The organism is Streptomyces sp. NPDC050988 (assembly GCF_044456225.1).
GTDB lineage: Bacteria > Actinomycetota > Actinomycetes > Streptomycetales > Streptomycetaceae > Streptomyces.
On the sequence record NZ_JBITFQ010000001.1, the window covers coordinates 104,389 to 333,948 of the forward strand.

The following is a 229,560-nucleotide window of genomic DNA, read 5'->3' on the forward strand; positions in this document are numbered from 1 at the left end:
CGCTCCCCCCCCCCCCCCCCCCCGCCGCCCCGGGCGGCCCCCCCCCCCCGCCCGCCGGCCCGCGGGCCGGGCGGCGGGCGCCCCCCGCCCCCCCCCCCCCCCCCCCCCCCCCCCCCGCGCGGACGCCCGTCAGACCTTGCGGTACCTGGCCATGGCAAACGAGAACAGCCCGAAGAGCATCAGGCCGACGGCGATGAGCACCAGCAGCCACGGCCCCACCGGGGTCTCGGTGAACGAGCGCAGGGTGTCGTCCATGCCCTTGGCCTTGTCCGGTTCGTACTCCACGGCGGCCCGGAGCGCGAAGCCTCCAGCGACGGCGAACACCAGACCGCGGGCCACACCACCGCCGACGCCCGTCACGTCGACCGTCCGGCGCACCCGGTGCGACATCTCACCGAGCCTCATGTGCTTGTGGTACCTCCGGCGCGCGGCCTGCACCACCATCCACACACCCGCGCAGAGGACGCCCACGCCCGCCGCGGCCACGAGCCACTGCCCGGCGGGCAGATCCATGGCCCTGGCCGTCGCGTCCTTGGACTTCCCGTCGCTCGATCCGCTTCCTCCGGAACCGGCGGCGAAGGAGAGCACGGTGTAGGCGACGAAGCCGTAGAACACGGCTCGTGCCGCCGACGCCAGCCGCTTCTTCGCCTTGCGGCCGTCGGGGCCCGCCGCGCCGAAGACCGCCTCGGACAGCCGCCACAGCGCCATCCCCACCAGCCCGATGCCCAGCGCCCAGAGCACGACCTCGCCGAAGGGCTTCTCGGCGACTTCCTGGAGCGCGCCGCCCTGGTCCGCCTGTTTCCCGCTGCCGCCGAAGGCGATCTGCAGCGCCAGCAGGCCCACCAGCAGGTAGATGACACCGCGTGCGGTGAAACCTGCCCGGGCCGCGCCCTCGATCGCGGGGGCAGCCTTTCGCTTCCCCGCCCGGCCGCCTCGCGTCAACGTACCTGCGTTCATCAATGCCTCCCGACTCCGAGTGCCCCTGCCCGGCCGTACGACACCCGGCTGTACGACACCAGGGCGGGCGCCGACCGTGCGGTACCTCCCGGTTTCGGAGCGAAGCAGGACGATCGAACATACGATGGGCATGCACCGGGGGCGGTACCGCAGACAGGCCGCTCCGGGACGCCGACCGCTCGGGGTGGGAGACGAATGGCACAAGGCACGGACGCAGCACGGACCGTCATCCTGACCGTGGACGACGACCCTGGAGTCTCCCGTGCCGTGGCCCGTGACCTGCGACGACGCTACGGCGAGGCGTACCGGATCGTGCGCGCCGAGTCCGGCGAGAGCGCCCTCGACGCCCTGCGGGAGCTGAAGCTGCGCGGTGATCTCGTCGCGGTGATCCTGGCGGACTACCGGATGCCCCAGATGAACGGCATCGAGTTCCTGGAGCAGGCCCTGGATGTGTACCCGGACGCGCGGCGGGTGCTGCTGACGGCCTACGCGGACACGAACGCGGCCATCGACGCGATCAACGTCGTCGACCTCGACCACTATCTGCTCAAGCCCTGGGACCCGCCCGAGGAGAAGCTCTATCCCGTCCTGGACGACCTCCTGGACGCCTGGCGGACCTCCGACCACCGGGCGGTGCCGATCACGAAGGTCGTCGGGCACCGCTGGTCGGCGCGCTCTTCGGACGTACGGGAGTTCCTGGCCCGCAACCAGGTGCCCTACCGCTGGTACTCCTCGGACGAGCCGGAGGGCAAGCGGCTGCTGGCCTGCGCGGATCAGGACGGGGAGCGGCTGCCGCTCGTGATCACCGCGGACGGGGCCGTGCTGGTCGAGCCCGACGACCCGGCGCTGGCCGCCCAGGTGGGGCTGGCCACGACCCCGGCGGCGGACTTCTACGACCTCGTCGTCATCGGCGGCGGACCCGCCGGACTGGGCTCCGCCGTGTACGGGGCCTCGGAAGGGCTGCGGACCGTGCTCGTGGAGCGCTCCGCGACCGGCGGACAGGCCGGCCAGAGCTCACGGATCGAGAACTACCTGGGCTTCCCGGACGGTGTGTCCGGGGCGCAGCTCACCGACCGGGCGCGGCGTCAGGCGTCGAAGTTCGGCGCCGAGATCCTCACCGCGCGGGAGGTGACCGGTCTGGAGGTCAACGGCTCCTCGCGGACCGTGCGGTTCTCGGACGGTTCCGCGATCGCCGCGCACTGCGTGATCCTGGCGACCGGCGTGTCGTACCGGCAGTTGCAGGCGCCGGGCACGGAGGACCTGACCGGGTGCGGCGTGTACTACGGATCGGCGTTGACCGAGGCGGCCTCCTGCCAGGGACACGACGTGTACATCGTGGGCGGCGCGAACTCCGCCGGGCAGGCCGCGATGTACCTGTCCAGGGGCGCGAAGTCGGTCACCCTGCTGGTGCGCGGTTCCTCCCTGTCCTCGTCGATGTCGCACTACCTGATCGGGCAGATCACGGACGCGCCCAACATCTCCGTGCGTACGGGGACGGTCGTCGAGGCGGCGCACGGCTCCGACCACCTGGAGCAGCTGACGCTGCGCGACCTCGAGAGCGGGCACACCGAACTCGTCGACGCCCAGTGGATGTTCGTGTTCATCGGCGCGGCGCCGCTGACCGACTGGCTGGACGGCACGGTGCTCAGGGACGAACGCGGGTTCATCGTCGCCGGACCCGACCTGGCCGTCGGCGGACAGCCGCCGCCCGACTGGGAGTTGGACCGGGCGCCGTACCACCTGGAGACCAATGTGCCCGGGGTGTTCGTGGCGGGTGACGCCCGGGCCGAGTCCGCCAAGCGTGTCGCCTCCGCCGTCGGAGAGGGAGCCATGGCCGTGATGCTCGTCCACCGGTATCTGGAGCAGTCGTGAGCGGGCAGCCGATGCCGTGCGACGCGGCGGAACTCAGCACGCTGTTCCTGTTCGAGAAGCTGGACTCGGAACAACTCGGGCGGCTGTGCAGCGAGGGCCGCGTCGAGAAGTTCGAGCCCGGCTATGTGTACGAGGAGGGCGAGCCGGCCACGTGCTTCTTCGTCCTCCTCGAAGGCACGCTCGTGATGTCGCGGCGGGTCGGCGGCGACGACGTCGAGATCAGCCGCACCTCCCAGCGCGGTGTGTACGCGGGGGCCATGCAGGCCTATCTGGCCGTGCCGGACGACGCTCGCTACAAGGGCTCCCTGCGGGTCACCGAGCCGTCGCGGTTCTTCATCCTGCCCGCCGAGACGTTCGCCGCGGTCCTGCGGGAGTGGTTCCCGATGGCCGTGCATCTGCTGGAAGGGCTGTTCTTCGGCAGCCAGAACACCCAGCGGACCATCGGGCAGCGCGAGCGGCTGCTGGCGCTCGGCTCGCTGTCCGCCGGGCTGACCCACGAGCTCAACAACCCGGCCGCGGCGGCCGTACGGGCCACGTCCGCGCTCCGGGACCGGGTGGCCGGGATGCGGCACAAACTCGGCATGATCGCGGCAGGCCCGTACGCGCGCGCCGCCCTGGAGACGCTCGTCGAGATCCAGGAGCGCACCGCCGAACAGGTCGCCAAGGCCACGCCCTTGAGTCCGCTCGAAGCCTCCGACCGGGAGGACGCGCTCGCCGACTGGTTCGACGACCACGACATCGCGGGCGGCTGGCAGCTCGCGCCGACGTTCGTCCAGGCGGGCCTCGACACCGACTGGCTGGACCAGGTCGCGACGGCCGTGGACGAGGGGACGCTCGAAGGCGCGATCAGGTGGCTCAACTACACGGTGGAGACCGAGTTGTTGATGAACGAGATCGAGGACTCCACGACCCGGGTCTCGAATCTCGTGAACGCGGCCAAGCAGTACTCCCAGCTCGATCGGGCGCCCTACCAGGTCGCCGATGTGCACGAACTGCTGGACAGCACGCTGATGATGCTCGCCGGGAAGATCGGCTCCGGCATCAGGATCGTCAAGGAGTACGACCGTACGCTGCCCAGGATCCCCGCCTATCCGGGCGAGTTGAACCAGGTGTGGACGAACCTCATCGACAACGCGGCCTCCGCGATGGGCGGCGAGGGCGTGCTGACCGTACGCACGGCGCTCGAACGGGAGCAGCTGCTCGTCGAGTTCCGTGACACCGGGCCGGGAGTGCCGGAGGAGATCCGCGGCAGGATCTTCGACCCGTTCTTCACGACGAAGCCGGTCGGCGAGGGCACCGGACTGGGGCTCGACATCTCCTGGCGCATCGTCGTGAACAAGCACCACGGGCATCTGGAGGTCCACTCCGAGCCCGGCGACACACGTTTCCAGGTCTTCCTCCCGCTCACCGCCGCCGAATCCGACGCCCCTCAGGAGGCCTCATGACCACGGACGGAATCGATCCCGGCGTTCCGCCGAGCGGTGCGGGCTGCGCCGAATGCGACGAGGTGGACGGCTGGTGGTTCCATCTGCGGCGCTGCGCCCAGTGCGGTCATGTGGGCTGCTGCGACGACTCCCCCGGCAAGCACGCCACCGCCCATCACCGGACCACGGGCCATCCGCTCATCCGCAGTTTCGAGCCGGGCGAGGCCTGGTTCTGGAACTTCGAGACGTCCGAGCTGTACGAGTCCGGTCCGGAGCTGGCTCCGCCGCTCGCCCACCCGGCGGACCAGCCCTCGCCCGGGCCCGCGGGACGGGTTCCGGCGAACTGGGCGGAGACCCTGCGCTGAAGTTGATCTCCGTCATCGGGAGCAGCCCCGGGGTCGGCAAGTCCACTCTGTGCCGGGCTCTGGCCGACTGGCTGGCCGGACTCGGCGCCTCGGTCGACCACTTCGAGGAGGCCGACGTCCTCGCCCGGCCCGCCTTCCGGCCCGTTGCCGAGGAGTTCGAGAGCACCCTCGTCCAGGTCATGAAGGACCTGACCCGGGCCGTGGAACCCGCCGACGTCACGGTGGTGTACGTCCACGACGACCCGGCGACCGCGCTGCGACGGGCCGTGGAGCGCGAGGGATCCGGCTGGGAGGACTGGTACGTCGGGAAGCTCGCCGGCTCTCCCGGCACCAGTTCGGTCCACGATCTCCCGTCCGCCGCCGCTCATCTTCGTTCCGAGGCGGATCTGGCCCGTCGGCTGCTGGCAGGGACCCCGTGGCAGGTACTCACCGTGGACGCGGGGACACTCGACGCACAGGAGTCCTTCGACCACACCCGGCACCACCTGACGGAGTCGCTGAGGCTGCCGACGCGACCGTGAGGGCGGCCCGGGGCCACTGTCGGTAGCTGTGTCCGTGGCTGTGTCGGTGGTGCGTGCCAGGATGGATGCGTGCCGACCACCTCTTTCACCACGCCGTTCATCGGCCGCGAGGACGAACTCGCCCGCCTGACCCGAGTCCTGGACCGGGCCCGGGCCGGTGAGGCGCGTGCCGTGCTCGTCGCGGGGGACGCGGGAGTCGGCAAGACCCGGCTGCTCGCCGAGGCCGCGGGGCATGCTGCCGAGGCCGGCACGACCGTCGTCACGGGGCACTGTGTGGATCTCGGTGACGTGGGTCTGCCCTATCTGCCGTTCACCGAGATCGTGGGTGTGCTCGCCGACGACGAGCGGTTCTCCGCCGCCCTGGCCTCGCATCCCGTGGTGGACCGGCTGCTCGGCGACGGCGGCGGTGGCGCGGGGGACGCGGGCGGACGGCTGCAGTTGTTCGAGGGCATGGCGAGTCTGCTGACCGATCTCGCCGAGACCGCCCCGCTGCTGCTTGTCCTGGAGGACCTGCACTGGGCGGATCAGTCTTCCCGCGACCTGCTGCGCTTCCTGCTCAGCCGGGGGATCCTGCAGTCCCGGGTCCGCTCAAGGGGCGGAGACGCTGTCGCGGGTGGTGCGCCCGGCCAGCGACTCGCGGTGTTCGCCTCGTACCGCGCCGACGATCTGCACCGCAGACACCCGCTGCGCCCCCTGCTCGCCGAGCTGGTCCGGCTGCCCGTCGTCGAACGGCTCGAACTCCGGCCGATGCCCGACGGGGAGGTGGCGCGTCTCGTCCGTGCCCAGCAGGTCGCCCCGCTGCCCGATGCCACGGTCCGCCGTATCGTCGAGCGCGCCGAGGGCAACGCGTTCTACGCGGAGGAGTTGCTCGCCGCCACCTCCGAGACCATGCCCGGGGCGGCGTCCGCCGTGCCGAGCGGGCTGGCCGACGTGCTCCTCATCCGCTTCGAGCAACTCGCGGCGACCGCCCAGCAGGTGCTGCGCACGGCAGCCGTCGCGGGGCGCCGCGTCGAGCACGATCTGCTGCGCGACACCGTCCAACTGCCCGAGGAGGAGCTGGAGTCGGCCCTGCGCGAGGCCGTCGGGCGGCAACTCCTCGTCCCCGGTGACGACGACACGTACTCCTTCCGCCACGCCCTGATCCGTGAGGCCGTCTACGCCGATCTGCTGCCGGGTGAACGGGTGCGCCTGCACCGGGCGTTCGCCGGGGTGCTGGCCGGACGCGGCCACCGGGCCGAGAGCGCGGCGGAGCGCGCCCACCACTCCCGCGAGAGCCACGACCTGGCCGACGCGCTGGCCGCGTCGCTGGAGGCCGCCGACCACGCGGGCCGCGTCCGGGCACCCGCCGAGGAGCTGCGGCACCTGGAGGCCGCGCTCGACCTGTGGTCGGCGGTGCCCGCGGCCGCACGGCCCGACGGCTTCGACACGGTCACTCTGACGCTGCGGGCCTCCGCTGCCGCCGCGCACGCCGGTGAGACCCACCGGGCCGTCTCGCTGACGCGGTCCGCGCTCGCGAGGGTCGGCGACGACGAGGACTCCGAACTGGCCGCCCGTGTCCGCTACACGCTCGCGGGCAACCTCATGCGCATCGACAACCTCGCGGCCGCGTTCACGTACAGCAACGAAGCGCTCGCGATGATCCCCGCCGATCCTCCGTCGCGCACCTGGGTGTGGGCCGCGGCCACGCACGTCATGGCGGCGACGTACATGGGCGAGGACGAGGCCGCCCACCGCGTGGCCCGCAAGGCGCTGCGCATCGCCGAGGAACTCGACGTGTCCGACGCGCAGGCCGATCTGCTGATCTCCCTGGTCAGCCTCGAAGGGGGCAGCCGACGCACCTCCGAGGGGCGGGCCCGGCTGCGGGACGCGCGTGAGCTGGCCCGCCGCGCAGGCAACGCCTCCGTCGAGATGCGCGCGCTCTTCAACCTCTCCATCGGCTCGCACGAGTCCGGTGACCTGGACGAATGCCTGACCTGGCTCACCGAGGGGCTGGAGCGCGCGGGTCGCGCCGGGCTCCTCTCGTCTCCGTACCCGGTGGAGATGCGCTATCTGCGCTCCCTGATGCTCTACACCCTGGGCCAGTGGGACGAGTGCCTCCGAGCCGCGGAGACCGAGCTCGACGGGCTGCCGACGGCGGGCAGGTACGCGATCGGGCCCGCCCTGTCCGTGACCCTGGCGCGCGGTGACCAGCATGCCGTCGAGCGGGCCCGGGCCCTGCTCGACGGGCCGTTCGACTGGATGGCCACGCTCGTCGCGGGCCTCCTCCTGACGGACGCCGCGGTGCTGCGGCACGACGCGGAGGAAGCCCTCGACCAGTTCCGTACGACGCTTGCCGCTCTCATCGACGACGCCGGCACCACGCCCCATGTGGCCGTACGGCTCGCGGCCCTCGCCCTCGCCGCCATCGGGGACGCGGTCGTGGAGTCCCGACGGACCGGCGACGAGGAGGGGGTCGACCGCTGGACGGATACCGGGACGGAGCTGGTGGAGCTGGCCCGGATCACGGCGAACAAGGGCGAGGACGACACTCCGCAGGGACCGGAAGGGCTGGCGTGGCTGGCGCGCGCCGAGGCGGAGTGGGCGCGGGCCTGTGCCCGGCCGGACGGCGGACCGGGCGTCGAACTGAGCGTCGGTGCCTGGGAGAAGGCCGTCGCAGCGTTCGGCTACGGGGACGTCTATGAGCAGGCACGCTGCCAACTGCGCCTGGCAGAGGCCCTGTTGGTGGCGGAGCGGCGTGACGATGCCGCCGCGCACGCGCGTACCGCACGCGACACGGCCGTCCGGCTCGGCGCCGTTCCACTGCTCGACGAGGTCGAGCGGCTGATCCGCCGGGGCCGTCTCGCGGAGACGCCGTCCACGACTGACCGGGTACCGCTGCTGACGGCACGCGAGAACGACGTCCTGCTCCTCCTCTCCCGCGGCCGCACCAACCGCCAGATCGGCGAGGAACTCTTCATCAGCGGGAAGACGGCGAGCGTGCACGTCTCCAACATCCTCGCCAAGCTGGGCGCCGCCAGCCGCACGGAGGCCGTGGCGATCGCCTACCGCGAGGGGTTGGTCGAGCCGGAGCCGTCCGCTTCCGGGTGATCGCCGAAGAGGCGTCGGCGAGGCGTCGGCGCCGGAGAGCGGCCGTCTGCCGCGGGGGCGGCGCCTCGCGCGCCGCCCGCCGACCGGCGCTCAGGACTCGGTCTTCTGGAGGACCGGCTCGACGACCCGGTCCTCGACCAGCGGGTCCGGGGCCATGTCCCCGCTGTGGTGCTTGGCCCGCTGGATCTGTTCGTACACGTGGGCGCGCAGTTCGGCGAACCGAGGGCTGGAGCGGGTGTGCAACTGGTCGCGCTCGTCGGGGAGGTCGATGGTGAGGTCCTCCTGCACGACGGTCGGGGACTTGGAGAGGATCAGGGTGCGCTGCCCCAAGTAGACCGCCTCGTCGATGTCGTGGGTGACGAACAGGACGGTGACGCCGAGTTCGTGCCACAACTTCCGGATGAGGTCCTCCAGTTCGGCGCGGGTCTGCGCGTCGACCGCCGCGAAGGGCTCGTCCATCAGCAGCACCTTCGGCTCGTACGCCACCGCGCGGGCGATGGCGACGCGCTGCTGCATGCCTCCCGAGAGCTGCCAGGGGTACGCCTCGTGGGCGTCGGCCAGGCCGACCACCTCCAGGGCGTGGTCCACCAACTCCCGTTCGCGCGCCTTGCCGAGCTTCTTGCGGCGCAGGGGCAGGGCGACGTTGTCGCGCACGTTCATCCAGGCGAACAGGGAGCGGCCGTACTCCTGGAAAACCACCGCCATGCCGGGCGGTGGTCCGGCGACCGGACGGCCGTCGAGACGCACCTCGCCGCGGGTGGGGGCGAGCAGGCCCGCCATGCACTTCAGCAGGGTGGTCTTACCGCAGCCCGACGGGCCGACCAGGCACACCAGTTCGCCCTCGGCTATGTGGAAGGTGAGGTTGCGCAGCGCCTCGACGTTGCGGTGCCGACCGGTGTAGATCTTCTGCAGGTCCTGTACGTCGAGCATCGACGTCTCCTTGTCAGGCGGTGCTTCAGGGATTGCGTCAGGCGTTGCGTCGGGGGTGCGTCAGGGATTGCGCTGCGCGCGGCGCAGACCGTGGTACCAGGCCAGGGCCCGGTTCTCGGCGAACCGGAAGAGCAGGGACAGGAGGAAGCCGAGGATGCCGAGCAGCAGGACACCGCTCCACATCTCGGGGATGGCGAAGGAGCGCTGGAACTGCACGATGGTGAAGCCCAGGCCGTTGCTGGCGGCGAACATCTCGCTGATGACCATGAGGATGATCCCGATCGACAGGGCCTGGCGCATGCCCGTGACGATCTGGGGGCTCGCCGCGCGCAGCACCAGATGCCGCAGGCGCGCGACGCCGGTGATGCCGTAGGAGCGGCAGGTGTCGCCGAGCACCTCGTCGACCGCGCGGACGCCTTCGACGGTGTTGAGCAGAATCGGCCACATGCAGCCGCTGACGATGACGAGCACCTTCATGGTGTCGCCGATGCCCGCGAACAGCATGATCACCGGGATGAGCACGGGCGGCGGGATGGCCCGGAAGAGTTCGAGGACCGGCTCCAGGACGTCCCGTACGGCCCGCCGGGTGCCGACGACCAGGCCGAGCCCCACTCCGACGACCACGGCGAGGAGGTATCCGGCCGCGAGGCGCAGCAGGCTGGGGACGACGTCCGACAGCAGCCGTTCCCCCGTCCAGACCTTCCCGAAGCTGTCCAGGATGGTGGCCAGGGGCGGGAAGTAGAAGTCGGCGCTGCCGGCGGTGGCGAACCACCACACGGCGAAGAGGACGGCGGGCAGGCCCAGGACGAGCAGCCCGCGTCGCAGGACGGAGAGGGCGGTCATGCGGTCACCTCCCTGCGTACGGACTGGTGCCAGTGCAGTGCGCGTCGTTCGACCGCCCGTGCCGCCAGGTTGACGGCGACGCCGAGCAGGCCGGTGACCAGGACGAGGGCGTAGACCTCCGGTACGGCTCCGGACACCTGCGCGACGGCGATCTCGTGGCCGAGACCGGGGGCGCCGATGACGAGTTCGGCGGTGATGGTGAGGATGAGCGCCACGGTGGCGGCCAGCCGTACGCCCGTCATCACGTACGGCAGCGCGGTCGGCCACAGGACGTGGCGGACCCGGCCCCAGGTGCCGAGCAGATAGCTGCGGGCGGTGTCCTCGGCGACCGGGTCGACGTCCTGCATACCGGCCAGGACCTGGACGATCACCTGCCAGAAGGAGGCGTACACCACGAGCAGCAGTTTCGACCTGAGGTCGGTGCCGTAGAGCAGGACCGCGACGGGGATCAGGGCCACGGACGGGATGGGGCGCAGGAACTCGATGGTGGAGGCGGTCACCGCGCGCAGTACGGGTACGGAGCCGATGACCACTCCGGCGGCGACGCCCGCCACGACGGCGACGGCCAGCCCCAGGCCCCATCCGGTCAGGGTATCGCCGAGCGCGGTCCAGAACGTCGGTTCGGCGAGCAGGCTCCCCAGGGTGCGGACGGTTTCCGAGGCGGGCGGCAGATAGTCGGCAGACACCAGGCCGGTGTGCGGCAGCACTTCGAGCACCGCGACCAGTCCGGCGAGACCGGCGAGGCCACGCAGGACCGCTACGGGGACCGGACCGCGCCGGGCGGGTGGCCCGCCGGGACCGGAGTCGGTCCCGGCGGGCTCCGCGAGTACGGGGGTGAGACCGGGGCCGGTCATGAGAACAGCGCGTTCAGGTCGGGCTTCTTGTCGCCGAAGATGCCGTCCTCCTCGCCGAGGGCGGCCAGCTTCTCCAGGGAGGCCATGTCGACCTCCGCCGGCCAGCTGGGCAGGATGAGCTTGTCGAGCACATCGCCGCTGATCTTGGTGTAGGTGGTGAGGATCTGGCGCGCCTCGTCCGGGTGTTCGGAGGCGTAGGTCAGTGATTCGGCCATCGCCTCGCTGAACTTCTTCACGAGATCCGGGTTCTCCTGCATCACCTTGGCCGAGGTGAAGTACGTGGCCACGGTCAGCTTCGGGTCGGTCTCGGCGAAGGGCGAGGCGATGACCCGGGCGCCCTGCGCCTTGGCGATCGTCGTCGCGGGCTCGCCCATCCAGGCCGCGTCCACCTGCCCGCCGTCCAGGGCGGCGGGCATCTGATCGAACGGTATCTCCACGAACTTGACCTTGGACGGGTCGCCGCCGGCCTTGCGGACCGACTCGCGGACCGTCGTGTCCCCGATGTTCTGCAGGGTGTTGACCGCCACCGTCTGCCCGGCGAGGTCCTTGGCCGACTTGATCGAGCTGTCCTTCTTGACCGCGACGCCGGTGACGTCGGCGCCGACCTTGCCGTTGGAGGCCGCTCCGTTCACCACCGACTTCACGGGGACGCCCTTGGTCTGGGCGAGCATCAGCGAGGTGGTGTTGCTGAAGCCGAACTGGAACTGGCCGCTCACCACTCCGGGGATGATCGCCGCGCCGCCCTGGGCGCTCTCCATCTTCAGCTTGATGCCCCGGCTGCTGAAGAAGCCCTTCTTGTCGCCCAGATAGAGCGGTGCCACATCGACGATCGGGATGATGCCGACCTTGACCTCCGTGGTCTTGCCTCCGCCGGAGGACGCCGAAGCGCCGCTCGAAGAGGACGAGGACCCGCATCCGGCCGCTCCCGCGACCGTGACCACGGCTATGGCTAGCCCGAGAATGCGCCTTTGCATGGGCTCCTCCTGACGGAAACACCTCTGGTGGCGTGCACACTCCGCCCGGATCGGCCCGCCATGACCGGACAGGCCCAGCGGGCCGAACAGGTCAAGCGGATCGAACTGGTTGAGCGGATCGAACTGGTCGAGCGGAGAACCGCGAACTCCGGGAGCGCAGCGAGAGTGGACGCCGAGCCGGCTCGATGTCCGGCTCGGCCCCGGGCACTCCCGGAGCCACGGCCGTCGGACACGCGGACTTCCGACGGCGAGGCAGCGGAGCGGGGAGTAGCTGCCGCTGCCTCGTCGAGACCAGTCGACCCGTCCAGACGTTGTGCACTTTCTTGACGGCCGCAATCTACACACCTATGTTCGCCCTGTCAGTACCCCGGACAAGGGAGGTTGCAAGGTGAGCGGCCGTACCCTTTCCGACGTGCACGACGAGACTCCGCAGGCGGCCACGGACTTCCCCGACGGACCGCAGCTGCGCCCCCAGTCGCTGATGTTCGCCTTCTTCGGCGGCCATGTTCTGGAGGAGGGGCCGCTGTGCGTGTACTCCGGCAGCGTCATCGAGGTGCTGGCGCGCGCCGGGGTCGGGGAGCAGGCGGTGCGGTCCACTCTGACCCGGATGGTCAACCGAGGTCTGCTGCGACGTCAGCGGGAGGGCCGCCGGATGTACTTCGGCCTGACGCCGCAGGCCACGGAGATCCTCTGGAACGGCAAGAAGCGGCTCTGGGACACCGGCGCCGTCAACGACGACTGGGACGGCACCTGGACGCTGCTCGGCTTTTCGCTGCCGGAGTCCTGGCAGCGCCAGCGGCACGATCTGCGCTCCCGGCTGGCCTGGTCGGGTTTCGGCCCCCTCTACAGCGGGCTGTGGATCGCGCCCGGAGACTTCGACGTGTCGGCGCTCGTCTCCGAACTCGGACTCGCGGCCCACGTCAAGATCTTCCACGCCACGGCCGACGACGCCACCGACATCGGCCTGATGATCCGTGACACCTGGGACCTGGACGGCGTCGGCGCCCTGTACGCCGACTTCGACAAACGCTGGACCGACTGGCTCGGCTCCGGCTCCGGCTCCGGCTCCGGCTCCGGCTCCGGGGACCCTCTCGGGACCCGGCTGCGCCTGACCAGCGAATGGCTCCGGATCATCCGCACGGACCCGCGGCTGCCCGCCCGGCACCTGCCCGCCGGCTGGCCGGCCCGGTCGGCCCAGGACACCTTCCATCGCATCGCGGAACATACCGAGGACCCCGCCAACCGGCTGGCCGCCCGTCTCATGGAGACCACCCCGCTGCGACCGTCCTGACCCGGCGGGAAGCCGTCAGTTAGCCGAGCGGGAAACGGCGGCGGCCCACGACACCCCGGCGGTGCGGCTGCGAGGTCCGGTGGATGGCGGTGTCATGGAGACATGGCCACGCAGGGCCGAGCCGCCGTTTGCGGACCGGAGGACCGGTTACACGAACGGGACGGCGCGCATCGCACAGGAAAAGGTGGCTGGTCATGACGCCTGGCACGCATCTCGCTCTGACGCTCACGCTCAGCGGCGGCACGGCCGCCGACGCACGGGCGGTCGTCCACACCCTCGAATCCGCCTTCGGAGCGGCGGAGGACATGCCCGGGGACGGGGGCGCCACGGTCTACACGGCCGCGTTCGACAACGACGTCCCGGTCGACGCCGGTATCACGCCCCCGACCTCACCACCGCTCTCCGCCCCCGTGACTGTCACCCTCCAGGGCAGCCCCGAGGCGGTACGGCGGGCCGACGAGACCCTCACCTCCGTCTTCACCGTGCGCGAGGAGGGCATGGTCTCCGGCGACCAGGAGCAGGAATGGCAGCTGCGGCTGGAGCCGTAGCGCCGCCTTCACCTCCGCACCGAACCGCGGCCTCAGACGCCGAGGCGCAGCGCCCGCATCTGTTCGTCGAGCGGGCACAGCCCGACGTCCTCGCGGCGCTCGTCGAGCGTCCGGGGCTGACGGACCGGATACGGACGGAAGGTCGCGGGGTCCACACGGGTGCCGTAGAACTGCGGCTGGCCGAGTTCGACGGCGCAGTGGTCGGCGATGTACGCGTGGTGCGGCGCGGGACAGCGTCCGTCGGCCGTGGCCTGGGCGATCAGGTCGCGGCAGGTGAGCTGGAAGTCGAGGTCGGGAGCGTGCAGGAGGATCATCAGCGCCGCCGTGGAGGCGGGCGCGCCGACCAGGTCCGCAGTCGGCCAGGCATGACGCTTGACGATGGTCTTCAGCGCTTCGGCGTTGCTCCTGCGGCAGTCGCTGATGCGGCGGCGCGCGGTCTGCGTGGGACTGCGGTGTGCCGCCCGTGTCACTCGCTGGTCCTCGTCCGCCCTGCGGACCAGTTCACGGGCGAGGGCAGCCGCGAGCGCCGGCACCACGAGCGGACGCACTTCCTGCATCCCGTCGCGCACCTCGTCGTGGCCGCGCCCCGCGCCGTCCTCCCCCGCCGCGTCATGCACGCGCCCCGCGTGCCCGTCCCGGCACGGGTGCCCCGGTTTGTCCGGGGCACCCGCCGGCTCCGTGGGCCCGTCGCGACCCGGAAGGGGGGCGACCCCCGTACGCCCCTCCCGTGCCGTGTCGTGCGCGACGTGGCCCGGCATGCCGGAACCGCTCATGACGCCCCCTGGATTTCCAATGAGAACCACACCCGCTTCCCGGTCTCGCCGGGGTCGGGCGGTGCGATGCCCCAGTCGTCGACCAGCGCGGCCACGATGGCGAGCCCGCGTCCGGACTCGTCGGCGTCGTCCGCCGTGCGGTGGCGCGGCAGGTCGGGCGAGTGGTCGGCGACCGTCACCCGTACGTCGCCGTCGGTGCACTCGACGCTGACGGTGACCATGTCACCGGCGTCGGGACTGCCGTGCCTGACGGCGTTGGCGAACAGTTCGTCGGTGGCCAGGACGGCGTTGTCGAGCCGCTCGGCCGGCAACCGCAGATACGACAACTGCTCGGCGACCATGCGGCGTACGCCCGAGGCACGCGAGGGCTGCGCGGGGACCACGATGCGTAGGACACGGGCCGCGCTCAGGGAGACGGGCTCGGCCGGAGCCGCGGACGCGACCGGGGCGGTACGGCCACTCTCACCGACCCGGGGCCGGCCGGTGGGCGAGTCATGGTCCGTGCCGCGCGTCAGCGAGGGTGACGGCCGACGGCGGTGCGCCCTGGATGCCGTCATCGTGCCTCCTTCATGTGCAGCACGGGTGGGGGGCGGTCTCGGTGGCTGCTCGTGCAGCCAACCGGCCGGAGCCGTGGCGGACCAGGGGGTACGGGGGTTGTCCGGTTGCAGGCGCGTAGTGGTGTGGCATGTATGTTCGAAAGCGTGAGCAACGTGAGCGAAGGCCGGGCCGTCGACAGCGGGCAGGGTGCCCGCGGCTGGTCCGGTGTGAGCGGCAAGCGTGTGCTCGTCACCGGCGGTACGCGAGGACTCGGCGAGCAGATCGTGCGGTTGCTGGCCGCCGAGGGCGCCCGGGTCGCGACGTGCGCCCGCACCGCACGGGATCTGGAGACGCTGAGAGGCACGGTCGACTCCGCGACGCCCGACGGGTTGTTCACCCGAGCCCTCGATGTCACCGAACCGAAGCGGCTGGAGGCGTTCGTCACCGCCTCGGCGAATCGCTTCGGCGGCCTCGACGGGGTGGTGGCCTGTGCGGGCGGTTCCCGCGGGCGCGGCCTCGAACAGTCGGACGCCGGGGAATGGGCCGCGACCTGGGAGCTGAACATCGGACACACCGCGCGGCTGGTACGGGCCGCCGTCCCGCATCTGCGTACGGCGGGCGGTGGCTCGGTCGTGGTCATCTCGTCGATCTCGGGCTGGAAGCCGGGCCCCAACGCTCAGTACGGAACCGCGAAGTCCGCGCAGATCCATCTGGCCGCCTCGCTGGCCCGTGAACTCGGCCCGGACGGGATCCGGGTGAACGCCGTCTCGCCGGGGTCGATGCTCATCCCGGGCCGGCGCTGGGACCGGATGCGCAGGGACGAGCCCGAGGCCTTCGCCGCGTTCGCGGCGGCCGAACTGCCGGGCGGAGAGCCGGTCGCGCCGCACGAGGTGGCGCGTGTGGTGGCGTTCCTGCTGTCGGACTGGTCGAGCGGGATCTCCGGGGCCAATCTGCCCGTCGACCGCGCCCAGAACGCGCCCTCCCCCGACGGTTACTAAGTCGTCGAGTGGGCCGATCGCGGCCGGGCCGGTCGTCATGCCACCGCCCCCAGCACCGGTCGGGACCTGCGCTCGAAATCCTGGACCAGCGGCTCGTGGCGGCGGGGCTCCAGCCTCTTGCGGAAGTCGCGCAGGGCCTGGATCGACCGCTCGCTGTGCACCGTACTGAGCGTGTCGAGCGCCTTGGTCGCCGTACCGATCGCCTCGTCGAGGCGGTTCTGCTGGAGGTGTGCGGTCGCCAGTACGGAACGGCTGATGGCCTGGCGCCTGCGCCGGTCGGCGTTGGCGTCGACCGACTCACCGGCCGTGCGCTCCGCCTGCGCGGCCAGGCCGAGGTCGCGGAAGCACAGGGCGGACTCGGCCTGCAGATAGTGGTGGTCGAGGAAACGCACCCACACGGACTCCTGCGCGGCTCCCCGGCTCGCGTCCAGCTGCTGTTCCGCGAGCCTCAGCGCCTCGGCCGTCTCACCGGAGCGGCCCCGCGCCGCGTGTCCGCGCGCCGACATGGCGTACAGGCGCATCAGGCCGAGCGGGCTGCCGGAGTCCTTCGCGGTCGCGATGCCGGCCCTCGCCAGCGCCACGCCCTCGTCCGGGCGGCCGAGGTTGGTGGCGAGGTGGGAGAGACCGGCCAGGATCTGCCCGCCCAGGACACGGTCACGGCCCTCGGCGCAGAGCCGCAGCGCCTGGGTCATGTAGCGCTGTGCCAGGCCGTACTCCCCCGCGTCGTACGAGCTCCAGCCGGCCATCGCGGCGAGGCGGGCGGCCGCCGCGTACAGCAGGCGCTGCTGGTGCGGGGGTGCGCCGCGGCGCTGGAGCATGGGCACGACCTCGGTGCACAGGTAGTGCACGATGCTGGTGCGCACTCCCCCGCCGCCGAAGTGGTTGTCCATCTGGTCGAACATGCTGATCATGGCGTGGACCTGCTCGACGGGCCCGCCGTCGGTGACCGGCGCGAGCCGCACGACGTCGTGGTTCCCGGCCTGCTCCACCAGCCAGAGCAGCCACTCGCGCTGAGGGTTCGTCAGGGCGCCCGCGACGAAGGGGACCGCGCCGAGGAGGCTGCGGCGGGAGATGTCGGTGGAACCCAGTTCGGCCAAGGTGTGCAAGGTGTCTGCCAGGTCTTCGCGGTACACAAGTGCCCTGCCGACGACCGGGCGTTGCTGGTCGGACAGAAAGCCGAGGTCCGTCGGCGAGACGGCATGGCCGAGTCGCTCGGACAGGACGGCGGCGATCAACTCGGGGGTGTTCCCCCGGGGTTGCTGGCCGTTCAGCCAGCGGGTGACCGACGCCTTGTCGTAGTTCGAGTCACCGCCCTGTCTGCGCCCCAGTTCGTTGACCCGCAGGGCGAGCGAGGCGTACGAACAGCCGGCGTCTCTGAGGGCGGCCGCCAGCGCTTTATTGGCCCCGGCGGGACCCTTGCCCGGGCTCCTCGATTGTCCGTCGGTCACGGTGGCCATCCAGGTGTCGCATCGCGGTGCTGCGGTCTGCCCTCCCTGCCGGGGCGTCAAGTCCGGGAAGGCGATGCGCTGTTGTGCGCCGTCGCCGCCGGACTGTGCGGCAGGTCACTCGATCACTATGATGGCCGACACGCTCAACCCGCAACAAGCGTTCTGATAATTTCAGAACGATCCTCATCGCTCTGTCTGTGTCAGCGTCCGCGTGGCACACTGCACGCTGTGATGGCCGTTCCGGGAGGTAGGACGTGAGCGACAACCGCTCGGGCGGCAGTGCACCGACCGTCCTGCGGATGGTTCTCGGCAAGCGGCTCCGGCATCTGCGCGAACAGGCCGGAGTCTCCTTCGAGGACGCCGCGCGGGCCATCGAGGTCACTCCTCTGACGGTCCGCCGGATCGAAAAGGCCGAGGTCGGCCTCCGTATCCCCTACGTGAGGGAGCTGCTGCACACCTACGGAGTCCCGGAGTCCGAGATCGAGGACTTCCTCACCATGGCCAGGGAGGCCAACCAGCCCGGCTGGTGGTACTCGTACCGCGACGTGCTGCCCGACTGGTTCAGCGCCTACGTGAGCCTGGAGAGCGAAGCCAGCGTCATCCGTCTCTATGAACCCCACTACGTCCCCGGCCTGTTGCAGACACACGACTACGCGGCCGCGCTCATGCACATCGGCTTTCCCAACGAGACGAAGGAGGACATCGACCGCCGCGTCGCCCTGCGCCTCAAGCGTCAGGACCTGCTCGCGAAGTCCGAGGCACCCGCCGTCTGGGCCGTCCTGGACGAGACGGTGCTGCGCCGCCCGGTGGGCGGGGCCGAGGTGATGCGGGCCCAGATCGACCGGCTGAACCAGGTCCTGGACATGCCGAAGGTCCGGATCCAGATACTGCGGTTCTCGGTGGGAGCCCATCCGGGCGCGTTCGGCCCCTTCCACCACTTCCGCTTCGGCTTCTCCGAACTCCCCGATGTCGTCTACACCGAGAGCCTCGTCGGCTCGGTCTATGTCGACCAGCCGGCCGACGTCGTGACGTACCTCGAAGTAATGGACCGGATGTCCGTGCAGGCGGAGCCGGTCGCTCGGACCAGGGCCATCCTGGCTGAACTGCGTAAGGAGTTGTGAGCCATGACTTCCATGGACCCCATCCACAGCGGAATGCCCGCCATCGATCTGGGCACCGAGGGCTGGCACAAGCCCTGGAGCGGCACCAACGGCGGCAGCTGTGTCGAGGCCAAGCGACTGCCCGACGGCAGCGTCGCGTTCCGCCAGTCCAAGGACCCGGACGGGCCCGCGCTGATCTACACCCGGGAAGAGATGATCTCGTTCCTGGAGGGCGCGAAGTCCGGCCAGGCCGACTTCCTCGTCGCCTGACGCCCCGCTGAACCCGCGCGTCGCGAGCCCGCGCTCCGACGCCCTCGCCCGCCCGGTCCGGGCGGCACCACCACGCCCGCACAACCATCCACCACTACGGCCGCACAACCGGACAACCCGCACGCGCACTCCCGCCGTGCGGGTCGCCCGGCCACACTGGGGAAGCCGGTCGTCCTGGAGGGAGTGGTATGCGCACGCTCCATGAGGCCGTCGACCGGTGCCGGACACTGGTCGTCGAGGGCCCCGACGGCATCGTCAGAAGCGGGCTGCTCGCCGAACTGGTCCGCAGCGGATTCATGATCAGGCGCTCGCGGGACCAGCTGCACCACGTGGACCCGACCCGTCCGTACCGCGAACTCCTCGCCGCCCCCGGCCTCCTGGCTGTCGACGGCGGCATCGTCCACGAACTCGTCTACGGGCCGCTGCGCCGCGGACACTCCCGGGTGACCTGGATCCAGGCACTCGACTTCGCCGAGTCCGTGGCCGAGCGGGACGGCGCCCTGCTCCATCTGACGGACTCCGGACGCCGCCCGGACACCGAGGGCGCCGAGGTGGCCGACGCCTACCGCCGGGTGTTCCGCACCCTCTCCCAGCACGTCCCGGTCGTCACTCTGGACGTCGGCGGCCCCGGCCCTCCCATCCGTGCGCCATCCGCTCCCGATCTTCAACTGGGGCGATGCAAAGGGCAGTTGACGGTAGGTTAGAAGCAGACCGCGTGACGCACGGCAGGAGATCTCGCATGGCAGACGGCCAGTCCACTCCCGACCAGGACGCTTTGTCCAAGATCGACACCACGGTGCCGCATTCGGCCCGCATCTGGAACTACTGGATGGGCGGCAAGGACAACTACGAGGTCGACCGGGAGGCGGGCGACGCCTACCGCGAGATCGCCCCGAACATCGAGACGATGGCCCGCGCCTCCCGCGGCTATCTGATCCGCACCGTGACGTTCGTCGCCGGTGAGCTGGGCATCCGCCAGTTCCTGGACATCGGCACGGGCCTGCCCACGTACGACAACACCCACCAGGTCGCCCAGCGCGTGGCGCCCGAGTCGCGGATCGTCTACGTGGACAACGACCCGCTGGTGCTGCGGCATGCCCAGGCGCTGCTCACCAGCACCCCCGAGGGCGTCACCGACTACATCGACGCGGACCTGCACGAGCCCGAGAGGATCATCGAGGCCGCGGGTAAGATCCTTGACTTCGGCAAGCCCGTCGCGCTGATGCTGATGGGCATCCTGGGCCACATCCAGGACTACGAAGAGGCCCAGTCGATCGTCCGCCGTCTGCAGGCCGCCCTGCCGTCGGGCAGCTACTTCGTGCACTACGACAGCACGGACACGGACGCCGAACTCAAGCGGGCCCAGGAGGGTTACGACGACACCGGCGCCGTCCCGTACGTACTGCGCAGCCCGCGGGAGATCTCCGTCTACTACGACGGTCTGGAACTGCTGGAGCCCGGCATCGTCTCCTGCCCGCTGTGGCGCCCCGAGCCGGGCACCACTCCGGAGGCGACGGATGTGTACGGGGGCGTCGCCCGCAAGTCCTGAAGCGGGAGTCCTGAGGTGTGAGCGCTCAAACGCAAGCCTTGAAGTGAGAGCCGTGGCCCTGACGCCCCCCGTTGGCGCCAGGGCCATCCCGGTCCGGCGGGTCAGGGCAGTGCGGCCGGCTCGATGTTCTGGTTGAGCCGGAACAGGTTGCCCGGGTCGTACTCGGCCTTGATCCGGGCCAGCCGGGCGTAGTTGTCGCGGTAGCTGGCCCGTACGCGCTCCTGGCCCTCGTCCATCATCATGTTCACGTAGGCGCCGCCCGCCGAGTACGGGTGGAGGGCCTCGAAGTAGTCGACGGTCCACCGCTTGATGTCGTCGGCGTTGGCCGGGTCGGGGTCCACGCCCGCGTAGACGGAGGCCCAGCGTGCGTCGCGGTAGCTCCAGGCGGTGTCCGTCGGGGCGTGGTCGTGGACGGCGCCGTCGATCGGGTACAGGTGCATGGTCGACTTCATGGTGGGCAGTTCGGCGCCGAACTTGGCGTGCAGGTCGATCGCCTCGGCGGGGATCTCGTTGACGAAGTCGGCGCGCCAGTACCACTGGTCGCCGGGCGGGTAGAGGCCGTCGAAGGCACCCTGGATCATGGGGTGCGGCATCGGCGCGGGGCCGTGCAGCATGGGCTCCGGCAGGGCGTCGAGCAGGGGCGCCATGGCGCGGGCCGCCGCGTCCGTGTCCTCTCCGGCGTAGCACCACACGACACCGCAGGCCTTGCGTCCGTGGAGTTCCTCGGGGAACGGCGGGGCGGGCGGGACGGCGCCGATCAGGAAGAAGCCGTTGAGTTCGCGGGGTGCGTGCGGGATGAAGTCGCGGTAGGCGGCGAGTACTTCGGCGCACTGTTCGACGGGCCAGAACGTGGGACCCGCGACGACCGTGCTCACCTCGTGCAGCCGGAACAGGAACGAGGTGACGACGCCGAAGTTGCCGCCTCCGCCGCGGATCGCCCAGAACAGGTCGGGGTTCTCGTCGGCGCTCGCGCGCACGCGGCGGCCATCGGCCAGGACGAGCTCGGCCTCCAGAAGGTTGTCGATGGCCAGCCCGCACCTGCGGGTGAGATGGCCGAGGCCGCCGCCCAGGGTGAGGCCCCCGACGCCGGTCGTGGAGATGATGCCGCTCGGGGTGGCCAGACCGTGCGCGTTGGTGGCCCGGTCCACTTCGCCCCAGACGCAGCCGCCGCCGACACGGACCGTCCTGGCCTCCGGGTCGACCTCGATGTCCTTGAGCGGGGACAGGTCGACGACCACGCCGCCGTCGCAGGTTCCCAGTCCCGCGCCGTGGTGCCCGCCACCGCGTACGGCGAGCGGCAGGTCGTGGGCGCGGGCGAAACCGACGGCGTGCGTGACGTCCTCGGCGCTCGTACAGCGCGCCACCAGGGCGGGCCGACTCTCGATCATCGCGTTGTAGACGGGACTGGCCTCGGCGTAGCCGGAGTCGTCCGGCCCGATCAACTGCCCCTTGAACTGGGTGAGTTCCTGCCGGGCCGTCTGTGCTGGTGTGACGGACATGTGTTCCCCCGATCCGGGACCCGGCTTCCGGGCCCCTTTCATGGGCCTGTTTCTAGTCCCGTCGCCCGTGCGCAGATATCCGTGCCGGTCACTCAGCTCGGCGTGGGCGGCTACCTAGATGTATCCACCCGCGCGTTGACCGGCATCGGCCGCGTCGTGTACACCTCGGGCCGTACGTACCTGGAGGGCGACGCGAAGGCCGCCGACCGAGTCGTGGACGAGAAGGTGAGCACGTACGTGCCAGTGCCCATGCCCGAAGGCGGACGACGTACGGCCACGACACGGCGGATCGGCCGGATCGGCCCCTACACGGTCATCACCCGGCTCGACTCCGACGTCCCCGCCCGGACACCCGTCCCGGAGCAGCGCTTCATCGCCCGCAGCGCGGACGGCGATCGCACCGTGCTCCTGAGCACACCCCTGCCGGAGGCCGACCCGCAGCGGTTCATGGACGAGGCCGGCGCGTCGCGCTATCTCCTCGGGCCCTGGGTCCTCCCGGCCGCCGAACTCGCCGCCCCGGGCGGTGAGGCGTGGCACGCCCGGCCCTATGTGCCCGCGCTGCCTCTTCCCGTCGTCCTCGCCGTGAACGGCGGCCCCCTGCCCGAGCGAACGGTGCGGGCTCTCGCCGTGGCACTGGCCGAGACGCTCGCCGTGATGCACGGGCAGCAGCTGACGCACGCGGGGCCCGGTCCGGCGGCTGTGCTGCTCGCCGCCGACGGCCCTCGGCTCGGCTGTTTCGGGGCGGCCCGGGCCGCCGCGCCGGACGGTGCCCCGCGTCATGGAGTGCCGGGGCTCGACGCCGGAAGCCTCGCGCCGGAACAGGCCGCCGGTGGCCAACCCCATCCGCTCGGCGACGTATACGCGCTGGGTGCGACGCTGGCGTACGCCGCGACGGGCCACACGATGCCGGAAGGGGAGGAACTGCCGGGCCTGCTGCGCTCGTTGGTACCGCGGTGTTTGGCTCGAGATCCGGCCCGTCGTCCGCAACTCTCTGACATCATCGAGGAGCTGGCGCCCGATTCTCGAACGGCCGTTCCCGATGGGTTCGGTGGGTTCGGGGTCGGCTCACGGGCCGATTCGTTGCTCGGCGCCGGCTGGCTGCCCGCCCGGATCGTCGCCGCCGTCGCTCATCAGTCGGCCTCCGTGCTGGCCGCCGAGGTGCAGTTGCCCGAGTAGGCGCGGTCGGGGACGTCGTATCCGGCTGCGGTTCCCCACCACAGCCCCTGACGACAAGAGCCCGATGCCGACTCCTCTCACCCACGACGACCCCGTCGCCATCGGCCCGTACCGGCTCATCGCCCGGCTCGGGAGCGGTGGCATGGGCGCTGTGTACGTGGCGCGTGCCGCCGGTGGTCGTACGGTCGCCCTCAAGACCATGCGTGCCGGGACAGCGACCGATCCGGGCGCCCGTACGCGGTTCCGGCTCGAGGTGGACGCGGCGCGGGTCATCGGGGACCGGTTCGGGGCCCGGGTCATGGACGCGGACCCGCTGGGTGAAACGCCTTGGCTGGCAACCGAGTTCGTGCTCGGGCCCGCTCTCGACGAAGTCGTCGGAAGCGGCGGACCGCTGTCCGAAGAGCCGGTGCGGGCGCTGGGCGCGGCCCTGTGTTCGGCCCTTGACCAGCTCCACCGGTCGGACGTCGTGCACCGCGACCTGAAGCCGTCCAACATCCTCGTCACCGCCTACGGACCGAAGGTCATCGACTTCGGGATCGCGCGGGCCATCGGCGACGACCGGCTGACCCGTACCGGTGCGTCGGTCGGCACACCGGCGTTCATGTCCCCGGAGCAGGCGACCGGGCGGGAGCACGGGGCGGCCGGTGACGTCTTCGCGCTGGCCGGCGTGCTCGTGTACGCGGCCACCGGACGCCCCCCGTTCGGGAACGGACGGGCGGCGGATCTGCTGTACCGGGTGCGGTACGCGGAGGCGGACCTTCGCGACGTACCGGCCCCGCTCATACCCCTGTTCACCCGGTGCCTGGCCAAGGAACCGGAGAAGAGACCCGGCTTGGCGGAGCTGGCGGCCCAACTGCACGACGGGACGGGCGAGTTCGCCGAGCACCTGCCCGACTCCCTGCTCGCGGAGATCGGGCGTCGGGCCGCCGACGTGTGGCAGCTCGTGCCGCGGCGACTGCCCGCGCCACCGACGGAGGAGGACTCCACCGCGGTCACCTCGCTGTCCGGGCCGGGCTCCTCGCGCCGCGGGCTCCTGGCCGCGGGCGGGGCACTCGCGGTGGCCGCGGCCGTGGGCGGCGGCGTGTGGTGGCACCGGGGGCGTGACACCGCTCCGGCCGAGAAGGCCGCCCGGCCGACGCGCAACCTCGATCCGCGGTGGCAGTACGACGGCAGCGACCTCGACGCGCCGGGCTGGGGCCTGGTCGTTCCCGTCCAGGCCGACGGATCGTTCTGGCTTGCGCTGAACACGACCGCCGAACGTCTCGATCCGTCCACCGGGCGGGTGCGGCGAGAGCGTGCCGTGACGGTCGACTGGTGGCAGACGGCCGTGCAGGACGGCCGGTTGTACCTGCTCGGTGACGACGCCTCCCGGCCGGGCGAGTCGATGTCGATCGGCACCTGGAACGAGAGCCGGGACCGGGTGGAGCCGACCTCGGCCGGCCTCGCGGACGCCACGTCCACCATCGTGCCGAACCAGCTCCTCTCCGTCTCCGACAGCGTCGCCTACGTGGCGGCCGGCCAAGGGGAGGTCCCGGCGGACAAGGGCTTCCTGCCCTCGCAGACCTGGATGCTGCGCGCCGCCGACCTCAAGACCGGCAGGACGCTCTGGACGCGGCCGTTGCCGCAGCGGTCGGGCGGGAGCCGCAAGCTGAACTTCCTCTCGGCGAAGGTCGTCGGCGAGTACCTGGTGGCCATCCAGACGCTGTCGGAGACGCAGACGCACCTCGTCGTGCGGGACACCCGCCGCGGAGTGGTCCTGTGGGACATGCCCTACAACGTCAACGTCCCTGACGCGATCCGGAGCGAACTGGCCGCGGACGAGACGTATCTCTACCTCGGGGGTTCTCAGCTCCAGGCACTGCGACTGAGCGACGGGACACAGGCGTGGGCCACCGGACTCGGACAGATCTACGGCCCGCCGACGCTGAGGAAGGGGGTGCTTTACACCGTCGGGGCGGGTGTCGGGCTCACGGCGGTCGACGCGGAACGGGGCAAGGTCCTGTGGACCGAGAAGTCGGCGGAGACGGACGAGGCCTACACCATCTGGCGACCGGTGGTCGGCAGCCGCTACGCGTACTACAAGAACGGGCTGCAGCTCCGGGCCGTGAGTCTTGCGAACCACGGCACCGTACTCACGTACAGAACGACCGGCAAGCACTTTCACGAGTACCCGGAGGCGCGGATGATCCTCGCCGTGGACGAGGACCGGCTGTCCGCCTACCCGCTCAGGTGACCGCCGTGCCCCACCCGCTCGGGTGACCGCCCAGCCCCTTCCGAAGATCCCGGAGAAGGACAGCCACGATGAAGCCTCTCGGCACCGGCGACCCGGTCCGCCTCGGCCCCTATCGCCTGCTCGGCGTCATCGGCGAGGGCGGAATGGGCAAGGTCTACATCGGCCAGGACAGTGCCGGCGCGCTCGCCGCGGTCAAGGTGCTGCGTCCCGAACTCGCCCACGACGCCGAGCTCGCCCGGCGCTTCGTGCGCGAGGCGCAGGCCGCACAGGCCGTACGCGGCAAGGGAGTTGCGGCCGTACTGGAGTCGCGGACCGAGGGGGCGCGCCCGTGGATCGCCAGCGAGTTCCTCGCCGGACTCACCCTGGACGAGGCGGTCGAGGCGCACGGCCCGCTCACCGGGCCCGCGCTGCGCGCCCTGGCCGCCTCCCTGGCGGACACCCTCGCCGACATCCACGCGGCGGGCTTCATCCACCGTGATCTCAAGCCGCCGAACATCATGCTCACCTCCGCCGGGCCACGGGTCATCGACTTCGGTATCGCCCGTCCCGAACACGGGCTGACCCTCACCACCACCGGCCAGGTTCCCGTCACTCCGGGCTACGGCGCTCCCGAGCAGGTGCTAGGACAGCGCGTCACCCCGGCGGCGGACGTGTTCTCGCTGGGCGCGGTGCTCGCGTACGCGGTCACCGGGAAGCGTACGTTCGAGGGCTCCCATGTGGCCGTCGTGCAGTACGCGGTCGTCCACGGCGAGCCTCAACTGGACGACGTGGAGCCGGAGTTGAGGTCTCTGATCGAGCCCTGCCTGGCCAAGGACCCGGCGGCGCGTCCCGTACCCGCACAGATCGCGCGGGCGATGGACGTGCCCAGGCGTGCCGCCCGGGTCTGGAGTCGGGGGCGACTCGCCGACGACATCAAGGAGCGGGAGACCGATGCCCGTCGGCTGACGACCGAGGTCACCGCGCAACTGACGGACGAGGCAACGCCGTTGACGCGACGGCGCCTGATCACCGGACTCTCCGCCGCGGGTGTCGTCGTCGCGGGCGGCGGTACGACGGCCTGGCTGCTCGGCACGGGAGAGGGCGCGACCGGCCGCTCGACGAGCAGCCCCTTCGCCGTTCCGCCGGCGGTGCCCGTGCCCACGCAGAGACCGGTGGCCCAAGTCGACTCGGGCTCCGGCGACTTGGGCCGGCCGCCCACCATCTGGGCGCTGGAGAACGCGGCCGACGTCTACTCGCCGTATCTGCTGCCGGTGCGCGACGTCATCGTGTTCGGCGCCGCGAGCGGCGGCATCGCGGCCCACGGCGTCAAGGACGGCAAGCGGCGCTGGAGCGCGCCCCGCGTAGTGACGAAGAACGGCTATCTGTCGCTCTCGGACCGGCTGGTCGTGGGCGCGGACAGCCAGGGCGCGTTGCGTACGTACGTGCCGTCCACCGGGGAACCCAAGTGGACCTGCCCGGCGGCCGAGGCGGGGCTGCTCCTCGGCGCCGACACGGAGGCGGTGTACCTCGTCACGAAGGACGACCGGCTGCGCAGCGTCGGCCGCGCGGACGCGAAGGTCCGGTGGACGGTGACGGTACCGGCCGACTTCCGCAAGAAGCTCCTCGCCCCCGGCGTGGTCGGCCCGGGCAGACTGGTCATGGCGGCACTGGGCGGCAACTTCCTGGCGGTGGACACGAGCAACGGACGTACGGCGTGGAGCCGCCTCGACCAGGTCGAGACCCGGATCCGCCCGGCCGTTCGGGGTGACGTCGCGTACCTCAACGGCAAGACCCTGGACGCGGTGCGGCTCAGCGACGGGGAGAGGATCTGGAGCACGAGGCCCCAGGGAGGCACGTACCGGACCCGGTGGGGGCCTGTGACGGTCTCCGGCGACGCGCTCTACGCCGCCGAGGGCATCTATCCCACCCGCCTGGACGCGCGCGACGGCAGCCCGGTGTGGTCCGGCCACCCGTCCGCGACGGTCGTCTACGCGGGCCGTCTTCTGCCGCAGGGGCGCGCCCTCTGGTCGATCGACGACGGTCTCAAGGACACGGACCCGATGGAGATCGACACCGCGCGGGCGTCCAACGGGCGTCGGCAGTGGCGGTACGAATTGCCCCATACCGAATACCGCCTGCTGGCCGCCGACGGAAACCGTGTCTTCTTCCTTCACAACACCAGGGTCGTCGCCCTCGCCACGTTCTGAACACCCTCACCACGTGCCCTGGCCGGATGCCCGGGTGCGGCAGCCGATCCTTCCGTGTCCCTCACGGTTTTCGTGGTGCCGCACGGAGAGTGGACGCTACTTCAGGCCGATCGCGGCGCAGTCCGCCGCGTACTTCGGGGTGCAGATGTCCTTGACGGAGTAGACGCCGTCCGCGATCACGGTCTCCTTGATGTTGTCCTTCGTGAGGGCGACCGCCGGCACCAGCATCGAAGGGATCTTCTTCTCGGTGGGGCTGTCGACCGCGTCCCGGGTCAGCGCCTCGAACTGGATGTGGTGGCCCTGGACCATGTACACCGCCATCTCCGCGGCGCGGGTGGCCTCCTCCAGGAACGGCTTGTACACGGTCATGTACTGCTCGCCCGAGACGATCCGCTGCACCGCGTCCAGGTTCGCGTCCTGGCCGGTCACCGGGGGGATCCTGGTGGCGCCCGCCTCCTTCAGCGCCTCGATGACGGCGCCCGCCAAGCCGTCGTTGGCCGCGTAGACGGCGGCGATGTTGTCGACGCCGACGGCCTGGATCGCCTTCTTCATGTTGGCCTTGGCGACCGCAGGCGACCATTTGTCGGTGTCGTACTTCTTGACTATCCGGACCTTGTTCCCGAATTCGTTGAGGGCGCCCTGCTTGTACTTCGTGTAGTTGGTGTCCGCGGGGTCCCCGTTCATCATGACGATCTTGCTGGAGGCCGCGTTGCTGCCCAGCGCGTCGCTGATGGCGCGGGCCTGGACCTCGCCGACGAGTTCGTTGTCGTGCGAGACGTACGCGTCGATCGGGCCCTGCGCGAGCCGGTCGTAGGCGATGACGGGGATGCCGGCGTCCTTCGCCTTCCGGACGTCCGGGGCGATGGCCTTGGCGTCCAGCGCGTCCACCAGGATGACGTCGACCTTCTGGTCCACCATCTGCTGGAACTGCCGGCTCTGTTTGTCCTGGCTCGCCTCGGCGTTGGCGTAGACGACGTTCCCCTTGCCCTGTGTGAGGGTGGCGACCTCCTTCTTGATGACGGGGTAGTCGAAGTTCTCGAAGCGTGCGGTGTCCTTGTCGGGCAGGAGCAGCCCCACGGTGATGTCGTCGCCCTTCTCCGGGGACGCGGAGCTGTCGCTTCCGCCGATGCCGTCGATGGCACCGCACGCGGTGAGTGCGAGAGCCGACGCGGACGCGGTCACGGCTGCCGCCAGCCGGCACACGGGGGTCGTTCTGCGAAGGGTAGGAGCGCTCACGTCAGGCGCCTTCCGAGTGTGAGAGGAGCAGGGTGGCTTTCGGTGGTCTGTGACGTCCGGTGAGAAGTGGCCGCCAGGCAGGGCGGTGTGACCCGTGCGGCCGCGAGGCGGGAGGGCTCCGACGCGGCCTCCGTCACCGGCGTACTTCCTCGATACGGACGGGCCGGTGCTCGCGGAGGGAGGCGGTGGCGGCTTCGGCGACCCAGCTGGATTCGACCGCGTCCGTGAGGGTGCAGGGGGAAGGGCGATCGCCACGCACGACCTCGGTGAAGGCGGCGAGTTCGGCGCGGAAGGCGTCGGCGAAACGGTCCATGAAGAAGGTGTGCGGGACACCGGCCGGGAAGGTCGTGCCGGGCTCGACGGAGCGGAGCGGCAGTTTGTCCTCCAGTCCGGCGGCGACACTGTCCCGGGAGCCGTGGAGTTCCAGCCGGACGTCGTAACCACGGGCGTTGTAGCGGGTGTTGGAGACGACGGCGAGGGTGCCGTCGTCCATGGTGAGGACGGTGGCCGCCGTGTCGACGTCGCCGAGGTCGCGGATCCACTCCTCGCCCCGGTTGCCGCCGGTGGCGTAGACCTCGACGACCTCGCGGCCGGTCACCCAGCGCACGGCGTCGAAGTCATGGACGCCGCAGTCACGGAAGATGCCGCCGGAGACGGCCGCGTAGTCGCGGGGCGGCGGGGCAGGGTCGAGGGTGGTGGAGCGGACGGTGTGCAGCCAGCCGAGGGCGCCGCTGTGCAGGGCCTCGCGGGCGTCGACGAACCCGGCGTCGAAACGGCGCGGGTAACCGATCTGGACGGGGACGCCCAGGTCGGTGAGCTGCCGGGCCGTATGGGCGGCCTCGGCGGTGTCCGCGGCGACCGGCTTCTCGCAGAAGACCGGCAGTCCCGCCTCGACCGCGGCCTCCAGCAGGGCGGGGTGGGCGTCGGTGGCGGCGGCGATGACGACGCCGTCCAGTCCTGCGCCCAGCAGTTGGGCGACGGAGTCGACGGGGCGGGCGTCGAGTTTCCCGGCGATGTCCGCGGCGCGGCCGGGAACGGCGTCCGTGACCACGAGGGTGTCCACCGACGGCAGACCGCTGAGTGTCTGGGCGTGGAACGCGCCGATCCGGCCCAGCCCGATGAGTCCGATTCGCATGGCGCATACGTCCTTTCAGTCGAGGGCCCGGTTCAGTCGAGGGCGCCGATGACGTTCTGGTCCCAGTCGATGACGGAGCCGGTGACCACTCCGCTGCGTTCCGAGAGCAGGAAGACGACGAAGTCGGCGATTTCGTCCGCCTGGCCCAGTCGGCCCATCGGCAGGCTCTTCCCGGCCTGTAGCTGCCAGTCGTCGTCGGCGCCGTGGAAGGCGCGTTGAGTGGCGTCCTCGCCCTCGGTGTCCGTCCATCCGATGTTCAGTCCGTTGATACGGATGCGGTCGAAGCGGTGGGCGTGCGCGGCGTTGCGGGTGAGCCCGGCCAGGCCCGCCTTGGCGGCACTGTACGGCGTCAGGAAGGGCTGCCCACAGTGCGCGGATGTGGAGATAATGTTGACGATCGTCCCGGGGGCCTGGCGGGAGAGCATGTCGGCGACGGTGCCCTGCATCAGGAAGAACGGTCCGCGCAGATTGACGGCGATGTGCGCGTCGAACAGCTCCGGCGTGGTGTCGAGGAGGGAACCGCGTGAGGTCAGGCCCGCGGAGTTGACCAGACAGTCCACCCGGCCGAACCGGCTGACCGTGGCGGCCACCGAAGACTTGGCCTGCACCACATCGACGACATCGGTCCTGACGAAGGCGGCTTGGGCTCCCATGGCCTCGAGTTCCGCGACCAGCGCCTCGCCGGGCTCGGAACGGCGACCGGTGATGACCACCGAAGCGCCCTCGCGGGCAGCTGCCCGGGCGACCGCGGCACCGACTCCCTGGCTGCCCCCGCTGACCAGCACGACCTTGTTGTCCAGCAGTGTCATCTCGATCTCTCCTTGGAACGGCCTGTGAGCATCCACTCGGGGTTGGCAAGCGCGGCCGGACGACGTCCGGCCAGCACATCGGCGACGCCTCGGGCCGCGTCGGCGTACGTCGCGGCCTCGGCGCGGATGCTCATGCCCATCACGTGCGGGGTGAGCAGTACGTCGGGGTGGTCGAAGAGCGGGTGGTGGACGGGCGGTTCGGGGTCGTAGACGTCCAGGCCGACACCGGACAGCCGGCCCGCCACGAGCGCGTCCCGTACGGCGTCGAGATCCACCAGCCCGCCGCGACCGCAGTTCACCAGCACCGCCCCCGGCTTGACCGCCGTCAGGAACCGGCGGTCCACCAGGTGCCGGGTGGCGTCCGAGAGCGGCAGATGCAGGGTGATGACGTCGCTGTGCGCGACCAGTTCGCTCAGATCGGGGCAGTTGACCGTGGCCGGCGGTGTGGCGAGCGGGTCGTGGGCGAGCACCCGCATCCCGAAGGCCTCCGCGAGCGCGCCGACCCGGCGTCCGATGCGGCCGTAGCCGATGATGCCGATGACCGCGTCGCGCAGATCACCGACGGGGACCTCGGCGCGCCGGGCCCACCGCCCGTCCCGTACCAGTCGGTTCAGCGGTCCGAAGCGTTTGACCAGGTACAGCGCCATGCCCAGGACGCCCTCGGCGACCGCTTGGGAGCCGCTGTCCGGGGTGATGACCACCGCGATGCCGCGCGCGCTCGCCTCTGCCACGTCGACCAGGTCCACGCCCACCCCTGTGCGGGCCAGCACCCGGCAGTTGGGCATCCGGTCCAGTGCGTCGCGGTCGACCACCGCGTCGGCACGGACGATCGCGCCGACGGCCCGGGCCAGGTCGTCCGGCCCCGGGTTCGCGACGAAGGCGGCCCTTCCCCGCAGTGGTTCCTCCACCAGCGCGGGGTCGACCCTGCCGAGGGCGACGACGACGGGATCAGGCATGGCTCGCCTCGGCGTGCGGCTTGCGTCCGTAGGCGGCGTCCGGGACTGTGCTGACGGAGTGCCAGCGTCCGTCCTCGGCCGAGGCGGCGACGGCGGCGAGCACCTCGGCGTCCTGATGGGCGTCGTAGATGGTCGCGTTGCGCCGTTCGCCACGGGTCAGCGCGGTGAGGAACTTCTTGGCCTCGATCACCTTGAGGTCGTCGAATCCCATGCTGTTGGCCGGTCCCGGCTGGAACCGCGCGTAGTCGCCCATGGAGGCGTTGGCGAGGACCGTGGTGTAGCCGACGTTGGGTCCGCCGCGCCCGAGGCAGAGCCGCATCTCGTTGAGCTGCTCGAAGTTCCAGGACGCGGAGCCGTCCGTGCCGTAGACCTCGATGGCGAGTCCGCACTGCGGGCCGACGATGACGCGGGAGGCCTCCAGGGTGCCGACCGTGCCGGTGGTGTGCGGGCCGTCCGCGAAGCGGACCAGCGCGGCGACGTGGTCGTCGTTCTCGACCGGCGCCATCTCGCCGTCCTCGATGACGGCGAAGTGCGTGCCGGAGCCCATGGGCAGGACGGGCCGCTCGGTGTACACGGTGGAGAGCAGCGAGCTGGCCTCGGCGATCGGTCCCACGACGTACTGGACGAGGTCGACGACATGGCTGAGCAGGTCGCCGAGTGCGCCGCTGCCGGCGAACTCGCGGCGGAAGCGCCAGGAGAGCGCGCCCTTGGGCTCGGCCGCGTAACCGCAGTAGAAGACGGACCGGACGTTGGTGATCCGGCCGAGCGTGCCGTCCGCGACCAGCTCGCGGATGCGCTCCACGGCCGGTGCGCCGCGGTAGTTGTAGCCGACGGAGGTCTCGACGTCGGCCGCCCGCGCGGCGGCGGCGACCGCCGCGGTCTCGGTGACGCTCCGCCCGACCGGCTTCTCGATCCAGAACGGCTTGCCCGCCTCGGCTGCGGCGACCGCGATCTCGCGGTGCACATGGTTGGGCCCGCAGATGGAGACCACGTCGACCTCGGGGTCGGCGAGGACCGCGCGGTAGTCGGCGGAGGATCTGGCGTAGCCGAGCACGTCACGGGCGTAGTCCGCGCGATCGGGTGCGGTGTCGGCGGCGTGCACGAGCCTCGGCCGCAGGCCTAGTTCCGGGTAGACGACGGGGATGGACTGGTATGCGCGGGTGTGCAGTCGCCCCATCCAGCCCACGCTGATGAGGCCTATGCCGAGCGTCGCCGCGTCCTCGGAGCCGTCGGAGTTGTCGCTGTTGTTCATGGTTGTGCTCCAGGGGTGTGCAGGGTCAGGACGCGGTGCGTGCCTGGTTGAGGTGGGCCGTGAGGGCTGCGGCGAGCAAGGTGGAGTCGGAGCCGATGGCGACGAAGGTCCAGCCCTCGGCGATCCGCGCGGCCGCCCCGGCCCCGTCGTTCACCAACAGGCCGGACGCCTTGCCGTGTGCCGAGGCGGCGGCACGGACCTTGTCCAACGCGGCTGTATAGACAGGCGCGTTGAACTGTCCGGGGACACCGAGGTCGTGACTGAGGTCGCGGGGGCCGACGAAGAGGACGTCGGCGCCGTCCAGTGCGGCGATCTTGTCGACGTCGTCGAGCGCGGCGGCCGACTCGATCTGCACCACCCCGAGCGGCAGGTCCTCCTCGCGCTCCAGCGCCCCGGGGTCGAGACCGAAGCGGCAGGCCCGGTTGTAGGTGGCCACGCCCCGGTCGCCGTCCGGCGGATAGCGCAAGTGCCGTAGCGCTGCGGCGACTTCGTCCGCGCTGTCCAGCCGCGGCAGCATCACACCGGCCGCGCCCAGATCGAGCACCCGCCCGATGCGGATGCGCGCCGCGGACTCGACACGGACGACGGTCGGCACCCCGTACGCGGCAGCGGCCGGGACGAGAGCCCGCACCTGCTCCTCGCCGCCCGCGCCGTGCTCCAGGTCGACCAGCAGCCAGTCGACGCCGGCGGCGGCGCAGACCTCGCCGACAACGGGAGCGGCGGCGCCGACGAACGTGCCCACGGTCGCGTCCCCGGCGGCCAGCTGTCGGCGCAGGCGGCCGTGGTTCAGGGGTGAGGCGGTCATCCGAACCACCTCTGTTCGGTGAGCCCGGCCTCGTACTCGGCGCGCAGCGCGGCCACGGTCGGCTGTTCGGCGACCTCGACGCCGAGGAAAGTGCCCACGGTCGTCTCCCCGGCGGCCGGCCGTCGGCGCAGGCGGCCGTAGTCCAGCGGCGAGGACATCAGCGGCGAGGAGTTCATCCGAACCACCTCTGCTCAGCGAGCCCCGCCTCGTACTCGGCACGCAGCGCCGCCACCGTCGGCTGTTCGGCGACCTCGGCCGGGGCGACGTCCCACCAGACGCCCGCGCCGGGAAGGTCGGCGTGCGGGATGACGGGGACGACGATGACCACCGGGCCCTGGTGATCGCGGGTGGAGGCGAGGGCCTCGGCGAACTCGTCGGCGGTGGTGGCCCGGACGGCGTGTGCGCCCAACCCGGCAGCCACGCTGACCAGGTTGATGTCCAGGTAGTCGCTCTCCAGACGGGCGGGTTTGCCGTCGGTGAGGTCCAGGGAGCCGTTGCGGTAGCGGAACTCGTTGCCGAACTCGGCGCCGGTGCGGCCCATTTGGAGGCGGTGGATGACCTGGTAGCCGTGGTTCTCGGCGATGACGATGGTGACGGCGGCGCGTTCCTGGGCGGCGGTGACCAGTTCGGTGGGTGCCATCAGGAAGGTGCCGTCGCCGATGAAGGCGGTGACGCGGGCCTCCGGACGGGGTTCGGCGAGCCGGACGCCGATCGAGGCGGGCAGCTCGTAGCCCATGCAGGAGAAGCCGAACTCCAGGTGGCAGTGGCGTCCCTCGGTGGCGTCCCAGACCTTCTGCAGGTCTCCGGGCGGTCCGCCGGCGGCTGCGACGATCGTGTCGCCCGGCCGGGCGTGCTCCTGGAGCACGCCGATGAGCTGGCCCTGGGTCAGCACCGCGTCCGTGTCGGTGACCACGTCGGAGTCGGCGGGCACAGCGCTCTTGTCGAACGGCATGCCCGGGTCGATGGCCCGGGCGCGGACCGGAACCCACCGGGCGTGCGCGGCTTCGACACGCTCCCGCCAGGCGGCGGGGGCGGCGATCCGCCGGGCCTCGACCTCGTCGGCGAGCGCGGCCAGCGCCCGCTTGGCGTCGGCGACGATGCCTACGGCGCCCAGCCGGCCCGCGTCCTGGATGTCCAGGTTGATGCTGGCGAAGCGTACGTCGGGGTGCTGGAAGAGCGAGTGGGAGGCGGTGGCGAAGTCGGTCAGCCGGGAGCCCACGGTGAGGACGAGGTCGGCTTCCCTCGCCAACTCGTTGACGGCGGGGGTGCCTTCCAGACCGATGCCGCCGAGCTGCCACCAAGCACGTTGCTGCACCGCGCCCTTGCCGCCGAAGGTCTCGGCGACCGGGACGCCCGCCAGTTCGGCCAGCCGCTCCAACTCGGGGGTGGCGCCTGAGTAGTTGACGCCCCCTCCTGCGATGATCAGCGGCCGCCGGGCCTCGGCCAGCAGCTGCGCGACCTGCGTCACCTCGTCCGGGTCGGCGGCCGGGCGGCGGATCCGCCAGACCGTGTCGCGGAAGAGCGCGGTGGGGAAGTCGTACGCGTGCGACTGCACGTCCTGGGGGAGGGAGAGGACCACGGCGCCGGTGTGGGCCGGGTCGGTGAGCACCCGCATCGCCGCAGGCAGGGCCGTCAGCAGCTGCTCGGGCCGGGTGATGCGGTCGAAGAAGCGGGCCACCGGCCGGAACGCGTCGTTGACGGAGGCATCGGCCTCGCTCGGGTGCTGCAACTGCTGGAGCACCGGGCCCTGATGGCGGGTCGCGTAGCTGTCGCCGGGGAGGAGCAGCACCGGCAGCCGGTTGACGGTGGCCAGGCCTGCGCCGGTGACCATGTTCAGCGCGCCGGGCCCGATCGAGGCGGTGACGGCGAGGGTGGCGTGGCGACGGGCGTGCTTGGCGTAGCCGGTGGCCAGATGGACGAGGGCCTGTTCGTTGCGGCCCTGCACGAACGGCATCCGGTCCGAGAACTGGTCGAGCGCCTGCCCGAGTCCCGCGACGTTGCCGTGGCCGAAGATGCCGCAGGTGGCCGGGATGAGTCGCCGTCGTTCACCGTCGGCGTCGCTGTACTGGTGGGAGAGGTAGGAGACGACGGCCTGGGCCACGGTCAGCCGTGTGGTGGGCTCGGGACGGGAGGCGCTCACGGGGAAAACTTCCTTCCTTGCGTACGACGCTGTACGAGGACACGAGCAGGGGGTGCTGACCCCGGTGTTCACCAGGGGCGGCCGTGCAGGACGACGGTCTTGGCCTCGGTCATCTCCTCGACCGCGGCGCGCGGGCCCTCCTTGCCGATGCCGCTGCCCTTGAGCCCGCCGTAGGGCATCAGGTCGGCGCGCCACAGGGGGGTCCAGTTGATGTGCACGGTGCCCGCGTCGATCTCCCGGACGGCCCGCACGGCACCGCTGACGTCGCTGGTGAAGATGCCCGCGCCCAGCCCGTACGCGGTGCCGTTGGCCTGGTCGATCGCCGACTGCCAGTCCTCGGCGGTGCTGACGGCGACGGCGGGGCCGAACAACTCGTCCTGGCTGAACGGCGATCCGGGTGCCACGTCCGCGACCACCGCGGGCGCGATGACCGCACCGTCCCGCTCACCGCCGGTCAGCAGCCGGGCGCCGCCCGAGACCGCGTCGGTGATGGACGCGTGGACGCGTTCCGCCTCCTGCTGGGTGATCAGCGTGCCGATACCGGTCTCCGCCGACGCGGGATCGCCGGTGCGGATGGCCTCCACCTTGGGTACCAGCGCGTCCAGGAAATCACCGTTGATCGCCGGGTGGGTGATGACGCGTTGTACGGAGATGCAGACCTGACCGGCGTTGACGTAGCCGCCGAGGGCGACCGCCGATGCGGCGGCCTCCAGATCGGCGTCCGGCAGGACCACGACCGGGCAGGAGGCACCCAGTTCCAGTGACAGTTTCTTCACGCCGGCCATGCGCGTGATGTGCTCGCCGGTCCTGGTCGAGCCGGTGAAGGAGATCTTGCGCACCCGGGGGTCCGAGACCAGTGCGTCACCTAGTACGCCGCCCGGTCCGGTCAGTACGGAGAGCACCCCCTCCGGCAGGCCCGCCTCGACGAAGCACGCGGCGAGCGCGAGGGCCGTCAACGGTGTCGTACGGGCGGGCTTGAGTACGACGGCGTTGCCGGCGGCGAGCGCGGGGGCGAGCTTGTGGAGGACCAGGAGCGCGGGGTAGTTGAACGGGGTGATGGCGACGACCACCCCGCAGGGCTGGCGGAGGGTGAACCCGATCTTGTCGTGGCCGGTGCCCCGGTTGGCGTCCAACGGCAGTGTGTCGCCGTAGAGATGAGCGCCCTCGAAGGCGGCCAGTCGGATGATGTCGCCGGAGCGGCCCGCCTCGCCGGTCGCCTCGGTGATCGTCTTTCCGGTCTCGGCGCTGATCAGTCGTGCCGTCTCCGCCGCTCTCCGGTCGGCCAGTACGGCCGCGCGGAACATGATCTGCATGCGCTCGTGGGCGGGGGTCGCGCGCCAGACGGCCGCGCCCGCCTCGGCCGCCGCCAGGGCTGCCTCCACGTCCTTCGATCCGGCCACGGGTACGGCCCCCACGGCCGCGCCGTCGAACGGCGAGGTCACGTCCTCGGCCTCGCCCGACAGGGCAGGCGTCCAGGTACCGCCGATCAGCATGTCCACCATGACAACTACCAATCCACAAGGGTTACTTATGAGGGATGAGGGCTCAGTCGGAAGTGCTGAAAGCGGCGTCGAACTGCCGGTCGGAGGCCTCCGCGGCCACCGAGCGGACGAAGCGCAGCGCCTCCGGCGCGGCGGTCTCCCGGTCCAGGCCGACGTCCTCCCACTCGACGGAGAGCGGGCCGTCGTAACCGAGGCGGTTGAGCGCGCGCATGATCTCCTCCCAGTCGATGCCACCGCGGCCGACGGTGCGGAAGTCCCAGCCGCGCCGGGGGTCGCCGAAGGGGAGGTGGGAGGCGATGATGCCGTTGCGGCCGTTGAGGCGGCGGGTGGCGTCCTTGCAGTGGACGTGGGTCACGCGGTCGCCGTGGCCCTCCAGGAAGGCGACCGGGTCGACCTGCTGCCAGTGCAGATGGCTGGGGTCGAAGTTGATGCCGAACGCCGGGTGCTTCATGGCGGCGAGGGTGCGTTCGGTGGTCCAGTAGTCGTAGGCGATCTCGGCGGGGTGGATCTCCAGGCCGAAGACGACGCCCTCGGTCTGGAAGACGTCCAGGATCGGGGTCCAGCGCTCCACGAAGTCGTCGAAGCCCGCGTCGATCGTCTCCGCGGAGACGGGCGGGAAGCCGGCCAGCATGTACCAGATGCTGGAGCCGGTGAAGCCGTTCACCCGGGTGACGCCCAGTGCGGCGGCGGCCCGCGCGGTGTCGGCCATCTCGGCGGCGGCCCGGGCCCGTACCCCCTCGGGCTCGCCGTCGCCCCACACATGGGGCGGCAGCACGTCGCGGTGCCGGTGGTCGAGGGGGACGTCGCAGACGGCCTGGCCGGTCAGGTGGTTGGAGATCGCCCAGACACCGAGGCCGTGGAGCTCCAGGAGGGCGCGCTGCCGCTTGACGTACCCGGGGTCGGTGACGGCTCGGCGGACATTGAAGTGGTCACCCCAGCAGGCGAGTTCGAGGCCGTCGTAACCCCACTCGCCCGCCTTCCGGGCGAGTTCCTCGATCGGCATGTCGGCCCATTGGCCGGTGAAGAGCGTGACCGGGCGTCGGCTCATGGTGGAGGCTCCGATTCAGGCGTTTCCGGTGCGCAGCCGCAGCTGCGCCGGACGATCAGGTCGAGGGGCACCCGTGTCTCGGTGGGGTGCTCGGTCTTCGCCGCGGCGCCGGACTTGCGGACCTCGAGCGCGGTCAGCAGCATCCGCGCGCTGATCTCGCCGAGTTCGCGGTCGTGCCGGCGCAGGGCGGTCATCGGCGGGTCGAGCAGGTCGCTGGAGACCGGGTCGTCGAAGGAGACCAGGGCGATCTCCGTGCCGACCTTGTGCTGATCGGCGCGGAGCTGACGGAGTGCGCCGAGGGCGAGGGTGTCGCCCGCCGCGATGATGGCGGTCGGCGGCTCGTCGACCCGCATCAGCTCGGCCACCGCCCGTTGCGCGCTGGCCTCGGTCCACTCGCGGTCGCCGTAGGCCAGGTACTCCGGAGGCACCGGCAGCCGCCGCCCTCCCATGACGTGGCGGAAGGCTTCCAGCCGTTCGGTGGCGGGTGCGTTCTCCAGGCGCAGGATCCGGTCGGTCGGGCCGGTCGGCACACCCAGAAAGGCGATCTTGGTGTGGCCGTGGACGACCGCCAGGTGTTCCACGAGGGTGGCCATGCCTCCGGCGTTGTCCGGGCTGACGTAGCCCAGTCCGATGTCCGGGATGACGTGGTCGATGAAGACGACCGGTCCCCGGTCCGGAACGTAGCCGCCGCTGGTGGCGACCAGCAGTCCGTCGACCTGGCGGTCCTGGAGGGTGCGCAGGGCGACGGTCTCGTGCTGGGCGTCACGCTCGGTGTTCATCACGACGACCTGGTAGCCGGCGGCTTCCAGGACGTTCTGGGCCGCCTTCAGCACCGTGGCGTAGAAGGCGATGCCGATGTCGGGGACGACGACGCCGACGAGCATGGACGACTGGGTACGCAGGGACCGCGCCGAGATGTTGCGCCTGAAGCCCAGCGCGGTCGCGGTCTCGACGACCTTCCGCCGGGTCTCCCCCGGGATACGGGGGTTGCCGTCCAGCGCCCGGCTGACCGTGGATACGGACACTCCGGCCATCGCGGCGACGTCGGTCAGGGTGGGACGACGTCGGCGGGACGGGTCGACCGGACCGGGAGTCTGGTCCTGGCTGGAAGGCATCGGGGCTCCTTACAAGGGCGGTCTCGGGCGGCGACCTGCGCTATTTGGTCGCTCGGGCGAAGACACTGCCACGGGTGAGGATCGAATCCACAGTCGCCGCCAGGACGAGGATGGATCCCTCGGCGACGTACTTGACCACCGTCTCCGCACCGATCAGGTCGAGGCCGTTGGATATGGAACCGATGACCAGGGCGCCGAGCAGGGCGTCCCAGACGCTGCCGCGCCCGCCGAACAGGCTCGTCCCGCCGATCACGGCGGCGGCGATGGACTCCAGCAGCACGGTGCCCGTGCCGGAGGAGGCCGACACCCCGAGCAGGCGTGAGGCGGCGAGGATGCCGCCGAGTGCGGCCAGCGCACCCGCCAGGCTGAAGGCGATCATCTTGGCGCGGGCCACCGGGATGCCCGCCCGACGGGCGGCGTCCGGGTTGCCGCCGACGGCGTAGAGGTGCAGGCCGAAGCGGGTCTGTGTGGTGATGTAGCTCAACACGGCGAGCAGTGCGAAGAGGATCACCACGGGGAGGGGCACACCGAGATAGCTGTTGAGCACCCCCACGGCGGTGATGCTGGCGACGCCGACCAGGACACCGGGGACGACGACGTCACGCACCAGGCTCACGTTGATGCCCCGGCGTTGGGACTCCCCCAGAGCCAGCAGGCGCAGCAGGACGAACGTGGTGATGCCTACGGCCATGAGTGTCCACCCCAGGGCGGGTGGCAGGTAGGTGCTGGACAGCGTGGCGATGCCGGTGCCGAAGAGGCTGACCTGTCCGGTGCCGCCGGGCAGCAGTACGAGGATTCCGCCGAGCAGCACCAGTTGGGCACCCAGGGTGACGACGAACGACGGCACCCCGAACTGGGTGACGATTGCTCCCAGGAGCAGGCCGACCGCCGCCCCGGCCGCGATTCCGGCCAACAGGCCGAGCCAGGCGGGCCAGTTGTGGTTGACCACGAGGATCGCGGTGAGTGCCGCCGCCGCTCCGCTGGTGGCGGCGACCGAGAGGTCGATCTCGGCGAGCAGCAGGACGAAGACGATGCCCAGTGCGATCGTCGCCGTGACAACGATCTGCACCAGCAGGTTGGTGATGTTGCGGTTGCCCAGGAACGCGCTGTCCTGGGTGGTGAAGAAGGCCCAGATCACGGCCAGCATGAAGACGACGGGCACGAATCGGTACCGTCCGGCGACGGCGTCGAGCACCATCCGGCGGCGGGACTGGCGGCCTTCGACACGCGCGACGGGCGGCGGGGAGGGCGTGGCGGCGACGGCCGCGGGCGATTGGTTCGATGTGGTCATGGGGCCGAGATTCCTGTGATGGCGGCGACGAGCTGGTCCGAGTTGGTGGTCCGTTCGGTGTTGTCGAACTCGGCGACCTTGTTGCCCAGACGCAGTACGACGATGCGGTCGGCGACTTCCAGAACGTCGCGCAGGGCGTGCGAGATCAGCACGATCGCGCAGCCGTGTTCGGCGCGCAGTTGGCGGATCAGGTTGAGCACGCCGGTGCTCTGCTCCACGCCGAGCGCGGCGGTCGGTTCGTCCATCAGGACGAGCCGCGGGTCGGAGAGGGTGGAGCGGCAGACGGCGATCGACTGCCGCTGGCCGCCCGAGAGACGGCCGACCGGAGTGCGCAGGGAGGGGATCTTCGCGCCCAGGCGGCGGATGGTCTCCTGCGCCCGGTGCTCCATGTCGGCGCGGCGCAGGCGCGCGCCGCGCAGGAACGGGCCGGTCTCCTCCCGGCCGAGGAAGAGGTTCTGGACGGTGTCGAGGTTGTCGCAGAGAGCGAGGTCCTGGTACACGGTCTCGATGCCGAGCGCCGTCGAATCGACCGGGCGGCGCAGTTCGACCTGCTCGCCGTCGAAGAGGATCTCGCCTCCGTCGGCGGGCTGCAGCCCGGAGATGATCTTCATCAGGGTCGACTTGCCTGCTCCGTTGTCCCCTACCACGGCCACGATCTCGCCGTGGCGGACACTGAGGTCGATCCCCTCCAGGGCGTGCACACCGCCGAAGAGTTTGACCACCTGGCGGAGTTCAAGGAGCGGGGCCGCCGTGGTCACGGCGGCCATTTCCTTGCTCATCCCATTTCCTTCTTGCAGGTCTCCGTGGCGGCGGCGGGGCCCGTGCAGATCTGCTTCCAGGTCCACACGCCGTCCTTGACGAGCGTTCCGACCGTGTCGGCGTGCAGGTCCTGTACGGGGAGGAACGCCGCCGGGACGCCGGGCTTCATGAAGCCGTTGTCCACATGGCCGTCGATGGAACTCTTGCTGATCTTGCCGTTCTTGAGCAGCTGCACCGTCAGCTCGGCGGCCTTGGATGCCTGCAGCTTGAACGGCTTGTAGACGGTGCTGTACTGGTAGCCGAGCAGGATGTACTGGACCGCTTGCAGGTCGGCGTCCTGACCGCCGATCACCGGCACCTTGCCCGTCAGGCCCTGTGCCTTGAGGGCGGCGATGACACCGCCGGCGGTGCCGTCGTTCATCACGACCACGGCGTCGATCTTGTTGCCGGTCTTGGTCAGGCACTGCTCCATCTCGGACTGTGCCTTGGCCGGGTCCCAGTTGGGTGTGTAGGTCTCGCAGGCGACCTTGACCTTCCCTGCCGACACCAGGGGCTTGATGGACTCGTCCTGGCCCTTCTTGTACTGGCCCGTGCCGTAGTCGCCCTGGTTGCCGTAGATGCGGGCGATGACTTTGGGCTTGGCGGCCGTGCCGTCGGCGAGCACCTTGGCGGCATCCTTGCCCTGGTTCTGGCCGACCGACAGCGAGTTGAAGACGACCTGCGCCGCCGCCGGGCCACCACGGGCGTCGTGGTCGTACAGCAGCACGGGGACCTTGGCGACGGACGCCTTCTGGAGCGCGCCACCGGCGATGAACGGGTCGGCGGCGACCAGCACGATCGCGGCCGCGCCGCCGGAGATGGCGGTCTCGACCTGCTGGACCTGCTTCTGCGGGTCGTTCTCGGCGTTCTGGATGACGACCTTGACGTCGGGCATGGCCTTCTTCATGGCGGCCTTGAAGTCGGGGCCGTCCTGAGTGGTGAAACGTACGGTCGTGGTGTTGGGCAACAGCATGTAGACGGTCTTGCCGTCACCACCGGCGGTGGTGCCACTGTCCCCGCCGGAGCCGCAGGCGGCGACCAGAAGGGTCGCCGCGGGCAGAGCGGCCAGGCGTATGGCGATTCTTCGTGAACAGGTCAAACGGCGCATGGATAGCACTCCTTCGTGAATCCGGCCCTCAGAGTGCGCAAACCTTTGCACCAGGATTTCTGCCCGGTCAACACTTTCAGCCAAAGAAGATGCAGCCTTTGAGACATCGTTTGCACAGCGGTTCGCCATGGCAGCGCGCGGCGCGGCGGAAGAAGTGCACGACAGCTGGCACTTACCGATGAGTAGCACCCTTGGGCGCCCCCGCTCCGGAGACCGCGGCCCGGATGTTTCAATTCGGACACTGCCGGGGAGATGCCCGGCCGCCGGGCCATGGATCCACAGCGTCGGTCCTTGGTGACGTGTCATGAGCGCGGCCGGTCGCCGGAAGGTGGATCACGGCTTCCGAGCGGACCGGGAGATCCCGCGATCGCGGGCGGGCCCCCGGTGGGACAGCCGGCCGGAGGGGTGAGCGGTTCGGTCAGGCATCCGGTTTCTGCTTGAGCGGCTCTTCGCTCTTGACCGTCACCCCCCCGCCCCCACCCCCACCCCCACAACAGTCGACGTGTCCCTGCGGCGGCGGCTCTTCACCCTGGTCGAGGCGGCGGCCCGGCAAGCCGGACGCGGCGAGGTGCTGGACGCCGGGGGCGAGGATCTCGCTCTCACGCGCCCGGAATGCAGGCACTCCACCTCTCCATGCCTCTGCGGTTGCCGAGTCTCCCGATGCCGACATGGACCCGCTCACCGGAGCGTGACAGTTCGTAGCGGCAGATGACCTGGCTAGTGGGCCGGTCCGTGACAGCGGACAGCAGACAGCAGACAGCAGACAGCAGACAGCGCAAGATCCTGGTAGGCGGACAGTTCGGGTCCTAGCTGGTGGACAGCTCATCTCCCTAGTAGTTGGGCCATCCGTGGACGTTCCGAACGCCAATTCCGAACAGATGATCCCTCCGGGGATTTGCTCGTGATTGCCCATCACATATGAGCGAGTCCTCCCGGAGGGATCGTGAAGAAGAATGCCAGGGAAGTCATGCAGATCTTCGAGGCGCTGGACGCGACCGAGTGCGTGTACTCGGCGGCTCAGCTGGGCGGAGTCGACCCGAAGACGGTGCGGAGATACGCACGGATGAGGGACGCAGGGCAGTCCTTGGACGCTCCGTCGGTACGCACGAAACTGATCGACCCGTACATGCCGAAGATCGAGGAGTGGGTCGAGCGGTCACAGGGCAGGGTCCGCGCGGACAAGCTGCACGAGCGTCTGGTCCTGCTCGGCTTCGCCGGGGATGAGCGCACGACGCGGCGGGCGGTGGCCAAGGCGAAGGAACGCTGGAAGGCCGGACATCGCCGCACGTATCGGCCGTGGATCACCGAGCCGGGCTTGTGGGCCCAGTTCGACTGGGGGCAGGGCCCGAAAGTGCCTGGTCCGGGCGATGGGGAGCCGCGCGAGACGCTGCTGTTCTGCGCCTGGCTGGCGTGGTCGAGGTTCCGGGTGGTGATCCCGACCTGGGACCGCACCCTGCCGACGGTGATCTCGTGTCTGGACTCGGCACTGCGGCAGTTCGGTGGCGCGCCGACCTACGTGCTCACCGACAATGAGCGCACGGTCACCGTCGACCGGGTCGCCGGTGTCCCGGTCCGCCATCCGCAGGTGGTGGCCGCGGGCCGGCACTACGGGCTGCAGGTTCATACGTGTGTCCCGTTCGATCCCGAGTCCAAGGGCGGCTCGGAGTCGACGGTGAAGATCGCGAAGGCGGATCTGGTGCCGACCGAGGAAAATCTGCTGGATCAGTACGCCAGCTTCGCGGAACTGCGCACCGCCTGCGCCGAGTTCGGTAAGAAGGTCAACAACCGGATCCACCGAGAGACCGGCAAGACCCCCGCCTCGATGCTCGACATCGAGAAGGTGCGGCTGCACCCGCTGCCCGCCGGTCCCCACACGCTCGCGCTCGGTGAATCGCGGCTCATCTACACGGATCAGACGGTCCGCTTCGGCTCGGTGCGCTACTCGACGCCGCCGGGCCTGGTCGGCCAGGAAGCATGGGTGCGGGTCGACGGCGACGAACTCGTCGTCGTGGCCGATCTCTCCCACCTGATCCGCCGTCCGACCTGGCTGCACGGCCCGGCCGGACTGACCGAGGTGGCTCGGCACCAGATCGCCCTGCCGGGACGGCTCGTGATCGAGCCGGCCCACTACCCCAACCACCCGCAACGGCTGGACGGCTCGCCCCGCCCACCGAAACCCAAGCCATCCACCGAAGCCGAGGAAGCCTTCCTCCGGCTTGGACCGGGCGCCGAGTCCTGGCTGATCGAAGCCTCCGCCCGAGGGGTCACACGGATCCGCGCCAAGATGGCCACCGCCGTCGAGCTCGCCGCGCTGATCGGTGTCGGCGAGGTCGACCTCGCGCTCGGCCTGGCGGCGACCGCGGACCGCTTCGAGGACGAAGCCCTCATGTCGATCGTCCGGCACCGTCGGCACGGATTCCGCGCCGATGACCTCGTCGTCGCCGACGAGGCCCACTCCGTCCAGCCGGGCACCTCCGTCTGGGCCGACTTCGGCCGCACCAACAACGGCCCCGATCAAGGGAGTTCTTCATGAACGACACCGCGGTACTCGACCCCGCGTCCATCCCCGCCATCACCCCGCCCGGACTTCTCCCGCTGGCGCCCGCGGCACCGCCGATTCCGGCCGAACTCGAAGCCGTCCTCAAGCGAATGCGGTTCCCCTACCTGCGAGACGCCGCCCCGAACATCCTCGCCACCGCCCGCTCCCAGAGATGGGACCCCGCCGAAGTCGTCCGCGTCCTGCTCGAAGAAGAGATCAAAGGATGCGACGCCGCCACCAAACGCAACCACCGCAAGCAGGCGAACCTGCCCACCGGCAAGACCTTCGGCTCCTGGAAAGAAGAGCTCTCCTCGATCCCGGCCCCGACCCAGCAGGCACTGATGACACTGGAATGGGTCCACCGCGCAGAGAACCTCACGGCCGCGGGCCCCTCCGGCACGGGCAAGAGCCACTTCGCCGAGGCCCTGGCCCCCAAGGCGATCGAACAGGGCATGCAGGTCGCCTAGTTCACCCTCGAATCGCTCACCGCCCACCTCGGCAAGGCCACCGTCGACAACACGGTCGCCAAGGCCGTCGCGAAGATCACCCGCTGTCATCTCATCGTCATCGACGACATCGGCATGCTGCCCTGCGGCCCGGCCGCCGCCGAGGCGTTCTAGCGCGTGATCGATGCCGCCTACGAGCGCCGTTCCGTGCTTGTGACCAGCAACCTTCATCCTTGGGATTCGATTCGATCATGCCGAAGACCTTGGCCACCGCCGCTGTCGACAGGCTCCTGCACCATGCTCACGTTGTCCTGACCGAGGGTTCCTCGCTCCGGCTGACCCAGGCCACCAGCGGCCAGGGCGTCGTCCCGCTCAACCAGCCGGACTGACGCCCAAGTCGCCTAAAGAGCAGGCTCGGGCAGCGAACCGAGATGCTCAATGACCCGCTCGCGCAGGAGGAGGTACTCGTCCCAGCGGCGCAACGGGCCCGGCGGACGCTCGACGACCCAGCCCTCGGTGACCGTTTGGCCGCGCTGGAACTGCTCACGCGTCAGGTCTATCTCGACATCGCTGGGCAGCCGGTTCCACATGTGGAATCCGTGCTGGACTCCGTCGAGGTGCACTTCGCCGGCCATGAGGTCGCCGCCGAAGATGTCATGGACGATCAGGGCCGTGATGTCGCAGTGGCCCCAGGCCGGATTCTCCGACTGCCAGCCCGAGCGAGCAAGGTCGTCCGGAGAGCAGGTGTCAGCGGCCCAGCTGGCGCGCAGGGCGCGGTCCAGATCGATCAAGTTCCAAGGGATCATGCCGGCAGCATCGCAGTCACCACTGACATCGAGCTCCATCCGAGGGACGAAAAGTCATACCGCGCAAGGAGATCAGCTGTCCGCCCACAAGGAGTTCAATTGACCGCTCACCCGGGTCGGTGTTCGGGGGCACGCCCGCGAGACCGTCCATGGGGCATACGAATACCGAGGTCGGAAAGGCGCCGACCATGGACGAAGAAGCGTCGGGTCCTCAGCTGTTGGGGAACGGAACCTTCGTGAACTGTTCGGAGATCTGCCAGATGCGCTGGGCCTCCTCTGCGCTGCGAAGGCGCGAGTAGAGCTACAAGAAGTTGCAGTTGCTGTCCGTCACAAGAGCGCAGGCGTTGCGCTGAGGGGCTCCGCCTCCGGAGGACGACGTGGGGCCGTGGATAGCCGGCCCAGAAATCCCGGTGTGGTCGGACCCGGTGCGGTCGGACCCGAGGCGGGGTCCGGCCCCGGTCCCGCTCACCCGGCACAGCCACTGTCAACAACGCTCGCGGTCAGTACCCCTTGGTCTCGCGGCCCCGCAGCATGCCCAGTTCCGTGGCGCGGGCCGCGGCCTGCCGGCGGGTCCGGGCGCCGAGTTTGTCCAGTACGGCGGAGACGTGGTTGTCGACCGTGCGGACCGACACCACGAGCCGCTCGGCGATCTCGGGGTTGGTCAGGCCCTGGGCCAGCAGCCGCATGACCTGGAGCTGGCGCTCGGTGAGGCCGGCGGGGTTGTCGCGGGTCGTGGCGAGCGGGCCGCGCGGGATGTGTCGCACGCCGAGCTGCCGCAGTTCGCCGCGGACCAGGCGTGCCAGGGGCTCGGCGCCCAGCGCGTCCAGACCGGCGAGGGCCGTGAGCTTGTCGTCCGGGTCCGGGCTCTCGGCGAGGGCGGCGGCATCCTCGTACGGGCAGCCGGCCGCGCGCCAGACCTCGGCCGCCTCGCGCCAGCGTCCGGCGGCCTGGAGCGCGTACGGATGGTCCCAGGTGTCCGCCGGTACGGGACTGCCGGCCTTGGTGAGCCAGTAGCCCAACTCGGCCACGTGCGGCATGGCGGACAGGCGGCGGGCCTCCGCGAAGACGTCACCGGCGACGGCGACCACTGCCGCGTGATCGCCCCGGAGCCAGGCCGCCTCGGCACGGGCGACCGCGACCGGCCCGGTGCGCTGCAGTTCGCGGGTGCGTACGGCGATCTCCCAGGCCTCGTCGAGCAGTTCCTCCCCGCCGTCGCGGCCGCGGCGGACGCGGACCCGGGCCAGCACGGTCAGCGCGGGGCAGCGGGCGGGCACGAAGTCGTGGGCGCCGATCTCGGCGTGCCGCTCGGCGTCGTCCCAGGCCGCGGCGGCGAACCGGCGCAGTGCCATCGCGACATGAAGGTAGCTGAGGAAGCCGACGTGTTCCGCCCGGTCCGCCAGTGCCATACCGGGTGCCAGGAAGCGGTCGGCCTCGGTGAACTCGAGGCGCTGGAGCAGGGTCCAGATGAGGTTGGCGTACGAGCGGCAGGCGTGCTCGACCTCGCCCGCGGCCAGCGCGACCTTCAGGCTCTCCTCCAACTGGGCGCGGCCCAGCGGGTCGCCGGTGCGCCAGCGGGCGGAGCCGACGTTGTTGAGGGCGTGGGCGAGGATCGCGTCGTCGCCCGTGCGGCGGGCCAGGACGATGGCGCGCTCGCCGAAGTCGATGGCCAGGGCGGAGCGTTCGGAGAGCATGTGCAGTTGCGAGGTGTTGCTGAGGGCCAGCGCGAGCAGCCGGTCATCGCCCGCTTCCTCCAGTACGGCGATGGCCTCGCGCGCGGCACTCTGTGCCTCGTCGGCGTTGCCCGCCCACCAGTGGATACGGGACAGCCAGCGCAGGTCGGCGCCGAGCGCCCGGGTGTCTCCGAGGAACCGGCGCAGCGCGACCGCGTCCCGCTCGGCGTCGACGGCGGCCGCGGAGTCGGCGATGGTGTAGCTCTCGACGGCGAACCGCTCCAGCAGATCGGCGAGTTCGGCGGCCTCGAAGCGGTCGCGCTGTCGCAGAACGAGCCGCAGATGGGCGGCGGCCTCGCGGTGTGCGCCCGCGCCGGAGGCGTCCCGGGCGGCGTCGGGACCGTACCGCGCGATGGCCTCCTGGTCGCCGGCCTCCGCCGCGTGGTGGACGACGCGGGCCGGGTCGGAGCCGGACTTCGCGACGAGCGCGGCGAGGACGTGACGGTTGAGTTCGATGCGGCGTGCGGCGGGCAGCGAGTCGGCGACTGCCCTGCGTATCAACTCATGGCGGAAACCGGCCCGTTCGGGTGTCACGGTGAGCAGTCCGCGCTGTTCGGCGGCGGCCAGTTCGGCCACGCCGTCCGTGAACAGCGCGTCGACGAGGGGCCGTTCCACGGCGGACGGGACCACGGCGAGCTGTTCCAGCGCGTCGCGGGTGCGGTCGTCCAGGCCGCGCAGCCGGGCGAGGACGGCGTCGACGACGGTCGGCGGGACCCCGCCGGTGCCGCCTGCCGCAACGACCTCGGCGACGAAGAACGGGTTGCCCGAGGTCACCTCGTACACCTCCGCCGGGTCCAGGCGGCTGACCGCGCTCAGCTGCCGCACGGCGCCCGCGGAGAGGCGGGACAGCGGGAGGCGGTGCACGCGTTCGGCCCGGGAGACCTGGCCCAGGAGGTGGTGCAGGGGGTGGCGGCGGTCCAGTTCGTCGTCGCGGTAGGTGAGGACCAGGAGGGCCGGGAGGCGTTCCACCCGGTGCACCAGGAACCGCAGGGCGTCGAGCGAGGCCTCGTCGGCCCAGTGCACGTCCTCGACGACGAGGACCGCCGGGTGCGGGGCCGCGGTCAGCTCGGCCCGCAGGGCGTCGTACACCCGGGGCCGGTCACCGCCAGTCGTGAGGGCCCGGGCCAGTTCGGCGCCGACGCTGCCGACGAGGTCACGGAAGGGGCCGAGCGGCCGTCGCGTCGCGAGGTCGTCGCACTCCCCCACCAGGACGCGGGCCTTCTCCGGCAGCACGGCCGGCATGGCCTTCACCAGGCTCGACTTGCCGATACCCGCCTCGCCGAAGACGAGCGCCACCGACCCGGCTCCGTCGGCCGCGTCCCGCGCGGCGACGGCCAGCTGATCCAGCTCGTCGTCTCGTTCGAGGATCCCCCAATCCACGCTGTGATTCTGGCACGCGCCGGGCCGTTCCGGTCGGTCCCGACCCACTTCACCGTGCGGGGACGCGGGCGGCCATGCCTTCCGGCCCGGCCGGAGACACCGGTCCGCGACCTCACACCCCCCAGCGGCACCGACGGCCACACCATGCACGCCTCTTGAAGCCCGGCAGCCGCTCTGCATAGGATCGTCCACAGTCGAAATGAATCGTTTCAAAACCCGCATCGCATCGTCACCCGCATCCATGCACGCCTGTACGCAACCAAGGGGCCCCAGATGACCAAGGGTTGGAATCGCCGCGCCTTCCTCCGCACGTCCGTCGCCGGAGCGGGCGCCTCCGCCGCTCTGGGTTCCGGGGCCGTCGAGACCGCCGCCGCGTCGGCGGGGACGGGCGCCGACGCCTCAGGGGCCCGCCGCCTGCGGATCGAGCGCACGACCGTCGAGTACGCCGAGACACTGCTCGGCACCGAGGTCGAAAAGCCCAGACTGACCTGGGAGTTGGCCGCCGAGGGGCGCGGGGCACGGCAGACCGCGTACCAGGTGAGAGTGGCGTTGAGCGAGAAGGGTCTGCGTCAGGGGCGGCGCACGGTCTGGGACTCCGGGCGGGTGGCGTCGGACCGTACGGTCGGAATCGTGTACGACGGCCCGGCTCTCCATCCTCGCACCCGCTACCACTGGCACGTCAGGGTCTGGGACGGCGACGGCCGACCGTCGGCGTGGAGCGCTCCGCGCTGGTGGGAGACGACGCTCCCGAAGGATGCCTGGGAGGGCTATTGGATCGGTGCGTCCGCCCCGCAGAAGCCGCCGACGTTCGACAGCGCTTCCTGGATCTGGTCGGCCGGGGGCACACCCGTCGGGTCCCGCTGGTTCCGTGGCGCGTTCACACCGCCCGCGGGCGCGGAGATCCGCAAGGCCACACTGCTCGCCACGGCCGACGACGACTTCACCCTGTATCTCGACGGCGGGCAGGTCGTGCACCAGCCCGAGGAGACCGATGCCTGGCGGCGGGGCCATCTCGTCGACGTCACCGAGCAGGTGCGTGCGGCCGGGTCCGGGCCGATCGTGGTCGCCGCGCGGGCGACGAACCGCGGCAGCTCCGACAATCCCGCAGGTCTGCTCGTACGGCTCATCGTGGAGACCGGAACGGACCCGGTCGACCTGGTCACGGGTAAGGGGTGGCGCTCCGCCGAGACCGAGCAGGAGGGCTGGCAGCGGCCGGAATTCGACGACAGTGCGTGGCCCGAAGCGGCCGTGCTCGCGCCGTACGGGCAGGGTCCTTGGGGCACAGGCGTGTCCCTGGCGTCGAACGAGCTGCCGGCGCCGCTGCTGCGACGCGAGTTCTCCATCTCGAAGCCGGTGGCACGCGCTCGCCTCTACATCAGTGGCCTCGCCTACTACGACGCGGAGATCAACGGCAGACGCGTCGGCCGCCAGGTCCTCGACCCGGGCTTCACCGACTACGACGAGACCGTGCTGTACGCCGTGCACGATGTGACGGATCACCTCCGTCGGGGCACCAACGCGATCGGAGTGACCCTCGGCCGAGGCTTCTTCGGCATGAAGACATTCAACGTGTGGCACTGGGACAACCCGCCGTGGCACGGCGAGCCGCGGCTCCTCGGCCAGTTGGAGATCGACCACCCGGACGGTTCCCGCACCACGGTCGCCTCGGACGACCGGTGGCGGATCACCGAGGGCCCGACCCTCTCCAACTCCCTGTACGCGGGCGAGACCTACGACGCGCGCAAGGCACCCGTGGCGGCGTGGAGCCGCCCCGGATTCAACGACGGCGGCTGGCAGAAGGTCCAGCGCCAGGAAGCCCCGAAGGGCACCCTGCGCGCGCAGCCGCACGACCCCATCGAGATCGCCGAGACCGTACGCCCGGACTCCATCAAGGAGTTGACCGAGGGCGTGTACCTCGTCGACATGGGCCGCACGATGGCCGGCTGGACACGGCTGACCGTGAAGGCCGACGCCGGGACGACGGTGCGGCTGATCCACGGCGAGAAGCTGAAGGCCGACGGAAGCGTCCACGCCCAGACCGAGCACGTACCGGGACGGTTCCAGACAGACGAGTACGTGTGCGCGGGCGGCGGCGCCAAGGAGGTGTGGGAGCCCAAGTTCTCGTACAAGGGCTTCCGTTACGTGCAGATCAGCGGGCTGCCCGCGAAGCCGGAGCCGTCGCAGGTGCTGGGCCGTGTCGTCCACACCCGCGTGGCGTCGACGGGTACCTTCTCCTGCTCCGAGCCGTTCTACGAGCGGCTGGAGGGGGCGATGCGGCGCACGGTCCTCAACAACCTGCACGGCATTCCGACGGACACACCGATGTACGAGAAGAACGGCTGGACCGGTGACGCGCAGCTGGGCGCGCCCGTCATGACGTACGCGCTCGGGGCGCACCGCTTCCTGTCGAAGTGGCTCGGTGACCTGAAGGACAGTCAGAATGCCGCCGGGCAGCTGCCGGTGATCGTGCCGAGCGGCGGCTGGGGCTACAACGAGCTCGCGCCGGCGCCTGAGTGGACGACGGTGTACCCCTTCCTGCTGCGGGAGATGTACCGCGTCTATGGGGACGAGCGTCTGGCCCGTGACCACTGGGCGCCGCTGACCCGCTACCTGGACTGGGAGCTCGCCCGGCTCCAGGACGGACTCGCGGTGACCGCCCTGGGCGACTTTCTGCCGCCGGGCTACGGCGGCAACCCGCCCGAGGACACCCGACTGACCGCGACGGCGTATCTGCACCGGGCGCTGATCGGCACCGCGGAACTGGCGGACCTGCTGCGCGACGCCGAGGTCGCGGACCGCTACCGCAAGGCCGCGGGCGGGCTCAAAGACGCGTTCAACAAGACCTTCCTGGGCCCGGACGGTCACTACCGCACAGCGAAGGACCCCGAATACCGGCAGACCAACAACTGCATTCCACTCGCCTTCGGGCTGGTCCCGCCGGGCGCCCGGGCCACGGTCGTCGACTCGCTCCTCGCCGACATCAAGCAGCGCGGCAACCATCTCAACACCGGTGCGCTCGGGACGAGTGTGCTCCTGCGCCAGCTGTCCGCCCAGGGCCACCCCGAGGTGGCCCACGCGATCGCCATGCAGCGCACGTACCCGAGTTGGGGCTACTGGTTCGAGAACGGCGCCGACACCATGTGGGAGATGTGGCCGCTCGACTCGCGCTCCCGGTCCCACTACTTCCAGGGCACGGTCGTGCAGTGGCTGTACGAGAACGTGGCCGGGCTGCGCCCAGGGGACGCGGGCTACCGGACCTTCACGGTCCGCCCGGACGGCCGTACGGGCGTGAACTGGGCCCGCACCTCGGTCCGCACGGTGCGTGGCGAGGCCTCGGCCGCGTGGTCGGTCGTGGACGGTTCGACACGGCTGTCGGTGCGGGTGCCGGTGGGTTCGACGGCCGAGGTGTACGTGCCCGCGGCGAGCCGCTCGGCCGTGAAGGCGCCGGGCGGGGCGGGGTTCGTACGGGTGGAGCCGGGCTTCGTGGTGTATGAAGTGGCGCACGGCGGCTGGGAGTTCGTGGCCCGGGTCCGGGCCGCCGGGTGACGTGGGGCGGCGGCCAGAACGGGGGCCGGTGACCGCGGCCGGCCCCGGACCGAGAAGGGCGTCGACGTGCGGCTCAACACCCGTACGTGGGGTTCCGGCGACAGGAGCGCCGTGCTCGTCCACGGCATCATGTCCGACTCCCGCACCTGGCGGCGGGTCGGACCGGCGCTCGCCGAGCGCGGGTACCGGGTGGTCGCGGTGGGTCTGCGCGGGCACGGTGCGTCGCCTCGCGGCGAGTACAGTCCCGCGCTCTTCGCCCGCGACCTCGTGGACACGCTGACCGGTCGGGCCGACGTGGTCATCGGGCACTCCCTGGGCGGACTCGCGCTCTCGCTGGCCATCGACCGGCTGCGGCCGTGCCGGGCGGTGTACTGCGACCCGGTCTGGGCGACGTCCTCGCCCGACCGGCGGGTGAACGCGGCCGCGTTCGTCGCGGGCAAGCACGCGACCCGCGAACACATCGCCCGGCTCAACCCCCGCTGGGAGGAGGCCGACGTCAACGTATGACTTACGCGGGGCGGCAGTTGGAGCCAGCGGCTCCGCCGCCCGTTCCAAGACGCCGTCCGTTCCAGGACGCCGCCCGTTCTAGGACGCCGTGCGGGATTCCAGGTCGTTGCGGGTGTCGTTGCCGTAGACGCCCGACTCGTCGCCGCGGATTCCGTACCAGAGTTGGAAGCGGGCCACCGCCGCGGTGAGGGTGGCGTCGTAGGTGCCGGTGGCCGTGCCGCCCTCGTAGACGTTGGGGATGCGGAGCAGTCGTTCCTGGAGGTCGGTCACCTCCGGGCCGCTGTCGCCCTCGCGGAGGGTGCCGGCGCCGTCGGGGTCGGTGGCGGGCTGGGACGGTGCCGGGGCCGACGACGCGGCCGGGGGCGGCGCCTGGGCCTTGTCGTCGGTGGCGTCGCGGTCCCAGGTGAGCAGCAGGGCCGCGCTGAATCCCGCCAGGGCGGCGGCCACCGCGGCGATGGCGACGGCCGTGCGGCGGAACAGGGACGTACGGCCGTGGGCCGTCATGCGGGCGACCTGGCGGCCTCGTGTGTCGCCCTTGTGGTCCTCGTAGCTGTCGAAGTCGCCGATGTACGGCGGCAGTTCCTGGGTGTCGTCCTCCGCCGTCCGGGGCAGTGCGGCGGTGTCCGCTCCCGGGACCGCGACGACCTCGTACCCGTCGTCCAGGTCGCGTTCCCTCTCCTGGACCTGGCGCACCAACTCGGACAGGGCTCCGGACCGGCGGCGGCGCATGACGTGGGTCGGCTCCAGCGCCGACCGGTTCGGTGGCAGTTGTGGGTCGGACGGTGTCGACAACCTGCTCTCCCTCCGGGCGGTACTGAGGAGTGATACGGGTACCCCCGCCCGGAAGTTCAACAGCGGCCCGCCGAGTTGACCGCCCCTGGGCGGGGCACCGCCCGAACGAGGCCGGTTCTCTCGACGGGACCGCGGACCGGCTGCCTGATGAAGCCGACAGCCGGGTGGGCTCCTCCGCACGTCAGTACGTCAGTACGTCGTACCGGCGGAGCCCACCCGGCACCCGTTAGCGGTTCATCAGCGCGAACACGCCCCAGCCCAGGTACTCACGCTGGTACCGCACGTGGCGTACGGGTCCGGTGGCGAGGTCCGCGCGCATCTCGTCCGCCATCTCGTCGTCGGGATGCGCGTCCAGCCAGCGCCGGGTGTTGAGCCACTGCGCGGCCACGTACCGGTCCCAGCTGTCCTGGTCGGCGAGGACCATCTCCACCACGTCGCAGCCGAGCCGGCCGAAGAGTTCGAGCAGCTCGGGGAGCGGGCGGTAGTCGTCCTTCGTGGTGGCGTAGCAGCCTTCGAGGGTGGCCTGGTCCTGGGGCTCGCGCCGCCAGTACGGCTCGCCGATCAGCATGATCCCGCCGGGGGCGAGGCTCCGCCGGAGCAGCTCGACGGTGCCGGCCGCCCCGTCACCGATCCAGGTGGCACCGAGGCAGGCCGCCACGCCGACGGGTTCGTCGGCGACATGACCGGTCGCGTCGCCGTGCCGGAAGGCGACCCGGTCGGTGACCCCCAGCTCCGTCGCCCGGGAGCGCGCCGCGGCGAGGAACTCGGTGCTGATGTCCACTCCGGTGCCGGTCACCTGGTGGTCGCGCGCCCAGGTGCACAGCATTTCGCCGCTGCCGCAGGCGAGGTCGAGCACGCCCGTCCCGGGTGCCAGGCCGAGGGCCCGGCCCAGGATGGCCAGCTTCTCGCTGGTGAACGGGTTGTGAATGCGATGTCCGCTCTCGCGGATGGTGAAGCTACGTGGAAGATCCACTTCTGGGATTCCTTCGGTCCGAGGAGGTCGTGGTGGCTGAAGTACGCAGCCCGTCGTACGCGGCCGCGCTCATCCGGACCGTCATCTCCAGCACCTCGTTCGGTAGGCACACCATCACTCGGACCGGGCGAGGCTAGATCCGCCCGTCCGGCCCTGTCCAACGGATTTTTGCCGCCTCGGCAACAAGGGCGGGCAATCAGATGACAATGAAAATGATTGTCGATAACGTGTGCGTCGGTCACGTCGTCCGCGCCCCGCCATGGGGTACCCCCGGCGTGCCCGGAACCTCAACCGGCGTGCGCGAAAGGGGAGTTGTGGCTCATCTGTTGGTGGTCGAGAGCTGGGTCGGGTCGATGAGCAGACTGCTGCCACGGGCGATCCGGGAGGGCGGTCACGAGTTCACGTTCCTCACCCGCGATCTGCACCACTACCTGCGCTCCGCACCGGAGGGCACGGCCCACCCCCTGCTCGCGGCCCGGAATGTACTGACCGCCGACACGAACGACGTCGACACCCTGTTGCCGGAGATCGAGCGCCTGCACGGGGCCCTCCGCTTCGACGGGGTGGTCACGTCCTGCGACTACTACCTGCCGACCGTGGCCCGGATCGCCGCCCGGCTGGGCCTCCCCGGTCCCACCCCGGAATCGGTGGAGAACGCCTGCCGCAAGGACACGACCCGCCGCGTCCTCGGCGAGGCCGGCGTTCCCGGCCCGCGCTTCGCCGTCTGCGCCGACCGGGCCGAGGCGGAGGAGGCCGCGCGTCGGCTCGGCTTCCCGCTGGTGGTCAAGCCGGTCGACCTGTGCGCGGGCATGTTCGTGCGGCGCGTGGACGACGAGCGCGAGCTGACGGCTGCCTGCCGGGCGATCGCCGGTTTCCCGGTCAACGCCCGCGGCCAGGCCCGGGCGCCCGTCCTCCTGCTCGAAGAACTCCTCGACGGGCCCGAGGTCAGCGTGGAGACCGCAACGTTCGACGGTACGACCCATGTGGTGGGCGTGACCGACAAGAGTGTCGGCGGAGCGCCCGCGTTCATCGAGACGGGCCACATGTTCCCGGCCGCGCTCACGACCGCCGACACGGAGGCCGTCCAGGACACCGCTGCACAGGCGATCAAGGCGCTCGGCCTCGACTCCGTGGTCGCCCACACCGAGATCAAACTGACCGCCGCCGGTCCACGCCTCGTCGAGGTCAACCCCCGCCCGGCCGGAAACCGCATCACCGAGCTGATCCGGCACGTCACCGGACTCGACCTGGCCGCAGCCTGCGTCGACGTGGCCCTCGGCCTCTCCCCCGACCTGCGCCGGAGTGACACAGGGCTGCGCAGCGCCGCCGTCGGCTTCCTGGTGCCGGACACCACGGGGACGCTGGAGGCGATCGACGGATCCGAGCAAGTGCGGGGTGCCCAGGGCGTGTTGGAGGTTCAGCTCGCCGAGCCGGGGCGAGCGGTCAAGGCCGCCGGCAGCAACAACGAGTACCTCGGGCATGTCATGGCGGGCGACGCCGAGGGGCTCGGCGCGCGTGCCCGTGTCGAGTCGCTGTTGTCCGGGCTGCGGCCGCGGGTGAGCGCCCGATGAGCGCGGCGGCCGGCGCGGAGGCAGCGGTTCCCACGGTCCGGGACAAGACGCCCCCGGCCTCGTACGACGACCTGGTGAGCCGTGCCCTGGCCGGCCGGCTCGGCCCGGACCCCCGAACCCTGCGCATCGCCGTGGCGTTCACCACCAGCCAGGTCGTACGTCATGACGGGCGCCGCGGCGGATATCGCAACGAGGTGCTCAGCCTGCGCCTCGACCGGGCCGTCGGCTCGTGCGCGGTCGAACCTGGGGCGCTCTCCGAGGACGCGGTGGACGACTGTGTCGGCGCGGACGTGGCCCGGCTGCTGAATCATCCGCTGACACCGGTCAGGGTGGCGGCGCTGGACGCGTATCTGATGCACGTCACCCCCCACACACCCGAGAACGGGGCACTCCCCCGGCCGCTGCCCGCCGGCAGTTCCCTGGAGAAGTCCCGGGCACGCGCGAAGACCGTCGTCGAGTTGCTGGACGTGCGGCCGGGACAGGCCGTGCTCGTCGTCGGTGTCGTCAACTCCCTTCTGGAGGCGCTCCGTTCACGTGGTGTCCCGTACATACCGTGCGATCTCAAGGGCGGCCGGACGGAGTGGGGCGAGCCGATCGTGACGGACGCGCTCGCCGAACTCGACCGCTGTGATGCCGTGTTGGCGTCCGGCATGACGCTCGGCAACGGGTCCTTCGAGCCGTTGCGGGAGCATGCCCTGCGCGTCGGCAAGCAGTTGGTGATGTTCGCGCAGACGGGAAGTGCCGTCCTGCCGCGTTTTCTCGGCTCCGGGGTGAGCGCGGTGTGCGCGGAGCCGTACCCCTTCTTCTGGCTAGACGGCGGTCCGGGTGTCATCCACCGCTACGGACACGGACTTGGGCACGGACATGGACGCCCGTCCGACCACCCTTCCGACCACCCGGAAGGACATCGCGACAGCTGTACGGAGGCCGCGCTGTGACAACGGCCGCGCTGCGTCCCCTCACCGCCAACCCCGAGCTGCTCGCGCTCCTCGGCCGCACACCGCTGGCCCGGGTGACCACCGATCTGCCGTGCCCCCATCCCGGTTTCTGGGCCAAGCTCGAAGGGCTCGGCGCCGGTGGCATGAAGGCGCGGGCCGCCGTGTCCATGCTCCTCGGCGCCCGGGAACGGGGTGAACTGCGCCCCGGCGCACCGGTGGTGGAGTCCACCTCGGGAACGCTCGGAATCGGTCTCGCCTTTGCCGGACAGGCTCTCGGGCACCCCATCGTGCTGGTCGGCGACACCGAACTGGAACCGTCCATGCGGCAGTTGCTGCGCACCTACGGGGTCCGTCTGGAACTCGTCGACCGTCCGGCGGCTGTGGGCGGCTGGCAGGCGGCACGGCTGGCCCGGCTGCGGGAGCTGCTGGCCGTACTGCCGGACGCGTACTGGCCCGATCAGTACAACAACCCGGACAACATCGCCGGGTACGCCTCGCTCGCCGCCGAACTCGCCACGCAGCTCGACCACTTGGACGTGCTGGTGTGCAGTGTCGGCACGGGCGGTCACAGTGCCGGAGTGGTGGGACCGTTGCGCAGGCACTGGCCGGGGCTGCGCCTGATCGGTGTGGACGCCACCGGCTCCACCATCTTCGGCCAGCCCGCGCGGCCCCGTCTGATGCGCGGCCTCGGGAGCAGCATCCATCCACGCAATGTGGCGTACGAGGCCTTCGACGAGGTGCACTGGGTCGGCCCGGCCGAGTCCGCGGACGCCTGTCGACGCCTCGCGCGCGGGAGTTTCGTCAGCGGCGGCTGGAGTACCGGCGCGGTCGCGCTGGTCTCGGCATGGGCCGCCCGTGTCCATCCCGGGGCCGTGGTCGCGACCGTCTTCCCCGACGGGCCGCACCGCTATCTCGGCACGGTCTACGACGACGACTTCGCCGCCGCCCACGGCCTCGACCCGGCCGACGCCGCCACCCGGCCCGTCGAGATCCCGCATCCGCAAGCCGTCGAGGCCACCGGCTGGGTCCGCTGCACCACGGTCACCGACCCCCTGCACACCCCCTTGGAAGGGAGCCCGTGAAGGCCACCCTGCGCACCGTGCGGCTCACCCTCGCCGAGCCGCTGCGCATATCCCGTTCCACGATGGCCGCCCGCGACGCCGTCTGGTTCACGGTCGGGCACGAGGGCCTCAGCGGCCATGGCGAGGCCGTCACCAGCATCTACTACGGTCACGACACCGCCGAACTGGAACGGCAGTTGTACGAGGCCGGCCTGGATCTGGGCCGCTTCGGCGACCCGGAGAGCGCGCTGCGGGAGCGGCCCGCGGGCGACAGGCCCCCGGCGGTGACCGCGGCCGTCGAGGCGGCGCTGCTCGATCTGTGCGGCAAGCGGTCCGGTGTCCCCGTGCACCGGCTGCTCGACGCGAAGAGCGCCCGGACCACTCCAGGCACTCCAGGCACTCCGAGTGCTCCGGTTGCTCCGAGCGCCCGGACCGCCCGCACCATCGGGATCGTCCCCTCCGAGCGCGCGGCCGCGCAGGCCCGCTCGCTCGCGGACAGCGGCTTCACCGTCATCAAGGTCAAGGCGGGTGCCCCGGACCCCGAGGACGACCTCGACCGCGTACGAGCCATCGCCTCCGCCGCGCCCCGGGCCCGGCTGCTCCTCGACCCCAACGGCGCCTGGACGTCCACCGAGGCCCTGCAACTGCTCCCGCGTTACGCCGAGTTGGGTGTCGAGGCCGTGGAACAGCCCGTTGCACCCGGTGATCCGGAGGCCCTGGCGCGGCTGGCCGAGCATTCGCCACTCCCCCTGATCGCCGACGAGGACGCCGTCACGTACGAGGACGTACGCCGTCTCGCGGGCCGGGTGCACGGCGTGAACGTCAAGCTCGCCAAGTGCGGTGGTCCGTACGCGGCCCTGCGGATCGCCGAGTTGATCGCGGGCAGCGGCACCGAGCTGATGCTCGGCTGTCTCACCGCCAGCACGCTCGGCCTCGCGCCCGCCGTGCATCTCGCCGACCGCGCCCGCTGGGCCGACCTCGACGGACATCTGCTGCTCGCCGACGACCCGTGGGCCGGGATCGGGGGCACCGACGGCGTCGTACGGGCGAATGAACTGCCCGGGCTCGGCGTACGGAAGAGGCGGGTGGGCCGTGAAGACGCTGCATGAGATACGTGGCTTCTCGCCGGCGATCCGGCTTCTCCTGATCAACCAGCTGGGCGTCAACACCGGTTTTTATCTGCTCATCCCGTATCTGGCGACGCATCTGGGCGAGGACCTGGGCATGTCGGCGGCCGTCGTCGGGATCGTGCTCGGGGTGCGCAATCTCAGCCAGCAGGGGCTGTTCCTCATCGGCGGATCGGCCGCGGACCGGCTCGGGGCGCGCGGCGTGATCATTGCCGGGTGTGCGGTGCGTACGGTCGGCTTCGCGCTGTTCGCGCTCGGGGACGGGCTCGGCGTGCTGCTCGCCGCGTCCGTGCTCAGCGGGCTCGCCGGGGCGCTGTTCAACCCGGCCGTGCGGGCCTACCTCTCGCAGGAATCCGGTGAGCGCAAGGCCGAGGCGTTCGCGCTGTTCAACGTCTTCGCGACCACCGGTGCGCTGATCGGCCCGCTGCTCGGCAGTGTGCTGCTGCTCTTCGACTTCCGGGCCTCCGCGCTCACGGCCGCCGGGATCTTCGCGGTACTGACCGTGGCGCAGGCACTCGTGCTGCCGGCGCGGGCGGTGCCGAAGAGCACGGGCGGCGTGCTCGCGGACTGGCGCGAGGTGGCGGGCAACCGCGCGTTCCTCGCCTTCTCGCTCGCCATGGTCGGCATGTTCACCCTGGAGAACCAGCTGTATCTGCTGCTGCCCGACGGCGCCCGCCGCGCCACCGGCTGGGACGGCGCCGCCGGACTCGTCTTCCTGGTGGGCACGCTCGCCAATCTCGCCCTGCAGATGCGCCTGACGCGGGCCCTGAAGGACCGCGGCCACCAGGCCATCGGCGCCGGACTCGCTCTCATGGGCCTGGCCTTCCTGCCAGCGATGCTGGTGTCGGGGGCCCCACCGAAGCTGTGGCACGCCGTGCCCGTGCTCCTCGGCGTCCTGTTGCTCTACGTCGGCGTCATGGTCGCCCAGCCCTTCGTCATGGAGCTGATCCCCGGATTCGGACGGCCGGAGCTGACCGGCACGTACTTCGGGATCTTCTACATGGTGTCCGGGATCGCTGCGGCGGTCGGCAACACGGTCGTCGGCTGGGCCATGGACACCGGGGACCAGCGGGGAGCTTCCTGGCTGCCCTGGGCCTGCTGCCTGGTCTTCGGCCTGGTGTCGGCGGGCGGGGTCACCTGGCTGCGTCGGCTCAAGGCGCTGCCCGAGCGTCCCGTGCCCATGGGGGCGACGGTATGACGAGCGGGAATCTGCTGACCGACAACCCCGAGCTGTACGAGGCCCGGTTCCCCGATCCCGAGCGGCTGGCCGGGCGGTGGGCCGAGGACTGCCTGCGGCGGTACGCGGCCGGTCCGAGAATCCTCGATCTGGGCTGCGGAACCGGGCGGGACGCGGCCCAACTGCACACGTCCGGGCGCACGGTCGTCGGGGCCGACCTCTCCGAGGCGATGCTGGCGTACGCCCGCGACCGGCACCCCGGCCCGGAGTACGTCCGCGCCGATCTGCGGGACTTCTCGCTCGGAGTCTTCGACGCCGTGGTGTGTCTGGACAGTTCGCTGCTGTACTGCCACACCAACGACGACCTCGACGGCTTCCTCGCCTCCTGCCGCCGGAGCCTGACACCCGGCGGGCTGCTCGTCGCCGAGATGCGCAACGGCGCCTACTTCCTCGGCCGCGCCGACCTGTTGAACACACCGAAGGTCAACGCCTTTGCCTGGCAGGGGACTTCGTACCGGTCGACGACCACGCTGTACGTCGACCGCACCGCGCAACTCCTGCGGCGTACCCGCGTATGGACGGCCGACGACGACTCGGCTCCCGTCGAACAGCGGTCGGCATGGCGGCTGCTCCTCCCGCTGGAGCTGCGGCACTTCCTGACCTCCCACGGCTTCACGGTGCTCGCGCTGCACGACGGTCCGGGGCCGCGCACCAAGCCGCCGTGGCAGGAGGGCGACCTGCCCGGGACGGCGGCCGAGGCCGACCGGCTGCACGTCGTGGCCCGACTCGACGCCTGACCGCACCGCCCATCCCTGCCTCATCCGCTTCATCCACCTCACACAGCAAGGACATCGTCATGCGGGAATACCCCGGCCTCCGTCGTAGAGGCTTCCTCGCCGCCGCCTCGGGTATGGGCGCCCTCGCGCTCGTCGGCTGCGGCGCCTCGGACAACGACTCCGGATCAGGCTCGGGCAGCGGGAGCGACGGGAAGCCCCGGCCCGGCGGGCGGCTCCGGGCCGCCTTCGCGGGCGGCGGTGCGAGCGAGACGCTCGATCCGCACCTGGCCAACCTCTTCGCCGACGCGGCCCGCGCCAAGGCGCTCTTCGACAAGCTCGCCGACTACGGCGACGACCTCTCCGCCCAGCCTCGCCTGGCCTCCGGCTGGGAGCCGAACGCGGGCCTGGACCGCTGGAAGGTCACCTTGCGCAAGGCGGACTTCCACGACGGGAAGCCCGTCACCGCCGACGACGTCCTGTTCAGCTTCCGCCGTATCGCCGACCCCGAGAAGGCGTTCCGCGCAAAGGCGTCCCTCGAACCCATCGATCTGAAGGCGAGCCGGGCCGTCGACGAGCGGACCGTGGAGTTCGTTCTCAAGCGGCCGACCGCCGAATTCCCCAATGTGCTGGCCGCGTTCGGCGCGTACATCGTGCCCGAGGGGACGTCCGACGCCGACTTCGACAAGAAGCCGGTCGGCTCCGGGCCGTTCCGCTTCGGCTCGTTCGCGCCGGGCCGCTCTGCGGTCTTCCGGCGCAACGACGCCTACTGGGACGGCGCCCCGCACCTCGACGAAGTGGAGTTCGTCGTCGCCAACGAGGAGTCCGCGCGGGTGAACGCCCTTCTCGGCGGGCAGGTCGAGTACGCCCACGAGCTGAACCCGACCACCGCGCGCGCCCATGAGGGCAAGGGCCAGATCGAGATCGTACGGCTGCGGAACAGTGCCATGCAGGCCTTCGCCATGAAGACGGACCGGCCGCCCTTCGACGACCAGCGGGTCCGGGAGGCGTTCTTCCTGATCGCCGACCGCCAGGAACTGATCGACGGCGCGCTGTCCGGGGCGGGCGCGGTCGGCAACGACCTGTTCGGCAAGGGGTACGAGTACTACGCGGACGGTCTGCCGCAGCGTGAGCAGGACCTCGACCGGGCCCGCTCCCTCCTCAAGAAGGCGGGCGCGGAAAAGCTGAAGGTCACGCTGGACACGTCGGCGGTCGCGGCCGGGTTCACCGAGGCCGCCGGCATCTTCCGTGACCAGGCCGCCAAGGCCGGTGTCACCGTGGAGGTGAAGATGGGCAGCAAGGACTCGTACTGGGCGGACATCCTCGACTCAGGAACCCTGTGCTGCTACCGGTCGGGGGCCATGCCCATCGAGTCGCACATCTCGCAGCGGCTGCTCACCGACTCCACCACCAACGCCACCAAGTGGCACCACAAGGACTTCGACGCGCTCTACCACCAGGCGCAGTCCACGAAGGACGAGACGGAACGCGCCGCCGTGTTCGGGCGAATGCAGCGCCGACTGTACGCCGAGGGCGGTTTCCTGGTCTGGGGGTTCGCCGACTGGATCATCGGAACGGCCCGTACGGTCAAGGGAGTTGAGCGGACAGCGCCCGCGAACTCGCTCGGCTGGGCGCGGTTCGACAAGGTCTGGCTGGCGTGAGCGGACTGGGCTCGTGGGCCGCCCGGCGGCTGCTGCTCGGTGGCGCGCAGACCGTGGCCGTGGTGGTGCTGGTCTTCGCGCTCACCGAGGCGCTGCCGGGCGACGCGGCGGTGGCACTCGCCGGGGACCAGCCGGATCCGGCGCGGATCGCTGCCATCCGCGAGGCGCTGGACCTGGACCGGCCCGCGTACGAGCGGCTCGCCGACTGGGCAACTCGCCTGCTACACGCGGACTTTGGGGACTCTCTGACATCCGGGCGGCCCGTCTCCTCGTACATATCCGACGCCTTCGGGCCCACCCTGCTCCTCGCCGGGCTCACGGTCGCGTTGCTGGTGCCGGTCGGGGTCGGGCTCGGGGTGCTGGCCGCGCGGTACGAGGGGCGGTTCGTGGACCGGCTGATCAGTTCGGTGACGCTCGGGGTGTACGCGGTGCCGGAGTTCGCGTTCGGGGTGCTGCTGGTGACGGTGTTCGCGCTGCGGCTCGGCTGGCTGCCGCCGACGGCGGTCGGCTACGGCACGGATCTGCTGGGGCATCCGGCCGCGCTCGTGCTGCCGGTGCTCGTCCTGCTGTCCCGGCCGGTCTGTTCGCTCTCCCGGCTGGTGCGCGCCGGGATGATCGACGCGCTCGCCTCGCCTTATGTCGCACAGGCCCGCCGGTACGGGATCCGGGGCGCCCGAGTGCGATACGCGCACGCGCTGCCGAACGCGATGGCGCCCGCCGCCCAGCAACTCGCCCGCACCGTCGACTGGTTGTTGTGCGGAGTGATCGTCGTGGAGGCACTCTTCGTGATTCCCGGACTGGGGACTGTACTGATGAACGCCGTCGCCGAACGGGATGTGCCGGTGGTGCAGGGGCTGGCTGTGATCTTCGGGGTGATCACCGTGGTGCTGAACCTGGGGGCCGATCTCGTCGTCCACCGGTTCGCGCCACGGGCGGAGGTGGCCGCGTGAGGAGACGGGGGAAGTGGCTGCCGTCGGGGCGCTTCGCGTTCGGGACGGCGCTGGTGTGCGTACCGCTGGTTCTTGCCCTGTTCGGGCCGCTGTTCGCGGGTGAACCCGGGCCGCGGGCCACCTCGTTCATGCTCGGCGACGGGCACTGGCTCGGCACGGACTTCGTGGGGCGTGACGTGTGGCGGCAGGTGCTGTTCGGCGGCCGGCCCGTGGTGGTCGTGGCGCTCGCGGCGACGACGCTGGCCTATCTGGTGGCGCTGCCGGTCGGGCTGATCAGCGCGCTCACGCACCGGACCTGGTTGGAGGAGGTGCTGATGCGGCCGCTGGACGTGCTCCTCGCCGTGCCGTCGCTGTTGATGATCCTGCTTGTCGCGTCCGTGTTCTCGCCCGGCGCGGCCGGTCTCGCCCTGCTGGTCGCGCTCGTCAACATCCCGGACGCGGCGCGTATCGTGCGCGCCGCCGCGGCGGATGTGGCCTCGCGTCCGGCGGTGGAGGCGCTGCGGATGCAGGGCGAGTCGTGGTGGCGCGTCGCCGTCGGGCATGTCGGCCGGTCGATCCTGCGGCCGCTCGCCGCCGACGCGGGGATACGGCTGACGGGCGTCCTCTATCTGGTGGCCACGGCCGCCTTCCTGGGCATCGGGGTGGCCCCGGACGCGGCCGACTGGGCGGTGATGGTGGACCGCAACCGTACGGGGCTGTTCGTTCAGCCGTGGGCCGTGGTCGTCCCGGCACTGCTGATCGTGACGCTGACCATGGGATGCAATCTGCTCTTCGACGCGCTGCTGAGCGCCGGCCGGGATGTCACTACGGAACGGGTTGTCGTTCGTCGTGGCGTCGGTGTGCGTGATCGAGTGAAGGAGACGCGGCCGTGGGCAAGTTGACCGCGGTCGCGGAGATCGAGGGGCTGACCGTGGAGATCGGCGGGCGGCGCATCGTCGACGGGGTGAGCCTGCGGGTTCTGCCCGGGAGGGTGACCGCGCTGGTGGGTGCGTCCGGCAGCGGGAAGACCACGACCGGGCGTGCGCTGCTCGGCGAATTCCCGTCGGGCGCGCGGGTGACCGGCTCCGTACGGGTGGACGAGGCCCTCGTCGGTTACGTCCCGCAGCATCCGGCGTCGGTGCTCAACCCCGCGCGGCGGGTGGGTGCGCTGCTGTACGACATCGCGCGTGGCCAGGTGCGCGAACTGCCTCGCCGTGTCCGCCGGACCGCGGCACGGAAGCGCGTCCTGAATGCCTTGGAGGCGGCTCAACTGCTTGATGGCGCACGTCTGTCGAGGCGCTTCCCGCACCAGCTCTCGGGTGGCCAGCAGCAGCGTGTCGTCCTCGCGCAGGCTCTGCTTCTCGGGGCACGGGTCGTCGTCGCAGACGAGCCCACCACTGGGCTGGACGCGCTGACGAAGCGACGCGTGGTCGACGAGCTGGCGGCGGTCGCCGCGAGGGGCGTCGGCGTCGTCCTGCTCAGCCACGACCTGGAGACCGTACGCGCGCTCGCCGACGAGGTGCTCGTCATGCGGGACGGCCGGGTCGTGGAGTCCGGGCCGACGGAACGGGTGTGGCTCGCGCCCTCGCATCCGTGGACACGTGAACTCCTCGCGGAGCAGCCGACGTTGAGGGGCGACGCATCGGCAAGGTCGGACGCGCACACCGTGCTGCGGGTCCGCGGTCTTCGAGCCCGGCACCGCGATGTCGAGGTGCTGCACACGCCGGAACTCGCCCTGCGCACCGGTGAATGCCTCGCAGTACTCGGCCGCTCGGGCAGCGGAAAGACGACGCTCGCCCGTTGCCTGGCCGGACTCCATCGCACGTACGAAGGGGAGGTGCTCCTCGACGGGGTCACGCTGCCGCGCAGCCTGCGCGACCGTGCGCGGCATCAACTGGCCGCCGTGCAGTATGTGTTCCAGGACGCGCGTGCCTCCTTCGACGACCATCGGCCGGTGCTCGACCAGGTGGCGCGAACGGCGGTTCGGCTCCGTGGGGTGCCCCCTCGGGATGCGCGAGCCGAGGCGGCTCTGGTGCTCAACAGCCTTGGCCTGGCGGAGGAGTTGGCCGATCGCTGCCCTGGCCGGCTCTCCGGTGGCGAACTCCAACGGGCGGCACTGGCCCGGGCCCTGCTCGCACGGCCGCGGGTTCTGGTGTGCGACGAGATCACCTCCGGGCTCGACACGATCACCCGACGGGGCATCCTCGACCTGCTCGCCGGACTGCTGCGGGACCGCGACGACCTGTCCCTCGTACTGATCACCCACGACCTGGACACGGCCCGACTCGCTTCCAGGATCGCGGTGTTGGACGCCGGGGAGGTGGTCGAGCAGGGGGCGGCCGAGGACATCCTGATGGAGAAACGGCCGGGTTAGCCGGCGCCGGGGGTCAGATCCAGCCCTGTTCCCATGCGTGATGCGCCGCGGCATGGCGTGTGGACGCTCCCAGTTTGGACATGGCGGCGGAGAGGTAGTTGCGGACCGTGCCCGGGGCCAGATGGACCGCCGCGGCGATCTCGACGACCGATGCTCCGGTGCGTGCTGCGCGCAGGACCTCCAGTTCGCGATCGGTCAGGGGGCAGTCGTCCTCGGTCAGCGCGGAGGCGGCGATGTCGGGGTCGACGTACCGGCGGCCGGCGGCGACATCGCGGATGATCTCCGCCAGTCGGGCCGCGGCGGTGGTCTTGGGCACGAAGCCGCGGATACCGGCGGCAAGGGCTCGGCGCAGCACGGCGGGGCGGGCGTGCCGGGTCACCAGGACGATCTGGGTGGGGAGTTCGGCGCGGATCTCCTCGGCGGCGCGCAGCCCGTCGGTGGGCGGCATCTCCAGATCGAGCACCGCGATGTCCGGGCGGTACTCGCGCGCCAGCCGTACCGCGTCGGTGGACGTGGACGCCTCGGCGACCACGACGAGGTCCTGCTCCAGTCCGAGCAGAGCGGCCAGCGCGCCTCTGAGGAGGTCCTCGTCGTCGGCGATCAGCAGTCGGATCAACTCACCGCTCCGTTCCCGGTGTTCCCCGGTCTCAACGGCAGCGCGGCCTCGACCACGAAGCGCTCTCCGTCGCGGTCCCAGGTCAACTCGCCGCCGGCCGCCTGCAGTCGCTCCCTGAGTGTGCCGAGTCCGGTGCCGTTGGTGGAGGGCGGGTGCTCGTAGGCGCCGTCGTTGCTCACCCGCAGCCGGGCGAGGCCGCCGGTGACACGGCAGTCGACCTCGGCGTGCCGTGCGCTGCTGTGCCGGAGCACGTTGGTGGTGGTCTCCCGCATCACGAGGCCCAGGAGATGGCGGGCCGGCTCGGCGAGTTCGGTGACGGCCGTGGCGGGCTCGACGGTCATCCGGGCGTCGATCTCTGCCGCGGCCAGCACCCGGGTCGCGTTGGTGATCTCGTCGTCCAGGCTCGTGCGGCGGTAGCCCTGCACCACGGCCCGGGTGTCGCCGAGGGCGTCGGCGGCCAGCCGACGCACCTCCTTCATCTCCGCGGCGGCACGACCGGGGTCCACCTCGACGAGCCGCGCCGCCAACTCGCTCTTCAGCGCGATCACTTGGAGATGATGGCCCTGGATGTCGTGCAGGTCGGCGGCGAACCTCAGGCGCTCGTCCTTGACCGCCACCTCCGCCTCCAGCCGCCTTGCGTCGTCCAGCCTGCGCGCGGTGTCCCAGGCCCACAGAGGCCCGAGCACCACCCAGACGGTGAACGCGACCAGTCCGGGCGGGAAGAGCGTCGCGTACAGCAGTTCCCCGTCTCCGGCGACCAGGCTGACGACACCGCCGGGCAGCGCCGCGAGGACCACGGCGCAGGCGATCAGCGGGCGTCTGCTGCTCGGTGCGAGGTAGGTCGCGACGATCGCCACCACCATGGCGGGCGCCACCGCCCACAACCCGTAGTTCCGCACGGCCAGCGGACACACCGCGAGCACGGCACCGGCCGCGCACGCGGCGATCAGCCACGCCATGGGCAGCCTGCCCGAGCGCGTCCCGGCCACCGGCAACAGCGCGAGCCGTCGGCCCAGCAGCACCACGCTCGCCACTACCGCGACCACCAGGGCGACGGCGGCCGGGCCCCGGGCCCACACCTCGACGTCCTCGTCGAGGATCCACTCCCCGACGAAGAGGAACTGCACGCACGCGGCTGTGCCCGGCACGGTCAGCCACGTGTAGCGGCGGAAGCTGGTCAGCCCCGCGCCACGATCGTTCGCCCCGTCCCCCATCCGGCCATTGTCCCCGAAGCCGGCCGAACGGGCGGGGTTGCCGTGCGGCCGGTTCCGGCATGGCCGTGCGGCCGGTTCCCGCATGGCCGTGCGGCCGGTTCCCGCATGACAGATGTCATCCGAGGACGTGACAACTCCACGCGGCCGCATGCGGGTTCGGCACTACGCGCGGTTCTCGCCCGGTCGCAGTCTGGAGACGTCCGCAACACTCACCCGGTACGGAAAGAGAGCCCGTCATGCAGATCCGGCCGAAGCAGCGGCAGACGCAGCACACTCAGGGCCCCGTACCGGTCGCTTCCGGACGCACTCCGGCCGAACGGCACGGCGGCAAGCGGCACTTCGCGCGCCACTACCTGGAGATGGTGGCCGCGATGGTCGTCGGAATGCTGGTCCTCGGTGCGGTGACACGAGGCGTCCTGGCCCTCGCGGGAACCGAGCTGTCCGCGCGCCGGCATCCCGAACTGGCCTCCCTGGAGATGGCGTTCGACATGTCCGTCGGCATGGCCTTCTGGATGCGCAGGCGCGGCCACGGCTGGGCGAGCACGCTGGAGATGTGCGGTGCGATGTTCGTGCCCGCGCTCGCGCTGTTCCCACTGCTCTGGCTCGACGTCATCGCCGCCGACTCGATGGTCGCCCTGGAACACCTCGTGATGCTCCCGCTGATGTTCCTCGTCATGCTCCGCCGCCGGAACGAGTACGGCTGCTGACCGAAGCCCCGCCCGTACAACTACCGTCTCACGCCCTGGAGTTCCCATGACTGCCACACACACCACCACGGTTCCGCAAGCGACCACCGACACCCCGAGGTCCGCGCCGAGGTCCGTCCCGACGTCCACGCGGAAGTCCGCCCCGACCTCCGGTTCGCCGTCCGGCCCGGCTTCGAACGGGCGACGCCCCGTCGAAGTGCTCAAGCGACGCTGGCCGACAGCCCTGGCCGTCGCGCTCGTGATCCTGACGACGGCCGACGGTTCGGGCGAACCCGCCGACACCGTCGGCGCGTTCGGTGACGCCCTGCCTCTGCTCCCGCTGCTGTACGTGATCATCCACCAGCTCGGGAAACCCCGCGTGACCTGGCCCGTGCTCGGCGTCGGCGTGACGGCCATGGTCGCCCTCGGGGCGCAGGACGTGGTCTCGCAGCCCGTCGCGCTGGTCACTATCGCGCTGGCGGTCCTGGTCTGGGGTGCCGTCCGCGGAACGCCGCACGGCCGGACCACCTTCGGGGTCCAGGCGGCGGGCGCGTTCGCCTTCGGTGCGCTCGCGCTGGTCGGGCTCGCGGTCGATCCGGACCTGGGCCGCTACCTCGTCGCGGCAGGCTGGTTCTTCCACGGCGTCTGGGACTTCGTCCATCTCAAGCTCGACAAGGTCGTCGCCCGGTCGTTCGCCGAGTGGTGCGGAGTCGTGGACGTCCTGATCGCCGTCCACCTGCTCTTCCTACTGTGACCGCTGTCGTTCCGCGCCTCCCGACCACTGCCGTCCGGCAGGCCGAAGCCGCCCAGCCACTCCTCCGGCCGGGCGGCTTCGGTGCTGAGCGGCAGCCCATTGGCGGACGACCGGCCGGTGCCTGGAAACCACGTGGCCGTCGCGCGTACCGCACCGCTATCGTTCGATCTCCTGACCAGCCGTTTCCGTGGCGACCCCCGTTCGGAGAGCAGCGCTCATGACCAGCCGGCCCGCGACGACGACCCTCTGGCGCCCTGTCGGCCCCAAGGAGCTGGATCTCGTCCGGGAACTGGACTGGCGCGCCTGGCCGCCCCGTCTCCCCGAGCAGCCGATCTTCTACCCGGTCCTCAACGAGGACTACGCGATCAGGATCGCGCGGGACTGGAACGTGAAGCACGACGGAGCCGGTTTCGTCACGCGATTCGAGGTCGAGTCGGATTTCCTGCGCCGGTATCCCGTCCAGCAGGCAGGCGGGCGCACGATCCTCGAACTGTGGGTTCCGGCCGAGGAACTCGACGATCTCAACGCCCACATCGTGGGAGAGATCCAGCTCGTCCACGAGTTCCGCTGAGCGACGCGGGGAAGACACAGGAGGCGGGCGGCACGGAGGCGGCGCACGTCTTCCGGCCGCGCGCACGGCTCCCGATCCGCTGTGCTCGGTCTTTGCCTCCGGTACTTGGCCGGAACCCGTACGGCAGCGGGGGCGGCGGCTCTACGTTGTGTGGTGAGACTTGCGATGGCGCGTGCTGAGGAGGCTGTTCAGTGGCTCACGATTCGTCCGCACCCGCGGGCCCGTGGTCGAAGATCGACACATCGGTGCCGCATTCGGCCCGCATCTGGAACTACTGGCTGGGCGGGAAGGACAACTACCCCGTCGACCACCAAGTGGGCGACGCGTTCCGTGAGTTCTTCCCCGGCATCGAGGAACTCGCCCGGGGTTCCCGGGCCTTCCTCGGCCGGGCCGTGCGCCATCTGGCGGGCGAAGAGGGTGTCCGGCAGTTCCTGGACATCGGTACCGGACTGCCCACCGTGGACAACACGCACCAGATAGCCCAGCGCGTGGCCCCCGAGGCACGCATCGTCTACGTCGACAACGACCCGCTGGTGCTGGCCCATGCCCGGGCGCTGCTGACCAGCACCCCGCAGGGGGTGACCGACTACATCGACGCGGATCTGCACGATCCCGAGGCGATCCTGCGGCAGGCGGCCACGACGCTGGATCTGACCCAGCCGGTGGCACTCACCCTGATGCAGGTCAGCGGGCACATCGCCGACTACGACGAGGCGCGGTCCATCGTGACCCGGCTGATGGAGGCCCTGCCGTCCGGCAGCTTCCTGGCGTTCAACGACAGTGTGGACACCCACAAGGCCAACGCCGAGGCCACCCGGCGCTACAACGAGAGCGGCGCCGCCCCGTACTTCCTCCGCAGTCCGGAGCAACTGGCCGGTTTCTTCGAGGGCCTGGAGCTGCTGGAGCCCGGCGTGGTCCCGCTCGCGGAGTGGCGGCCCGACCCGGGCGCCGCGGCGATCCCGTCCGAGGTGATCGCCCTCGGCGGCGTCGGCCGCAAACCGTAGGATCCCGCCGGGCCCCGGGCCCGCCATGGCTCAGTCTTTGCCCGGACCAGAGGATCCGCTGACCGGGCAATGCCGTACTCCCCGACATCCGCACCGCGCACCGCGGGGCGAAAGCAGCGCCCCTGGAGCACTCCACTCCGGGGGCGGATGTCCTGGGCCAGGAGGAGCCATGCGTATGTCCCGGAACGTGGCGGGAACGGTCTTCGTCGTCGGCAGTCTGACGTTGACCCTCGCCGCGCTCGCGTATCCCGCGATGCTCGGGGTGCAGAACGCGTCGAGTTCCCCGTCGCGCATCATCGCCCGCACCCCGACCGGCCCGCTCACGGAGGCGGACCGCGATTTCGTCGTCAAGGTGCGCGCCGCCGGGCTGTGGGAGTTCCCCTCCGGCGAGCTGGCTCTGACGAAGGGCACGACCCAGCCCGTCAGGACGGCGGGCGAGCACCTGATCTCGGGCCACGCCGCACTCGACGCCGAGTGCCGGCTGATCGCTCCCCGGCTGGGGATCACCCTGCCCAACCAGGCGTCCCCTCAGCAGCAGGGGTTCGTGGCGACCCTGACCGCGGACCACGGCAAGCAGTTCGACACGGACCTCGCCAACATCCTGCGGGTGACGCACGGCCAGATCTTCCCGACCGTCGCGAAGATCCGTGCCACCACCGAGAACAGCCTGGTCCGTGAACTGGCCGACCAGGCCAACGACACCGTCCTGGACCACATATCCGTCCTGGAGAAGACCGGGCTGGTCGACTTCGACTCGGTCCTGTTCCAGGAGACAACCCCTCCGAAGCTGCCCGCCGGCGATGTCACGCCGCCCGCGCCCCAGCCAGGAGCCCCGGTCGTCGCTCTCACTCCGTCGGCGGGCGCATCCCCGACACCGACGCCGTCACCGACGGTGCGGTAGGCCTCGGGCGCGGCTCAGCGCACGACTTACGACTTACCGCACGATCGTGCCGTACATCTCGCCGAGCGGATCCGCGATCAGCTCGACGCGGGTCCCGTCGGGGTCACGGAAGTAGACCGAAGTACCGCTCTCCTCCTGGTAGTCCACCCCGGCCGCGTCGAGCCGGTCGCGCAGACGGGCCCAGGCCGCCGGTTCGACGGAGATGGCCAGGTGGTGGAGGCCGCCGAGGACCTCCGCGTACGGTCCGAGGTCGAGGCCCGGGAAGTCGAAGAAGGCGAGCAGGTTGCCGTGACCGATGTCGAAGAAGAAGTGGGTCGAGCCCTTGTAGTCACGGTTCTCGAACATCTCCGTGAGCGGGAACTCCAGCAGTTCCTGGTAGAAGCGCACCGTCCTCTCGACGTCGCCGGAGAGCAGCGCGACATGGTGCACGCCGCGGGCCGAACTGGGCCGTCTGTCCGGGGCCAGATAGGTGTCCCGGATCCGTGCCCTCTCGGTCTCGATCGCCGTCAGGTCCAAGGGGTTCTCCTGGCTCGACACGTGTGCGAACGCTCCTCACACAATGGAATGGGACGCCGGCCGCGACGGCCGAGGCCGGCGTGTCACCGGCATCGCGCAAGCGGTTTGCCGTTCAACCACCGGTCACTCTAGGCATCCCCTCGGTCCGGTCAAGGGCCGCGTCGCCGGACGAACGGAGTCACATCATGGATCTGCTTCCTTTCAGCCCCGCGCACGCGACGACCGTGGCGGCCTGGCCGCTCTCCGCCGCGGAGGTCGCGATGTGGTGCGGGCGAGGGGATTTCCCCGTGGCCGGAGAGACCGTGGCGGCGTGGCAGCAGGACACGGACGTGACGGCTCACCTGCTCGTCGAGGACGAACGGCCCCTCGCGTACGGGGAGTTGTGGTTCGACGCCGAGGAGGACGAGGTGGAGCTGGCGCGGATCATCGTGGCGCCCGAGGCCCGCGGTCGTGGCCTCGGGCGCGTACTGGTCCAGGGCCTGCTCGGCGAGGCCCGCGGCTCCGGACACTCGGAGGTGTTCATGCGGGTGCACCCGGACAACGACCGGGCCCTGCGCTGCTACCGGGGTGCCGGGTTCGTCCGCGTCGGACCGGAACTGGCCGAGGCCTGGAACGCCGTACAGCCCGTCGACTACGTCTGGCTACGGCACCAGTGACACCCGGATGCCGAGCGTCCCCTTCTTCCCGCGGCGCAGTCGGCTGCCGAGCAGGACTAGGCGGCCGCTGACGCCGTATTTGCGGGCGAGGAGACGGCGGTAGTGCTCGGTGACCTCCTGGTCGCACACCTCGGCCGTGGCGGGCAACTGCTCGCCGGTCGGGTTGCCTCGGACGTCGCAGGGACCGACCAGGACGTCGGCGCGGTTGCGGATCCGCTTCACCTTCCACGAGTCCGTGACGGTCCAGACGCCGAGCGTGTCGCCGTCGCGGACCACCCACACCGGGGTCGCGACCGGCGTGCCGTTCTTCCGATAGCTGGTGACCAGCAGGTACTTACCGGCACCGAGCCGCTCCAGCGCTGCGTTGTCCACGCGGTGAGTGTAGGCGGCGGGCGGGTCCGGCGGGAGCCCGGGCCGACCGGAGTCCGATCCGGCGGAATCCTGGGCCGGACGGGCGATCTCTGACGGCTCGTCAGTGATGCTCCGGGCTTTCGGGCGCGGGATGTGAAAGAGAGTCAGACAAAGCGTTGATTTGTACGACAATCATCCCGCTCGGAGGACCTCGTATGCCCGCCTCGCCACTCCCCCGCACCGCACGTACCACCCGTACCGCCCGTACCGCCCGTACCGCCCCCCGCACCAACGGCACTGCCCGCGCCCGCACGGGAGCCGCCGCGCTCACGGCGCTCACCCTCGCCGGAACCACCCTCCTCGGAGCCCCGGCCGCCCTCGCCGCCCCCGGAGACAACGGCGACGTCAAGATCCACGCGGACACGACCCTCGACGCCGACCAGCGCAACAACCCGAAGGTCTGCCAGTTCTACCTCGCCGCCTTCAACTTCGACCGCGGGCAGGGCGTCACCTGGATCATCGAGCCCCAGCCGGCGAAGCGGGGCAGCGCCACGCTCACCGGCACCCTCGCGCTGCCCACCGGCACCGGCCGGACGACCGGCCTGCTGGCCCTGCCCGACGGCCAGTACAAGCTCACCTGGCAGATCGTGGACGGCAAGGGCGCGGGCAAGCACAAGGTGTTCAAGGTCGACTGCAAGAAGACCCCGCCCGCCGGCGGACCCGAGGGCGTGGCACCCGGCGGCCCCAACGGGGGCGTACCCGCGGGCGGCGGCGGTCTCGCCGAGCCACCGAGCGTGTCGGCGTTCGGAGCCGCGGCGGCGGTGGGCCTGGTCGGCGTGTCGGGCTTCGTCTACTTCCGGATGCTGCGCCGCCGGCCCGATGGCGCCGCGTAGGCGCGCGCCCAGGCCCTGGTACCGGACGCGCGCCTACCGTCTGACGAGGACCGCGGTGCTGGCGTTCTCGCTGGTGATGGGCGGCCTCTGGTGGGCCGAGGACGACGGTCGGCCCCCGGACCCGGCCGCCGCACCCGGCCCGGCCCCGGCTCCCGGGGACGCCAAGGCGTCCCCGGGTTCCCCCGCCCCGGGTCCCTCCGCCGCCGCGACACCCGAGTCCCGGCGCGACCGCGTGCGCGTGCCGCCTCCCGTCCGCCGCCCCGGCCCGTCGCCCCGGCCGCTCCCGCGTTCCAGGGCGACGGTGCTGAGGATCCCGTATCTCGGTCTGGAGGCGCCGGTCGTCGGACTGCGTCTGGACCGGAAGCGGCAGCTCACCACTCCGCCGATGGACAGCCCCGAACTGGTCGGCTGGTACGAGGGCGGACCCTCGCCCGGGGAAGCGGGCACCGCCGTGGTGGTCGGCCATCTCGACACCGCCACCGGGCCCGCCGTCTTCGTCGGCCTGAGCGGACTGACGCCCGGCCGGCTCGTCGAGGCCCGGCGCGCCGACGGCCGCACCGCCGTCTACACGGTGGACGCCGTCCGCACGTACGACAAGGAGCAGTTTCCCAGCCAGGAGGTGTACGGCGCCAGAAAGCGTCCCGAGCTGCGGCTGATCACCTGCGGCGGGGCGTACGACCGGAGGACCGGCTACCGGAGCAATGTCGTCGTCTTCGCGCATCTGACGGGGACGCGCGAGCCGGATCACCCCGCCTAGGTGACCGGCCCCACGCCGACGGTCCACGCCGGCCGTCCATGTCCGCATGGCCCGCGAAGATCACTTTTCGCCGTCCGCCCCCATGGTCCGAACCTCCGTGCAAGACTCCGACGATGACCTCGGAGACGATCAACGCGACGGCAGCGGGCACGTGGCGGCTCGGCGACCTCACGGTCAACCGGCTGGGTTTCGGGACCATGCGGCTGACCGGGAGCGGCGCCTTCCACCAGGGCACGCCGAGCGACCGCGACCGGTCGCTCGGGGTGCTCCGGCGCGCGGTGGAACTGGGTGTCAACCACATCGACACCGCCGCCTTCTACTTCTCGTCCCTGCGGTCGGCCAACGAGCTGGTCAACTCGGCGCTTGCCCCGTATCCGGACGACCTGGTCATCGTCACCAAGGTCGGGCCGGGGCGCGATCCGTCGGGCGAGTGGCTGCCCTGGGCCAGGCCCGAGCAGCTGCGCGGGCAGGTGGAGGAGAACCTGCGCCAGCTCGGCCGCGACCACCTCGACGTGGTCAACCTGCGGACGCACGGGCGCCATTCGATCGCCGAGCACTTCGGCGCACTGGCCGCACTGCGCGAGGCCGGGCTCGTCCGCCACCTCGGGGTGTCCGACGTCGACCCCGAACAGCTCGCCGAGGCACAGTCCATCGCCCCGGTGGTCTGCGTCCAGAACCGGTACGCCCTGGACACCCGTAGCGAGGTCGGTGACGACGTCCTGCGGATCTGCGGTGAACAGGGCATCGCCTTCGTGCCGTTCTTCGCGATAGCCGGAGAGGGCGGCAGGAAGGGCGCCGACGGCACCCACGAAGCCGAGGTCCTCGACATCGCCCGGGCCCACGGCGCGAGCCCCGCGCAGATCCGGCTGGCCTGGACACTGCACCGCGGCCCGCACGTCCTGGCCATCCCGGGCACCGGCGATCCGGACCACCTCGTGGAGAACGTGGCCGCGGGCGCGATCAGCCTGTCGGACGACGAACTCGCCCGGCTCGCCTGAGGGTTGAGGATCTCTTCGACATGGGGGACAGCACGCTGTGGGTGGCCGCGCTGACGGCCGGGACCGCCGTGCTCGCGAGCTGGGTGACCAGCCGCGGCACCTACCGGGCGGCCCGCGTCCAGGCGGACGCGGCCGCCGCGACCGTACAGGCGGACCGGCTCCGGGCGACCCGCCGCTCGGCGTACGTCGACGTCATCGAGCAGGCCCAGCGCATGGGAGACCTCTACTGGAAGGTCACCGACGCCGATCGGATCCAGGACCCGGACGAGCGGCTCGCGGCCCTCAAGGACCTGCGGATACGGCTTCAGAGCGAGTACGCCGTGCTGCGTCAGCGGGTCTGGGTGGTGGACCTGGAGGGGTCGGCGGAGGCCGCCTCGGCCGCGGACCGGCTCCGCCTCGCGACCGGTGACAACTGGCGGGCGCTCCGCGCGATGATCGAGGGCGAGGAGGGGGCGGGGCAGCGGTTCAGCGACTGCTACCGCCCGTTCTGGGAGTCGGTGGTGGACTTCGTCGACCTCGCTCGGACCGCCCTGCACGAGACACGTACGTAGGCATGTCGATATGTAGATATGCAGGCATCGGGACGTGGGCACGGAGGCGCCAGGCGTGAGGCGGCTCGCGTGTCAGGGCGTTCACTGGTCGCGCCGCTGCACGGAGGTCACGGCGACGGCGGCGGTGGCCAGGGCCCAGACCACGTAGACGGTCCAGGCGCCGGTGAGCGTCCACGGGTACGCGACCTGCTGCTGGTCGACGTCGGCCAGGCGGATCCAAGCGCCGGTCGGCAGGGCGTGGTCCACGACGGCCGCCCAGTGGCGGTCGGCGCTGAAGACCAGAGGCAGCAGCAGGAGGATCACCACATTGGCGGTCATGGTCGCCGCGCTGTGCCTGATCAGGGTGCCGAGGGCCATACCGACGAGCGCGGACACCGGCGCGAGCAGTGCGGACGCCACGACGACGCGCAGCGCGCCGGGATGGTCGATCGGGACACCGATGTGCCGGCCGGACAGAACGGCCTGGGTCAGACCGAACGAGGCCGCCGCGACGACCGCCCCGAACACCGTCGTGACAGCCGTGACCACACACACCTTCGCCGCCATCACCGAACGCCGGGCCGGGACGGCCGTGAACGTCGTGCGGATCGTCCCGGTCCTGTACTCGCCCACGATCACCGTGGCACCGATGGCACTGAGGGCCAGCATGAGGACCATGGCGGCGTTCGCGGTGAAGGCGATCGACAGCGGGATCCCGTCCCGGACGAAGTCGGCCCGGGAACGCGCGTCCTGCGCCGTCCAGTAGCGGTACGTGTCCCAGGCGGTACCCACGTTGAACCCGATGACCGCAAGGGCTCCGATCACGAACGCCCAGGTGTTGGAGCGCAGCGACCACAGCTTGATCCACTCGGCGGCGACGAGGTCGCCGAAGCGGGCGCGGGGTTCGGTGACTTGAGCAGGATCGACCGTGGCCATGGCTGTGACCGTGGCCTTGTCGGTGGTGGTCATCGGCCTTCTCCCGCGAGGTATTCGACGCTGTCGGCGGTCAGTTCCATGAATGCCTCCTCCAAGGAGGCGGTCCGAGTGGTGAGTTGGCGCAGCAACACCCGGTGCCGGAGGGCGAGTTCACCGATCCTGTCGGCGTCCATACCGGTCACCGTCAGCGAGTCGGCGTCCCGGCTCACCGCCGCTCCCGCCCCGGTGAGCAGCGCCGTCAGCGCCTCGGGGTCCGGTGTCCGTACGGTCACGGTCGGACGGGTGCCTCGGGCCGCGAACTCCGTGAGGCTCTCGGCGGCGATGAGCGCGCCGCGGCCGATGACGACGAGCTGGTCGGCGGTGTTCTCCATCTCGGACATCAGATGGCTGGAGACCAGCACGGTGCGGCCGTCGGCGGCCAGCCGTTGGAACAGGCCGCGAAGCCACTTGACCCCCTCCGGGTCGAGCCCGTTGAGGGGCTCGTCGAACAGCAGCACGGGCGGGTCGCCGAGCAGCGCGGCCGCGATGCCCAGCCGCTGTCTCATCCCGAGCGAGAAGCCGCCGATCCGGCGCCGCCGCGCGCCCGCGAGACCGACCTCCTCCAGTACCTCGTCCACCCGGCGGCGCGGGATGCGGTTGGAGCGGGCGAGCACGGTCAGATGCGCCAGGGCGCTGCGGCCGCCGTGCACCTCGTGGGCGTCGAGCAGCGCGCCGACGTGGCGCAGGCCGCGCGGGCGGTCCCGGAAGGGGCGGCCGTCGACGGTGACGGATCCGCCGGTGGGGTCGTTCAGGCCGAGTACGAGCCGCAGGGTGGTGCTCTTCCCGGCGCCGTTCGGGCCGAGGAACCCGGTGACGTGTCCGGGCCGCACCGTGAAACTCAGGTGGTCGACGGCCGTGGTACCGCCGTATCGCTTCGTCAGTTCGTTGACTTCGATCACGGGTACAACGGTCCCCGGGAGCACGGCGGTTCGGCATCGGACCGGTGCCGACAATCGCGCGGGGCGGTGTCGACCACGGGTGTACACCCACGGTCCGATGCCCTGCCCGGATCGCGTCGTTACGATCGGCGTATGGCCGCCACACCACGACTTCCGCTGCTCAAGCGCATACCGCCGGGCGTCTGGACGGCGGTGATCTGGTGTGCGGCGACGGTGTACCCGGTCGTCGACTACGTCGTGTTCCCGACGGCCCACGAGTACTCGTACGCCTATCCGCGGCACGGCCTCGACTCGTACGCGGCCCGGGCACTCCTCGCGCTGGCCACCGTCCTCGTCCTGGCGGGCAGCGCGCTGCTGCGCCGCGGGCCCCGGCCGGCCTACGCCCTCGTCCTGGCGGGTACGGTCCTGCTCGCGCCGGCCTGGAAGCAGACGGAGATCGTCGGGATCCAGTTCCTGGCGGTGTCCGTGGCCCTGGCGGTCCTCACGGCCGCCGAGCCGCGCCGGGTCTCGCTCTCCGCCGCTGCCGCCACGCTCGGTGTCCTGGCCGGATTCCTGCTTCCGCGCATGCTGTTCGGGGTCGGGCGGGACGACGGGACGCCGTCGGAGCCGTTCATGGCGCTGGTGGTCGTGATCGCCTGGCTCGTGGGGCACCAGGTGCGCCAGTCCCGGGTCCACGCCGAACGGCTGCGCGCCCAGGCCGCCGCCCAGGCCGTCACCGCCGAACGGCTGCGGATCGCAAGGGAGTTGCACGACATGGTGGCCCACACCATCGGCATCGTCGCCCTCCAGGCCGGTGCCGCGCGGCGGGTCATCGACACCCGGCCCGAGCTGGCCCGGGAGGCGCTCGGCGAGGTGGAGAACGCGAGCCGGGAGACACTGGCCGGCCTGCGCCGGATGCTCGGCGCACTCCGCCGGGCCGAACCGGGCCAGGACCCCGAGGAGACTCCGCTCGACCCCTCCCCCTTTCCCGCCCCCGGTCTGGACGACATCGACCGCCTCGCCGAGCGGACGACGGCCGCGGGCGTCCACGTCGAGGTCCGCTGGCAGGGCGAACGGCACACACTGCCCCCGGAGATCGGCATGTCCGCGTACCGCATCGTGCAGGAGGCCGTCACGAATGTCGTACGCCATGCCGGCACCCGCTCCTGCCAGGTGACCGTCGACTGCAGGGGCGAGGAGCTGGCCATCGAGGTCGTCGACAGCGGGAACGGCCCCGGGCTTGCCGCGGCCACCGGCTACGGGCTGCTCGGCATGCGCGAGCGGGTCGGCCTGCTGCACGGGGAGTTCGAGGCCGCGCCGCGCCCCGAGGGCGGATTCCGGGTGGCGGCGCGGCTGCCCGTACCGGCGGGTGTGCGATGACGGTCCGGGTCGTCCTCGCCGACGACCAGCCCCTCGTCCGCGCGGCCCTGCGCATGGTGATCGCCGAGGCCCCGGGCCTGGAGGTCGTCGGTGAGGCGGGCACCGGAGCCGAAGCGGTCGAGCTGGCCGGGACGGAGCGCCCCGACGTCGTCGTGATGGACATTCGCATGCCCGGCATGGACGGCATCGAGGCCACCCGGCTGATCGCGGAGGGATCCGGCGGGGCCCAGGTCATCATGCTGACGACCTTCGACGATGACGACTATCTGTACGGGGCGCTGCGCGCGGGCGCGGCCGGGTTCCTCGTCAAGGACATGGCCCTGGACGACATCCTCGACTCGATCCGGGTCGTCGCCACCGGGGACGGGCTGCTCGCGCCGAGTGTGACACGCCGTCTCATCAGGGAGTTCGCAGAACGTCCCCTGCCCACCGCGCCCGCCGCCCGCACCACCCTGGGCATCACCGACCGCGAGCGCGAGGTGCTCACCCTGATCGGGAACGGGCTGTCCAACACGGAGATCGCCGCGCGGCTGTCCATCAGCGTCGCCACCGCCAAGACCTATGTGACCCGGCTGCTCGCCAAACTGGACGCCCGGGACCGGGTGCGGCTCGTCATCATCGCGTACGAGGCGGGGCTGGTCGCGCCTACGCGTTGAGGGATCGCAGCCAGGTGGTCAGCAGCCGGTTGACCTCCTCGGGGCGTTCCTGCTGCACCCAGTGTCCGCAGCCCTCGACGAGGTGCGAGGAGACCAGGCCGGGGAGTGTGGTGGGGAACGCCTCGATGGCACTGGCCAACCAGGCGATGGACGCGTCGAGTTGGCCCGCGACGAAGAGCGACGGCTGGGTGATCGGGGCGCCGTCCCACTCCGCGAGGTCCTCCCAGTCCTGGTCCATGTTGCGGTAGCGGTTGAGCGCGCCGGTCAATCCGGTGCGCTCGAACTCGCCTGCGCAGAAGTCGAGTTCCTCGTCCGAGAGCCAGGACGGCCGGTCCTTCACGAACCGGTCGGAGAGCTTGCCGCCCGCCGGGACGAAGAAGACCGCGCCCTCTCCCTGCTCCGGCATGGTGTCGGCCGACAGCGTGGCGTAGAAGCCCGTCAGCCACGCCCGTACGTCCGGCTCGATCTCCGACTCCGCCCGGCCTGGCTCCTGGAAGTGGCGGACGTAGAACTCCTCGTCCCCGCCGATCATGGCGAAGGCGTCGGACGGCCGGATCCCGCCCCGCGGCGCGTACGGCACGCCGAGCAGTCCCACCGCGGTGAAGACATCGGGCCTGAGCAGCGCGGAGTCGGCGGCGATGGTCGAGCCCCAGTCGTGGCCGACGATCACGGCGGTCTCCTCGCCGAGGGCTCGGACGACGGCGACGTTGTCCTCGACGTGCGCCCCGATGCGGTACGCCTCCACGGCGTCCGGCACGGACGAGCGCCCGTAGCCGCGTACGTCGATGGCGACCGCGCGGTAGCCCGCCCCGGCGAGTGCGGGGAGCTGGTGGCGCCACGAGTACCAGAGCTCGGGAAAACCGTGGACCAGCAGGACAAGGGGGCCGGTGCCCTGTTCCACGAGGTGGATACGGCCACCGGGGACGTCCACCAGTCGATGCTGGGCGCCCGCCGGGGTCAACGGGTCTGCGGCCTGCGACATGGGTCCTCCTCGGACTGGGGTGTACTGCTGCCGATGATCGCTCCGGTTCCGGGAAGGGGCGAGGGACGTTGCTGTTTCGGCAACAACGCCCCGAGGGGGCACACCACCCCCGTGGATGTGCCCCCTCTCAGCCCCCCTCGGACTCGCCCCCCCTGGCTGCGCCCTCAGCGGTCAGCGGTACGAGCGCTCGGTCGCGACGACCTTCCCCTCCGCGTCCAGCGCCTCGGTCCTGTAGGCCGCCCAGTCCCAGTTGCTCCGTTCGTGGTGAGGGAGGAAGGTCAGGAAGTAATGGCGCGCGTCGGCCTTGACCGGTCCTACGACCCCGCCGTCCTCGAACGTCACCCGCACACTCACCGCCGAGTCGGGCAGCTTGCCGTAGAGCGCGGTCCAGTCGTCCACCGCGGTCGTGTTGGTCTCGGCCCAGACGGTCGGCGTCTCCGCGTTCTGACCGCCCCGGTTGCAGCGCGACTCGCTGTTGACCTTGTCGCCCTTCGTGTCGATGACGCGTACGTACGCGCACCTGCCGCCGGACGGGTTCGGCGCCTGCCAGTATTCGAGCCGGTCCCCGTTCGGCGCCTTCCCCTCGAACAGTCGGCGGGCCTTGTCGGTGTCGGGCGCCAGACCCTCGGAACCGGGGCCGTGGCCCGTGCGATTCATCCCCCAGATGACATCGTCCGGGATGATCCCCGACGCCTCAGCGGCGAGGCCCGCCCCTGCCAGGGCCGTGACCGTGGCGACCGCGACCACCCAGCCACGCCTGCGCCGCGGCCGGAAGGCGTCGCCCCGGCGCCACCCGCGTGAGCGCGGATCCGTGGCGAGCACCCGGGCCAGGACCATCCGATCCGCCGCCTCACTCACCACCACCCGGTCGGCCAACGGATCGGCGGGGCCCATCAGTTGACGTACCCGTGCCTCCGTCTCCACTGCCTCCTCACGCGCCGTCATGTCCGCCTCCCCTTCAGTCGCAGCCCCGTGCCCAACTCCCCCAGCTCCCCGTCCAGTTCGTGGAGCCGCCCGAGCGGCTCCTCCTGATCCGTACGTGCCAGCGCGCTCTCCAGCCGTCGGCGCGCCCTGTGCAGCCGTACGGCGAAGGCCCGTGCCGAGCAGCCGACGACACGCGCCGCCTGCTGGGTGTCCAGGCCTTCCCAGCCGATCAGTTGCAGCGCCTCCCGGTCGCGCTCCGAGAGCGTGTCGAGGGCCTCGCGCAGATGCAGGCCGGTCACCACTCCCTCGGCGTGGTCGGGCGCGGCCGACGCCACCGGTGTCGTACGCCGCAGCCGGGCGCTCAGCCTGCCCCCGCGCCGCTGGCCGCGCTGCTCGTTGGCCAGGACGTTTCGCGCCACCCCGTACAGCCAGGCGCTGAGTCTGGCTTCGTTCGTCTCTTCGGATGGCATCTCTTCGGAAGGGTCTCCGTCTCCCGGCACACCCGTCTCCCCTCATCCCCCGCAGTGTGGCCGACTGTCTGTCGCACCCACCTATGTCCGGCGGGACGGCCGGGGTTACAGGCGAGTTCTCGCCGACTCCGAACACTCGGCCGGGCCGCTGAACCAGACCGAGGGGCGGCACGTACTGAAGGAGGGCGTTCACCTCACGGGGAGCACCCCTAGCAGTGACGCTGGGTCAGGACAGTCGCACGGGAGCCGTGGATGAGGCATGCACGACGGAACGTTCAGCGGATCGCACGGTTCGCCGCGATCGGCGGACTGGTGTGCGGGGGACTGATGGTCTCGCATGCCGTGGCGAGCGAGACGTCGGACGATCCGAAGGCGCCGAACGCCGAGATGCTGGCCGCCCGGACCGGCCAGGAACTGGTCGCCGATCTGGGCACGTCGCGTACGGCGGGCAGTTGGATCGACGCCAAGGGGCGCCCGGTCGTCGCGGTGACCGACGCGGAGGCGGCGGCCGACGTACGTGGCGCGGGTGCGGTCCCCAAGGTGGTCCGCTACGCCATGAAGGATCTGCGCTCCGCCACCGACACCCTCAAGGACGCGCCCAAGGTGGCCGGCACCTCCTGGGCGATGGACTACGCCTCCAACCAGGTGGTGGTCCGCGCCGACACCACCGTCTCCGCCGACGAGTGGGACCGGCTGGCCAAGGTCGCCGAGAGCCTCGGCAAGTCCGTACGGATGGAGCGCATCGAGGGCACGTTCACCCCGCGGGTGAACGGCGCCTCGCCGCTCTTCGCCAGCGCCGGACGCTGTTCGGCGGGCTTCAACGTGACCAACGGACAGGCCAACTTCATTCTCACCGCCGGGCACTGCGGCCCGGTGGGCACGACGTGGTTCTCGGACCAGCAGGGCAGCCAGCAGGTCGGCGCGACCGTGTCCGGCTCGTTCCCCGGCGGTGACTTCTCGCTCGTGCAGTACAGCCCCGGTGTGGATCTCAGCGGCGCCGACCTCGTGGCCGTCGGCGACGGCCAGGGCATACGGATCATCGGATCGGCCGACGCCGCCGTCGGACAGAAGGTGTTCCGCAGCGGCAGCACGACCGGACTCCAGTCCGGCGAGGTGACCGGACTGAACGCCACCGTGAACTACCCGCAGGGCACGGTCACCGGACTCATCGAGACCACGGTGTGCGCCGAACCGGGCGACAGCGGCGGCCCGATGTTCGCCAACGGGCTGGCCATGGGCATCACTTCGGGCGGCAACGGGGACTGCCAGAGCGGCGGTACGACGTTCTTCCAGCCGGTCAGCAAGGCGCTGGACTCGCTCGGTGTGAAGCTGGTGACCGAGCCCGGGGCGGGCGACCAGGCGTCGCCCTCCTCCGGGAGCACGGGGAACACGGGCAGCGCCAACAGCGGCGCGGGCGCGGCGGCTCCTCCCGGCACGTCCTCGACCGCTCCCGGCGGCGCGGTCCTGCCCGGAGGGGCGGGACCGGGGGACACGGCGCCCGAGGGTGAGACCGACAGTGTGGCCTCGGCGCTGGAGCGGGTCGCGGACTTCAGGAGCCTGGGTCCCGGGCTGTTCGTCATCGCGGGCAGCCTGGTCGCCCTGGTGGCCCTCCGAATCCGCTCGGAGCGCGGGCGCAGGCGGTACCGCAACCAGTACTCGCAGAGCTGGGGCTGAGCTGACGGCGGTTCGGCCGACGTCCGCGACCGCTTCCGCCGGCTGCCCACCGGAAGGGGAGCCGACGTCATCGTGTTACGGAACGGTTTACTGGGGGCATGACGCGCACCAGCCCCGGCAGCCACAGCCCCGATCACGCCCCGGTCATCGTCAGCTCACCCGGCTCCTTCGCCCGGAGCGTGCTGGACGAGCGGCACCCGGCCCTCATCGAGCGCGTACGGCGGGCGACTCCGTATCCGCCCCAGCAGCAGCGCGCGCTGGACTCGCTCCTGGAGGAGATCACCAAGGGGGTCATCGAGCGGCTCGACGACGGCGAGCCCGGCGCCGATCGGTGGCGGGACGAGCCCTACTACGGGCAGCGCTGGCCGGACGTGCCGTTCCTGTGGGCGGAGAGCTTCTTCTACCGCAAACTCCTGGCCGCCCTGGGCCACTTCGCACCGGGGCCCTGGCAGGGCATCGACCCCTTCTCGCCCTTCAAGAACGCCGAACTCACGAGTTCCAAGGTCGACGAGGAGCTCTCCGCGCTCGACCGTCTGCCCGAACTCCCGTTGGAGGAACGGGACCGCACCCTCCTGCTCTCCTCCCTCTGGGGCAACCGGGCCGATCTCGGTTTCCAACTGTCCGCAGGCGCCGAGGGGTTGGGCGAGCGCGTGACGGGCCTCGTCGTGGACGACTCCCCCGCGCTCCTGGAGACCCTGGAGGCGGGCGAGCCCGGAAAGGTCTGTCTGGTCGCCGACAACGCCGGTCCCGAGCTGCTTCCCGACCTCGTCCTCGCCGACCATCTCCTGACCACCCGGCGGGCGGCCGCCGTCGTCCTGCACCTCAAGCCGTACCCGTACTACGTCTCCGACGCGACCACCACCGACACCCTGGCCTGTCTCGACCGGATGACCGGGGCGTCCGGACACGCGGCGGAGGTCGGCGAGCGGCTTCGGCAGGCTGTCAGCGGTGGCCGGCTGATCCTGCGCACCCACGCGTTCTCGTGCGCGCCGTATCCCTACGAGCGGATGCCGGCCGACCTCCGGGAGGACTTCGCGTCCGCCACGCTCACCGTGATGAAGGGCGACCTCAACTACCGCCGCCTGGTGGGCGACCGCCACTGGCCGGCCACGACACCGTTCGCCGAGGTCACCGCGTACTTCCCGGGTCCGGTGGCGGCGCTGCGGACGCTCAAGTCGGACGTCGTGACCGGACTCGAACCACGGACGCTGGAGGAGCTGGACGCGGGCGAGGAGGCGTGGCGCACGAGCGGGACACACGCCCTGATCCAGTCCGGAACGGGCTGACCCAGTCCGGCGCGTGAGCGTTCCGGTTGTGAGGACTGCGCTGATTGTCCCCTCATGGGGCGGTGGTGCCGCTAGCGTGCGCTGGTCACCGTTCGCGTGAATGTGCATGACATGCACAGGGGGGAAGTCAGCTATGGGGAACAAGCGTGTGCTGAGACATCCGGCACGGCTGATCGTCGCGTTGCTCGCCGGGTTCGCTCTGGTCCTGACCGGCACGGGCGCCGCCCACGCCACGACCACCGTGGAGATCCCGGCGAGCACCGAGGGCGGCGTCTCGGCGACCGTGAAGTTCTACGGGACCGTGGTGCCTCAGCCCTACAACCCGGATCCGACCGCCTACTTCGGCGACCGCAAGTGCCAGTTGATCTACCACGACTACGACCCGTCGGCGGGCTGCGGGGGCTTCAAGCTCGGCGTCGTACTGCACAACGTCCGCAACCAGCCCGGCTATCTGGCCGGCCTCTCCAGCACCGGGAACTACTTCCAGGCGCACGCCGACACCGCCCGTACCTTCGGGTGCCTCCGTGCCGACGGCAGTTTCGACCACGGCACGAGCTTTGTCGTCCGCACCGAGCAGCAGCGCCTCGGCTCGACGTACTACGAGCCGGACAGCAACTGGATCCTGTCCAGGCACCGGAACTACGAGGGCGAGTACGGACCGCACTTCTTCGTCAACTTCCCTCCAATGGAGGTCAATTGCCCGGCGGGCATGACCGCGACCCAGTACGGGCTCAAGGTCAGCAACGTCAACATCAGCATTGACGACGCGAACGTCTTCGGTACGACGACATGGAGTACGCCGGGGCCGTTCTACGGGTGACCCGCTGCGCTGCTCCTGGCGCCCGGACCCTCGGCGGGGTCCGGGCGCCTCTTCTCTGACGACGCGGGGAGTCTGGCCGCAAGTAGCGCGCCGAGTGCGGCGACTCCGGCGAGGACGACCAGCGCGGTTCCCCTCGCGGAGGCCCCGGCCGGTGCGAGCGTCGTGGCCACGGCCACCCCGAGGGCCGGACCGATGTTCATCGCGGTCTGCTGAAGTCCGCCGGAGACGCCCGCCGACCGCACGGACGCCTCCCGCACGACGACCGCCGTCGCGGTGACCATCACGGGGGCGAAGCCGGCCCCCAGCAGAAGGAAGCAGCCGCCGATCGTCACGGATCCCGACGTCTGGTCGAGCCGGGACATCAGAAGGGTGGCAAGGGCTACAACAGCCATGCCAGCCACGGTCGTTCGGCGCGGACCGTACCGGCGCAGCAGTACGGCCGAGACCGGTGCGCCGACCACCATGGCCAGCGCGAGCGGCAGTGCGTGCAGGCTGCCGTGGAGGGGGTCCAGGCCGAGTACGTCCTGGAGGTAGTACGTGCTGAGGAACAGCGTGCCGAACAGCACCGCCGACGCGGTGAGCAGGACACCGAGTGCCGAGGTGATGGCGGTCGAGCGGAACACTTCGGGCGGTACCAACGGCCCTGTCGTACGCCGTTCGTGGCGGACGAAGGCGGCGCACGCGGCCGCCGTGCAGAGAAGTCCGAGCGCGCTCGCGGCCGTCCAGCCGGTGTACGGCAGACCGACGAGGGTGTGGACCAGGCACACCAGCGTCACCCCCAGCAGGCACGCGCCCGGCAGGTCGAGGCGGACGTCCGCGGCCTCCCTCGGCACCCGCGCCACAAGGACGAGCACCACCGCCGCGAGCGCCGGGACGAGGCTCAGGAAGAAGACCGACCGCCAGCCGAAATGGGTCGCAAGCGCACCGCCGACCAGCGGGCCGAGCGCGGCGGCGGCCCCGATGGCGCTGGTACGCACGGCTATCGGCATCCCGAGACGGTCGGGCGGATACGCGGCGCGCAGCATTCCCAGGGTCGCCGGTTGCAGCAACGCGCCGAAAACCCCCTGCACGACACGCAGGCCGATGACCCAGCCCACTCCCGGTGCCAGGCCGATCGCCGCCGAGGCGACGGCGAAGCCCAGCATTCCGAGGGCGAAGACCCTTCGGTGTCCGTACCGGTCACCGAGGCGTCCGGAGAAGACGAGCAGGCTCGCGACGGCGATGAGATAGCCGTTGCTCGTCCACTGCATCTGGACGAACGAGGCGTCGAGGTCACGCCGCAGGCTGGGCTGCGCGACGGTCAGCGCGGTCCCGTCGAGGGCGACGAGCGCGGCCCCCGTGATGCCGGCGGTGAGCGTGAGGCGCTGGTCGCGCGCCGAACTCACCGGGCCTCCGGTCCGAGGTGGGCGTCCAGCGCGGCCCGTACGAGGGGTTCGACGCCGTCCGCCCCTGTCGCCAGCTGGAGACTGCCCCAGCCCCACAGTTGCGCGATGCCGTGCAGGTTGGCCCAGAGCGCGCCCGCCACATCCTGTGCCCGCACATCGGGGCGTACTCGACTCACCAGCTCCACAAGGGAGTTGAACAGCGGCAGGCTGGTCTCGCGCAGGCCCAGGCTGTTGCTCTCCAGCAGGTCGTGCCGGAACATCAGCTCGTACATACCGCGGTGGGACAGCGCGAAATCGACGTAGATCCGGGCCAGCGCGGCGAGTTGGGCACGCGGGCTCTCCTCGCCGCCCCGCAGTTCCTCGGCGACCTCGGCCCCCAGTTCGGCGAAGCCCTCCCGTGCGATCGCGGAGAGCAGTTCGAGGTGCGTCGGGAAGTAGCGACGCGGGGCGCCGTGCGAGACACCCGCCCTGCGGGCGATCTCCCGCAGGGACAGTGCCTGCGCCCCCTCCTGGGTCACCAGGTCCACGCCCACGGACACCAAACGGGCTCGAAGTCCCGCCTCCTGCTCGGTCATGGACACTGTCTACCAGCCGCGAGTAGACAGTGTCTACTCGCGGCTGGTAGCGCGTTCCTCGTCTCGCGGAGGTGCGTACCCGGCCGATCCGCGGGGTCCGCGAACCGCCGTCGCGCGCACCGCATACCATCACCGTGATGAGCAGCAGGACGCACCGGCGACCGCACCGCGTCACGCGGGAAGCGGTGCTGCGCCCTGCCCTCGCCGTGCTGCTGGCGGCGCTGGTGATGTGTCTGGGGTACGTGCCCTCGCACGGCCGGGCGGCCCAGGTCGCCGATCCCGTCGTCACCGTCTCCGTCGCCCAGGAGCGGCTGGGCTCCCCCGCCGAGCACGACCGGTGCTGCGGTCTGCCCACCCGGGAGGCGCGGGCCGTGCTGCCCGTCGCCGCGCACCCCCTGCCCGCGGTGCTGCCGCGCATGCCGGTCGTGGCGCGCCCGGTCGCGGCCTCGCACGTCCCTGTTCTGCCGCCCGCGCGCGGCGCCCCCGATCTCCATGTCCTCCAGGTGCAGCGGATCTAGACCGACGTCCAGACCACAGACGTCCGTCCGACCCCTCACCCACCGCCGCCCGAAGGAACCGGCGCGGCGGGGACAAGGAACGCATTCCCATGAGCAAGACCAGCAAGAAGTCGGCCGCCGCGGCGCGCAAGGCGCGCGTCGAGGAGCTGCGGCGGGCGGAGAAGGCCCGCGACCGCAGAAACCGCGTCCTCACGATCACGATCAGCACGGTCATCGTCGTCGGTCTCGTCGCCTTCGGCGCCTACGGCCTCAACAAGGCGAACGAGAAGGACGAGCAGCAGCAGGCGGCCGTGAAGAAGCCCGTGAAGGGCGAGAAGTCCTGGAACGCGAAGAAGCTGACACAGAACCATGTCGCGAAGGCCGTGTCCTACCCGATGAACCCGCCGGTGGGCGGCGACCACAACCAGGCGTGGATGACCTGTGACGGCTCGGTCTACACGAAGGCGATACCGAACGAGAACGCGGTGCACTCGCTGGAGCACGGCGCGGTCTGGGTGACGTACAACGACAAGGCCGCGAAAGCAGATGTGAAGACCCTCGCCGACAAGGTCGCCAAGACCCCGTACACGCTGATGAGTCCGGTGAAGGACCAGGCCGGGGCCATCATGCTGTCGGCCTGGGGCAAGCAGCTGACCGTGGACAAGGCGTCCGATCCGCGGGTCCAGCAGTTCCTGACGAAGTACGTGCAGGGTGCGCAGACCCCGGAGCCGGGGGCCGCGTGCACGAACGGGATCGACGCGTCCTGACCGGCCGGCGCCGGGCTCGGCGCCGGGCTCTTCCGTGAGCCCGGCGCCACGCCGTACCTCCGTCTCTGGCAGGCTCACCCCAGGCGTATCGTTCCGATCCCGAGCAGGACGTCCCCTACAGGGCGTCCTCAGCAGGAGGCGTGAGATGGAGACGCTCGACTCGCAGGAGCCGCTGGCCGTCGCGGTGACCGAGGCGATCCGCGGCGGTGACCTGCCGACGCTCAGGCAGTGCCTCGCCGAGCACCCCGGCCTCGCCGGAACGGGGATCGTTCGGCGCGGCGCCGGAGCGGGGACGCGCAGCCTGCTGCACATCGCCGCGGACTGGCCCGGCCACTACCCGAACGGTCCCGCCGTCGTCGCCGCCCTCGTGGCCGCCGACGCCGACCCCAACGCCCGCTTCGAGGGCGCCCATTCGGAGACCCCGCTGCACTGGGCGGCCAGCAGCAACGACGTGCCCGTACTGGATGCCCTCGTCGAGGCGGGCGCCGACATCGAGGCCACCGGCGCCGTGATCGGCGGCGGCACACCGCTCGCCGACGCCCGCGGTTTCGGCCAGTGGCGGGCGGCGCACCGACTGGTCGAACTGGGCGCGCGTACGACGCTCATGGACTCCGCGACGCTCGGTCTGCTGGACCGGGTGAAGGAGGTCGTCGAGGGCGCCGAACCGCCGGGCCGCGACGCCGTCACCCGTGCCTTCTGGGGTGCCTGCCACGGAGGTCAACTGGCCGCCGCCGACTATCTGTTGGCGCGGGGGGCCGATCTCGACTGGGTCGGCTACGACAACAAGACCCCCCTCGACATCGCACGGGCCACCGACGCGGACGGGGTCGTCCAGTGGCTGCGGGAGCACGGCGCGAAGGGCCGCGCCGACCTGCCCTGACCGTCAGCTCGGGAGCCGGGCTCGGCGTCGGCGCCTACGCCTGTCCCGGCCGGGCGGGCTGGTCCGCGCCGCCTGCCTGTCCTGCCACCCCTGCCACGCCGCCCGCCTCGCCCGCCCTGCCCCGCCGGCCGACCGCGCCCCTGTCCGCGGTGCCTGGGGACAGCAGCCGGGTCAGTACGAGCATGGTCTCCAGGTGGCGTTCGGGGTCCGGGCAGGCGCCGTCGGTGAGCTGGGTGATCTGGCGGAGGCGGTAGCGGACCGTCTGTTCGTGGACGTGCAGGCGTTCCGCCGTGAGGACGGCGTTGTCGCCGCAGCGCAGATACACCAGCAGGGTTTCGAGGAGCGGTTCGCGGCGCCGGGGCGGGAGTTCGAGGAGCGGTCCGAGAAGCTCGGCCGCGGCGGCTTCGAGGAGGTCCCCCGACCGGAAGGCGGTGAGGACGGCCACGTGGTCGACGCAGCGCAGCGGTGTGCCTGCGGGCAGAGTCCCGCGCTCGACGAGCTCCAGACCGCGCCGCGCCCACCGCAGCGACACCGCGCCCCGGTCGGCGGGCACCACCGGCCCGAGCGCCGCCCCCTTGGTCTTCGGCAGCCAACGCGGGCCCGGCGTACGGGGGTTGGGCAGGATGAGAAAGGGCGCGGCGGGGCTGCGGTCGGCGAGCACCTCGGGCGGCAGGACGTGTGTCTGCGGATGGTCGCCCGGTGGCAGGGCAAGGACGGCCAGCGTGCCGGGCAGCCGCCAGTCGGCCGCCGCCGCCAGCTCGGCGAGCGGCCGGGCCCGGTCGTCGGGCTCGGCGACCAGGGCGTCACGCAGCCGGTCCCGCTGCACGTCGAGCGGAGCGCGGTGGCTCTCCTCGGCGTAACCGCGCGTCGCGGCCGCGATGGCCGTCCCGATCAGGGTGAACGTGTCCTCGGTGAGCGTCGCCAGCAGGGGCGCGGGCCAGTGCAGTCGGTACGCGTCCTTGATGAGCCGACGGCACGCCACCCGTCCGGCCAGGTCGAGGGCGTCCCGCAGTGCGTCGAGCGGGCAGCCCAGGCGGCCGTGCCGTGCGCCGATCCGCTCGTACAGGGCGATGATCTCGGCGGTGGCGGCGGGGCCGGGCCGGCCGCCGTCGTGGATCGACACGAAGCAGTGGACCGTACGGTCGATGATCTGGCGCACCGAGTAGCCGTACGTGCCGTCGACGAGGTGCGCGTAGTGCGGCAGGCCGGTGCGGACGGCCTCCTCCATCTCGTCGACGGCGGCGGGCATGTGGCGCAGCAGCATCCGCCGTGTCTCGCCCGGGAGTGGTGCGGCGAACTGAGCGTGCGGGTCCTTCGTGCGCGCGGCCCGTACGTGCGTGTGGGTGCGCGCCGCCCGTTCGTGCGTGGGGGTCAAGGGGCCTCCCGTGGATTCCCGTGGGGCTGGGCAGCCTGCGGGACCTGTGTGACGTACGCCAGATTCCGCGCGCGGACCGGCGGCGAAAGTGTCACCCGGCTTACACTCCGGACCACGACGACTCACTGTCCCGTGCTAGGCCCTGTCGCCCACTCCCGTCCTCCGCCCGGAGGGCGGACCCTTCGGCGGTATGGGGGTCCCCCTGGTCGAGCGAAGTCGAGAGCCGCCACAGGCGTGCTCTCGGCGTGCCAGGCGCGAGCGCGCACGGCGTCGCACGGTTGGGGCACCTCCCCGCCGCAGGCTGGTGGAGGGAGTCCGACTACAGGGCCAAGCAAGGGAGTTGGACGTGTCAGCTGTCGATCCGCTCTTATCCAGGCGCCCGTGGCACGATCTGCCTCCGGCGCTCGCCCCACTGCTCCGGGCCAGGCTTCCCGAGCTCACCACGGAGATGGTGCAGGCCATCCGCAGAGAGGTGCGCGGCTACCGGCAGCCGATCGGCTCCGCCGTCGCCCATGACCTCGCCGAGGCGGTCCGGCTGGCCGCGACGCAGTTCACGGAGCTGGTCGAGGAGCCGGACGCGCCGCAGCAGCACTATGTGCCGCGTTTCAAGCGGCTGGGCAGACTGGAGTACCTGAGCGGGCGCGGCATGGACGGGCTGCAGGCCGCGTACCGGATCGGCGCCCGGGTGGCGTGCCGCCGCTATATGGACGTGGCCCGGGAGGCCGCGTTCTCCGGTGAGATCGCCGTCCCGCTGAGCGAGGCCGTGCTCACGCACATCCACGCGATGGCCGAGGGGTCGGTGGCGGGCTTCGAGGAGGCGCGGGCCGGGGCGGCCGACGAGATGCTGCGTACCCGGCGGCTGCTCGCCGCGCGGCTGCTGGAACGCAACCGGGATCCGCTCGCGGAACCTCTTCCCGATCTCGCCCGCAGGGCCGCCTGGCCGTTGCCGGAGCGGGTGCGGTGCGCGGTGCTGCCCGCCTCCGCCGACCTGACCGCGGTCCACGAGGACGTACTGCGGGTGAGCCGGGGCGGCGAACTGCACCTGGTGGCGCCCGACGACAGCCTGCTGACCGTTCTGGAGGGGACGGAGGTGGCGGTGGGCCCGAGCGTGCTGCTCAACGAGGCCTGGGTCTCGCTGCACTGTGCCCGGCTGGGCCGGCGTCTGGGACGGCCCAGGGCCGAGGACCATCTCGCGGAGCTGCACCTCCTGCACGGCTCGCCGATCGGAACTCTCCTGACCGACCAGGTACTTGACCCGTTGCGCACCCTGCCGCCGGGCAAGGCGGAACGGCTCACGGACACGCTCGACGCGCTGCTCACCTCCGGTGGGCGGACCGCCCCGGAGGTCGCCGCCGCGCTGGGCATCCATCCGCAGACCGCCCGCAACCGGCTGCGCCAACTCGCCGCCCTGTACGGCGACAGGCTCGACGACCCGGCGTTCCGGTTCGACGTGCAGCTCGCGCTGCGCAGCAGGTCGGTGCGCCGCTCCTTGCTGCCCTGACAAACTTCCGTACGGAATTCAGCAGTTGAGCAAGAAGCGGTACTGACTTTCGGTCAGCATGCTCTGGCCGCATGAGACATGCCAGCACCCGCGCAGTGAAACGCCTAGGCCTGCTCTCCGGCGCCGCCGCACTGGCGGTGAGCCTGAGCCTCCTTCCCCAGGAGGCTCAGGCCGGGCCCGGAGACTTCCAACGGGGCCCCGACCCCACCGAACAGTCCATCACCGCCGAGCGAGGTCCCTTCGCCACGGCTCAGACCACCGTCGACGGTCCGACGTTCAAGTCGGGCACCGCCTACTACCCCACCGACACCAGCCAGGGCACGTTCGGAGCAGTCGTCGTCAGCCCCGGCTTCGTGACGCCGGAGGCACTGATCAGCTGGTACGGCCCCCGCCTCGCCTCACAGGGCTTCGTCGTACTGACGCTGGAGACCAACTCGGGCTTCGACCAGCCCGACGACCGCGCCACCCAGATGCTCAACGCACTCGACTACCTCGTCCAGTCCAGTTCCGTGCGCACCCGCATCGACCCCAACCGCCTTGCGGTGATGGGTCATTCGATGGGCGGGGGCGGCTCGCTCAAGGCGTCCGAGTCGCGCCCCTCGCTCAAGGCCGCCGTACCGCTCATGCCGTGGAGCAACGACAAGACCTGGCAGACCGACCGGGTGCCCACGATGATCATCGGCGCCGAGAACGACGCCATCGCCTCGCCCGCCTCGCACGCGGAGGTGTTCTACAACAGCCTCACCGCCGCACCCGAGAAGGCGTACGTGGAACTCCGGGGCGCCGACCACAACGTGGCGCTCGGCTCCAACGTGACGATCGCGAAGTACAGCATCGCCTGGCTGAAGCGGTTCGTCGACGAGGACGTGCGGTACGAGCAGTTCCTCTGCCCGGCACCCGCGCCCAACACACAGATCAGCGAATACCGGAACACCTGCCCCACGGGATAGCCCCCACCCCAGGGGGGACGGCCGCGCGGTCCGTACCCGCGGGCCGCGCGGCCCAAGCGTGCTCCCCGAGGTCCCGGCGGACCTCGGGGAGCACCCTGCGAACCTCGGCCACCTGCGGGTACCCACATCACTCTCAAGTCATGTTGCGCAGATTCTTGACCACCGCCGCAATCATGCCTAGCTTCACTGGTGCCCGCCCCGTCACAGGAAGCCCGCTGTGCACATGTCGCGCCAACGGCCGTAAAAGCAGGCCCAGTTGTGCCGCCATGCCCCCACCGCCGAAGGGATCCCCTCGTGAATCGCCGACTCCTCCTCTCGGTCGCCGCCCTGTTGATGGTGACCGCGGCCCCGGCCCACCCGGCCACCGCAGAGGACGTCCACGTCGAGGGCACACTCGCCTCCGGCGCGACGTACGTCATCGACGTCCCCGCCGGCTGGAACGGCACCGTTCTCCTGTTCAGCCACGGCTTCCGCCCGCCGGGCGCGCCCAACCCGGCCCAGAACGTCACCGACCCCGCCACCCGCGCCCTCCTCCTCAAGGACGGCTACGCGCTGGCCGGTTCGTCGTACGCCACCACGGGCTGGGCGGTGGAGCACGCGGTGCCGGACCAGTTGGCGACGCTCGACGCGTTCACCGAGCGGTTCGGGGCGGCCCGGCGGACCCTCGCCTGGGGCCAGTCGTACGGCGGGTTCGTCACCACGAGGATCGCCGAGCGCCACGGCGACCGGATCGACGGATCGCTGTCCGTCTGCGGGCTGGTCCACGGCGGCGTCGCCAACTGGAACAACACGCTCGATCCGGTCTTCGCCCTCAAGACCCTCCTGGCGCCCGACGCCTCGATACCCCTGGCCGGCTTCCAGGACCAGGCGGCCGCCACGACCGCCGCCGCCACCCTGGCCGGTGTCGTCACCCAGGCCCAGACCTCCGCTGACGGCCGTGCCCGGATCGCCCTCGCGGCGGCCCTGCACAACATCCCCGGCTGGAACGACCCCTCCCAGCCCCGCCCCGCTCCCGACGACTGGAACGCCCAGCAGGCAAACCAGTACACGGCCGTCCGGGGCCTCCTCGCCACCGCGGCGTTCAGCTGGCGCCAGGACACGGAGGTGCTGGCGGGCGGCAACTCGTCCTGGAACACGGGCGTCGACTACGCGAAGCTGCTGCGCACGTCGTCGGCGTACAAGGAGGTCAAGGGCCTCTACAAGGCGGCCGGGCGCTCCCTGAAGGCCGACCTCAGGGCGCTCAACACCGCCCCGCGCGTCAAGGCCGACAAGAACGCGGTCGACTGGATGAGCCGGACAAGCACCTTCACCGGCCGGCTGACGAAGCCTCAGCTCACCATCCACACCACCGGCGACGCCCTCGTCCCCGTGCAGACCGAGAGCGCCTACCTGCGCGCCGCCACGGCCGCCGGTTCACGCCCGCTGCTGCGCCAGGCGTACGTCGACAACGCCGGTCACTGCACGTTCAGCCCCGCCGAGCAGGTCGCCGCACTGGACACGCTGGAGCACCGGGTCGATACGGGCCGATGGGGCGACACGGGCGCCGACACCCTCAACTCGCGGGCGGCACAGGCCGATCCGACGACTCCGGCCCGCTACACCGCGTACCGTCCCACCCCCTACCTGCGCCCCTACGACCTGGCCCATCCGGGCGACGCGTACCGGCCCTGACCCGTCCCGCCCGGCGTGGGAGCGGCCCGGCCGTCGGCGCTTCCCGCATCCTCTCCTCGACGCGTGCGACCACATTCGACCGCATGCGACGACGTCTGAGCGCACGCGACCGATGTACGTCCGGCCGTTGGCGCCCCGGAGCCGGAGGAGGAGTCGATGCCGTCCCACCCCACGCCTCGCAGGACGCCCCTGTTGCTGACCGCGGTGGCGGTCCTGGCCGCAGCGGGCTGGACCGCAGTGGGTCAGCCGGCGGGAGCCGCACCCCGGACCCTGGCACCCGAGCCGCCCCCGCCGGCCATGCTCTGCGCCCCCGCGGGCACCCTGAAGGGCGAGGGCGGGCAGCGGGCCTCCGTCAGCCTGTGCGCGAGCGGCGGGGGTGCCGGTACGTCCCTGTCGGCCCCGGCCACCTGCGGGCGGGCCGGATCCTCCGTCCGGTACACCTGTCGGACGTCCGGCACCTGGACCCTGCGGCGCGACGGCAGGACCGTGGCCACCGGCCCGCTTCCGGGCGGCAGGGAGAACCCCGGTCCGGGCACGTACGAGGTCAGCGGCACCGTCCACGTCCGCTCGTCGCCCGCCGGTGTCGACCTGCGGGGCACGGTTCGCGCCACCCTGACCCTCACCGACCCGAAGCCCGTCGTCACCCATCGCATCGAGGCCGACCGGCGCGCACTGCGGCCGAACACGACCACGACGGTGACGTACACCGTTTCCCGCGACAGCGACGAGGGGGACGGGAGCGCCCGTTTCGGGCTCATCGGCGAGGAGTCCTCGGGGGTGGAGCTGACGACGGCCGACCCGCGCTGTGTGAATCCGCTCGTCGGCCGCTATCCGTCGAGTGCCCGCAGCATGTACGCCCTGGACTGCGCCCTCACCGACCTCCAGCCGGGCAGGCCCTCCACGGTGGTCGTCCACGCCCGGCTCGCGGACGCCTGCACGACGGTCGTGTCCAAGCTGGGGTACTGGATGCCCCGGGGCCAGAGCCTCTACACCGGAGGCATGCTGGCCGGCCCGACCGTCACCTGTACGCCGTCAAGTCGCCGCAGACACTGACCACTTGGCGCGACGAACGCCACGGGCCGGCCCCACTTGGGGGCCGGCCCGTGGCGACGGCGAGGCAGGCCCTCGCCGCCGGTGCGCGATCGCGGTGTGACGGTGTCAGGACTGCGGCGGCCGGTCCTGGTCCGGGTTCGAACCGAACTGGTCCTTGAGCCGGTCCTGGCCGCTGTCGACCTGACCGCTGTACTTGCCCTGGGTCTTCTCGTCGACCATGTCTCCGGCCTTGTCGACACCCTTGTTGGCCTGGTCCGGGTGGCCCTTCAGCATGCCCTTGAGCTTGTCCATAACGGACATGAGTCATCCTCCTGATCAGTTCACCCCCACGCCTCCAGGGTCACCGCAGGTGGCGGATTTCGCATCCGGGCGGGAAAACCGCCGGTCAGCGACCGGATCCTAGGCCTCGGTACGGCACTCCGGATGGCCCCAGCCGTCGGCGTTCTTCGCGATGGTCTCCCCCGCGGTGTACGAGCGACCGCAGCGGCAACGGCCCGGGAACTTGGCCTTGAGTGTGCGCGAGGAGGACGACGAGGCCGACGAGGCGGCGGAGGACGAGGCGCGCTTGCGCGGCGGCCCCGCGCTCTTGGCCGTCTTCTTGGCGGCGGGCGACTTCGGCGGCTCCGGGGAGCCGTGCTCGCTGCCCGCCGGTTCCTGGACGATGGCCGCCTGGCTCGCCGCCCGGTCCGCGAAGTCGTTGAGCGGGTCGCCGTCGACCTGGTGCGCGGGCACGTACCGGAACTCGACCGAGCGGCCGTCGAGCAGTTCGTCGATCCGCACGACGAGTTCCTGGTTGGCCACCGGCTTGCCCGCCGCCGTCTTCCAGCCCTTGCGCTTCCAGCCCGGCAGCCAGGTCGTGACGGCCTTCATGGCGTACTGGGAGTCCATCCGGATCTCCAGCGGCACATCCGGCGCCACGAAGGTCAACAGCCGCTCCAGCGCGGTCAGTTCGGCGACATTGTTGGTCGCCGTGCCGAGCGGTCCTGCCTCCCACTCGGTGGGAGTCGTGCCGGTCCCGTCGGCGATGACCCAGGCCCAGCCGGCGGGACCGGGGTTGCCCTTCGATGCACCGTCGCATGCGGCGATTACGCGTTCAGCCATGGGCTCGATCATGCCAGGGGTCGGGGCGCCTCCGGGACGGTGGGTGGTCGGGTGCGGGTGCGTCGTGGCTGAGCGCGCAGTTCCCCGCGCCCCTGGAAGTCGGGGCTCGACTCTGCGTAACAGTGGACCAAGACCATGGCTTCGAATCACACCCCGGAAAGCCGTCCGGACGGCGGCCCTCTGACCACGCGCAACTGTCCGCCGGACCGCCCTTCCTGTGAGTTATGTTGAACCTGAGTGGGACACGAAGGAGGCGCATCGGTGCCATCGCCGCAGCAGGCCCGCGCGCAGGCGTCTGCGATCAGTTCGGGGAAACCGGTCCCGGAGGCGGAGGCCGCTCCCACCACACGGCTGCGGGCTCTGTTCGACGGCCCTCGCCTCTCTCCCGGGCAGCGCCGCATCGCCCAGTACCTGATCGAGCACATCACCGAGGCCGCGTTCCTGTCGATCACGGATCTCGCGGAGCGGGTGGGCGTGAGCCAGCCCTCGGTGACCCGCTTCGCGACGGCGGTGGGCTTCAGTGGCTATCCCGCGCTGCGCGAACGCCTCCAGTCGATCGCGCTCAGCAAGCTGGCCAGCACGCCCGAGGCGGCCGAGGAGGCGGAGGCGGCCCGGCCGAACGAACTGCAGGCGGCCGTCGACGCCGAGATCGACAACCTGGAGAACCTGCGCCGCGACTTCGCGGACCCGGAGCAGGTCATCGAGACCGGCCGCGCGCTCTCGCGGTCGACTCCGCTCACCATCCTCGGGCTGCGGATCTCCGGTTCGCTGGCCGAATACTTCGCATACGCCGCCCGTCGTATCCACCCGGACGTCAGGCTGGTGACCCGGGGCGGCAGCGTCGCGTACGACGCCCTGCTGCAGTCGCGCGAGGCCGGCGGCACCTGGGTGCTGGCCTTCACCATGCCCCGGCACGCGCACGAGACGCTGACGGCCATGCGGGTCGCCCGGCGGGCCGGGTTGAGCGTCGCACTTGTCACCGACCTGGGGCTCGGGCCGCTGGCCGACGAGGCGGATGTCGTCTTCGCCACCGGCACCGGTTCACGCCTCGTCTTCGACTCGTACGCGGCGCCCGTCGTGCTGTCCGCGGCCCTGCTCCAGGCCATGACGGACGCCGATCCCGAGCGTACGCAGGCGCGCCTGGAGGACTACGAGCAGGTCGCGGACGAGCACGCGTTCTTCGTCAAGGACTGACTTCTCCGGCATGTGGTGACCGGTGTCCGCAAGGGGCAATTCAGCCGTACCTTCACATGAATTTTTTCATACCCTTGCGTACCGGACGGTATATATGAATACTTCTCGCTGATCGGGATCCGGTGGGGTCCTGGTCAGTCCGGGAACGGCGCTCCCTTCTCGCATCGGCCCCGGGCGCATTGAACGGGCACCGCTTGCGCACGCCCGTGGCGGCCCCGGTCAATCCCCTAGGCCGGGGCCGCCAAGAACCACCCTCACCACCCGCCGGCCACCTCGGAAGCGATGTCCATGTCCCTGACGTACTCCCCCATCAGCACGGATTGGCCGTGTCAGGTCAAGACGCCCGGCAACCGGGACTGGGAACGGTCGGCTGCCAAATGGCTGCGCGACCTGGTGCCCTCCCGCTACGCCAGCTATCCGCTGCTGATCCGTCAGCCGGTGCTGCTCGCCCGTCACGCGCAGATCCAGCTCCAGCAGGAGATCCGGGTCGTGCGTACCGCGCTGCACAGCGCCCGGGCCGAGCTGCCCGCCCTGGGGATGCCGGAGTCCGTCATCGAGAACACGATCAAGCTGTACGCGGCCGAGCTCACGCAGTTGAACCACATCGCCCGGGGTGTCCGCGTCGTCTCCCAGGCCCTGGTGGAGAGCCACAACACGCGGCACGGCCACTGAACCGGACGCCCGCGGACCCGGCGCGTTCGCGACCGCGCACGCTCGCTACTCTGCCGGGATGCGTGATGGGGGAAGCGGAAGCGACGGTGGCGTTGACGGTCGCGACGAGGAAACGTCCGTCGAACCTCGGGGCCGATTCGGAGCGTTGACGAGGCGCCTCTCGCTACGGGGGCAGCCGCGGAAGCGTCGCTGGGCCGTCGGCGGCGGAGCGGTGGTCGTTCTCGCCGCAGGGGTCTCCCTTCCGCTCGCGCTCGCAGACTCCGGGCACGACAAGCCCTGTTGGCGGCTGCCCGCCTCGAAGCGGGCGCTCGCCGCCGACGCGACGGCCGCCACGAGGGCACTGGATCCCGGCGAGGACCTCCAACGGCTCGGCTCGGTCAGGAAGCTGCTGGCCCACGAGAAGGTGTGCGACGACGGCGCCCGCGTACTCGGCGACATCGTGAGCACGGCCACCCGTGCGAAGAGTTCGGGCACACCGCACACCCTGGCGCAGGCGCGTGGCGCCTACGCGGTGGCCGCCGTCCTTCATGACGCGGAGATCCCCGATGGTCTCGCCCCGGGCGTGGCGCGGATGCTGGCCGAGTACGTGGTGGACGCGGGGCGCGACGACTCGCTCGGCGACGACGACGCGAATCGCCCCGCGGTGCCCGCCGACGAGGCCCAGCTCGACCCGACCGGCTACTCCCGGTACGGCCGCTTCCTGGCGGCGGGTGAGGCGCACGTGGTCTTCGAGCACAGCGACAGCTACGCGGACGCCGACGCGAACATCGAGTACCTCGTCGCCGAACTCGCCAAGGATCCCGAGGCGTTCGCGATCCTCTACGACGCCGAGCGTGCCTACTTCGCGTACTACCTGGAGCGGCTGAGCGACTCGGGCGGCGACCCCGACTTCCGCCCCTCGACCGACAAGCGCTTCGAGTCGACCCCGCAGGACTGGCCGGACAACGACCTCCAGGACATGTCCGGCCGGATCGGCAACCTCATGAAGTACCGCGCCGCATACGTCAGGAACGGCACGATCCCCGACCTCGCCGCCTTCGACAAGGCGGTGCGCGAGCACACGCGCGGCACGTTCCGCCCCGCGTCCCGGCAGCTCGACGACCGCCCGCCGATGGGCGACATCGCGGACCGGAAGGCCGCCGGTCCGGTGCGCGGCGACCTGATGGACGGCCGCCACCAGCTGTTCACGGTTCTCGAAGGATGGGCCGAGGAACGGAACGTGTCCGCCGAACGCGCCACCGCGATGCGGCAGTTGGTGGACGACTGGTACGTACGGGCCCTGTGGATGACGATCTACTAGCGGACCACCGGCCTACTAGCGGACCACCGGCGGGACGAGCCGCCGGCTGTCAGAAGCGGAACCGAAGCCCGGAACAGTCGCGGCGGTCCACCTGGTCCTGCGCGAACCGCTTGAACATGCGCTGCTCGGCGGTCTTGTCGACGCCGGGGATGTCGTCGGAGGCGCTGAGGGCGAAGTTGGCGGCCTCTCCGTCGCAGCGGGCGGTGGCCGTCGTCGACAGGAACTCGCCGTTGCCGTCCTCGAAGACGAGGCGGTTGCTCCAGTCGCCGTACCAGGCGACGAAGTACATCCCCTTGTCGTTCCCGTTGTCGCCCGACTCGCTGCTCAGTTCGCACTGCCCCGTCGGCGCGGAGTCGTTCATGCCCGCCTCGACGCGCCAGTCGCCGCTCTCCGGCAGGCCCGCCCCGGTCACCCACTCGCAGCCGGTGCCCTTGGCCCGGGTCAGCGGCACGCTCTTGGGCTCGTCCCCGAGGGCGGGCGGCACCGCGTCGCCCTTCGGCGCCTTGAGCGGCTCGGCACCGCAACCCAGCCGGTCCGAGGCCGAGTTGGCGAGCGCGACGACCGCCTGGTACGCGGCTCCCGGCACCCCGTACAGCGTGTCGCGGCCCATCCAGGTGCGGACCAGGAGCTTGCCCTGCCGCCCTTCGGGAGGTCCGGGCAGGCCATCAGGAGCTGGATCACGCCGAGGCGGTCGATGAACCCGGGCAGCCCCTCGGGCACCGCGGACTGCGAGGAGAACCCCTCCTCGGGAAAGGCCCGGAAGAACTCCCGGTCCCGGTCGTCGCGCCGGGTGTACGCCTCCATGCTGATGAGGCGTGAGTCGTCGACCTCATCGCCCTTCATGGTGAGGTCGCAGCCGTACGAGCCCAGGGCGCCGGTCTGCCGGGACTCCTCGCCCTCCAGGTGCGCGCCGTCCGGGGTGAGCCGGTCCACGACGTCCCGGGGCAGTGCCCCGCCGCACGCGCTGCCGGCCAGCATCCAGTCACGTGCGTACGGCTCGGCCGCGTACCCGCCGATGCCCAGCACCACCGCAGCCGCCACCGACACCTTGATCCAGCGCCGCACCGTTTCCGACCCCCGTCACACCCGCACCAGCGTTCGCTCCGGCCCTCACGGCCGGGCACAGGCCCGGACCCTACTCGGCGCCTGGGACCGGCCCGCATCCGGCCCCGGCCGGGCATGGCACTCAGTTCCCCGACGGGAGCACACCGAGTGCCATCCGTGCCTCGTCCGGTGCTAGGTTCCCCACCATGAGCGAGGCACCCCGCCCTGACCAGGCGGCCGATGTGACACCTCCGAAGCCGCCGATGCGGGACTCCCTCGTCGCGGCGGCGTTCCAGCTGTTCCTGGAGCGGGGATACGAGCAGACCACCGTGGACGAGATCGTGGCTCTCGCGGGGGTCGGACGGCGGTCCTTCTTCCGGTACTTCCCGTCCAAGGAGGACGTGGTCTTCCCGGACCACGAGCGCTGCCTGGCCGAGATGAACGACTTCCTCGGCGAGGGCGGTGGTGAGGGCGGAGACGGGGGCGGGGGCGCAAACGACCCGGTGGCCCGGGTCTGCGACGCCGCTCGCGTCGTCCTGCGCATGTACGCCGAGAACCCCACCTTCTCCGTCCAGCGCTACCACCTGACCAAGAAGGTCCCGGGGCTGCGGACGTACGAACTATCGGTGGTCTGGCGGTACGAGCGCGCGCTCGCCGAGTATCTGCGCGGGCGCTTCGCCGGTCGTCGTGACGGAACACTGAGGGCCGACGTGATCGCCGCGGCCGTGGTCGCCGCGCACAACAACGGGCTGCGGTCCTGGCTGCGTTCGGACGGCCAGAGCGACGCGACCGCGGAGGTGGACCACGCGCTCGCCCACGTCCAGCAGGTCTTCGGCTCGGCCCCCGGTCCCGTCGGACCGGCACAGCGGCCGACCGACAGGCCGACCAAGGAGGCGGCGGACGACGACGTGGTCGTCGTCATCTCCAGGCGCGGTGCGCCGATGTGGCGGGTCGTCCAGGAGGTCGAGACGGCTCTTGGTCGAGATCCCGAATGATTGAGGGTACTGAGTGCCTTTACGCGTGACACTGCGTGCCATATTCTGAGGTCGTGCACGGCGCTCCGCGCACTTCTTCAGATTCCGGCCCAGCGCAGGGAGATGACATCGTGTTCCACCGAGGAAGCGGGACCACGACCGGGACCACGACGGGCGTACTCGACCCGGAGACGACCACCACCGGCCCGGCCGCCGAGGAAGGGCTCCTCTACCAGCGTTGTCGCTGGTGCGGGACCGCCATGTTCCACCGGCTGCTCTGCCCGGTCTGCCAGGGCAGCGACCTGCGCACGGAGCGCAGTGCGGGCCTGGGAGTCATCCGCCACGCCACCGTCGTCCAGCGCAACACTCCGGGCGCGCGCAATGTGTCGCTCGTCGAGATGGCGGAGGGTTTCACCGTCCGGGGCCGGGTCTCGGGACCGCTCATGGCGATCCGTACCGGCGACCGTGTCCAGCTCACCACGGCGATGGACCCGGTCCGCCGCGAACCGGTGTTCAAGCTCTGCGAGGAGCCCTACTCCGGCTGGCACTGACCGGCCCTCCCACCGGCGCGACGCGCGCGGCGGGTCCGCGGGGGACACTGGGCAGGGACAGGAACCCGCGGAGAGCGTGGAGGAGCCCATGCACGCCAAGGACATTCTCGTCGACGCGTACGGCCGCATCCGGGAAGAGGTCCACGCCGCCGTCGACGGCCTCTCCCCCGGCGACCTCAACACCCGCATCGACGACCGGACCAACTCGATCAGCTGGCTGGTCTGGCATCTCACCCGTGTCCAGGACGACCATGTCGCCGACGCCTTCGGACTGAAACAGGTCTGGCTGTCGCAGGACTGGCCGGACCGCTTCGCCCTGGGCCTGCCCGGCCGGGACACGGGCTACGGGCACACCCCGCGGCAGGTGGCCAAGGTCCAGGTCGATTCGGGCGACCTGCTGCTCGGCTACCACGACGCCGTCCACGAGCAGACGCTGGCCGCCCTGCACGACCTGCGCGCCGACGACCTGGACCGGATCGTCGACGCGAACTGGTCCCCGCCCGTCACCCTGGGCGCCCGGCTCGTCAGCGTCCTCTCCGACGACCTGCAGCACGTGGGCCAGGCGGCGTTCGCGCGGGGGATCCTGGAGGGCCGTTGAGGACGGCTGCGCCGTGAGCACGTTGGCACCGCCCTTCAATCACTTCAGTCGCGGCGCGCCAGGAGCCGGTAGGCGTTGGACAGACCCAGCCGGTGCGACAGGCGTTTGACCACGAACCGGTCCAGCAGGGTCGCCAGAATCAGGAAGGGCACGCCGGCGATCGCCATCGCGGTGCGCAGCGTCCGCTGCCGGCGGTTCGGCGGTTTCGGCAGCCACGGCAGGTCCTCGCGTGGCGCGGCCGCGTCGATGGCCAGCCACGTAGCGGCCAGGAGGTCGACCGGGTCGTGCGGTTCGGCGTGCTGTTCCGCCACCACCGTGAAGCCGAGGTCGGTCAGTCTGCGCCGCAGGTTCTCGACCGGGACGAGGTGCAGGTGCTGCGGCTGGAGCCAGGGCAGCCACCAGCGGCCGAGGAGGCGGGCATAGCGGCTGTCGGGGTCGGGGACCTCGATGAGCAGATGGCCGCCGGGGCGTATCACCCGGTGCGCGGCCGCCAGTTCGCGGGCGGGCTCCGTGCTGTGCTCCAGGTAGTGGAACATGCTCACCACGTCGTAGTGGCCGGCGAGTTCCGGGGCCAGGTCGGGAAAGCTGCCGCGGTAGCCCCGCTCCACCCGTCCTGCGCGCTCGGCGAGTTCGGCGCCGTCGGTGAAGTCGAGCCCGTCGAAGGTCGTGCCGGGGTGAACGGTCCGCGCCGACTCGCAGAAGTGGCCGTGGCCGGTGCCGACGTCCAGCCAGTTCTTGGGCGCCGCGGCGAACGGCAGCAGGGACTCCGCGCGCTGCCGGTACATCGCGGTCCGGCCCCCGAAGGTGTTGCCGAGCTGCTTCTCCCCCAGACCGTCGTAGAAGTCGCGGTAGTAGAACTCCAGCCCCTCGGCGCTCAGTCGGGGGTTCTGGAAGGTGTGCCGGCAGTCCTGGCAACGGTCGAGGACGAAGCGGCCCGGCTTGTGCTGGAGCAGGTCGGTGGTGCGCAGCCTCGTCTTCAGCCGCGCCGAGCCGCACCAGGGGCAGTCGGCGCGCCGGGCTTCGAAGAAGCGGTCCAGGCCACTCGCCAGGTCGGCCTGGTAGCGGGGGCGCAGCGCGGCGACCTGCTCGGCGCGACTACGACTCGGCGTCGGCTCGCTGTCCGTGGCCTGCTCGGCCCGACTCGGGGCCCGCTCGCCACCCGTCCCTCGTGGTTCCTGCACTTCGTCGCTCATGGGGCCTCCTTGGCGGGCGCGCCGATGGCCAGTTCTTCGAGGTGAGTGGCTGCCGCGCCGGCACCACCCGCGGCACGGAACGCGGTTCGGATCCGCTCGGCGGCGGAGCGGTAGCCGGGTTCGTGGAGTACGGCGTCGATCGCCGCGCCGAGCTTAGGGGCGGTGACCCGCCCGAACCTGACCCGGACGCCGGCGCCCGCGTCGACCACCTGCCCGGCCACGACGGGCTGGTCGTCGCGGATGGGGGCCACCACGAGGGGGACGCCGTGCCACAGCGCCTCGCAGACGGTGTTGTGCCCCGCGTGGCAGACGACCGCGTCGACCTGTTCGAGGAGCGGGAGTTGAGGGACCACGGACCGGATCAGTACGTCCTTGTCGTCCATGTCATTCAGGTCGTCCATGTCGTCCATCTCGTCCAGGTCCGCGTGCGCGCCGAGCACGTTCGCGGGATCGACGATCACCGCCTGCACCCGGTCCGCGCGGCAGCGCAGGGCGTCACGGCACTCGGCGAGGAAGCGGGCCCCGACATCGGTGTTGGCGGTGCCGAGGGTCACGAGCACCGTGGCACGGGCGGGGTCGAGCCAGCTCCAGGGGAAGTCGGCCGAGTCCGGCCGGGTCGCCATCGAGGGACCGACCCAGCGGATCCGGTCGCCCGCCTCCGCCTCCGCACCAGCCCCAGTCCCGGTCCCGGTCCCGGCTCCGGCTCCGGCCAGCTCCGGCGTGCTGAACGCGAGCACCAGACGCGGGGAGAACCGTGGATCGGCCGTGCCCGACGGATCACCGATACGGCCTCGCAGCTCGTGCAGCAGCGTGTCGAGCCAGTCCGCGACCTTGGGCATGCCCGCCAGCGCGTCGGCGAAGGTGAATTCGGCGGAGGTGGTGGACGAGGTGGCCCACGGCACGCGCAGCCGCTCGGCGACCAGCCCTCCGGCGAAGGCCTGCTGATCGGCGACGACGACATCGGGACCGAACTCCCCGATGGCCGCCCGCACTCCGGGGGCCATCGCCTCGGCCAGCGGCACCAGGAACCGTTCCCACAGGAACTTCAGCGCCTCCGGGCCCCGGAGGTCCGCCGGCCGCACTCCGTCCTCCCCTGTCAGGACCGGTCCCGCGCACGGGAACACCACCGCCTCGTCCCCCGCGAGCCGCCGGACGAGCCCGGGATCGGCGGACGCCCAGGCCACCCGGTGTCCCCGCGCGGTCAGTTCCGCCGCGACACCAACCGTCGGGTTGATGTGGCCGACCAGCGGCGGCACGACGAACAGGAACCCGCTCACCGGCCCTCGACCCTCGCGAGCTCGGCCACGCCCCGCGCCGCCACGCCCCGCTCCGCCACGCCCCGCTCCGCCAGGCCCTGCTTGTCCGTCCACTCGCCGATCATGGTGAGGATGTGGTTGCCGACCGTCCCCGGCGCCTCGACGAGCACGGAGTGCTCGTGCCCCGGCACTACGACGGTCCGGCAGTCGGGCAGCAGCGACTCCAGCCACGGTGCCCGCTCGACGAGGGCCGACTCGCCACCGTAGAGAGCGAGTACCGGGCAGCGTACGGACCGGATCTGATCCTCCGTCAGCACCCTACTCAACGGTATGTCCCGGGCGAGCGTGGTCTCGCGGGCCAGGCGGGCCGCGCCCTTCGCCAGGCGGGCGGTGTTCTGGCTGCGGTTCGCGGTGATCCAGGCCAGCGCGGCGGCCTCGTTGTGCGCCAGCTCGGTCAGCACCTGCTGCAGCACCCCGTCCATGGTCGCCGCCCATGCCCCGGTCGCCGGCTCCGACTCGATCAAGGTGACACCGGCCGCCCGCTCCGGATGTCGGGCCGCGTGGCCGAATGCGACGCTCCCGCCGAAGGAGTTGCCGACCAGTTGGACCGGTCCCGTCACCTCCAGCCGGTCGAGCAGTGCCTCCAGGTCGTCGAGATGGTCGTCGAGGCGGTAGCCGCTCTCCGGGCGCTCGCTGCGGCCGTGGCCGCGCAGGTCATACATGATCACGTCGATGCCGGACACCGCGAACACCGGTGCCAGGGTGAAGTAGTAGCTGGCCAGGCTGTCGGTGAGCAGACCGTGGACGAGAACCGCGGTCGCGGTAACGGGACGCCCTGCCTTGGGGGTCATCCGCTGGACGTGCAGCCGGACGTCGCCGGTGTCGACCATCGCCATGGCTCAGGCCACCTCCGCCGCTTCGAGGCTCTTCACGACGTGCTCGACGAGCCTGCCGACGGTGAGTTCGATGATCTCGTCGAACTCCATACCGGCCAGGAACTCGGCGAAGTTCACCCGGTCCCCGTACCGCTCCTCCAGGAGGCCCGCCAGGGTCACCAGGTCGATGCTCTCCAGTTCCAGATCACGGTTGAACGTGGTCTCCATGCGCACCTCGACGTCGTCGAGGCCGTACTCGTCGAGGAGGATCGCGAGCATGCCGGTGAGGTCGGCGAGGACCGACTCCTCGTCCGCGCGCACGCGTTCGCCGTCGGTCGCGCCGGTCGGCTGACTCGGGTTCATCGATCGCTCTCCTCTTGATCCGTCGGTTCTTGGTCCGTCGGTTCCTGGTCCGTCGGTTCCTGGTCCGTCGGTCCGGTCGTCCAGGCCACGACGTAGTCCCTGTCCGGCAGTCCCGGCGGATTGCCGGTCCGCTCGCAGTGCACGGTGTACTCGCGTTCAAGGCGCCCCGAGACCAACAGCCGGTCTCCGGCGGCTCCGGGGTCCCCGGCATCTCCTGCCGCCGCCGCGAGCACGGTGAAGTCCCGGGGGCGTCCGCGGAAGCCGGTGCCCTCCGCCTTGGCGACCGCTTCCTTGGCCGCCCAGAACCGGGTGAACCACAGCGCCTCCGATTCGCCGGTGGCGGCACATCGGGCGCTCAGCAGCCTCAACTCGTCCTCGCCGAGGGCGACGGCGAGGGTCTGCGCGTCCCTCTCGACGACCTCTTCGATGTCGATGCCCGGCCCCGGCTCGGGCCGGTGCGGCCGAACGATCGCGACCCCGGCCTCCGCGCGGTGGGCCAGCGAGATGTCCAGCGGGGGCAGGGTCCGGCCGTGCAGCCCGGTGACGTACGGCCGCCCCGACTCGTCGTTGCGCACCCGGATCTCGGCCGGGAAGACCGGTCCTTCGCCGTGGTCCCACAGCCACTGCCGTACGGCGTCCTTGGCGGCGATCCGTCCGAGCAGCCACTGTCTGCGGCCCCGGGGAGCATGCCGCTCGTACTCCGAACGCTCCGCGCCGCTGAGGGAGTTGCGCATGATCAGGTCACGCGAGGCGAGGTCGGGCCAGCGCTCGTGAAGCAGGGACCAGCCACCGGGCCGCGCCTGGGAGAGGGTGTTGCGCTCGGGGAACCGCTCCACGGGCCTGGTCTGCGGGTCGTTGTCGAAACGGCGGTCCTGCCAGCCTCTGATCTCCGCCCAGACCTCGCCCGCGACGACCAGTTGGATGTCCGCTTCGAGCACGGTGTCGGTGAGGGAGGTGATCCTCACCAGGCAGTCCACGTCGGTCCCGGGGCGCGGGTGCGGCCCGTAGAACCGCATGTGCCGCATCTGGACGGGGAACACGACGGTCCGTTCCGTACGGGTCGCCATGATCCAGTAGCCGAGGATCTGGCCCACGTTGTCGAGCAGCGCGCCGGGGGCCGACGGGGTGGTGATCACGCCTCGTACGTGACGGTCGCCGATCGCGGTGAGTTCGGTGACCCCTTGGAAGGCTGGTCCGTGGAACATCCAGCGCTCGTCGTAGAGCTGGGCCGCGGTGTGGTCGGGGGCTCGTTCGGAGGCGGGATCCGTACGCCACGGGGTCGGGGACGTCTCCGGATGGCGGCGCGCCAGCTCGACCACCGCACGGGCCCGTGGGCCGAAGGAGACCGCCAGGCGGCCGGGGCCGTCGGGGACGGCGGTGACCGGTATTTCGACGGCCGGGGTGGCGGTGAGCCACTGGTCGAAGCGGGCCCCGTGCACGGCGACCGCGCGCATGCCGGGGGCCGCGCGCTCCGCCGCCTCCATGATGTGGTGCACGATCGTGGTCGCGGGCACGACCGGCCAGCGGTCGGCCACGTCGGGCCAGCCGGGCCGCTGCGGGAAGAAGCAGTGGTCCAGGAGATACGGCATCGCTTCCGGGGACACGGGGACGACGGTGCGCCACTCCTGTCCGGGTTGCCCGGCAGCGGGTGGCCCTGCGGTAGGGGGCTCTGCGGCAGAGGGCCCTGCGGTAGAGGGCACGGGGGCTGGGGCGGTCGCAGGGGCCCGGGTGGGAGAAGGCCCCGGGGCGGAGGCAGGGGAATGGACCGTCGCGGGGCCTGAGGGGCGGCTGCCTGCCGTGATCAGTGCGGCGGCCGTGTCAGCCGTGTCCCGCAACAGCGCGCTCAGTTCGGCGGCGACCGGCATGCGCGCGGCGAGCGCGTCCAGTGGCGACGGGACCGGGGCGACCGCCGTGGGGACGGCCTCGCTCGGGGCGGGGATGCCTGTCCCGGCGGGGCCCCGCCGCCTGAGCGGAACGGCGGCCGAAGGCCGGGGGCGCAGCTCGGCACGCAGCTGTGCAAGAGCGGGGCCGTCGAGTGAGATGAGCGCCCCGCCGAGGTCGAGGCGGACGGTCGGCCGGTCCACCCGCGCAGGGCGTGTCGGGCCAACGGCACCCGCCGGGCGAGAGGAGGAAGCAGTGGAACGTACGGACGGCGGCAGCGCGGGAGTGACCGCCGCGCCCGCGGTCCACAGCGCCGTCGCCACGCGTCGGAGCTGGGCCAGGCCGCTGCGGTGGGGCGAGTTGGCCGCCACGACCAGGTGATCGCGCCCGCTCAGCGTGTCTCCGACGAGTGAGCCGAGCTGCCCGGTGCCGACCTGGACGAAGGCGCGATGGCCCGCCGCGTACATGGCCTCGATCAACTGCTGGAAGCGGACCGGCTCCAGCAGGTGTCTGACGAACAGGTCGCGTACGGCGGTCTCGTCGGCGGGGAACGGCGCCGCGGTCGTTCCCGACCACAGGGGCACGGTCGGCGGATGCAGCCGGAAACGGTTCGCCGCTTCCTCGATGGGCGCGAGGTAGGGCTTCAGCATCGGTGTGTGGAAGCCGGACCGGAAGGGCAGCACCTGGCTGAGCACGCCCTGGGCGCGGAAGGCGCGTACGAACTCCTCCACCGCCTCGTGGGGTCCGCAGACCATCGACTGGTTCGGCGCGTTGTCGTGGGAGAGGACGATTCCGGCGTCCGTCCAACCGTCGTCGAGGGCCTCAAGGACGCGCCCGGCGGGGGCTCCTAGAGCGGCGAAGGACAGGCCCGGGACGGTCAGCGCGTCGGGGTCGAACGACTCCATGAAGTCGCTCACCTCGTCCCCGGCGTACATCCCCGCGGCCATCATCGCCGTCCACTCGCCGACACTGTGCCCGGCCACCGCGTCCGGGACGACGCCCATGCGGCGCAGAGCGCCGTCGAGGAGCCGACCGACGCCGACGACACCGAATCCGTGCCGGCCCACGTCCGAGACCCTGGTCTTCGCCCCGTTCGGCGTGGGTCCCGGGACGACGGGAAGGCCGAAGTGGGCGGCGACGTCGTCGACTTGGGGTTCGAAGTCGCCTTCGAGTCCCGGGAAGAGGAAGGCCAGCCTGCCGCTCCCGTTCTCGTCCTCGCCACCGCCGCCGAGCAGTGGACTCGGCGTGAACCAGACGTCGCTGCGGCCGTGCCAGGCGCGCCCCTTGGCGACCGCCCGGCGGGCCAGGGTGAGCCGCTTGGCGGTCGGGGCGACGACGCCGAGCCGGGCCCGGCCCGCGTCCGGGTATGCCCGGCCGGGGTCGAGACCGGCCGCGAGCAGGGCCGAGTCGTCGGCCTCCAGCAGAGCCGCGAGGCGCTCGGGGCTGTCGGCGGCGAGCAGGAGCACCTGCTCCGACTCGGTGACGGAAACCGTGACGGTGCCGGTGCCGGTGCCTGTGCCGGTGCCTGTGCCTGTGCCGGTGCCTGTGCCTGTGCCTGTGCCTGTGCCTGCGGCTGCGGCTGCGGCTGCGAGGGCCCGGGAAGGGGACGGGCGCGGGGACGGGCGCGGGGATGCGGACGACGAAGGCGGGGAAGCGGTCGCCGTGTGCCGGGTGGCCCGTGCGTCGGGCGCCTGTTCAAGCACTACATGGGCGTTGATCCCGCCGAAGCCGAACGCGTTGACGGCCGCCCGGCGCACCGGGCGCTCGGGACTCGTCTCCCAGGGCGTCGCCGTCTCCAGCGGGCGGAAACGGGTGGCCGCGAGGGCGGGGTGCGGGTCGTCGCAGTGGAGCGTCGGCAGGAGCATCCCGTGGTGGACGGCGAGGGCTGCCTTCACCAGGCCGGCCACTCCGGCGGCGGGCATGGTGTGGCCGATCATCGACTTCACCGAACCAATCACCGCGGGGTCACCGATCGCAGCGGGGCCGAACACCTCGGCCAGGGTGGCGAGTTCGGCCGCGTCGCCCGCCGGGGTCGCGGTGCCGTGGGCCTCCAGGAGGCCGATGGATCCTGGCCGGGCGGGATCGAGGCCCGCCGCTTGCCAGGCCTGGCGTACGGCGTGGGCCTGGCCGCCGGGGTCGGGGTTCACGAGACCGGCGGCGCGGCCGTCGCTGGCCACGCCGGTGCCCCGGATGACCGCGTAGATCCGGTCGCCGTCGCGTTCGGCGTCCGCCAGTCGCTTGAGTGCCACCACGCCGGTTCCCTCGCCGATCAGGATGCCGTCGGCGTCGCGGTGGAAGGGACGGATCCGCTGGCTCGGGGAGAGCGCGCGGAGTTGGGAGAAGACGCTCCAGAGCGTGATGTCGTGGCAGTGGTGCACTCCCCCGGCGAGCATCAAGTCGCAGCGCCCGGAGGCGAGTTCGCTCACCGCCTGGTCGACGGCGACCAGCGAGGACGCGCAGGCCGCGTCCACGGTGTAGGCGGGGCCACGCAGATCGAGGCGGTTGGCGACGCGCGAGGCCGCGAGGTTGGGCACCAGGCCGATGGCCGACTCGGGGCTGTCGGGCCCGAGGCGCTCGGTGAACGCCGCCCGGACCAGGTCGAGTTGACCGGCGTCCAGATCCGGCAGCAACTCGCCGAGCGTACGGACGAGTTGACCGGCGGTACGGACCCTCTGGTCGAGGCGGACCAGACCGGGGGTGAGGTAGCCGCCCCGGCCGAGGACCACGCCGATGCGGTGCCGGTCGGGCAGCCGGTCCTCGCCGCCCGCGTCGGCGAGGGCGGCGGCGGCCACGTTCAGCGCGATGAGCTGATCGGGTTCGGTGCCGGACACCGAGTTCGGCATGATCCCGAACCGGGTGACCTCCACGTCGGCGAGCCCGTCGACGAAGCCGCCGCGCCGGCAGTACACCTGGTCGGCGACGGCCGGTCCGGTCGCGGAATCGGGCCGGTAGTAGTCGGCGTCCCACCGCCCGTCGGGTACGTCGGTGATGGCGTCCGTGCCCGCCAGGAGGTTCCGCCAGTACGCGTCGAGGTCGGCGGCGCCGGGCAACAGCACCGCCATTCCCACGATGGCTACGGGCGACGGAAGTTGACGCTCCCTCAGTTGGTTCGAGCCCAGTTGATTCGAGCCCAGTTGATTCCGGCCCAGTTGATTCCGGCTCAGTTGGTACCGGCTCAGTTGATCCCGATCGGCTTGATCCGTCAGGTCGTTCATGTCACCAGCCCGACGAGGTGTAGACGACGGCTCCGGCCGCCTCGTCGCCCCAGGCGAGTTCACGGAGCAGCGCCGCGGTGCCCTCCTCGGGGTCGATCAGCCTGATCCCGCGCCTGGCGTACTCGCGTCCGAGTTCCGGGGTCACCATTCCGGTGTGACCGCCGGTGGGTGCCCACGGTCCCCAGTGCACGGTCAGGGCACGGTGACCGGTGCGGGCGGCCCAGTCCGCGCCGAGGCTCTGGAGGGCGTCGTTGGCGGCCGCGTAGTCGACCTGGCCGCGGTTGCCGAGCACGGCCGAGATGCTGCCGAACAGGACGGCGAACGCGGGCCCGTTCGGGAACTCCTCCAGCGCTGTCAGCAAGGTCTCCGCGCCGCTCGTCTTCGTGTCGTACACGCGCTGGAACGACTCGGCGGTCTTGTCGGCGATCAGCCGGTCCTCGATCACTCCGGCCGCGTAGACGACACCGTCGAGCCGGCCGTGCTCGGCGTGGATCTCCTTCACCGCCTGGAGCGCGGCGTCCGGCTCCCGGAAGTCCACGCAGTGGTAGCGGGCCGTACTGCCGAGAGCCGCGAGCTCCGCCAGGGTGGCGGTGATCTCCCGCTGGGCCAGGACGAGTTCGGCTTCGCGGTTGATGTCGGCGGGCGTCACTCCGCCGGCCGCGCGGGCGGCGATTGCCGTACGCAGCGCGGCGCGGTCCGCAGCGACGGCGATGGCCGGATCCTCGGTTCCGGTCGGCGCCGGAGTCCTGCCGAGCAGTTCGATACGGCACCGGGAGGCCGCGGCGAGCGCGGCGGCGAAGGTCGCGGTGATGCCGCGCGCCCCGCCGACCAGCAGCACCACGGAGTCCCGGTCGAGGCCGATGGCGGCGGCCTCGGCGGCTCCGTCACCCGCCGGGCCGGCGCCGGTGGTGCCGAGGGTGCCCAACGGAGTCTCCACGAGGTCGAGTCCGTGGCGACCGGCTGCCGTTCGCAGGACGACCGGGGCCGGGTCGGGCGCGAGCAGTTCGGCGACCAGCGCGTCGGCGACGGCGGTCGGCGTCGTGTCTTCGAGGTCGACGACTCGCGCGACGGTCTCCGGGTACTCGCGTGCGACCGTACGGAACAGGCCGTGCAGCCCTGCCGACCGGAGGCCCGGGAAGTCACCGTCGGCGGCCCGGGCGGCGAGCAGCCAGCGCGGGCCGCGGCGCAGGGCGGCCTGGAACACGGGGAAGGCGTGGGGCAGTACCGGCGACGAGGAATCGGCGAGGGAGCCGAGGTACAGGACCCCGTCCACCCGGCCGTCCGCCTCGGTGAGCAGGTGCTCCGGGCCGAGGGTCACGGCGTCGGCTCCGTGCCCCGAGAGCCGGGCACGGACCTCCCGGGACACGTCCTCGCTCTCGTCGCCGAGAAGGACGAACCGCTTCCCGGCCAGTACGGCGGACGGGTCCGCCGAGCCGTCGCCGTCCTGCAGCTCCAGAAGCCTGGGCCGGAGCTGGAACCGTTTCGGCGCCTCGCCAGTGATCTCGACCAGGTCCGGTGTCCTGTCCTGCCCGACGGCCGTGCCGTCCCGTGGCCCCTCCGGCTGCCCGGTCGTACGCGCAGGCGTAGTCGAAGGCGAACTCGAAGCCCCACTCGGATTCGTACCGCCGGACTGTTCGGCAGGCCCCGCGAGGCGCGCGGCGAGCCAGCCCGTCACCGACGCCGCCGTACGGGCCCTCGCCAGGTCCTCCAGTTCCGCGTCGTCCAGCCCGGCGATGTCCACGCCGCCTCCGGCACCCAGGCGCTTGGCCAGTTCACCGGCGATCTCGGCCCGCTTGATGGAGTCGATGCTGAGGTCGGCCTCCAGGTCCAGATCGGGCTCGATCATGTCCACGGGATAGCCGGTGCGCTCGCTGATGATCTCCAGCACGACGGCCAGGACGTCCGCTTCCGTCAGTGCTTCCGTAGCCGCCTCGGTGACAGGAGCCTCGCCGGTGGCAAGCGCGAGTCCCGACTCCGCCTGGGGAGCTGGCTGTTGGGCCACGGAAAGCTCGGCGGCCGGTACAGCCTGCGGATGAGTGCCGACCACTGCGGACGGGACGGGTGCGACGGACGCGGGGATCCACTCCCCCGCCGTGGCGCCGAAGTAGGTCAGCAGCACGTCCCGCTGGGCGGCCACCATCTCCCGGCTGGTGCGCAGGTACTCGACGATCAGCGCGTCCCTGTCGGCCGGGACGCCGTCTCCGTGGTTCGCGTGGCTCGTCGTCACTGTCGTCTCCACAACGCGTCGGGCCGGTGCGAGGGCACCGGGGAGGAGTTCTCCGGCGGCGGTACGGACCAGTTGCCCGTCGACCGTCCAGCCGGGCCGTCTGGGCTCCGGGGTCCGGGTCGCGTCCACGGCGTCGCGTCCCTGGAACAGCCATCCGGTGCGTACCGGCAGCCCCGCCACGGCCAGTTGGGCCAGTGCGTCGAGCCAGCCACGCAGTCCGCTGTCGTGGCGCGGTTCGCACGCGACGGTGCGGTGCGGGCGGTCGCCGAGGATCTGCGTGACCAGCCGGGTGAGTACGGACCCGGGTCCGGCCTCGACGAAGATCCTCGCCCCGGCCTCGTACATGGCCTCGATCTGTGCGACGAAGCCGACGGGGGCGCCGATCTGGGCGGCGAGTTCCGCACGGATCCCGTCGGCGTCGTCGCCGTACGGGGCCGCCGTGCGGTTGGACCACACCGGGAACTCGGGCGGACGCACGGTCCGGTTCGCGAGTGCCTCGGCGAACCGCTCTCCGCCGGCGGCCACCACCGGACTGTGGAAGGCGCAGGCGACGGGGATGCCTTCGGCGCGGTGTCCCGCCGCGCGCAGCAGCCGTACAGCGGTTGCCATCGCCTGCGTCGGTCCGGAAATCACCGTCTGCCGGGGCGAGTTGTGGTTGGCGACGACGACTGTCGCGGGGGCGCCGGTCTCGCGCAGGGCCCGTTCTACGTCTTCGGCACCGGCCGCGACGGCCGCCATGGTTCCCGGGTCCTCGCCGACGGCCGAGAGGATCGCCGCCGCCCGCTCGGCGCTCAGTTCCAGCAGCGCCTCCGGTGTGATCGCGCCCGCGGCACAGAGCGCGACGAGTTCACCGTAGCTGTGTCCGGCCGCCATGTCCGGTCGTACTCCGGCCGCGGTGAGCAGAGCGTGGGCGGCGAGTCCGGCGACGCCGAGCGCGGGCTGGGCGACCCGGGTGTCGGTGATCCCGGCCCGTCGGCGGTCACGGGCGGCCTCGTCGAAGGCGGCGGGCGGGTACAGCGCGTCGGCGTGGTCACGGCCGAGGTGCAGGTAGTGCTGGAGCTCGGGGAAGGCGATGAACACGTCCGCGAGCATCCCGGGCCGCTGACTGCCCTGCCCCGGGAAGAGGAACGCGACCTTGCCGTCGCCCGCCACCGGTCGACGCGAACCGGACGGCGCCTGTCCCACATCCGCCTGTCCCGCGTCCGCTTGCGCCACGTCCACCCGCACCACGTCCGCCTGCGCCACGTCGGCCCGCGCAACATCCGCCTGCGCCACGTCGGCCCGCATAGCGTCCACCCGCACCTGCTCGCCCCCGCCGGCCGGCGCTCGTCCGGGCTCCGCGAGGTGGATGCCTGCGGCCGGATCGTGCTCGCCCGCCAGGGCCCGGCGCAGTCGGACGATCAGCCCGTCGACGTCGGTCGCGACGACGGCCACCTGGACCGGTTCGTGGCGGGCGTCGGCACGGCGGGACGCGCTGAGCGCGAGGTCGCGCAGGCGCCACGGGCGGCCTTCGGTCTCGGCGGCCTTGAGTACGTCCTCGATGGCTCGCCGGGCGGCCGCCGGATCCGTACCGCGGAAGGTGAGCAGCTCGGCGGGCCAGCTGTCCAGGCCGTGGGCGGGTGGTTCGGCCGCCGTGTGGGCGCTGAGCACCACATGGAAGTTGGTCCCGCCGAAGCCGAACGCACTGAGTCCGGCGACGCGTTCCTCCGCCGGGGCCGCCCAGGGCCGTGGCCGCGCGTGGAAGACGAACGGGCTGGTCTCCTCCCGCCACGCCGGGTTCGGCCGCTTCATGTGCAGGGTGGGCGGCTTGACTCCCGTGTAGAGGGACAGCGCGGTCTTGATCAGACCCGCGAGACCGGCGGCGCACTTGGTGTGCCCGATCTGCGACTTGACCGAACCGAGCGCGCAGCCCCCGGCCTTGGCCCCGGCCTCGGTGAACACCTCGCTGAGTATGGTCAGTTCGGTACGGTCCCCGACCACGGTCCCGGTGCCATGGGCCTCGACCAGGCCGACGTCAGAGGGTGAGATCCCCGCGTTGCGGTAGGCCCGCTCCAGCGCGGCGCGCTGGCCCTCGGGGCGGGGCGCGGTGAGTCCGAGCGAGCGGCCGTCGCTGGAGCTGCCGACTCCCTTGATCACGCCGTAGATCCGGTCGCCGTCGCGTTCGGCGTCCGCGAGCCGCTTGAGCACGACACAGGCGATGCCCTCGCCGAGGGCGATCCCGTCCGCCGAACTGTCGAAGGCCCTCGACCGACCGGTCGGGGAGAGCGCGTGCACGGAGGAGAAGAGAACGTAGTCGTTGATGCCGTTGTGCAGATCGGCGCCCCCGCACAGCACGACGTCACTCGTACCGCCGACGAGTTCCTTGCACGCCACGTCGACGGCCGCCAACGACGACGCACACGCCGCGTCGACGGTGTAGTTGGCGCCGCCCAGGTCCAGCCTGTTGGCGATCCGCCCCGAGATGACGTTGGCGAGCATGCCGGGGAAGGAGTCCTCGGTGAGCCGGGGCAGTTGCCCGTCCAGGCCCTCGGGAACCTCCCCGTAGTAGGACGGAAGGACGGCTCGCAGGGTGGCGGCGTTGGAGAGGTCGCTGCCCGCTTCGGCGCCGAAGACCACGGAGGTCCGTGACCGGTCGAAGCCCCGGCCGCGCTCCCCGTATCCGGCGTCCTCCAGTGCCCGCCGTGCGGCCTCCAGAGCCAGCAGTTGTACGGGCTCGATGCTGCCCAACGACGTGGGCGGGATGCCGTAGCGCAGCGGGTCGAAGGGGATGCGCGGCAGGAAGCCGCCCCATTTGGACGGGGTGGCGCCGTCGGCGTCCTCCGAGTAGTGCACGGCGGGGTCCCAGCGGTCGGCGGGGACCTCACCGACGCCGTCGTGGCCGCCGAGGATGTTCGCCCAGTAGGCGGCGAGGTCGGGGGCCCCCGGGAACATGCAGGCCATGCCGACCACGGCCACGTCCAGCGGCTCGGGCGCCGCGGGCTCTTCCGCCGTGTCCATCCCGAGGCGCTCCCGGAGGAGAGCCGTGCGGGCGGCGAGGAACCCTGCCGCGCCGGTGGTGACCGAGCCGTGCAGCGCGCTGATCGTCGTGGTCGCCGAGCGCAGAACGGCCACTTCTCCGGCCATGAACATGCCCTCGGAGAGCTGGCGTTCCTCGGCCACGGCGGCCAGCTCACCGGTGGCGTCCCGCTCGATCCCCTTGCTGGCGATGCGCAGCCGCCCGACGTTGAGCCGTTCCAGTTCCTCCCAGATCCGCCGCTCGGGCACGCCGCGCTCGCGCAGCTCCGCCTCGAACTCCCGGTAGTTCTCGCTGAACGGGCTGGGCACACAGCGGGTGGCGTGGCCGGGTGCCGTCTCCAGCAGCGCTGTGCGGGTGGCGGCCATGACCTGCCGCTGGAAGAGCGGCTGGACCGCTCCACACCCCACCGCTTCGTCGGTGAACAGGTAGGCGGTTCCCATGAGGACGCCGACGGCGGCCCCCCGCGCTGTCAGTGGAGCGGCGAGCGCGGCAACCATCGCCGACGAGCGCTCGTCGTGGACACCGCCCGCGAACAACACCTCGACGCGTTCGGCCGTTTCGGCGTCCGCCCCGTCCAAATAGTCTTCCAGCACGGCGAGTTGGGCCTCCCACAGGGGGAAGCTCGCGCGCGGTCCGACGTGGCCGCCGCATTCGGAGCCCTCGAAGACGAAGCGGCGGGCTCCGGCGTCGAGGAACTGGCGGAGCAGTCCCGGCGAGGGCACGTGCAGGAAGGTGCTGATCCCGGCCCGCTCCAGCGCCTCGGCCTGGGACGGCCGGCCGCCCGCGATGATCGCGTGCGTGGGCCCCAGCTCCCGTACGGCTTCGAGCTGGGCGTTCCTGGTCTCCTCGGGTGCGAAGCCGAGCACGCCGACACCCCAGGGCCGGCCGGCCACAGCGGCGCGGGTCTCCTCCAGAACGGTTCGCGCCTGCTCGCCGCTCGCGAGGGCCAGCGCGATGAACGGCAGGGCCCCGTCCCCGGCGACGGCGGCGGCGAACCGCGCCTGGTCGCTGACCCGGGTCATCGGCCCCTGGGCGACGGGCACGCGTGTGCCGAGCGCCCGGCTCATCGGGGAGCCGGGGCGCAGCGCCCCGGCCGGCCCGTCGTCGCGTACGGCGTCCCGTACGGAGTCGGTCAGGGCGCGGACCGTCCGGCCCGCATTGCCCCAGCGCTCGGCGAAGCGGGCGGCGAGGAAGCCGTCCTGACCGACCGGCAGGAGCTGGGTACGCGGATCCTGGGCGCCGAGCATTCCCGACACGAGCAGCGGATCGTCGGCCGGGACGCGCGGGGCGTCCGGTCCCCGGCGGTGCAGGACCCGGTGCCCGCCCACCACGACTGTCTCCGAACCGTCCATGGACCGCAGTGCCGCGGCCGCCGGCTCCGGAAGCCTCGCCTCGGCGAGCAGCGCGAGCTGGCTGTCCAGGACCACGCCGGCCGCCCCACCGGCCACGGCGGCCGCTGCCGTACGGGGGCCGATGCCGCCGCAGGCCCAGACGGGGAGGTCCACTCCGGGCTCGGCGAGCAGGTGCTGGAGCAGGACGAAGGTGCTGAGTTCCCCGGTCCTGCCGCCGCTCTCGCTGCCGCGGGCGATCAGGCCGTGCGCTCCGGCGCGGACCGCCGCCAGAGCCTGCTCCAGGTCCGTGACCTCCACCAGCACTCGGTACGTCGCGGTGACCTCGTCGATCTGCCATGGCGAATCCGCGCCGAGGACGACGGTATGGAGGCCACCGTCCTCGCGCTTTCCCGGCTTTCCGCTCTTCTTTCCAGGCGCGAATTCTCCGGGTTCGAGTTTCCCGGGGCCGAGTTCTCCGGGACCGACTTCTGCAGGAGCGAGTTCTCCGGGAGCGATCCGGCAGTGCGCTGCGACCCGCACTCCGAACGGCCCGGGCGCCCAGCGCCGGAGGGATGCCAGCGCTTCTCTGGCTCTTCGGTCACCGACCCCCAGGTCAAGTATCCCGAGGCCGCCCGCACGGCTGACGGCGGCGGCAAGCCTGGCTTCGGGTTCACCGAACGGGGTGATTCCAACGATCATGTCTTCGGCGCGCACAGCAGACGTCATGATTCTCCGAAATAATCGGTGAGACTGCACGGTGGGGGGTGCCTGGAGACGACGAATTGGCCCACGCGGACATACACCGTTTACGCGGCGCCGGGGGAACTCCCACGCGAAAACCAACCCGTTGGAAGCTAGCGCCACAGTTACCCGTCGGTCAACGTCGCACCGACCTCCCGCTACGCCGTGGAATCGATCCAGCCAGGCCCGGCCAGGCCCCAAGAACCGAAAACCCGGCCAATTGCAATCAGTCACTACGCTAGCCGGACGACAGCGCCGCAAGTCCGCCAAAAGCAGCGCCATGATTCACCCCTGTGAAACACGGACGGCAGCACAAGGCCACTCTGTAAAATTCACATGTCCGCACGAGAAGTCCCTGCCAGGCCACACGCCGAAGATCCGCTCACGGCGCGATGTCGAGAAACAAATCCCCACACATCTGACTCCATCACGGGACCACCACTCCGGCTCATTCACAGGGATTTCCCTTTTACCCGACCTCGCTCCCCGAACCGCCAGCAGGATTTTACCTCTCCGCAACCGCGAGACGTTTCAGGAATCCCCCTGCCGACACCGGGAGAACGCACTTCGGATCAATCGGTCGAATCACTCTCAGAAACCGATCGCTCCGGACCGGCCACGACAATCCGCCCGTGGACCCGGACGCGCCACGGCCACTCCCCCCTCCCCCACCCCCACCCGCACCCCGACTGTGATCTACACCGCAGAGGCAACCCCGCCGCCGACACCGACGTCTTGATCGACAACGAGGTGGCGCGGCGGCGCCGGTGACCCGTCGACCCAGGACACATGACACATGCCCCAGGGTGGAAAACAGGACACTATACACATCACGTATACACACCGTGTATACGCATGGAAAGTCAGGTCCGCCGCCGCCCCGTCCGAGCAACGGCAGACCGAAAGGCACGCATGTACGGCAAGGCATTCGCACCCGAGTACCAAGGTGCGCTCACCACACTGTCCGTGAACTCCTCCCTGGTCGACGTACTGGCCGCGGGCACCGAGCAGCTGCGCGCCGCTGAGCGCGCCGGAGCACAGGGAGAGGTGGCGCGCTCCGGTCTCGCGGTCGCGGAAGCGCATCGGCGGCTGGGGCAGGTGGGCGACGCCGACCGCGCGTGGAAGGCGAGTTACCGCGCGGCCCGGGAGGCCGGGGACACCGCCGCGATGGCATGGGCTCTGTGGAGCGGCGGCACGCTGGCACGCCAGCGCGGCGCGTTCCCGCTCGCCTGGCGGCTGCTGGGGCTCGCGGCCGAGTTCGGCGAGCGCGGGGGCGACATCGTCGTACGCGGCTACTCGCTCGCCGGAATGGCGGAGACGGGCCGGATCCAGGGTGACTACGAGGCGGTCGGCGCGCTGCACGAACAGCTCCTGGCCGAGGCACGCAAGCGCGGCGAGGCACGGCACACCGTGTGGGCCCTGGAGGGCATCGCCCAGATACACCGCAACACCGGCTCGTACGACACGGCGTACGCGATGTTCGAGGAGGCCGCGGAGATCGCCGGGCGGGCCGACGACCGGCGCGGCCACGCGTGGGCGCTGCGGGGTCTGGCCGACATCGTGTCCGTCCGCGACGGGGATGCCGAGCGCGCGCTCGGCCTGCTCGCCGAGGCCGAGGTGACCTGCCGGGAGATGAACCTGTCGAGCGCGCTGGCGTACAACCACAAGATGCGCGGCAACGTCCTTTACCGGGCCGGGCGTTACGCGGAGGCCCGGGACGTCTACACCCAGGCGCTGGCCGAGTTCCGGGCGATGAGCGAGCCCCGCGGTGAGGCGCTGTCCCGGCTCGGCCTCGCCAAGTCCCTCGCCCACCTGGGCCACGACCTCGACGACACGGCCGCCGAACTGGCCGATCTCGCCCAGGTGTTGGAACGCATCGGTCTGCGGCACGCCCGACAGATGGTGGCTCGCGCACAAGCGGAGTTCGGCATCGTGGCGGATACGGACGTCCAGACAGCCGCCGTGCCGGATACGGACGCCCGGACGGCCACCGTGCCGGACGCGGGCCCCCGTACCGGGCCCGGCACGAGCACCGACTCCGACCGGCCGGCAGCGGCGGACACGGATACCCCGGCCGCCACCACGCCGACTACCGACAGTCCGGCCTCCACCCCCGCCTCCACCCTCGCGTCCGCGAATGCCGGCACCCCCTCCACCGCCCCGGCAGGCACGGAGGTTCGGCGATGACGGTGACGAACTCCGCGCTGTATCCGCCCGTCTCGACCACGGCCGATGCCGAGCCGGCCGCGCAACTCCTTGAGCACAGCCGGGCGTTGGTGCGCCCCGCGCTGGCCGAGGCGGTCGGGCGGCTGCACCCGTGGGTGGGTGAGATGGCGGCGTACTCCTTCGGCTGGTGCGAGGCCGGTGGCGCGCCCGCCGCCGCGGCGGGCGGCAAGGGGCTGCGGCAGGCCCTGGCCGTCCTGGGCGCGGAGGCCGCCGGGGCACCCGCGGGCGCGGGAGTGAGCGCGGCCGTCGCGGTGGAGCTGGTGCACACCTTCTCGCTGCTCCACGACGACATCATGGACGGCGACGCCACCCGGCGTGGCCGCCCCACGGTCTGGAAGGCGTACGGCACCGGCTCCGCCGTCCTCGCGGGGGACGCCCTGTTCGCCCTGGCCGTGGAGACCCTGGCGTCCGCGCCCGGCAGCCACGTCCCGTCGGCCGTCCGTCATCTGTCCACCGCGCTCAACGATCTCGTCAGCGGTCAGGCCGACGACCTGCTCTTCGAGTCCCGGCCCTGGACGGGTACGGAGGCCGTCGGCCCCGGCGAGTACCGGGCGATGGCCGAGCACAAGACCGGCGCGTTGCTGGGCTGCGCCACCGCCCTGGGTGCCGTACTCGCCGGTGCCCCGGCGGCGACGGTCACCGCGCTCGACCGCGCCGGCCGTCATCTCGGCGTGGCCTTCCAGGTGATCGACGATCTCCTGGGCATCTGGGGCGACCCCGCCGTCACGGGCAAGCCGGTCCACGCGGACCTGCGTCGGCGCAAGAAGACGTTCCCGGTTCTGGCGGCTCTCGACAACCCGGCCGCCGCCCGCACCCTCGCCCACCTCCTGGAGAGCGCCGAAGAGCTGGACGAGACGACCGCCCGCCGGGCCGCGGCCCTGATCGAGGAGGCCGGTGGCCGGCGCGCCGCACTGGCGGAGGCCCACCGTCACATCGCCCATGTGCACGCGTGCCTCGACAGCCTCCCCACGGCTCCGCACACGGCCGACGATCTGCGTGCGCTGCTGGCTTTCCTCGTACGCCGCGAGATGTGACCAACTCCTTTGTCACACCGGCCTCTTGACGCGGCAGAAAGCCCTTGCCACACTCACCGCCCGCCATAGAAAACGCTTGCTGCGACGCCGTCGCGCGGGCGGCGGACCCCCACACAGGAGAAGAAGACGAGATGGGACGCAGAGCCGCACCTCACCTCATCCCCAACAAGGCCAGTGCCATCCAACCCCCCACGACCGCCGGTGCCCGCGGGAGGCGGGCCGGCGTCACCGTCGCGTGCGTGACCGCCCTCCTCACCGGAGCGGCCCTGCTCACGGCCCCCGCGAGCGCGGCCCCCCGACAGGCGGCGGCCGCGTGCGGCGAGGGTTCGTACCAGGCCGAGGCCGTACTGAACGGCGGCACCTGGACCGCCCGGCGCGGCAGCAGTGTCACGTACACCGGTACGGACATGCGGGCCGCGATGCAGGCAGCCGTCAACAGCCTTACGGCGGGCCGCACTTCGAAGGAACGCGTCGTGGTGCGCGGTTCGGGCGCCATCGCCGCCGGTTCCCGGGTCTCCCTGCCGAGCTACACCGTGCTCGACGTGTGCGGCACCATCAACGTCACCGGTTCGGGCTCCGGCGACCAGGCCCCGGTCTACGCACGCGGCGCCCGGGACATCGAGGTCCAGCATCTGAACCTCACCGGCACCCCGCTGTACGGCGTCTTCATGCGCAACGTCACCAACGTCGTGCTCGGCCAGATCGACATGCGCCTCTCACGCGGTCTCGGCGTACGCATCGACAACCGCGGCGACACCAGCCAGTGGACGCGCAACGTCCGGATCGACAACGTCTACGTCTCCGGGGCGAGCAGCCACGCCGTGGAGACGTACGGGGTCGACGGCCTCACCATCGGCACGGTCACCGCCCGCAATGTGGGCGAGTCCGGTCTCCTGCTGAACCAGACCATCAACGCGACGGTCACAAAGGTCGACGCGGACGGCGCGGGCGCCGGTACGGGTTACGCGGCCTTCCGCATGGCCAACCGCAACGGCCGGATCGGCAGCGGGTACCCGACCAACGTGCGGGTCGGCGAGGTCGTCGCGCGCGGTGGCGGCCGGGGCGTCTTCTGCGTCTCCGAGAGCGGTGGCGCGACGATCGACCGCGTGACCATCTCCGACACGGGCAACAACGCGATCCTGATCGAGAACTGCTACAACGTGAACCTCGCCGCCCAGAGCGGCAGCGTCACGGGCGGCGGCGAGATCTGGCTGGCCGCACGCTCGGAGTTCCCGAACAACTCGGACATCACCGTCCAGAACCTCCGGGTGACCAACTCCTCGATCCGCGAGAGCCCTTGCGGTGACAACACCACGTTCCGCAACAACACCCTGGTCAACAGCACCCAGACCATCTGCTGACGTCCGCCGGGGGCCGCTACGGCAGTCAGTACGGAAGGAGTCGTCCCGAGGGGGTCCTGCGGTCGATCGTCGTGTCGCGCGCGGTGGTCGTGCGGCGGGTGGGACGGATGCGGATCCGGCGGTTCATGGCGGCCTCCTCATTCCTGGTGCCACCAGCCTCCGCGCCGCCGCGGCCCCGCACGTCGTGCCCACGGAGGCATTCGCCCTGGTCCCGTGGGGGCAGTCGCCGGGGACGAGGTACTCCCGCCGAAGGACGGGGGCCCCTACACGCGCCCGCTGACCTGCGTACGGCCGTCAGGGTCGGCGCGGCTCCGGCCCCCAGTAGGACGGTCCTCCGCCGCGCCACTCGATGAGCGGTGACACCGCGGCCTCGTTCTCGTCGAACTCCAGGCCCGCGCGGCGCAGGAACTCGACGACGTCCAGGAGGTTCATGGCGACGCCGATCGGCTCGCCGTGGACCGTCACGCGCCGCCCGCCCTCCTCCTGCGGCGGGTGCATGACCACTACGGGATGTTCCGACATGCCCTCAGCCTCACCCGGACCGCCCGGACGCGCATCCGGGGCGGGCCTTGCCCCGGCCCCCGAATACCCGGGCATTACGTCAAGGCGCACCCCTGCCCCGCACAAAAAGACGTCGGCGTGGGCCTCCCCACGAGGCACACGCCGACGGACCGGGCCGTTCGGTACGCGACGGGTCTACTCGAACGCCCCGACCAGTCCCATGGCGGGGGCCGCGAGGTCGGTCACCTGGTGGAGCTGCTCCAGCTGGTAGAGGCCGTTCAGCTCATTGAGCTTGTCGAGCTGGTCGGAGACCCTCGGCATCTCGGCCTTGTGCTCGGCGGGAAGGTCGCTCACGGCGAGCGAGTCGAGCATCGCGATGGGGTTCACCTTTCCCGTCTCCGGGGTGGTGGCAGCGCTCGCGGACGGTACGGCAAGTCCCGTGACGCCGATGGCGAGGCCAACGGCGGCGACGATACGTCGTGTTGAGGTCATGCCTTCAGGAACGGTGGCGGGCCGCCCACGGACACGGCCGCACCCGGCCCCTCACCCGACAGGCGCATCGGCCCTCCTGCGCTTGCCGTGGCCGCCGCGCCGGAGGAGTCTCGGAGGGAGAGGCCCTCAACGGCCCGCTCCGTACCGGGCCGCGGTCTTCGCCAGTGGTCCACAAGGAGGTCCATCATGGGCACTGCGGCAAGCCCCGGCTTCGACACCGAAGCCCTTCGCCGGGGCATCGAAGGCCAGAACGCGTCGGCGCTCCTGTCGCTGTACGCGGACGACGCGGAGCTGCGCGTCGTCGACCGCAACACCCAGCCCAGCCACCCCAAGGTCATGCACGGCCGCGAGCAGATCAGCGAGATGCTCGAGGACGTCTACAGCCGCGACATGACACACAAGTTGGAACAGTGCGTGATCCAGGGCGACCATGTCGCCTTCACCGAGTCCTGTCAGTACGCGGACGGCACCAGGGTGCTCGCGAACTCGATGATGTCGCTGCGCGACGGCAAGATCGTCGACCAGACGGTGCTGCAGGCATGGGACGAAGAACCGTAAGGGGTATGCCGAGGGTCCGGGTCACGACCCGTCTGACCTGGACCTTTTCGGCTCAGACCCGGCCGGGGCGGCCTCTGCGGCCTCGACCAGCTTCCGGAGCAGGTCGGCGAGTGTCCGCTTCTCTCTTTCTGACAGCACTGAGAGCAGCGCGTTCTCGCCATGTTCTTCGGAGGCCGCGTGCTGCTCGAAGGCGTCGTATCCCGCCGGGGTGAGCCGTACGTGGACCCGGCGGCGGTCCGCCGCGTCGTGCGTACGCGTGATCAGGCCGGCGTCCTCCAGCGGACCGAGCCGTGCCGACAGCGCGCCCCGGGTCAGACCGAGCAGATCGGCGAGCCGTGACGGGCTCGTCTCGTACGGCGGGCCGAGCCTGCGCAGGGTGAGCAGCACCTTGAACTGCCAGTGCCTGAGCCCGTCGGAGTCCAAAGTGTCCCGGCGGGCCTGCGCCGCGTGCCGCGCCAGGATCGCGAGCCGCGCGAAGATCGCCTCCTTGACCGGGTCCATCCAGCCGAGCTCCTTCGACCAGAGCGCGACGTGCCGGTCGACCGAGTCGCCCACCTCTTTTCCTCCCGACGTCCTGACAACCGCCCGATAGTTTTCTTGTGGATAGTTTTTCCGATTACTACCTTCCTCGCCATGACGAAGACGAGTACGACCCAAGCCGTCCTTCCGGTGGACGAGGTCGTCGCCGCGGCGCGTGAACTCGCCCGGGCCGGACGATGGCAGCGTGCCTCGGCTCTCCTCGACGCGGCCGCGACGGCCGATCCGCACGGCCGGGCGGCCCTCGCTCTGGCCGGGGCGGAGGTCGCTCTCGAACACGACTGGTTCGGCGGTACGGACACCGCGGCCACCCGGATCGCCGCCGCGGACAAGGCACTGGCCGAACCGACCGCGCCGGTCGGCCTCTGGGACCTGGACTTCGTACGGCTGCGGCACACGTACGTCCGGCTGCTCCTCGGTGACGGCACGTTCCGGTTCGGGCCCGCGGGCAAGGATCCCGCCGAGCTGGCGGAGCTGCGGCAGCGTGCGCGGGAGCTGTGCGAGCGGGCGGAGGACGATGTGCGCCGGGGGTGGGCGCGGATGTACCTCGGGCTGGTCGTCGACAACCTCTTCGCCGAGCGTGAGGCGGCGCCCGCGCACTACGAACTCGCCCTGAGCGCCGGGGAGTCGGGCGACGACCTCCTCGCCCGTGAGGCGCTGCGGCATCTCGGCGACCACGACCACGACGACCTGGACCACGCGCGGGCACGCGAGCGCTGGACCCGGGCGACCGCTCTCGGCGCCCGGGCGGGTAACGTCCCCGGCACCCTCTCCCAGCAAATGCTCTTGGCCGTGCTGGCCCGCGACCGCGGCGACGAGGCGGGAGCCGCGGCCCTCGCGACCGAGGTGGCGCGCTGGGCGGCGGCCATCGGTGCCGTACGCATCGAGGCGCAGGCGAACGGGTTCCTGGCAGGCGTGGACCCGACGGCCGGGCCCGAGGAGGACGCCTGAACCTCGGTTGAGACAGGACCGGCCGATTGCGCTGCGGACATCGCGCCCCCGTAAGGGGCGCGGGGAACTGCGCGACCAGCCACCGACCGCCCGCAGACGACAACCGCACCCCAGCGGAGCGTACTGTTGGGGCAGGCCGTGACTGGCGCTGAGGTGGAGTACCACCGGGGAGCGGCCCGACGCACACGTCTTCGCCGCGCGCCTGGGCATCATCTACGACGCTCAGGAGTGGCTCATGTCCCAGGCCCAGCTCATGGACGGCACCGGTCCCGCCCGTCGGATCGTCGAGGAGACGGCGAAGCGGGCGGCCGACCTCACCGAACGCACCGGGGTGGCGCCCTGTCTGGCGACCGTGCTGGTGGGTGAGGACCCCGCCTCCGTCACGTACGTACGCATGAAGCAGAACCGTTCCCGCAAGGCGGGTATCGAATCGCGGCACGTGGCTCTGCCAGCCGGGACCACGACGGACGAGCTGATCGGCACGCTCACCGAGTTGTCCGCCGACCCGACCGTGCACGGCATCCTCTTGCAGCACCCGATGGGTCATCACATCGACGAGCGCGCGGCGTTCGAGGCGATCGCTCCGGAGAAGGACATCGACGGGGTCACGCTGGCATCCTTCTCGGCGATGAGCTTCGGTCTGCCGGGCTTCGCGTCGTGCACGCCCGGCGGGATCATGCGGCTTCTGGACGAGTACGACGTCGATCCGGCCGGCAAGCGGGCCGTCGTGGTCGGTCGCAGCGCGATCCTCGGCAAGCCGGTGGGCATGCTGCTGCTCGGCCGCGACGCCACGGTGACGTACTGCCACTCGCGCACGGCCGACCTGTCGTCGGTCGTGCGGGAGGCGGACATCGTGGTGGCCGCGGTGGGACGGCCGCGGCTGATTCGCGGCGAGGACGTCAAGCCCGGCGCCGTCGTCGTCGACGCCGGCTACAACCCCGGCAACATCGGCGACGTCGACTTCGACAGCGCACGGGAGCGGGCCTCGCTGATCACTCCCGTACCGGGCGGGGTCGGTCCGATGACGATCGCCACGCTGCTGGCCCAGACCGTCGAGGCGGCCACCCGGCAGACCGGCGCCTGATCAGCGCATCCACGCGCGATAGTCCATGACGTCGCCCGCCTCGAGTCCGTACTCGGGGTCGGCGGCCGTGGCGGTGCTCTCCAGGCCGAGGACGGCACCGGTGACCGGATCCATGATCAGCATCCGGCGGGACCCGGCGTCGTCGTACACGTACGCCTGACCACTCCGGCCCAGGCGATCGGTCACCTGGCCGACGGGCCGCAGTCCGTCGGCGTCCGCGAGGACTTGGGCGAGTGCCGCGTCCTCACGGGTGCCGAGGGTCCAGGTGTCGAGCAACATCCCTGTGGCGTCCAGCAGTTCGCTCGTGGTCAGGGGGGTGTCGGTGTGCTGCGCGTCCTGCAGATAGGCGCGCAGCCGCTCGGCGTCGTGCGGGGGCGGCGACTCGGGCGGGGCGTCGCTCCAGCTCGGCGGGAAGGTCTGCTCGCTGATGACGTGTCCGTCGTCGACGAGGCCCGGATCGCCGTCCGCGTCGGACAGGACCGGCCGGCCCGGATGACGCGGGTCGGTCGCGACGACCAGTTCCGTGTGGCTGTCGTCCGCGTTCCAGCGCACGATCCGCTCCACGGGGAGCGTGATCGGAGGCTTGTCCTCCGACATGCCCATGCTCCACGACTGCACATGTGTGCCCTTGCGCAGACCGGACGAACCGTCCGCCGCGGCCATGCCGGCACTCTCGGCCAGCCGGTCCAGCGGTACGGGGGTGGAGTCGGCCCGGACGACCAGCGGGCGCGGCGCGGCCACCGCGGGGGCGGTGCTCGGGCCCGCGAGGAGGAGCGCGAGGGAGGTCACGGCGACGGCCGCGGTCGTCGCGAGGGCCCACACGAGACGCGTACGGCGGGGACGAGGGCCGCGCAGCAGCCGGCCGAGGCTGCTGCGGCCGGACAGGAAACGGCCCGGCCCCGGGCGCTCGTCGGTCGCCGGTCCCATGAGCTGGTTGAGGCGGCGCTCGGCCTCGTGGCCCAGCGGTCCGTCGCCGAAGCGGGGGCCGCCGGACGGCACCGGGTTGGCGCGGCGCAGCAGTTCGAGTTCGTCAGCCATGGCGCTGCTCCTTCGGGGTGTCGCGGCGAGGCGTCGTGGGACCGACGGCCACGGCGGGCCGCATGCTGTCGATCTCGGCTCTGAGCCGGCGGCGGGCGCGGTGCAGCCGCATCGCCGCCGCCCTGCTGCCGCAGCCGAGGGCCACGGCGACCTCGTCGATGCCGAGTTCCTCCCAGGTGCTGAGCCGCAGAACCTCCTGATCGGCGGGGGCAAGGCGGGCCAGCGCGTCGTGCACCCAGGCGCCGGGCCGCTCCGAGTCGGGGCTGTCCACGATCTGCCGGCCGTGCGCGGTCTCGTCGTGACCGAGCTTGTCGACCAGTCGCCGCCGTCGCCCGTAGCCGCGTACCGCGTTGGACAGGCAGTTGCGTGCCACGCCGTACAGCCAGGGAAGGGGAGAGTCGGGCAGGTCGGACCGGCGGCGCCAGGCGACGGTGAAGACCTCCGCCACCACTTCCTCGACTTCGCTCGTCCGGCCGTCCAGTCGCCGCGCAACGTACCGGCTGACCGCCCAGTAGTGCTCGCGATAGGCAGCGGCGAAGGTCTCGTCGTTGCTCATGTTCCGTAGGTGTCCGGCAGTCCCTCGATCGTCACAGCTGTACGCGGTGATCCTTGTCGCTCCGCCTCAGTGTGACGCCGGGACGCGCCTCGGACACAGGCGGGGTATGGAGAGCAACACTGTCACCGCGGCGCTCGCGCCCCCGCGTGCGGGCCGCCGCCCGGGCCTCGCCGCCGTCCGCCGGCTGACCACCACCGACCACAAGACGATCGGTACGTTGTACCTGGTCACGTCGTTCGCGTTCTTCTGCATCGGTGGCGTGATGGCGCTGTTCATGCGCGCCGAGCTGGCCCGTCCGGGCACGCAGATCATGTCGAACGAGCAGTTCAACCAGGCGTTCACGATGCACGGCACGATCATGCTGCTGATGTTCGCGACGCCGCTGTTCGCCGGTTTCACCAACTGGATCATGCCGCTGCAGATCGGCGCGCCCGACGTGGCGTTCCCCCGGCTGAACATGTTCGCCTACTGGCTGTACCTGTTCGGCTCGCTGATCGCGGTCGGCGGGTTCCTCACCCCGCAGGGTGCGGCCGACTTCGGCTGGTTCGCCTACAGCCCGCTGTCGGACGCGGTCCGTTCGCCGGGCATCGGCGCCGACATGTGGATCATGGGTCTGGCGTTCTCCGGTTTCGGCACCATCCTGGGTGCGGTCAACTTCATCACCACCATCATCTGCATGCGCGCGCCGGGCATGACCATGTTCCGCATGCCGATCTTCGTGTGGAACGTGCTGCTCACCGCGGTCCTCGTGCTGCTCGCCTTCCCCGTGCTGGCCGCCGCGCTGTTCGCGCTGGAGGCGGATCGGAAATTCGGCGCACACATCTTCGATGCCGCGAACGGTGGTGCCCTGTTGTGGCAGCACCTGTTCTGGTTCTTCGGGCATCCAGAGGTGTACATCATCGCGCTGCCGTTCTTCGGCATCATCAGCGAGGTCATCCCGGTCTTCTCCCGCAAGCCGATGTTCGGCTACATGGGCCTGATCGGCGCGACCATCGCGATTGCCGGTCTGTCGGTGACGGTGTGGGCGCACCACATGTACGTCACCGGCGGTGTGCTGCTGCCGTTCTTCTCCTTCATGACGTTCCTCATCGCCGTGCCGACCGGCGTGAAGTTCTTCAACTGGATCGGCACGATGTGGAAGGGGTCCTTGTCGTTCGAGACCCCGATGCTGTGGGCCACCGGCTTCCTGATCACCTTCACCTTCGGTGGTCTGACCGGTGTCATCCTGGCCTCGCCGCCGATGGACTTCCATGTCTCGGACTCCTACTTCGTGGTGGCGCACTTCCACTACGTGGTGTTCGGCACGGTGGTGTTCGCGATGTTCTCCGGCTTCCACTTCTGGTGGCCGAAGTTCACCGGCAAGATGCTCGACGAACGCCTCGGCAAGATCACCTTCTGGACGCTGTTCATCGGCTTCCACGGCACCTTCCTCGTCCAGCACTGGCTGGGCACGAACGGAATGCAGCGCCGGATCCCCGACTATCTGGCCGTGGAAGGGCTGACACCCCTCAACACGGTGTCCAGCATCTTCTCCTTCGTCCTCGGGCTGTCCCTGCTGCCGTTCTTCTACAACGTGTGGAAGACCGCCAAGTACGGCAAGAAGGTCGAGGTCGACGACCCGTGGGGTTACGGCCGTTCGCTGGAGTGGGCGACGTCCTGCCCGCCGCCGCGGCACAACTTCCTCGTCCTGCCGCGGATCCGTTCCGAGTCCCCGGCGTTCGACCTGCACCACCCCGAAATCGGCGCCGTGGCCGGGCAGTTGCCTGCGCCGGAGAGGGTTCTGCGGTGACGGCGATGGACGAACGACCGGTCGACGCGCGGGCGTTGATCGACGAGCTGGAGGGCCATCTCCTGATCGAGGCCACCCGGGGTGAAGGGCGGGCCGAAGCAGGCCGCTTCAGCCGGCAGTTCGGGTGGCTCACCGACAGTCAGCGGGCCGAGGTCGAGGAGCGGTTCACGGAGCAGTACGTGTCATTTGCGCGGGTTTCCTGGCGGCGGACGGTTCGGCGGGGTGATGAACTGCGGGGAGAGTACGAGGAGGCGTATCGGACACTAAGTCAACGGCTGCTTGCGGTGTGGCTGTTCGGGATGGCGTGCCTGACCGCGGTGGCCGTGCTGGCCGTTTCCTGTGTCTGACCTGGTCCTGGCGAACAACCTATGGACCTCGGCAGTTCATGGCGGCTCATCAGCCCAACCGGCAAGCCATGTTGGCCGTTGGGGTATCTGGGCGAGGCTCGGACGACCACCGTCCACGCCGAAGCAGTGGCCAAGAAGTCAGTGGGCTGGAAGACCGAAGCGATCCAGGTCCCGGTCACCGCCCAGGAGAAGGGCGAGGCGATCCATGAACTGGCGCGCGATGACGAGGCGGTGGCGGCGCAGGTGGCCACCGACTTCCTGCGCCGGCCGGAGGAGGCGTTCAAGGCCATGCGCGATGCCGAGGCCCGGGAGAACGTGAACGAGGCCCAGTTCGAGCAGGCCGGCCTCGACGACGACCAGTTCGACGAGGAGTACGAGGAAGCCTTCGCCGAAGAGGGCGAGCCCTTCGACGACCCGGCCCACATCGTCCACAGCTGGCGGAAGTCGATGGAGTTCAACGACCTGATAGCCGTCTGCCAGGGGTTCATCGCCGGGGCCGCGCGGCTGGTCCCGAGGCTGCGCGGGCACGAGTTCACCGACACCCAGACGAAGGCGTTGGAAAACCACTTGGAGAAGATCCGCGCGACGACCGACTGGATCCAGGACGGCTTCGCCGTCCTCGCCAAGCGGTGGCGAGTTGAACGGGCCATCTCGTGGATCATGAGAGCCCGCAGAAACGTCCGCGACTACGAGCGGCTCATCTCCCACAGCGAAACCCACATCATCTGGACCTTCATCACCCTGATGACGCGCCGTCTCACCCGGCCTCCCCGGCCGCCGCGTTCCGCACCGCATCCCGTCAAACCGGCCGCGATGGACAACAAGCCCAGGCCCATACGCCTACGGACACGGCAACCGCGCACCATCCGCCTCGCCCCCGCGGCGTTGTCCTGGCCGCGGCGCCCTCACGGCATCACTCCGAGTCTTCAGTACGCCATTCTTCTTCGAGAATGCTGAACGTCAGGGAGTCCCGCCACCCGTTCCGTATCCATGCCGGGTGTCGAAGGCGCCCCTCGTAGTCGCCCTGGCGCTGCGTGTGACTGCGCGGACATGCAGCTCGCCCACAAGGACGTCTGCCAGGCGCTGGGCACCGGGACGGAGCCCCGTCACGTCGAAGGTGTCCGGGCCGAGCTGAAGCGCCTGGTCAGCCGAGGCATCCTCGCCGAATCCGAGCCCGGTCTCTTCGTCCTGCCGCCGACTACTCGACCCGCGTCGCAGCCCGCAGACCTAGGAGTCAATGGCTCGCAGTCGATGAGGTAGGGGCCAGGCTCGGCCGGAGCCGGGCGGGAAGACGTCGGACAGCATGGCGTGCTGCGTACGACAGTTGACAGCCCGAACGCAGCACGTCAGAGTCCCGGCGTGAGTGAGACCAACGATCTGACGCCGGCCGAGGTACGCATATGGCGGGCCTTTCCGCGAGGCGAGTCCGTGGACTTCCGCGCCGCCGAGAACGAGGATCCGGCGCTCGGCAACACCTGGGGCGCCGAGCGGACCATACGGGCGAGTGTGCTGCGGGCGCTGCTGCTCAAGGCTCCGCAGGAGGAGGGGGAGATCGCCGCGCTCAAGATCACGGGGGCGCGGATCACTGGCGTACTGGACCTGAAGTACGCCACGATCGACGCCGCCATCCGGCTGAGCCACTGCCAATTCGACGGTGCTCCCGACCTGTACGGTGCCCAGCTGCGCCAGCTCAATCTGAGCAAGTCCGTTCTGCCGGGCCTGACCTCGGCGACCTTGCGGGTCGAGGGGGTGCTGCGGCTGACGGACTGCCGTATGCGGGGGCCGGTGCGGCTCGGTGGGGCGCAGATCTCCGGGGCGCTGTTCATGGAGCGGGCGGAGTTCACGGCGCCGGACGACTCTGAGCCGGTGCTGCAGCTCAACCAGGCCGCGATCGGGGACGACTTGTGGGCGCCAGAGATGCGCGCGCACGGCCAGGTACGGCTCACCGGCGCCTCCGTCGCCGGGCGGATCAACGTTCAGGACGCCGAGTTCAGCAAGCCCGGTGGCACCGCGCTGGACGCGCAGAACCTCAACGTGGGAGCCCATGTACGGGCGCGGTGCGTTCGAGCGCAGGGGCGTGTCGAGCTCCGAGGATCGCGCATATCGGGCCGTCTCGACCTGCTCCACGCCCGCCTCTCGCATCCGGGCGACACGGCACTGCGGGCGAGCAGTTGTGTCATCGGTGAACTCTGGCTGCGCAGCGGTGATCGCATCGAGGGCGCCTTGAATCTACGGCGTTCTCAAATAGAGATCCTGACCCTTGAACCGGAGATGCTGCCGGATCAGGTGTATCTCAGCAACCTCACGTACACCGTACTCACCCCGCACGAGCCCGCCGAGCGCCGCCTTCCGATGCTTGAGCGGGACGGTGAGCGGTATGAGCCGTACGGCTACGAGCAGTTGACGGCCGCCTACCGCCACATCGGTGACGACGACGCGGCCCGGCTCGTCCAACTCGCAAAGCAGCGCCGCCGACGCGCCACGCTCACCTGGTACGGACGGCTGTGGGGGTACGTCCAGGACGTCACTGTGGGCTACGGCTTCCGCCCGTTGCGTGCGGCCGTCTGGCTGCTGTCCCTCATGACCATCGGGTCGATAGCGTACGGCCTGGACCACCCACGCCCCATCAAGGTGGACGAGGCCCCTGACTTCAACTCCGTGTTCTACACCCTCGACCTGCTCCTACCGGTCATCAACTTCGGTCAGGAGGCATCGTTCGCCCCTGACGGCTGGCACCAATGGTTGTCGTACGTCCTGATCATCACCGGCTGGATCCTGGCGACGACGGTCGTCGCGGGCGTGACCCGTATGGTCAGCCGCCAATGACCCGCTCTGGAAATCCCGAAAACCTCGCAGAACGCCCTCTCAGTGGCTGGTCCTCAGTGTTTGGTCCCCAAGGCTGGAAACGACAAGCCTCTGGGAGACAGGCCCACGAGTGAATGGCCTGCCAGTCATCAAACGCGATTTTCTCCAAGGACACCGAGTGCTGACTCATGGGTTGATTTTGTCAACTGGAGTCAGACAGGGCTACGGGTTCAAGGACACCCACTCACTGATCACCTGGGCCGCCATCACCATCATGACCAGGCGCATCACCCGCCGGGCCGCGTCATCTCCTCGGTCAGCACCGGCGCAAACCGCAATGTCTGCACCGATCCTCCCATTGAAGAACCAGCTGAGACTACGTCCTGGCGATCTCTTGCCGGAGCTGATGGGTGAAGCGGCGTAGCAGATCCTCCGTTTCCCTGTGCTCTGCCCTGCGATCGTCCCTGCCCTCGCTGGGCCGGGAGCTCCAGACCCGACGCGCGAGAGCGTCGGCGAGATCGACGGTGTCGTCGGCGCACAGTAGGTAGAGGGCTGACCGGGCTTCCTGCATCCGGCTCACCAGTTCGTTGGCCCCGGCACCGTCGTCACTCAGCCGTGTTTCCCGGAGGTAGTCGATGAGCTGGACCACGGCGGTGTTGAAGCCGACCCCGGCCTTCAGCTTCTGCTCGCGCAGCCACATGCGGTCCTGCCGGCGCGCAGTGAACCAAGCCCCGAACACGGCCCCTATGAGGCCGAAACCAGCCCCGATGGCCACGGAAAGGATGTTCACCACGCCAGCTCCCCCCACACACAGCTGGCAGCAGGCTACAGAAGCCATCAAGCACCCAACTTTATGGGTGTCCGTGCGAAGCCGGGCGAACTCCACCAAGGGAAAGCGACGAACAGCGCGAGTGGCTTGAAGACGATGCTTTGGGGACGCGGCGCCCCTGATTCGTATCCGCCTCAACGGCCATACACGGACAACGGCGGCCGAGCATCAGAAACACGTGCGTACCGAGCGTCACAGATCAGCAGATCTGACACAGCTTCTCAGCGGGGTCAAAACCGGCGACAGCGCTCCTCGGTATCCCGCGGAATCGCCCCCGGTTTGGTGGAACGTGCCACGGTGCGCTTTGGTGGGCATGCCGGCCATCGGGAAGACACAGATCGCTGCCGAGTACGCCCACCGGTTCGCCGCCCAGTACGACGTGGTGTGGTGGGTACCCGGCCGCGAGCCTCGCGGCGGCGGAACGCTCACATGGCGACCTCTGCGACGGAACGACCCAGTGCGAGAACGTCGTACGCCGCTGCTCGGCACTGCTCGGTCCCGGCCACCCCTACACCGCAGGGGCAATGACGAACCTCGCGGTGGCTCAACGGGTGGGCGGCGATCCGGCAGGTGCACGGGCTCTCGATGAGCAGGCCATGAACACCTTGGTGGAAGCCCTCGGAGTCAGTCACCCCTGGACGCTCGGCGCCGCGCACAACCTCGCCACGGATGTGAGTCTCGGCCAATGTCCAGAGGACGCCCTTTCACTGGCACAGGACATCGCCCAACGCGCGGCGCGGGTGCTGGGGGCCCGCCATCCGCAGACGCTGCTGGCGCAGGTGGCAGTCGCTGCGGAGCTGCGCCCCATACGCAGAAGCCAGGAAGCAGATCTGATGGAGACAGAGGCCCTGACCGGTCTCACGGAGACGCTGGGCAAGCAGCACCTCTCACCGCGGCCGCGTACGCCCGCAGCCGTCCCGTCTGGACCTTCGATCCGCTGCCGATGTGACCCCGTACGGACTTCCAGAACCCACCTCGGCCGAGTCCTAGCCGACCCGCTCCGCCAGGAAGTGTTCCCAAGTCCGCTTGCCCACTGTGGTGTTCGTGAGGGAGAGGTTGTTGCCTGCGCGGTAGGCGCGGCCCGCCTTTCCTGGCATGCGGACGGGGAGCATGGGGCGGCGCTTGTCCTGCGCCTTCAGGTAGGTGGTGAGCAGGTCGGCCAGGGCGTAGACCGTCGGGCCGGTCAGGTCGGGAACCAGGCCGGCCGGCTTGGCGAGGGTCAGTTCCACCAGTCGGGCGGCCACGTCGCGGGAGTCGACCGGCTGGAACCGGAGTCCGCCCGGGACCGGGATCACGGGCAGCTTCGTCATCCCCTGCGCCATCTTCAGGACCAGGTCATGGAACTGGGCGGACCGCAGTGTCGTCCACGGCAGGCCGGAGTCGGCCACGGCACGTTCCGCGCCGCGCTTGGCCCGGAAGTAGCCCAGCGGGACCGCGTCCGCGCCGGTGACAGAGATGTACACCAGATGCCGTATCCCGGCGCGTGACGCGGCCCGCACGAGGTTGCGGGTCGCCTCGTCGTCGCCCTTGGGACCGCCCGCGAGGTGGAGGACGGTCTCGACTCCTGCCAGCGCGGCCTCGATGCCCTCGCCCTTGAGCAGGTCTGCGGTCACATACTCGACGCCGTCACCGGATGCGCGGCCGTGTCTGCTGAGGACCCGCACGTCGCGGCCGGCCTCCCGCAGGAGGGGGACGACGTGGCTGCCCAGGGTGCCCGTACCGCCGGTGACCAGGATGGGAGTCGTCATGGTTGCTCCGTAAATCGCTCGGCCCGGGAGTCCGGCTCCCGGTACCTTCGGCTGGGTTTTCTGTGGATCTACTGCCATGACCCCGGCCGACGAAGGAATGTGACACGTGAGCGAGCTCGACTGGCTGACCGAGGGTTTCGAAGAGCACCGGGCCCGTCTGCATGCGATGGCGTACCGGATGCTCGGTTCCGCGAGTGAGGCCGACGACGCTCTTCAGGACGCCTGGCTGCGGGTGGGTCGCGCCGACACCGACGGCGTGGAGAACATCGGCGGGTGGCTGACGACCGTGGTGGCGCGGGTGTGCCTCAACATGTTGCGCTCGCGGGAGCACCGCCGTGAGGAGTCGCTCGAAGCGCAGGTGACCGTTCCGGCGCGCGGCCAGGACGATGGGCGCGATCCCGAGGAGGAGGCTCTGCTGGCCGACTCGGTCGGGGTGGCCCTGCTGGTCGTGCTGGACACGCTGTCCCCTGCCGAGCGGCTCTCCTTCGTTCTGCACGACATGTTCGCCGTGCCCTTCGACGAGATCGGCCCGATGCTGGAGCGTTCTCCGGCCGCAGTGAGACAGCTAGCGAGCCGTGCCAGGCGCCGGGTCAAGGGGGCCTCGCCGCTGCCCGAGGCCGATCTGGCCCGTCGGCGCCGCGTCGTGGACGCCTTCCTGGCCGCCACCCGCGGCGGGAACTTCGACGCACTGGTCGCCCTGCTCCACCCCGACGTGGTGCTGCACGCCGACAGGTCGGTCATCCCGACGCCCGAACCCGTCGTGGTGAGCGGTGCGCACCCGGTCGCCAAGGGCGCGATGGCCGCCACGGGCCGGGCCCGGTTCACCGGTCCCGCACTGGTGAACGGTTCGGTCGGACTCGCGATGGCTCCGCACGGGCGACTCTTCCTGGTGCTCGCCTTCACGATCACGGACGACCTGATCACCAGGATCGACGTCGTCGCGGACCCCGATCGCCTCGACGAACTGGAGCTCGCGGTGCTCGACGGCTGACGGCGGTGCGGCGCGTCGGTGTGCGGTCCCTATGACCCGTACGGCACGCGCCGCATACTGGCCGTCATGCGTGTAGCGATCATGACGGCCGGGTCGCGGGGCGACGCCGCGCCGTACACGGGACTTGGGCACGGGCTGGCGCGGGGTGGGCACGAGGTCACCGTGGTGACGCACGCGTGCTTCGAACCGCTGGTGGCGGCCGCCGGGGTGGGGTTTCATCCGCTGCCCGTGGATCCGCGGGCGGAACTGGAGTCCGTACGCGGGCTCGCGCTGCATCGCAGTGTCACCGGGATCGGGAAGCTGGCCCGGGTCGTCGAGATGGCCAGGTCGCTGGTGGGGCGGATGGCCGACGATCTGGTGGCCGCCGCCGGAGCCGCCGATGTGCTGCTGCTGTCGAGTTCGCTGGGGCCCCTCGGTCATGCCATCGCCGAGGGGCACGCGCTGCCGAGCATGGGTGTCTATCTCCAACCCCTCGCTCCCACGGGGGAGTTCGCGCCCCCGGTGATCGGCACCCGCTCCCTGGGGCCGGCCGGGAACCGGCTCGCGGGGCGGGCCGTCAATGTCGCCGTCGAGCGCATCTTCGCCGACACCACACGGTCGCTGCGGGCCCGGCTCGGGCTGCCGCCGCTCGGTTCGCGGGCCGCCCGGCGTGCCCGTGAGCGGCAGGACTGGCCGGTCCAGCACGGCTTCAGCCCACTGGTGGTGCCCCGGCCGCGCGACTGGCGGCCAGGGCTCGGCATCGCCGGGTACTGGTGGCCGTACGACCGCGACGCCCAACTCCCGGACAGGCTGCGGGACTTCCTGGACGCCGGGGCTCCTCCGGTCTACTTCGGTCTCGGCAGCGCGACCGTGCCGAATCCCGAGCGGTTGAGCGAGGAGGTCGTACGGGCCCTGCGCGCGGCCGGGGTGCGTGGCGTCGTGCAGCGCGGCTGGGCCGGGCTGGAGGCCACCGGGGACGACATGTTCACCGTGGACGAGGTCCCGCACGCGGCGCTCTTCCCGAGGATGGCCGCGGTGATCCATCACGCGGGTGCGGGCACGACCGCCGCGGCCCTGCGCGCCGGGGTGCCTGCCGTGCCCGTACCGATCCAGTTCGACGAGGCGTTCTGGGCCGCCCGGCTCGTCGCGCTCGGAGTGGCTCCGGAGGCCGTTCCGCTGCGCAGGCTCGGTGCCGAGTCGCTCGGCGGTGCCGTGGCGCGTGCCGTCACCGAGCCCGTGTACGCGCGCCGCGCGAAGGCGCTGGCCGACCGACTCCGGGACGAGGACGGGGTGGGTCCCGTCCTCGCCGCCATGGACCGGCTGGCCGGAGGAAACTGAAGCACCGTGAGCCGCCGGCGCCCTTCTCCACAGGTCAGGGCGCCGCGGCCCGGCGACAGCCCCCTACCCCACGGTGACGTGCACCGTCATCTCGTCGGCCCCGGGTGTGCCCACCGTCTCGATGGTGACCCCCGTCCAGGTGCCCTGGGGCAGGTTCAGCGCCGGAACCGTCTTCTCGCCGACCGTGGTGTTGTCCTTGAACGGGTACAGGTCGTCGCTGTCACCGCGGTTGCCCCGGCCGAACATCCGGGAGAGGTCGCCGCGGCCGTCCGCCTGGAGGAGTTCGATGGCCAGGTTCTGTTCGTCGTTGACGTTGTCGATCGATTCGTCGACGACGTAGACGGCGATCCCCTCGTCGGGCAGGAAGGCGTCCTGGCCGCGACGGCGACGATACTCGACGAGTATGTACTGGCTGTCGGACATGGTCGCGGGGTTCTGGATGAACACCGCCTCGCCGTCCTCCGCCGCGGGCCGCAGCCTGATGTCCCGGGTGGTCTTGTTCACCACCTGGGGCTCGATCCAGCCGTGGAACATGCGCAGCATGGCGGTCGGGAAGACCGGGGTCAGCCCGCCGTTGCCCCATGAACCGCCCGCCATCAGGCAGTAGTTGCCGAGCCCGGCCGAGCGGGTCAGCTGCTGCTGCCCGGTGTCGTAGTAGTCGGCCCAGCGCGCCGCGAGGTGGCCCCACTCATGGGCGCAGACGCCGACGGCACTGTCCTCGGGGACGGTCAGGAAGGTACGCGCGGACAGGCCCGGACCGACGTCGACGCCCCCGGGGATCGTCCACTTGAGGCTCCACAGGTCGCCGCGCTGGGTCGTCTGCTCGGCGCCGCGTCCGGCGTGGATGACGAACAGGGCGGTGACAACTCCTTCGTCGAGCGCGTCGAAGGAGGTGAAGTCGACTCCGGCGTCGCGGGCCGCCAGTACGGCGTCACGCGCCAACCCCTGTGAGTTGCGTGGGAAGTTGGCGTTCATGCCGGAGTTGCCGTCGGCGTAGAAGGAGAGCGGCTGCGGCATCCGGAACCAGCCGTGCACCTCGCCCTGGACGTCGATGCCGGTACTCGGTGACGTGTCGAAGGCGCTGACGTCGCGGTAGAACGAGCGCATGCTGCCGGTCGGGAACTCGTCGAGGCCGAAGAGCATGCTGTCGTAGTGGCCGGGGCCGTGGTCGACCTCGTGCGGCTGGTCGGGAAAGTCGACGAGCAGCACCAACGTCCTGATGGTTCCCCGGAGTTGGGACGACGGCCGGGTGATGAGCTGCTTGTCGGTGCTGGGGCCCGGGTCGAGGGCTCCGTCGTCGAGGCCGACGAGGTTCTCGCCCCGTCGTCCCGCGCGCCAGACGGTGTAGTACTCCTCGAACGTCATGCTGCCGGGTAGGCGGCGTTGCTTGAGCAGTTCGAGATAGCGGGCGTACAGCTGCGCCAGGGCCTGGGGCGACAGCGGCACCGGACAGGCGGCGGAACAGTCGTGAACTGGTCGTACAGGGCTGAGCGTATGACGCATCAGGCACCCCCTTCAGCGGACGAGCCCCTCTTGCCGGACACGGAGGATCCAGAAGAATCCGGCCATTCGAAGGCGCCACACGAAGACCGTACGCTTTCTCATAGTTGGGGGCGGGTTCCCTGTCAATGTCCGGCCGCAGGGCGGAACTTGATGCCCGGAAGCGGAACTCCCGGGCCCTCCGCCCGCTCCCCCACCGGAACCTACGCACCCTCCGGCCGCCACCCCGCCGGTCGCAGAATCCCCAGCAGCAGCCCGACCAGTTCGTCCACGACCTCGTCGAGGCTCGCGTCGACCCAGCCCGAACTCCAGTCGTGCAGCAGTCCGTTGACGCCGCCGATGAACGCGGCCGCGGCGACCCGGTAGTCGCGGGGCGCCGCTTCGCCCCGGTCCGCGGCGGCCGTGGCCTCGGCGCAGATGAAGTCGACCCAGCGGGAGCGGCGGGCCAGCCGCTGCCGTTCAAGGCGCGGGCTCACGCCGATGATCTCGACGAAGGTGATGCGCAGGCGGCGCGGATCGCCGGTGACGTTGGCGGCGTAGGCGCGGAAGGCGGCCGTGGCGCGTCCCTCGATCGGCAGTCCGTCCGCCTCGGCGAGGCCGGTCAGGGCGGCCTCCTCGGCCCAGTCGTTGACCTGGAGGTGGAGGGCGGCCAGGACGTCTTCGAGGGTGCGGAACTCCTCGTAGAACTGACGGGTGGACAGGCCGGCGGCCTCGCTCAGGGCGGAGACCGTCGTGGCGCGGTAGCCGGGGGCGTCCCCGAACAGCTGCAGTCCGGCGTCCAGGAATCTCCGGCGACGCTCGGACTTCCGTTCCTCGGCGGTCTTGCCGCCGTAACGGCCGGTCGGCGCTCTGAGCCTGCCCGCCACTGAACCTCCCTGATCGGCCCGATGGCCAATCTTGTCCTGTCCGGAGTCTTGTGGAGAGCGGTCCCCTCTCCTTACTTTCCAGTAAGTCCAATCTGAACGTACGCGTTTTCAGATTCTCGACCTTGTCATGCTCCCCACACATAGGAGAGATCGGTCATGTCTGCCCTCAGAGCCCGGCACGCGTGGTCCATCGCGGCCGCCCTCGTCCTGACCGTCACCGCACCGGCCGCCGCGACCAGCGCCGCGACCGGCGCCTCGACCGCCTCCGCGGATCTGCGGGAGGTGATGTTCGTCGGCAACAACTGGGACGGCACCGCCGACGTCATCAAGTCCGGCGGCGACTTCGCGAAGGTCGGCCGGATCAACGTCATCCCGGACAGGGACGCGCGGATGGCGGAGATCAACGCCGACCCGATCAAGTGGATCGCCTTCATGACCATCCGCAACAGCGTGGGCGAGGGTCACGACCAGTTCGTCGACGACATGTACTCCACCCCCGACGGCAGGTCGATGGTGGTCTCCCGGCCGAGCTTCGCCGACGTGGTCTCGATCGACCTCGCCTCGGGCGACATCAACTGGCGCTTCCCCGTGTCGGGCTTCCGCGCCGACCACATGGCGGTCTCCCCCGACGGCACCCGGGTCGCCGTCTCGGCCTCCACCTCCAACACCGTGCACGTGCTGGACATCAACACGGGCAAACAGGCGGGCTCGTTCGCCACGGGTGACAAGCCGCACGAGAACATCTTCACCAGCGACGGCAAGCAGATCTGGAACATGGCGATCGGCGACGTCAACACCGCGACCGACGCCCCCTGGCTGGACTGGACGAAGGGCGACCGCAAGATCACGGTCGTCGACGCGACCACGTTCAAGCAGGTGAAGGTCATCGACATGCGGGAGCGGCTCGACGCGATCGGCCTCACCGACTACTCCGACGCGGTCCGCCCGGCGGCCTTCAGCCCGGACGAGTCGAAGCTCTACTTCCAGGTGTCGTTCTTCAACGGCTTCTTCGAGTACGACATCGCCACGGACCGGATCACCCGCACCAAGACTCTGCCGATGAACCCCTCGACCAGCACCGACCGCACCACCTGGGTCAACGACTCGCGCCACCACGGGATCTCGATGAAGCCCGACGGCACCAAGCTGTGCGTCGCGGGCACGATGGACGACTACGCGACCGTGGTCGACCGCGCCACCCTCCAGGAGGGCCCGCTCGTCACCGTCTCCAAGCCCTACTGGGCGACCGTCAGCGGTGACGGCAAGTCCTGCGTGGTCTCCGAGAGCGGCGCCGACCAGGTCACGGCGATCGACTTCAACACGGGCAAGAAGACGGTGTCCGTGCCGGTCGGCGACCACCCGCAGCGTGTCCGACTGGCCCACGTCCCGGCCGACTGGACGGGGACGACCGCCGACTGACCTGCTCCGCCCGCCTTCCCCGCGCCCCTTGGGGGCGCGGGGCTGTGACATTCTGCGGCTCCGCCGCCTGAGCGCGGCCAGCCACGACGAGTCGGCGGACGGAACACCCGCCGGCAGAGCCTCTAGTTGAACTCGGACGCCGTCCAGGAAGCCAGCTCCGAACGCGCCGCGCTCAGCACCGCGGCAGACGGGGCGGTCGCACCGTTGGTGACCAGGGCATAGTGCAGCGTGCCCGAGTCGGCAGCGGTGAGGAGCAGCCGCCGACTACCGGTGCCACCCGGCTCGGCAGCCGTGGCGATCGGAGTGGTGCGGGTGTACGCGGGCGGACCGAACACCGTCCCGAGGTCGGAGACCACCGTGGTCGACGCGTTCGGGAAGGACGCCGGAAGATGCAGTTCCGTCGGCTCGGCACTGCCGTCGGAGCGCCAGACCTGCAGCGCGTACTGCCCCGAGCCCACCAGCTGGGCGACGTTCGGCAGGGAACTCGGCACCGGGTTCCACGTCAGCGTCGTGGAGCCGTCCCGTGAGCGGTCCTCGTAGGTGAAGGCGAGCGAGCGGCCCGCCGTGGCGCTGGGGTAGACGCGGTCGAGCATCCGCGCGTCCTGGCGCAGTACGGCCTTGCCGGAGTCGTCGAGTCGTACCGCGGACAGGTCCTCGTCGTTCCAGGCGTCACCCTCGGTCTGGACCTCGTTCGGGTTGTCGTTCATCAGCTCGTGGTGGCGGCCGTTGTAGATGTCCCACTGCCACTGGGAGCCGGACAGGACGGGACCCGAACTCGCGGGGTTCGCCCACCAGTTGGCGCCCTTCACACGGGAGTCGAGGGCCTGGTACATCGCCTTGTAGACCGTCGGCGCCTTGTCGGAGACGGAGCCGGTGAGCGGGTGCCCGAACTCGCTGATGATCGCCGTCGTCCCGGTGGCCGTGGCCCGGTCGCGGACGGTGCCGAAGTCGCCGACGTACTGGCCGTCCTCCGCCTTGCCCCACATGAAGACGCCGGAGATGGCCTTCTGGTCGTAGAAGTGGGTGTTGAAGACGTAGCGCGACCCGAGGGTCGAGTCGAGCAGTCCGCCCTCCTGCTTCTGGAAGTCGATGTTGGCGTTCCAGAAGAGGTTCGGCTCGACGAAGGCCGGCTTGGACTGCCAGCCCGCCGCGTCCATCCGGGCGCGGAACTTGACGTAGAACGGCCACAGGACGTCCTTCTCCCACGCCCGGCTGGTCTGGCCCGAGTCGTAGGTGCCGGCGTGCGGCTCGTTCCACGGGTCGAAGCCGACGACGCCCGCGAACTGGGTCGGGGTGAGGTTCTGCTTCACGTACGCCATCGTCTTCTGGGCGGTGTCGAGGAAGGCGTCCTGAAGGCCGTACTCGTTGTGCCAGAAGTCGTAAGTGGCCTGTGTCACGGCCGCGTTGGAGGTGATGTTCTGGCCCCAGAACGGGCAGATGCCGCAGTACTCGTCCGGGTAGTCACCGAGGTCGACGGCCCACTTGGGGGCGCCGTCTCCGGTGTACCAGCTGTCCGAGTCGAACAGCCAGCGGGAGTAGAGGTCCTGGTGGAAGTCGGGGTACACGCGGATGCCGGCGTCCAGGAACGCGCGTATCTGGGCGGTGGCTGCCGCCAGATAGGCCGAGTCCACCTGGCCGCGCACGGGCTCCGCGTACACCCAGGAGAGCAGGAAGCGGACGGAGTTGCCGCCGCCGAGCGCCCGGAGCGCGGTCGCGGACTTCTTGGCGTCCGCGACCGAGGCGAAGGGAAGGCCGTTGTTCTCCTTGAGTTTCGTCTCGCCGGAGACGTTGTAGCCGCGCAGCACGACCTCGCGGCCGAGGCCGTCGGTGAAGCGGCCGTTCTGGACCGTGAGGGTCTCGGCGGCGGCCGGGTCGAACCACAGATCGTCGGGGAGGGCTGAGGCGGGCTGAGCTCCGGTGGTCGTCAGGAGACCGGTCAGGAGTACGAGGACGCCGAGCAGATGCGCACGCAACTTCGACATGTGCACAACAGTCGCGGGTGCCTCTTCGGCCCGTCAAGACTCCTGACTTGAGAGTAAGTCACCTTTTCCGGAATGGAGTTGTGTAGGTCACCCGCCGATCACCCGCCGATTCGCCGCGTCACGTTCAGCAGGTACTCCTTGCGGTTGAGCGGGTTGTGATCGGTACGCGGCCGCTCTCGGACCGTGCCTCGCGCGAGCGGCGCGTAGTGGTCGAACGCCGCCTCCAGTTCGCCTTCTCCGCTGGTCAGACCCGGTAGCTGTTGCTCAAGGCCGTGCACCTGGGCCGCGGGGATCGCGCCCTCCAGCACACATGACGTGCCCCGTGTCTCCGTCGTCCGGGGCACCGCCCGCAGCCCGGCGAGGACCGGGAGCAGGGCACCCAACGAGTCCACCGGAGCCTCCAGGCGGAATCGGTGCATCGGCTCGTACACCTGGCTGCCGGCCTCTCGCAGCGCGTCCATCAGGACGAGCGGGGTGAGGCCGCGGAAGTCCGCTCCCGTGCTCGACATGCTCTTGTCGAAGCCCTGGTGCGCGTGGCTCTGCCGGGGCGAGTAGCCGGAGTGCGTCATGGTGACCGTGCAGTCGGGGATCCGCCAGCCGTGGATTCCCTGGTCCAGGGTCTCCCTCACCGTGTCCTCGACGGCCTTGAAGAAGGCGTACGGCATCGACCCCAGCTCGACCTCCAGCCGGAACTCCACACCGGAGCCGACCGGAGCCGGATCGACGCGCACCCCGACCGTGGCGAGGAACGGGTTGGGTTCCTTGCCGTTGAACTCGACCGCCGAGCCGCTGCCGACGGGCCGCTCGACACAGATCGTCGTCGTCTCGCGGAAGCCGACGTCGAGGCCGAACTCGTCGGCCAGGGTCGCCTGGACGACCTCCTTCTGCACCTCGCCGTAGAGGGACACGGAGATCTCCCGACGCGTCTCGTCCAGACGCAGGTTGATCAGCGGATCCTGCTCGGCGAGCTGGGTGAGTGCGGTGTGCAGGGCGCCCTTGTCCGCGGGACGGCTCGGCACGACGACGGTTTCGAGGGTCGGCGGAGCGAAGAAGTGCTCGTACGACGGGCGCGGCGCACCGATGCTGTCGCCGATCCTGATGCCGTCGAGGCCCCACAGCTTGCCGATCCGGCCGGCGGACAGCAGGCCGTCCCGGGCGTCCGAGCCGCGTTCGAAGACACGGACCGCGGTGACCTTGCCTTCCTTGTCGTCCCCGAAGGTCACCCGGTCCCGGGTGCGGAGGGCGCCGGAGAACATCCGCGCGTACGCGACCCGCTCCCCCGCCCGGCCCCGCTCGACCTTGAACACCGTGCCGGAGACCTGTCCTTCGGTGTCGCTCGCGCCGACGGGGAGCAGGTCTCTGATGCCGGTGATCAGCTCGTCCACGCCCGCGCCCGTCATGGCGGAGCCGAAGAACACCGGGTGCACGAGTGCCTGTCCGGTCTGGTCCGCGAGTGCCGCGCTGAGCAGAGCGTCCGGCACTTCGCCCTCGACGTACGCGGTGAGCAGCCGGTCGTCGTGGTCGGCCAGCACGTCGAGCGCGTCCGGGGCGATCCCCGGAACGAAACGCGCCCCGGGCGTGCCCTGTCCGACGGTCCGGCCCATCGGGACCACGGCCGGGGTGAGGCGCTCGGTGACGGCCCGCAGCACGGCCTCGTCCCGTGCGCCGCGCCGGTCGATCTTGTTGACGAAGACGAGCGTGGGAACACGCAGCCGCCGCAGCGTCCGCATCAGGACACGCGTCTGCGCCTGGACGCCCTCCACGGCCGAGACCACGAGCACCGCGCCGTCGAGCACGCTCAGCACCCGCTCCACCTCGGCGATGAAGTCCGGGTGGCCGGGTGTGTCGATCAGATTGACCGTGATGTCGTCGATCTCGAACGAGACGACGGCCGACTTGATGGTGATGCCTCGCTGTCGTTCCAGTGCGAGGGAGTCGGTCTGGGTGCTGCCGTCGTCGACGCTGCCGATCTCGTCGATGACTCCGACGGTGTGCAGCAGCCGCTCGGTCAGGCTGGTCTTACCGGCGTCTACGTGCGCCAGAATTCCAAGGTTCAGCGTGTGCACCGCTTGTCATGTCCTTTGAAGTGAGAGGGATTCCTTCCTGGGTGGACATGAACGGTGCGCGCATTGCTGCTCCTTGACTCCGGTCGACTGTGCCTGGTCCCTGCCTCGCGGCTGATCCCTTTCAGTCCATCAGGCCCTGGCATCCGCGAGCAACGGATTAACGCTCAACAAAGCCTGTCGCGGCACTCGCCCCTCCCCGGACGCGGTCCTAGAGTGACGCCCATCACGTCCGGTGGCTGATTTCCCTCGCACGGTTCCCTGGGAGGGCACATGACCCGTATCTCGGTGAAGGTGGACGGCACGACGTACGAGGACGAGGTGGAACCCCGTCTTCTGCTGATCCACTATCTGCGTGACCGGCTGGGTCTGACCGGCACCCCGATTGGCTGCGACACCTCCAACTGCGGGGCCTGCACGGTCGACCTGGACGGCGAGACCGTCAAGAGCTGCTCCGTGCTCACGGTCCAGGCCGACGGGAGCGAAGTGACCACCGTCCAGGGGCTGGCCACGAACGGGGAGTGGCACCCCTTGCAGAGGGCGTTCCACGAGCGGCACGCCCTGCAGTGCGGGTACTGCACACCAGGGATGATCATGGCCGCGCGTGATCTGCTCCGCGAGAATCCACAGCCGAGCGCGGACGACGTACGGCATGCGCTGGAAGGCAATCTCTGCCGGTGCACGGGCTATCAGAACATCGTGCGCGCGGTGCTGGCCGCTTCCGGGGCCCCCGAGGCGGATGTGGCCTCCGCGGCTTCCGGCCAGGAGGCGAGGACATGAGCGAGCAGATCACCGAGCGCGAGGTCGGCCGGTCCCGTGCTCGCAAGGAGGACGCCCGGCTGATCACCGGTCAGACGAACTGGACCGACAACATCAGCGTCAACGGACTGCTGCATCTGGCCATCCTGCGCAGCCCGATGGCGCACGCCCGCATCGACCGTGTCGACGTGACGCCCGCGCTCGAACGTCCCGGTGTCATCGCCGCGTTCACCGGCCGCGACCTCGCGGAGGGCACGGCCTCGCTGCCGTGCGCCTGGCCGGTGACCGAAGACATCGTGCTGCCGGACCACCCGTCCGTCGCGGTCGACGAGGTGCGGTACGCCGGTGACCCGGTGGCGGTGGTCGTGGCCCGCGACCGGTACGCGGCCGCAGACGCGCTCGAAGCGATCGAGGTCGACTACGAGCCCCTGCCCCCGGTGCTCGACCTGGAGGCCGCCCTCGCCGACGACGCGCCGCTGGTCCACTCGGACAAGGGAACCAACCGCTGTTACGTCTGGCCGCTGGCCACGGGCGAGAACTACGAGACGGTCAAACAGCGCGCCGACGTCGTCGTGCGCCGCCGCTATCTCCAGCAGCGGCTCATCCCCAACGCCATGGAACCCCGCGCGGTGGTCGTCACCCCGCTCGCCGCGTCCGGCGAGTACACGGTGTACTCGGCGACCCAGGTCCCGCACGTCCTGCGCGTGATGCTCTCCATGGTCACCGGAGTCCCCGAGCACAAACTGCGCGTGGTCGCCCCCGACGTCGGCGGCGGCTTCGGCTCCAAGCTCCAGGTGTACGGCGAGGAGGTCATCGCCCTCGACATCGCGCGGCGCCTCGGCCGGCCGGTCAAGTGGACCGAGTCCCGCTCCGAGGGCTTCCTCGCCACCCACCACGGACGCGGTCAGGTCCAGGACATCGAGATCGCCGCCACCCGCGAGGGCAGGCTGCTCGGTCTCAAGGTCGACCTGCTCGCCGACATGGGCGCCTATCTGATGCTCGTCACGCCGGGCATCCCGATCCTGGGCGCCTTCATGTATCCGGCGATCTACAAGATGGACGCGTACGACTTCACGTGCACGGGTGTCTTCACGACGCGCACGCCCACGGACGCGTACCGGGGTGCCGGGCGCCCTGAGGCCACATACGCCATCGAGCGGATCATGGACGAGCTGGCCGTCGAACTCAGCCTGGATCCGGTGGAGTTGCGGCGCCGGAACTGGATCGGGCACGACGAGTTCCCGTACACGTCGGTCGCCGGACTGACCTACGACAGCGGCAACTACGAGGCCGCCACGGACAAGGCGCTCACCCTCTTCGGGTACGACGAGCTGCGCGCCGAGCAGGCCAAGCGGAACGAGAGCGGTGACTCCGTGCGGCTCGGGATCGGTGTGTCCACGTACACCGAGATGTGCGGGCTCGCGCCGAGCCGGGTGCTGCGGGATCTGCGGTACGCGGCCGGCGGCTGGGAGGCGGCGAGCATCCGCATGCTGCCCACCGGCAAGGTCGAGGTGGTCACCGGGACCAGCCCGCACGGGCAGGGGCACGAGACCTGCTGGAGCCAGATCGCCGCCGATGTGCTCGGGGTGCCCTTCGAGGACGTCGAGGTCGTGCACGGCGACACCAGGTCGGCGCCGCAGGGCATGGACACGTACGGGTCGCGCTCGCTCGTCGTCGGAGGCTCGGCCGTGCATCACGCGGCCCAGAAGGTGGTCGACAAGGCGCGGAAGGTGGCCGCGCATCTGCTGGAGGCCAGCGAGCACGACCTGGAGTTCACGGACGGCGCGTTCTCCGTGAAGGGGTCGCCGGAGGCGCGCAAGACGATCCAGGAGGTCGCCTTCGAGACGTTCTCCTCGCACGATCTGCCCGACGGCATGGAACCGACCATCAACGCCGAGCACCTGGTCGACCCGGACAACTTCTCCTATCCGCACGGCACCCACCTGTGCGCGGTCGAGGTCGACACGGAGACCGGGCGGACGTCGATCCGTTCGTACGTCTGCGTCGACGACGTCGGCCGGGTCGTCAACCCCGTGATCGTCGAGGGACAGGTGCACGGCGGGCTCGCCCAGGGCATCGCTCAGGCCCTGTACGAGGAGGCGGTGTACGACGACGAGGGCAACCTGGTCTCGGGCACGATGGCCGACTATCTGGTGCCCTCCGCGGTGGACCTGCCCGAGTTCACGACCGGCCGCACGGAGACGCCCGCCACCTCGAATCCCTTGGGGGTGAAGGGAGTTGGCGAGGCCGGCACGATCGCCTCGACACCCGCCGTCGTCAACGCGATCGCGGACGCGCTCCGGCCGCTGGGCGTCCGGGACATCGCGATGCCCTGCTCGCCGGGGCGGGTCTGGGAGGCCCTGCAGTCCGCTCAGGCCAGGGAGGAGACCCGGTCATGATTCCTCCGGCATTCGAGTACGTCAGGCCCACGAGCGTCGACGAGGCCGTACGGACGCTCGGCGACGCGGGTGAGGACGCGAAGGTACTCGCGGGCGGGCAGAGCCTTCTCCCGCTGCTGCGCCTGCGGCTCACCTTCCCCGAACTGGTCGTGGACGTCGGCCGGATACCCGGGCTGCGCGGGGTGCGTGAGGACGGCGGCACGCTCGTCATCGGCGCGCTGACCACGCACCACGACGTCCTCGCGGATCCGCTGGTACGCCGTCACGCGGGCCTCCTCGCGGCGGCCACGGCGACGGTCGCCGACCCCGCGATCCGCCATCGGGGCACCCTCGGCGGCTCGCTCGCCCACGCCGATCCCGCGGGTGATCTGCCCGCGGTGGCACTCGCGCTGGACGCGGAACTGGTGGCGGCGGGGCCCGGGGGCCGACGGACCATCCCAGCAAGGGAGTTCTTCGTGGACTACCTCCAGACCTCGTTGCGGCCGGACGAGTTGCTGGTCGAGGTGCGGCTTCCGATGACGGACGAAACCGAAGGCTGGGGCTTCCACTACGAGAAGTTCAGCCGGGTGGCGCAGGCCTGGGCCGTGGTCGGCGTCGCGGCACTGGTGCGGCGCGACAACGGGCACATCGCCGAGGCGCGGATCGGTCTCAGCAACATGGGGTCCACTCCGCTGCGGGCCTCGGCGACCGAGGAGGCACTGGTGGGGGCCGGTCCGGACGGTGTGGCCGGGGCCGCTCGGTCGGCGGCGGAGGGCACCCGGCCGACCGGCGATCCGTCCGCCTCGCCCGAATACCGGGCGCATCTGGCACGGGTGCTCACGCGGCGCTCGGTGCTGGCCGCCGCGGGGATGGGGTGAGGAGCCGATCACACGCATGGACGGGGCGGGGTCAGGGTCCTGGTCGGAGTCGGGGTCGGAGTCCGGATCATCATCGGGGCCGGGGCCAGCGGCGGAGTCGGGTGCAGGCTCGGGTTCCGGGCCGGGGTCGGGGTCGGGGTCGGGTGCAGACACGGGTGCCGAGTCGGCCACCGGGCCGGGATCGGGATCGGGGTCATCGCCGCGGCCAGGGCGCGGGCGAGATGCGGGCACGGGGCCGGGGCCAGGCTCCGGCTCCGGCTCCGGCTCCGGCTCCGGCTCCGGCTCCGGCTCCGGCTCCGGCTCCGGCTGGGAAACGAACTCGGGCTCGGACGCGGGCTCATGGGCAGGCTCGGACTCGGGGACAGGGCCGGGCACGAGCTCCGGCTGGGACTCGGGCACGGGGCCGGGCGCGGGCTCGGACACCGGCTCAGGGGCCGGCTCGGGCACGGACGCCGGCTCGGACACGGGCGAGTTGTCCGACAGTCGGTTGGGCGCCGACGGGGCGTCCGGCGAGCGCTCGGGCGGCATTGAGGCGTCCCTGGGCGACTCAGGCGGTGGCCTGTTGCCCGGCGGCGGGACCGCCCGGTCGAAGGGGCCCGGCGACATACGGGAGCGGCTCGAGAAGACCGGATACCTCGTCGACGACGGCCTGGCGGTCGCCTGTTTCCTCGCGCTGAGGCTGCGTCGGCCGATCTTCTGCGAGGGCGACGCGGGTGTGGGCAAGACCTCGCTCGCGTCGGCCCTGGCCGCCGCGCTGGACGCTCCGCTGATCCGCCTCCAGTGCTACGAGGGCATCGACGCCTCGCAGGCGCTGTACGACTGGGACTTCCCACGCCAGTTGCTGCATCTGCGGGCGGCCGAGGCGGCCGGTGTCACCGACGCGGACCGCCTGGAAGGCGAACTGTACGGGCGGCGGTTCCTGGTCGCCCGGCCGCTGCTGCGGGCCCTGGAGACCCAGCCGTGCGTGCTGCTCGTCGACGAGATCGACCGTGCCGACGACGAGTTCGAGGCGTTCCTGCTGGAGCTGCTCTCTGAGTACACGGTCACCGTCCCCGAACTCGGCACCCTGCGCGCCGAGTCGCCGCCCGTCGTGGTCCTCACCTCGAACCGGACCCGTGAGGTGCACGACGCGCTGAAGCGGCGCTGCCTCTACCACTGGTTCGACCATCCCGGCTTCGCCCGCGAACTGGCCATCGTACGAAGGCGGTTGCCAGGTGTGACGGCACGGCTCGCCGAGCAGGTGACCGGCCTCGTACAGGCGCTGCGCGGGGAGGATCTGATGAAGCCGCCGGGGGTCGCGGAGACGATCGACTGGGCGGAGGCACTGGACGCGCTGGGCGCCACGGAGGTCGACGCGGAGCTGGCGGTGGCCACGCTGGGGTCGGTGCTGAAGTACCGGGAGGATCTGGAACGGGCCCGCGGTCTCGATCTGGCGGCGCTGCTCGCGGTGCGGGGCGCGTGAGACAAGTGCGATGTGTGAGGCGCATGAGATGCGCGGGGAGCGGGGCGTGAGGTGACCGGGACAGAGGGCGAGGCCGGAGTCGAGCAGCGCGCCGGGGCGTCCGTCGACGTGCCCGCCGTCCTGGTCTGCTTCGCCCGTGCCCTGCGCGCCGCGGGGGTCGAGGCGGGGCCCGACCGCGTACAGGCGTTCCTCGGCGCGCTCGACGCACTGCGGCCCGGGATGCGGTCCGACGTGTACTGGTCGGGGCGGCTCACGCTGTGCGGCAGCCGGGACGATCTGGAGCGGTACGACCGGGTGTTCGCGGCCTATTTCGGAGGCTCGGCGTCCGAGGGTCGGGGAATGCGGGCCGCTCCCCCGCCACGGCTGCGGATGACCGTACGGGATGCAGGGCCCGCTCCCCGTGCACAGGTCGAGGGCGAGCGGGATGCCGTACCCACGGCGGTCCTCGCGAGCGCCGCCGAGGTGCTGCGGCACCGGGACTTCGCCGGGCTCACCGAAGCCGAGCGGGGTCAACTCCGGCGGCTGCTGGCCGCGTTCGCGCTGCGGGGCGAGTTCCGGCGTACCGCCCGGCTGCGGCCGGCCAGGCGCGGGGTCGTCGATCCGCGGCGCACCGTGCGGGAGGTGCTGCGGCGGGGCGGCGAGCCCGCGCCGCCCCGGATGCGGGCCCGGGCCGAGCGACCGCGCCGGGTGGTGCTGCTGGTGGACGTCAGCGGCTCGATGGCCGCGTACGCGGACGCGCTGCTGCGGTTCGCGCACGCCGCCGCGCATGCCGGGCCGTACGGCGGCCGGGCTCGTACGGAGGTGTTCACGATCGGTACGCGGCTGACCCGGGTGACCCGTGAGCTGAGCCACCACGATCCCGAGGCCGCGATGGCCGCTGTCGCCGCGGCCGTGCCGGACTGGCGCGGCGGCACCCGGCTCGGCGAACTGCTGCGGGGCTTCCTCGACCGGTGGGGGCAGCGCGGTATGGCGCGCGGCGCGGTGGTCGTCGTGCTGTCGGACGGCTGGGAGCGTGGCGATCCCGAGCTGCTCGCGGCCCAGATGCGACGCTTGCACCGGCTGGCGCACCGGGTGATCTGGGCCAATCCGCGCAAGGCCCGTCCCGGCTACGCGCCCCTGGCCGCCGGTATGGCGGCGGCGCTGCCGAGCGTTGACTCATTCGTCGAGGGACACAGCCTGGCCGCGCTGGAGCGTCTGGCGGCGGTGGTGAGAGGAGCGGGCGATGCGTGAGATCCTCCCGGCTCTCGGCCGGTGGTACGCGGAGGGTTCCCCCTTCGGTCTCGCCACGGTCGTCGCCGTCAGCCGGAGCGCGCCACGGGATCCGGGCGCCTCCATGGCCGTCGGTCCCGGTGACGAGGTCGTGGGCAGCGTGTCCGGCGGCTGTGTCGAGGGCGCCGTGTTCGAGCTGGCCCAGGACGTGGTGGCGTCCGGAGAGGCACGGCTCGAAACCTTCGGGTACAGCGACGAGGACGCGTTCGCCGTCGGTCTGACCTGCGGCGGGGAGATCACCCTCCTCGTACGGCCCGTCACGGCCGGCCTCGATCCGTCGTTCGGGGCGGTCGCGGAGTCGGTGGCCGCGGGCCGCCCGGTGACCGTGGCGACAGTGATCGACGGCCCTGCTCGGCGCGGCGCGACCCTCGCCGTCTGGGAGGACGAGGTGTCGGGCACCCTCGGCACGACGGGCCTGGATGTGGCGGTGACCGCCGACGCGCGGGGCGAGCTGGCCCTGGGCGCCACGGGGCAGCGGCACTACGGCCCGCGCGGCGAGCGGCGCGAGGACGCCGTGACGGTCTTCCTGCACTCCTTCGCTCCCCCGCCGCGCATGCTGGTCTTCGGGGCGATCGACTACGCCGCTGCCGTGGCCCGCATCGGCGCCTTCCTCGGCTACCGGGTGACCGTGTGCGACGCCCGGCCCGTCTTCGCCACCCCGAAGCGCTTCCCGGCGGGCGTGGAGGTCGTCGTCGAGTGGCCGCACCGCTATCTGCACGCCACCCCGACCGACGAACGCACGGTGATTTGCGTCCTCACCCACGACCCCAAGTTCGACGTGCCGCTCCTGGAGGAGGCGCTGCGTCGGCCGGCCGCGTACATCGGGGCCATGGGCAGTCGGCGTACGCACGACGACCGGATGAAACGGCTGCGCGACGGCGGACTCGGCGAGGCCGAACTGGCCCGGCTGCGCTCGCCGGTCGGCCTCGACCTCGGAGCACGTACACCCGAGGAGGTGGCCGTGTCCGTCGCCGCCGAGATCGTCGCCCTGCGCTGGGGCGGCAGCGGCGCCCCGCTGACGGCGACGGCCGGGGAGATCCACCCGCGGGAACAGTGACGGGCCCGCGCCCGGTCGGCGGACGCCCTGATCGCGGTGGCTCCCGGACGGACGCGGCGCACGGTCTGTACCGCGTGTCAGATCTGGTTCTCGCCGCCGTCGACGTACAGGTTGGCTCCGAGGACGAACCCGCTCTGCTCGGAGGCGAGGAAGGCCACCACGTCGGCGACCTCGTCCGGATGCCCGATCCGGCCCATGGGCACACTCGCGGCGAACTGCGACTTGGTGACGGGCGTGGCTCCGGCGGCCACGGCGTCGAGTCCTGGAGTGTCGATGGTGCCCGGCGAGATCGCGTTGACGCGGACACCGCGGCCCTTGAGTTCGTTGGCCCAGGTCCGGGCGAAGGACCGTATCGCCGCCTTGGAGGCCGCGTACGTGCCGAACGCCGCGACACCGTCGTCGGCGCGCACCGAGGAGTTCAGGATCACCGACGCGCCGTCGTTGAGCAGCGGCAGCGCCTTCTGCACCGTGAACAACGTGCCCCGGACGTTGACGCCGAAGGTCTCCTCGAAGTGTTCCTCGGTGACCTGCTCCAGCGTCGCGAACGATCCGGTGCCGGCGTTGGCGAACAGCACGTCCAGGCCGCGGCCCCGGGCGCGGACCATGCCGTAGAGCCGGTCCAGGTCGGCGAGGTTCGAGATGTCACCCACCACCGCGGTGGCCCCGGCCGGGCCGATGCTCCGGACGGCCGCGTCGAGTACGGCCTCGCGCCGGCCGGTGATGAACACGTGCGCGCCCTCGGCCGCCAGCCTGACGGCGGTGGCCAGGCCGATCCCGGTGCCGCCGCCGGTGACGACGGCGGTCTTGCCTTCCAGCTGCTGCCCCATGCCGATAACCTCCACGAATTTAAGTACCGATCGGTACCGAACAAGACCGTAGCACATCTGCACCGACCGGTACGGAAGGGGTATGATCGACGGCATGAAAACGCCGCAGAAGGCACCGATCGGCCGGCCGAGAGGCTTCGACACCGACCAAGCCCTCGAACAGGCCATGCGAGTCTTCTGGGAACAGGGCTACGAAGGCGCCAGCCTCACCGACCTGACCGACGCCATGGGCATCACCCGCACCAGCATGTACGCGGCCTTCGGCAACAAGGAGGACCTGTTCCACAAGGCCCTGGAGCGCTACACCGAAGGCCCCGCCTCGTACGGGGCCCGGGCCATGCGGGAGCCGACCGCCCGCCAGGTGGCCACCGCGTTCCTGAACGGCGCCGTCTGGGCCACCACCCGCCCCGGCTCCCCCACCGGATGCCTCGGTGTCCAGGGGTCCCTCGCCGCCGGCGACCCGGGACGCAACGCCCGCGACGCGCTCGCCGCCTGGCGCAACGAGCACACCTCCCTCCTCCACGACCGGTTCCGGCACGCCGTCGACGAAGGCGACCTCCCACCCGACGCCGATCCCGGACTGCTCGCCCGCTACCTCATGACCGTGGGAAACGGCATCGCCGTCCAGGCCGCCGGCGGCGCCACCCGAGACGACCTCCAGCGGGTGGCCGACATGGCCCTGCAGAGCTGGCCGTCCGCCTGACGGCCGGGGCGCCGACGGCAGAGGAACGGCGGAGCGGAAGCGGCGGGGCGGAAGCGGCCGAGCGGAAGCGGCGATCCGCCGACCGGAACGGACGGCGGGTGTCGGTGACCCGCTGCGGGGAACCCGGGTCCGCATGGGTGCGAACCACGGCGAGGCCCCGATCCTCGAAGCGCTTGCCCGATACGGGGACACGGACGAACTGGGATTCACGCCCCCAGGCCACAAACAGGCACGCGGCGCGGACCCACGCGCCCGCGAGGTCCTGGGCGATGCCGTCTTCTACGGTGACGTCCTCGCCAGCGGCGGCCTGGACGACCGGCTCACCCGGGGCGGCGTACTGGCGCGGGCCGAGCACCTCATGGCCGACGCGGTGCACGCCGACCACACGTTCTTCTCCACATGCGGCAGTTCCCTGTCGGTGAAGGCCGCCATGCTCGCGGTGACCCGCCCCGGCCATCGCCTCCTCGTCGGCCGCGACGCGCACAAGTCGGTGGTCGCCGGGCTCATCCTGTCGGGCGTCGAGCCGGTGTGGGTGGAACCTCAGTGGGACCCCTGCCGGCACCTCGCCCACCCTCCGTCGGCGGCTGCCTACGACAAGGCGTTCACCGAACATCCCCATGCCGACGGCGCCCTGGTCACCAGCCCGACTCCGTACGGAGCAGCGGCCGAACTCGCCGAGATCGCCGACGCCTGCCACCGGCGCGGCAAGCCGCTCATCGTGGACGAGGCGTGGGGAGCCCATCTGCCCTTCCACGAAGATCTGCCGTCGTGGGCGATGGACGCGGGCGCCGACATCTGTGTGACCAGCATCCACAAGATGGGCAGCGGCCTGGAACAGGGCTCGGTGTTCCACCTCCAGGGCGACCTCATCGACCCCGCCGAACTCGCCTCGCGGGCCGATCTCCTCGGCACGACCAGCCCGAACGTCCTGCTCTACGCGGGCATCGACGCCTGGCGGCGGCAGATGGTCCAGCACGGCCACGAACTCATCGGGCAGGCCCTGGAGCTGGCCGCGCGCACCCGCACGGACATCGAGGCGATGGACGGTTTCCACGTCAACGACGCGAAGGACTTCTGCGGGCCCGGCCTCGCGGCCGATTTCGACCCGCTCCCGGTCGTCATGGACATCGGCGAACTGGGCACCACCGGCTACCGGGCCGCCGACTGGCTGCGGGCGCACCATCACATCGACGCCCACCTGTTCGACCACCGGCGGATCAGCGCGCAGCTCACCCACGCCGACGACGAGCGGACCACCGCGCGTCTGCTCACGGCTCTGCGCGAACTGGCCGACCGTGCCACCGAACTGCGGGACACCCGGCGAGTCGCCGTCCCGTCCGCGGCCGACCTGCGTATGGACCAGGCCCGTCTGCCGCGGGACGCCTATTTCGCGGACCACGCGAAGGTCCCCACCGCCGAGGCCGTCGGCAGGATCGCCGCCGAGATGATCACGCCCTACCCGCCCGGCATCCCCGTGATCCTGCCCGGCGAACGCCTGACCGAGCCAGTACTGGACTACCTGGCCACAGGAGTCGAGGCCGGCATGTTCCTGCCGGACGCGGCCGACCAGCGGCTGAGGACCGTACGGGTCGTCGCGGAGCCCAGCTCTCCGTGAGCGTCCTGTCCGGGGCCTCGCACCCTGCGTCCGCCCAGTGCCAGGCACCGGCACTGACAGTGGCACTGGCACTGGCACTGGAGAACCCTCGTGCACACCCTGGACCCCGCTCACGCCTCTCGCGGCCTTGTTAGACCCGAGGAGCCACTGGGTACTCGAGAGCACGTCGCAGGACTTCTTCGGCCTCTGGCGGACGAGGATCCTGCCGCGACTGTACGACCGGCAACACCGGATGGGCGGCGGAATCCGTGGATCAGCCCTCACGCCCGACGGGACTCGCTCTCGTCGTGATCGACATGATCAACACATACGACCACGAGGACGCCGAGCTGCTCGTGCCGTCCGCCGAACGTGTCGTGCCCGTCCTGGCGGAGCTGATCGGCCGGGCCCGCGAGGCGGACGTACCAGTGGTCTACGCCAACGACAACTTCGGGCTGTGGCGCTCCCAGCACGGAGAACTCGTGGACACCGCGTTGGACCGGCCGCACGCCGACCTGATCGAGCCGATAGCGCCGGACGACAGCTCGCTCTTCGTGCTGAAGGCCCGCCATTCCGCCTTCTACGAGACGCCCCTGTCCTACCTCCTGCAGCAATTGGGCGTCGGGCACCTGGTGTTGAGCGGTCAGGTCACCGAGCAGTGCGTCCTCTACTCCGCTCTGGACGCGCACATCCGCCACCTGGGCGTCACGGTGCCCAAGGACGCCGTCGCCTCCATCCACCCCCATCTGGAGGAGGCCGCGCTGGAGATGATGGAGCGCAACATGGGCGCCCGGATCACGACGGCGAAGGAGATCGACTTCGCCGGCCCCGGACCCGAGACTCCCCCGTCACCAACCTGATCGGCCGGGCGAGGTGGTGGCCGAGTTCGAGCGGGCCGTCACTGCGGGGACGGCGGCTCAGGTCGCCATGTGTCTCGGGCGTCGTCCTGTCAGGTCTCCTCCCGGTGGTCGGCGATGATCGCCTCGAGGTGACGCAGGGCGGTGGTCACGCGGGCCGGGTCCTGTTGGAAGAAGGGGTCGTCGAGTACGGGCAGTGATCCGGCGAGTGCCCAGCCGCGTCCACGTGCCCAGGTGGCGTCGTCGTCGCCGAGCGCCTCGCGGAAGGTGCCGCGTGCCGTGTCGGGGAGGAACTTCCACGCGGGCAGCACGTCGACGGCGGGGTCGCCGACGCCCAGTGTGCCGAAGTCGATGACCGCGCTGAGGTGGCCGTCGACGGACAGCAGGTTGCCGGTCGCGAGGTCGCCGTGGAACCAGACCGGCGGCCCGTCCCAGGCCGGTGCCGTAAGTGCCGCGTCCCACACGGCCGTCACGGCGTCCGTGTCGACCATGCCCTTCAGTTTGGCGATCTTCGGCCGGACCAGGGAGTCGGCGGCCAGCGAGTCGCGTTCGTCGCCCATGGGTACCCCGCGGAACGCGTTGCTCCACTGCGGTCCTGGGCCGTCGGTGGCGTCGATCTTCCGCAACGCCCTGATGAACTCGGCCAGTTGCCCGGCCGCCCGCACCGGATCGGCGAGTCCCTCGGCGGTCGCCGTGTCGCCCTCCAGCCACCGGTAGACCGACCAGGGGAAGGGATAGCCCTCCCCCGGCACGCCCGCCGCAAGCGGTTCGGACACCGTCAGCGGCAGATGCGGGGCGAGCAGCGGCAGCCAGCGGTGCTCCCGCTCGACCTGCCCGACCCAGCGCGGGTAGCGGGGCAGCCGTACGGACAGGACGTTGCCCAGCCGGAACGTCGCGTTGTCCATCCCTGACCGGGGCACCGGCGAGATCGGAAGTTCGGCCCACTGGGGGAACTGGACGGCGAGCAGACGGCGGACGAGATCGGCGTCGATGGTCACGTCGTCGTGGGCGTGCGGGTCACCGGATGACAAGGGTCAACTCCTGGGTGCGGACCGGGAAGCGGCCGACCCATCCCATCCGCCGGAACATTCACCGTCCACTGATTTTCCGCCGGACCGTCAGCCGTCCGCCGGCTTTCGGGGCGGTAGCCGGTGGAGTCGTACCTCGCTGAGTTCGCCGTCCTTCACCGCCGCCGTCATGTACGTGCAGTGCGGCTGGCGTCGGCGGTCGGTGGGCGAGCCGGGGTTGAGGAGGCGCAGGCCGGTCGGGGCCGTGGTGTCCCAGGGGATGTGGCTGTGGCCGAAGACCAGGACGTCGAGGTCCGGGAAGCGGGCGGCGCAGCGCGTCTCGCGGCCCTGCGCGGCGCCGGTCTCGTGGACGACTCCGACGCGCAGGCCGTCGAGGTCGGCCCGGGCGATCTCGGGGAGGCGGGCCCTGAGTTCGGGGCCGTCGTTGTTGCCGTACACGCCGATGAACCGGTTCGAGCGGCTCTCCAGGAGGTCGAGGGTGGCGGTGTCGACCCAGTCGCCCGCGTGGATCACGACGTCGGCGCGCGGGAGTTCGGCGAGCAGTGGCGCGGGGAGCTGCTTGGCGCGCTTGGGGAGGTGGGTGTCGGACATCAGGAGGAGGCGCACGCGATCAGCCTAGGACGGGCGGTTCGGTCAAGGGCTCTTCGGTCAGGGGCGGTTCGGTCACGGCGATCTCGGCCCACACCTGCTTGCCGCCGCTGACCGGGACCGTTCCCCAGGCCGCGGAGAGGGCTTCGACGAGGAGGATGCCGCGCCCGCCGGTGGCCTCCCAGCCGATGCTGGTGGGCTTGATGGGCGTACGCGGCGAGGAGTCGGCGACGGCGATGCGCAGGCGGTCGTTGATGAGAGTGAGGTCGAAACGGACCTGGCCGTCGGTGTGCACGAGGGCGTTGGTGACGAGTTCGGAGACGATCAGGAGGATGGCGTCGTACTCCTCCGTCACGCCCCAGGCGCGCAGGGTGCGCCGGGTGAAGCGGCGGGCGTGACGGACGGCCTCGGGTACGCGCCACACCGTCCAGCTCTCGCGCAGCGGCCGCAGGTCGAGCCCGTCGTAGCGCATGAGGAGCAGGGCCACGTCGTCGCTGCGGTTGGCGCCCGCGAGCAGGGCGTCGGCGACGAGTCCGAGGTGGGCGGGGTCGGCGGCGGACAGCTCGTCGCACAGCCGGTTCAGGCCGTCCTCCATGTCCAGCTCGGAGGACTCGACGAGGCCGTCGGTGGTGAGGGCCACGATGGTGCCGGGCCGGAGCGGCAGCGGGCTCATCGGGAAGTCGGCCTGGGTGATGACGCCGAGCGGCGGTCCCCCCTCGGTGACGACGATCTCGGTGGTGCCGTCCGGGTGGCGCAGGACGGGCGGCAGATGTCCGGCGCGTACGCACCAAGCCGTGCCCTCCGCCATGTCGACGTCGACGTAGCAGCAGGTGGCGAAGAGGTCGGTCTCCATGTCCATGAGCAGCCGATTGGCGTGCGAGACGACCACGTCCGGCGGGTGCCCCTCGACGGCGTACGCGCGTAGCGCGGTGCGCATCTGGCCCATGAGGGTGGCGGCCTGGGCGTTGTGCCCCTGGACGTCGCCGATGACGAGGGCGACATGGCTGTCGGGCAGCGGGATCACGTCGTACCAGTCGCCGCCGACCTCCAGGCCCGCCGTGGTGGGCAGATAGCGGGCCACGGCTTCCGCGCCCGACAGGGGAGGCAGTCTGCGCGGGAGGAGGGTGCGCTGGAGCATGCCGACGAGTTCGTGTTCGGCGTCGAAGGCGTGGGCGCGCATCAGGGCCTGGCCCGCGAGGCCTGCGGAGGCGGTGAGCAGGGCGCGCTCGTCGGGGCCGAAGTCGTGCGGGGTGTCCCAGCCGATGAGGCAGGCGCCGGCCATTCTGCCGCTGCCGGCCGGCAGCGGGAGGATGGCGAGGCCGCCGGGGCCGACCTCGGCGAGCGTGGCCTCCAGCGGGGTTCCGGCCGGCCAGATGGCCGCGCGTCCGTCGCGCAGGGCGGCCGCCAGGGTCGGCATGGTCCGTACGGGCGCGTCGGGCCACTCCGAGCGCCACTCCGAGCGCCAGACCTGGGGCCAGGCCTCCGGTTCGGGCGGGTCCAGGACGGTGACGACGAGGCGGTCGCCCTCCAGCTCGGCCAGGGCGATCCGGTCCGCCTTCAGGGGCCGGCGCAGGGCGGTGACGACGGCCTGGCTGACGTCGTGGACGGTGCCCGCGGTGGCGAGGGCCGCGGCGAGGCGCTGGACGCGGGCGACCTCGTTGCCACCTGAGCGCAGCTTGGAGGCGTCGGCGACGGTGCCCACCAGCCGGGAGGGGCGTCCGTCGGCGGCCGGCAGCAGTCGCGCGCGCAGCCTGAGCCACCGCTGGTCGCCCGAGGGCTGGAGGATGCGGAACTCCAGCTCACGCTCCCCGATGGACATGTGGTCGGACTCCACCACGGACATCAGCGAGGGCAGGTCCTCCGGCACGGTCATGCCGAGCAGGGTCTCGACCTTGCCGTCGAACTCCTCGGGGGCGAGTCCGAACAGCTCCAGCATCTCGTCGTCGACCTCCACGCGCCCGGTGTCCATCGCCAGGCTGAACGAGCTGCTGGGCAGGTCGTCGGCGTCCGCGGTTCCGGTGGAGGGCGGGAAGGAGACGGCCTCGGCGAGCAGTTCGAGGCAGATGCGGTCCTCGGTGTCGAAGCCGCCCGGGTTCTCGTTCACGGCGACCAGACAGCCGCCGCCGCGCGGGTCCGGGGGCAGCGGCAGGGCGGCCAGCCAGAAGTCCCCCGCGGGCATCGGGCGGGCGCCGGGGCGCACGGCGAGTTCCTCGGGGCCGAGCCACAGGGGCCGGCCGAGCCGGTAGGCGTCCGCCGCGGGCGAGCCGCCGGAGAGCGGGTAGCTGTCCCGCAGCCCGTACAGGGACCGGGGTACGCCCGCCGCCTCGATCAGACACAGTTGGTCACCGCTGTCGCCCGGCGCGTAGACGGTGGCGAGTGTCGCGCCCCCGAACACGAGTGCCTGTTCGAGCACGCTCCGTAGCCGTTCGGGGGTCCCGAGGTCCGCGTGAAGCGTCTTGAGGGCAAGTTCGGCACGCAGCGTTCTCGTTCTGCGTTCCGCAGCGCCCTCACTGACCACGTCCGCAATTACAGCGCTTCCGGGACCGCGGCGCAGCCCCTGTGACCGTTCGGAGGCAGGTCATGGGTCGGGCGGGCCCCGGAAGGGAGGCTTCCGGGCGACCCGTCGGCCCGTATGTCTCCGTATGTCCGGGAGCACGGCAGGTTTCGGTCTCGGCATGTCTCGGTCTCGGCAGGTCTCTGCGTGTCTCAGGAGCACGGCGTGTGGAAGGGAACGTCCGGCATCAGCTTCTGCCAGCGGTCCCGGTTGACCGCGGGCCCCACCACATCGCAGATGTGGCGCGTCGCCCGGCCGGCGTCCAGGTCCCAGAGGCGGATCGTGTCGTTGCCGCTCGACACGAGGGTGCTTCCGCTCGGGGAGAAGGCCGCCGTGATGGCGCCCAGCGTGTGGCCGGTGAGCGTGGCGGTGCGCCGTTCGGAGGGGAGGTCCCAGAGCTGGACGGTCCCGTCCGAGTTCGCGACCGCCAGGGAGGTGCCCTTGGCGTCCACGGCGATCCCGTAGACCGTTCCGGCCGAGATGTCGAGCGTCGCGCGCCTGGTGCGCGTACGGACGTCCCACAGGTGGACCGTCCCGTCGTTGTTCCCGGTCATCAGGGTGCGGCCGTCCGGGGCATACGCGAGGTCGAACGTCATGCCTGCGCGGTTGTCGAGGACTGCCAGGGAGCGGCCCGACCGTGCGTCCCACAGGCGCAGGGTGCTGTCCTCGCCCACGGAGGCGATCGTCCGGCCGTCGGGGCTGTACTTCACACCGAACGCGGCGCCCTCGTGACCCTTCAGCTTCATCCGGGTCCTGAACCTGTCGGTGTCCCACACCGTCACGTCACCCGCGCCGTCGGCGGCGGCCAGACTGCGCCCGTCGGGACTGAAGTGGACGGCCTGGGCCTTGCGCTTCGGGCTGCTCGTGTCGAGAACCGCGACGGAACGACGCGATCCGGTGTCCCAGACCCGCACCTTCCCGGAGGGTCCGGCGGAGGCCAGCAGGCCGTCGTCGGGGCTGAAGGCGAGGCCCCAGGTCAGTTCCCCGGCGTCGGGCAGCGCGGCGACGTGCCGTTGGGTCCTCAGGTCCCACAGGTCGACGGATTCGTCGTGGGGGTTGTAGGCCGCGATCCACCGGCCGTCGTGGCCGACCGCGACGCGGTACTGCGCGGCGTCGGGGCGGAGCATCAGGACGGAGGTGTCGGTGGACCAGAGGCGCACCGTGCGGTCCACGCCACCGGTGGCGATCCGTTTGCCGTCCTCGCTGAACGCGACGGTGAGCACGGCGTCGGCGTGGCCGGTGAACTCGGTGACGTACTGCCCGTCCTCGACGGTCCAGATCTCGGTGTCCCCGGTGTCGTTCCCCACAGCGATCAGCCGGCTGTCCGGACTGAATACGACCGAGCGGATCTGGGCCGGGTTGGCGTCCACGTCGCTGCGCAGCCGTCGCCCGGCGACGTCCCAGAGTTTCACCCCACCGTCCGTCCCTCCGGAGGCGACCGACGCTCCGGAGGGGGCGAAGGCGACGGTGGTGACGCTGTTGTCGTGTCCTTCGAGTACCGCGATGGCCTCCCGCTCCCTCGTGTCCCACAGGCGTACGGTCCTGTCGTCGCCGCCGCTGGCCAGCGTCCGGCCGTCCGGGCCGAAGGCGAGGGCCAGGACACCGCCGTTCTCGACGCCCTTTCCGTGGCCCGTCAGCCGTGCGAGCCGTTTGTTCGTGTCCGGAGCCCAGAGGGTGATGGTGGCGTCCCTGCCCCCGACGGCCAGCAGCTTGCCGTCCGGCGAGAACGCCACCGCCGTGACCGCTCCCTGTTTCCCGCTCAGTACGGCACCACCACGATGTGTGGAGGCGTTCCACAGGCGCACCGTCCCGTCCGCGCCGCCCACCGCCACGTGCTGCCCGTCCGGCGAGAAGGCCACGGACGCGACGGACTTCCGGTGCCCTGTCAGGACGGCGACACGTCGACGTGTGGAGACGTCCCACAGCCGTACGGTCCGGTCCGCGGCGGCCGTCGCGAGGAGTGTGCCGTCCGGCGAGAACGCCAGGGACCGCACACTTCCCCGGTGCCCCGGAAGCACTCCGGCCAGTCGTTGGCTCTGGGCGCTGAGCAGTGCGCCGCGTGCCTCGGTCGTACGCCCCTGACGGAACGCCTCGACGGCCAACAGCATGGAGGCGTCCGGTTCCGCGGTGGCCAGCAGGGTCGACTTCGTGGCCAGTTCGCGCGAGGTGGCGGTGTGCCTGCCGTGCTCGGCGGCCTGCCGCTGCTGTACGGCGATGGCTCCGGACGTCACCGAGGCGACGAGCAGCAGGGCCAGCGTCACGGCAAGCCTGCGCAGCCGGTTGGCGCGCTTCCTGGCCGCCTGCCGCTCCCGCTCCTCGAGTTCGTCGCCCGCCGCGAGGAAGGCCGACGCCAGCGGCCCGCTGAGCAGGTCCCGGCCCTCGGTGACGGCCCAGTCGCGGGCGACGGCCAGGCGTGTGCCGCGATACAGCAGGGAGGTGTCCCTCCCCTGCCGGTCCCATTCCTCAGCGTCCTCCAGCAGGTGCTGACGGGTCAGCAGCCCGGCGCGGTTCGCGTTGACCCACTGCCTCAGGCGCGGCCAGGCCCGCAGCAGCGCCTCGTGGATGATCTGCGCGCCCGTCTCGGCGACCACGACCAGCCGGGAGCTGGTCAGCGCCTCCAGTACCGCCCTGGCCGTGGCGGGTTCGGAATGCTCCGCGATCAGCCGCTCGACCGGGACGCGTTGCCCGGTGTCCGCGGCGGTGCCCGTGCCGACGCGCACCATGCGCAGCATGAGGTCGCGGACGCAGGCCTGCTCCTCGGCGTCCAGCCGGTCGAAGGTCCGCTCCGCGGTGGCGGCCACGGCTCCCTGAATGCCTCCGGTCGAGCGGTAGCCGTCGACGGTCATCCCGTCGACGTCACGCCGTTCCCACGTGGTCAACAGGGCGTGGGCCAGCAGGGGCAGAGCCGTGGAGCCGGTGTCCTGCTCGTCGGCGGTGTCCGCCGGTGTCCCGTCCGCTCCGGTCGACTCGATGGCGCCGAAGTCGGTGAGCAGGAGTTCCACCAGACCCGGTTCCAGTGACAGGCCGACCGCGTCGGCGGGCTGCTGGATCGCCGCCCGCAGCTCGGGCACGCTCATCGGCCCGACGACGACCTGTCCTCCCTCCAGTGCCTCTCGCAGCTCCGCGATGCGGGCGCACCGGTCGTAGAAGTCGGACCGTACGGACAGGACTACCAGGGCCGAGGGCTCCTGTCCGGGCGCCGGGGAGGCCGCGGCGGCGCAGAGCGCCCGGACGAAGGCCTCCCGTTCGCTCTCCGACTCGCACTGCGTGAACAACTCCTCGAACTGGTCGACCAGGAGCACCATCCGGGCACCGGTGACCGCGCCGCCGCCCCTGGCCCGCATCGTGTCGTGCACGACGGTCGCGAGGGCCGACGGATCCGCCGTCAGCCGGTCGGACAGTTCCTCGTGTGCGCTTGCGGTCACGGTGGACAGAGCCGTGGCGAGGGACCGCACGGGGTTGGCGGAGGGGGTCAGCAGCACGTGCGGCCAGGTGCGGGAGCCCGGCACGGGCACCTCGCCCGACGCCAGGGCCGGCAGCAGACCGGCGCGCAGCAGCGACGACTTGCCCGACCCGGAGGGCCCCAGCACGAACAACGGCCCGGTCTTCGCCATCTGTTCGCCCAGGCGCTCGGCCAGTGCCGCGGTCAACGCCTCGCGCCCGCGGTACCACTGGCTGTCGCCCGCGCCGAAGGAGGCCAGTCCCGGGTAGGGGCAGACCCCGGACAGTGCGGGCGGCTGCCGCGAGTCGGCGTCCGCGGGCCTGCGGCCGTTGCGCCGCTGCGGGGGAACGTAGGCGGGGTTGGGCGCGAGGACGAGGTATTAGGCCCAGTCGCTCACCTGCTGGCTGGGGCGCGGAAATCCCCGGGCGCGCAGGCGGCGGTCCAGGCCGCGGTAGAGGTCGCGCAGGGTCAGGTAGGCGGGGGCGTCCGGCTCGCCCTCGCGGAGCAGGGCGATGAGTTCGCCGCTGAATGCCGTGTGGGGCTGCCCGGGCGGCGCGAGCGCGCGCTCCTCCCCGCCCGTCGATGTCAGTACGTAGGCTCCGTGCACCCTCGCCAGCTGGGCGGCCTCGCCGTCGGTGCCCTCGCCGTCGGCGCCACCTTCCGTGCCCTGGCCGGCCGCGGGGCCCAGTGTGCCGATCGCCCGCCCCGAGTAGCAGCAGTCGAGCACCACCACGATCGACCGGGCGGGGCTGGAGAGCAGGCAGTCCCGCACTCCGGCGTAGGACAGAGCCGTGTGGGACAGGCGGTTGGCGCGCCGGTCGGTGTACCGCGTGGCCAGATGGAGATCTCCGCCCGGGCTGACGAGCCCGTGGCCCACGTAGTAGACGAAGAGGACGTCCTCGGCCTGTTCGGCCTGGTCCGCGAGGGTGAGTCCCAGTTCCATGGAGTCGGCCGGGTCACGGACGACGACGAGGTTCTCCTCGTCCAGCGCGCACCGCTCCACGAGCAGCTGTCCCAGATCCGTGAGCGTGCCGGCGACGGCCGGCACCGAGGGCAGCCCGGAGCCGTCGGGATGGGAACCCGTTCCGATGAGCAGCGCGCGGCTCCCAGGGGAGGCCAGCGCGGGCAGAAGCAGCCGTCCGGGGCGCTCGGAGAGGTCACTCATCCGACTGGCCCCGCAGCTCGTGAGTGCGGCCGAGGCTCTCCGCCAAGTCGGCGACCAGGGCCTGCAGTTCCTCCGGGGACGCCGCCCGGACCCGGCTGGTCGACACCTCGACGGTGATGCCGGTCGTCGTGGTGAGCGAGCACGTGACGTCGACACCGCGCTGGCGTATCCACCCGACCAGAGCGGCGACGAGGGCGCCTATGCCTCCTTGAGCGACGGCTATCAGGACCTCCTGGACCACCGGGCCCAACGTCCCTTCCTCCGGCGGCGGTTCGACCGTTCGCACCCTGCCGCGCAGCTCCCGTTCCGCCGTGAGCCACAGGGCCAGCGAACGCAGCCGGCCGGACTGGTCGGCGCCGTCGAGACGCACGCTCACATCCATGGGGTCCCCCTTCGCGCCGCGATCGGCGCACCGCCATTGGCAGAGACCTGTGATGGTGCCAGCGGTCCGCGCCATAAGCACCGGTCAAGCTCCAATTGACTATCCGTGAGGCAAATGCGGCGGTTTGTGGCACCGCTCCGATCACGACCGCCCGAAAGAGACCGAACGCGACTCGACCTGTGCATCGCTTCCGGAACTCGACACGTGCATTCCTCACGGTCACCTCGTGACAGCCGTGACTGTCCGGGCTCTCGGCGGGGTGGAAGGCTCGGCAACCGTCGAGGGGAATGCGATGGACGAGCGGTACGAGGTCTACGCGCTGGCCGACAGGTTCTTCTACGAGACGCCGGACCGGCTGACCGGGGAGGGGCGCCACGAAGCGCCCGGCTACGAGACGGCCCGGCGGGCGGTGCCCGAGGGGTGGCGCGCGGCCCGGATCGGGGACTGGCTGACGATGACTCCCGTCGATGGGGAGGGCAGGCCACGGTCCGGCCCGGTCCAGGGCTGGAAGATCCACGCCTCGGCCACCCGGGAGAACGCGGAGCGCATCGCGGCGGCCGTGTGGGACTACTGCGTGCCCCGGCTGATCCCCTTCAAGTTCGTGCCGGGTCCGCACCTGCTGCATCTGCGGAACGTCAAGTACGCCGCCCGCGACACGAGCGGCAAGTTTGTCACCGTCTATCCGGCCGACGAGAACCAACTCCAGGTCGTACTGGAGGAGTTGGGCGCGCTCCTGAAGGGGCTCGAAGGCCCGTACATCCTCACCGACCTGCGCTGGAACGACGGTCCGCTGTATGTGCGCTACGGGGCGTTCGCGCGGTCCTTCGTCGTCGACGAGCGCGGCAGGCTGGTGCCCGCGGTGACGGACGGCGAGGGCCGGCTCGTGCCGGACCGGCGGGCGCCCTCCTTCCAGGTGCCGGAGTGGGTGACCCTGCCCGCGTTCCTGGAACCGCAGCTCGCCGCGCGGAACACGACGACGGTCGGCGAGCTGCCGTACCGCATCGAGAAGGCGCTGCACTTCTCCAACGGCGGTGGCGTGTACGCGGGCGTCGACATCCGCGACGGGAGCAGGGTCGTCCTCAAGGAGGGGCGGCCGCACGCGGGGCTCGCCGCCGACGGGGCGGACGCCGTCGCCCGGCTCGCCCGGGAGAAGTACGCCCTGGAGCGGGTCTCCGGGCTCAGTGTCGTGCCCGAGGTGCGCGACTGGTTCCCGCTCGGCGAGCACCGCTTCCTCGTCATGGACTTCCTGGAGGGCCGGACGCTCAACTCCTTCTTCGCCGAACGCCATCCGCTGCTCACCGCCGACCCGGACCGCGCCGCCGTGGCCGACTACACGGCCTGGGCACTGCGCGTTCACGGGCTGGTCGAGGAGGCGGTCGAGGCGGTGCACGCACGTGGCATCGCCTTCAACGACCTGCACATGTTCAACATCATGGTCGCCCCCGACGAACAGTCGGTCGCACTCCTCGACTTCGAGGCGGCGGCGCCGATCGAGGAGGGCGGCCGCCAAGTCGTCGCCCACCCTGGCTTCTTCGCACCGCCGGACCGGACGGGCGCGGACGTGGACCGGTACGCGCTGGCGTGTCTGCGGCTCGCGATGTTCATGCCGGTCACCACGCTGTTCGTGGTGGACCGCGCGAAGGCGGCGCACCTCGCCGAGGTCATCACCGGTCAATTCCCGGACGTACCACGGGAGTTCCTGACCGAGGCGGTCGCCGAGATCACCCGGGCCCCCGCGTCACGCACGGCGGATTCGCCTTCCACGCCCACTGCCGCCGCGAAGCCGTCTTCCCCCGCCGCCGTTTCGTCCTCCTCCGCGGCCGTTCTGCCATCCCCCGCGAACTCCTCGCCGTACGCCGCACTCGCCGAGCCCGGTGACTGGCCGTACAGCCGCGACTCGATGGTCAAGGCGATCCTCGCGTCGGCCACACCGGAGCGCGACGACCGGCTCTTCCCCGGGGACATCGCCCAGTTCTCCGACGGCGGCGGACTCGGTCTCGCCTACGGGGCGGCGGGTGTGCTGTACGCCCTGGCGGAGACCGGCGCGGACCGGTATGAGGAGGGCGAGCGCTGGCTGCTCGACCACACCGACCCGGTGCCGACGGGAACGCCGCTCGGCCTGTACGACGGTCTCGCGGGCGTCGCGTACGTCCTCGACCTGCTCGGGCACCGGCAGCGGGCGCTGGACCTCGTCGACACCGTGCTCAAGGAGAAGTGGCGGAAGCTGTCCTCCGACCTGAAGGGCGGGCTGGCCGGGCTCGGCCTGGTGCTCGACCGGCTGGCGCGTACGACCGGGGAGCCGGAGCTGGACCTGCGGGCGGCGGAGGTGGCGCGGATCCTGCGGGAGCGGCTGGCCGAGCCGAGGCCCGAGCCGAAGAAGCGCCGTGCGGGACTGCTCCGCGGCGCGAGCGGGCCCGCGCTGTTCCTGCTGCGCCGGTACGAGTCGACCGGTGACCCCGAGCTGCTGACATCGGCCGCCGAGGCGCTGCGGCGGGACCTGGAGTGCTGCGTCGTCCAGCGGGACGGCGGCCTGGAGGTCGACGAGGGGCGACGCACCATGCCCTACCTCGGCGACGGCAGCGCCGGAATCGGCCTGGTCATCGACGACTACCTCGCAGACGCCGGGGGCGGCCGGAGCGAGGACAGCGGGGACGGGTACGGCCGGGGCGAGGACGGCCGGCGCGCGAACGGCCGAGTGGCGCACGGCCAAGTCGCCCACGGCCCGGACGAGTTCGAGCTTGCCCGGTCCCGGATCCTGACCGCCGCCACCTCGCGCTTCTACGCGCAGCCCGGGCTGTTCCAGGGCCGGGCGGGCATGATCCTCCACCTGAGCCGCACCGGCGCGGACCCCGGCCAGCTCGCCGCGCAGATCGCCGGGCTCGGCTGGTTCGCGATGCCCTACCAGGGTCAACTGGCCTTCCCCGGACACCAGATGATGCGCCTCTCCATGGACCTGGGCACCGGAACGGCAGGGTGTCTGCTGGCGCTCGGCGCCGCCCTCGACGGTGAGGCCCTCGCCCATCTGCCGTTCCTGCCGCCACCTCCACGGCGGCCCTGATACGCGGTTCCGCCGTCCGGCGGAGTCGTGACACCAAACCCCGTCCCCACAGGGCGACTTCACAGAGAAAAGGACTTCACCATGGCACTTCTCGACCTGCAGACGATGGAATCCGACGAGCAGACGGACGGCGGCGCGAACAGCACCCTCAGCCTTCTCTCGTGCATCAGCGCGGCCAGCGTCACCCTGTGTCTCTGACACCACCGCGTTCCCACGGCTCCGGGCGGTTCCCGACCCCGAGTGGGGAGGGGCCGCCCGGGGCCTCGCGCGGGGGTGCGCTGTTGCGGGCGGCGACCCGGCAACAGGGCGTCCGCTGCGCGACCCTCGCCTTCCTGTCCCTGGCCGGGACGGCGGCGGGCCTGCTGCTGCCGGCCGCGCTGGGCCGGGCGCTCGACGCCCTGCTGGCGCATCCTTCGGCGGATCCCTCCCGGGCCACCGACTGGGTGCTGTACTGCACCGCCCTCGTACTGGTGCTCGCCGTGCTGGACGCGTGCGAGACGGTACTGGGCGCGACCACGAACGCCCGGACCACGGCGTGGCTGCGCGAGCGACTCACCGGGCATGTGCTGGGCGTCGGGCCTCGTGCCGGATACCGGTTCGGGCCGGGTGAACTCGTCGCACGCCTCGTCGGCAACGCCGCGCAGGCCGGAACGGCCCCCGCCACACTGGCCGGGCTCTTCGCCGCACTGGCCGCTCCGCTCGGCGCGGTCGTGGCGCTCTGGCTGATCGATCCCCGGCTGGCACTCGTGTTCCTGGGCGGGGTGCCCGTCGTCGTGGCGGTGCTCCGGGCCTTCGCCCGCAACTCCTCGCGGTGCGTGGCCCGTTACCAGCACGCGCAGGGCCGGATCGCGGGCGCCCTGGCGGAGGCGATCGACGGCGCGCGCACCATCGCGGCGGGCGGGACCGCCGGCAAGGAGGTGGCGCGCATCCTGCGGCCGCTGCCCGAACTGTCCCGCGAGGGACACCGGATGTGGCGCGTCCAGGGGCGCGCCGCCGCACAGGCCGTCGGGGTGGCCCCACTGCTGCAGATCGCGGTGCTGGCCACGGCCGGGCTACTGCTCACCCAACACCGGCTCTCCGTCGGCGAGTTGCTGGCCGCCTCCCGGTATGCGGTACTGGCGACCGGCGTCGGCGTCCTCGTCGGCCGGCTCGGTGGCCTGATCGAGGCCCGGGCTTCGGCCCGCCGCCTCGGCGAGATGCTGGACGAGCCAGAGACTGCGTACGGAACACGTCATCTCCCGCCGGGGCAGGGGCAGTTGGAGCTGCGTGCGGTGACCGCCCGGAACCGCGGCGGCCGTACCGTGCTGCACGGTGTCGACCTCGTCGTCCCCGGCGGAACCACACTGGCCGTGGTCGGACGCTCGGGCGCGGGCAAATCCCTGCTGGCCGCGCTCGCCGGGCGGCTGGCCGACCCGGACTCCGGCGAGGTGGTCCTCGACGGGGTCCCGCTGTGCGAACTGGACCGGCACACGCTGCGGCGCGCGATCGGCTACGCCTTCGAACGCCCCGCCCTGCTCGGCGAGACCGTCGAGGACACGATCGGCTTCGGCCACCCTCAACCGCCCCCGGACCGGGTCCGGGAGGCCGCCCGAACCGCCCGCGCCGACGCCTTCGTACGCCGTCTCCCCCACGGTTACGCGACACCCTGCGCCGCGGCCCCGCTCTCCGGCGGTGAGGCCCAACGCCTCGGTCTGGCACGGGCGTTCGCCCGTGGCGGGCGGCTGCTGATCCTGGACGACGCGCTGTCGAGCCTCGACACGGTGACGGAACACCACGTCACGGAGGCACTCTTCCGGCGCACACCGGGGTGCGGCCGACTGGTCGTCGCCCACCGGGCCTCGACGGCGGCACGGGCGGACTCGGTGGCCTGGCTGGACGGCGGGCGCGTACGGGCCGTCGGCCGGCACGGGGAGTTGTGGGCGCAGCCCGAGTACCGGGCCGTGTTCGGGAGCGATGCGGGCGACAAGGCCAACGACAGAGGCGACGAGCGGAACGGAGGGAGTCCGTGAGCGGGGATCCATCGGCCGGCCGGCGTCCCGGAGCCGAGCCGCCGCGTGGCGCCCGGCGCTCCGGCCCCACCACCTCGGACACGCACAACAGCGTCCACCGGCGCGGGCTCCGCTTCCTGCGGGCCAGGCGGCGCGTGGTCGGGCGGCTCGCCGCGTGGTCCGTACTGGAGACGGCGCAGACCTTCCTCACCGGGTACGCGCTGGCGCGGGCCCTCGACGCCGGGTTCCTGGCCGGCCGGGTGGACGTCGGGCTCGGCTGGCTCGCGGCGGCCGCCGTCGCCGTGGTCGTCGGGGCGTACGGGACCGGGCGGGTCTACGGGGCCGTGGCCTCGCTGGTCGAGCCGTTGCGGGACCGGCTCGTGCGGCACGTGGTCGAGCGGGGGGTGCGGGACGCGGACCGGGGCGCGCTGTCCCGGCTCACCCAGCAGGTGGAGATCGCCCGGGACACCTTCGCCGGACTGGTCATGGTGTCGCGCTCGTTCGTGTTCACCGCCGCCGGAGCCCTGATCGGCCTGTTCTCGCTCGCGCCGACGCTGCTGCTCGTGGTGGCGCCGCCGCTCGCCGCCGGCGTGGCCCTGTTCGCCCTGACACTGCGGCCACTGACCCGCCGTCAGGAGGCCTTCCTCGTCGCTGACGAGGAACTCGCCGCCCAACTCGGCACGATCTGCCCGGGGTTGAGGGACATCACGGCCGCCGGTGCCGAGGACCGGGTCGCCGCCGACGCGGGGGCGCGTATCGCGGCAGAGCAGTGCGCCGCGCGGTCACTGGCTCGCTGGGGTGTCCTGCGGGTGGTGGCCCTGGCGATCGGCGGCCAGCTCCCGATCGTCCTCCTGCTCGCGACCGCACCCTGGCTCCTCGCCCACGGGGTCACACCCGGCGCGCTGGTGGGTGCCCTCGCCTATGTCACGCAGTCCCTGCTCCCGGCCCTCCAGAACCTGATCCACGGACTGGGTACGAGCGGGTCACGGCTGGCGGTCGTACTCCGCCGTCTCGCGCCGGACACTCCGGCACCCACCGATTCCCCGGCGCCCACGAAGGTCTCCGCTCGGGACACGGCACCCGCCCCTCGTTCCACACCGCCCGGCCGCCCTCCCGACGCCGTCACCCTCTCCTCCCTCACCTTCGCCTACGGCCCCGCCAGCGAGCCGGTGATCGACGGCCTCGACCTGTCCGTCCCCCATGGCACCCACCTGGCGATCGTGGGCCCCAGCGGCATCGGCAAGTCGACGCTCACCGCCCTGGTCGCCGGGCTCCTCGCACCGACCGGGGGCTCCGTCGACATACGCCCGGCGGCCGACCGCCCCGCGCCCGACGTCCCTGCGCACGGCCACCCCGGGCACCCCGACCGCGTACTGATCCCGCAGGAGGCGTACGTCTTCACCGGGACGATCGCCGAGAACCTCGGCCAGCTACGGCCGGACCGCGTGCCGGAGCGGGAGTTACTGGCCGCGGCCGAGGCCGTCGGGCTGAGCGCGCTGCTCGACCGGCTGGGCGGGCCGACGGCGGAGGTCGACCCCGGAACCCTGTCCTCGGGCGAACGCCAGCTCATCGCGCTGACCCGCGCCTACCTGGCGCGGGCCTCCCTCGCCCTGCTGGACGAGGCCACCTGTCACCTGGACCCGGCGGCCGAGGAGCGCGTGGAGCGCGCCTTCGCCCGGCGGGGCGGCACGCTCATGGTCGTGGCGCACCGCATCAGCTCCGCCCTCCGCGCCGACCGGGTGCTGGTCATGGACGGCCCACGGACCGCGTACGGCGGCCACGACGACCTGATGGCGCGGTCTCCGCTCTACCGCGACCTGGTCGGCGCCTGGTCGCCGGTCGGCGAAGCCCCCGCCGACCCAGCCACCCCGGCCGCCCACCAAGCGGAGGCGTTACAGCCAGCCCTCCCCCTGCGAGATCCGGATGGCGTCGACGCGGTTGCGGGCGCCGGTCTTCCGCGTGATCGCCGCCATGTAGTTGCGTACGGTCCCGTTGGACAGATGGAGGCTTCCGGCGATCTCCGCGACGGAGGCCCCCTCGGCGGCCAGTGAGAGCACGCTCAGCTCCCTGCTGGTCAGCGGCATCCGGGCGGCCCTGAGGAAGCCGAAGCCGAGCGAGTCGTCGACGAAGCTTTCGCCCGCGGCCACCCGCCGAATCGCGGAGACCAGCCGCTCCGGCGAGCCCTCCTTGTCGACGTAGCCGAGCGCCCCGGCGTCGAACGCGCGCCGCAGGAGACCAGGTCTTCGCGCCGTGGCCAGGACCAGCAGCCGGGGGTCCGAAACGCCCCGACCGCACAGGTCGCCGAGCGGCGGCATCTCGTGCGAGTCGGCGCGTTCGAGATCCGCCGCGCAGACGTCGGGCCGCAGCGATCGGGCGCTCCCGGGCGCACCGCGCCACTCGGCGTCGAACACCGTCAAGTCGGACACATGGCGCAGCCACTCCGCCAGGACCGACCGCACCAGACACACGTCGTGCACCAGAAGCACCCGGATCACATCCGTCCCTTCTCCGCCCTCCGCCTGCCGATTCCTTCGTGCTCTGCGCGTGTGCCCAATGACAGGCGCGTCCCACTTCTCTCCTGTCCCGGGCGTGAAGAACCGGCCATGGTCGGTGACCGAGGCCCAAGAGCCGGTGACCATGGCGTCGAGGCCGGTGGCCGAGGCGTCGAAGGCGGTGGCCGTGACACCCCGAGGCCCCCTCGCCGTGCGGGAACCGTCCTCCCGAGGGAGCCTTGTGCCCTGGGCTCCTTCGCGTGTCCGTGGGAGGAGGTGGTCGGCGTGTCCGACTGGCACGTGTCCGGGCAGGGACGGGACGCCGCCCCGCCGCCGGTCGGCCGGCCGCTGCTGTCGCTGACGCTCGCCGCGCTCATGGACGACGTGCACGCGCACTCGGGCGCGGTGTATCTGCTGACCCCCGGCGAGCCGGTCCTTGAGATGGCGGTGATGGCCGGGCTGCCCAGGGCCTTCGCGGCGCCCTGGGAGCGGGTGGGCCTGAGCGCGCCGATCCCGGTGGCGGAGGCGGCGCGCGACCGGCGGCTCGTGTGGGTGAGCGGCGAGGAGGACATGGCCCGCCACTATCCGCGGATCGCCGTCGTCCTGCCGTACCCGTTCGCGCTGGCCGCGCTGCCGGTGGCGACCGACCGGGCCACGTACGGGGCGGTCTTCGTGACCTGGCCGGGCTCGCACCCCGCGGAGCTGTCCGACCGGGAGCGGGACCATCTCACCGCCGCCTGCGACCGGCTCGCGATGCGCCTGGAGCGGGCCGTCGAGGAGGGCCGGCCGATCCATCCGGAGCCCGATCTGATCGCCCCGGCGTCGGTGGCGACGGTGGCCGGAACCCTTGGCACGGTGGAGGCGGCGCGGATGGTGGCGCGGCTGCCGTACGGGCTGTGCGCGCTCGATCTGCACGGCCGGATCAGCTTCGCCAACGCGGCGGCGGGCGACTTGCTCGGCCTGCCGGTCAGCGGGCTGCTTGGCACCCAGCTGTGGGCGACCGTGCCGTGGCTCAACGATCCGGTCTACGAGGACCGCTACCGGGCCGCGCTGCTCAGCCAGCAGGCGACGTCGTTCGTGGCGCTCCGGCCGCCCTCGGACTGGCTGTCGTTCCGGCTCTATCCCAGTACGAACGGGCTGAGCCTGCGCATCACCCGTGCACGCGCCGTGGCGCGGGAGGGCCCCGCCGGGTTCCGGCACGCGGACACCGGCACGCGCCTCGTGACCATCTCGCAGGTGCTGAGCCTGGCCGGGGCGCTCACCGAGGCGGTGGGTGTGCAGGACGTGGTGCAGCTGGTCGCGGACGAGATCGCGCCCGCCGTCGGCAGCCAGGCGCTGGTGCTCCTCGGCTCGCAGGCGGGCCGGCTGCACGTCCTCGGGCACCGCGGCTATCCGGATCCGCATGTCGTGGAGCGCTTCGACGGGATGCCGCTGACCGACCAGACTCCCGGGGCGCACGCGCTGCAGAGCGGTGTGCCGACCTTCTTCGACTCCCGTCAGCAGCTGGAGCGCCTCTACCCGGCCCGGAACGCCACGCCCGACGGCATGGCGGCCTGGGCGTTCCTGCCGCTCATCGCGTCCGGGCGGCCGGTGGGCACCTGTGTCCTCGCGTACGCCGACCCGCATCCCTTCCCGGCCGACGAGCGTGCCGTGCTGACCAGCCTCAGCGGACTGATCGCGCAGGCGCTGGAACGGGCCCGCCTCTACGACGCCAAGCACCAGCTGGCGCACGGTCTGCAGGCCGCGCTGCTGCCGCACTCACTGCCGTCCCTGCCCGGCATCGAGGCGGCCGCCCGCTATCTGCCCGCGACACAGGGCATGGAGATCGGCGGGGACTTCTACGACCTGGTGCCGACGGGCGGCCAGGCCGCGGCGGTGATCGGAGACGTACAGGGCCACAACGTCACCGCTGCCGGCCTGATGGGGCAGATCCGTACCGCCGTACGTGCCTACACGACCGTCGGCCAGCCGCCCGGGGAGGTCATGAGCAGCACCAACCGGCTGCTGATCGACCTGGGTACGGAACTCTTCGCGAGCTGTGTCTATCTGCGTCTGGACCCGGTGCACGGGCAGGTCGTGATGGCCAGGGCGGGGCATCCGCCGCCCCTGCTGAGAAGGCCGGACGGCAAGGTACGGGTCCTCGACCTGGCCGGCGGGCCACTGCTCGGCATCGACCCGGCCGCCGCCTACCCGACGACCGACGTCGCGCTGCCGCCCGGGGCGCTGCTCGCCCTCTACACCGACGGGTTGATCGAGTCCCCGGGCGTCGACATCGAGGACGCACTGGCCGGCCTGGCCCAACGCCTCGGCGAGATCGGCGATGGCCCCCTCGACGAGGTCGCCGACTCCCTGGTGGAACACAGCGGAACGGCAGAACAACGGGTGGACGACGTGGCACTGCTCCTGCTCCGAGCCAGCCCCGCCCCGTAAGAGAGGCCCAGCCCTTCAGGGGCGCGGGGAACTGCGCGACCAGCCCTATGCGGCCCGCAGACGACGCACCACTCCAAGGCCCCCGATACATACGAAGCGGCCCGGCTCTCCAGCAGGAGAACCGGGCCGCTCCAAACCAACGAGGCGCCGTTACCGACGTACGTTCAGGTCACTGACGGTTCGTGAGACCCGACTCGTCGTCCACGCCGTTACCGTTCTGGTCCTCGACCTGCCCGTTCTGGTCCTCGACGCCGCCGACCTGCTCCTCGCCGCCGACCTCTTCGCCGCCGACCGCGTCACCACCGGCACCGGCTTCCTCACCGGCACCAGCCTCTTCACCAGCACCGGCTTCCTCGCCCGCACCGGCCTCTTCGCCGGCACCCGCGTCGCCCGCACCGAGCGTCGCGCCGACCGCGGCCAGCGCGGTGGTCACCGGCTGGAAGAAGGTCTCGCCGCCGACGGTGCAGTCACCGCTGCCGCCCGAGGTCAGGCCGATCGCGCTGCCGTCCGCGGTGAACAGGGAGCCGCCGCTGTCGCCGGGCTCGGCGCAGACGTTGGTCTGGATGAGACCGGTGACCGTGCCCTCCGGGTAGTTCACGGTGGCGTTGAGGCCGGTGACCTCACCGTCGTTCAGGCCGGTGGTGCTGCCCATCCGGATGACGGCCTGGCCGACAGCGGCCTCCGCGGCCTGGGTGATCTCCACCGACTGCTGGCCGGTGTTCACCGTGCTGGGTGCCTCGGTCGCCGGGTCGTCGTACTTCACGAGGGCGAAGTCGCCGTCACCGGGGAACGTGGCGGCCTCGACCGTGCCGATCGGCGCGCCGGCCTCGGAGTCCGACCACTCGGCCGCGGCGACACCGCAGTGCCCCGCCGTCAGGAAGGCCGGGGCGCCGTCGTCGGCGACGACGTTGAAACCGAGCGAGCAGCGTGCGCCGCCGCCGAAGATGGCGTCGCCGCCCTCGACGAACGTCTTGAACGTGCCGGCGGACTTCTTGATGGTCGCCATGCCCGAACCGAGTGTGTTGACGGTCGACTCGAGCTGGTCCCACTTTGCGCCCGTGACGGTGCTGTCGGCGGTGACCTGGATCTTGTTCGTCCGGGGGTCGACGGCCCACGAGGTGCCGGGGATGGTCGCGTCGGCCTTCAGCGTCTGCGAGGCCGCCGTGAGTTCCTTGGTGCTGTTGTCGACCTGCTGGACGACGGCACCGGCCTCCTCAGCCTGGACGATGATGTTGTTGTCGTCGCCCACGACGTTGATGATGAGCTGCTGCTTGCCCGAGTCGTAGTACGCACCGGCATAGGCTTCACCGAGCAGTTCGGCCAGCTGCGAGGCGAGGTCCGACGCCTCCGCGGCCTTCACCGTTCTGGGCGCGGCACCTTCCGTCGCATCGGTCTGGGACGCCATCGCGTTGGGCAGGATGAGTGCCGCCGCGCCGAGCGCCACCACGCTTCCTGCGGCGATGACGGCCTTGCGCTTGGGTATCCGCTTGTGACTCAACTTCTTGACCTCCTGGGGACTGGGGGGTCCGAGCCGCCGTATGGCAGCTGACTGCGGGCGCCTGGATGGCTGTAGGTACGCAAGCGGTGCGTGTGGCGTTCAACGTCTTTCCTCAACTTCCTTTGCGAAAGCGCGATTCAGTTGTCCCAGGTGCCCCGTGGCCGATGCCGGGGAACAATGCCCGCATGACGCTGACCACCGCTGATGCGGACAAGATCCTCTCGGTGAACTTCGCTCCCTGGGTTCTCGAACTCGGTCTGAAGATCGAGGAGTTGAGGGAAGCCCGGGCGGTGCTGCGACTGCCCTGGTCCGGTCGGCTGGCCCGGGAGGGCGGCTCGCTGTCCGGGCAGGCCCTGATGGCCGCGGCGGACACGGCGACGGTGATCGCGGTGTCGGCGGCGCGCGGCGCGTACGGGCCGATGACCACGGTCCAGCAGTCCACGACGTTCCAGCGCGCGGTCACGGACGCGGACGTCCTGGTCGAGGCGGTCGTGACGAAACTGGGCCGCCGGATGGCCTTCGCCGACGTCACGATGACCGCGGAGGGCACGGAGGAGATCGCGGCCCGCGCGAGCACCGTGTACGCGCTGCTCGGCTGATTCGAGGTCCGCTTCCGGGCCCGGAGCCGTCTATTTCAGTTGCGGGTGATGAAAGGACGACATTCGGGCGCACCGACGGCCATTCGGGTCTATTCCCGTGATGCCATTGGAAATCCGATGCCCTCCAATGGATCCCCTATTGGATCTGCGTGTCCCGTCGGCCTACCTTCGAGGCATGGCAAAGATTCTTTTCGTAGTGACCGGTACCGACTTCTGGACCCTCGCCGACGGCACCAAGCACCCGACCGGCTTCTGGGCCGAGGAGGCAGTCGCCCCGTACAAGGCGTTCAAGGCGGCGGGGCACGAGGTCGTCGTGGCCACCCCGGGCGGCGTCGTGCCGACCGTGGACCGGGGCAGCCTGGCTCCCGAGTTCAACGGCGGCGAGGAGGGTGCCGCCGAGGTCGCCGCCGCGCTCGGCTCGTTCGCCGAGCTGCAGCACCCCATCCGTGTGGAGGACGTGGACCTGGACGAGTACGCGGCCGTCTTCTACCCCGGCGGCCACGGCCCCATGGAGGACCTCGCCGTCAACGCCGACTCGGGCCGGCTCCTCACCCTCGCCCTGGAGTCGGGCAAGCCCCTCGGTGTCGTCTGCCACGCCCCGGCCGCGCTGCTGGCCGCCACGAAGGAGGACGGCGGCAACGCCTTCGCGGGCTACCGGCTGACCGGCTTCACCAACGCCGAGGAGACCCAGTCCGGTTTCGCCGACAAGGCCAAGTGGCTGCTGCAGGACCGGCTGGTGGAGGCCGGCGCCGACTTTCAGGAGGGCGAGCCGTGGGCGCCGTACGTGGTCGTCGACCGCAACCTCGTCACGGGCCAGAACCCCGCCTCCTCCGCGCCGCTCGCCGCCGAGCTCCTCAAGAAGCTCGGCTGACTCCACTCCCGTAGCCCGGGGACGCCACTCCCGTAACAGAGGCCATCGGCTTGCACTCCGCCACCACGCGGTAACAGCCCGTTCGAGCCAGGGAGCGGAATCCCGGCTTCAGCAAATCTGCACATCGAATACGCACGCGGGTCACGGCACGCGACGAATCCACACAGTGGAGCGTCGCGTGCCGTGTCTTTGGTGAGGTGTGCCCGATTCGGACTCACACCCCGTGTCGCCGAAATGTGAATCACCCCGGGGTCATGTGAAGAAGTCGCCACCGCGACGTGCGCACGCCTGCACCGTTGAGTCGATCCGGCTCTCAAATGCCCTGATCACATGGGCCGTTGATTGGATGAGTGGCGCGGCAGCGTGCTTTGATCCATTGCACCGCGGGGGTCGTTCGACGGTTTCCGGTTCCGGGTTCCGGGACGCCTGCGGTCGCGGCCGTCCATCTGTCCCCAGAGGGGGCCGCTCCCCCCTTGTGAATATCAATAGGAAGGGAAGTTCCATCATGAACTCCACCCCCCAGGTTGCCACCGTCGAGATCTCCGACGCTGAGCTCGACAACGTCTCCGGTGGCCTCTCGGTCAACGCGCTCGGCACCGTCACGGGCATCGTCGACGGCATCGCCCCGGTTTCCGGCCTGGTCGACACCGTCGTGGGCACCGTTGAGGGCGCGACCGGCCTGAACACCGCCCCGGTCACCGGCCTGGTCGCCGGCATCTGATCACTCTGTGATCGCATAGCGTGCCGTGAGTCCCGGAACCGCTTCCCGGTTCCGGGACTTACGGATGTCGTAGTTCGGAAGTTCGGATCTCATTTCTCGCAGGTGAGGGAAGACCGTGCAGTTCCGCCAACAGGCCCTCGCCAAGCTGCAGTCGCCGGAGGAGCTCGACCTCCCGGTGCGCTTCGCCCGCCCCCAGGGCTGGCTCGTGCTGTTCGTGACGGTGGTCGTCATGGCGGCCGCGTCGGTCTGGGCCGTGACGGGCTCCGTGGCGTCCACGGTGAGCGCGCCCGCCATCCTCACGCACGGGCAGGGCAGTTACCTCCTGCAGAGCCCCGTCTCCGGCCAGGTCACCGCGGTCGTCGCCGAGCAGGGCCAACGGATCGCCGCGAACGCCCCCGTACTCAAGGTCCGTACGGCGAAGGGCGAGACGGTCGTACGCAGTGTCGCCGCGGGCCGGGTCACCGGGCTCGCCGCCACGATCGGCGCGATCATCAGCACGGGCACGAACGTGGCCGCCGTGGAGAAGGTCGCCGACGCCGACGACCCGCTGTACGCGACGGTGTACGTGCCCGCCGAGAACGCCGCCACGATTCCCTCGGACGCGGCCGTCGACCTCACCGTCCAGTCCGCGCCGACCCAGCAGTACGGGGTGCTGCGCGGCCATGTGAAGTCGGTCGACCGGGCCGCCCAGTCGGAGCAGCAGATCGCCGCCTTCCTCGGTGACAGCCAACTGGGCGAGCAGTTCACGAAGAAGGGCAGGCCGGTGGCCGTCCTCGTCCGGCTCGACCGTTCGTCGGCCACGAAGTCCGGCTACAAGTGGTCGTCCGCGGACGGGCCGCCGTTCCGGCTGAGTTCCATGACCACGGCGTCCGGCTCGATCCGTCTGGACGATCAGCGTCCGGTCGACTGGCTGCTGCCGTGAGCGCGCCCCGCGAGACCACCGCCACCGCGGCCGGCCGGGATTCACAACTGCCGCCGCCCGTACGGGGCCGCCGCAAGGCCACCCCGCCCAAGCGCACCGTCCCCAAGGGCCGGGTCAAGACCGTGCGTACGCCCACCGTCCTCCAGATGGAGGCCGTGGAGTGCGGCGCCGCCTCGCTCGCGATGGTGCTCGGTCACTACGGACGGCACATCCCGCTGGAGGAGCTGCGCATCGCCTGCGGCGTCTCCCGCGACGGCTCCCGGGCCAGCAACCTCCTCAAGGCGGCACGGAGTTACGGCCTCACCGCCAAGGGCATGCAGATGGACACGGTCGCGCTCGCCGAGGTGCGCGCTCCGGCGATCCTGTTCTGGGAGTTCAACCACTACGTCGTCTACGACGGCATGGGGCGCCGCTTCGGCCGACGCGGTGTGCACATCAACGACCCCGGCAAGGGCCGCCGTTTCGTTCCCATGGAGGACTTCGACACCAGCTTCACCGGTGTCGTGCTGGTCCTGGAGCCGGGTCCGGACTTCAGGAAGGGCGGCCGCAAGCCCGGCGTCATGGGCGCCATGCCCGCCCGGCTGCGCGGCACGTCGGGCACGATGCCCGCAGCCGTCCTGGCGAGCCTGCTGCTGGTCGCGGTCGGTGCGGCGGTGCCCGCGCTCAGCCGTACGTACATCGACATGTTCCTCATCGGCGGGCAGACCTCGCTGCTCGGAGTGCTGTTCGCGTCGATGGGCGCGACGGTGCTGCTGACGGTCGTGCTGACCTGGCTGCAGCAGACGAACCTGCTGCGCGGCCGCATCATCTCGTCCACGCTCAGCAGCGCGAAGTTCCTCCGGCATCTGATGCGGCTGCCGGTCACCTTCTTCTCCCAGCGCAGCCCGGCCGACCTGGTGCAGCGCCTCCAGTCCAACGACGCGGTGGCCGAGACCCTGGCCCGGGACCTCGCGGCGGCGGGCGTGGACGCGGTGGTCGTCGTCCTCTACGCCGTGCTGCTCTACACGTACGATCCGCAGCTCACGGCCGTGGGCATCGCGGTCGCGCTGCTCAACATCGTGGCGATGCGCGTGGTGATCCGGCTGCGTGCGACGCGTACGGCCAAGCTGCGCGCCGACAGCGCGCGGCTGACCAACACGGCGTACACGGGCCTTCAGTTGATCGAGACGATGAAGGCGACCGGCGGCGAGGAGGGCTACTTCCGCAAGTGGGCCGGGCAGCACGCCACCACGCTGGAGGAGCAGCAGCGGCTCGGTGTGCCGAGTGCCTGGCTGGGTGTGGTCGCGCCGACGCTCGCGACGCTCAACAGCGCGCTGATCCTGTGGATCGGCGGTATGCGGGCCGTGGAGGGGCACATATCCGTCGGTCTGCTGGTCGCGTTCCAGGCGCTGGTGACCCGCTTCACCGCGCCGATCACGCGGCTCAACGGTGTCGCGGGCCGCATCCAGGACTTCGCGGCAGACGTGGCCCGTCTCAAGGACGTGGAGAACTTCGCGGCCGATCCTCTCTACTCGCGCCGCGGCGGGGGTGACAGTACCCGCAGGCTGCACGGCCATGTGGAGCTGGAGAACATCACGTTCGGCTACAGCCCGCTCGACAAGCCGCTGCTGTCGGGCTTCTCGCTGACCGTCGGCCCGGGCCAGCAGGTCGCCCTGGTCGGTGGCTCGGGCAGCGGCAAGTCGACGGTGTCCAGGCTCATTTCGGGGCTCTACGCGCCCTGGGAGGGCGTGATCCGTATCGACGACCAGCGTCTGGAGGACATCCCGCGCGGCGCGCTGGCGGCCTCCGTCTCCTTCGTCGACCAGGACGTGTTCCTCTTCGAGGGCTCGGTCCGCGACAACATCGCGCTGTGGGACCCGTCCATCCCGGACGAGGCCGTGGTCGCCGCGCTGGAGGACGCCGCACTGTACGACGTGGTGATGCGCCGCCCGGGCGGCATCCAGAGCCGGGTCGAGCAGGACGGGCGGAACTTCTCCGGCGGCCAGCGCCAACGCCTGGAGATCGCGCGGGCGTTGGTGCGCAGGCCCAGCATCCTCGTGCTCGACGAGGTGACGAGCGCCCTGGACGCGGAGACCGAGCAGCTCGTCATGGACAACCTGCGCAAGCGCGGCTGTGCCTGCGTGGTGATCGCGCACCGTCTCAGCACCGTGCGCGACAGCGACGAGATCGTCGTGCTCCAGCACGGCACGATCGTGGAACGCGGGCGTCACGACGCCCTGGTGGCGGCCGGCGGCGCGTACGCCGAGCTGGTCAGGGAGCGATGAGATGACATCCGCGTACCCACAGAACCAGCAGAACCAGAACCACGAGTACCAGAACCAGCAGTATCAACCGAACGAGCAGCCCCAACAGCCCGCCACCGAGGGCGACTACGTGCTCGCCGCGCTCGGCGGCATGGGCACCCCGGTAGACGGCTCCGGCCTCACCCGTCTGGATCTCGAAGGGCCGCACGTGCTGTGGCTGGTCGCGTCCGGCGCCATGGACCTGTTCGCGGTCGACGCCGCCCAGCAGGGCCACTGGCACCACCTCGGCCGCCTCGAAGCGGGCTCGCTGCTGCTCGGCCCGGTCGCGGGACCCCAGCACACGCTGGTCGGCAGGCCGCTGCGCGCGTGCGTACTGCGCCGGATCGAGCTGCGTGAGCTGTACCAGCCGCCGCAGACCGAGACCTGGACGTACGACGCGTACGGCAACCCCCAGTACGTCCCCCCGGCCACCAGCCCGCTGGAGTACGCCCTCTCGCTCGGCGTCGGCCGGGGTCTCGCCATCCTCTTCGAGGCGCCCCTCGCGACCGAGCGGGACGCGGTGCTCACGGACGACGACGTACTGTGGATGCAGGTGCCGCCGGGCAGTGTGCAGTACGGCTCCGTGTACGGCGCCGAAGCCGCGGCGGACCTCCTGGTGGACCCGGCGATGTGGCAGACGATGGTCGACCAGCAGTACCGGCTGCTGGCCACCCTCGACCGCTGGATCGAGCAGCTGGAGCGCACGCACGAGACGCGTACGGCCGCGGGCATCAAGGCGGGCGAGGCGGTCCGCGCGCAGGCCGACCGGACGCTCATCGCCTCCATGTCCAAGCGCTCGGGCTCGGGTCCGGGCGCGGCGGACGCCGATGCCACGTACGCCGCCTGCAAGCTCGTCGCGCACGCCGCCGGGATCACGCTCGCCGACCCGTCGCAGGGCGGCGCGGAGAGCGACCGGCTCGACCCCGTCGAACGGATCGCGCTCGCCTCCCGGGTCCGGGTACGTGCCGTACGCCTCGACGGGCGCTGGTGGCGCGACAACATCGGGCCCCTTGTCGGGCACCGGGTCGCGTCCGGCGCCCCGGCCGCGCTCCTGTGGCGGCGCGGCGGATATGTGGCGGTGCATCCGTCGAGCGGTCGTGAGACGCCGGTTGAGAAGGCCAACGCGGCGGAGTTCGAGCAGCGGGCCGTCATGTTCTACCGGCCGCTGCCCGAGCGCCGACTGAGCCCGCTGCGGCTGCTGCGGTTCAGTCTCCGGGGCACCGGCGGGGACATGCGCAACCTGGCGCTCAGCGGTCTGGTGACGGTGGCCCTCGGCGCGCTGGTGCCGATCGCGACCGGCAAGGTGCTCGGCGAGTTCGTGCCGAAGGCCCAGGAGAGCCTGATCGTCCAGTTCTGTCTGGCCATCATGATCGCCAGTGTGGTGTCGGCGGCCTTCATGCTGATGCAGAACCTCACCATGCTGCGGCTGGAGGGCCGTATCGAGGCCACGCTCCAACCTGCCGTGTGGGACAGGCTGTTGCGGCTGCCGACGAAGTTCTTCACCTCCCGCTCCACCGGTGAACTGGCCAGTGCGGCCATGGGGATCAGCGCGATCCGTCGGCTGATGGCGGGTGTGGGCCCGGTGGTGGTCCAGTCGGTGACGGTCGGCGCGATGAACCTCGCGCTGCTCTTCTGGTTCAGCGTCCCGATGGCGCTCGCCGCGATCGGCATGCTCGTCGTCATCGCCGGAGTCTTCCTCGGGCTCGGCCTGTGGCAGGTGCGCTGGCAGCGCCGGCTGGTCGTGCTGAGCAACAAGCTCAACAACCAGGCGTTCCAGACCCTGCGCGGTCTGCCCAAGCTGCGGGTCGCGGCGGCGGAGAACTACGCGTACGCGGCCTGGGCGGGCGAGTTCGCGCGCAGCCGTGAACTCCAGCAGCGCGTGGGCCGGATCAAGAACCTCACGACGGTGCTGGGCGCGGTGTATCTGCCGCTCTGCTCGCTCATCATGTTCATGTTGCTTGCGGGCCCCGCGCGCGGTTCGCTGTCGGCCGCCGCCTTCCTGACGTTCAACACCTCGATGACGATGCTGCTGACCTCGGTCACCCAGGTGACGGGTGCCTTCGTGTCGATGGTCTCCGCGCTGCCGATGTTCGAGGAGATCAGGCCGGTCCTCGACGCGACGCCCGAGGTGCGGGTGGCGAGCACACGCCCCGCCGAGCTGTCCGGGGCCATAGAGGCGAAAAAGCTCTCCTTCCGGTACACCGACGACGGTCCGCTCGTCCTCGACGACGTGTCCTTCGCGATCCGGCCGGGCGAGTTCGTGGCGATCGTCGGCCCCAGCGGCTGCGGCAAGTCCACCCTGCTGCGGCTGCTCATCGGCTTCGACAAGCCGGTCTCGGGCAGCGTCCTGTACGACGGCCAGGACCTGGCGGCCCTCGACCAGTCCGCCGTACGCCGTCAGTGCGGTGTGGTGCTCCAACACGCGCAGCCCTTCACCGGGTCGATCCTGGACGTCATCTGCGGCACCGAGCCCTACACGCCCGAGGAGGCGATGGCCGCCGCCGAGATGGCCGGTCTCGCCGAGGACATCAAGCGCATGCCGATGGGCCTGCACACGATCGTCTCCGGCAGCGGCGCCGTGTCCGGCGGCCAGCGTCAACGGCTGATGATCGCCCAGGCGTTGATCCGGCGCCCGCGCATCCTGTTCTTCGACGAGGCGACCAGCGCCCTGGACAACGAGACCCAGCGCACGGTCATCGAGAGCACCCGCGCCCTCAACGCCACGCGCGTGGTGATCGCGCACCGCCTGTCCACCGTCATGGACGCGGACCGCGTGATCGTGATGGAGGACGGCAGGGTCGCCCAACAGGGCCCGCCCGCCCAGCTGTTGGCGGACACGGGCGGGCGACTGCACGAGCTGGTGCGGCGGCAGATGCAGTAGCCGGACGCGGCGGGAGGGGCCGGAGTCAGGTGTCCAGTCCGGGGACCGGGGCGCCCGAGGGGACGCCTGCCTCCACATACGCCCGGTAGACCTCCTGCCAGGGCGCATCGGCACCCGCGTGCGGGCCGCCGAAGGAGGCTCCCCGGGCGTGCGCGTCGAGGGCGGAGAGGCACACCTCCCAGCCGGCGCCGTTGCGGGCAGCCGTGTTCTCGGCCTCCAGGACGTTGGTGAGGGTGAAGCGAGTGCGCTTGTCGTCCAACTCCTCCAGATCGAAGTGCAGTTCGTCGCCGCCCCAGCTGAAGGAGAGGTGCCGTGGCGCGTCGACCGCGAGGACGCGTCCGGTGGAGTCGTCCATGTTCGGGTCGCCGCCGAACCTGATCGTGCCGCCCTCACGCAGCTCGATCTCGACGCTGGAGGGGAACCAGTGGGCCAGTTCCGCGGGCTCGGTGACGAACTCCCAGACGCGGTCGACGGGGTGGTCGTAGGTGCGGGTGAAGCGGACGGCGGGGCGGCCGTCGTCCAGGGTCAGGTAGGTACCGGTGGGTTCCGTGGACATGGTGGCTCAGTCCTTCGGGGAGGGGGTTGGGGTGTCTGCGTCCGACGACTCCCCCGCCGTCGAGGTCTCCGGGGCCGTCGCCCGCTCCGCGGCCGTCGCCGTCTCGTCCAGGCGTCGACCCAGCGCGTCCAGGCTCGTGCTCCAGAGCTTGCGGTACGGGGCGAGCCACGCGTCCAGCTCCGCGATCGGCGCCGGGTCGAGCGCGTAGACGCGGCGCTGCGCGTCCTGTCGTACGCGCACCAGGCCGGCGTCCCGCAGCACCTTCAGATGCTTGGAGGTGCTCGGCTGGCTCAGACCGCACGCCTCGACGATCTCACCGACGGGCCGTGGCCGCTCAAGGAGGAGCGCGACGATGGACCTTCGGTGCGGGTCGGCGAGCGCGGCCCAGAGGGAGGCGTCGGACATGACTCCAATATGCCTCTACAGTTATATGCCAGTCAAGGAATAAACGGCTCGGGAACGCCAACAGGCGTCCGCGACCTCACCCGCGCCACCCCTGAGGCACCTCACCGCCCCGCGTCCACATCTGCGTCGCCAGGACCCGCAGGGCCGCCGCGAAGCCCGCTGGGCGCGGCAGGAACTCCATGTGGATGCCGGGGAACTCCACCCAAGGCACGCCGACCCTGCGGGCGATCTCGATCGAGGGCCGCGCGTAGTACGTACCTCGGTCCGCCGAGCCGGCCCCCAGGATGATCGGGAACGGGGCACGCGAGAGCGCGGCCTCGTCCGGCAGGAAGGCGGCGAAGCCCGGCCACTCGCGGCCGAAGAGGTGGTCGCCGTTGCCGAGGAACCGCTTCCAGAGGTCTTCAGGCCACAGGTACGTACCCTCGCCGCGTACGGTCTGCGCGAAGAGGCGGCCCGCCGCCGGGGCGCCGTCCCGCGCGTACGCCTCGGCCACCTCGGCGAAGAAGTCGCGTGCGGGGTCACCGTCGGGCAGGACGTTCACGGCGGGCGGTTCGTGGGCGATCAGCCCGGCGACCGCCTCCGGGTGGCGCGCGGCCAGCGTCAGCCCGATGATCGCGCCTCCGCTGTTGCCGAACACCAGGGCGCGGCCGACCGCCAGGCCGTCGATGAGCGCGCGTGCGTCGGTGGCCTGTTGGGCCAGATCCATGGGCGCGTCGCCCTGGCCCGTGCTGCGGGAGTTGCCCCGCCGGTCGTACGTGATCACGGTGAAGGCGTCCGCCAGGTCGTCGGCGATCCCCGTGAAATACCCGGCGTCGCCCCCTGCGCCGCTGATCAGCAGCAGTGCGGGCCCGTCTCCGCGCACCTCGTAGTACAGCTCGGCCCCGTCGACCTCGAACATGCCCCTGCGCATGTGAGCCCTCTCTCAGTAGCGAAACTTTGCCGTTTCGATAAAAGTGGTCTAGCCTCAAGGCGTACGAAACGGTTTCGTTTACGTAGCCGTCATCCCGAGCGACCTTCCCTGGAGTGATGCTCCGATGCCCCAGACTGAGACTCTTTCCGAAGATGCCCGTAGGGGCACACCCGACAAGGCCGACGCGCCGTCGACGGCGAAGCGGTGGTGGATCCTCTCGATCATCGCGATCGCCCAGCTGATGGTGGTGCTGGACGCGACCATCGTGAACATCGCCCTGCCGTCGGCACAGGCGGACCTCGGCTTCTCCGACGGCAACCGCCAGTGGATCGTCACCGCGTACGCGCTGGCGTTCGCCTCACTGCTTCTGCTGGGCGGCCGGCTGGCCGACCTCTTCGGGCGAAAGCCCACGTTCCTCATCGGTGTCGCGGGATTCGCCGGGGCCTCCGTGCTCGGCGGTGCGGCGAACAGTTTCGGAATGCTGGTCACCGCGCGCGCCCTCCAGGGTGTCTTCGCCGCCCTCCTCGCACCCGCCGCGCTCTCGCTCCTGAACACGACCTTCACCGACGCCAAGGAACGCGCCAAGGCGTTCAGCGTGTACGGCGCCATCGCCGGTGCGGGCGGTGCGCTCGGACTGCTGCTCGGTGGTGTCCTGACGGACGCGCTGGACTGGCGCTGGACCCTGTACGTCAACATCATCTTCGCCGTGATCGCCCTGGTAGGCGGCTGGATGCTGCTGAGCAACCACCGTGACGCCGCGAGCTCCAAGCTGGACCTGCCAGGCGCGCTGCTGGTCTCCTCCGGTCTCTTCGCCCTCGTCTACGGCTTCTCCAACGCCGAGACGCACGACTGGAGTTCGCCGCAGACCTGGGGCTTCCTGATCGCGGGCGGGCTGCTCCTGACGGTGTTCGCCTGGTGGCAGACCCGTGCCGCGCACCCGCTGCTGCCGATGCGCGTCCTGCTCGACCGCAGCCGTGGAGCCTCGTTCCTCGCCGTGCTCGTGACCGGTGCGGGCATGTTCGGAGTCTTCCTCTTCCTCACCTACTACCTGCAGCTGAACCTGGGCTTCAGCCCGACGAAGACCGGTGTGGCCTTCCTGCCGATGATGGCGGCCCTGATGGTCATGGCCCAGGTCTCCACCACGAAGCTGGTGCCGCGCATCGGCCCGAAGGTCGTCATCCCGGCGGGCTTCGCGATCGCCGCGGTCGGCATGGCCTGGCTGACCGGTATCGGCCTCGACTCCAGCTACTCGACCGACGTACTGCCGCAGCTGCTCCTGATCGGCGTGGGACTCGGCATCGTGATGCCGCCCGCCATGGCCCTGGCCACGAGCGGTATCGCGCCGGAGGACGCCGGAGTCGCCTCGGCGACGGTCAACGCGATGCAGCAGGTGGGCGGTTCCATCGGCACCGCCCTGCTCAACACGCTCGCCGCGAGCGCCGCCACCAGCTACCTGTCCGGCAAGGACGCCACGAACAAGCTGGTCCAGGCCCAGTCGACGATCGAGAGCTACACCACCGCCTTCTGGTGGTCCGCGGGATTCTTCGCGGTGGGCACGGTGATCGCCTTCCTGCTCTACCGCCGTGGGGTTCCCGAGCAGGACGCGGAAGCCGCGCCGGTCGTCCACATGTGACCCTCCGAAAGCCGAGGGGCCGCCGTCTGCAGGGAGACGGCGGCCCCTCTTTCATGTCGTCCTTCGTGTCACCTTCATGGCGTCCTTCGTGTCACCGGCTCCGGCCTTTCATGTCGGCGGCTCGGCGCGGTGGTGCCGCGGCAGCAGGGCGATCGCCGCCACCGGCAGTGCGGCGAGCACGAGCCAGGGCACGGCCGGGGGCAGGCCCGTGTCCAGGAGGGAACCGGTGGCCGCGCTGCCGACCAGGACGATCAAGCCGGAGACCGAGGACAGCGCGCCCGTGTAGAGGCCGAGTCTGCCGTCGTCGGCGAGGTCGGGCACCCAGGCACGGGCGGCGGGCGCGACGAGCATCTGGCCGAGGGTGAGCAGGACGACGTAACCGGCCGCGGGCAGGAGCCCCACGGTTCCCGTCCACGCGGCGGGCCTGGCCACGGCGACCACCGCGAAGCCGGCCGCGATGAGCAGCAGCCCCGTCGCCATGGACCGGCGCAGGTCGAGCCGGTCCGCCGCCCAGCGTGTGAGAGGCAGCTGGGCCGTCACCACCAGCAGCGAGGAGAGCGCGAACAGCCAGGCAAGCGGCGCCTGCGAGCCCGCCGCGCGCTCCACCTCGACGGGGAGGAGCTGGTACAGCTGGTTGTACGCCAGCAGATAGGCCCCGTACGCGCAGCACAGCGCGAGGAAGCCACGATTACGCACCAGCCGCCGCACTGCACCACGGTTCTGCACGCGTGCCCGGCCGGGGATGTGCTGCGGCAGCAGCCACGCGTGCCCGGCCAGGACGAGTACGAAGACTCCGGCACCGGCGAGGCAGACGGCGCGGAAGTCCACGGCCAGCAGCAGCGCGCCGATGAACGGCCCGAGGAACGCGCCCGCCTGGCCCGCCACGGTGAACAGGGCGAGTACATGGGTGCGCGGGCCCTCCCCCGCCTCCTCCCGGCACACCGCCTGCCGGGCCACCTCGGACTCGACGGCCGGCGAGAACAGCGCTGCCGCGAAGCCGATCAGGAGTACGGCTCCGACGACCGCCCAGCTCGCCTCCGCGAAACCGAGCCAGCCGAATCCGGCGATCCGCAGCACACAGCCGGCGAGCACCACCGGCCGTACGCCGTACCGGTCCGCCAGCGCCCCGCCCACCACGAACAGCCCCTGCTGGCTGAAGGTCCGCAGCCCCAGCACCAGCCCGACCATCCAGCCCGCCATGCCGATCGCCGTGCCGAGGTGCTCCGCGAGGAACGGCAGCACCGCGTAGAACCCGATGTTGAAGGCGAGCTGAGTGAGGATCAGCAGCCGGAGCAGCGGAGGCAGGGAGGCGAAGGTCCGCAGCGAGGAAAGGATTCTTCGGCGGGGGCGGTGGGTGGTGGCGCTTTTCCCGGGTGCCGCCTGCGGTGGCGATGGTTCAGACATCAGGCGTCACGCCTCCGGCCGGACCGGCCGGACCAGGTGAGGCCGGTGCCGTGGGTGCGCCTGGTGCGCCATACGTGTTGAGCGGACCGCCCGCACCCGCCGAGCCTGTGCGGCGCCCGGCACTCGCGGCACCGGCCGCCGCTGCCCAGGCCCCCCGATCCACGGAGTCCACCGGACCTGCCGCGGGAGCCTCGTCGGTCGGGGTCAGCTGCGCAGCCTCCGCCGACCTTGCGGCCACCGGCACACCCGCCGCCTTCCGTTCCGCCGCCTCTTCCCCCGGCCCCGCCACCGACTCGCTCCCACCAGCGCCCCGGCGCCGTACGCGTCGGGGCCACCGCACCCCGCCCCCGCCCGTGACGGCCACCGCCCCCAGCAGGGCGAGTGCGGCGGCGGGGGCCAGTACCGCCCAGGGGGCCCGTTCCGCGTACGGCTGGTTCTCGGACAGGAGCAGGCCCCACTCCGGGGACGGCGGCTGCGCGCCGAGGCCGAGGAAACCGAGGGCCGCGAGGGCCAGGGCGACACCCGGCAGGCGGAGCAGCGCGTGGCGTACGACCGGAGGCAGGACGGCCGGGATGAGTTCGTGGCGGAGCAGTTGGAGCGGGCCCGCGCCCAGGCCCCGGGTGGCCGTCAAGTGTGTGGTGGCGCGCTCCTGTTGGAGCAGTGCCGAGGTGTGGGCCGCGAGCGGTGCCCAGGCGACGGCGGTCACCGCGAGGGCCGGGGTGGAGGGGCCGCTGCCCACGACGCCCGTGACGAGGAGGGCCGCGAGGACCGGCGGTACGGCGTTGACCGTGTCGACGAGCGGTCCGGAGAACCGTGGCAGCAGACCCAGCAGAACGCCCAGCACGAGCGCGGCCGCGCTCACGGCGAGGGCCAGGGCCAGGGTGCTCAGCGCCCCGTGGCCGACCCGGGCCAGCACATCGCGTCCGAGCCCGTCCGTGCCGAACGGGTGTGCCCCGGAAGGAGATTGGAGCCGGGCGGTGGTGTCGAGGCGCAGCGGATCGCGGGCAAGGCCCAGCGCGACGACCGCGAGCAGCAGGCCGCCGTACAGCAGGGGCAGGGTCGTTGGGCGGGGCGGTGTCGGGCGGTGCAGCGAGGAGAGCGCGCCGTCGCGCAGGGCCGGGCCGATCAGGAGCCGGGCCGTGAGCCGGGTGAGGCCTCCGGCGACCGCCGCCAGCAGGACGAGTGCGAGAGTGCCCGCCTGGAGGACGGGCAGGTCCTGGGCCACCGCGGCCTGGAGGGTCAGTCGTCCGAGGCCGGGGACGTCGAAGACCTGCTCCACGGCGACCGCGCCACCGGTCAGGCCCACGACGAACAGGCCGAAGTTCGGGAGCAGTCCGGGCACGCAGCGGCGCAGTGCCTGCCGGGCGATGCTCCGGCCCGGGACTCCTCGCGCGGCGGCGGCCAGAGCCCACTGCTCGGCGAAGGCGCCCGGCAGCAGGTCGTCGAGCATCCGCCCGAGCAGCGCGCCCGCGGGCAGGCCGAGCGACAGCGCGGGCAGCACCATCCACTGGGGCCCGTACCAGCCGAGCGCGGGCAGCCAGCCGAGCTGCACCCCGACGACGGCGGCGAGCACCGAGGCGGTCAGGAAGTCGGGCAGCGTGGACAGGAGCGCCGATCCGGTGCCCGCCGAGCGCCGGCCGTCGAGCCGCCGCCCCGCACCGAGCCGCAGCGTACGGGCGCACACCGCCCCCGCCGTGAGCACCGCGACGGCCAGCGACCCGCCCATCAGCAGGAGCGAGACCCCGAGCGCCTGGAGCACCGACGGCGTGACCTCCGCGCCGGAGATCCACGACCGGCCCGCGTCACCGTGCAGCAGCCCGCCGAACCAGTCGCCGAGCAGCTTCGACGGCCCGGCGTCCAGGCCGAGTTGGGCGCGGATCGCGTCCAGTACCTCGGGCGTCGGGGCGCGTTCGGCGGACCGTGCCTTGAGCACGGTGAGCGCCGGGTCCGTGAGCGACAGCCAGGGCAGCAGCCCGACACCGCACAGCAGGGCGGCGACGAGGGCGGCGCGCCAGAGCAGCCCCGGCGCCCCGCCGCGTACGACGGCCTTGAGCACGTACGCCGCCGCCCGTCAGCGCCGCGTGCCGACGCCGACGAGGCCGCGCTCGTACGGGTCGAGCAGCACTCCGCTGATTGCGGCGCCGACGCCGGTGACGATCCGCTGGTGGACCAGCGGCACGACGGCGTCCGTGCCGAGGACCGCCGCTTCGGCGGTCATCGCCGCGTCCTGCCGCTTCGCGGTGTCGGTGACCGTCTCGGCCTCGGCGACCGCCTTGTCGACCTTCTTGTCGCACAGCAGCGCCAGGTTGTAACTGCCCTTGCAGGTGTAGTCGCTGGCGAGGATGGAGAGGGGGTCGCCGGTGTCGAGCATGGTGTTGCGGGCGGACACGAACGCGTCGAACTTCCCGGCCAGCGCGTCGCCTTCGAGCCGCGAGTACTCGCGCACCTCCAGCTTCACCTTGAACCCGGCCTTCTCCAGCTGCTGCTTGAGCACCTGGGCGACCTCGGGCAGTTCGGGCCGGTTGTCGTACGTGGCCACGGTGACCGATGTGCCGTCGACGGCCAACGCTTCGGCCCTCCCGGTCGGCTTGACGCGCTTGTCGGCCGCCCAGGTCAGGGCGGGTCCGTAGATGCCGACGCCGGAGTCGGCGTGCCCTTCGTAGACGCCCCGCGCGAGGTCGGAGGTGTCGATCGCCTCGCGGGCGGCGGCCCGTGCCTTCGGGTCCTTGAAGGCACCCTTCTCGGTGTTGAGCAGCAGGCTCGTGGTGCGGGTGGTGGCCGTCTCGCGGCGGGCCACCTCGTCGAGGGAGGTCGCCTGCGAGACCGGCACGGCCTCGGCGATGTCGGCGGCGCCGGTGCGCAGCGCGTTCGTGCGGGCCGTGCCGTCGGCTATGAACTTCGCGTCGACACCGGAGGCCTGGGCGCGGCCTCCCCAGTAGTCGTCGAAGCGGTCCAGGGTGGCCGCGGTGGTGCCGGTGACCTTGGTGAGTTCGAAGGGTCCGGTGGCGGTGCCTATCGGGCTGACGGCGTCCTTGTCGGCGTACGCCTTGGAGGAGAGGACGACCAGTCCCGGGCTGGACAGACGCAACGGCAGTGCGGGGTCGGGCTCGGCGGTGGTCACCCGGACGCGTCGGTCGCCCGCGGCCTCGGCGGTGAGCTCGACGCCGGACAGGGCGGCGGTCACGGGCTCGGCGCCCGCGGCCCGGGTGAGGGCCGCGGCGACGGCCTTCGGCGTGACCTCGGTGCCGTCCTGGAAGGCCGCGTCCCGCAGGGTGAACAGCCAACTGCCGTCGTTCTCGCGGCTCCACGACTCGGCGAGCGCGGGGGCCGCGGCGCCGTTGGCGTCGAGGCGGGTCAGACCCTCGGTGACGCCGAGCCGGCTGAGGATCGTGGCATCGGCGCCGTACGGGTTGAAGTTCTCCGCGGGCGGGAAGGCGAGCGCGACCCTCAGCCGGGAGTCGTCCCCACCGCCGGAGGACTCCTCCCCGCCCTCGGAGGCGAAGCAGCCGGTGAGCAGAGGGGCGAGCAGCAGGCCGGCGACGAACCGGCGACGGCGCGGCAGAAAGCGCATGGTCTCTTTCTTCGTGGGGGGAGAGATTCGTGGGGGCCGACGCACGCGCAGTGGGTCCGGCAGGGCAGAGCGCCCGTCAGGGCAGGGAGTCCATCAGGGCAAGGGGTCCGTCAGGGCAAGGGGTCCGTCAGGGCAAGGGGACTTCGAAGTGCACGATCCGCTGCCCGCCGCCGGGTTCCTCGCGCTCGTCGTGGACCACTTTGCCGAGGGACCGCCAGAAGGCCTCGGCGCCGGGTACCGCCGGGTCGGTGTGCAGATAGACGGCGCGGTAGCCGCCGTCCGCCGCCGCGAAGTCGAGGAGTTCGCCGACCAGCCGCCGGGCCAGGCCCTGTCGCCGGTGATCGGCGCGCGTGTACACACGGCGCAGCTGGGCGGTGTCCCCGGAGGGGTAGCGCTCGGCCAGGTGCCGCGGGTTGGGCGGGTGCGCCGGGCCCCGGGAGTCGAGTGCGGCGGTCGCGGCCACCGTGCCGTCCCGCTCGTCGACCGCGACCAGCAGGGTGTGCCGGTCGGGTGCGAGGTAGAAGGAGTCCAGGTCGATGATGTCGCGGTGCCAGCGCGGTACGTATCCGGTGCCGAAGTCCCGGTAGACGGTGTCGAGCATCACGGACCGCGCGCCGTCGAGGTCGTCGGGGGTCGCCGTTCTTATGCAGTAGTCGCGCACTTGCGCATCATATGCATTAAGGCTTGGCGGACCCGTCAGGGGTGTCGCCGCCCTGCCCGTCGGAGGTGGCGTCCACCCGCCGCCAGGAGCCCTTCCACACCACCCAGACATGGCCGTCCGGCCCGTGGTGCACCTTCAGTCCGTCGACGACGGCGAGCAGCGGCAGGTTCTTGGCGCCGGCCTGGTCGCAGGAGTCCAGGGAGACCTTGACATCGTCGGTGGCAGCCACGGTGATGCCGGTGAGGTCGGCGGTGAGCACGATCCGGCAGGTGTCGGCGGCACTGCGCGCCAGCAGACACTTGCTCGCGGAGCGGCCGGCGTCGAGGACCGGGGCGACGAAGGACAGCGGGGCGTCGATCACCCGCGTCACCGCCACGGCGGCCTCCTCGGCGGCGAACTCCCCGTCCGCGCGGGAGAAACGGGCGGTGAACTCCATCTCCTGCACCGGTTCCATGAGCCCGCACTCGGTCAGCAGTGGCGGCCCGCCCGACGGAGTACGTACCGGCGTTCCCACCGCCAACCCTCCTTGGTCAGACAGTTCATGGTCAGTCATTCGAACACGGCTCGTGGACAATCGCGCGGACAACGGGCAGAAACGCGGCCCGCGACCGGGGCAGCACGGCGACCCTACGTCCGCAACACCCCCTTGCACAGGGCATGTTGAGTAAACACAAAGACCAAAAGTCAACCTTTGCAGCTGAAATTCACCGGGTCGAGTGAACCAGATCTTGTGGACGGCGCGGCGTGGATGGTTCCCCCGCGGGCGGGGTATCTACCGAGATCGAATACGCCCTCCCCTGCAGAGGTGGAGACGACATGTCGCCGGAATCCCAAGACCAGGCCCCCGGGCTGCCCGCGGGCGGCACCGCGGAGTCCGAAGTCCCCACGGCGAGTCCGTACGCCCACAGTTATCCGAGCGGCGGGTTCACCGTCGTCGAGGTGCTCGGCGAGATCGACATGGCGACGGCCGGCGATCTGGCCGAGCATCTGGACGCCGTGACCGCGGGCCCGGCGCCCCAGGTCCTGGTCGACCTCCGCCGGGTCACCTTCTTCGACTGCTCCGGGCTGCGCGTGCTGTGCCGGGCAGACCGCCGGGCGAAGGAGCGGGGCGGCTCCCTCCGCCTGATCTCCGACCAGCCCCGCATCCACCGGCTGCTACGCGCCTCGGGGCTCCTCAGCCGTTTCCCGCCCCTGCCGGCACTTCCTCCTCCGTCCCGTCCGGGAAATGCACCACCACCGCTCCCGCCGCGGTGACACGTGTACCGGCCCGTGCCCGCAGCGCCTCGGGGTCGCAGGGCCGCGCCGGATCGGCGCTCAGTACAACGAGCGTGACCAGGAGATGCGGACGACCCGGGTGGCCGGTCAGCCGCAGGCAGGGGGTGGCGGAGTACTCGCCATAGGCGTTGGCGCCGCGGACTTGTGCGACGCTGCCGTCCGACGGGCCGTCGGCGCCAGGCTCCTCCCACCCCCGCAGCGCCACGACCGCGCTCGTCAGGCCGTCCGCCTCGCGGCGCGCCAGCGCCCAACCGGGCCCCGCGGCCTCGGTCAACGGCCCACGGTCGTCGGCCAGGGCCCAACCCCCCTCGCGTACGACGGCTCCCGGCGGCCCTTCGACACGGTGGACCCGGATCTCCCAGGGGCCGTGGACCACGCTGGTCGTCCCGATGCGGTGCCCCTCGCCGGAGCCCGGCAGGACCGCGCGGTGCCAGGACGCCGCACGCCGGCCCTCCGCGCCGAGGGGATGGATCCGGCCACGCCTGGAGGCCGCCGTCCCGTCCGCCGTGAGCAGGGCGAGGTGGCTGTCGGGCCCGGGCGCGGGACCGTGCGCCGAGGTGTCCGCGGGACCGTCCGCCGGGGTGTCCGCGGGGGTGTCGGGTGCCGTCGCGCTGGAATACGCGAACTTCGAGTAGTGCGGGCTGTCCTCGGCTGCGGCCGGCGGCGGTGGCAGGCGGTCGCTGCCGTGGTTGACGAGTCGTACGATCCCGTCGGCGGCGGTCGAGTGGAGCAGCCAGCCGGGAGCGGGCAGTGCCAGACACGCGTCCGCCGTGTCCACCGGGCCCGGTTCCTCGGGAGCCGTCCAGACGGGATGGCCGGCGGGGAGCAGCAGCCCGAGGAACGCCTTGCTCGCCCAGTACGGGGAGGCGGGACCCGAGTACGGCTGGGTGACCGGGAGGAAGGGCCGGTACCAGCCCAGGCTCAGCAGTCCCCGTTCGTCGGGCACCCCTCGCTCGGTGAAGTGCTTGAGGGCGCCCGACGCCAGACGACGGGTGCGGCCGGGCGGCAGCGGGGTCGCGTCGGCGAGTGCTCCGGCCCACAGCGGGGCGGCCGTCGCGTAGCGGTAGGTGAGGGAGCGGCCCTGGTGGACGGGTCCGCCGTCCGAGCCGAAGAAGTACTGGTACGTGCCGAGGAACGCGCGCAGACGGGCCCGGTGGACCTCTGTCAGCGCGTCGTCCGCGCGGGGTCCGGCGATGCGCGCCCACAGGATCGGATACAGGTGCAGGGCCCAGCCGTTGTAGTAGTCGAACTTGCGGCCGTCGCCGTCGGTGTACCAGCCGTCGCCCCGGTACCAGTCCTCCAGCCGCGCCAGGCCGGCGTCGATCTCGGCGCGGCTGTGCGGGGCGCCCACCGAGGCGAGGAACTCCTCCGTGACGACCTGGAAGAGCCGCCAGTTGGAGTCGTTGGCCCGGGCGCCGACGAATCCGCCGAGCCAGGCGGCCACCCGCTGCCGTACCGCGTCGTCGAGACGGTCCCAGATCCACTGTCTGGTCTCGTGCAGGGCGATCGCGATCGAGGCGGCCTCGACCATGGGCTGGGCCCGGTCGGTGATGGGCGGCCAGCGCTCGGCGCCCTCCGGGTCGGTACCGGCGGCGAGTCCGGCCGCGTACCGCTCGATCAGCCCCGGCGGGACGCGCCCGCCGGAGCCCGCGATGCGGCAGGCGGCGAGCAGGAACGAGCGGGCGTACCCCTCCAGGCCGTCGGACCAGGATCCGGCGTGGCCGGGCCTGCCGGGCAGCCGGTACTGGGCCAACTCCCTTGAAGCGTAAGGGAGCAGGCCGTCCAGGAGTCGGTCGGCCATCGCCTCCCAGTGTGCGCGGGTCCAGCCGGTGACGGGTGACCGTACGAGGTCGGGGGGCGGCAGGAAGGACGGGTGCGTCGGGTCGGTGAGCGACACGTGCGGCGCGGTCATACGGGGGTGGGTCCTCCGTCAGTGGGGGCGTTCGTGCGCTGCGTCGCGCGGCGCCTGCGGGGGCGGCTGGACGCTGTCGCGCACGACGATGTGGGTGCCGAGCAGATGGTGGGCGCCCGCTGCGTGCTCGGGGTCGCGCAGGGCGATGCGTACGGCGGCCCGGCCGAGTTCCTCGGCGGGGGTGCGCACGGTGGTGAGCGGCGGGTTGAAGTCCTCGGCGAGCGGGATGTCGTTGTAGCCGACGACGGAGATGTCGTCGGGCACGCGCAGCCCGGCTTCGGTGATGGCCCGCAGGGCTCCGGCGGCGACCATGTCGTCCCCGGCGAAGACGGCGGTGAAGTCCGGCGTCTCCTTGAGGAGTTGGGTCGTCGCCGTCTCCTTGAGGAGTTGGGTCATCGCCCGGTGGCCCGCCGCCCGGCCGAGGCCGCAGTCGACGACATGGGCGGCTTCGGGCGGCAGGCCGTGCTCCGCGAGCGCCGCGCGGTATCCGGCGACGCGCGCGTCGAGTGCCGTGTTGCCGGGCAGCCCGCCGAGGAACACGATCCCTCGGTGGCCGGCCGAGAGGAGATGGCCGGTGATGGCGTGGGCGCCGGCCTCGTTGTCGAACTCGACGACGAGCGCGGGGATGTCCGGGTCGGGCGCGGGCCGTCCGCACAGCACGAGGCGCGCGCCTGCCGAGTCGAGGGCCTGGGCGTAGTGCGCGACGCGCTCCCGGTAGGCGTCGTCCTCGACGACCCCGCCGACGAGGACGACCAGCCGGGCGCCCTCCTCGCGCATCAACTGCACGAACTCCAGCTCGCGTTGCGGGTCCCCGCCGGTGGTGCCAACCAGGCACAGCCAGCCGCGGGAGGCCGCCTCGGCCTCGACGCCCTCGGCGACCTGTGCGTAGAAGGGGCTGGTGACCTGCCGCAGGACGACGGCGACCATCTTGCGGCCGCCGCCGACCAGGGCGCGGGCGTGCGCGTTGGCCACGTAGTCGAGGTCGCGGGACGCGCGCAGCACACGGGCCCGGGTGGACGCGGGCACGGGGTGGTTGCCGCTGAGTACACGCGAGACGGTGGCCATGGACACGCCTGCCCGCTCGGCGACCTCGCGAATGGTGACGCGTCGCTTCGCCGTCGGCTCCGCCTCTGCCATGTCGTTGCCCATCTCCCCGTGTCTCCCCTCACAACCGCCCGACCTGCCGCGTCAGTTGTTGGCGGCGTGGTCCTTGGCGAACTCCTCGGCCATTCTGTCGCCACCCCGCTGCCGCCAGGTCCTGACGGTGGCGTCCCATTCGGACAGCGGAGTGCGTCCCGCGATGATGCCGGTGGCGGTGTCCTTGAGGAGCGTTTCGAGGGTGGTTCCCTGTGCGGTGTACGTCCGGGACTGCAGCCCGTACGAGGCATTGCGGACCGCGTGCGGAACGGTCTTGACCTGCCAGGCGTGCAGGGCCTTCACGGCGTCGGGCATCCCGGGCACGAACAGCGCCTGGGGTCCTTCGGCGAGGTACTTCAGCGGCAGGTTGGTGTTGTTCTCGACCTGGCCGAGCGCGTTGGGCTCGGGCGAACCGTCCTTGGCCCGGGTGAAGTGGGTGCCCTCGACTCCGTAATGGACCAGTTCCCACTCCTTGCTGCCGAACGGAGCCGCGAGATAGTCGAGGATGCGCAGCAACAACTGCACGCGCTCCTTCTTCGCCTTCTTGACGACGGTGTAGCCGAACGAGCGGCGTGCCCCGACGATCCCGCCGGGCGTACCGCCCACGCTGTACGGGAGAGCGGGTGCTGGCGTGTACGTGCGGCCCTTCTCCAGGAACTTGGGGAGGTAGCCGCCGAATCCGTCCTGGAGCGAGCCGACCGTCCCGTTGTAGTAGAGGGCGATCATGTCGATCTGGGAGATGGAGGTCGCGTCGGGGTGGTAGGAGCCCGCCTTGCGCAGTCCGAGCTGGAAGTCGAGCATCTGCTTGTACCGCTCGTCGGCCACGACCGGCAGGAACGTGCCGTCGTCCTTCACCGACCAGCCCCGGGCGTGCACACCGTGCGCCGCCGAGTGGAACCCGTCCCCGAACACGGATCCGACCGCGGCGCCCAGGGCGTACTTCTTCCCGCCCGTCCCCTTCTTGGCGACCGCCGCGAAGTCCTGGTCGGTCCAGCCCTCCTTCATCCCGGCATCCTCGAAGTACTCGTCGTTGAGCCAGAGGGTCGATCCGGGCAGCGGCCGCTCCAGCGGAATGCCGTATATACGTCCACCGATCCGGCCCATGTCACGCCAGGCGTGCGTCGGGATATTCGCGAGGTTCGGATAGTCCTCGACCGCGTCCCCGGAGAGGAACGGCGTGAGGTCCTCGGCACGCCGCTGCACGAACTGGGCCTCGCGGGGCAGCGCGAACCCGGAGAAGATGTTGATGATGTCCGGGAGTTCATCCGGATCGCCCGCCATCACGGTGGCCATCTTCTTCTGGTAGTCGGTCTGCGAGATGACCGTGTACTCGATCTTCACGCCGAGTGCCTTCTCGACGGCCTGCCAGAACTTGTTGGACGAGGCCGGCTTCGGCGGCGTACCGAACGACACGGACATCACCTTGACGGTGGACCCGTCCCCCGGCGTACGGGACACCGACCGCGCGAGATCGGCCGGGTAGGACACGTAACCGGGCTGTACCCCCTCCGCGGTGGGCGCAAGATCCGGCTTCGGCCCCGCGAAGGCCTTGTAGGCGGGCCAAGGGGCGAGCTTCTTGCCCGCGTTGGACACCCCGTCACCCCCCGACTCCGTGGAGCAGGCAGTCAGTCCGACCGGAGCAGCCAGCGCAACAACACCCACGGCAGCGGTACGCATCAGGGCACGACGGGACAGCGGTGTACGGGACATACGTGTTCTCTCCCAGCTCTGGATGATTGGTTGGGACGGGCGCGCCCCTTCAGGGGCGCGGGGCTGTGACATTTGCGGCTCCGCCGCGGGGCGCGACCAGCCCCCACCGGCCGGCAGCCGACATACCGCACAAGGAGCGCCGCACAAGCAAGGCGCTCAACTCTTGATCGCTCCGGTGAGCACACCCTTGGTGAAGTACTTCTGCAGGAACGGATAGACCAGGAGAATCGGCACCGTGGCGATCACCAGCACAGCCATCTGCACGGTCTGCGGAGCATTCACCGTGCCCTCACTGGTCGCGGTGTCCGTGAGCCCCGACCCGGCCACCACATACGTGCGCAGCACCTGCTGAAGCGGCCAGTGGTCGCTCTCCAGATACAGCGAGGCGTAGAACCAGGAGTTCCAGTACGCCACCGCGTAGAAGAGACCGACGACGGCGAGCGCGGCCTTGGACAGCGGCAGCACGACGGACCACAGCACCCGCCAGTCCCCCGCCCCGTCCAGCCGCGCGGCCTCGTACAGCTCGTCGGGTATCGACTGGAAGAAGCCGCGCAGCACCACGAGGTTGAACACGTTGATGAGCACGGGGAAGATCAGCGACCCGTACGAGTCCAGCAGGCCAAGCTCCTTGACCAGCAGGAAGCTGGGGATCATGCCGGGCGGGAAGAGGAACGTGAACAGGACGAGGAGCAGCACGGGCCGGCCGCCGAAGACTCCGGGGCGCGACAGGGCGTAGGCGAGTGTGACCGTGCAGAAGAGGCTGAACAGGGTGCCGACGACGGTCACGCCCGCGCTGACGCCGAGGGCGTGGGTGACGATGCCGCCGTCGAGGATGTCGCGGTACGCCTGCACGGTCGGTTCGGTCGGCCACAGCACCCAGCCGCCGTTGTCGACGACCTCCTCGGGCGAGGCGAGCGAGGTCGAGAGGATCACCAGAAACGGCACACAGACCAGGAGGACGACGGCCACGAGCGCGACGGCCTTCGCCGCCTGGGTCAGGGGCCTGGGCTTCTCCATCCAGGCCGGACGGGCGTGGGCGCTCACTTGTAGACCCCCTGTTCGCCGAGGCGGTGGGCGACCTTGTTGGCCGCGTAGACGAGCAGCGCGCCGATCACGCCCTTGAACAGGCCCGCGGCGGCGGCGAATCCGTAGTCGCCGCCGACCATGCCCTGGTAGTAGACGAAGGTGTCGATGATCTCGGCGGCCTCCGGGCCGACCGCGTCGCGCTGGAGCAGCATCTGCTCGAACCCGACGGAGAGGATGTCGCCGAGCCGCATGATGAGCAGCAGCACGATCACCGGCCGGATCGCGGGCAGGGTGACGTGCCAGAAGCGCCGCCAGGGTCCGGCGCCGTCGATGGCGGCGGCCTCGTACTGCTGCTCGTCGACCTGGGAGAGCGCGGCGAGGAAGATGATCGTGCCCCAGCCGGCGTCCTTCCAGATCACCTGGGCGACGGTGAGCGGTCTGAAGGCGTCGGGGTTGCCGATGATGTCGACGGTGCTCAGGCCCGCGTCGCCGAGGTAGCCGTTCACCAGCCCCGTGTCGCCGAGGACCTGCTGGAACAGGGCGACCACGATCACCCATGAGATGAAGTGCGGCAGATACGCCACCGACTGCACGAAGCGGCGGACGGTGGTCCAGGTCAGGGTGTGCAGGAGCAGGGCGAGGGCGAGCGGTACGGGGAAGTAGAAGACGATCTGGAGGACCGCGATCCAGAGGGTGTTGAGGACCGCGTCCCAGAACTCGGCGTCCTGGAACATCCGTTGGAAGTTGCCGAGTCCCACCCATGGACTGCCCCAGATGCCGTCGAAGGGCACGTAGTCCTTGAAGGCGATGACGTTGCCCGCCAAGGCGCCGTAGTGGAACAGCAGGAAGTAGCCGAGCCCGGGGAGCATCAGCAGGAACAGCGCCCGGTTTCTCCGTCTCCCGTTCTTGCGGCTCTGGAAACCTTTTCTTCTCCTGAACGCACCGGTCGGACGGCGGCGGGATGGGGTCACTGCCTCCGCACCTGCACGCTCCCGCACCACCGCGGCCACGGAACCTCCTCGCCTCTGGCTGTTGGGTGAGGGGAAATTAAAACGTTTCCAATACGGGGTCAACACTTCTGACACAGACCGGTAGTTGGCCTTGGCGCGGTAGGCATGCCGACCTGCGGAGACCGCTTAAAACGTTTTCGCGAGCCCTTGGAGGTACGCGTGGAGAGCGGCCGAGCCCTCCAGTCGGCTCCGGCTCCGCAGGTGCAACGCGCGCTCTCGGCCCGCCAGTTCGGCCCGTACACGTTCGGGGCTGCCGGTGGTGCGCAGTTCGGCCAGGACCGACTCGATGGTGGAGAACGGATGGTGACCGCGCCTCAGAAGCGCCACGATCTGGGCGAGCCGCGCCTCCGAGGCGGAGTAGCGGCGGTATCCGGTGGCCCTCTCCCGCGTCGGCCGCAGCAGGCCGCGCGTCTCCCACAGGCGCAGTACGGGCGTCTGCACTCCGATGGCGTCGGCGACTTCGCCGATGCGCATCCCGCCACGGTCCCGGTCCGGCGGTTCGGTCTCGTGGGTGATCAGCGTGCCCAGCGCCCGGATGGCCTCGGCGAGTTCGGTGCGCTCGCGGTGAAGCTCGGCGTGGCTCTCGTCGAGGATGGCGAGCGCGGTCTCCAGGTCGCCGCCGTGCACGGCCCGCATGATCGCGCCGGTCGTCGGCCAGCCGTGCCCGACGGCCAGCGCGCGGCCGGCTCTGAGCGCTTCGGCGTGTGCGGTCGTGAACACCCGGTAGCCGCTGTCCGTGCGCTCGACGGGCGGCAGGATGCCCGTCTCCACGTAGTTGCGGACCTGCTGCGTCGAGATGCCCGCCTCACGCGCGAGGTCGACGGCCCGCAGTCGCTCGCCCACCCGGTCTCCTCGGCCTGCCGCTTCACCATGATTTGAGGGTTACAGAGTAGGCCGTGGCCTTGGACTGGCACGAACTCGGATCAAGTCTCAAGAAGCACTTCAATGAAACGATTGAAGGAGAGCAGTCCGGAACAAGACCGGGGGCACAGGACCAGGAAGAGGAGAGCCTCGCCATGAAGTTCGTTCTCGAAGTCGACATGGGTGACACCGCCTGGGAAGGGAACGCCGCACGGGAGCTGGGGCGGATCCTCCGCTACTGGGGAGGGAACCTCCAGCACTACGAGCTGAAGCCGGGCGACGGGGCGGCCGTCTCCGACTCCGACTACCGCGAAGTGGGTTCCTGGAGCATCACCGCTTCGGCATGACGCCGGGATCGGCTCCGGATCGACGCAGAAGTCGGCTCAGGATTGACGCCGTGGCCGTCCCGGGAACGACGCCGGGGCCGGCGGAGACGGCCCCACTCCGTCTCCGCCGGCCCCTGTAGCGAGATCGCGTGGCACTCCGCGAGGGGACCCGCACTCCCCATCCGCATCCGCGGGCCTCCGTCGACGCACATCGGCGAACCGCGCGACCCCGGTCCCTTTAGAACGTGAAGACGGTCGACCCGTAGGCCCTCTTCACGCACTCGTTGGAGAAGGTGCGTTCATAGGACACCCGCTTGCCCTGCCAGACACCGTCGACCGTGACGACGACGGGATCGTATTCGCGGGTGCACATTGCTTCGGTTCTTCCTGGCAGGGTGTTGAAATCCCCTCCGGACGCCCGGAGTTCGGCGCAGGCCGACGCCGCGGCCGGGTGGGTTCCCGAGGCGGTCGGCGCACAGGTCAGGGTGACCGCGCGTTCGGGAGCGGCGTCGGCCTTGATCTCGCCGTGCCCCATGGTGAGCACCAGGGAGGAGGGGGCGTAGAGGGAGTTCGGCGAGGGGGTGGCGGCGAGGGCGGATCCGGTGATGGGTCCGCATACGGCGGTGGCCGTCAGCGTGATCGTCGCTGCCCAGCGCGCGGTGTTCGGCATTGTGTGCATCCTTCCGCTCGGTTGGTTGCCGCCGGCTCGGTCGAGTGCCGGTGCGGCGAGCGCGAGTCTGCCGAGTCCGCGACGGAAACACACGTCGACCCCACGCGTTTCGGTAACCTTGCGTATTGAATCAGTGGCGTGAAGTTACGGAATTCGAACGCGCGGACCCTGGAGTTGAGCGGACCCTGCGCCACCGAGCGGACACGCTGGCCGGATATGCACTGCTCAGCAATAGGCCTGAAACATTCCGCTTCCAGCTGAGGGCCGGACTCTTGCATCCTGGCCGCAAGCGAGTAATCGTCATTACATGATTACAGCCGAACAGCACGAGAAATTGCGCGGCTGGTTCGCCGGCCGACTGCCCGACGACCTCTTCGAGAGCCTCGGCGAGGTCACGGTCGACCGCGAGGAGATCACCGTCATCGGCCGCATCCCCGAACCCCGGCTCGCCGAGAGCGCCTCGGACGCCGAGCGGGAGGCGGCCGTCGGCTCCCGTATCCAGGAGTTCCGCGAGCGCACCCGCGACGCCCGCGTCGCCGTGGCCCGCGAGGCCGAGCATCGATTCGGCAAGAAGGTCTCGTGGGGTGTGGAGTGCGGCGGCGAGCGAGCCCTGTTCACGCATGTCGCGGCGCCCGTGATGACCAGGCTGCGGCAGCCGCAGCGACAGGTCCTCGACACCCTGATCGCCGCCGGTGTCGCCCGCAGCCGCAGCGACGCGCTCGCCTGGTGCGTGCGTCTCGTCGAACGCCACGCGGACGACTGGCTCGCGGAGTTGAGGGACTCCCTGGAGCACGTGCAGCGGGTTCGCGCGCAGGGGCCCGACGCGCCGGGACCCGTTGCCGACGAGGCGGGTCCCGAGGACACTCCGACCGACGGCTGACACCTGAGCCGGTCCGGGAAACGACGTCTACGGGAGGACTTCATGCGCAAAGTGGTCAACAGCCTCCGGGCACGGCTGACCGTGCTCGCGCTGCTCGTCTGCGGATTCGCGGCCCTGGCGCCCGTGAGCAACGGCCCGTGACGGGCACGCTCGCCTGAGGAACATCGCAGGCCGTCAGACCGTGCGATTCATCCACTGACGACCGCGAAGATGGATGGTTCGTCCACTGGTGCGGCGTTCTGCCCAGCCCGTAGCTTCGGCAGATCACCGCACCAAGGGACGGCTTCCCCGCGCTCCGCGCACCCAAGCGACAGCGACACGCCGTCCGGCCAGCCGCGTCACCACGCGCTCCCCCGCCCTGCCGCCCCTCGGGGTGTCGGTCCTTCGCTGGAGCCCCTCCTTGTCCCAGAACTCCCCCGCGTCCCAGAACTCCCCCGCCACGCAGCCGCCGTCGCTCACCGAGGTCGAGCCCTACGGTGTCGAGCGGATCCCCGACGCGGACCGCTCCGCGAGCCCGCTCGACCTCTTCCGGCTCGCCTTCGGCGGGGCCAACACCTTCTCCACCTGTGTACTCGGGGCTTTCCCCATCCTCTTCGGCCTCTCCTTCTGGCAGGGGCTCGCGGCGACACTCCTCGGGGTGGTCGCGGGTGCGCTGATCCTGTGTCCGATGGCGGTCTTCGGCCCGGTCAACGGCACGAACAACGCCGTCTCCTCCTCCGCCCACCTGGGCGTGCACGGCCGGGTCGTCGGTTCGTTCCTGTCGCTGCTCACCGCGGTCGCGTTCTTCTCCATCTCGGTGTGGAGTTCGGGCGACGCCCTGGTCGGCGGTGCGCACCGGCTCTTCGGACTGAGCCGCAGCGACCTGTCGTACGTCGTCGCGTACGCGCTGTTCGCCGTGCTGGTGCTCGCGGTGTGCGTGTACGGCTTCCGTTTCATGCTGTTCGTCAACAAGGTCGCGGTGACGTCGGCGACCCTGCTGTTCCTGGTCGGCGCGGTGGCCTTCGCCGGGGACTTCGACCCCTCGTACGCGGGCGTCTTCACGGCGTCGGCCGACGCGGCGACACAGGATCTGTTCTGGCCGTCGTTCATCGGCTCCGCGCTGATCGTGCTGTCGAACCCGGTGTCCTTCGGGGCGTTCCTCGGCGACTGGTCGCGCTACATCCCGGCGAGCACCCCGCGGCGCAGGGTGATCGGCGCCGCGTTCCTGTCGCAGATCGCGACCCTGCTCCCGTTCGTCTTCGGCCTGGGAACCGCGAGTATCATCGCGGCGAAGGCACCGGACTACGTCGATCCCGCAGCCCCGAACTACGTGGGCGGGCTGCTGGCCATCTCGCCGAGCTGGTTCTTCCTGCCGGTGTGTCTGCTCGCGCTGATCGGTGGCATGGCGACGGGCACGACCGCGCTGTACGGGACCGGGCTCGACTTCTCGTCCGTGTTCCCCCGGCTGTCCCGGGTGCAGGCGACGGTGCTGGTGGGCGTGCTGTCCATCGCGTTCATCTTCGTCGGGCGCTTCGGCTTCGACCTCGTACAGAGCATCTCGACGTTCGCCACGATGATCATCACGTGTACGACGCCGTGGATGGTCGTGATGATGCTGGGCTTCCTCACCCGGCGCGGCTGGTACGACCCTGACGCGCTCCAGGTCTTCAACCGGCGCCAGCGGGGCGGCCGTTACTGGTTCGCGCACGGCTGGAACTGGCGCGGGATGACCGCCTGGTGGGTCTCCGCCGTCATCGGCGTCCTCTTCACGAACATCCCCGGCCAGTTCGTGGGCCCGCTCGGTGACCTGGCCGGCGGGGTCGACATCGGCCTGCCGATCTCCCTGGCGGTCTCCGCCGTGCTCTTCCTGTCGCTGCTGTGGTTCTTCCCCGAACCGCGGGCGGCGTACGGGCCGGAGGGCGCCCGCCTGGTCCGTACCGTCGATGTACCGGTACCACCCATCACCGGACCGGGCAGCGAGGCCGACGAGAACCGCCCGGTCCTGGCCACCGAGGGCTCCTGACGACTTCTGACGCCTTCTGAGCACTTCGGGGGGCGAAATCCGGACAGCCCGCCCGGCAGGGGGTCGTCGAGGAGCGGTGCCTTCGTAGACTGCCGCGCCATGGAAGAGATCTACGAGCTGGGCGCGATCACGTGTCCGTCCGGCGAGTTGGTGGTCCTCGACGGTGGTCACCTGGGCATGTGGAGCGGGGAGCGGTCACCTGCGGAGGTGGACCCGGGGGCGTTCGGCGTCCAGGATCCGGCGGTCGCCGCCGATGTGAGCGGAGCGACCGACTTCACGATCACCGGCCCCGACGCCGACACCGCGGCCCACTCCTTCGACCGGCAGCCCGGCCGCATGCTCCACGACATCCCGGCGTCCGGAGTCGCGCGGCTGCGTGGGCTCTTCGACGCGCACTGCCGGGAGCACGGTTTCGACGCCCGGCTGGAGGCCTGTGGCGAGCGGGTTCCGCACCGGGAGCGGGTCCGGCGGTGCGCGGCGCAGGGCGGCGGCTGCTTTCTGATGCACGGGGTGCCGGTCGTGGCGCTCGGCGGCCTGCCCCGCGACCGGGCCCTGCCGGTGCTGGCGTCCGGTACCGGCATCGTGATCCCGGTGGACCCGGCCCCCGCTGCCAAGGTCGTGGAACTGGGCGACATCCGGGTCGACTGGGCCCGGCTGCTCTTCGGGGACGCCGACGCGCTGAACGCCTGGCAGCACGACGAGCCCGTGGACGGGCTGGCCGACGTCGCGTTCTGGGGCGCCGCCGAGGAGGAGGCCGCGGCCGAGTTCGGGGCTCCAGCCCTCGGTGAGCCCGGCGAGGACGGGGTCAGGGGCTGGACGGGGCTGACCGTGCCGGAGGCGATGCGCCGGGCCGGTGCCCTCTTCGACTGGAAGGAGGCCGCCCCGGGGCGGCGGCTGATGGTGGACTTCCGCCCGCACTCCCACCACTGGCAGGTCATGCGCGAGGTCCGCGCCTCCGCGGTCGAGTCCGGAACCGTCGAGGTCGGCGGCGCGCGCGTGCTCTGCACCATGACCGGTCAGGGCGACGGCTGGTTCCCCGTGTCCGCGGAGCTCGGCCCGGCCGGCGAACTGGTCGCCGTACGCGTGTCGTTCCCGAGCTGAGACCAGCTCGTTCACCCGCTGAGCCCGGCCGGCCCGGCGATCTTCGCGTCGACGGTGGACGGATCTTGTCCCGCTCGTCAGGATCGTCGCAGGAACAGCGAGGTGTCCGGCGGAACGGGGCACGGTCTCCAGCGCGAACGGCACGGTCTCGACAGCGAGATCAAGGGCGAGAGGCGGGACGTACGGATGACGAAGCACTGGGCGGACTTCCAGTACGAGATCTATCTGAACGGCATGACGGGCGCGGTGCCCCGGCTGCCCACCGATCTGACCCGCTTGGAGGAGCTGGCCGAGCAGCGGCTCGAACCGGGTCCGGTCGGCTATGTGGCGGGCAGCGCGGGCAACGGCAGTACGGCGCGGGCGAACCGGGCCGCGCTCGAACGGCGCCGGATCGTGCCCCGCATGCTGCGCGATGTGCACGAACGCGACCTGTCCGTCGAGGTGCTGGGACGCCCGCTGCCCGCTCCCCTCGCCCTGGCGCCCGTCGGTGTGCTGTCGATCATGCACCCGGACGCCGAGTCGGCCGCCGCCCGGGCCGCCGCGGCGCAGGGGGTGCCGTACATCCTGTCGTCCGCGTCCAGCACCCCGATGGAACAGGTCGCGGAGGCGATGGGCGACGCGGAGCGCTGGTTCCAGCTGTACTGGGCGAAGGACCGCGAGGTCACGAGGAGTTTCCTGAACCGGGCGAAGGCGGCCGGATTCAGCACGCTGTTCGTCACGCTGGACACGCCGCTGCTCGCCTGGCGGCCGCGCGACCTCGACCAGGCGTATCTGCCGTTCCTGCACGGGATCGGCACGGCCAACTACTTCTCCGACCCGGCGTTCCGGGCGGGTCTGGCCAAGCCGGTGGAAGAGGACCCGAACGCGGCGGTCATGCACTTCGTCGGGATGTTCGCCGATCCGGCGAAGACCTGGCCCGACCTGGAGTTCCTGCGCGAGAACTGGGAGGGACCCATCGTTCTCAAGGGCATCCTGCACCCGGACGACGCCCGCCGGGCCGTCACCGCCGGGATGGACGGGGTGGTCGTCTCCAACCACGGCGGCCGTCAGGTGGCCGGCTCCGTCGGCGCCGCCGACGCGCTGCCCCGGGTGGTCGAGGCGGCCGGTGACCGGCTGACCGTCCTCTTCGACGGCGGGATCCGCACGGGCGACGACATCTTCAAGGCGCTCGCGCTGGGCGCCGAGGCGGTACTCGTCGGACGTCCGTACGCCTATGGGCTCGGCCTCGACGGCCAGGCGGGGGTGGAGCACGTCATCCGCTGTCTGCTCGCCGAACTCGACCTCACCCTCGCGCTGTCCGGTCACGCGGGCCCTGCCACCGTCAGCGCCGACGACCTCGCCGAGGAGACCGCATGACCGACGACTCCCCCGCCCCTGCCCACGGGGCTGCTCCCGCCGCCGCCAAGAACGTCCTGGCCGTCATCTCGCCCCACGTGGGCGGCCGTTCGGGCGGTGCCGGGCTCGCCACGCTGTTCCCGAAGGAGGCCCGCGTCACCGTCGTCGAGTCGGCCGACGAGGACCCGGCCGCGCTGCGCGAGGCGCACGTCGTCATCTCCGGGCTGGCCCCGGTTACGGCCCAACACGTTGCCTCAGCCCCGGAGTTGGAGCTGATCCAGTGCGCGAGCCACGGCTTCGACTACGTGGACCTCGATGCGGCCCGCGCCCGGAACATCCCCGTGTGCACCATCGGCTCCAGCGGCGCCGAGAAGCAGAACGTCGCCGAGCAGACCTTCGCCCTGATGCTCGCCCTGGCCAAGCAACTGATCCCGGCGCACACCGCGCTCGTCGACGCCGACTGGGCGCTGCCGCGGCTCCAGCGGTCCATCACCGAACTGTCCGGCAAGACCCTCGGCGTGATCGGACTCGGCCACATCGGCCAGGAGGTCGCCCGCCGCGCGGTCGCCTTCGACATGACCGTCCTGTACGCGGGACCGCGGTCCGTCGGCCCGGAGACCGAGGCCCGGCTCGGCGGCGCCCGCCATGTCGGCCTCGACGAGCTGCTGCGCGCGTCGGACTACGTCACGCTGCACGCGCCGCTCAACGACACGACCCGGCATCTCCTCGACGCCGGGCGGCTCGCGCTGCTCAGGCCGACCGCGTTCGTCGTCAACTCCGCGCGGGGCGCGCTGATCGACCAGGACGCCCTCGCGGACGCGCTGGAGTCGGGTGCCCTGGCCGGGGCGGGCATCGACGTCTTCGACCCCGAACCGCCCACACCGGCCCTGCGGCTGCTCAAGGCCCCGAACGTGGTGCTCTCGCCGCACGTCGCCGGCGTCACCCGCGAGACCCTCGTACGGATCGCGCTGGCCGCGGTCCAGAACGTCACCGGGTTCCTGGCGGGCGAACCACCCCGGGACGTCGTCTCCTAGCGCCCGGCCGAAGTCGGATCTGGTCGGCGCGGGACCTGGCCGGAACAGGACCGGGTCACGGCAGGATCGGGTCAGAGACCGAGGTTCGAGACCGTCCGCGCCAGCAGCAGGGGCACCGGCGCGGCGGACCGCGGGGCGGAGTCGTCGACGGTCACGGCGCGGCGCTCCGAATAGGGCCCGGACACGGTGCTGGTCGGCTCCGGCTCCGCGTCCTTCTCCGCGGCGGACGGCTCCACCTCGCACGGGGACTCGGCGCAGTCGGACTCGGAGTCGGTTCCGGCGTCCGAGTCGTCGGACGGCGAGTCGGTCGCCGGCCGGTCGGACGACGGCGCGCCCGTTCCGGCGATCGACAGCGACTCCGGGCTGGCCGACGTGGCGTCGGTCAGCCAGCGCTGTTCGTCCGACCTGTCGCGGATCTTCACCACGACCTCCGCGTCCGGGTCCGTGGAGGAGGGTGCGACGGCGAGCCCCTCCTGCCAGCGGGGCAGCAACTCGCCCTGGACGGTGAGGTCGTAGCGCACGTCGTCCCCGCGCTTGGCCGACGCGTCGACGCAGCGCCCCAGGACGACGACTCCGGCGTCCACGTGGGAGTCCAGGCACAGCTCGGGTTCGGCGACGCTGCGCAGGAGTCCGTCCTCCTCGTACGACCATTTCTGTGTCTCGGCCGCGGAGCACGTCTCCAGTTTGGTGCCGACACCCGCCCTGGCCCTGCCGTCCCTGATGTCGAGGCAGAGGTCCGCGGCGAGGTTGCGCAGCCGGGTCTGGCCGGGAGGTGTCGGCAGGCCCGCCGAGTTGGGCGGGGACGAGGACCTGGCGGGCGGGGTCTGTCCGTCCGCGCCCGGAACGACGCTGCTGGACGCGCCGGCGGAGGCCGAGGGATCCGCGTCGCCGTCGTCCGACGACCACAGGCTGGCGACCAGGACGGAGGCGAGCAGAGCCACCGAGACGAGGCCCGCTCCGGTGAGGAGCGCCTTCGAGTGCCGGGAGCCCGGCGAGGAGTGGCGCCCCTGCCGGGACGGCCTGGGCGAGAGCTGGGACAGCAGACGTGGACGGTCGCCGCTGCCCGGGCGTCTGCCGCCGGAGCGGCCCGTACGGACGCCCGAGTGGCCGCGGCCGGGCCGGGACTCCAGGTAGCGGCGGGCGCCCCAGCCGAGCATCGACTCGGCGAGCAGACCGCCCAACCCGCCCTCGAAATGACTGAGTTGCTCAGCCGCGTAACGGCAGAACCGGCACTCCAGGAGATGCTGCTGCACATCGGGGAGCAGTGCGCCACCGCGGCGAATCGGAACGTCCAGGAGACGGTTGTAGTAGCGGCAGTCTTTGTTCGGCGCGAGTTCACGATGGGCCCGAACACAGCCCTCGCGGAATTTCTCCCGGGCCTGTTCCAGGGCTGCCGACGCGGTGTCGGTATCCATACCCAGCAGACCGGCCGGTACGGATATGGGCTCGGCCTCGACCTCGGTGTGCCACAGCACGCACTGGGCGAGTCCCGGGAGGGACTGGAAAGAACGCTCGGCGAGCTTGCGATTTTCCGGCGTCATGGACTTCGTCGCGCGCATACCCCGCCCCCCGGCGGGTTTCCGGAGATCCGGCAGTACGGCGGATATCCGGTCCTCCGCGGACCATGCCTTGATGATGTCCCGCACGGCCACCAGGAGCTGGGGGCGCAGGGCGACGGCGGACCCGGCGCGCCGCAGACGTTCCAGTACCTGCTGGAACGCGGCGGCGGTGACCATGGACGCGACGTTCGCCGAGGAAGCGAGGCAGAGGACCGCGTAGTCGTGCGTCGGCTGCCAGTGTCGTGCGAGCAACAGCGCCACGGAGTGGGTGAGCTCGCCCTCCGGCTGCGCTCTGAGGAGGGCGGCGAGGCTCTCGTCCGATTCGCCGGGAGCGGCACCGGAGCCCGGCGGATACGGGGGACGAGGCGGGTGGGGGGTGTGCACTGAGCGGTTTCCTTCCAAGGCACAAGGTGGCACACAGAAGTTGTGACCGCCGAAAAGGAGCTCCTGGTTGGTGCATACCTTTTTGGCTTGACGTACGGAAAGCGGTCGGGATGTCGACCAGTCGACGTCCGTCGGCCGCGAGCCTTTTGAGCCCGACGGCACGATGAAATCCCGAGCAGCGAATCAGACCTGGCCATTGGCCACGTACGAGGAAGTTCACCCTTGCACAAAACTCTCACACCCAACAAGGCACTTGAGCTACTTCAGCAACATCCGCGGCATTGAAGGAAAGTCAGTCACACCTGGGGCAACTCGCCTCGGCCGTACCGAATTTCGACATGGCAATCGTTGCCATGCGCCCCGTGTGAAGCGTGCGCCCACGCCGGCGCCTCTCGCACGCTCCCGGCGCGCGACAGGGAGTAGTCCACTGGTAGCGGCCCTTCTCGGAGGCCCCGCACGGGACGGCGGCTCTCCCGCGCGAAGCAGGCCGCCGACCCCGATCCTCCCGCCCTCGGTCGGCGGCCCCGAGGGCGGGTCGTCACGTCCGGCGTACGTGGCCCGCGTCCGTCAGGAACACGGATCTCAGATCTGCCAGGACCGCAGACGGTCGGCCGCCGCGAAAACGTCCACCTTGCCGGAGATCAGGTCGCGGGCGAGGTCCACGAGTGCCCCGTACGGCGGATCGATCCCGACGCCGCTCACGAACATGTACGAGACCGCCGTCGCGCAGGCGAAACGGGCGTTGGCGGACGGCAGCGGCTTCAGCAGGGCGAGGGTGTGCAGCAGCGCGGCGGCCCGCCAGGCCGGGTCCGAGTCCACCCCGAGCCGGGGCGGGTCCACTCTGTGCCGGGCCACGGCGGCCACGAGCACCGAGAAGTCGTTGACGGTCGGCTGGTCGGGCAGCACCTCTTCATGGCGCTGGAGCAGCCAGGGCACGTCGATGTGAATGACGGGTGCCATGAGTCAGGCGGCCCGCCCCTCGCCCCTGGTGGGTGGTTCGTCGTCGGGGAAGGCCGCGGCGAACTCGTCCGCGTGCGCCGCGAAGAACCGGCGGAAGACGTCCGCGCCTTCCTGCAGCGCTCGGTGCCGCACGATGTCGGCCGCGGCCGCCTCACGAACGAGGGCCTTCATCGACGTACCGCGCTCCTTGGCGATCTGCCGCAGATCCTCGAGCTCGCGCTCGCTGAATTCCACGTTGAGAGCAGGCATGCCCTCACGGTACCGCGCGGGTACTTACTCGTAAATACATGCAGGTCAAGCACTATGAACAACGGTACCGGGCGAGTACGACCCCCACGAACCCGAATCAACGAGCCTGAGACCTGCGTCACATTTCAGCCTCCGTCTGTCACATTCCGGACCCTCTCGGCCCTCGCATGGGTGAGCGCGCCACGGGAGGCACACGCATGTCCGAGAGTCCGGCACCGGCGACCGACGAGACACTGAACACGGCGACCCGGCTGTTCATCGACCACCGCGAGCTGTTGTTCGCGATCGTCTACAACATGCTGGGCGGCGTCGCGGACACCGAGGACGTACTCCAGGACACCTGGCTGTCCTGGACCGGCAGCCGCGACCGGGCGCCGGACCAGGAGATCGACAACCCTCGCGCGTATCTCGTGCGCATAGCGGTGAACCACGCGCTGAAACGACGGGCCGCGATCAGCCGCCGACGCGAGACGTACGTCGGGCCCTGGCTGCCCGAGCCGCTCGTGGCCGGGACCGCCGAGGCCGGGGCGGTGTCCGCGGACGCCGCCGACCGCGTGCTGCGCGGCGAGTCCGTGTCGATGGCGATGCTCGTCGTCCTGGAGTCGCTGTCCCCGCTGGAGCGGGCGGTGTTCGTCCTGGGCGAGGTGTTCGGCTACGCCCACACCGAGATCGCCGAGGTCATCGACCGCAGCCCCGCGGCCGTCCGCCAGCTCGCGCACCGCGCCCGCCGGCACGTGCACGCCCGCCGTCCGCTGTACGAGGCGCATCCGCGGGTGCGAAGGGAGGCGACCGAGCGCTTCGTCGAGGCCGCGCTCGGCGGGGACATCGGCGCCCTGATGGAGATCCTCGCGCCGGACGTGACGATGTGGACCGACGGCGGCGGCAAACGGCGCCCGGCGGGGCTGCGGCCGATTCACGGACGGGACAAGGCGATCCGCCTCATCGCCTCCTACGCCTCACGGGGCGGCGTGCCCGCGCTGGACATCCGCTACCGGCGCGTCAACGGCGACGACGCCGCGGTGCTGTTCGCGGGCGACTCCCCGTACGCGGTGATGGTCATGGACCTCACCCCGGAGGGCGACCGGGTGTCCGGCCTCTACATCGTCTCCAACCCCGAAAAGCTCACGCACGTGCACCTGGCCGAGACGGACGAGATGGACGAGAAGGACGACGAGAAGGAGGGGACCGCGTGACCACCACCGAACGGCAGGCGGCGAAGGAGTCCTCCGGTCAGCGCGTCGCCGACTGGTTCGACGGCCGCCTCGGCACCCACAGCCTCGGCAGGAAATACCTGCGCAAGGTCTTCCCGGACCACTGGTCGTTCCTGCTCGGGGAGATCTGCCTCTACAGCTTCGTCATCCTGATCCTGACCGGCGTCTATCTGACGCTGTTCTTCCATCCGTCGATGAACGAGGTGACCTACCACGGCAGTTACGTCCCGCTGAACGGCGTCAGGATGTCGGAGGCGTACGCCTCGACGCTGGACATCAGCTTCGACGTGCGGGGCGGTCTGCTGATCCGGCAGATCCACCACTGGGCGGCGCTGATCTTCATCGCCGGGATGCTCATGCACATGATGCGGCACTTCTTCACGGGCTCGTTCCGCAAGCCCCGTGAGGTCAACTGGCTCTTCGGCTGGACGCTGTTGTTCCTCGGACTCTTCGAGGGCCTCTTCGGCTACTCACTGCCGGACGATCTGCTGTCCGGCACCGGAATGCGGTTCGTGGACGGCGCGATCCTGTCCGTGCCGATCGTCGGAACGTATCTGTCGTTCTTCCTCTTCGGCGGCGAGTTCCCCGGGCACGACATCATCGCGCGCTTCTACTCGCTGCACATTCTGGTGATTCCCGGGATCATGGCGGCTCTGGTGGTCGCGCATCTGATCCTCGTCGTCTACCACAAGCACACCCAGTTCCCCGGCCCCGGGAAGACCGAACGGAACGTCGTGGGCGCGCCGTTCATGCCCATCTACATGGCGAAGGCGGGCGGCTTCTTCTTCCTGGTGTTCGGGGTGATCGCGCTCATCTCGGCGGTCGCGTCGATCAACCCGGTCTGGTCGTACGGTCCCTACCGCGCCGACCAGGTGTCCACGGGAGCCCAGCCGGACTGGTATCTGGGCTTCGCGGAGGGCCTGGTGCGCATCATGCCCGGCTGGGAGATCAACATCGCCGGACACACGCTGGTCCTCGGCGTGCTGATCCCGATCGTCGTCTTCCCGCTGCTGCTCATCTTCATCGGCGCCTATCCGTTCCTGGAGTCCTGGATCACCGGTGACAAGCGCGAGCACCATCTCCTGGACCGTCCGCGCAACCGGCCGATCCGTACGTCCATCGGCACGGCGTGGATCAGCATCTACCTCATCCTGCTCGCGGGCGGCGGCAACGACATCGTGGCCACCCGCTTCCATCTGTCGATCAACACGGTCACCTGGGCCGTCCGGATCGCGCTCTTCGTCGTCCCGGTGATCGTCTTCGTCGCGACCCGGCGCATCTGTCTGGCCCTCCAACTCCGGGACCGGGAACTGGTGTTGCACGGCCGCGAGACCGGCGTGATCAAACGGCTCCCGCACGGCGAGTACGTCGAACTGCACCGCCCCCTCTCCCCCGCCGAGTTGCACACCCTCACCCAGCACGAGCAGCCCCGGCCGCTCGAACTCGGCCCGGCCGAGGACACGAACGGCGTGCCGAGCCCGAGCCGCCGGATGCCGATGCTGCGCCTGCGGGCCCGGCTCTCGCGCGCGCTGTACGGCGAAGGTACCCAGGTGGCGAAGCCGACGGCCGAGGAGTACCGGGAGGCCGAGGCCCACCGGCCCGACGAACCGCCGGCTGCCGAACACCGAGACGCCGAGCGCACGGCCGCTGAGCACCCGACCGCTGAGCGCCCGGCCGTCGAACAGCGGCCGGAGGAACAGCAGGTGAGGGAACATCAGGTGAGTGGACGTCAGGTCAGCGAGGCGGGACCTCCAGACGGCTGATCCGCAGCGCGCCCCGGGCCTCGCCGGGATGGCGGCTCCTCATGGTGACCCTGAGCCGACTGCCGCGTGCCACGTCGAAGGTGATCACCGTCGGCGCGTCGGACGCCGTGGCCCAGTCGACGTCGGCTCCCCGCACCGGCCGATAGCGGCGCCCGTCCCAGGCGGCGACCTCCACCGAGGCGGGCAGGGAGTGCGTGGCATCGACCGTGAAGGAGACCTCGATCCGGTCGAAGGCGCGGGCGCGGCCCCAGTCGACGGACACCCAGTCCTCCTCGCGGGCGCCGTCGAAGGCGGGCAGCAGGGCCGTGGCCGCCTTGAGAAACGCGTTGGACCAGGCGGTGGCGGGGTCGCCGTCGAGCATCGCGGCGGGCAGGGTGTCCGGACGGCCCGAGTAACTGGCGTCCGCCAGCGGGTAGTCGGGAGCACCCGGTCCGGGGTCGGGGTCGAAGTCGGCGGCCGGGGTACGGACTTCCGGGCGTGCGGCCGTGGCACGTACGGTCGCGGTCGCCGTCCGCAGTCCCGCCGAGCGTGCCCGCAGCGTGAGCCTTCCGTCCTCGGTGCCCGAGCGGACGATCGCCAGGGCTTTGCCGTGGAAGGCCGTTCGGGTGCTCGCCTGGTAGCGCTCGGCGCTCTCCTCGCGCCCGTTGTCGACGCCGGCCAATGAACCGCCGTCGACCTCGAACCCGATGGAATGGTCGGCGCCGGGCACCACCACCCCACGGGCGTCGACCACCTCCGCGGTCACGAAGCACAGTGAACGGCCGTCGGCGGCAAGGGACTTGCGGTCGGGCGTGAGGCGCAGCGCGTGCGGTTTGCCCGCGGTGCGCAGCACATCGGTGGCCACGGTCCTGCCGTCCCGCCGGGCCACCGCCTTCAGCTCGCCCGGCGCGAACGGCACCTTCCAGGTGAGGTGGAGCTTGCCCGCGCTGCCGTTGGGGCTGGTGTAACTCCCCGGCCAGGGACCGCCGGTGACGGTCTTGTCGTCACCCGTGGCCTCGGTGGTCTCCAGGTACGTACGCCCATCGGTGGTCTTCTTCTCGTCGAACTTCCTTGTGCCGAGGGACTTTCCATTGAGGAAGAGTTCCACCGTGTCGACGTTCGCGTACGCCCACACGTCGACCACGTCGCCCGGACGGTGGTCGGTCCAGTTCATCGGGAGCAGATGGACCATGGGCTTCTCGGTCCACTGGCTCTTGAAGAGGTGGTACATGTCCTTCGGGAAGCCGGCCGTGTCGACCGCGCCGAAGAAGGACGCCTTGACCGGGAAGACGTCGTACGGCGTCGGCTCGCCGAGGTAGTCGATCCCCGACCACAGGAACTCGCCCGTGAACCACTTCCGGTCCCGGTCCTTCTTCAGCCCGTACTCGCCACTCATCGTCCAGGAGGCGAGGTTGTTGTCGTACGACGAGGTCGCGCGCCGGCCGGGGGTGTGGTTCTCGCCCGTGTTGAGGCGCTCCGGCTCCTGGTACTCCCCTCGGGTCGAGGTCTCGGACGAGGACTCCGACTCGAAGAGGAAGAGGCGCGGATAGCGGGCGTGCAGGGCGTCGACCGAGGCGGCGGTGTTGTAGTTGAGGCCGAGTCCGTCGATCCTGGCGAGCATCAGATCGGCCGGCGAGCCGACAGCCGGCAGGCTCCGGTACTTGTCGGAGCCGATCACGATCGGCCGGGTCGGATCGAGTCGCCGTACGTCGTCGATGAGCCGGTCCGCCATGGCTAGGCCTGCCGTCGAGGTCGAGTCGGGAATCTCGTTGCCGATGGACCACATGATGACGGCGGGCGAGTTGCGGGCGGCCAGGACCATCTCCGCGATGTCGGCGTCGCTGTGCGCGTCGAAGAAACGCCCGTAGTCGTACCGGTTCTTGCCGCGCCGCCAGCAGTCGAAGGCCTCCACCATCATCACGATGCCGAGCCGCTCACAGGCCGCGATCACCTCGGGGGCGGGCGGGTTGTGCGAGGTGCGCAGGGCGTTGACACCCATGCTCCGCATGATCCTCAGCTGGCGTTCCACGGCGTCCGCGTCGACGGCCGCGCCGAGGGCGCCCAGGTCGTGGTGGAGGTTGACGCCCCGGAGCTTGAGGTAACGGCCGTTCAGGGTCAGGCCGTTGTCGGCATCGATGGTGAAGTGCCGGATACCGAAGGGGGTTTCGTAGGTGTCGACGGTGCGGCCGTCGACTCGGACCTCGGTCCTCAGGGTGTAGAGCGCGGGCGTGTCGATGTCCCACATCCGCGGACCTCGGACGGTGAGGTCGTGCGTGACGGTCGCGGGGGCCGCGCCGACCGTGACCGTGGACGTCCCGCGCGCCACCGTACGGCCGTCCGGGTCGACGACCGCCGATCTCACCTCGGCCCGCCTCTCCTCGCCCGACGCGTTCACGACGCTCGTCCGCGCCCGTACCAGCGCGCGGTCCTTCCCGGTCTCCGGTGTCGTCACCTGTGTGCCCCACCGCTGGACGTGCACCGGGTCGGTGACGACGAGCCGGGCCTCGCGGTGGATTCCGCTGCCCGAGTACCAGCGGCTGCTGGGGAGCCGGTTCCGGACCTCGACCGCGATGACGTTCGGGGTGGTGCCGTCCGTGTGCAGCAGATCGGTGAGATCGAGGGCGAACCCCGTGTAGCCGTACGGGTGTTGACCGACGAGCTGCCCGTTGCAGTACACGGACGAGTCCATGTACACGCCGTCGAACTCGACGGAGACCCGCTTGTCCGCGTACGCCTTCGGGAGGGAGAAGGCGATGCGGTACCAGCCGAGGCCGCCGGGGAAGAATCCGGTGCCGCTGGTCGTGCCGTGGTCCGTGGTGGGGCTGAGCCCGATGCTCCAGTCGTGCGGTACGGCGACCCGCCGCCATGCCGAGTCGTCGTAGTCGGGCTCGGCGGCCCGGGCGTACGCGCCGGTGGGGTCGGTGAGTCCGGCCGGGTCGACGAGCGCGAAGCGCCAGCCGTCGCGGAGCGGGACGGTCCGCCCTCCGGCGGCGGGCCGGTCACGGAGAGCGGTGTCCGTCGGAGGTGCCCGCGAGGACGTAACCATCACCCCTCCGGTAGCGCTTCCTTTCCAGCGCGTCGCATCGGCCCCTACGCGATCGGGTAGGCTGCCCACTGTGCGTAGCGAGAACCAAGCACGCACGATGCGCTGAGCGAGAACCAAGTCGGCGCACACCAATGCTTTCGGGCAACCGGGCAGGTTCCGTCCCGGCTGGTGCTGAGGGAGTAAGACCTCACAGGTCGCTGACCGGTGAGGCTTCCTGAGCCAGGAATCCCCCTGCTTCGGCTGGGGGAGGGTTCAATGTGAGTGTGCGCAATATGGAGTGGCGTCAATGACGAGCCACAGCGAAGCCCCGGGCGACAGCCCGGGGTACCCGTTCGACGAGACCGCCACCGCGCGGGCCGTCATCGACGGCGACGGCATCCTCGTCGAGTGGAACGATGGCGCCCGGCGCCTGCTCGGCCATGCCCCCGCCGAGGTCGTGGGCCTGCCCGCCGCGAACCTGCTGGCCCCGGACGCGGGAGCCCTGCTTCCCCCGTCGGCCGACCACCGCTGGAACGAGACACTCGCGCTGCGCCACCGGGACGGCCGGATCCTGAACGTATGGCTGCTCGCGCACCGGCGCAGCCCCGAGCTCGGTGACCGCAGCGACTGGCTCGTCGTCACCCCGCTGGAGAACGGCGAGCCGCCGACGGAGGCCGATTCGCTCTCCGCCATGTTCCTGGAGCAGTCACCCTGCGCCACCGCCCTCTTCGACGAACGGCTGCGGCTCCGGCGGGTCAACGCGGTGATGGCCGAGTCGATAGGCCTCCCGGAGGAACGTATCCGCGGGCTGCGCATCCCGGAGATCGGCGGCAGACCGCAGAACGAGGAGCTTGAGGCGTCCATGCTCCAGGTGCTCCTGACCGGGCAGCGCAAGGACGTACAGACCCTGGGCACCGGCAGGGTGGACGGCGCGCTGGCCTGGCTGGCGCGGATGGCACCGCTGACCGACGCCGAGGGCCGGGTGCTCGGCGTCTGTCTGTCCGCCCACGACTTCACCGACCAGTACCTCGCCCGGGAGCGCCTCCAGATCGTGAACGAGGCGAGCATCCGCATCGGCTCCACCCTCGACGTCACCCGTACGGCCCAGGAGCTGGCCGATGTCTGCGTGCCCGCGCTCGCCGACTTCGTCAGCATCGATCTCGTGGACCCGCCGGAACACGGCGGCGAGCCGTACACCGGCCCGTTCTCCGCTCCCGTGAGCCTGCGCCGCGCCGCGCACCGGTCGGTGAACCCCGGCAATCCGGAGGCCGTGGTCAAGCTGGGCCAGGTCGACGTCTACCCCGCGTCCTCGCCCCAGGCCGACTCCCTGGTGGCCGGTCGGCCCATCGTGGCGACGAACCCCATGAGCACACTGGCGGACTGGCTCGCCTGGGACCCGGTGCGCGGCGAGCGCGTCAGGGAACTCGGCATCCACACGACGATGTCCGTCCCGATCCAGGCCCGCGGTGCCACGCTGGGCGTCGCCGTCTTCACCCGGTTCCGGCGCCCCGACCCCTTCACCGCCGACGACGTCCTGCTGGCCGAGGAGGTCACGGCCAGGGCGGCCGTCTGCATCGACAACGCCCGGCGTTTCTCCCGCGAGCGCGAGACCGCGATCGCCCTGCAGCGCAGTCTGCTGCCCCGCATGCTCCCCCGGACAGCCGCCGTCGAGGCGGCCTCGCGCTATCTGCCCGCGGCACGGGCCGGGGTGGGCGGTGACTGGTTCGACGTGATCCCGCTGTCGGGGATGCGCGTCGCGATGGTCGTCGGAGACGTCGTCGGTCACGGGGTGCAGGCGTCCGCCACGATGGGGCGGCTACGGACCGCCGTGCGCACCCTCGCCGACATCGACCTGGCACCGGACGAGCTGCTGACCCACCTCGACGACCTGGTCGTCCGGCTCTCCTCGGAGGCCGGCACCGAGGGGACGACCGGCGAGGTGGGTGCCACCTGTCTGTACGCCGTGTACGACCCGGTCACCCGCGTCTGCACACTCGCCCGGGCGGGCCACCCGCCACCGCTGATGCTGCGGCCGAACGGCTCGCCCGAGGAGATCGACGTACCGCCGGGGCCTCCGCTGGGCCTGGGCGGGCTGCCGTTCGAGTCGGTCGAGTTCCGGCTGCCCGAGGGCACCGTGCTCGCCCTCTACACCGACGGTCTGATCGAGAGCCGCGACCGTGACCCGGACGAGAGCCGAGCGGTGCTGTGCCGGGCACTGGCACGTGGTGCGGGCTCCCTCGACGAGACCTGCCACGACATCCTCCAGTCGCTGCTCCCGGCGACCGGCGCCCCCGACGACGTGGCCCTGCTGCTCGCCCGGACGAAGGGGCTGCCGACCTCGCAGGTGGCGACCTGGGACATCCCCGCCGATCCGGCCCTCGTCGCCCCGATCCGCAAGCAGGTCGTCCAGCAGCTGGAGACCTGGGAGCTGAGCGAGGCGGCGTTCACGACCGAGTTGGTGGTCAGCGAACTCGTCACCAACGCCATCCGGTACGGCGAGCGTCCGATCCGGCTGCGGCTGATCCACGACGCCACCACGCTGATCGTGGAGGTGTCGGACGCCAGCCACACCGCCCCGCATCTGCGTCGCGCCAAGGTCTTCGACGAGGGTGGCCGCGGTCTGCTCCTGGTCGCCCAGCTCACCGAGCGCTGGGGCAGCCGCCACACCCCCGAGGGCAAGACGATCTGGGCGGAGCTGACACTCGGCGAGGAGTGATACGCCGGAAGCCTCAGGTGGCCTGACGAGCCGTCGGCTCACCGGCCGCCGCCGCCACCTCCTCCGTCGTAGCCGCCGCCTCCGTAACCACCCCCGCCGTACCCGTCGTATCCGCCGCCGTAGCCGCCTCCTCCATAGCCACCGCCGTAACCGCCTCCGTAACCGCTGCCGCCGCCATAGCCACCGCCCGACCCGCCGTCGTACCAGCAGTAGTAGCCGTAACACACCCAGCTCGGAGCGGGGGCCGGCGTCGGGGGCGGAGGCGGCGGGGGCGTCTGGGAAGGCGCGGGCTTCGGGGGCGGGGGCGGCGGTGTACGGGTGGGCCCCGGGCCCGGATCGCGCGTCGGCTCGGCCGGGTCGCTGTTCGTGTACGACGTGATCCACTCCATCTGGAGCGAGTCGACCGAGGTGTCGATCTCCCAGCGCTGGGCCTCGCCCTCGCTACGGGTCTTGAGGACCAGGCCCGTCGCCTCGTCGCCCGAGACGGGTGCCAGCGCGAGCTTCGGGCGCCCCAGGGGCACCAGGTTTCCCTCAAGGGTGAGGTCGTAGCGGACGGACACCTCGTCCTTGTCGCCGTCGCACGGCCCCAGCCTGACGGAGGAAGGGAGCCTGGAGTCGAGGCACAGGTCCTTGTCGGCCAGGCTGCGCAGCAGGCCGTCGCTCTCGTACGCCCACTGCTGCCGCTCCGAGGAACTGCAGGTGGCGACGGCGGCCTCCACGCCCGCGGTGGCCTTGCCGTCGGCGATCCCGACGCAGTCGCCGCTCGCGACGTTGCGGAGCCGTCCGCTCACGGTGCCGGTCTCCGTACCGCCGGTGCCGACTCTGGTCGGCCTGGTGTCCGGCTCCTGCGACGCCGTTCCGGCATCCGACGAGGAGGGCTGCCCCGTGCTGTCCCCGCCGGACCACAGGACCAGTGGGACGAGTACGCAGCCGCTCACGGCAAGGATGGCGAGGGCGACGTTGCGGCGGCGCGGGGAGCGCCTGCCGGGCTCCCCCGGGCGGGAGTCCGCATGCGGCGGAAGCCGTACGGCGTGGCGCGGACCCGCGCTGTGGAGGGCGGCGCCCGCACGACGACCGGTGTCCCGGTGTGAGCCGGCACCCGAGGCATGGCCCGTACTCGTGTGGCCGCTCGCGGTCGGGTGGGACCCGGTTCCCGGACCGGGATCGGCTCCCGGGCCGGCGGCCGGGTGGGCGCCGGCTCCCGGATGAGGGGCGGGACGAGGGCCGGTGCCGGTGCCCGGGGCATCGGCGGCCTGCCGGGGACTGGGCCCCCAGACGGAATCGGTGTCCGAGAAGAGATCGGCGTCCGAGGGGCGCTGCGAGGGATGTCCGGTGCCCGGCTGAGGGGCGGAACCCTGCTGAGGGACGAAATCCGGAGCGGGCCCGGTCCCGGTGCCCGGCTGGGATCCCGCGGCCGCCGGGTAGGAGCCCATCCCCGGATGGGGGTCCATGCCTGGAGCCACCGACACCACGGGACCCGCCTGTGTCTCCTCCGTCCGGACCCGGCGCCCCGGCCTGGACTCGAGATACCGCTGGGCCGCCCACCCGAGCACCCCCTCGGCCAGCAGGGCGGCGAGACGGCCGCCCGACTGGTCCAGCTGGCCGGCCGTGGACTGGCAGTGCGGGCAGACGGCCATGTGCTCCCGCAGATCGGGGCAGATCCTGCCGCCGGGCCGCAGCGAGACGTCGAGCAGCCGGCTGTAGCGGCGGCACTCCTCGTCGGGGGCGAGTTCGCGATGGTTCTCCAGGCAGTTCTGGCGCAGCAGTTCCCGCGCCCGGTCCAGCGCGACGGAAGCGTCCTCCACGGAGATTCCGAGCAGACGTGCCGGTACCGCGAGATCCTCGGCCTCCACCTCCGCGTGCCACAGAACGCAGCGGGCGGACTCCGGCAGCCGATGGAACGCGCGGGACACCAGCCGCCTGTTCTCCGGCGGAAGAAGCCGGTCCGCGGCCCGTGCCTTGTCGTGCGGTTCGGACC

General features: G+C 71.2%; 188 protein-coding genes, 5 pseudogenes and 1 riboswitch (1 of these 194 only partly in view). Of the genes and pseudogenes, 103 read left to right on the top strand and 90 right to left on the bottom strand.

Features of this window, described 5'->3' with window-relative positions:
* Positions 1–129: 129 nt before the first annotated feature.
* Positions 130–957, bottom strand: a complete 828-nt coding sequence (locus ACIBEI_RS00470) for a DUF1206 domain-containing protein (RefSeq protein ID WP_398883580.1) — start codon at positions 955–957, stop codon at positions 130–132.
* Positions 958–1,152: 195 nt separating this feature from the next.
* On the opposite strand from ACIBEI_RS00470, the gene ACIBEI_RS00475 reads away from it, so the two are divergent.
* The 5 genes from ACIBEI_RS00475 (at position 1,153) to ACIBEI_RS00495 (ending at position 8,226) form a co-directional block, all read left to right on the top strand.
* Positions 1,153–2,829 (top strand): FAD-dependent oxidoreductase, encoded by a 1,677-nt coding sequence (locus tag ACIBEI_RS00475; protein ID WP_398883582.1) that lies wholly within the window; start codon positions 1,153–1,155, stop codon positions 2,827–2,829.
* Positions 2,826–4,274 (top strand): ATP-binding protein, encoded by a 1,449-nt coding sequence (locus tag ACIBEI_RS00480; RefSeq protein WP_398883584.1) that lies wholly within the window; start codon positions 2,826–2,828, stop codon positions 4,272–4,274. Before ACIBEI_RS00475 ends, ACIBEI_RS00480 begins: the two co-directional genes overlap by 4 nt.
* Positions 4,271–4,618: a UBP-type zinc finger domain-containing protein gene (locus ACIBEI_RS00485; RefSeq protein ID WP_398883586.1), complete on the top strand. Its 348-nt coding sequence runs from the start codon at positions 4,271–4,273 to the stop codon at positions 4,616–4,618. The genes ACIBEI_RS00480 and ACIBEI_RS00485 overlap by 4 nt, the downstream gene beginning before the upstream one ends.
* Before the next feature lie 2 nt (positions 4,619–4,620).
* The gene (locus ACIBEI_RS00490; protein ID WP_398883588.1) at positions 4,621–5,139 is read left to right on the top strand and encodes an ATP-binding protein; all 519 of its coding nucleotides are present in this window, start codon (positions 4,621–4,623) and stop codon (positions 5,137–5,139) included.
* Positions 5,140–5,208: 69 nt separating this feature from the next.
* Complete coding sequence (locus tag ACIBEI_RS00495; protein ID WP_398883590.1) at positions 5,209–8,226, top strand: AAA family ATPase; 3,018 nt, start codon at positions 5,209–5,211, stop codon at positions 8,224–8,226.
* 90 nt (positions 8,227–8,316) lie between these two features.
* On the opposite strand, the gene ACIBEI_RS00500 is transcribed toward ACIBEI_RS00495, so the two are convergent.
* From ACIBEI_RS00500 to ACIBEI_RS00515, 4 genes are read right to left on the bottom strand one after another with little or no spacing between them, the layout of a single operon-like run.
* Positions 8,317–9,156, bottom strand: a complete 840-nt coding sequence (locus tag ACIBEI_RS00500) for an ABC transporter ATP-binding protein (protein WP_398883592.1) — start codon at positions 9,154–9,156, stop codon at positions 8,317–8,319.
* Positions 9,157–9,216: 60 nt separating this feature from the next.
* Positions 9,217–9,999 (bottom strand): ABC transporter permease, encoded by a 783-nt coding sequence (locus ACIBEI_RS00505; RefSeq protein WP_398883594.1) that lies wholly within the window; start codon positions 9,997–9,999, stop codon positions 9,217–9,219.
* Entirely contained in the window at positions 9,996–10,853 is an 858-nt protein-coding gene (locus ACIBEI_RS00510; protein ID WP_398883596.1) for an ABC transporter permease, read from the bottom strand. Before ACIBEI_RS00510 ends, ACIBEI_RS00505 begins: the two co-directional genes overlap by 4 nt.
* A complete protein-coding gene (locus ACIBEI_RS00515; protein ID WP_398883598.1) occupies positions 10,850–11,827 on the bottom strand; it encodes an ABC transporter substrate-binding protein in 978 nt (325 codons plus the stop codon). The genes ACIBEI_RS00510 and ACIBEI_RS00515 overlap by 4 nt, the downstream gene beginning before the upstream one ends.
* A gap of 412 nt (positions 11,828–12,239) precedes the next feature.
* On the opposite strand from ACIBEI_RS00515, the gene ACIBEI_RS00520 reads away from it, so the two are divergent.
* Both ACIBEI_RS00520 and ACIBEI_RS00525 read left to right on the top strand, forming a co-directional pair.
* Positions 12,240–13,118 carry a PaaX family transcriptional regulator C-terminal domain-containing protein gene (locus ACIBEI_RS00520; RefSeq protein ID WP_398885019.1) on the top strand — a complete coding sequence of 293 codons (879 nt, stop codon included), beginning with the start codon at positions 12,240–12,242 and terminating at the stop codon, positions 13,116–13,118.
* Between the two features lie 194 nt (positions 13,119–13,312).
* On the top strand, positions 13,313–13,666 hold the full coding sequence (locus tag ACIBEI_RS00525) for a hypothetical protein (protein ID WP_398883600.1): 354 nt from the start codon (positions 13,313–13,315) through the stop codon (positions 13,664–13,666).
* A gap of 32 nt (positions 13,667–13,698) precedes the next feature.
* Here the strand turns inward: ACIBEI_RS00525 and ACIBEI_RS00530 are convergent, their stop codons facing one another.
* Both ACIBEI_RS00530 and ACIBEI_RS00535 read right to left on the bottom strand, forming a co-directional pair.
* A complete protein-coding gene (locus ACIBEI_RS00530) occupies positions 13,699–14,439 on the bottom strand; it encodes a DUF6624 domain-containing protein (RefSeq protein WP_398883602.1) in 741 nt (246 codons plus the stop codon).
* On the bottom strand, positions 14,436–14,996 hold the full coding sequence (locus ACIBEI_RS00535; protein ID WP_398883604.1) for an ATP-binding protein: 561 nt from the start codon (positions 14,994–14,996) through the stop codon (positions 14,436–14,438). Before ACIBEI_RS00535 ends, ACIBEI_RS00530 begins: the two co-directional genes overlap by 4 nt.
* A gap of 153 nt (positions 14,997–15,149) precedes the next feature.
* On the opposite strand from ACIBEI_RS00535, the gene ACIBEI_RS00540 reads away from it, so the two are divergent.
* Complete coding sequence (locus ACIBEI_RS00540) at positions 15,150–15,974, top strand: SDR family NAD(P)-dependent oxidoreductase (protein ID WP_398885021.1); 825 nt, start codon at positions 15,150–15,152, stop codon at positions 15,972–15,974.
* A 35-nt stretch (positions 15,975–16,009) separates the two neighbouring features.
* Here ACIBEI_RS00540 and ACIBEI_RS00545 read toward each other — a convergent pair whose 3' ends face one another.
* Complete coding sequence (locus ACIBEI_RS00545; RefSeq protein ID WP_398883606.1) at positions 16,010–17,431, bottom strand: hypothetical protein; 1,422 nt, start codon at positions 17,429–17,431, stop codon at positions 16,010–16,012.
* A 290-nt stretch (positions 17,432–17,721) separates the two neighbouring features.
* Here ACIBEI_RS00545 and ACIBEI_RS00550 point away from each other — a divergent pair, with 290 nt between their 5' ends.
* The 4 genes from ACIBEI_RS00550 (at position 17,722) to ACIBEI_RS00565 (ending at position 20,341) form a co-directional block, all read left to right on the top strand.
* Positions 17,722–18,543 carry a helix-turn-helix domain-containing protein gene (locus tag ACIBEI_RS00550; RefSeq protein ID WP_398885023.1) on the top strand — a complete coding sequence of 274 codons (822 nt, stop codon included), beginning with the start codon at positions 17,722–17,724 and terminating at the stop codon, positions 18,541–18,543.
* A 3-nt stretch (positions 18,544–18,546) separates the two neighbouring features.
* The gene (locus ACIBEI_RS00555; RefSeq protein WP_269651822.1) at positions 18,547–18,792 is read left to right on the top strand and encodes a DUF397 domain-containing protein; all 246 of its coding nucleotides are present in this window, start codon (positions 18,547–18,549) and stop codon (positions 18,790–18,792) included.
* Between the two features lie 188 nt (positions 18,793–18,980).
* Positions 18,981–19,496, top strand: coding sequence for a hypothetical protein (locus tag ACIBEI_RS00560; RefSeq protein ID WP_398883608.1), 516 nt, complete (start codon positions 18,981–18,983; stop codon positions 19,494–19,496).
* A gap of 35 nt (positions 19,497–19,531) precedes the next feature.
* Positions 19,532–20,341: an SAM-dependent methyltransferase gene (locus ACIBEI_RS00565; RefSeq protein ID WP_398883610.1), complete on the top strand. Its 810-nt coding sequence runs from the start codon at positions 19,532–19,534 to the stop codon at positions 20,339–20,341.
* A 101-nt stretch (positions 20,342–20,442) separates the two neighbouring features.
* On the opposite strand, the gene ACIBEI_RS00570 is transcribed toward ACIBEI_RS00565, so the two are convergent.
* A complete protein-coding gene (locus ACIBEI_RS00570; protein ID WP_398883612.1) occupies positions 20,443–21,840 on the bottom strand; it encodes an FAD-binding oxidoreductase in 1,398 nt (465 codons plus the stop codon).
* A gap of 249 nt (positions 21,841–22,089) precedes the next feature.
* Here ACIBEI_RS00570 and ACIBEI_RS00575 point away from each other — a divergent pair, with 249 nt between their 5' ends.
* The 3 genes from ACIBEI_RS00575 to ACIBEI_RS00585 all read left to right on the top strand — a co-directional run bounded on the left by ACIBEI_RS00575 (position 22,090) and on the right by ACIBEI_RS00585 (position 27,435).
* Positions 22,090–23,016, top strand: a complete 927-nt coding sequence (locus ACIBEI_RS00575; RefSeq protein ID WP_398885025.1) for a serine/threonine protein kinase — start codon at positions 22,090–22,092, stop codon at positions 23,014–23,016.
* Between the two features lie 64 nt (positions 23,017–23,080).
* A complete protein-coding gene (locus ACIBEI_RS00580) occupies positions 23,081–25,249 on the top strand; it encodes a protein kinase (protein WP_398883614.1) in 2,169 nt (722 codons plus the stop codon).
* A gap of 68 nt (positions 25,250–25,317) precedes the next feature.
* Positions 25,318–27,435 carry a protein kinase gene (locus ACIBEI_RS00585; RefSeq protein ID WP_398883616.1) on the top strand — a complete coding sequence of 706 codons (2,118 nt, stop codon included), beginning with the start codon at positions 25,318–25,320 and terminating at the stop codon, positions 27,433–27,435.
* 96 nt (positions 27,436–27,531) lie between these two features.
* On the opposite strand, the gene ACIBEI_RS00590 is transcribed toward ACIBEI_RS00585, so the two are convergent.
* The 15 genes and pseudogenes from ACIBEI_RS00590 to ACIBEI_RS00660 form a co-directional block, all read right to left on the bottom strand.
* The gene (locus tag ACIBEI_RS00590; protein WP_398885027.1) at positions 27,532–28,638 is read right to left on the bottom strand and encodes a sugar ABC transporter substrate-binding protein; all 1,107 of its coding nucleotides are present in this window, start codon (positions 28,636–28,638) and stop codon (positions 27,532–27,534) included.
* A 166-nt stretch (positions 28,639–28,804) separates the two neighbouring features.
* The gene (locus ACIBEI_RS00595) at positions 28,805–29,806 is read right to left on the bottom strand and encodes a Gfo/Idh/MocA family oxidoreductase (protein WP_398883618.1); all 1,002 of its coding nucleotides are present in this window, start codon (positions 29,804–29,806) and stop codon (positions 28,805–28,807) included.
* A 32-nt stretch (positions 29,807–29,838) separates the two neighbouring features.
* Positions 29,839–30,615, bottom strand: a complete 777-nt coding sequence (locus tag ACIBEI_RS00600) for an SDR family oxidoreductase (protein ID WP_398883620.1) — start codon at positions 30,613–30,615, stop codon at positions 29,839–29,841.
* Positions 30,612–31,571 carry an NAD(P)-dependent oxidoreductase gene (locus ACIBEI_RS00605; protein WP_398883622.1) on the bottom strand — a complete coding sequence of 320 codons (960 nt, stop codon included), beginning with the start codon at positions 31,569–31,571 and terminating at the stop codon, positions 30,612–30,614. The genes ACIBEI_RS00600 and ACIBEI_RS00605 overlap by 4 nt, the downstream gene beginning before the upstream one ends.
* Positions 31,564–32,823, bottom strand: coding sequence for a Gfo/Idh/MocA family protein (locus ACIBEI_RS00610; protein WP_398883624.1), 1,260 nt, complete (start codon positions 32,821–32,823; stop codon positions 31,564–31,566). Before ACIBEI_RS00610 ends, ACIBEI_RS00605 begins: the two co-directional genes overlap by 8 nt.
* Positions 32,824–32,848: 25 nt before the next feature.
* Complete coding sequence (locus ACIBEI_RS00615) at positions 32,849–33,628, bottom strand: HpcH/HpaI aldolase/citrate lyase family protein (RefSeq protein ID WP_398883626.1); 780 nt, start codon at positions 33,626–33,628, stop codon at positions 32,849–32,851.
* On the bottom strand, positions 33,625–33,804 hold the full coding sequence (locus ACIBEI_RS00620; RefSeq protein ID WP_398883628.1) for a hypothetical protein: 180 nt from the start codon (positions 33,802–33,804) through the stop codon (positions 33,625–33,627). The genes ACIBEI_RS00615 and ACIBEI_RS00620 overlap by 4 nt, the downstream gene beginning before the upstream one ends.
* Positions 33,801–35,768: a 3D-(3,5/4)-trihydroxycyclohexane-1,2-dione acylhydrolase (decyclizing) gene (iolD, locus tag ACIBEI_RS00625; RefSeq protein WP_398883630.1), complete on the bottom strand. Its 1,968-nt coding sequence runs from the start codon at positions 35,766–35,768 to the stop codon at positions 33,801–33,803. The genes ACIBEI_RS00620 and iolD overlap by 4 nt, the downstream gene beginning before the upstream one ends.
* A gap of 68 nt (positions 35,769–35,836) precedes the next feature.
* Positions 35,837–37,270 (bottom strand): aldehyde dehydrogenase family protein, encoded by a 1,434-nt coding sequence (locus tag ACIBEI_RS00630; RefSeq protein WP_398883632.1) that lies wholly within the window; start codon positions 37,268–37,270, stop codon positions 35,837–35,839.
* Positions 37,271–37,313: 43 nt separating this feature from the next.
* Complete coding sequence (locus ACIBEI_RS00635; RefSeq protein WP_398883634.1) at positions 37,314–38,318, bottom strand: sugar phosphate isomerase/epimerase family protein; 1,005 nt, start codon at positions 38,316–38,318, stop codon at positions 37,314–37,316.
* Positions 38,319–38,368: 50 nt separating this feature from the next.
* Positions 38,369–39,433, bottom strand: a pseudogene (locus tag ACIBEI_RS00640) (LacI family DNA-binding transcriptional regulator); the annotation flags it as partial.
* Positions 39,434–39,473: 40 nt separating this feature from the next.
* Positions 39,474–40,724, bottom strand: a complete 1,251-nt coding sequence (locus ACIBEI_RS00645; protein ID WP_398883636.1) for a sugar ABC transporter permease — start codon at positions 40,722–40,724, stop codon at positions 39,474–39,476.
* Positions 40,721–41,503 (bottom strand): ATP-binding cassette domain-containing protein, encoded by a 783-nt coding sequence (locus tag ACIBEI_RS00650; protein WP_398883638.1) that lies wholly within the window; start codon positions 41,501–41,503, stop codon positions 40,721–40,723. The genes ACIBEI_RS00645 and ACIBEI_RS00650 overlap by 4 nt, the downstream gene beginning before the upstream one ends.
* A complete protein-coding gene (locus ACIBEI_RS00655; RefSeq protein ID WP_398883640.1) occupies positions 41,500–42,630 on the bottom strand; it encodes a sugar ABC transporter substrate-binding protein in 1,131 nt (376 codons plus the stop codon). Before ACIBEI_RS00655 ends, ACIBEI_RS00650 begins: the two co-directional genes overlap by 4 nt.
* A gap of 418 nt (positions 42,631–43,048) precedes the next feature.
* On the bottom strand, positions 43,049–43,252 hold the full coding sequence (locus ACIBEI_RS00660) for a hypothetical protein (RefSeq protein WP_398883642.1): 204 nt from the start codon (positions 43,250–43,252) through the stop codon (positions 43,049–43,051).
* 345 nt (positions 43,253–43,597) lie between these two features.
* On the opposite strand from ACIBEI_RS00660, the gene istA reads away from it, so the two are divergent.
* Both istA and ACIBEI_RS00670 read left to right on the top strand, forming a co-directional pair.
* A complete protein-coding gene (istA, locus tag ACIBEI_RS00665) occupies positions 43,598–45,163 on the top strand; it encodes an IS21 family transposase (RefSeq protein ID WP_398885029.1) in 1,566 nt (521 codons plus the stop codon).
* Positions 45,160–46,004: pseudogene (locus tag ACIBEI_RS00670) on the top strand (ATP-binding protein). The gene istA and the pseudogene ACIBEI_RS00670 overlap by 4 nt, the downstream one beginning before the upstream one ends.
* A 12-nt stretch (positions 46,005–46,016) precedes the next feature.
* Here ACIBEI_RS00670 and ACIBEI_RS00675 read toward each other — a convergent pair.
* Both ACIBEI_RS00675 and ACIBEI_RS00680 read right to left on the bottom strand, forming a co-directional pair.
* Positions 46,017–46,421, bottom strand: a complete 405-nt coding sequence (locus ACIBEI_RS00675) for a hypothetical protein (RefSeq protein ID WP_398883644.1) — start codon at positions 46,419–46,421, stop codon at positions 46,017–46,019.
* 500 nt (positions 46,422–46,921) lie between these two features.
* The gene (locus tag ACIBEI_RS00680; protein ID WP_398883646.1) at positions 46,922–49,531 is read right to left on the bottom strand and encodes an ATP-binding protein; all 2,610 of its coding nucleotides are present in this window, start codon (positions 49,529–49,531) and stop codon (positions 46,922–46,924) included.
* 273 nt (positions 49,532–49,804) lie between these two features.
* Between ACIBEI_RS00680 and ACIBEI_RS00685 the strand changes: the two genes are divergently transcribed.
* A complete protein-coding gene (locus tag ACIBEI_RS00685) occupies positions 49,805–53,077 on the top strand; it encodes a family 78 glycoside hydrolase catalytic domain (RefSeq protein WP_398883648.1) in 3,273 nt (1,090 codons plus the stop codon).
* A gap of 66 nt (positions 53,078–53,143) precedes the next feature.
* Positions 53,144–53,581 (top strand): annotated as a pseudogene (locus tag ACIBEI_RS00690) (alpha/beta fold hydrolase); the annotation flags it as partial.
* A gap of 81 nt (positions 53,582–53,662) precedes the next feature.
* On the opposite strand, the gene ACIBEI_RS00695 reads toward ACIBEI_RS00690, so the two are convergent.
* Both ACIBEI_RS00695 and ACIBEI_RS00700 read right to left on the bottom strand, forming a co-directional pair.
* The gene (locus tag ACIBEI_RS00695) at positions 53,663–54,376 is read right to left on the bottom strand and encodes a peptidoglycan-binding protein (RefSeq protein ID WP_398883650.1); all 714 of its coding nucleotides are present in this window, start codon (positions 54,374–54,376) and stop codon (positions 53,663–53,665) included.
* Positions 54,377–54,602: 226 nt separating this feature from the next.
* A complete protein-coding gene (locus ACIBEI_RS00700; RefSeq protein ID WP_398883652.1) occupies positions 54,603–55,349 on the bottom strand; it encodes an SAM-dependent methyltransferase in 747 nt (248 codons plus the stop codon).
* Positions 55,350–55,663: 314 nt separating this feature from the next.
* Here ACIBEI_RS00700 and ACIBEI_RS00705 point away from each other — a divergent pair, with 314 nt between their 5' ends.
* The 10 genes from ACIBEI_RS00705 to ACIBEI_RS00750 are packed head-to-tail and all read left to right on the top strand — an operon-like array spanning position 55,664 to position 66,960.
* Positions 55,664–56,920: an ATP-grasp domain-containing protein gene (locus tag ACIBEI_RS00705; protein WP_398883654.1), complete on the top strand. Its 1,257-nt coding sequence runs from the start codon at positions 55,664–55,666 to the stop codon at positions 56,918–56,920.
* Positions 56,917–57,858, top strand: a complete 942-nt coding sequence (locus tag ACIBEI_RS00710; protein WP_398883656.1) for a Rossmann-like domain-containing protein — start codon at positions 56,917–56,919, stop codon at positions 57,856–57,858. Before ACIBEI_RS00705 ends, ACIBEI_RS00710 begins: the two co-directional genes overlap by 4 nt.
* On the top strand, positions 57,855–58,940 hold the full coding sequence (locus ACIBEI_RS00715) for a PLP-dependent cysteine synthase family protein (RefSeq protein WP_398883657.1): 1,086 nt from the start codon (positions 57,855–57,857) through the stop codon (positions 58,938–58,940). The genes ACIBEI_RS00710 and ACIBEI_RS00715 overlap by 4 nt, the downstream gene beginning before the upstream one ends.
* Positions 58,937–60,028 carry a mandelate racemase/muconate lactonizing enzyme family protein gene (locus ACIBEI_RS00720; RefSeq protein ID WP_398883659.1) on the top strand — a complete coding sequence of 364 codons (1,092 nt, stop codon included), beginning with the start codon at positions 58,937–58,939 and terminating at the stop codon, positions 60,026–60,028. The genes ACIBEI_RS00715 and ACIBEI_RS00720 overlap by 4 nt, the downstream gene beginning before the upstream one ends.
* Positions 60,012–61,244, top strand: coding sequence for an MFS transporter (locus tag ACIBEI_RS00725; protein ID WP_398883660.1), 1,233 nt, complete (start codon positions 60,012–60,014; stop codon positions 61,242–61,244). Before ACIBEI_RS00720 ends, ACIBEI_RS00725 begins: the two co-directional genes overlap by 17 nt.
* Positions 61,241–62,020 carry a class I SAM-dependent DNA methyltransferase gene (locus ACIBEI_RS00730; RefSeq protein ID WP_398883662.1) on the top strand — a complete coding sequence of 260 codons (780 nt, stop codon included), beginning with the start codon at positions 61,241–61,243 and terminating at the stop codon, positions 62,018–62,020. The genes ACIBEI_RS00725 and ACIBEI_RS00730 overlap by 4 nt, the downstream gene beginning before the upstream one ends.
* A 59-nt stretch (positions 62,021–62,079) precedes the next feature.
* Positions 62,080–63,657, top strand: a complete 1,578-nt coding sequence (locus ACIBEI_RS00735) for an ABC transporter substrate-binding protein (protein ID WP_398883664.1) — start codon at positions 62,080–62,082, stop codon at positions 63,655–63,657.
* Positions 63,654–64,607 (top strand): ABC transporter permease, encoded by a 954-nt coding sequence (locus ACIBEI_RS00740; RefSeq protein WP_398883666.1) that lies wholly within the window; start codon positions 63,654–63,656, stop codon positions 64,605–64,607. The genes ACIBEI_RS00735 and ACIBEI_RS00740 overlap by 4 nt, the downstream gene beginning before the upstream one ends.
* Positions 64,604–65,488 carry an ABC transporter permease gene (locus ACIBEI_RS00745; protein WP_398883667.1) on the top strand — a complete coding sequence of 295 codons (885 nt, stop codon included), beginning with the start codon at positions 64,604–64,606 and terminating at the stop codon, positions 65,486–65,488. Before ACIBEI_RS00740 ends, ACIBEI_RS00745 begins: the two co-directional genes overlap by 4 nt.
* Positions 65,476–66,960, top strand: a complete 1,485-nt coding sequence (locus ACIBEI_RS00750; RefSeq protein WP_398883670.1) for an ABC transporter ATP-binding protein — start codon at positions 65,476–65,478, stop codon at positions 66,958–66,960. The genes ACIBEI_RS00745 and ACIBEI_RS00750 overlap by 13 nt, the downstream gene beginning before the upstream one ends.
* A 13-nt stretch (positions 66,961–66,973) precedes the next feature.
* Here ACIBEI_RS00750 and ACIBEI_RS00755 read toward each other — a convergent pair whose 3' ends face one another.
* Positions 66,974–67,576: a DNA-binding response regulator gene (locus ACIBEI_RS00755; RefSeq protein WP_398883672.1), complete on the bottom strand. Its 603-nt coding sequence runs from the start codon at positions 67,574–67,576 to the stop codon at positions 66,974–66,976.
* A complete protein-coding gene (locus ACIBEI_RS00760) occupies positions 67,573–68,790 on the bottom strand; it encodes a sensor histidine kinase (RefSeq protein WP_398883674.1) in 1,218 nt (405 codons plus the stop codon). The genes ACIBEI_RS00755 and ACIBEI_RS00760 overlap by 4 nt, the downstream gene beginning before the upstream one ends.
* Before the next feature lie 236 nt (positions 68,791–69,026).
* Between ACIBEI_RS00760 and ACIBEI_RS00765 the strand changes: the two genes are divergently transcribed.
* The 5 genes from ACIBEI_RS00765 to ACIBEI_RS00785 all read left to right on the top strand — a co-directional run bounded on the left by ACIBEI_RS00765 (position 69,027) and on the right by ACIBEI_RS00785 (position 72,706).
* Positions 69,027–69,497, top strand: coding sequence for a hypothetical protein (locus ACIBEI_RS00765; protein WP_398883675.1), 471 nt, complete (start codon positions 69,027–69,029; stop codon positions 69,495–69,497).
* Between the two features lie 46 nt (positions 69,498–69,543).
* On the top strand, positions 69,544–70,230 hold the full coding sequence (locus ACIBEI_RS00770) for a hypothetical protein (protein WP_398883677.1): 687 nt from the start codon (positions 69,544–69,546) through the stop codon (positions 70,228–70,230).
* A 217-nt stretch (positions 70,231–70,447) separates the two neighbouring features.
* Complete coding sequence (locus tag ACIBEI_RS00775; protein WP_398883679.1) at positions 70,448–70,801, top strand: hypothetical protein; 354 nt, start codon at positions 70,448–70,450, stop codon at positions 70,799–70,801.
* Positions 70,802–70,992: 191 nt separating this feature from the next.
* On the top strand, positions 70,993–71,805 hold the full coding sequence (locus tag ACIBEI_RS00780; protein WP_398883681.1) for an SAM-dependent methyltransferase: 813 nt from the start codon (positions 70,993–70,995) through the stop codon (positions 71,803–71,805).
* A 169-nt stretch (positions 71,806–71,974) separates the two neighbouring features.
* Entirely contained in the window at positions 71,975–72,706 is a 732-nt protein-coding gene (locus tag ACIBEI_RS00785) for a DUF4142 domain-containing protein (RefSeq protein ID WP_398883683.1), read from the top strand.
* A 33-nt stretch (positions 72,707–72,739) separates the two neighbouring features.
* Here ACIBEI_RS00785 and ACIBEI_RS00790 read toward each other — a convergent pair whose 3' ends face one another.
* Positions 72,740–73,243: a VOC family protein gene (locus ACIBEI_RS00790; protein WP_398883685.1), complete on the bottom strand. Its 504-nt coding sequence runs from the start codon at positions 73,241–73,243 to the stop codon at positions 72,740–72,742.
* Positions 73,244–73,407: 164 nt separating this feature from the next.
* Between ACIBEI_RS00790 and ACIBEI_RS00795 the strand changes: the two genes are divergently transcribed.
* A complete protein-coding gene (locus tag ACIBEI_RS00795; protein WP_398883687.1) occupies positions 73,408–73,878 on the top strand; it encodes a GNAT family N-acetyltransferase in 471 nt (156 codons plus the stop codon).
* Here the strand turns inward: ACIBEI_RS00795 and ACIBEI_RS00800 are convergent.
* Positions 73,864–74,250 (bottom strand): PPOX class F420-dependent oxidoreductase, encoded by a 387-nt coding sequence (locus tag ACIBEI_RS00800; protein WP_398883689.1) that lies wholly within the window; start codon positions 74,248–74,250, stop codon positions 73,864–73,866. The two genes, ACIBEI_RS00795 and ACIBEI_RS00800, sit on opposite strands and share 15 nt — an antisense overlap.
* 194 nt (positions 74,251–74,444) lie before the next feature.
* On the opposite strand from ACIBEI_RS00800, the gene ACIBEI_RS00805 reads away from it, so the two are divergent.
* The 4 genes from ACIBEI_RS00805 (at position 74,445) to ACIBEI_RS00820 (ending at position 77,428) form a co-directional block, all read left to right on the top strand.
* Positions 74,445–75,122 (top strand): hypothetical protein, encoded by a 678-nt coding sequence (locus ACIBEI_RS00805; RefSeq protein ID WP_398883691.1) that lies wholly within the window; start codon positions 74,445–74,447, stop codon positions 75,120–75,122.
* A complete protein-coding gene (locus ACIBEI_RS00810) occupies positions 75,109–75,879 on the top strand; it encodes a class F sortase (protein ID WP_398883692.1) in 771 nt (256 codons plus the stop codon). Before ACIBEI_RS00805 ends, ACIBEI_RS00810 begins: the two co-directional genes overlap by 14 nt.
* A gap of 113 nt (positions 75,880–75,992) precedes the next feature.
* Entirely contained in the window at positions 75,993–76,877 is an 885-nt protein-coding gene (locus ACIBEI_RS00815) for an oxidoreductase (protein ID WP_398883694.1), read from the top strand.
* Between the two features lie 20 nt (positions 76,878–76,897).
* On the top strand, positions 76,898–77,428 hold the full coding sequence (locus tag ACIBEI_RS00820) for a hypothetical protein (RefSeq protein WP_398883696.1): 531 nt from the start codon (positions 76,898–76,900) through the stop codon (positions 77,426–77,428).
* A gap of 81 nt (positions 77,429–77,509) precedes the next feature.
* Here the strand turns inward: ACIBEI_RS00820 and ACIBEI_RS00825 are convergent, their stop codons facing one another.
* Both ACIBEI_RS00825 and ACIBEI_RS00830 read right to left on the bottom strand, forming a co-directional pair.
* A complete protein-coding gene (locus ACIBEI_RS00825; RefSeq protein WP_398883697.1) occupies positions 77,510–78,376 on the bottom strand; it encodes an ABC transporter permease in 867 nt (288 codons plus the stop codon).
* The gene (locus ACIBEI_RS00830; RefSeq protein ID WP_398883699.1) at positions 78,373–79,281 is read right to left on the bottom strand and encodes an ATP-binding cassette domain-containing protein; all 909 of its coding nucleotides are present in this window, start codon (positions 79,279–79,281) and stop codon (positions 78,373–78,375) included. The genes ACIBEI_RS00825 and ACIBEI_RS00830 overlap by 4 nt, the downstream gene beginning before the upstream one ends.
* Before the next feature lie 132 nt (positions 79,282–79,413).
* Between ACIBEI_RS00830 and ACIBEI_RS00835 the strand changes: the two genes are divergently transcribed.
* Both ACIBEI_RS00835 and ACIBEI_RS00840 read left to right on the top strand, forming a co-directional pair.
* Positions 79,414–80,640 (top strand): sensor histidine kinase, encoded by a 1,227-nt coding sequence (locus tag ACIBEI_RS00835; protein ID WP_398883701.1) that lies wholly within the window; start codon positions 79,414–79,416, stop codon positions 80,638–80,640.
* Complete coding sequence (locus ACIBEI_RS00840) at positions 80,637–81,296, top strand: response regulator (RefSeq protein ID WP_398883703.1); 660 nt, start codon at positions 80,637–80,639, stop codon at positions 81,294–81,296. Before ACIBEI_RS00835 ends, ACIBEI_RS00840 begins: the two co-directional genes overlap by 4 nt.
* Here ACIBEI_RS00840 and ACIBEI_RS00845 read toward each other — a convergent pair.
* The 3 genes from ACIBEI_RS00845 to ACIBEI_RS00855 form a co-directional block, all read right to left on the bottom strand.
* A complete protein-coding gene (locus ACIBEI_RS00845; protein ID WP_398883705.1) occupies positions 81,286–82,278 on the bottom strand; it encodes an alpha/beta fold hydrolase in 993 nt (330 codons plus the stop codon). The genes ACIBEI_RS00840 and ACIBEI_RS00845 overlap by 11 nt on opposite strands.
* A 171-nt stretch (positions 82,279–82,449) precedes the next feature.
* Complete coding sequence (locus ACIBEI_RS00850; protein ID WP_398883706.1) at positions 82,450–83,223, bottom strand: hypothetical protein; 774 nt, start codon at positions 83,221–83,223, stop codon at positions 82,450–82,452.
* On the bottom strand, positions 83,220–83,672 hold the full coding sequence (locus ACIBEI_RS00855) for an RNA polymerase sigma factor (protein WP_398883708.1): 453 nt from the start codon (positions 83,670–83,672) through the stop codon (positions 83,220–83,222). The genes ACIBEI_RS00850 and ACIBEI_RS00855 overlap by 4 nt, the downstream gene beginning before the upstream one ends.
* 252 nt (positions 83,673–83,924) lie before the next feature.
* On the opposite strand from ACIBEI_RS00855, the gene ACIBEI_RS00860 reads away from it, so the two are divergent.
* The 3 genes from ACIBEI_RS00860 (at position 83,925) to ACIBEI_RS00870 (ending at position 87,452) form a co-directional block, all read left to right on the top strand.
* The gene (locus tag ACIBEI_RS00860; protein ID WP_398883710.1) at positions 83,925–85,346 is read left to right on the top strand and encodes a S1 family peptidase; all 1,422 of its coding nucleotides are present in this window, start codon (positions 83,925–83,927) and stop codon (positions 85,344–85,346) included.
* Positions 85,347–85,444: 98 nt separating this feature from the next.
* Positions 85,445–86,632, top strand: a complete 1,188-nt coding sequence (locus ACIBEI_RS00865; RefSeq protein WP_398883712.1) for a damage-control phosphatase ARMT1 family protein — start codon at positions 85,445–85,447, stop codon at positions 86,630–86,632.
* A gap of 133 nt (positions 86,633–86,765) precedes the next feature.
* Positions 86,766–87,452, top strand: a complete 687-nt coding sequence (locus ACIBEI_RS00870; protein WP_398883714.1) for a hypothetical protein — start codon at positions 86,766–86,768, stop codon at positions 87,450–87,452.
* Here ACIBEI_RS00870 and ACIBEI_RS00875 read toward each other — a convergent pair.
* Complete coding sequence (locus ACIBEI_RS00875; protein WP_398883716.1) at positions 87,443–88,837, bottom strand: MFS transporter; 1,395 nt, start codon at positions 88,835–88,837, stop codon at positions 87,443–87,445. The genes ACIBEI_RS00870 and ACIBEI_RS00875 overlap by 10 nt on opposite strands.
* Entirely contained in the window at positions 88,834–89,412 is a 579-nt protein-coding gene (locus ACIBEI_RS00880; RefSeq protein ID WP_398883718.1) for a TetR/AcrR family transcriptional regulator, read from the bottom strand. Before ACIBEI_RS00880 ends, ACIBEI_RS00875 begins: the two co-directional genes overlap by 4 nt.
* Positions 89,413–89,549: 137 nt before the next feature.
* Here ACIBEI_RS00880 and ACIBEI_RS00885 point away from each other — a divergent pair, with 137 nt between their 5' ends.
* The 3 genes from ACIBEI_RS00885 (at position 89,550) to ACIBEI_RS00895 (ending at position 91,556) form a co-directional block, all read left to right on the top strand.
* Positions 89,550–89,930 (top strand): hypothetical protein, encoded by a 381-nt coding sequence (locus tag ACIBEI_RS00885; RefSeq protein WP_398883720.1) that lies wholly within the window; start codon positions 89,550–89,552, stop codon positions 89,928–89,930.
* A gap of 89 nt (positions 89,931–90,019) precedes the next feature.
* Positions 90,020–90,676 carry a DUF3105 domain-containing protein gene (locus tag ACIBEI_RS00890; protein WP_398883722.1) on the top strand — a complete coding sequence of 219 codons (657 nt, stop codon included), beginning with the start codon at positions 90,020–90,022 and terminating at the stop codon, positions 90,674–90,676.
* A 145-nt stretch (positions 90,677–90,821) separates the two neighbouring features.
* Entirely contained in the window at positions 90,822–91,556 is a 735-nt protein-coding gene (locus ACIBEI_RS00895; RefSeq protein WP_398883724.1) for an ankyrin repeat domain-containing protein, read from the top strand.
* A 34-nt stretch (positions 91,557–91,590) separates the two neighbouring features.
* Here ACIBEI_RS00895 and ACIBEI_RS00900 read toward each other — a convergent pair whose 3' ends face one another.
* On the bottom strand, positions 91,591–92,931 hold the full coding sequence (locus ACIBEI_RS00900) for a helix-turn-helix domain-containing protein (RefSeq protein WP_398883726.1): 1,341 nt from the start codon (positions 92,929–92,931) through the stop codon (positions 91,591–91,593).
* Between the two features lie 346 nt (positions 92,932–93,277).
* Between ACIBEI_RS00900 and ACIBEI_RS00905 the strand changes: the two genes are divergently transcribed.
* The 4 genes from ACIBEI_RS00905 to ACIBEI_RS00920 all read left to right on the top strand — a co-directional run bounded on the left by ACIBEI_RS00905 (position 93,278) and on the right by ACIBEI_RS00920 (position 98,106).
* The gene (locus tag ACIBEI_RS00905; protein WP_398883728.1) at positions 93,278–94,432 is read left to right on the top strand and encodes a helix-turn-helix domain-containing protein; all 1,155 of its coding nucleotides are present in this window, start codon (positions 93,278–93,280) and stop codon (positions 94,430–94,432) included.
* A 71-nt stretch (positions 94,433–94,503) separates the two neighbouring features.
* Positions 94,504–95,382, top strand: coding sequence for a dienelactone hydrolase family protein (locus ACIBEI_RS00910; RefSeq protein WP_398883730.1), 879 nt, complete (start codon positions 94,504–94,506; stop codon positions 95,380–95,382).
* Between the two features lie 333 nt (positions 95,383–95,715).
* A complete protein-coding gene (locus tag ACIBEI_RS00915; protein WP_398885030.1) occupies positions 95,716–97,053 on the top strand; it encodes an alpha/beta hydrolase family protein in 1,338 nt (445 codons plus the stop codon).
* Between the two features lie 156 nt (positions 97,054–97,209).
* The gene (locus ACIBEI_RS00920) at positions 97,210–98,106 is read left to right on the top strand and encodes a hypothetical protein (RefSeq protein WP_398883732.1); all 897 of its coding nucleotides are present in this window, start codon (positions 97,210–97,212) and stop codon (positions 98,104–98,106) included.
* Positions 98,107–98,211: 105 nt separating this feature from the next.
* Here ACIBEI_RS00920 and ACIBEI_RS00925 read toward each other — a convergent pair whose 3' ends face one another.
* Positions 98,212–98,406, bottom strand: coding sequence for an antitoxin (locus ACIBEI_RS00925; protein WP_398883734.1), 195 nt, complete (start codon positions 98,404–98,406; stop codon positions 98,212–98,214).
* Between the two features lie 99 nt (positions 98,407–98,505).
* Positions 98,506–99,219, bottom strand: coding sequence for a ribonuclease H (locus ACIBEI_RS00930; protein WP_398883736.1), 714 nt, complete (start codon positions 99,217–99,219; stop codon positions 98,506–98,508).
* Between the two features lie 249 nt (positions 99,220–99,468).
* Here ACIBEI_RS00930 and ACIBEI_RS00935 point away from each other — a divergent pair, with 249 nt between their 5' ends.
* The 3 genes from ACIBEI_RS00935 (at position 99,469) to ACIBEI_RS00945 (ending at position 102,373) form a co-directional block, all read left to right on the top strand.
* Positions 99,469–100,401 (top strand): MurR/RpiR family transcriptional regulator, encoded by a 933-nt coding sequence (locus ACIBEI_RS00935; RefSeq protein ID WP_362076322.1) that lies wholly within the window; start codon positions 99,469–99,471, stop codon positions 100,399–100,401.
* A 282-nt stretch (positions 100,402–100,683) separates the two neighbouring features.
* Positions 100,684–101,073: a hypothetical protein gene (locus ACIBEI_RS00940; RefSeq protein ID WP_143641084.1), complete on the top strand. Its 390-nt coding sequence runs from the start codon at positions 100,684–100,686 to the stop codon at positions 101,071–101,073.
* A gap of 211 nt (positions 101,074–101,284) precedes the next feature.
* Positions 101,285–102,373: a hypothetical protein gene (locus ACIBEI_RS00945; RefSeq protein ID WP_398883739.1), complete on the top strand. Its 1,089-nt coding sequence runs from the start codon at positions 101,285–101,287 to the stop codon at positions 102,371–102,373.
* A 49-nt stretch (positions 102,374–102,422) separates the two neighbouring features.
* Here ACIBEI_RS00945 and ACIBEI_RS00950 read toward each other — a convergent pair whose 3' ends face one another.
* Both ACIBEI_RS00950 and ACIBEI_RS00955 read right to left on the bottom strand, forming a co-directional pair.
* Positions 102,423–102,824 carry a hypothetical protein gene (locus ACIBEI_RS00950; RefSeq protein WP_398883741.1) on the bottom strand — a complete coding sequence of 134 codons (402 nt, stop codon included), beginning with the start codon at positions 102,822–102,824 and terminating at the stop codon, positions 102,423–102,425.
* Entirely contained in the window at positions 102,815–103,438 is a 624-nt protein-coding gene (locus tag ACIBEI_RS00955) for a hypothetical protein (protein WP_398883743.1), read from the bottom strand. The genes ACIBEI_RS00950 and ACIBEI_RS00955 overlap by 10 nt, the downstream gene beginning before the upstream one ends.
* 242 nt (positions 103,439–103,680) lie before the next feature.
* Between ACIBEI_RS00955 and ACIBEI_RS00960 the strand changes: the two genes are divergently transcribed.
* From ACIBEI_RS00960 to ACIBEI_RS00970, 3 genes are all read left to right on the top strand, one after another.
* Positions 103,681–104,412, top strand: coding sequence for a TetR family transcriptional regulator (locus ACIBEI_RS00960; RefSeq protein WP_398885032.1), 732 nt, complete (start codon positions 103,681–103,683; stop codon positions 104,410–104,412).
* Between the two features lie 110 nt (positions 104,413–104,522).
* Positions 104,523–104,942, top strand: coding sequence for a Zn-ribbon domain-containing OB-fold protein (locus ACIBEI_RS00965; protein ID WP_398883745.1), 420 nt, complete (start codon positions 104,523–104,525; stop codon positions 104,940–104,942).
* Positions 104,943–105,030: 88 nt separating this feature from the next.
* Complete coding sequence (locus tag ACIBEI_RS00970; protein ID WP_398883747.1) at positions 105,031–105,540, top strand: DinB family protein; 510 nt, start codon at positions 105,031–105,033, stop codon at positions 105,538–105,540.
* Positions 105,541–105,584: 44 nt separating this feature from the next.
* On the opposite strand, the gene ACIBEI_RS00975 is transcribed toward ACIBEI_RS00970, so the two are convergent.
* The 6 genes from ACIBEI_RS00975 to ACIBEI_RS01000 all read right to left on the bottom strand — a co-directional run bounded on the left by ACIBEI_RS00975 (position 105,585) and on the right by ACIBEI_RS01000 (position 121,623).
* A complete protein-coding gene (locus ACIBEI_RS00975) occupies positions 105,585–106,733 on the bottom strand; it encodes a class I SAM-dependent methyltransferase (protein ID WP_398883749.1) in 1,149 nt (382 codons plus the stop codon).
* Positions 106,730–108,010: a glycosyltransferase gene (locus ACIBEI_RS00980; RefSeq protein ID WP_398883750.1), complete on the bottom strand. Its 1,281-nt coding sequence runs from the start codon at positions 108,008–108,010 to the stop codon at positions 106,730–106,732. The genes ACIBEI_RS00975 and ACIBEI_RS00980 overlap by 4 nt, the downstream gene beginning before the upstream one ends.
* Positions 108,007–108,885, bottom strand: a complete 879-nt coding sequence (locus tag ACIBEI_RS00985; RefSeq protein ID WP_398883752.1) for an alpha/beta fold hydrolase — start codon at positions 108,883–108,885, stop codon at positions 108,007–108,009. Before ACIBEI_RS00985 ends, ACIBEI_RS00980 begins: the two co-directional genes overlap by 4 nt.
* Before the next feature lie 3 nt (positions 108,886–108,888).
* Entirely contained in the window at positions 108,889–109,227 is a 339-nt protein-coding gene (locus tag ACIBEI_RS00990) for an acyl carrier protein (RefSeq protein ID WP_398883754.1), read from the bottom strand.
* Positions 109,224–114,212: a beta-ketoacyl synthase N-terminal-like domain-containing protein gene (locus ACIBEI_RS00995; RefSeq protein WP_398885035.1), complete on the bottom strand. Its 4,989-nt coding sequence runs from the start codon at positions 114,210–114,212 to the stop codon at positions 109,224–109,226. The genes ACIBEI_RS00990 and ACIBEI_RS00995 overlap by 4 nt, the downstream gene beginning before the upstream one ends.
* Before the next feature lie 112 nt (positions 114,213–114,324).
* Entirely contained in the window at positions 114,325–121,623 is a 7,299-nt protein-coding gene (locus ACIBEI_RS01000) for an SDR family oxidoreductase (RefSeq protein ID WP_398883756.1), read from the bottom strand.
* 927 nt (positions 121,624–122,550) lie between these two features.
* On the opposite strand from ACIBEI_RS01000, the gene ACIBEI_RS01005 reads away from it, so the two are divergent.
* From ACIBEI_RS01005 to ACIBEI_RS01015, 3 genes are all read left to right on the top strand, one after another.
* The gene (locus ACIBEI_RS01005; protein ID WP_398885037.1) at positions 122,551–123,825 is read left to right on the top strand and encodes a tetratricopeptide repeat protein; all 1,275 of its coding nucleotides are present in this window, start codon (positions 122,551–122,553) and stop codon (positions 123,823–123,825) included.
* Complete coding sequence (locus ACIBEI_RS01010) at positions 123,822–124,898, top strand: polyprenyl synthetase family protein (RefSeq protein WP_398883758.1); 1,077 nt, start codon at positions 123,822–123,824, stop codon at positions 124,896–124,898. The genes ACIBEI_RS01005 and ACIBEI_RS01010 overlap by 4 nt, the downstream gene beginning before the upstream one ends.
* 131 nt (positions 124,899–125,029) lie before the next feature.
* Entirely contained in the window at positions 125,030–126,259 is a 1,230-nt protein-coding gene (locus ACIBEI_RS01015) for a hypothetical protein (RefSeq protein ID WP_398883760.1), read from the top strand.
* Between the two features lie 294 nt (positions 126,260–126,553).
* On the opposite strand, the gene ACIBEI_RS01020 is transcribed toward ACIBEI_RS01015, so the two are convergent.
* Positions 126,554–126,781 (bottom strand): hypothetical protein, encoded by a 228-nt coding sequence (locus tag ACIBEI_RS01020; protein WP_398883762.1) that lies wholly within the window; start codon positions 126,779–126,781, stop codon positions 126,554–126,556.
* 174 nt (positions 126,782–126,955) lie between these two features.
* Positions 126,956–127,252 carry a hypothetical protein gene (locus ACIBEI_RS01025; RefSeq protein WP_398883764.1) on the bottom strand — a complete coding sequence of 99 codons (297 nt, stop codon included), beginning with the start codon at positions 127,250–127,252 and terminating at the stop codon, positions 126,956–126,958.
* Between the two features lie 186 nt (positions 127,253–127,438).
* On the opposite strand from ACIBEI_RS01025, the gene ACIBEI_RS01030 reads away from it, so the two are divergent.
* On the top strand, positions 127,439–127,810 hold the full coding sequence (locus tag ACIBEI_RS01030) for a nuclear transport factor 2 family protein (protein WP_398883766.1): 372 nt from the start codon (positions 127,439–127,441) through the stop codon (positions 127,808–127,810).
* Positions 127,811–127,831: 21 nt separating this feature from the next.
* On the opposite strand, the gene ACIBEI_RS01035 is transcribed toward ACIBEI_RS01030, so the two are convergent.
* Complete coding sequence (locus ACIBEI_RS01035) at positions 127,832–128,365, bottom strand: MarR family winged helix-turn-helix transcriptional regulator (RefSeq protein WP_398883768.1); 534 nt, start codon at positions 128,363–128,365, stop codon at positions 127,832–127,834.
* 78 nt (positions 128,366–128,443) lie between these two features.
* Between ACIBEI_RS01035 and ACIBEI_RS01040 the strand changes: the two genes are divergently transcribed.
* Both ACIBEI_RS01040 and ACIBEI_RS01045 read left to right on the top strand, forming a co-directional pair.
* A complete protein-coding gene (locus ACIBEI_RS01040; protein WP_398883770.1) occupies positions 128,444–129,298 on the top strand; it encodes a hypothetical protein in 855 nt (284 codons plus the stop codon).
* A 128-nt stretch (positions 129,299–129,426) separates the two neighbouring features.
* Positions 129,427–129,513: riboswitch (ZMP/ZTP riboswitch) on the top strand.
* A 20-nt stretch (positions 129,514–129,533) separates the two neighbouring features.
* Positions 129,534–130,382, top strand: a complete 849-nt coding sequence (locus ACIBEI_RS01045) for a bifunctional 5,10-methylenetetrahydrofolate dehydrogenase/5,10-methenyltetrahydrofolate cyclohydrolase (protein ID WP_398883772.1) — start codon at positions 129,534–129,536, stop codon at positions 130,380–130,382.
* Here ACIBEI_RS01045 and ACIBEI_RS01050 read toward each other — a convergent pair whose 3' ends face one another.
* Together ACIBEI_RS01050 and ACIBEI_RS01055 are read right to left on the bottom strand one after the other, a co-directional pair.
* Complete coding sequence (locus ACIBEI_RS01050; protein WP_398883774.1) at positions 130,383–131,420, bottom strand: CU044_5270 family protein; 1,038 nt, start codon at positions 131,418–131,420, stop codon at positions 130,383–130,385. It abuts the gene before it with no gap.
* Positions 131,413–131,976: an RNA polymerase sigma factor gene (locus ACIBEI_RS01055; protein ID WP_398883776.1), complete on the bottom strand. Its 564-nt coding sequence runs from the start codon at positions 131,974–131,976 to the stop codon at positions 131,413–131,415. Before ACIBEI_RS01055 ends, ACIBEI_RS01050 begins: the two co-directional genes overlap by 8 nt.
* 106 nt (positions 131,977–132,082) lie before the next feature.
* Between ACIBEI_RS01055 and ctaD the strand changes: the two genes are divergently transcribed.
* From ctaD to ACIBEI_RS01080, 5 genes are all read left to right on the top strand, one after another.
* Positions 132,083–133,765: a cytochrome c oxidase subunit I gene (ctaD, locus tag ACIBEI_RS01060; RefSeq protein ID WP_398883778.1), complete on the top strand. Its 1,683-nt coding sequence runs from the start codon at positions 132,083–132,085 to the stop codon at positions 133,763–133,765.
* Between the two features lie 5 nt (positions 133,766–133,770).
* A complete protein-coding gene (locus tag ACIBEI_RS01065) occupies positions 133,771–134,112 on the top strand; it encodes a hypothetical protein (protein ID WP_398883780.1) in 342 nt (113 codons plus the stop codon).
* 126 nt (positions 134,113–134,238) lie between these two features.
* On the top strand, positions 134,239–135,069 hold the full coding sequence (locus ACIBEI_RS01070; protein WP_398883782.1) for a DUF6192 family protein: 831 nt from the start codon (positions 134,239–134,241) through the stop codon (positions 135,067–135,069).
* A gap of 93 nt (positions 135,070–135,162) precedes the next feature.
* Positions 135,163–135,372, top strand: coding sequence for a hypothetical protein (locus tag ACIBEI_RS01075; protein WP_398883783.1), 210 nt, complete (start codon positions 135,163–135,165; stop codon positions 135,370–135,372).
* A 99-nt stretch (positions 135,373–135,471) separates the two neighbouring features.
* Positions 135,472–136,938: a membrane-associated oxidoreductase gene (locus ACIBEI_RS01080; RefSeq protein ID WP_398883785.1), complete on the top strand. Its 1,467-nt coding sequence runs from the start codon at positions 135,472–135,474 to the stop codon at positions 136,936–136,938.
* 355 nt (positions 136,939–137,293) lie between these two features.
* Here ACIBEI_RS01080 and ACIBEI_RS01085 read toward each other — a convergent pair whose 3' ends face one another.
* On the bottom strand, positions 137,294–137,710 hold the full coding sequence (locus ACIBEI_RS01085) for a hypothetical protein (protein WP_364979169.1): 417 nt from the start codon (positions 137,708–137,710) through the stop codon (positions 137,294–137,296).
* A 560-nt stretch (positions 137,711–138,270) separates the two neighbouring features.
* Between ACIBEI_RS01085 and ACIBEI_RS01090 the strand changes: the two are divergent.
* Positions 138,271–138,369 (top strand): annotated as a pseudogene (locus tag ACIBEI_RS01090) (hypothetical protein); the annotation flags it as partial.
* Between the two features lie 363 nt (positions 138,370–138,732).
* Here the strand turns inward: ACIBEI_RS01090 and ACIBEI_RS01095 are convergent.
* Positions 138,733–139,494 carry an SDR family oxidoreductase gene (locus ACIBEI_RS01095; RefSeq protein WP_398883788.1) on the bottom strand — a complete coding sequence of 254 codons (762 nt, stop codon included), beginning with the start codon at positions 139,492–139,494 and terminating at the stop codon, positions 138,733–138,735.
* A 106-nt stretch (positions 139,495–139,600) separates the two neighbouring features.
* Between ACIBEI_RS01095 and ACIBEI_RS01100 the strand changes: the two genes are divergently transcribed.
* On the top strand, positions 139,601–140,485 hold the full coding sequence (locus ACIBEI_RS01100) for a sigma-70 family RNA polymerase sigma factor (RefSeq protein WP_398883790.1): 885 nt from the start codon (positions 139,601–139,603) through the stop codon (positions 140,483–140,485).
* A 66-nt stretch (positions 140,486–140,551) separates the two neighbouring features.
* Positions 140,552–141,802, top strand: coding sequence for a glycosyltransferase (locus tag ACIBEI_RS01105; RefSeq protein WP_398883792.1), 1,251 nt, complete (start codon positions 140,552–140,554; stop codon positions 141,800–141,802).
* 63 nt (positions 141,803–141,865) lie between these two features.
* Here ACIBEI_RS01105 and ACIBEI_RS01110 read toward each other — a convergent pair whose 3' ends face one another.
* Together ACIBEI_RS01110 and ACIBEI_RS01115 are read right to left on the bottom strand one after the other, a co-directional pair.
* Positions 141,866–143,305, bottom strand: a complete 1,440-nt coding sequence (locus tag ACIBEI_RS01110) for a M6 family metalloprotease domain-containing protein (RefSeq protein ID WP_398883794.1) — start codon at positions 143,303–143,305, stop codon at positions 141,866–141,868.
* A 200-nt stretch (positions 143,306–143,505) separates the two neighbouring features.
* Positions 143,506–144,168: a TetR/AcrR family transcriptional regulator gene (locus ACIBEI_RS01115; protein WP_398883796.1), complete on the bottom strand. Its 663-nt coding sequence runs from the start codon at positions 144,166–144,168 to the stop codon at positions 143,506–143,508.
* 156 nt (positions 144,169–144,324) lie between these two features.
* Here ACIBEI_RS01115 and ACIBEI_RS01120 point away from each other — a divergent pair, with 156 nt between their 5' ends.
* On the top strand, positions 144,325–145,587 hold the full coding sequence (locus ACIBEI_RS01120) for a YncE family protein (protein ID WP_398883797.1): 1,263 nt from the start codon (positions 144,325–144,327) through the stop codon (positions 145,585–145,587).
* 122 nt (positions 145,588–145,709) lie between these two features.
* Here the strand turns inward: ACIBEI_RS01120 and ACIBEI_RS01125 are convergent, their stop codons facing one another.
* Complete coding sequence (locus ACIBEI_RS01125) at positions 145,710–147,569, bottom strand: cellulase family glycosylhydrolase (RefSeq protein WP_398883799.1); 1,860 nt, start codon at positions 147,567–147,569, stop codon at positions 145,710–145,712.
* Positions 147,570–147,667: 98 nt separating this feature from the next.
* Positions 147,668–149,635, bottom strand: coding sequence for a GTP-binding protein (locus tag ACIBEI_RS01130; RefSeq protein WP_398883801.1), 1,968 nt, complete (start codon positions 149,633–149,635; stop codon positions 147,668–147,670).
* Between the two features lie 270 nt (positions 149,636–149,905).
* Between ACIBEI_RS01130 and ACIBEI_RS01135 the strand changes: the two genes are divergently transcribed.
* From ACIBEI_RS01135 to ACIBEI_RS01160, 6 genes are all read left to right on the top strand, one after another.
* The gene (locus ACIBEI_RS01135) at positions 149,906–150,412 is read left to right on the top strand and encodes a (2Fe-2S)-binding protein (protein WP_398883803.1); all 507 of its coding nucleotides are present in this window, start codon (positions 149,906–149,908) and stop codon (positions 150,410–150,412) included.
* A complete protein-coding gene (locus tag ACIBEI_RS01140) occupies positions 150,409–152,790 on the top strand; it encodes a xanthine dehydrogenase family protein molybdopterin-binding subunit (protein ID WP_398883805.1) in 2,382 nt (793 codons plus the stop codon). The genes ACIBEI_RS01135 and ACIBEI_RS01140 overlap by 4 nt, the downstream gene beginning before the upstream one ends.
* Entirely contained in the window at positions 152,787–153,647 is an 861-nt protein-coding gene (locus ACIBEI_RS01145) for an FAD binding domain-containing protein (protein ID WP_398883807.1), read from the top strand. Before ACIBEI_RS01140 ends, ACIBEI_RS01145 begins: the two co-directional genes overlap by 4 nt.
* Positions 153,648–154,251: 604 nt before the next feature.
* Positions 154,252–155,109: an AAA family ATPase gene (locus tag ACIBEI_RS01150; RefSeq protein WP_398885039.1), complete on the top strand. Its 858-nt coding sequence runs from the start codon at positions 154,252–154,254 to the stop codon at positions 155,107–155,109.
* Between the two features lie 51 nt (positions 155,110–155,160).
* Entirely contained in the window at positions 155,161–156,339 is a 1,179-nt protein-coding gene (locus ACIBEI_RS01155; RefSeq protein ID WP_398883809.1) for a VWA domain-containing protein, read from the top strand.
* Positions 156,332–157,435 carry an XdhC family protein gene (locus ACIBEI_RS01160; RefSeq protein ID WP_398883811.1) on the top strand — a complete coding sequence of 368 codons (1,104 nt, stop codon included), beginning with the start codon at positions 156,332–156,334 and terminating at the stop codon, positions 157,433–157,435. Before ACIBEI_RS01155 ends, ACIBEI_RS01160 begins: the two co-directional genes overlap by 8 nt.
* Positions 157,436–157,512: 77 nt before the next feature.
* On the opposite strand, the gene ACIBEI_RS01165 is transcribed toward ACIBEI_RS01160, so the two are convergent.
* Positions 157,513–158,262, bottom strand: coding sequence for an SDR family NAD(P)-dependent oxidoreductase (locus ACIBEI_RS01165; RefSeq protein WP_398883813.1), 750 nt, complete (start codon positions 158,260–158,262; stop codon positions 157,513–157,515).
* 94 nt (positions 158,263–158,356) lie between these two features.
* Here ACIBEI_RS01165 and ACIBEI_RS01170 point away from each other — a divergent pair, with 94 nt between their 5' ends.
* From ACIBEI_RS01170 to ACIBEI_RS01180, 3 genes are all read left to right on the top strand, one after another.
* Positions 158,357–158,965: a TetR/AcrR family transcriptional regulator gene (locus ACIBEI_RS01170; RefSeq protein ID WP_398883815.1), complete on the top strand. Its 609-nt coding sequence runs from the start codon at positions 158,357–158,359 to the stop codon at positions 158,963–158,965.
* Between the two features lie 133 nt (positions 158,966–159,098).
* The gene (locus tag ACIBEI_RS01175) at positions 159,099–160,580 is read left to right on the top strand and encodes an aminotransferase class I/II-fold pyridoxal phosphate-dependent enzyme (protein WP_398883817.1); all 1,482 of its coding nucleotides are present in this window, start codon (positions 159,099–159,101) and stop codon (positions 160,578–160,580) included.
* 248 nt (positions 160,581–160,828) lie between these two features.
* On the top strand, positions 160,829–161,419 hold the full coding sequence (locus ACIBEI_RS01180) for a cysteine hydrolase family protein (protein WP_398883819.1): 591 nt from the start codon (positions 160,829–160,831) through the stop codon (positions 161,417–161,419).
* 89 nt (positions 161,420–161,508) lie between these two features.
* On the opposite strand, the gene ACIBEI_RS01185 is transcribed toward ACIBEI_RS01180, so the two are convergent.
* From ACIBEI_RS01185 to ACIBEI_RS01210, 6 genes are all read right to left on the bottom strand, one after another.
* Entirely contained in the window at positions 161,509–162,447 is a 939-nt protein-coding gene (locus tag ACIBEI_RS01185) for an aminoglycoside phosphotransferase family protein (protein ID WP_398883821.1), read from the bottom strand.
* Between the two features lie 87 nt (positions 162,448–162,534).
* On the bottom strand, positions 162,535–163,050 hold the full coding sequence (locus tag ACIBEI_RS01190; protein WP_398883823.1) for a metallophosphoesterase family protein: 516 nt from the start codon (positions 163,048–163,050) through the stop codon (positions 162,535–162,537).
* Positions 163,051–163,054: 4 nt separating this feature from the next.
* Positions 163,055–165,559, bottom strand: a complete 2,505-nt coding sequence (locus tag ACIBEI_RS01195) for a SpoIIE family protein phosphatase (protein WP_398885041.1) — start codon at positions 165,557–165,559, stop codon at positions 163,055–163,057.
* A 179-nt stretch (positions 165,560–165,738) separates the two neighbouring features.
* Positions 165,739–169,314 (bottom strand): NACHT and WD repeat domain-containing protein, encoded by a 3,576-nt coding sequence (locus ACIBEI_RS01200; RefSeq protein WP_398885043.1) that lies wholly within the window; start codon positions 169,312–169,314, stop codon positions 165,739–165,741.
* A gap of 93 nt (positions 169,315–169,407) precedes the next feature.
* Positions 169,408–170,193, bottom strand: coding sequence for a caspase domain-containing protein (locus ACIBEI_RS01205; RefSeq protein ID WP_398883825.1), 786 nt, complete (start codon positions 170,191–170,193; stop codon positions 169,408–169,410).
* On the bottom strand, positions 170,186–170,575 hold the full coding sequence (locus ACIBEI_RS01210) for a hypothetical protein (RefSeq protein WP_398883827.1): 390 nt from the start codon (positions 170,573–170,575) through the stop codon (positions 170,186–170,188). Before ACIBEI_RS01210 ends, ACIBEI_RS01205 begins: the two co-directional genes overlap by 8 nt.
* A 292-nt stretch (positions 170,576–170,867) precedes the next feature.
* On the opposite strand from ACIBEI_RS01210, the gene lanKC reads away from it, so the two are divergent.
* The 4 genes from lanKC (at position 170,868) to ACIBEI_RS01230 (ending at position 177,672) form a co-directional block, all read left to right on the top strand.
* Complete coding sequence (gene lanKC / locus ACIBEI_RS01215; RefSeq protein ID WP_398885045.1) at positions 170,868–173,633, top strand: class III lanthionine synthetase LanKC; 2,766 nt, start codon at positions 170,868–170,870, stop codon at positions 173,631–173,633.
* An 81-nt stretch (positions 173,634–173,714) separates the two neighbouring features.
* Positions 173,715–173,831: a SapB/AmfS family lanthipeptide gene (locus tag ACIBEI_RS01220; RefSeq protein ID WP_055617622.1), complete on the top strand. Its 117-nt coding sequence runs from the start codon at positions 173,715–173,717 to the stop codon at positions 173,829–173,831.
* Positions 173,822–175,642 (top strand): ABC transporter ATP-binding protein, encoded by a 1,821-nt coding sequence (locus ACIBEI_RS01225; RefSeq protein ID WP_398883829.1) that lies wholly within the window; start codon positions 173,822–173,824, stop codon positions 175,640–175,642. The genes ACIBEI_RS01220 and ACIBEI_RS01225 overlap by 10 nt, the downstream gene beginning before the upstream one ends.
* Positions 175,643–175,758: 116 nt before the next feature.
* A complete protein-coding gene (locus ACIBEI_RS01230; protein WP_398885047.1) occupies positions 175,759–177,672 on the top strand; it encodes an ATP-binding cassette domain-containing protein in 1,914 nt (637 codons plus the stop codon).
* On the opposite strand, the pseudogene ACIBEI_RS01235 reads toward ACIBEI_RS01230, so the two are convergent.
* Positions 177,598–178,260 (bottom strand): annotated as a pseudogene (locus ACIBEI_RS01235) (LuxR C-terminal-related transcriptional regulator); the annotation flags it as partial. The gene ACIBEI_RS01230 and the pseudogene ACIBEI_RS01235 sit on opposite strands and share 75 nt — an antisense overlap.
* A gap of 129 nt (positions 178,261–178,389) precedes the next feature.
* On the opposite strand from ACIBEI_RS01235, the gene ACIBEI_RS01240 reads away from it, so the two are divergent.
* Positions 178,390–180,543 carry a SpoIIE family protein phosphatase gene (locus tag ACIBEI_RS01240; protein WP_398883831.1) on the top strand — a complete coding sequence of 718 codons (2,154 nt, stop codon included), beginning with the start codon at positions 178,390–178,392 and terminating at the stop codon, positions 180,541–180,543.
* Between the two features lie 169 nt (positions 180,544–180,712).
* Here ACIBEI_RS01240 and ACIBEI_RS01245 read toward each other — a convergent pair whose 3' ends face one another.
* Positions 180,713–182,041 (bottom strand): S1 family peptidase, encoded by a 1,329-nt coding sequence (locus ACIBEI_RS01245; RefSeq protein WP_398883833.1) that lies wholly within the window; start codon positions 182,039–182,041, stop codon positions 180,713–180,715.
* 185 nt (positions 182,042–182,226) lie between these two features.
* Between ACIBEI_RS01245 and ACIBEI_RS01250 the strand changes: the two genes are divergently transcribed.
* The 6 genes from ACIBEI_RS01250 (at position 182,227) to ACIBEI_RS01275 (ending at position 190,317) form a co-directional block, all read left to right on the top strand.
* The gene (locus ACIBEI_RS01250; RefSeq protein WP_398883835.1) at positions 182,227–182,640 is read left to right on the top strand and encodes a PaaI family thioesterase; all 414 of its coding nucleotides are present in this window, start codon (positions 182,227–182,229) and stop codon (positions 182,638–182,640) included.
* Positions 182,641–182,815: 175 nt separating this feature from the next.
* On the top strand, positions 182,816–183,511 hold the full coding sequence (locus tag ACIBEI_RS01255) for a type 1 glutamine amidotransferase domain-containing protein (protein ID WP_398883837.1): 696 nt from the start codon (positions 182,816–182,818) through the stop codon (positions 183,509–183,511).
* A 505-nt stretch (positions 183,512–184,016) separates the two neighbouring features.
* Complete coding sequence (locus ACIBEI_RS01260) at positions 184,017–184,232, top strand: type A2 lantipeptide (RefSeq protein WP_189844118.1); 216 nt, start codon at positions 184,017–184,019, stop codon at positions 184,230–184,232.
* A gap of 115 nt (positions 184,233–184,347) precedes the next feature.
* Complete coding sequence (locus tag ACIBEI_RS01265) at positions 184,348–185,154, top strand: HlyD family efflux transporter periplasmic adaptor subunit (protein ID WP_398883839.1); 807 nt, start codon at positions 184,348–184,350, stop codon at positions 185,152–185,154.
* Between the two features lie 47 nt (positions 185,155–185,201).
* Positions 185,202–187,418 carry an NHLP family bacteriocin export ABC transporter peptidase/permease/ATPase subunit gene (locus ACIBEI_RS01270; RefSeq protein ID WP_398885049.1) on the top strand — a complete coding sequence of 739 codons (2,217 nt, stop codon included), beginning with the start codon at positions 185,202–185,204 and terminating at the stop codon, positions 187,416–187,418.
* A 130-nt stretch (positions 187,419–187,548) separates the two neighbouring features.
* The gene (locus tag ACIBEI_RS01275) at positions 187,549–190,317 is read left to right on the top strand and encodes an NHLP bacteriocin export ABC transporter permease/ATPase subunit (RefSeq protein WP_398885051.1); all 2,769 of its coding nucleotides are present in this window, start codon (positions 187,549–187,551) and stop codon (positions 190,315–190,317) included.
* Positions 190,318–190,342: 25 nt separating this feature from the next.
* Here ACIBEI_RS01275 and ACIBEI_RS01280 read toward each other — a convergent pair whose 3' ends face one another.
* The 3 genes from ACIBEI_RS01280 to ACIBEI_RS01290 form a co-directional block, all read right to left on the bottom strand.
* The gene (locus tag ACIBEI_RS01280) at positions 190,343–190,873 is read right to left on the bottom strand and encodes an SRPBCC family protein (protein WP_398883841.1); all 531 of its coding nucleotides are present in this window, start codon (positions 190,871–190,873) and stop codon (positions 190,343–190,345) included.
* A gap of 6 nt (positions 190,874–190,879) precedes the next feature.
* Positions 190,880–191,278, bottom strand: coding sequence for an ArsR/SmtB family transcription factor (locus ACIBEI_RS01285; RefSeq protein ID WP_398883842.1), 399 nt, complete (start codon positions 191,276–191,278; stop codon positions 190,880–190,882).
* A gap of 76 nt (positions 191,279–191,354) precedes the next feature.
* A complete protein-coding gene (locus ACIBEI_RS01290; RefSeq protein ID WP_398883844.1) occupies positions 191,355–192,188 on the bottom strand; it encodes an alpha/beta fold hydrolase in 834 nt (277 codons plus the stop codon).
* A 124-nt stretch (positions 192,189–192,312) separates the two neighbouring features.
* Here ACIBEI_RS01290 and ACIBEI_RS01295 point away from each other — a divergent pair, with 124 nt between their 5' ends.
* Positions 192,313–193,821 (top strand): MFS transporter, encoded by a 1,509-nt coding sequence (locus tag ACIBEI_RS01295; RefSeq protein ID WP_398883846.1) that lies wholly within the window; start codon positions 192,313–192,315, stop codon positions 193,819–193,821.
* Between the two features lie 108 nt (positions 193,822–193,929).
* On the opposite strand, the gene ACIBEI_RS01300 is transcribed toward ACIBEI_RS01295, so the two are convergent.
* The 5 genes from ACIBEI_RS01300 to ACIBEI_RS01320 all read right to left on the bottom strand — a co-directional run bounded on the left by ACIBEI_RS01300 (position 193,930) and on the right by ACIBEI_RS01320 (position 199,971).
* Positions 193,930–195,225 (bottom strand): MDR family MFS transporter, encoded by a 1,296-nt coding sequence (locus ACIBEI_RS01300; RefSeq protein WP_398883848.1) that lies wholly within the window; start codon positions 195,223–195,225, stop codon positions 193,930–193,932.
* Positions 195,218–197,281 (bottom strand): ABC transporter permease subunit, encoded by a 2,064-nt coding sequence (locus tag ACIBEI_RS01305; RefSeq protein ID WP_398883850.1) that lies wholly within the window; start codon positions 197,279–197,281, stop codon positions 195,218–195,220. The genes ACIBEI_RS01300 and ACIBEI_RS01305 overlap by 8 nt, the downstream gene beginning before the upstream one ends.
* Positions 197,282–197,296: 15 nt before the next feature.
* Positions 197,297–198,796 (bottom strand): ABC transporter substrate-binding protein, encoded by a 1,500-nt coding sequence (locus tag ACIBEI_RS01310; RefSeq protein WP_398883852.1) that lies wholly within the window; start codon positions 198,794–198,796, stop codon positions 197,297–197,299.
* 127 nt (positions 198,797–198,923) lie between these two features.
* Entirely contained in the window at positions 198,924–199,457 is a 534-nt protein-coding gene (locus ACIBEI_RS01315) for a GNAT family N-acetyltransferase (RefSeq protein ID WP_398883853.1), read from the bottom strand.
* Positions 199,458–199,473: 16 nt separating this feature from the next.
* The gene (locus tag ACIBEI_RS01320; RefSeq protein WP_398883855.1) at positions 199,474–199,971 is read right to left on the bottom strand and encodes a hypothetical protein; all 498 of its coding nucleotides are present in this window, start codon (positions 199,969–199,971) and stop codon (positions 199,474–199,476) included.
* A gap of 302 nt (positions 199,972–200,273) precedes the next feature.
* Between ACIBEI_RS01320 and ACIBEI_RS01325 the strand changes: the two genes are divergently transcribed.
* Positions 200,274–200,711, top strand: a complete 438-nt coding sequence (locus tag ACIBEI_RS01325) for an STAS domain-containing protein (RefSeq protein WP_398883857.1) — start codon at positions 200,274–200,276, stop codon at positions 200,709–200,711.
* Here the strand turns inward: ACIBEI_RS01325 and ACIBEI_RS01330 are convergent.
* The 6 genes from ACIBEI_RS01330 to ACIBEI_RS01355 all read right to left on the bottom strand — a co-directional run bounded on the left by ACIBEI_RS01330 (position 200,632) and on the right by ACIBEI_RS01355 (position 208,370).
* A complete protein-coding gene (locus ACIBEI_RS01330; protein WP_398883859.1) occupies positions 200,632–202,644 on the bottom strand; it encodes a DUF2264 domain-containing protein in 2,013 nt (670 codons plus the stop codon). The two genes, ACIBEI_RS01325 and ACIBEI_RS01330, sit on opposite strands and share 80 nt — an antisense overlap.
* 18 nt (positions 202,645–202,662) lie before the next feature.
* Positions 202,663–203,793, bottom strand: coding sequence for a LacI family DNA-binding transcriptional regulator (locus ACIBEI_RS01335; protein ID WP_398883861.1), 1,131 nt, complete (start codon positions 203,791–203,793; stop codon positions 202,663–202,665).
* A 39-nt stretch (positions 203,794–203,832) separates the two neighbouring features.
* Positions 203,833–205,491 (bottom strand): sugar ABC transporter substrate-binding protein, encoded by a 1,659-nt coding sequence (locus tag ACIBEI_RS01340; RefSeq protein WP_398883863.1) that lies wholly within the window; start codon positions 205,489–205,491, stop codon positions 203,833–203,835.
* 156 nt (positions 205,492–205,647) lie between these two features.
* A complete protein-coding gene (locus ACIBEI_RS01345) occupies positions 205,648–206,535 on the bottom strand; it encodes a carbohydrate ABC transporter permease (protein ID WP_398883865.1) in 888 nt (295 codons plus the stop codon).
* The gene (locus ACIBEI_RS01350; protein ID WP_143634985.1) at positions 206,532–207,386 is read right to left on the bottom strand and encodes a sugar ABC transporter permease; all 855 of its coding nucleotides are present in this window, start codon (positions 207,384–207,386) and stop codon (positions 206,532–206,534) included. The genes ACIBEI_RS01345 and ACIBEI_RS01350 overlap by 4 nt, the downstream gene beginning before the upstream one ends.
* 267 nt (positions 207,387–207,653) lie before the next feature.
* A complete protein-coding gene (locus tag ACIBEI_RS01355; protein ID WP_398883867.1) occupies positions 207,654–208,370 on the bottom strand; it encodes a MerR family transcriptional regulator in 717 nt (238 codons plus the stop codon).
* 173 nt (positions 208,371–208,543) lie between these two features.
* Between ACIBEI_RS01355 and ACIBEI_RS01360 the strand changes: the two genes are divergently transcribed.
* Positions 208,544–208,735 (top strand): hypothetical protein, encoded by a 192-nt coding sequence (locus ACIBEI_RS01360; protein WP_055617641.1) that lies wholly within the window; start codon positions 208,544–208,546, stop codon positions 208,733–208,735.
* Between the two features lie 217 nt (positions 208,736–208,952).
* On the opposite strand, the gene ACIBEI_RS01365 is transcribed toward ACIBEI_RS01360, so the two are convergent.
* Positions 208,953–209,384: a protease inhibitor gene (locus tag ACIBEI_RS01365; protein ID WP_398883869.1), complete on the bottom strand. Its 432-nt coding sequence runs from the start codon at positions 209,382–209,384 to the stop codon at positions 208,953–208,955.
* A gap of 307 nt (positions 209,385–209,691) precedes the next feature.
* Between ACIBEI_RS01365 and ACIBEI_RS01370 the strand changes: the two genes are divergently transcribed.
* The 5 genes from ACIBEI_RS01370 to ACIBEI_RS01390 all read left to right on the top strand — a co-directional run bounded on the left by ACIBEI_RS01370 (position 209,692) and on the right by ACIBEI_RS01390 (position 215,736).
* Positions 209,692–210,264, top strand: coding sequence for a hypothetical protein (locus ACIBEI_RS01370; protein WP_398883871.1), 573 nt, complete (start codon positions 209,692–209,694; stop codon positions 210,262–210,264).
* Positions 210,265–210,664: 400 nt separating this feature from the next.
* On the top strand, positions 210,665–212,266 hold the full coding sequence (locus ACIBEI_RS01375) for a purine-cytosine permease family protein (protein ID WP_398883873.1): 1,602 nt from the start codon (positions 210,665–210,667) through the stop codon (positions 212,264–212,266).
* Between the two features lie 99 nt (positions 212,267–212,365).
* Positions 212,366–213,367 (top strand): hypothetical protein, encoded by a 1,002-nt coding sequence (locus tag ACIBEI_RS01380; protein WP_398883875.1) that lies wholly within the window; start codon positions 212,366–212,368, stop codon positions 213,365–213,367.
* 186 nt (positions 213,368–213,553) lie between these two features.
* On the top strand, positions 213,554–214,723 hold the full coding sequence (locus ACIBEI_RS01385; protein ID WP_398885053.1) for a lactate 2-monooxygenase: 1,170 nt from the start codon (positions 213,554–213,556) through the stop codon (positions 214,721–214,723).
* Positions 214,720–215,736 carry a 2-hydroxyacid dehydrogenase gene (locus ACIBEI_RS01390; RefSeq protein WP_398883877.1) on the top strand — a complete coding sequence of 339 codons (1,017 nt, stop codon included), beginning with the start codon at positions 214,720–214,722 and terminating at the stop codon, positions 215,734–215,736. Before ACIBEI_RS01385 ends, ACIBEI_RS01390 begins: the two co-directional genes overlap by 4 nt.
* A 71-nt stretch (positions 215,737–215,807) precedes the next feature.
* On the opposite strand, the gene ACIBEI_RS01395 is transcribed toward ACIBEI_RS01390, so the two are convergent.
* From ACIBEI_RS01395 to ACIBEI_RS01405, 3 genes are all read right to left on the bottom strand, one after another.
* Positions 215,808–217,679, bottom strand: coding sequence for an RICIN domain-containing protein (locus ACIBEI_RS01395; RefSeq protein WP_398883879.1), 1,872 nt, complete (start codon positions 217,677–217,679; stop codon positions 215,808–215,810).
* Positions 217,680–218,261: 582 nt separating this feature from the next.
* On the bottom strand, positions 218,262–218,639 hold the full coding sequence (locus tag ACIBEI_RS01400) for a hypothetical protein (RefSeq protein WP_055617647.1): 378 nt from the start codon (positions 218,637–218,639) through the stop codon (positions 218,262–218,264).
* 3 nt (positions 218,640–218,642) lie between these two features.
* Entirely contained in the window at positions 218,643–218,888 is a 246-nt protein-coding gene (locus ACIBEI_RS01405; protein WP_143634966.1) for a hypothetical protein, read from the bottom strand.
* A gap of 197 nt (positions 218,889–219,085) precedes the next feature.
* Between ACIBEI_RS01405 and sigJ the strand changes: the two genes are divergently transcribed.
* Positions 219,086–220,081 carry an RNA polymerase sigma factor SigJ gene (gene sigJ / locus ACIBEI_RS01410; RefSeq protein ID WP_398883882.1) on the top strand — a complete coding sequence of 332 codons (996 nt, stop codon included), beginning with the start codon at positions 219,086–219,088 and terminating at the stop codon, positions 220,079–220,081.
* Positions 220,078–221,862 carry a cytochrome bc complex cytochrome b subunit gene (locus ACIBEI_RS01415; protein WP_398883884.1) on the top strand — a complete coding sequence of 595 codons (1,785 nt, stop codon included), beginning with the start codon at positions 220,078–220,080 and terminating at the stop codon, positions 221,860–221,862. Before sigJ ends, ACIBEI_RS01415 begins: the two co-directional genes overlap by 4 nt.
* Here ACIBEI_RS01415 and ACIBEI_RS01420 read toward each other — a convergent pair.
* Positions 221,834–224,887, bottom strand: coding sequence for a glycoside hydrolase family 2 TIM barrel-domain containing protein (locus ACIBEI_RS01420; RefSeq protein ID WP_398883886.1), 3,054 nt, complete (start codon positions 224,885–224,887; stop codon positions 221,834–221,836). The two genes, ACIBEI_RS01415 and ACIBEI_RS01420, sit on opposite strands and share 29 nt — an antisense overlap.
* A gap of 286 nt (positions 224,888–225,173) precedes the next feature.
* Here ACIBEI_RS01420 and ACIBEI_RS01425 point away from each other — a divergent pair, with 286 nt between their 5' ends.
* Positions 225,174–227,582, top strand: coding sequence for a SpoIIE family protein phosphatase (locus ACIBEI_RS01425; RefSeq protein WP_398883887.1), 2,409 nt, complete (start codon positions 225,174–225,176; stop codon positions 227,580–227,582).
* Positions 227,583–227,620: 38 nt separating this feature from the next.
* Here ACIBEI_RS01425 and ACIBEI_RS01430 read toward each other — a convergent pair whose 3' ends face one another.
* Positions 227,621–229,560: the 3' portion of a ricin-type beta-trefoil lectin domain protein gene (locus ACIBEI_RS01430; RefSeq protein ID WP_398883889.1), read on the bottom strand. 325 nt of this gene lie beyond the right edge of the window; the window shows 1,940 of its 2,265 coding nt (coding positions 326–2,265); its start codon lies beyond the right edge, outside the window; it ends in the stop codon at positions 227,621–227,623.

What these genes read in the sequence shown, in the direction of transcription:
- ACIBEI_RS00470 (WP_398883580.1), bottom strand. Translation starts at nt 957, where the DNA reads ATGAACGCAGGTACGTTGACGCGAGGCGGCCGGGCGGGGAAGCGAAAG.
- ACIBEI_RS00475 (WP_398883582.1), top strand. Translation starts at nt 1,153, where the DNA reads ATGGCACAAGGCACGGACGCAGCACGGACCGTCATCCTGACCGTGGAC.
- ACIBEI_RS00485 (WP_398883586.1), top strand. Translation starts at nt 4,271, where the DNA reads ATGACCACGGACGGAATCGATCCCGGCGTTCCGCCGAGCGGTGCGGGC.
- ACIBEI_RS00500 (WP_398883592.1), bottom strand. Translation starts at nt 9,156, where the DNA reads ATGCTCGACGTACAGGACCTGCAGAAGATCTACACCGGTCGGCACCGC.
- ACIBEI_RS00505 (WP_398883594.1), bottom strand. Translation starts at nt 9,999, where the DNA reads ATGACCGCCCTCTCCGTCCTGCGACGCGGGCTGCTCGTCCTGGGCCTG.
- ACIBEI_RS00510 (WP_398883596.1), bottom strand. Translation starts at nt 10,853, where the DNA reads ATGACCGGCCCCGGTCTCACCCCCGTACTCGCGGAGCCCGCCGGGACC.
- ACIBEI_RS00515 (WP_398883598.1), bottom strand. Translation starts at nt 11,827, where the DNA reads ATGCAAAGGCGCATTCTCGGGCTAGCCATAGCCGTGGTCACGGTCGCG.
- ACIBEI_RS00525 (WP_398883600.1), top strand. Translation starts at nt 13,313, where the DNA reads ATGACGCCTGGCACGCATCTCGCTCTGACGCTCACGCTCAGCGGCGGC.
- ACIBEI_RS00530 (WP_398883602.1), bottom strand. Translation starts at nt 14,439, where the DNA reads ATGAGCGGTTCCGGCATGCCGGGCCACGTCGCGCACGACACGGCACGG.
- ACIBEI_RS00535 (WP_398883604.1), bottom strand. Translation starts at nt 14,996, where the DNA reads ATGACGGCATCCAGGGCGCACCGCCGTCGGCCGTCACCCTCGCTGACG.
- ACIBEI_RS00545 (WP_398883606.1), bottom strand. Translation starts at nt 17,431, where the DNA reads ATGGCCACCGTGACCGACGGACAATCGAGGAGCCCGGGCAAGGGTCCC.
- ACIBEI_RS00550 (WP_398885023.1), top strand. Translation starts at nt 17,722, where the DNA reads ATGGTTCTCGGCAAGCGGCTCCGGCATCTGCGCGAACAGGCCGGAGTC.
- ACIBEI_RS00555 (WP_269651822.1), top strand. Translation starts at nt 18,547, where the DNA reads ATGACTTCCATGGACCCCATCCACAGCGGAATGCCCGCCATCGATCTG.
- ACIBEI_RS00560 (WP_398883608.1), top strand. Translation starts at nt 18,981, where the DNA reads ATGCGCACGCTCCATGAGGCCGTCGACCGGTGCCGGACACTGGTCGTC.
- ACIBEI_RS00565 (WP_398883610.1), top strand. Translation starts at nt 19,532, where the DNA reads ATGGCAGACGGCCAGTCCACTCCCGACCAGGACGCTTTGTCCAAGATC.
- ACIBEI_RS00570 (WP_398883612.1), bottom strand. Translation starts at nt 21,840, where the DNA reads ATGTCCGTCACACCAGCACAGACGGCCCGGCAGGAACTCACCCAGTTC.
- ACIBEI_RS00575 (WP_398885025.1), top strand. Translation starts at nt 22,090, where the DNA reads ATGCCCGAAGGCGGACGACGTACGGCCACGACACGGCGGATCGGCCGG.
- ACIBEI_RS00580 (WP_398883614.1), top strand. Translation starts at nt 23,081, where the DNA reads ATGCCGACTCCTCTCACCCACGACGACCCCGTCGCCATCGGCCCGTAC.
- ACIBEI_RS00585 (WP_398883616.1), top strand. Translation starts at nt 25,318, where the DNA reads ATGAAGCCTCTCGGCACCGGCGACCCGGTCCGCCTCGGCCCCTATCGC.
- ACIBEI_RS00595 (WP_398883618.1), bottom strand. Translation starts at nt 29,806, where the DNA reads ATGCGAATCGGACTCATCGGGCTGGGCCGGATCGGCGCGTTCCACGCC.
- ACIBEI_RS00600 (WP_398883620.1), bottom strand. Translation starts at nt 30,615, where the DNA reads ATGACACTGCTGGACAACAAGGTCGTGCTGGTCAGCGGGGGCAGCCAG.
- ACIBEI_RS00605 (WP_398883622.1), bottom strand. Translation starts at nt 31,571, where the DNA reads ATGCCTGATCCCGTCGTCGTCGCCCTCGGCAGGGTCGACCCCGCGCTG.
- ACIBEI_RS00610 (WP_398883624.1), bottom strand. Translation starts at nt 32,823, where the DNA reads ATGAACAACAGCGACAACTCCGACGGCTCCGAGGACGCGGCGACGCTC.
- ACIBEI_RS00615 (WP_398883626.1), bottom strand. Translation starts at nt 33,628, where the DNA reads ATGACCGCCTCACCCCTGAACCACGGCCGCCTGCGCCGACAGCTGGCC.
- ACIBEI_RS00620 (WP_398883628.1), bottom strand. Translation starts at nt 33,804, where the DNA reads ATGAACTCCTCGCCGCTGATGTCCTCGCCGCTGGACTACGGCCGCCTG.
- ACIBEI_RS00630 (WP_398883632.1), bottom strand. Translation starts at nt 37,270, where the DNA reads ATGGTGGACATGCTGATCGGCGGTACCTGGACGCCTGCCCTGTCGGGC.
- ACIBEI_RS00635 (WP_398883634.1), bottom strand. Translation starts at nt 38,318, where the DNA reads ATGAGCCGACGCCCGGTCACGCTCTTCACCGGCCAATGGGCCGACATG.
- ACIBEI_RS00645 (WP_398883636.1), bottom strand. Translation starts at nt 40,724, where the DNA reads ATGACCACATCGAACCAATCGCCCGCGGCCGTCGCCGCCACGCCCTCC.
- ACIBEI_RS00650 (WP_398883638.1), bottom strand. Translation starts at nt 41,503, where the DNA reads ATGAGCAAGGAAATGGCCGCCGTGACCACGGCGGCCCCGCTCCTTGAA.
- ACIBEI_RS00655 (WP_398883640.1), bottom strand. Translation starts at nt 42,630, where the DNA reads ATGCGCCGTTTGACCTGTTCACGAAGAATCGCCATACGCCTGGCCGCT.
- istA (WP_398885029.1), top strand. Translation starts at nt 43,598, where the DNA reads ATGCAGATCTTCGAGGCGCTGGACGCGACCGAGTGCGTGTACTCGGCG.
- ACIBEI_RS00675 (WP_398883644.1), bottom strand. Translation starts at nt 46,421, where the DNA reads ATGATCCCTTGGAACTTGATCGATCTGGACCGCGCCCTGCGCGCCAGC.
- ACIBEI_RS00685 (WP_398883648.1), top strand. Translation starts at nt 49,805, where the DNA reads ATGACCAAGGGTTGGAATCGCCGCGCCTTCCTCCGCACGTCCGTCGCC.
- ACIBEI_RS00710 (WP_398883656.1), top strand. Translation starts at nt 56,917, where the DNA reads ATGAGCGCGGCGGCCGGCGCGGAGGCAGCGGTTCCCACGGTCCGGGAC.
- ACIBEI_RS00730 (WP_398883662.1), top strand. Translation starts at nt 61,241, where the DNA reads ATGACGAGCGGGAATCTGCTGACCGACAACCCCGAGCTGTACGAGGCC.
- ACIBEI_RS00735 (WP_398883664.1), top strand. Translation starts at nt 62,080, where the DNA reads ATGCGGGAATACCCCGGCCTCCGTCGTAGAGGCTTCCTCGCCGCCGCC.
- ACIBEI_RS00760 (WP_398883674.1), bottom strand. Translation starts at nt 68,790, where the DNA reads ATGGGGGACGGGGCGAACGATCGTGGCGCGGGGCTGACCAGCTTCCGC.
- ACIBEI_RS00765 (WP_398883675.1), top strand. Translation starts at nt 69,027, where the DNA reads ATGCAGATCCGGCCGAAGCAGCGGCAGACGCAGCACACTCAGGGCCCC.
- ACIBEI_RS00770 (WP_398883677.1), top strand. Translation starts at nt 69,544, where the DNA reads ATGACTGCCACACACACCACCACGGTTCCGCAAGCGACCACCGACACC.
- ACIBEI_RS00775 (WP_398883679.1), top strand. Translation starts at nt 70,448, where the DNA reads ATGACCAGCCGGCCCGCGACGACGACCCTCTGGCGCCCTGTCGGCCCC.
- ACIBEI_RS00785 (WP_398883683.1), top strand. Translation starts at nt 71,975, where the DNA reads ATGCGTATGTCCCGGAACGTGGCGGGAACGGTCTTCGTCGTCGGCAGT.
- ACIBEI_RS00795 (WP_398883687.1), top strand. Translation starts at nt 73,408, where the DNA reads ATGGATCTGCTTCCTTTCAGCCCCGCGCACGCGACGACCGTGGCGGCC.
- ACIBEI_RS00805 (WP_398883691.1), top strand. Translation starts at nt 74,445, where the DNA reads ATGCCCGCCTCGCCACTCCCCCGCACCGCACGTACCACCCGTACCGCC.
- ACIBEI_RS00810 (WP_398883692.1), top strand. Translation starts at nt 75,109, where the DNA reads ATGGCGCCGCGTAGGCGCGCGCCCAGGCCCTGGTACCGGACGCGCGCC.
- ACIBEI_RS00815 (WP_398883694.1), top strand. Translation starts at nt 75,993, where the DNA reads ATGACCTCGGAGACGATCAACGCGACGGCAGCGGGCACGTGGCGGCTC.
- ACIBEI_RS00820 (WP_398883696.1), top strand. Translation starts at nt 76,898, where the DNA reads ATGGGGGACAGCACGCTGTGGGTGGCCGCGCTGACGGCCGGGACCGCC.
- ACIBEI_RS00825 (WP_398883697.1), bottom strand. Translation starts at nt 78,376, where the DNA reads ATGACCACCACCGACAAGGCCACGGTCACAGCCATGGCCACGGTCGAT.
- ACIBEI_RS00835 (WP_398883701.1), top strand. Translation starts at nt 79,414, where the DNA reads ATGGCCGCCACACCACGACTTCCGCTGCTCAAGCGCATACCGCCGGGC.
- ACIBEI_RS00840 (WP_398883703.1), top strand. Translation starts at nt 80,637, where the DNA reads ATGACGGTCCGGGTCGTCCTCGCCGACGACCAGCCCCTCGTCCGCGCG.
- ACIBEI_RS00845 (WP_398883705.1), bottom strand. Translation starts at nt 82,278, where the DNA reads ATGTCGCAGGCCGCAGACCCGTTGACCCCGGCGGGCGCCCAGCATCGA.
- ACIBEI_RS00850 (WP_398883706.1), bottom strand. Translation starts at nt 83,223, where the DNA reads ATGACGGCGCGTGAGGAGGCAGTGGAGACGGAGGCACGGGTACGTCAA.
- ACIBEI_RS00855 (WP_398883708.1), bottom strand. Translation starts at nt 83,672, where the DNA reads ATGCCATCCGAAGAGACGAACGAAGCCAGACTCAGCGCCTGGCTGTAC.
- ACIBEI_RS00860 (WP_398883710.1), top strand. Translation starts at nt 83,925, where the DNA reads ATGAGGCATGCACGACGGAACGTTCAGCGGATCGCACGGTTCGCCGCG.
- ACIBEI_RS00865 (WP_398883712.1), top strand. Translation starts at nt 85,445, where the DNA reads ATGACGCGCACCAGCCCCGGCAGCCACAGCCCCGATCACGCCCCGGTC.
- ACIBEI_RS00870 (WP_398883714.1), top strand. Translation starts at nt 86,766, where the DNA reads ATGGGGAACAAGCGTGTGCTGAGACATCCGGCACGGCTGATCGTCGCG.
- ACIBEI_RS00880 (WP_398883718.1), bottom strand. Translation starts at nt 89,412, where the DNA reads ATGACCGAGCAGGAGGCGGGACTTCGAGCCCGTTTGGTGTCCGTGGGC.
- ACIBEI_RS00885 (WP_398883720.1), top strand. Translation starts at nt 89,550, where the DNA reads ATGAGCAGCAGGACGCACCGGCGACCGCACCGCGTCACGCGGGAAGCG.
- ACIBEI_RS00890 (WP_398883722.1), top strand. Translation starts at nt 90,020, where the DNA reads ATGAGCAAGACCAGCAAGAAGTCGGCCGCCGCGGCGCGCAAGGCGCGC.
- ACIBEI_RS00895 (WP_398883724.1), top strand. Translation starts at nt 90,822, where the DNA reads ATGGAGACGCTCGACTCGCAGGAGCCGCTGGCCGTCGCGGTGACCGAG.
- ACIBEI_RS00910 (WP_398883730.1), top strand. Translation starts at nt 94,504, where the DNA reads ATGAGACATGCCAGCACCCGCGCAGTGAAACGCCTAGGCCTGCTCTCC.
- ACIBEI_RS00915 (WP_398885030.1), top strand. Translation starts at nt 95,716, where the DNA reads ATGGTGACCGCGGCCCCGGCCCACCCGGCCACCGCAGAGGACGTCCAC.
- ACIBEI_RS00920 (WP_398883732.1), top strand. Translation starts at nt 97,210, where the DNA reads ATGCCGTCCCACCCCACGCCTCGCAGGACGCCCCTGTTGCTGACCGCG.
- ACIBEI_RS00925 (WP_398883734.1), bottom strand. Translation starts at nt 98,406, where the DNA reads ATGTCCGTTATGGACAAGCTCAAGGGCATGCTGAAGGGCCACCCGGAC.
- ACIBEI_RS00930 (WP_398883736.1), bottom strand. Translation starts at nt 99,219, where the DNA reads ATGATCGAGCCCATGGCTGAACGCGTAATCGCCGCATGCGACGGTGCA.
- ACIBEI_RS00940 (WP_143641084.1), top strand. Translation starts at nt 100,684, where the DNA reads ATGTCCATGTCCCTGACGTACTCCCCCATCAGCACGGATTGGCCGTGT.
- ACIBEI_RS00960 (WP_398885032.1), top strand. Translation starts at nt 103,681, where the DNA reads ATGCGGGACTCCCTCGTCGCGGCGGCGTTCCAGCTGTTCCTGGAGCGG.
- ACIBEI_RS00970 (WP_398883747.1), top strand. Translation starts at nt 105,031, where the DNA reads ATGCACGCCAAGGACATTCTCGTCGACGCGTACGGCCGCATCCGGGAA.
- ACIBEI_RS00975 (WP_398883749.1), bottom strand. Translation starts at nt 106,733, where the DNA reads ATGAGCGACGAAGTGCAGGAACCACGAGGGACGGGTGGCGAGCGGGCC.
- ACIBEI_RS00985 (WP_398883752.1), bottom strand. Translation starts at nt 108,885, where the DNA reads ATGGCGATGGTCGACACCGGCGACGTCCGGCTGCACGTCCAGCGGATG.
- ACIBEI_RS00990 (WP_398883754.1), bottom strand. Translation starts at nt 109,227, where the DNA reads ATGAACCCGAGTCAGCCGACCGGCGCGACCGACGGCGAACGCGTGCGC.
- ACIBEI_RS01000 (WP_398883756.1), bottom strand. Translation starts at nt 121,623, where the DNA reads ATGACGTCTGCTGTGCGCGCCGAAGACATGATCGTTGGAATCACCCCG.
- ACIBEI_RS01005 (WP_398885037.1), top strand. Translation starts at nt 122,551, where the DNA reads ATGTACGGCAAGGCATTCGCACCCGAGTACCAAGGTGCGCTCACCACA.
- ACIBEI_RS01010 (WP_398883758.1), top strand. Translation starts at nt 123,822, where the DNA reads ATGACGGTGACGAACTCCGCGCTGTATCCGCCCGTCTCGACCACGGCC.
- ACIBEI_RS01015 (WP_398883760.1), top strand. Translation starts at nt 125,030, where the DNA reads ATGGGACGCAGAGCCGCACCTCACCTCATCCCCAACAAGGCCAGTGCC.
- ACIBEI_RS01020 (WP_398883762.1), bottom strand. Translation starts at nt 126,781, where the DNA reads ATGTCGGAACATCCCGTAGTGGTCATGCACCCGCCGCAGGAGGAGGGC.
- ACIBEI_RS01025 (WP_398883764.1), bottom strand. Translation starts at nt 127,252, where the DNA reads ATGACCTCAACACGACGTATCGTCGCCGCCGTTGGCCTCGCCATCGGC.
- ACIBEI_RS01030 (WP_398883766.1), top strand. Translation starts at nt 127,439, where the DNA reads ATGGGCACTGCGGCAAGCCCCGGCTTCGACACCGAAGCCCTTCGCCGG.
- ACIBEI_RS01040 (WP_398883770.1), top strand. Translation starts at nt 128,444, where the DNA reads ATGACGAAGACGAGTACGACCCAAGCCGTCCTTCCGGTGGACGAGGTC.
- ACIBEI_RS01045 (WP_398883772.1), top strand. Translation starts at nt 129,534, where the DNA reads ATGTCCCAGGCCCAGCTCATGGACGGCACCGGTCCCGCCCGTCGGATC.
- ACIBEI_RS01050 (WP_398883774.1), bottom strand. Translation starts at nt 131,420, where the DNA reads ATGGCTGACGAACTCGAACTGCTGCGCCGCGCCAACCCGGTGCCGTCC.
- ACIBEI_RS01055 (WP_398883776.1), bottom strand. Translation starts at nt 131,976, where the DNA reads ATGAGCAACGACGAGACCTTCGCCGCTGCCTATCGCGAGCACTACTGG.
- ctaD (WP_398883778.1), top strand. Translation starts at nt 132,083, where the DNA reads ATGGAGAGCAACACTGTCACCGCGGCGCTCGCGCCCCCGCGTGCGGGC.
- ACIBEI_RS01065 (WP_398883780.1), top strand. Translation starts at nt 133,771, where the DNA reads ATGGACGAACGACCGGTCGACGCGCGGGCGTTGATCGACGAGCTGGAG.
- ACIBEI_RS01075 (WP_398883783.1), top strand. Translation starts at nt 135,163, where the DNA reads ATGCAGCTCGCCCACAAGGACGTCTGCCAGGCGCTGGGCACCGGGACG.
- ACIBEI_RS01095 (WP_398883788.1), bottom strand. Translation starts at nt 139,494, where the DNA reads ATGACGACTCCCATCCTGGTCACCGGCGGTACGGGCACCCTGGGCAGC.
- ACIBEI_RS01105 (WP_398883792.1), top strand. Translation starts at nt 140,552, where the DNA reads ATGCGTGTAGCGATCATGACGGCCGGGTCGCGGGGCGACGCCGCGCCG.
- ACIBEI_RS01110 (WP_398883794.1), bottom strand. Translation starts at nt 143,305, where the DNA reads ATGCGTCATACGCTCAGCCCTGTACGACCAGTTCACGACTGTTCCGCC.
- ACIBEI_RS01120 (WP_398883797.1), top strand. Translation starts at nt 144,325, where the DNA reads ATGTCTGCCCTCAGAGCCCGGCACGCGTGGTCCATCGCGGCCGCCCTC.
- ACIBEI_RS01125 (WP_398883799.1), bottom strand. Translation starts at nt 147,569, where the DNA reads ATGTCGAAGTTGCGTGCGCATCTGCTCGGCGTCCTCGTACTCCTGACC.
- ACIBEI_RS01135 (WP_398883803.1), top strand. Translation starts at nt 149,906, where the DNA reads ATGACCCGTATCTCGGTGAAGGTGGACGGCACGACGTACGAGGACGAG.
- ACIBEI_RS01140 (WP_398883805.1), top strand. Translation starts at nt 150,409, where the DNA reads ATGAGCGAGCAGATCACCGAGCGCGAGGTCGGCCGGTCCCGTGCTCGC.
- ACIBEI_RS01145 (WP_398883807.1), top strand. Translation starts at nt 152,787, where the DNA reads ATGATTCCTCCGGCATTCGAGTACGTCAGGCCCACGAGCGTCGACGAG.
- ACIBEI_RS01160 (WP_398883811.1), top strand. Translation starts at nt 156,332, where the DNA reads ATGCGTGAGATCCTCCCGGCTCTCGGCCGGTGGTACGCGGAGGGTTCC.
- ACIBEI_RS01165 (WP_398883813.1), bottom strand. Translation starts at nt 158,262, where the DNA reads ATGGGGCAGCAGCTGGAAGGCAAGACCGCCGTCGTCACCGGCGGCGGC.
- ACIBEI_RS01170 (WP_398883815.1), top strand. Translation starts at nt 158,357, where the DNA reads ATGAAAACGCCGCAGAAGGCACCGATCGGCCGGCCGAGAGGCTTCGAC.
- ACIBEI_RS01175 (WP_398883817.1), top strand. Translation starts at nt 159,099, where the DNA reads ATGGGTGCGAACCACGGCGAGGCCCCGATCCTCGAAGCGCTTGCCCGA.
- ACIBEI_RS01205 (WP_398883825.1), bottom strand. Translation starts at nt 170,193, where the DNA reads ATGAGTGACCTCTCCGAGCGCCCCGGACGGCTGCTTCTGCCCGCGCTG.
- ACIBEI_RS01210 (WP_398883827.1), bottom strand. Translation starts at nt 170,575, where the DNA reads ATGGATGTGAGCGTGCGTCTCGACGGCGCCGACCAGTCCGGCCGGCTG.
- lanKC (WP_398885045.1), top strand. Translation starts at nt 170,868, where the DNA reads ATGGACGAGCGGTACGAGGTCTACGCGCTGGCCGACAGGTTCTTCTAC.
- ACIBEI_RS01220 (WP_055617622.1), top strand. Translation starts at nt 173,715, where the DNA reads ATGGCACTTCTCGACCTGCAGACGATGGAATCCGACGAGCAGACGGAC.
- ACIBEI_RS01250 (WP_398883835.1), top strand. Translation starts at nt 182,227, where the DNA reads ATGACGCTGACCACCGCTGATGCGGACAAGATCCTCTCGGTGAACTTC.
- ACIBEI_RS01255 (WP_398883837.1), top strand. Translation starts at nt 182,816, where the DNA reads ATGGCAAAGATTCTTTTCGTAGTGACCGGTACCGACTTCTGGACCCTC.
- ACIBEI_RS01260 (WP_189844118.1), top strand. Translation starts at nt 184,017, where the DNA reads ATGAACTCCACCCCCCAGGTTGCCACCGTCGAGATCTCCGACGCTGAG.
- ACIBEI_RS01275 (WP_398885051.1), top strand. Translation starts at nt 187,549, where the DNA reads ATGGGCACCCCGGTAGACGGCTCCGGCCTCACCCGTCTGGATCTCGAA.
- ACIBEI_RS01280 (WP_398883841.1), bottom strand. Translation starts at nt 190,873, where the DNA reads ATGTCCACGGAACCCACCGGTACCTACCTGACCCTGGACGACGGCCGC.
- ACIBEI_RS01285 (WP_398883842.1), bottom strand. Translation starts at nt 191,278, where the DNA reads ATGTCCGACGCCTCCCTCTGGGCCGCGCTCGCCGACCCGCACCGAAGG.
- ACIBEI_RS01290 (WP_398883844.1), bottom strand. Translation starts at nt 192,188, where the DNA reads ATGCGCAGGGGCATGTTCGAGGTCGACGGGGCCGAGCTGTACTACGAG.
- ACIBEI_RS01295 (WP_398883846.1), top strand. Translation starts at nt 192,313, where the DNA reads ATGCCCCAGACTGAGACTCTTTCCGAAGATGCCCGTAGGGGCACACCC.
- ACIBEI_RS01300 (WP_398883848.1), bottom strand. Translation starts at nt 195,225, where the DNA reads ATGTCTGAACCATCGCCACCGCAGGCGGCACCCGGGAAAAGCGCCACC.
- ACIBEI_RS01310 (WP_398883852.1), bottom strand. Translation starts at nt 198,796, where the DNA reads ATGCGCTTTCTGCCGCGCCGTCGCCGGTTCGTCGCCGGCCTGCTGCTC.
- ACIBEI_RS01325 (WP_398883857.1), top strand. Translation starts at nt 200,274, where the DNA reads ATGTCGCCGGAATCCCAAGACCAGGCCCCCGGGCTGCCCGCGGGCGGC.
- ACIBEI_RS01330 (WP_398883859.1), bottom strand. Translation starts at nt 202,644, where the DNA reads ATGACCGCGCCGCACGTGTCGCTCACCGACCCGACGCACCCGTCCTTC.
- ACIBEI_RS01335 (WP_398883861.1), bottom strand. Translation starts at nt 203,793, where the DNA reads ATGGGCAACGACATGGCAGAGGCGGAGCCGACGGCGAAGCGACGCGTC.
- ACIBEI_RS01340 (WP_398883863.1), bottom strand. Translation starts at nt 205,491, where the DNA reads ATGTCCCGTACACCGCTGTCCCGTCGTGCCCTGATGCGTACCGCTGCC.
- ACIBEI_RS01350 (WP_143634985.1), bottom strand. Translation starts at nt 207,386, where the DNA reads ATGCTCCCCGGGCTCGGCTACTTCCTGCTGTTCCACTACGGCGCCTTG.
- ACIBEI_RS01360 (WP_055617641.1), top strand. Translation starts at nt 208,544, where the DNA reads ATGAAGTTCGTTCTCGAAGTCGACATGGGTGACACCGCCTGGGAAGGG.
- ACIBEI_RS01365 (WP_398883869.1), bottom strand. Translation starts at nt 209,384, where the DNA reads ATGCCGAACACCGCGCGCTGGGCAGCGACGATCACGCTGACGGCCACC.
- ACIBEI_RS01370 (WP_398883871.1), top strand. Translation starts at nt 209,692, where the DNA reads ATGATTACAGCCGAACAGCACGAGAAATTGCGCGGCTGGTTCGCCGGC.
- ACIBEI_RS01380 (WP_398883875.1), top strand. Translation starts at nt 212,366, where the DNA reads ATGGAAGAGATCTACGAGCTGGGCGCGATCACGTGTCCGTCCGGCGAG.
- ACIBEI_RS01385 (WP_398885053.1), top strand. Translation starts at nt 213,554, where the DNA reads ATGACGAAGCACTGGGCGGACTTCCAGTACGAGATCTATCTGAACGGC.
- ACIBEI_RS01390 (WP_398883877.1), top strand. Translation starts at nt 214,720, where the DNA reads ATGACCGACGACTCCCCCGCCCCTGCCCACGGGGCTGCTCCCGCCGCC.
- ACIBEI_RS01400 (WP_055617647.1), bottom strand. Translation starts at nt 218,639, where the DNA reads ATGGCACCCGTCATTCACATCGACGTGCCCTGGCTGCTCCAGCGCCAT.
- ACIBEI_RS01405 (WP_143634966.1), bottom strand. Translation starts at nt 218,888, where the DNA reads ATGCCTGCTCTCAACGTGGAATTCAGCGAGCGCGAGCTCGAGGATCTG.
- sigJ (WP_398883882.1), top strand. Translation starts at nt 219,086, where the DNA reads ATGTCCGAGAGTCCGGCACCGGCGACCGACGAGACACTGAACACGGCG.
- ACIBEI_RS01420 (WP_398883886.1), bottom strand. Translation starts at nt 224,887, where the DNA reads ATGGTTACGTCCTCGCGGGCACCTCCGACGGACACCGCTCTCCGTGAC.
- ACIBEI_RS01425 (WP_398883887.1), top strand. Translation starts at nt 225,174, where the DNA reads ATGACGAGCCACAGCGAAGCCCCGGGCGACAGCCCGGGGTACCCGTTC.